213 protein-coding genes, 1 tRNA gene and 2 pseudogenes (1 of these 216 running past the window's edge) are annotated in these 229,891 nt (G+C 60.5%); 66 read left to right on the top strand and 150 right to left on the bottom strand.

Going from position 1 to position 229,891, the window contains the following annotated elements:
- The 7 genes from J3P96_RS06340 to J3P96_RS06310 form a co-directional block, all read right to left on the bottom strand.
- On the bottom strand, positions 1–328 hold the 5' portion of the coding sequence (locus J3P96_RS06340) for a phage baseplate protein (protein ID WP_434628734.1). It extends 5 nt beyond the left edge of the window; 328 of the gene's 333 nt are visible here — the first part of the coding sequence; the start codon lies at positions 326–328; its stop codon lies beyond the left edge, outside the window.
- A 10-nt stretch (positions 329–338) separates the two neighbouring features.
- Positions 339–950: a phage baseplate assembly protein V gene (locus tag J3P96_RS06335; RefSeq protein WP_434628732.1), complete on the bottom strand. Its 612-nt coding sequence runs from the start codon at positions 948–950 to the stop codon at positions 339–341.
- Between the two features lie 3 nt (positions 951–953).
- Positions 954–1,466, bottom strand: a complete 513-nt coding sequence (locus J3P96_RS06330) for a hypothetical protein (RefSeq protein WP_434656071.1) — start codon at positions 1,464–1,466, stop codon at positions 954–956.
- 46 nt (positions 1,467–1,512) lie between these two features.
- Positions 1,513–1,863, bottom strand: coding sequence for a phage holin family protein (locus J3P96_RS06325; protein ID WP_434656069.1), 351 nt, complete (start codon positions 1,861–1,863; stop codon positions 1,513–1,515).
- Positions 1,864–1,926: 63 nt separating this feature from the next.
- Complete coding sequence (locus tag J3P96_RS06320) at positions 1,927–2,508, bottom strand: DUF642 domain-containing protein (protein ID WP_434628726.1); 582 nt, start codon at positions 2,506–2,508, stop codon at positions 1,927–1,929.
- 15 nt (positions 2,509–2,523) lie between these two features.
- Positions 2,524–2,694: a Com family DNA-binding transcriptional regulator gene (locus J3P96_RS06315; protein ID WP_434658103.1), complete on the bottom strand. Its 171-nt coding sequence runs from the start codon at positions 2,692–2,694 to the stop codon at positions 2,524–2,526.
- Positions 2,695–3,154: 460 nt separating this feature from the next.
- Positions 3,155–3,889 carry a LexA family transcriptional regulator gene (locus J3P96_RS06310; RefSeq protein WP_305501185.1) on the bottom strand — a complete coding sequence of 245 codons (735 nt, stop codon included), beginning with the start codon at positions 3,887–3,889 and terminating at the stop codon, positions 3,155–3,157.
- Positions 3,890–4,436: 547 nt separating this feature from the next.
- Here J3P96_RS06310 and J3P96_RS06305 point away from each other — a divergent pair.
- The 3 genes from J3P96_RS06305 (at position 4,437) to fdxA (ending at position 8,382) form a co-directional block, all read left to right on the top strand.
- Positions 4,437–4,712: a DUF6124 family protein gene (locus J3P96_RS06305; RefSeq protein ID WP_434656067.1), complete on the top strand. Its 276-nt coding sequence runs from the start codon at positions 4,437–4,439 to the stop codon at positions 4,710–4,712.
- A 634-nt stretch (positions 4,713–5,346) separates the two neighbouring features.
- Positions 5,347–7,914 (top strand): DNA mismatch repair protein MutS, encoded by a 2,568-nt coding sequence (gene mutS / locus J3P96_RS06300; protein ID WP_434572145.1) that lies wholly within the window; start codon positions 5,347–5,349, stop codon positions 7,912–7,914.
- A gap of 144 nt (positions 7,915–8,058) precedes the next feature.
- Entirely contained in the window at positions 8,059–8,382 is a 324-nt protein-coding gene (fdxA, locus tag J3P96_RS06295) for a ferredoxin FdxA (RefSeq protein ID WP_030139464.1), read from the top strand.
- A 489-nt stretch (positions 8,383–8,871) separates the two neighbouring features.
- Here fdxA and rpoS read toward each other — a convergent pair whose 3' ends face one another.
- From rpoS to J3P96_RS06255, 8 genes are all read right to left on the bottom strand, one after another.
- Complete coding sequence (gene rpoS, locus J3P96_RS06290; protein ID WP_003198289.1) at positions 8,872–9,879, bottom strand: RNA polymerase sigma factor RpoS; 1,008 nt, start codon at positions 9,877–9,879, stop codon at positions 8,872–8,874.
- 106 nt (positions 9,880–9,985) lie between these two features.
- Positions 9,986–10,831 carry a peptidoglycan DD-metalloendopeptidase family protein gene (locus tag J3P96_RS06285; RefSeq protein WP_434656064.1) on the bottom strand — a complete coding sequence of 282 codons (846 nt, stop codon included), beginning with the start codon at positions 10,829–10,831 and terminating at the stop codon, positions 9,986–9,988.
- Positions 10,832–11,057: 226 nt separating this feature from the next.
- Entirely contained in the window at positions 11,058–11,693 is a 636-nt protein-coding gene (locus J3P96_RS06280) for a protein-L-isoaspartate(D-aspartate) O-methyltransferase (RefSeq protein ID WP_161796107.1), read from the bottom strand.
- Positions 11,694–11,734: 41 nt separating this feature from the next.
- Positions 11,735–12,484 carry a 5'/3'-nucleotidase SurE gene (gene surE, locus J3P96_RS06275; RefSeq protein WP_305499115.1) on the bottom strand — a complete coding sequence of 250 codons (750 nt, stop codon included), beginning with the start codon at positions 12,482–12,484 and terminating at the stop codon, positions 11,735–11,737.
- Positions 12,472–13,530 (bottom strand): tRNA pseudouridine(13) synthase TruD, encoded by a 1,059-nt coding sequence (gene truD / locus J3P96_RS06270; RefSeq protein ID WP_434656063.1) that lies wholly within the window; start codon positions 13,528–13,530, stop codon positions 12,472–12,474. The genes surE and truD overlap by 13 nt, the downstream gene beginning before the upstream one ends.
- Positions 13,527–14,000, bottom strand: a complete 474-nt coding sequence (gene ispF, locus J3P96_RS06265; RefSeq protein WP_305499111.1) for a 2-C-methyl-D-erythritol 2,4-cyclodiphosphate synthase — start codon at positions 13,998–14,000, stop codon at positions 13,527–13,529. Before ispF ends, truD begins: the two co-directional genes overlap by 4 nt.
- Before the next feature lie 43 nt (positions 14,001–14,043).
- Positions 14,044–14,889, bottom strand: a complete 846-nt coding sequence (gene fghA / locus J3P96_RS06260; protein ID WP_434656061.1) for an S-formylglutathione hydrolase — start codon at positions 14,887–14,889, stop codon at positions 14,044–14,046.
- Between the two features lie 8 nt (positions 14,890–14,897).
- Positions 14,898–16,010 (bottom strand): S-(hydroxymethyl)glutathione dehydrogenase/class III alcohol dehydrogenase, encoded by a 1,113-nt coding sequence (locus J3P96_RS06255; protein ID WP_214915574.1) that lies wholly within the window; start codon positions 16,008–16,010, stop codon positions 14,898–14,900.
- Between the two features lie 107 nt (positions 16,011–16,117).
- Here J3P96_RS06255 and J3P96_RS06250 point away from each other — a divergent pair, with 107 nt between their 5' ends.
- Entirely contained in the window at positions 16,118–17,014 is an 897-nt protein-coding gene (locus J3P96_RS06250) for a LysR substrate-binding domain-containing protein (RefSeq protein ID WP_092330626.1), read from the top strand.
- 150 nt (positions 17,015–17,164) lie between these two features.
- On the opposite strand, the gene ispD is transcribed toward J3P96_RS06250, so the two are convergent.
- The 23 genes from ispD to rpsB all read right to left on the bottom strand — a co-directional run bounded on the left by ispD (position 17,165) and on the right by rpsB (position 43,349).
- Positions 17,165–17,872 (bottom strand): 2-C-methyl-D-erythritol 4-phosphate cytidylyltransferase, encoded by a 708-nt coding sequence (ispD, locus tag J3P96_RS06245; RefSeq protein ID WP_434572134.1) that lies wholly within the window; start codon positions 17,870–17,872, stop codon positions 17,165–17,167.
- Positions 17,869–18,147, bottom strand: coding sequence for a cell division protein FtsB (ftsB, locus tag J3P96_RS06240; protein ID WP_003184873.1), 279 nt, complete (start codon positions 18,145–18,147; stop codon positions 17,869–17,871). Before ftsB ends, ispD begins: the two co-directional genes overlap by 4 nt.
- A gap of 168 nt (positions 18,148–18,315) precedes the next feature.
- The gene (gene eno, locus J3P96_RS06235) at positions 18,316–19,605 is read right to left on the bottom strand and encodes a phosphopyruvate hydratase (RefSeq protein WP_258631378.1); all 1,290 of its coding nucleotides are present in this window, start codon (positions 19,603–19,605) and stop codon (positions 18,316–18,318) included.
- Between the two features lie 153 nt (positions 19,606–19,758).
- A complete protein-coding gene (kdsA, locus tag J3P96_RS06230; protein ID WP_434656058.1) occupies positions 19,759–20,604 on the bottom strand; it encodes a 3-deoxy-8-phosphooctulonate synthase in 846 nt (281 codons plus the stop codon).
- A 4-nt stretch (positions 20,605–20,608) separates the two neighbouring features.
- Entirely contained in the window at positions 20,609–22,240 is a 1,632-nt protein-coding gene (locus J3P96_RS06225; RefSeq protein WP_305499103.1) for a CTP synthase, read from the bottom strand.
- Positions 22,241–22,514: 274 nt separating this feature from the next.
- A complete protein-coding gene (gene tilS, locus J3P96_RS06220; RefSeq protein ID WP_434656056.1) occupies positions 22,515–23,840 on the bottom strand; it encodes a tRNA lysidine(34) synthetase TilS in 1,326 nt (441 codons plus the stop codon).
- A gap of 132 nt (positions 23,841–23,972) precedes the next feature.
- Positions 23,973–24,920 carry an acetyl-CoA carboxylase carboxyltransferase subunit alpha gene (locus J3P96_RS06215; RefSeq protein ID WP_434656053.1) on the bottom strand — a complete coding sequence of 316 codons (948 nt, stop codon included), beginning with the start codon at positions 24,918–24,920 and terminating at the stop codon, positions 23,973–23,975.
- Between the two features lie 149 nt (positions 24,921–25,069).
- Positions 25,070–28,591, bottom strand: coding sequence for a DNA polymerase III subunit alpha (dnaE, locus tag J3P96_RS06210; protein WP_434656050.1), 3,522 nt, complete (start codon positions 28,589–28,591; stop codon positions 25,070–25,072).
- A 99-nt stretch (positions 28,592–28,690) separates the two neighbouring features.
- Positions 28,691–29,335 carry a ribonuclease HII gene (gene rnhB / locus J3P96_RS06205; RefSeq protein ID WP_434658101.1) on the bottom strand — a complete coding sequence of 215 codons (645 nt, stop codon included), beginning with the start codon at positions 29,333–29,335 and terminating at the stop codon, positions 28,691–28,693.
- An 11-nt stretch (positions 29,336–29,346) separates the two neighbouring features.
- Positions 29,347–30,477, bottom strand: a complete 1,131-nt coding sequence (gene lpxB / locus J3P96_RS06200) for a lipid-A-disaccharide synthase (protein WP_434572125.1) — start codon at positions 30,475–30,477, stop codon at positions 29,347–29,349.
- Positions 30,478–30,479: 2 nt separating this feature from the next.
- Positions 30,480–31,256, bottom strand: a complete 777-nt coding sequence (gene lpxA / locus J3P96_RS06195; RefSeq protein ID WP_434572124.1) for an acyl-ACP--UDP-N-acetylglucosamine O-acyltransferase — start codon at positions 31,254–31,256, stop codon at positions 30,480–30,482.
- On the bottom strand, positions 31,253–31,693 hold the full coding sequence (gene fabZ / locus J3P96_RS06190; RefSeq protein ID WP_008154051.1) for a 3-hydroxyacyl-ACP dehydratase FabZ: 441 nt from the start codon (positions 31,691–31,693) through the stop codon (positions 31,253–31,255). Before fabZ ends, lpxA begins: the two co-directional genes overlap by 4 nt.
- A gap of 111 nt (positions 31,694–31,804) precedes the next feature.
- Positions 31,805–32,860, bottom strand: coding sequence for a UDP-3-O-(3-hydroxymyristoyl)glucosamine N-acyltransferase (gene lpxD, locus J3P96_RS06185; protein WP_434656047.1), 1,056 nt, complete (start codon positions 32,858–32,860; stop codon positions 31,805–31,807).
- Between the two features lie 3 nt (positions 32,861–32,863).
- Positions 32,864–33,367, bottom strand: a complete 504-nt coding sequence (locus J3P96_RS06180) for an OmpH family outer membrane protein (RefSeq protein WP_003184901.1) — start codon at positions 33,365–33,367, stop codon at positions 32,864–32,866.
- 45 nt (positions 33,368–33,412) lie between these two features.
- Positions 33,413–35,800 carry an outer membrane protein assembly factor BamA gene (bamA, locus tag J3P96_RS06175; protein ID WP_434628705.1) on the bottom strand — a complete coding sequence of 796 codons (2,388 nt, stop codon included), beginning with the start codon at positions 35,798–35,800 and terminating at the stop codon, positions 33,413–33,415.
- A 74-nt stretch (positions 35,801–35,874) separates the two neighbouring features.
- Complete coding sequence (gene rseP / locus J3P96_RS06170) at positions 35,875–37,227, bottom strand: RIP metalloprotease RseP (RefSeq protein ID WP_434656045.1); 1,353 nt, start codon at positions 37,225–37,227, stop codon at positions 35,875–35,877.
- 52 nt (positions 37,228–37,279) lie between these two features.
- Positions 37,280–38,470 carry a 1-deoxy-D-xylulose-5-phosphate reductoisomerase gene (gene ispC / locus J3P96_RS06165; RefSeq protein WP_434656042.1) on the bottom strand — a complete coding sequence of 397 codons (1,191 nt, stop codon included), beginning with the start codon at positions 38,468–38,470 and terminating at the stop codon, positions 37,280–37,282.
- Positions 38,467–39,273: a phosphatidate cytidylyltransferase gene (locus tag J3P96_RS06160; RefSeq protein WP_434572113.1), complete on the bottom strand. Its 807-nt coding sequence runs from the start codon at positions 39,271–39,273 to the stop codon at positions 38,467–38,469. The genes ispC and J3P96_RS06160 overlap by 4 nt, the downstream gene beginning before the upstream one ends.
- Entirely contained in the window at positions 39,273–40,028 is a 756-nt protein-coding gene (gene uppS / locus J3P96_RS06155; RefSeq protein WP_305499090.1) for a polyprenyl diphosphate synthase, read from the bottom strand. Before uppS ends, J3P96_RS06160 begins: the two co-directional genes overlap by 1 nt.
- A gap of 13 nt (positions 40,029–40,041) precedes the next feature.
- Positions 40,042–40,599, bottom strand: a complete 558-nt coding sequence (gene frr / locus J3P96_RS06150; RefSeq protein ID WP_305499089.1) for a ribosome recycling factor — start codon at positions 40,597–40,599, stop codon at positions 40,042–40,044.
- The gene (pyrH, locus tag J3P96_RS06145) at positions 40,596–41,339 is read right to left on the bottom strand and encodes a UMP kinase (RefSeq protein WP_039591983.1); all 744 of its coding nucleotides are present in this window, start codon (positions 41,337–41,339) and stop codon (positions 40,596–40,598) included. The genes frr and pyrH overlap by 4 nt, the downstream gene beginning before the upstream one ends.
- Positions 41,340–41,554: 215 nt before the next feature.
- Positions 41,555–42,418: a translation elongation factor Ts gene (tsf, locus tag J3P96_RS06140; RefSeq protein WP_434656040.1), complete on the bottom strand. Its 864-nt coding sequence runs from the start codon at positions 42,416–42,418 to the stop codon at positions 41,555–41,557.
- A 193-nt stretch (positions 42,419–42,611) separates the two neighbouring features.
- Positions 42,612–43,349 (bottom strand): 30S ribosomal protein S2, encoded by a 738-nt coding sequence (gene rpsB, locus J3P96_RS06135; protein WP_003198231.1) that lies wholly within the window; start codon positions 43,347–43,349, stop codon positions 42,612–42,614.
- Between the two features lie 373 nt (positions 43,350–43,722).
- Here rpsB and map point away from each other — a divergent pair, with 373 nt between their 5' ends.
- The 5 genes and pseudogenes from map to J3P96_RS06110 all read left to right on the top strand — a co-directional run bounded on the left by map (position 43,723) and on the right by J3P96_RS06110 (position 49,428).
- A complete protein-coding gene (gene map / locus J3P96_RS06130) occupies positions 43,723–44,505 on the top strand; it encodes a type I methionyl aminopeptidase (RefSeq protein ID WP_434656037.1) in 783 nt (260 codons plus the stop codon).
- Positions 44,506–44,559: 54 nt separating this feature from the next.
- Positions 44,560–47,262: a [protein-PII] uridylyltransferase gene (locus tag J3P96_RS06125; RefSeq protein ID WP_305499088.1), complete on the top strand. Its 2,703-nt coding sequence runs from the start codon at positions 44,560–44,562 to the stop codon at positions 47,260–47,262.
- A gap of 137 nt (positions 47,263–47,399) precedes the next feature.
- Positions 47,400–48,599 carry a succinyldiaminopimelate transaminase gene (dapC, locus tag J3P96_RS06120; RefSeq protein ID WP_434656034.1) on the top strand — a complete coding sequence of 400 codons (1,200 nt, stop codon included), beginning with the start codon at positions 47,400–47,402 and terminating at the stop codon, positions 48,597–48,599.
- Positions 48,600–48,774: 175 nt separating this feature from the next.
- A pseudogene (locus J3P96_RS06115) lies at positions 48,775–49,115 on the top strand (type II toxin-antitoxin system RelE/ParE family toxin).
- 10 nt (positions 49,116–49,125) lie between these two features.
- Positions 49,126–49,428 carry a Fis family transcriptional regulator gene (locus J3P96_RS06110; protein WP_434601720.1) on the top strand — a complete coding sequence of 101 codons (303 nt, stop codon included), beginning with the start codon at positions 49,126–49,128 and terminating at the stop codon, positions 49,426–49,428.
- Positions 49,429–49,650: 222 nt separating this feature from the next.
- Here J3P96_RS06110 and J3P96_RS06105 read toward each other — a convergent pair whose 3' ends face one another.
- Complete coding sequence (locus tag J3P96_RS06105) at positions 49,651–51,306, bottom strand: Na+/H+ antiporter (RefSeq protein WP_434656031.1); 1,656 nt, start codon at positions 51,304–51,306, stop codon at positions 49,651–49,653.
- Positions 51,307–51,554: 248 nt separating this feature from the next.
- Positions 51,555–52,925: a type III effector protein RopAA gene (locus J3P96_RS06100; RefSeq protein ID WP_434656029.1), complete on the bottom strand. Its 1,371-nt coding sequence runs from the start codon at positions 52,923–52,925 to the stop codon at positions 51,555–51,557.
- Positions 52,926–53,100: 175 nt separating this feature from the next.
- Here J3P96_RS06100 and J3P96_RS06095 point away from each other — a divergent pair, with 175 nt between their 5' ends.
- The 4 genes from J3P96_RS06095 (at position 53,101) to J3P96_RS06080 (ending at position 56,213) form a co-directional block, all read left to right on the top strand.
- On the top strand, positions 53,101–53,463 hold the full coding sequence (locus tag J3P96_RS06095; protein WP_434628690.1) for an ArsC family reductase: 363 nt from the start codon (positions 53,101–53,103) through the stop codon (positions 53,461–53,463).
- Positions 53,464–53,496: 33 nt separating this feature from the next.
- A complete protein-coding gene (gene dapD / locus J3P96_RS06090; RefSeq protein ID WP_434656026.1) occupies positions 53,497–54,531 on the top strand; it encodes a 2,3,4,5-tetrahydropyridine-2,6-dicarboxylate N-succinyltransferase in 1,035 nt (344 codons plus the stop codon).
- 75 nt (positions 54,532–54,606) lie between these two features.
- The gene (locus J3P96_RS06085) at positions 54,607–55,812 is read left to right on the top strand and encodes an aminotransferase class V-fold PLP-dependent enzyme (RefSeq protein ID WP_434656024.1); all 1,206 of its coding nucleotides are present in this window, start codon (positions 54,607–54,609) and stop codon (positions 55,810–55,812) included.
- Positions 55,809–56,213, top strand: a complete 405-nt coding sequence (locus J3P96_RS06080) for a SufE family protein (protein ID WP_434628684.1) — start codon at positions 55,809–55,811, stop codon at positions 56,211–56,213. Before J3P96_RS06085 ends, J3P96_RS06080 begins: the two co-directional genes overlap by 4 nt.
- A 141-nt stretch (positions 56,214–56,354) precedes the next feature.
- Here the strand turns inward: J3P96_RS06080 and tcdA are convergent, their stop codons facing one another.
- Entirely contained in the window at positions 56,355–57,173 is an 819-nt protein-coding gene (tcdA, locus tag J3P96_RS06075; protein WP_434656022.1) for a tRNA cyclic N6-threonylcarbamoyladenosine(37) synthase TcdA, read from the bottom strand.
- A gap of 295 nt (positions 57,174–57,468) precedes the next feature.
- Between tcdA and dapE the strand changes: the two genes are divergently transcribed.
- From dapE to J3P96_RS06060, 3 genes are all read left to right on the top strand, one after another.
- The gene (gene dapE / locus J3P96_RS06070; protein WP_434572093.1) at positions 57,469–58,620 is read left to right on the top strand and encodes a succinyl-diaminopimelate desuccinylase; all 1,152 of its coding nucleotides are present in this window, start codon (positions 57,469–57,471) and stop codon (positions 58,618–58,620) included.
- Positions 58,620–59,429 carry a putative RNA methyltransferase gene (locus J3P96_RS06065; RefSeq protein ID WP_434656019.1) on the top strand — a complete coding sequence of 270 codons (810 nt, stop codon included), beginning with the start codon at positions 58,620–58,622 and terminating at the stop codon, positions 59,427–59,429. Before dapE ends, J3P96_RS06065 begins: the two co-directional genes overlap by 1 nt.
- Before the next feature lie 85 nt (positions 59,430–59,514).
- A complete protein-coding gene (locus J3P96_RS06060; RefSeq protein WP_305499079.1) occupies positions 59,515–59,892 on the top strand; it encodes a hypothetical protein in 378 nt (125 codons plus the stop codon).
- 178 nt (positions 59,893–60,070) lie between these two features.
- Here the strand turns inward: J3P96_RS06060 and J3P96_RS06055 are convergent, their stop codons facing one another.
- Positions 60,071–60,280 carry a cold-shock protein gene (locus J3P96_RS06055; RefSeq protein ID WP_093214817.1) on the bottom strand — a complete coding sequence of 70 codons (210 nt, stop codon included), beginning with the start codon at positions 60,278–60,280 and terminating at the stop codon, positions 60,071–60,073.
- Positions 60,281–60,504: 224 nt separating this feature from the next.
- Between J3P96_RS06055 and plsB the strand changes: the two genes are divergently transcribed.
- Both plsB and J3P96_RS06045 read left to right on the top strand, forming a co-directional pair.
- Positions 60,505–63,006, top strand: coding sequence for a glycerol-3-phosphate 1-O-acyltransferase PlsB (plsB, locus tag J3P96_RS06050; RefSeq protein ID WP_434656017.1), 2,502 nt, complete (start codon positions 60,505–60,507; stop codon positions 63,004–63,006).
- A gap of 96 nt (positions 63,007–63,102) precedes the next feature.
- Positions 63,103–63,792, top strand: a complete 690-nt coding sequence (locus J3P96_RS06045) for a DUF4197 domain-containing protein (RefSeq protein ID WP_434656015.1) — start codon at positions 63,103–63,105, stop codon at positions 63,790–63,792.
- 140 nt (positions 63,793–63,932) lie between these two features.
- On the opposite strand, the gene J3P96_RS06040 is transcribed toward J3P96_RS06045, so the two are convergent.
- Together J3P96_RS06040 and J3P96_RS06035 are read right to left on the bottom strand one after the other, a co-directional pair.
- Positions 63,933–66,998, bottom strand: a complete 3,066-nt coding sequence (locus J3P96_RS06040; RefSeq protein WP_434656013.1) for an efflux RND transporter permease subunit — start codon at positions 66,996–66,998, stop codon at positions 63,933–63,935.
- Between the two features lie 6 nt (positions 66,999–67,004).
- Positions 67,005–68,105, bottom strand: a complete 1,101-nt coding sequence (locus J3P96_RS06035; protein WP_434656011.1) for an efflux RND transporter periplasmic adaptor subunit — start codon at positions 68,103–68,105, stop codon at positions 67,005–67,007.
- A 94-nt stretch (positions 68,106–68,199) separates the two neighbouring features.
- Between J3P96_RS06035 and J3P96_RS06030 the strand changes: the two genes are divergently transcribed.
- Positions 68,200–68,835 (top strand): TetR/AcrR family transcriptional regulator, encoded by a 636-nt coding sequence (locus J3P96_RS06030; protein ID WP_434656008.1) that lies wholly within the window; start codon positions 68,200–68,202, stop codon positions 68,833–68,835.
- Between the two features lie 152 nt (positions 68,836–68,987).
- Here the strand turns inward: J3P96_RS06030 and J3P96_RS06025 are convergent, their stop codons facing one another.
- Positions 68,988–69,770 (bottom strand): class I SAM-dependent methyltransferase, encoded by a 783-nt coding sequence (locus J3P96_RS06025; protein WP_434656006.1) that lies wholly within the window; start codon positions 69,768–69,770, stop codon positions 68,988–68,990.
- A gap of 91 nt (positions 69,771–69,861) precedes the next feature.
- Here J3P96_RS06025 and J3P96_RS06020 point away from each other — a divergent pair, with 91 nt between their 5' ends.
- Positions 69,862–70,482: an energy transducer TonB gene (locus J3P96_RS06020; protein ID WP_305499072.1), complete on the top strand. Its 621-nt coding sequence runs from the start codon at positions 69,862–69,864 to the stop codon at positions 70,480–70,482.
- A gap of 4 nt (positions 70,483–70,486) precedes the next feature.
- On the opposite strand, the gene J3P96_RS06015 is transcribed toward J3P96_RS06020, so the two are convergent.
- The 7 genes from J3P96_RS06015 to ppc all read right to left on the bottom strand — a co-directional run bounded on the left by J3P96_RS06015 (position 70,487) and on the right by ppc (position 77,924).
- Complete coding sequence (locus tag J3P96_RS06015; protein WP_434658098.1) at positions 70,487–71,164, bottom strand: extensin-like domain-containing protein; 678 nt, start codon at positions 71,162–71,164, stop codon at positions 70,487–70,489.
- Between the two features lie 37 nt (positions 71,165–71,201).
- Positions 71,202–72,023, bottom strand: coding sequence for an isocitrate lyase/PEP mutase family protein (locus J3P96_RS06010; protein WP_434656004.1), 822 nt, complete (start codon positions 72,021–72,023; stop codon positions 71,202–71,204).
- A gap of 35 nt (positions 72,024–72,058) precedes the next feature.
- Positions 72,059–72,919, bottom strand: coding sequence for a DUF72 domain-containing protein (locus tag J3P96_RS06005; RefSeq protein WP_434601732.1), 861 nt, complete (start codon positions 72,917–72,919; stop codon positions 72,059–72,061).
- Positions 72,919–73,227: a hypothetical protein gene (locus tag J3P96_RS06000; protein ID WP_434656001.1), complete on the bottom strand. Its 309-nt coding sequence runs from the start codon at positions 73,225–73,227 to the stop codon at positions 72,919–72,921. Before J3P96_RS06000 ends, J3P96_RS06005 begins: the two co-directional genes overlap by 1 nt.
- 357 nt (positions 73,228–73,584) lie before the next feature.
- Positions 73,585–74,262, bottom strand: a complete 678-nt coding sequence (tsaB, locus tag J3P96_RS05995) for a tRNA (adenosine(37)-N6)-threonylcarbamoyltransferase complex dimerization subunit type 1 TsaB (RefSeq protein ID WP_434601733.1) — start codon at positions 74,260–74,262, stop codon at positions 73,585–73,587.
- A 92-nt stretch (positions 74,263–74,354) separates the two neighbouring features.
- Positions 74,355–75,002 carry an adenylate kinase gene (gene adk, locus J3P96_RS05990; RefSeq protein ID WP_434601734.1) on the bottom strand — a complete coding sequence of 216 codons (648 nt, stop codon included), beginning with the start codon at positions 75,000–75,002 and terminating at the stop codon, positions 74,355–74,357.
- 291 nt (positions 75,003–75,293) lie between these two features.
- Positions 75,294–77,924, bottom strand: a complete 2,631-nt coding sequence (gene ppc / locus J3P96_RS05985) for a phosphoenolpyruvate carboxylase (protein ID WP_434655998.1) — start codon at positions 77,922–77,924, stop codon at positions 75,294–75,296.
- Between the two features lie 180 nt (positions 77,925–78,104).
- Here ppc and J3P96_RS05980 point away from each other — a divergent pair, with 180 nt between their 5' ends.
- The 3 genes from J3P96_RS05980 to J3P96_RS05970 all read left to right on the top strand — a co-directional run bounded on the left by J3P96_RS05980 (position 78,105) and on the right by J3P96_RS05970 (position 79,988).
- Positions 78,105–78,449 (top strand): pilin assembly protein, encoded by a 345-nt coding sequence (locus J3P96_RS05980; RefSeq protein WP_434572070.1) that lies wholly within the window; start codon positions 78,105–78,107, stop codon positions 78,447–78,449.
- Between the two features lie 284 nt (positions 78,450–78,733).
- Positions 78,734–79,147: a DUF4398 domain-containing protein gene (locus tag J3P96_RS05975; RefSeq protein WP_014336761.1), complete on the top strand. Its 414-nt coding sequence runs from the start codon at positions 78,734–78,736 to the stop codon at positions 79,145–79,147.
- Positions 79,148–79,196: 49 nt separating this feature from the next.
- Positions 79,197–79,988, top strand: a complete 792-nt coding sequence (locus J3P96_RS05970) for an OmpA family protein (protein WP_305499061.1) — start codon at positions 79,197–79,199, stop codon at positions 79,986–79,988.
- 187 nt (positions 79,989–80,175) lie between these two features.
- On the opposite strand, the gene J3P96_RS05965 is transcribed toward J3P96_RS05970, so the two are convergent.
- From J3P96_RS05965 to J3P96_RS05895, 15 genes are all read right to left on the bottom strand, one after another.
- Positions 80,176–80,505, bottom strand: a complete 330-nt coding sequence (locus J3P96_RS05965; RefSeq protein WP_434655996.1) for a hypothetical protein — start codon at positions 80,503–80,505, stop codon at positions 80,176–80,178.
- Complete coding sequence (locus J3P96_RS05960; RefSeq protein ID WP_434655993.1) at positions 80,502–81,407, bottom strand: alpha/beta hydrolase; 906 nt, start codon at positions 81,405–81,407, stop codon at positions 80,502–80,504. The genes J3P96_RS05965 and J3P96_RS05960 overlap by 4 nt, the downstream gene beginning before the upstream one ends.
- Before the next feature lie 150 nt (positions 81,408–81,557).
- A complete protein-coding gene (locus J3P96_RS05955) occupies positions 81,558–82,835 on the bottom strand; it encodes a flavohemoglobin expression-modulating QEGLA motif protein (protein WP_014336757.1) in 1,278 nt (425 codons plus the stop codon).
- A gap of 36 nt (positions 82,836–82,871) precedes the next feature.
- Positions 82,872–83,426, bottom strand: coding sequence for a hypothetical protein (locus tag J3P96_RS05950; RefSeq protein WP_305499058.1), 555 nt, complete (start codon positions 83,424–83,426; stop codon positions 82,872–82,874).
- Positions 83,427–83,498: 72 nt separating this feature from the next.
- Positions 83,499–84,215 carry a TetR/AcrR family transcriptional regulator gene (locus tag J3P96_RS05945; protein WP_434572066.1) on the bottom strand — a complete coding sequence of 239 codons (717 nt, stop codon included), beginning with the start codon at positions 84,213–84,215 and terminating at the stop codon, positions 83,499–83,501.
- Positions 84,216–84,316: 101 nt separating this feature from the next.
- Entirely contained in the window at positions 84,317–85,819 is a 1,503-nt protein-coding gene (gene lysS, locus J3P96_RS05940) for a lysine--tRNA ligase (RefSeq protein ID WP_434628655.1), read from the bottom strand.
- 103 nt (positions 85,820–85,922) lie between these two features.
- Positions 85,923–87,018 (bottom strand): peptide chain release factor 2 gene (gene prfB / locus J3P96_RS05935; protein ID WP_095963568.1). Its coding sequence is split into 2 segments (ribosomal slippage): positions 85,923–86,945 and positions 86,947–87,018, totalling 1,095 coding nucleotides; the frame shifts between segments, so codons are not numbered across the junction.
- Positions 87,019–87,285: 267 nt separating this feature from the next.
- Entirely contained in the window at positions 87,286–88,287 is a 1,002-nt protein-coding gene (locus J3P96_RS05930; protein ID WP_434572065.1) for a diguanylate cyclase domain-containing protein, read from the bottom strand.
- Positions 88,288–88,326: 39 nt separating this feature from the next.
- Positions 88,327–89,337: a chemotaxis response regulator protein-glutamate methylesterase gene (locus J3P96_RS05925; RefSeq protein ID WP_434628651.1), complete on the bottom strand. Its 1,011-nt coding sequence runs from the start codon at positions 89,335–89,337 to the stop codon at positions 88,327–88,329.
- Positions 89,334–91,604: a hybrid sensor histidine kinase/response regulator gene (locus J3P96_RS05920; RefSeq protein ID WP_434655990.1), complete on the bottom strand. Its 2,271-nt coding sequence runs from the start codon at positions 91,602–91,604 to the stop codon at positions 89,334–89,336. Before J3P96_RS05920 ends, J3P96_RS05925 begins: the two co-directional genes overlap by 4 nt.
- Positions 91,601–92,272: a chemotaxis protein CheW gene (locus tag J3P96_RS05915; RefSeq protein ID WP_434572060.1), complete on the bottom strand. Its 672-nt coding sequence runs from the start codon at positions 92,270–92,272 to the stop codon at positions 91,601–91,603. Before J3P96_RS05915 ends, J3P96_RS05920 begins: the two co-directional genes overlap by 4 nt.
- Positions 92,269–93,534, bottom strand: coding sequence for a CheR family methyltransferase (locus J3P96_RS05910; RefSeq protein ID WP_434655988.1), 1,266 nt, complete (start codon positions 93,532–93,534; stop codon positions 92,269–92,271). Before J3P96_RS05910 ends, J3P96_RS05915 begins: the two co-directional genes overlap by 4 nt.
- Positions 93,531–94,067, bottom strand: coding sequence for a chemotaxis protein CheW (locus J3P96_RS05905; protein ID WP_434572057.1), 537 nt, complete (start codon positions 94,065–94,067; stop codon positions 93,531–93,533). The genes J3P96_RS05910 and J3P96_RS05905 overlap by 4 nt, the downstream gene beginning before the upstream one ends.
- A complete protein-coding gene (locus J3P96_RS05900; RefSeq protein WP_434655986.1) occupies positions 94,067–95,689 on the bottom strand; it encodes a methyl-accepting chemotaxis protein in 1,623 nt (540 codons plus the stop codon). Before J3P96_RS05900 ends, J3P96_RS05905 begins: the two co-directional genes overlap by 1 nt.
- Positions 95,690–95,955: 266 nt before the next feature.
- Complete coding sequence (locus tag J3P96_RS05895; RefSeq protein ID WP_434655985.1) at positions 95,956–96,666, bottom strand: tellurite resistance TerB family protein; 711 nt, start codon at positions 96,664–96,666, stop codon at positions 95,956–95,958.
- A gap of 196 nt (positions 96,667–96,862) precedes the next feature.
- On the opposite strand from J3P96_RS05895, the gene J3P96_RS05890 reads away from it, so the two are divergent.
- From J3P96_RS05890 to J3P96_RS05850, 9 genes are all read left to right on the top strand, one after another.
- Positions 96,863–97,774 carry a LysR family transcriptional regulator gene (locus J3P96_RS05890; protein ID WP_434655982.1) on the top strand — a complete coding sequence of 304 codons (912 nt, stop codon included), beginning with the start codon at positions 96,863–96,865 and terminating at the stop codon, positions 97,772–97,774.
- 221 nt (positions 97,775–97,995) lie between these two features.
- The gene (locus tag J3P96_RS05885; protein ID WP_434655980.1) at positions 97,996–99,453 is read left to right on the top strand and encodes a gamma-aminobutyraldehyde dehydrogenase; all 1,458 of its coding nucleotides are present in this window, start codon (positions 97,996–97,998) and stop codon (positions 99,451–99,453) included.
- 90 nt (positions 99,454–99,543) lie between these two features.
- Positions 99,544–100,695 carry a putative ABC transporter substrate-binding protein YdcS gene (gene ydcS / locus J3P96_RS05880; protein WP_434628638.1) on the top strand — a complete coding sequence of 384 codons (1,152 nt, stop codon included), beginning with the start codon at positions 99,544–99,546 and terminating at the stop codon, positions 100,693–100,695.
- A gap of 232 nt (positions 100,696–100,927) precedes the next feature.
- Positions 100,928–101,965, top strand: coding sequence for an ABC transporter ATP-binding protein (locus J3P96_RS05875; RefSeq protein WP_434628636.1), 1,038 nt, complete (start codon positions 100,928–100,930; stop codon positions 101,963–101,965).
- Between the two features lies 1 nt (position 101,966).
- The gene (locus J3P96_RS05870) at positions 101,967–102,914 is read left to right on the top strand and encodes an ABC transporter permease (protein ID WP_434655978.1); all 948 of its coding nucleotides are present in this window, start codon (positions 101,967–101,969) and stop codon (positions 102,912–102,914) included.
- Positions 102,904–103,716 (top strand): ABC transporter permease, encoded by an 813-nt coding sequence (locus tag J3P96_RS05865; protein ID WP_434655975.1) that lies wholly within the window; start codon positions 102,904–102,906, stop codon positions 103,714–103,716. Before J3P96_RS05870 ends, J3P96_RS05865 begins: the two co-directional genes overlap by 11 nt.
- Before the next feature lie 147 nt (positions 103,717–103,863).
- Positions 103,864–105,288 (top strand): gamma-aminobutyraldehyde dehydrogenase, encoded by a 1,425-nt coding sequence (locus J3P96_RS05860; RefSeq protein WP_434655973.1) that lies wholly within the window; start codon positions 103,864–103,866, stop codon positions 105,286–105,288.
- A gap of 144 nt (positions 105,289–105,432) precedes the next feature.
- On the top strand, positions 105,433–105,696 hold the full coding sequence (locus tag J3P96_RS05855; RefSeq protein WP_434628628.1) for a CopG family ribbon-helix-helix protein: 264 nt from the start codon (positions 105,433–105,435) through the stop codon (positions 105,694–105,696).
- Positions 105,659–105,955, top strand: a complete 297-nt coding sequence (locus J3P96_RS05850; RefSeq protein WP_434628626.1) for a type II toxin-antitoxin system RelE/ParE family toxin — start codon at positions 105,659–105,661, stop codon at positions 105,953–105,955. The genes J3P96_RS05855 and J3P96_RS05850 overlap by 38 nt, the downstream gene beginning before the upstream one ends.
- A 37-nt stretch (positions 105,956–105,992) precedes the next feature.
- On the opposite strand, the gene J3P96_RS05845 is transcribed toward J3P96_RS05850, so the two are convergent.
- Positions 105,993–106,178: a hypothetical protein gene (locus tag J3P96_RS05845; RefSeq protein WP_434655970.1), complete on the bottom strand. Its 186-nt coding sequence runs from the start codon at positions 106,176–106,178 to the stop codon at positions 105,993–105,995.
- 295 nt (positions 106,179–106,473) lie between these two features.
- Between J3P96_RS05845 and J3P96_RS05840 the strand changes: the two genes are divergently transcribed.
- Positions 106,474–108,099 carry a glucan biosynthesis protein D gene (locus J3P96_RS05840; RefSeq protein ID WP_434655967.1) on the top strand — a complete coding sequence of 542 codons (1,626 nt, stop codon included), beginning with the start codon at positions 106,474–106,476 and terminating at the stop codon, positions 108,097–108,099.
- A 178-nt stretch (positions 108,100–108,277) separates the two neighbouring features.
- Here the strand turns inward: J3P96_RS05840 and J3P96_RS05835 are convergent, their stop codons facing one another.
- From J3P96_RS05835 to J3P96_RS05825, 3 genes are all read right to left on the bottom strand, one after another.
- Positions 108,278–109,384, bottom strand: coding sequence for an NADH:flavin oxidoreductase/NADH oxidase (locus J3P96_RS05835; protein WP_434655964.1), 1,107 nt, complete (start codon positions 109,382–109,384; stop codon positions 108,278–108,280).
- A gap of 369 nt (positions 109,385–109,753) precedes the next feature.
- Positions 109,754–111,463: a single-stranded-DNA-specific exonuclease RecJ gene (recJ, locus tag J3P96_RS05830; protein WP_434655963.1), complete on the bottom strand. Its 1,710-nt coding sequence runs from the start codon at positions 111,461–111,463 to the stop codon at positions 109,754–109,756.
- Positions 111,464–111,617: 154 nt separating this feature from the next.
- The gene (locus tag J3P96_RS05825) at positions 111,618–112,160 is read right to left on the bottom strand and encodes a YaeQ family protein (RefSeq protein ID WP_047227511.1); all 543 of its coding nucleotides are present in this window, start codon (positions 112,158–112,160) and stop codon (positions 111,618–111,620) included.
- Between the two features lie 147 nt (positions 112,161–112,307).
- Between J3P96_RS05825 and J3P96_RS05820 the strand changes: the two genes are divergently transcribed.
- A complete protein-coding gene (locus J3P96_RS05820; RefSeq protein WP_434628615.1) occupies positions 112,308–113,507 on the top strand; it encodes a CaiB/BaiF CoA transferase family protein in 1,200 nt (399 codons plus the stop codon).
- Positions 113,508–113,839: 332 nt separating this feature from the next.
- Here the strand turns inward: J3P96_RS05820 and J3P96_RS05815 are convergent, their stop codons facing one another.
- From J3P96_RS05815 to ffh, 11 genes are all read right to left on the bottom strand, one after another.
- Complete coding sequence (locus J3P96_RS05815; protein ID WP_434655960.1) at positions 113,840–114,127, bottom strand: DUF3509 domain-containing protein; 288 nt, start codon at positions 114,125–114,127, stop codon at positions 113,840–113,842.
- Positions 114,128–114,292: 165 nt separating this feature from the next.
- Positions 114,293–115,663: a transporter substrate-binding domain-containing protein gene (locus tag J3P96_RS05810; RefSeq protein ID WP_434655958.1), complete on the bottom strand. Its 1,371-nt coding sequence runs from the start codon at positions 115,661–115,663 to the stop codon at positions 114,293–114,295.
- Positions 115,664–115,782: 119 nt separating this feature from the next.
- Positions 115,783–117,192: a threonine synthase gene (gene thrC / locus J3P96_RS05805; RefSeq protein WP_305499032.1), complete on the bottom strand. Its 1,410-nt coding sequence runs from the start codon at positions 117,190–117,192 to the stop codon at positions 115,783–115,785.
- 102 nt (positions 117,193–117,294) lie between these two features.
- Complete coding sequence (locus J3P96_RS05800; RefSeq protein WP_305499031.1) at positions 117,295–118,599, bottom strand: homoserine dehydrogenase; 1,305 nt, start codon at positions 118,597–118,599, stop codon at positions 117,295–117,297.
- A gap of 131 nt (positions 118,600–118,730) precedes the next feature.
- Complete coding sequence (locus J3P96_RS05795; RefSeq protein WP_305499030.1) at positions 118,731–119,462, bottom strand: DsbC family protein; 732 nt, start codon at positions 119,460–119,462, stop codon at positions 118,731–118,733.
- 301 nt (positions 119,463–119,763) lie between these two features.
- Entirely contained in the window at positions 119,764–120,660 is an 897-nt protein-coding gene (xerD, locus tag J3P96_RS05790) for a site-specific tyrosine recombinase XerD (RefSeq protein WP_434572028.1), read from the bottom strand.
- 130 nt (positions 120,661–120,790) lie between these two features.
- On the bottom strand, positions 120,791–121,141 hold the full coding sequence (gene rplS / locus J3P96_RS05785; protein ID WP_305499028.1) for a 50S ribosomal protein L19: 351 nt from the start codon (positions 121,139–121,141) through the stop codon (positions 120,791–120,793).
- A 45-nt stretch (positions 121,142–121,186) separates the two neighbouring features.
- On the bottom strand, positions 121,187–121,960 hold the full coding sequence (gene trmD / locus J3P96_RS05780) for a tRNA (guanosine(37)-N1)-methyltransferase TrmD (RefSeq protein WP_434572025.1): 774 nt from the start codon (positions 121,958–121,960) through the stop codon (positions 121,187–121,189).
- On the bottom strand, positions 121,942–122,478 hold the full coding sequence (gene rimM / locus J3P96_RS05775) for a ribosome maturation factor RimM (RefSeq protein ID WP_434655955.1): 537 nt from the start codon (positions 122,476–122,478) through the stop codon (positions 121,942–121,944). The genes trmD and rimM overlap by 19 nt, the downstream gene beginning before the upstream one ends.
- Before the next feature lie 5 nt (positions 122,479–122,483).
- The gene (gene rpsP / locus J3P96_RS05770) at positions 122,484–122,735 is read right to left on the bottom strand and encodes a 30S ribosomal protein S16 (protein WP_003185073.1); all 252 of its coding nucleotides are present in this window, start codon (positions 122,733–122,735) and stop codon (positions 122,484–122,486) included.
- 250 nt (positions 122,736–122,985) lie between these two features.
- Positions 122,986–124,362, bottom strand: a complete 1,377-nt coding sequence (gene ffh / locus J3P96_RS05765) for a signal recognition particle protein (RefSeq protein WP_135843856.1) — start codon at positions 124,360–124,362, stop codon at positions 122,986–122,988.
- A gap of 206 nt (positions 124,363–124,568) precedes the next feature.
- On the opposite strand from ffh, the gene J3P96_RS05760 reads away from it, so the two are divergent.
- The 8 genes from J3P96_RS05760 (at position 124,569) to cmoB (ending at position 134,632) form a co-directional block, all read left to right on the top strand.
- The gene (locus tag J3P96_RS05760) at positions 124,569–125,381 is read left to right on the top strand and encodes a cytochrome C assembly family protein (RefSeq protein ID WP_305499026.1); all 813 of its coding nucleotides are present in this window, start codon (positions 124,569–124,571) and stop codon (positions 125,379–125,381) included.
- A 12-nt stretch (positions 125,382–125,393) separates the two neighbouring features.
- Positions 125,394–126,632: an HlyC/CorC family transporter gene (locus tag J3P96_RS05755; protein WP_434655953.1), complete on the top strand. Its 1,239-nt coding sequence runs from the start codon at positions 125,394–125,396 to the stop codon at positions 126,630–126,632.
- A 428-nt stretch (positions 126,633–127,060) separates the two neighbouring features.
- The gene (locus tag J3P96_RS05750) at positions 127,061–128,374 is read left to right on the top strand and encodes an MFS transporter (protein ID WP_434655950.1); all 1,314 of its coding nucleotides are present in this window, start codon (positions 127,061–127,063) and stop codon (positions 128,372–128,374) included.
- A gap of 148 nt (positions 128,375–128,522) precedes the next feature.
- Entirely contained in the window at positions 128,523–130,937 is a 2,415-nt protein-coding gene (lon, locus tag J3P96_RS05745; protein ID WP_434655948.1) for an endopeptidase La, read from the top strand.
- A 249-nt stretch (positions 130,938–131,186) separates the two neighbouring features.
- The gene (locus tag J3P96_RS05740) at positions 131,187–132,134 is read left to right on the top strand and encodes an IS110 family transposase (RefSeq protein ID WP_434623735.1); all 948 of its coding nucleotides are present in this window, start codon (positions 131,187–131,189) and stop codon (positions 132,132–132,134) included.
- Between the two features lie 188 nt (positions 132,135–132,322).
- Positions 132,323–132,715, top strand: a complete 393-nt coding sequence (locus tag J3P96_RS05735; protein WP_434655946.1) for a protease inhibitor I42 family protein — start codon at positions 132,323–132,325, stop codon at positions 132,713–132,715.
- Between the two features lie 220 nt (positions 132,716–132,935).
- A complete protein-coding gene (cmoA, locus tag J3P96_RS05730; protein ID WP_305499021.1) occupies positions 132,936–133,679 on the top strand; it encodes a carboxy-S-adenosyl-L-methionine synthase CmoA in 744 nt (247 codons plus the stop codon).
- Positions 133,676–134,632, top strand: coding sequence for a tRNA 5-methoxyuridine(34)/uridine 5-oxyacetic acid(34) synthase CmoB (gene cmoB / locus J3P96_RS05725; protein WP_434655944.1), 957 nt, complete (start codon positions 133,676–133,678; stop codon positions 134,630–134,632). The genes cmoA and cmoB overlap by 4 nt, the downstream gene beginning before the upstream one ends.
- A gap of 205 nt (positions 134,633–134,837) precedes the next feature.
- Here the strand turns inward: cmoB and tadA are convergent, their stop codons facing one another.
- Positions 134,838–135,335 (bottom strand): tRNA adenosine(34) deaminase TadA, encoded by a 498-nt coding sequence (gene tadA, locus J3P96_RS05720; protein ID WP_434628591.1) that lies wholly within the window; start codon positions 135,333–135,335, stop codon positions 134,838–134,840.
- Positions 135,335–136,711, bottom strand: a complete 1,377-nt coding sequence (locus J3P96_RS05715; protein WP_434655942.1) for a multicopper oxidase family protein — start codon at positions 136,709–136,711, stop codon at positions 135,335–135,337. The genes tadA and J3P96_RS05715 overlap by 1 nt, the downstream gene beginning before the upstream one ends.
- Positions 136,712–136,951: 240 nt before the next feature.
- Here J3P96_RS05715 and J3P96_RS05710 point away from each other — a divergent pair, with 240 nt between their 5' ends.
- Entirely contained in the window at positions 136,952–137,686 is a 735-nt protein-coding gene (locus J3P96_RS05710) for a hypothetical protein (protein ID WP_434601760.1), read from the top strand.
- A 54-nt stretch (positions 137,687–137,740) separates the two neighbouring features.
- Here the strand turns inward: J3P96_RS05710 and J3P96_RS05705 are convergent, their stop codons facing one another.
- Complete coding sequence (locus tag J3P96_RS05705) at positions 137,741–137,938, bottom strand: hypothetical protein (RefSeq protein ID WP_434655940.1); 198 nt, start codon at positions 137,936–137,938, stop codon at positions 137,741–137,743.
- Positions 137,939–138,026: 88 nt separating this feature from the next.
- Here J3P96_RS05705 and J3P96_RS05700 point away from each other — a divergent pair, with 88 nt between their 5' ends.
- On the top strand, positions 138,027–138,377 hold the full coding sequence (locus tag J3P96_RS05700) for a hypothetical protein (protein ID WP_434655938.1): 351 nt from the start codon (positions 138,027–138,029) through the stop codon (positions 138,375–138,377).
- A gap of 57 nt (positions 138,378–138,434) precedes the next feature.
- On the opposite strand, the gene J3P96_RS05695 is transcribed toward J3P96_RS05700, so the two are convergent.
- Positions 138,435–140,048, bottom strand: coding sequence for a Fic family protein (locus J3P96_RS05695; RefSeq protein ID WP_434655936.1), 1,614 nt, complete (start codon positions 140,046–140,048; stop codon positions 138,435–138,437).
- A gap of 344 nt (positions 140,049–140,392) precedes the next feature.
- Complete coding sequence (locus J3P96_RS05690; RefSeq protein ID WP_434655934.1) at positions 140,393–140,596, bottom strand: hypothetical protein; 204 nt, start codon at positions 140,594–140,596, stop codon at positions 140,393–140,395.
- 328 nt (positions 140,597–140,924) lie between these two features.
- Between J3P96_RS05690 and J3P96_RS05685 the strand changes: the two genes are divergently transcribed.
- Positions 140,925–142,331, top strand: coding sequence for a patatin-like phospholipase family protein (locus J3P96_RS05685; protein WP_434655933.1), 1,407 nt, complete (start codon positions 140,925–140,927; stop codon positions 142,329–142,331).
- Between the two features lie 233 nt (positions 142,332–142,564).
- Positions 142,565–143,248 (top strand): hypothetical protein, encoded by a 684-nt coding sequence (locus J3P96_RS05680; RefSeq protein WP_434655931.1) that lies wholly within the window; start codon positions 142,565–142,567, stop codon positions 143,246–143,248.
- Between the two features lie 57 nt (positions 143,249–143,305).
- Here the strand turns inward: J3P96_RS05680 and J3P96_RS05675 are convergent, their stop codons facing one another.
- From J3P96_RS05675 to J3P96_RS05660, 4 genes are all read right to left on the bottom strand, one after another.
- Complete coding sequence (locus tag J3P96_RS05675) at positions 143,306–143,944, bottom strand: hypothetical protein (protein WP_434655930.1); 639 nt, start codon at positions 143,942–143,944, stop codon at positions 143,306–143,308.
- Between the two features lie 2 nt (positions 143,945–143,946).
- Positions 143,947–144,444 carry a TIR domain-containing protein gene (locus J3P96_RS05670; RefSeq protein ID WP_064364351.1) on the bottom strand — a complete coding sequence of 166 codons (498 nt, stop codon included), beginning with the start codon at positions 144,442–144,444 and terminating at the stop codon, positions 143,947–143,949.
- 63 nt (positions 144,445–144,507) lie between these two features.
- Positions 144,508–145,407 carry a nucleoside triphosphate pyrophosphohydrolase family protein gene (locus tag J3P96_RS05665; RefSeq protein ID WP_434655927.1) on the bottom strand — a complete coding sequence of 300 codons (900 nt, stop codon included), beginning with the start codon at positions 145,405–145,407 and terminating at the stop codon, positions 144,508–144,510.
- Positions 145,408–145,409: 2 nt separating this feature from the next.
- A complete protein-coding gene (locus J3P96_RS05660) occupies positions 145,410–146,528 on the bottom strand; it encodes a nucleotide kinase domain-containing protein (RefSeq protein ID WP_434658096.1) in 1,119 nt (372 codons plus the stop codon).
- A gap of 844 nt (positions 146,529–147,372) precedes the next feature.
- On the opposite strand from J3P96_RS05660, the gene J3P96_RS05655 reads away from it, so the two are divergent.
- From J3P96_RS05655 to J3P96_RS05635, 5 genes are all read left to right on the top strand, one after another.
- Positions 147,373–147,738, top strand: coding sequence for a TraK oriT-binding protein (locus J3P96_RS05655; RefSeq protein WP_096114728.1), 366 nt, complete (start codon positions 147,373–147,375; stop codon positions 147,736–147,738).
- A gap of 178 nt (positions 147,739–147,916) precedes the next feature.
- The gene (trbJ, locus tag J3P96_RS05650; protein ID WP_434655926.1) at positions 147,917–148,810 is read left to right on the top strand and encodes a P-type conjugative transfer protein TrbJ; all 894 of its coding nucleotides are present in this window, start codon (positions 147,917–147,919) and stop codon (positions 148,808–148,810) included.
- Between the two features lie 190 nt (positions 148,811–149,000).
- Complete coding sequence (gene trbL / locus J3P96_RS05645) at positions 149,001–150,611, top strand: P-type conjugative transfer protein TrbL (RefSeq protein ID WP_434655924.1); 1,611 nt, start codon at positions 149,001–149,003, stop codon at positions 150,609–150,611.
- Between the two features lie 2 nt (positions 150,612–150,613).
- Positions 150,614–150,934 (top strand): hypothetical protein, encoded by a 321-nt coding sequence (locus tag J3P96_RS05640; RefSeq protein WP_434655922.1) that lies wholly within the window; start codon positions 150,614–150,616, stop codon positions 150,932–150,934.
- A 719-nt stretch (positions 150,935–151,653) separates the two neighbouring features.
- Positions 151,654–152,112, top strand: a complete 459-nt coding sequence (locus J3P96_RS05635; protein ID WP_252886767.1) for a toll/interleukin-1 receptor domain-containing protein — start codon at positions 151,654–151,656, stop codon at positions 152,110–152,112.
- A 342-nt stretch (positions 152,113–152,454) separates the two neighbouring features.
- Here J3P96_RS05635 and J3P96_RS05630 read toward each other — a convergent pair whose 3' ends face one another.
- Together J3P96_RS05630 and J3P96_RS05625 are read right to left on the bottom strand one after the other, a co-directional pair.
- Positions 152,455–153,756 carry a replication protein gene (locus J3P96_RS05630; RefSeq protein WP_434655919.1) on the bottom strand — a complete coding sequence of 434 codons (1,302 nt, stop codon included), beginning with the start codon at positions 153,754–153,756 and terminating at the stop codon, positions 152,455–152,457.
- A gap of 72 nt (positions 153,757–153,828) precedes the next feature.
- Positions 153,829–154,050: a helix-turn-helix transcriptional regulator gene (locus tag J3P96_RS05625; protein ID WP_058423359.1), complete on the bottom strand. Its 222-nt coding sequence runs from the start codon at positions 154,048–154,050 to the stop codon at positions 153,829–153,831.
- Positions 154,051–154,133: 83 nt separating this feature from the next.
- On the opposite strand from J3P96_RS05625, the gene J3P96_RS05620 reads away from it, so the two are divergent.
- On the top strand, positions 154,134–155,108 hold the full coding sequence (locus J3P96_RS05620; protein ID WP_434655917.1) for a LuxR family transcriptional regulator: 975 nt from the start codon (positions 154,134–154,136) through the stop codon (positions 155,106–155,108).
- 64 nt (positions 155,109–155,172) lie between these two features.
- Here J3P96_RS05620 and J3P96_RS05615 read toward each other — a convergent pair whose 3' ends face one another.
- The 11 genes from J3P96_RS05615 to J3P96_RS05565 form a co-directional block, all read right to left on the bottom strand.
- Entirely contained in the window at positions 155,173–156,381 is a 1,209-nt protein-coding gene (locus J3P96_RS05615; protein ID WP_283439492.1) for a tyrosine-type recombinase/integrase, read from the bottom strand.
- A 308-nt stretch (positions 156,382–156,689) separates the two neighbouring features.
- Entirely contained in the window at positions 156,690–158,267 is a 1,578-nt protein-coding gene (gene guaA, locus J3P96_RS05610; protein ID WP_434655915.1) for a glutamine-hydrolyzing GMP synthase, read from the bottom strand.
- Positions 158,268–158,346: 79 nt separating this feature from the next.
- Positions 158,347–159,816 carry an IMP dehydrogenase gene (guaB, locus tag J3P96_RS05605; RefSeq protein ID WP_434655912.1) on the bottom strand — a complete coding sequence of 490 codons (1,470 nt, stop codon included), beginning with the start codon at positions 159,814–159,816 and terminating at the stop codon, positions 158,347–158,349.
- A gap of 264 nt (positions 159,817–160,080) precedes the next feature.
- Entirely contained in the window at positions 160,081–160,629 is a 549-nt protein-coding gene (locus J3P96_RS05600; protein ID WP_305499014.1) for a sugar ABC transporter ATPase, read from the bottom strand.
- Positions 160,630–160,698: 69 nt separating this feature from the next.
- Entirely contained in the window at positions 160,699–161,466 is a 768-nt protein-coding gene (locus tag J3P96_RS05595) for a sulfite exporter TauE/SafE family protein (RefSeq protein ID WP_434655909.1), read from the bottom strand.
- 130 nt (positions 161,467–161,596) lie between these two features.
- On the bottom strand, positions 161,597–161,926 hold the full coding sequence (gene cyoD, locus J3P96_RS05590; protein ID WP_434655907.1) for a cytochrome o ubiquinol oxidase subunit IV: 330 nt from the start codon (positions 161,924–161,926) through the stop codon (positions 161,597–161,599).
- Positions 161,927–162,541, bottom strand: a complete 615-nt coding sequence (gene cyoC / locus J3P96_RS05585) for a cytochrome o ubiquinol oxidase subunit III (protein WP_434571996.1) — start codon at positions 162,539–162,541, stop codon at positions 161,927–161,929. It lies immediately after the preceding gene.
- Positions 162,542–162,544: 3 nt separating this feature from the next.
- Complete coding sequence (gene cyoB, locus J3P96_RS05580) at positions 162,545–164,518, bottom strand: cytochrome o ubiquinol oxidase subunit I (RefSeq protein WP_434571994.1); 1,974 nt, start codon at positions 164,516–164,518, stop codon at positions 162,545–162,547.
- A gap of 3 nt (positions 164,519–164,521) precedes the next feature.
- Positions 164,522–165,454 (bottom strand): ubiquinol oxidase subunit II, encoded by a 933-nt coding sequence (gene cyoA / locus J3P96_RS05575; RefSeq protein WP_434628568.1) that lies wholly within the window; start codon positions 165,452–165,454, stop codon positions 164,522–164,524.
- Between the two features lie 14 nt (positions 165,455–165,468).
- On the bottom strand, positions 165,469–165,711 hold the full coding sequence (locus tag J3P96_RS05570; RefSeq protein ID WP_434655904.1) for a YdcH family protein: 243 nt from the start codon (positions 165,709–165,711) through the stop codon (positions 165,469–165,471).
- A 162-nt stretch (positions 165,712–165,873) separates the two neighbouring features.
- Positions 165,874–166,761 (bottom strand): MBL fold metallo-hydrolase, encoded by an 888-nt coding sequence (locus J3P96_RS05565; protein ID WP_434571990.1) that lies wholly within the window; start codon positions 166,759–166,761, stop codon positions 165,874–165,876.
- 207 nt (positions 166,762–166,968) lie between these two features.
- Here J3P96_RS05565 and xseA point away from each other — a divergent pair, with 207 nt between their 5' ends.
- The 3 genes from xseA to leuA all read left to right on the top strand — a co-directional run bounded on the left by xseA (position 166,969) and on the right by leuA (position 171,317).
- On the top strand, positions 166,969–168,348 hold the full coding sequence (gene xseA, locus J3P96_RS05560; RefSeq protein ID WP_434655902.1) for an exodeoxyribonuclease VII large subunit: 1,380 nt from the start codon (positions 166,969–166,971) through the stop codon (positions 168,346–168,348).
- Between the two features lie 3 nt (positions 168,349–168,351).
- Complete coding sequence (locus J3P96_RS05555; protein WP_434601770.1) at positions 168,352–169,173, top strand: peptidoglycan DD-metalloendopeptidase family protein; 822 nt, start codon at positions 168,352–168,354, stop codon at positions 169,171–169,173.
- A 464-nt stretch (positions 169,174–169,637) separates the two neighbouring features.
- Positions 169,638–171,317 carry a 2-isopropylmalate synthase gene (gene leuA / locus J3P96_RS05550; protein ID WP_305499003.1) on the top strand — a complete coding sequence of 560 codons (1,680 nt, stop codon included), beginning with the start codon at positions 169,638–169,640 and terminating at the stop codon, positions 171,315–171,317.
- Between the two features lie 181 nt (positions 171,318–171,498).
- Here leuA and J3P96_RS05545 read toward each other — a convergent pair whose 3' ends face one another.
- The 22 genes from J3P96_RS05545 to trmJ all read right to left on the bottom strand — a co-directional run bounded on the left by J3P96_RS05545 (position 171,499) and on the right by trmJ (position 190,931).
- Positions 171,499–171,915, bottom strand: coding sequence for a hypothetical protein (locus J3P96_RS05545; RefSeq protein ID WP_434571984.1), 417 nt, complete (start codon positions 171,913–171,915; stop codon positions 171,499–171,501).
- 64 nt (positions 171,916–171,979) lie between these two features.
- Entirely contained in the window at positions 171,980–172,774 is a 795-nt protein-coding gene (locus J3P96_RS05540; protein ID WP_434655898.1) for an amidohydrolase, read from the bottom strand.
- Positions 172,762–173,910 (bottom strand): pyridoxal phosphate-dependent aminotransferase, encoded by a 1,149-nt coding sequence (locus tag J3P96_RS05535; protein ID WP_434655896.1) that lies wholly within the window; start codon positions 173,908–173,910, stop codon positions 172,762–172,764. Before J3P96_RS05535 ends, J3P96_RS05540 begins: the two co-directional genes overlap by 13 nt.
- A gap of 268 nt (positions 173,911–174,178) precedes the next feature.
- Positions 174,179–175,651: a ribosome biogenesis GTPase Der gene (gene der, locus J3P96_RS05530; protein ID WP_434571979.1), complete on the bottom strand. Its 1,473-nt coding sequence runs from the start codon at positions 175,649–175,651 to the stop codon at positions 174,179–174,181.
- Positions 175,652–175,851: 200 nt separating this feature from the next.
- Entirely contained in the window at positions 175,852–177,003 is a 1,152-nt protein-coding gene (gene bamB, locus J3P96_RS05525; protein ID WP_434655894.1) for an outer membrane protein assembly factor BamB, read from the bottom strand.
- Positions 176,996–177,637, bottom strand: a complete 642-nt coding sequence (locus tag J3P96_RS05520; RefSeq protein ID WP_434571975.1) for a YfgM family protein — start codon at positions 177,635–177,637, stop codon at positions 176,996–176,998. Before J3P96_RS05520 ends, bamB begins: the two co-directional genes overlap by 8 nt.
- A gap of 40 nt (positions 177,638–177,677) precedes the next feature.
- Positions 177,678–178,967 (bottom strand): histidine--tRNA ligase, encoded by a 1,290-nt coding sequence (gene hisS / locus J3P96_RS05515; protein WP_305498998.1) that lies wholly within the window; start codon positions 178,965–178,967, stop codon positions 177,678–177,680.
- 22 nt (positions 178,968–178,989) lie between these two features.
- The gene (gene ispG, locus J3P96_RS05510; protein WP_305498996.1) at positions 178,990–180,099 is read right to left on the bottom strand and encodes a flavodoxin-dependent (E)-4-hydroxy-3-methylbut-2-enyl-diphosphate synthase; all 1,110 of its coding nucleotides are present in this window, start codon (positions 180,097–180,099) and stop codon (positions 178,990–178,992) included.
- A 3-nt stretch (positions 180,100–180,102) separates the two neighbouring features.
- Positions 180,103–181,134, bottom strand: a complete 1,032-nt coding sequence (locus J3P96_RS05505) for a RodZ domain-containing protein (RefSeq protein WP_434655891.1) — start codon at positions 181,132–181,134, stop codon at positions 180,103–180,105.
- Positions 181,134–181,892 (bottom strand): type IV pilus biogenesis/stability protein PilW, encoded by a 759-nt coding sequence (gene pilW, locus J3P96_RS05500; protein WP_305498992.1) that lies wholly within the window; start codon positions 181,890–181,892, stop codon positions 181,134–181,136. Before pilW ends, J3P96_RS05505 begins: the two co-directional genes overlap by 1 nt.
- A gap of 12 nt (positions 181,893–181,904) precedes the next feature.
- Positions 181,905–183,053 carry a 23S rRNA (adenine(2503)-C(2))-methyltransferase RlmN gene (gene rlmN, locus J3P96_RS05495; protein ID WP_092202362.1) on the bottom strand — a complete coding sequence of 383 codons (1,149 nt, stop codon included), beginning with the start codon at positions 183,051–183,053 and terminating at the stop codon, positions 181,905–181,907.
- A 28-nt stretch (positions 183,054–183,081) separates the two neighbouring features.
- Complete coding sequence (ndk, locus tag J3P96_RS05490; protein ID WP_434655889.1) at positions 183,082–183,507, bottom strand: nucleoside-diphosphate kinase; 426 nt, start codon at positions 183,505–183,507, stop codon at positions 183,082–183,084.
- Positions 183,508–183,594: 87 nt separating this feature from the next.
- Positions 183,595–183,795: a Fe-S cluster assembly protein IscX gene (iscX, locus tag J3P96_RS05485; RefSeq protein WP_047296339.1), complete on the bottom strand. Its 201-nt coding sequence runs from the start codon at positions 183,793–183,795 to the stop codon at positions 183,595–183,597.
- Between the two features lie 13 nt (positions 183,796–183,808).
- Positions 183,809–184,150 (bottom strand): ISC system 2Fe-2S type ferredoxin, encoded by a 342-nt coding sequence (gene fdx / locus J3P96_RS05480; protein WP_434655887.1) that lies wholly within the window; start codon positions 184,148–184,150, stop codon positions 183,809–183,811.
- A 3-nt stretch (positions 184,151–184,153) separates the two neighbouring features.
- The gene (hscA, locus tag J3P96_RS05475; RefSeq protein WP_434655885.1) at positions 184,154–186,016 is read right to left on the bottom strand and encodes a Fe-S protein assembly chaperone HscA; all 1,863 of its coding nucleotides are present in this window, start codon (positions 186,014–186,016) and stop codon (positions 184,154–184,156) included.
- A gap of 50 nt (positions 186,017–186,066) precedes the next feature.
- Entirely contained in the window at positions 186,067–186,588 is a 522-nt protein-coding gene (gene hscB / locus J3P96_RS05470; RefSeq protein ID WP_305498984.1) for a co-chaperone HscB, read from the bottom strand.
- 8 nt (positions 186,589–186,596) lie between these two features.
- Complete coding sequence (iscA, locus tag J3P96_RS05465) at positions 186,597–186,920, bottom strand: iron-sulfur cluster assembly protein IscA (RefSeq protein ID WP_003185155.1); 324 nt, start codon at positions 186,918–186,920, stop codon at positions 186,597–186,599.
- Positions 186,921–186,944: 24 nt separating this feature from the next.
- Positions 186,945–187,331, bottom strand: a complete 387-nt coding sequence (gene iscU / locus J3P96_RS05460) for a Fe-S cluster assembly scaffold IscU (protein WP_003185157.1) — start codon at positions 187,329–187,331, stop codon at positions 186,945–186,947.
- A gap of 43 nt (positions 187,332–187,374) precedes the next feature.
- Positions 187,375–188,589 carry an IscS subfamily cysteine desulfurase gene (locus tag J3P96_RS05455; protein ID WP_434571968.1) on the bottom strand — a complete coding sequence of 405 codons (1,215 nt, stop codon included), beginning with the start codon at positions 188,587–188,589 and terminating at the stop codon, positions 187,375–187,377.
- Between the two features lie 50 nt (positions 188,590–188,639).
- Positions 188,640–189,131 carry a Fe-S cluster assembly transcriptional regulator IscR gene (gene iscR / locus J3P96_RS05450; protein ID WP_030139599.1) on the bottom strand — a complete coding sequence of 164 codons (492 nt, stop codon included), beginning with the start codon at positions 189,129–189,131 and terminating at the stop codon, positions 188,640–188,642.
- Positions 189,132–189,382: 251 nt separating this feature from the next.
- On the bottom strand, positions 189,383–190,159 hold the full coding sequence (gene cysE / locus J3P96_RS05445) for a serine O-acetyltransferase (protein ID WP_434655882.1): 777 nt from the start codon (positions 190,157–190,159) through the stop codon (positions 189,383–189,385).
- Between the two features lies 1 nt (position 190,160).
- Positions 190,161–190,931 (bottom strand): tRNA (cytosine(32)/uridine(32)-2'-O)-methyltransferase TrmJ, encoded by a 771-nt coding sequence (gene trmJ / locus J3P96_RS05440; protein ID WP_434628536.1) that lies wholly within the window; start codon positions 190,929–190,931, stop codon positions 190,161–190,163.
- A gap of 144 nt (positions 190,932–191,075) precedes the next feature.
- On the opposite strand from trmJ, the gene suhB reads away from it, so the two are divergent.
- Positions 191,076–191,894 (top strand): type III secretion system regulator SuhB, encoded by an 819-nt coding sequence (gene suhB / locus J3P96_RS05435; RefSeq protein WP_003185165.1) that lies wholly within the window; start codon positions 191,076–191,078, stop codon positions 191,892–191,894.
- Positions 191,895–192,339: 445 nt separating this feature from the next.
- Here suhB and J3P96_RS05430 read toward each other — a convergent pair whose 3' ends face one another.
- The 6 genes from J3P96_RS05430 to queA all read right to left on the bottom strand — a co-directional run bounded on the left by J3P96_RS05430 (position 192,340) and on the right by queA (position 198,423).
- Positions 192,340–192,888: a glycine zipper 2TM domain-containing protein gene (locus tag J3P96_RS05430; RefSeq protein WP_018607449.1), complete on the bottom strand. Its 549-nt coding sequence runs from the start codon at positions 192,886–192,888 to the stop codon at positions 192,340–192,342.
- 117 nt (positions 192,889–193,005) lie between these two features.
- Positions 193,006–193,920, bottom strand: coding sequence for a protein translocase subunit SecF (gene secF / locus J3P96_RS05425; RefSeq protein WP_434571964.1), 915 nt, complete (start codon positions 193,918–193,920; stop codon positions 193,006–193,008).
- A gap of 9 nt (positions 193,921–193,929) precedes the next feature.
- Complete coding sequence (gene secD / locus J3P96_RS05420) at positions 193,930–195,798, bottom strand: protein translocase subunit SecD (RefSeq protein ID WP_434655879.1); 1,869 nt, start codon at positions 195,796–195,798, stop codon at positions 193,930–193,932.
- A gap of 63 nt (positions 195,799–195,861) precedes the next feature.
- Complete coding sequence (yajC, locus tag J3P96_RS05415; RefSeq protein ID WP_016773317.1) at positions 195,862–196,200, bottom strand: preprotein translocase subunit YajC; 339 nt, start codon at positions 196,198–196,200, stop codon at positions 195,862–195,864.
- Between the two features lie 43 nt (positions 196,201–196,243).
- Positions 196,244–197,359 carry a tRNA guanosine(34) transglycosylase Tgt gene (tgt, locus tag J3P96_RS05410; RefSeq protein WP_305501181.1) on the bottom strand — a complete coding sequence of 372 codons (1,116 nt, stop codon included), beginning with the start codon at positions 197,357–197,359 and terminating at the stop codon, positions 196,244–196,246.
- A gap of 14 nt (positions 197,360–197,373) precedes the next feature.
- Positions 197,374–198,423 carry a tRNA preQ1(34) S-adenosylmethionine ribosyltransferase-isomerase QueA gene (gene queA / locus J3P96_RS05405; RefSeq protein ID WP_434655877.1) on the bottom strand — a complete coding sequence of 350 codons (1,050 nt, stop codon included), beginning with the start codon at positions 198,421–198,423 and terminating at the stop codon, positions 197,374–197,376.
- A gap of 108 nt (positions 198,424–198,531) precedes the next feature.
- Here queA and J3P96_RS05400 point away from each other — a divergent pair.
- The 3 genes from J3P96_RS05400 (at position 198,532) to J3P96_RS05390 (ending at position 199,602) form a co-directional block, all read left to right on the top strand.
- Positions 198,532–198,616, top strand: a tRNA-Leu gene (locus J3P96_RS05400).
- A 345-nt stretch (positions 198,617–198,961) separates the two neighbouring features.
- Entirely contained in the window at positions 198,962–199,291 is a 330-nt protein-coding gene (locus tag J3P96_RS05395; RefSeq protein ID WP_434655874.1) for a hypothetical protein, read from the top strand.
- Between the two features lie 41 nt (positions 199,292–199,332).
- On the top strand, positions 199,333–199,602 hold the full coding sequence (locus J3P96_RS05390) for a hypothetical protein (protein ID WP_434628521.1): 270 nt from the start codon (positions 199,333–199,335) through the stop codon (positions 199,600–199,602).
- A 271-nt stretch (positions 199,603–199,873) separates the two neighbouring features.
- Here J3P96_RS05390 and J3P96_RS05385 read toward each other — a convergent pair whose 3' ends face one another.
- From J3P96_RS05385 to J3P96_RS05340, 10 genes and pseudogenes are all read right to left on the bottom strand, one after another.
- Positions 199,874–200,311, bottom strand: a complete 438-nt coding sequence (locus J3P96_RS05385) for a GNAT family N-acetyltransferase (RefSeq protein ID WP_434655872.1) — start codon at positions 200,309–200,311, stop codon at positions 199,874–199,876.
- A 123-nt stretch (positions 200,312–200,434) separates the two neighbouring features.
- A complete protein-coding gene (locus tag J3P96_RS05380) occupies positions 200,435–200,836 on the bottom strand; it encodes a GFA family protein (protein WP_434628515.1) in 402 nt (133 codons plus the stop codon).
- 172 nt (positions 200,837–201,008) lie between these two features.
- Positions 201,009–201,713: pseudogene (tnpC, locus tag J3P96_RS05375) on the bottom strand (IS66 family transposase); the annotation flags it as partial.
- Between the two features lie 918 nt (positions 201,714–202,631).
- Positions 202,632–203,363, bottom strand: a complete 732-nt coding sequence (locus tag J3P96_RS05370; protein ID WP_434655869.1) for a DUF1353 domain-containing protein — start codon at positions 203,361–203,363, stop codon at positions 202,632–202,634.
- Between the two features lie 229 nt (positions 203,364–203,592).
- A complete protein-coding gene (locus tag J3P96_RS05365) occupies positions 203,593–203,952 on the bottom strand; it encodes a DUF6124 family protein (protein ID WP_434655866.1) in 360 nt (119 codons plus the stop codon).
- Positions 203,953–204,356: 404 nt separating this feature from the next.
- Positions 204,357–205,052, bottom strand: coding sequence for a hypothetical protein (locus tag J3P96_RS05360; RefSeq protein ID WP_434628510.1), 696 nt, complete (start codon positions 205,050–205,052; stop codon positions 204,357–204,359).
- A 152-nt stretch (positions 205,053–205,204) separates the two neighbouring features.
- Positions 205,205–205,438 carry a hypothetical protein gene (locus J3P96_RS05355; RefSeq protein ID WP_434655865.1) on the bottom strand — a complete coding sequence of 78 codons (234 nt, stop codon included), beginning with the start codon at positions 205,436–205,438 and terminating at the stop codon, positions 205,205–205,207.
- Positions 205,439–205,442: 4 nt separating this feature from the next.
- Positions 205,443–205,925, bottom strand: a complete 483-nt coding sequence (locus J3P96_RS05350; protein WP_434655863.1) for a hypothetical protein — start codon at positions 205,923–205,925, stop codon at positions 205,443–205,445.
- A gap of 149 nt (positions 205,926–206,074) precedes the next feature.
- Positions 206,075–206,434, bottom strand: a complete 360-nt coding sequence (locus J3P96_RS05345) for a DUF6124 family protein (RefSeq protein WP_434655860.1) — start codon at positions 206,432–206,434, stop codon at positions 206,075–206,077.
- A 359-nt stretch (positions 206,435–206,793) separates the two neighbouring features.
- The gene (locus J3P96_RS05340; RefSeq protein WP_434655857.1) at positions 206,794–207,678 is read right to left on the bottom strand and encodes an AraC family transcriptional regulator; all 885 of its coding nucleotides are present in this window, start codon (positions 207,676–207,678) and stop codon (positions 206,794–206,796) included.
- A 99-nt stretch (positions 207,679–207,777) separates the two neighbouring features.
- Here J3P96_RS05340 and J3P96_RS05335 point away from each other — a divergent pair, with 99 nt between their 5' ends.
- Both J3P96_RS05335 and J3P96_RS05330 read left to right on the top strand, forming a co-directional pair.
- Positions 207,778–208,530 carry a hypothetical protein gene (locus J3P96_RS05335; protein WP_434628500.1) on the top strand — a complete coding sequence of 251 codons (753 nt, stop codon included), beginning with the start codon at positions 207,778–207,780 and terminating at the stop codon, positions 208,528–208,530.
- Between the two features lie 48 nt (positions 208,531–208,578).
- Positions 208,579–209,112 (top strand): carboxymuconolactone decarboxylase family protein, encoded by a 534-nt coding sequence (locus J3P96_RS05330; protein ID WP_434655855.1) that lies wholly within the window; start codon positions 208,579–208,581, stop codon positions 209,110–209,112.
- Between the two features lie 50 nt (positions 209,113–209,162).
- Here the strand turns inward: J3P96_RS05330 and J3P96_RS05325 are convergent, their stop codons facing one another.
- Positions 209,163–209,714, bottom strand: a complete 552-nt coding sequence (locus tag J3P96_RS05325) for a helix-turn-helix domain-containing protein (protein WP_434655853.1) — start codon at positions 209,712–209,714, stop codon at positions 209,163–209,165.
- Between the two features lie 128 nt (positions 209,715–209,842).
- Between J3P96_RS05325 and J3P96_RS05320 the strand changes: the two genes are divergently transcribed.
- The 4 genes from J3P96_RS05320 (at position 209,843) to J3P96_RS05305 (ending at position 212,180) form a co-directional block, all read left to right on the top strand.
- The gene (locus J3P96_RS05320) at positions 209,843–210,625 is read left to right on the top strand and encodes an aldolase (protein ID WP_434655851.1); all 783 of its coding nucleotides are present in this window, start codon (positions 209,843–209,845) and stop codon (positions 210,623–210,625) included.
- A gap of 19 nt (positions 210,626–210,644) precedes the next feature.
- On the top strand, positions 210,645–211,532 hold the full coding sequence (locus J3P96_RS05315; RefSeq protein ID WP_434628488.1) for a dihydrodipicolinate synthase family protein: 888 nt from the start codon (positions 210,645–210,647) through the stop codon (positions 211,530–211,532).
- A 92-nt stretch (positions 211,533–211,624) separates the two neighbouring features.
- The gene (locus J3P96_RS05310) at positions 211,625–211,885 is read left to right on the top strand and encodes a DUF2024 family protein (RefSeq protein ID WP_434655849.1); all 261 of its coding nucleotides are present in this window, start codon (positions 211,625–211,627) and stop codon (positions 211,883–211,885) included.
- Position 211,886: 1 nt separating this feature from the next.
- Positions 211,887–212,180 carry a Rho-binding antiterminator gene (locus J3P96_RS05305; protein ID WP_434628482.1) on the top strand — a complete coding sequence of 98 codons (294 nt, stop codon included), beginning with the start codon at positions 211,887–211,889 and terminating at the stop codon, positions 212,178–212,180.
- Between the two features lie 427 nt (positions 212,181–212,607).
- Here the strand turns inward: J3P96_RS05305 and J3P96_RS05300 are convergent, their stop codons facing one another.
- Both J3P96_RS05300 and J3P96_RS05295 read right to left on the bottom strand, forming a co-directional pair.
- Complete coding sequence (locus tag J3P96_RS05300; RefSeq protein WP_434655847.1) at positions 212,608–212,838, bottom strand: DUF6429 family protein; 231 nt, start codon at positions 212,836–212,838, stop codon at positions 212,608–212,610.
- Between the two features lie 92 nt (positions 212,839–212,930).
- On the bottom strand, positions 212,931–213,245 hold the full coding sequence (locus J3P96_RS05295) for a DUF2442 domain-containing protein (RefSeq protein ID WP_434655845.1): 315 nt from the start codon (positions 213,243–213,245) through the stop codon (positions 212,931–212,933).
- A gap of 224 nt (positions 213,246–213,469) precedes the next feature.
- On the opposite strand from J3P96_RS05295, the gene J3P96_RS05290 reads away from it, so the two are divergent.
- The gene (locus tag J3P96_RS05290; protein ID WP_434655843.1) at positions 213,470–214,555 is read left to right on the top strand and encodes a diguanylate cyclase domain-containing protein; all 1,086 of its coding nucleotides are present in this window, start codon (positions 213,470–213,472) and stop codon (positions 214,553–214,555) included.
- Here J3P96_RS05290 and J3P96_RS05285 read toward each other — a convergent pair.
- The 5 genes from J3P96_RS05285 to J3P96_RS05265 all read right to left on the bottom strand — a co-directional run bounded on the left by J3P96_RS05285 (position 214,539) and on the right by J3P96_RS05265 (position 229,844).
- Positions 214,539–216,890, bottom strand: a complete 2,352-nt coding sequence (locus J3P96_RS05285) for a TonB-dependent receptor (protein ID WP_434655841.1) — start codon at positions 216,888–216,890, stop codon at positions 214,539–214,541. The genes J3P96_RS05290 and J3P96_RS05285 overlap by 17 nt on opposite strands.
- Position 216,891: 1 nt before the next feature.
- Positions 216,892–219,279 carry a 7TM-DISM domain-containing protein gene (locus J3P96_RS05280; RefSeq protein WP_434655838.1) on the bottom strand — a complete coding sequence of 796 codons (2,388 nt, stop codon included), beginning with the start codon at positions 219,277–219,279 and terminating at the stop codon, positions 216,892–216,894.
- The gene (locus J3P96_RS05275; protein ID WP_434655835.1) at positions 219,279–220,115 is read right to left on the bottom strand and encodes a response regulator transcription factor; all 837 of its coding nucleotides are present in this window, start codon (positions 220,113–220,115) and stop codon (positions 219,279–219,281) included. The genes J3P96_RS05280 and J3P96_RS05275 overlap by 1 nt, the downstream gene beginning before the upstream one ends.
- Positions 220,116–221,978: 1,863 nt before the next feature.
- Positions 221,979–223,643 (bottom strand): ShlB/FhaC/HecB family hemolysin secretion/activation protein, encoded by a 1,665-nt coding sequence (locus J3P96_RS05270; protein ID WP_434655833.1) that lies wholly within the window; start codon positions 223,641–223,643, stop codon positions 221,979–221,981.
- 96 nt (positions 223,644–223,739) lie between these two features.
- The gene (locus J3P96_RS05265) at positions 223,740–229,844 is read right to left on the bottom strand and encodes a filamentous hemagglutinin N-terminal domain-containing protein (RefSeq protein ID WP_434655831.1); all 6,105 of its coding nucleotides are present in this window, start codon (positions 229,842–229,844) and stop codon (positions 223,740–223,742) included.
- Positions 229,845–229,891 lie beyond the last annotated feature (47 nt).

Genomic DNA, 229,891 nt, shown 5'->3' with positions numbered 1-229,891 from the left:
TCACCACCTCGAAGGTCTGTTTGCGGTTTTTCCAGGTGCCGGCGAAGCGCAACAGCAAACCAGCCCCCTGTCGATTGGCGACGATGACTTGCGGCTCGAAATCGTCGATGCCGTTGTGCGGGTTGTAGAACGCCTGCGCTGCGTGGCTTTGGGCGAGTAGCAGCAGGTCGTCACCGAGGTTTTGCCCGAGCAGCTCGGTCAAGGCGCTGCCGTACAGGGGGCGCTTCTGACGGGTACCCAACGGGGTGGTCAACGCCCGGGTGGCGCGCTGCACGAATTGCAGCCAGTCGTCGACCGTCGCGCCGGTGTTGCGATCGATTCCAATCATGGGAAATCCTTTATGCGGTACTGATGACGCGTCCCTGGTGATCCACCAGCGGGCCGCTGAAATGCACGCCTGTCGCGTCGATACGCAAACCGCCGGCGCCCAGCTGCAACTCGATGGCCTGGGGTGTCATCGCCAATCGCGCCGGGCCAATGCTCAACTGGAGCGATTCACGGGAACCGCTGAACGTCGCCGGGCCGTTTTCCCAATGCAGGACATGGCTGGCGTGGTCGTAGCCGTTTTCCGTGCCGTCCTGATAGAGGCGACGCGTCAGCGAGGCCTGGGTCGAGACGGGTGGAAACTGGCCGCCGTTAAGGCCGAACAAGGCCACCGTCTGTCCGCCGCTGTCGCCGCCGCCATGGTTAAACAGCAGGCATTGCTCGCCCACGGACGGAATCCGCGACTCGCTCTGGGCGCCGGCGCTCGGGTTGAAAAAGCGGATCGCCGGCGTCACCAGCCCGCCGTGACTGACCTTGCAAGTGTTGCTGGCCGCATCGACTTCCTGGCAAACGCCGATGCGGCAAAAACTCTCTGCACGCCGATGCAGGTCCTCAAACTCGGTTTCCATCTGCGCCAGACGCTCGATGATCGGCGCCAGATGCATCTGTAACAGCGCATCAAACATGGCTCAGCCCTCGAGTGCGGTGTATTGGTCCGGGTCGTCGATGTCCGAGACTTCCCAGGTACGGGCGAATTTCGGAATACCCAGCGGGTCCTCCAGCAATGTCGGGCCGAGGTACAGCGTCTGGGTGAATGAAAGGGTCCAGGCGGCGTACGCGCGGGTTTCGCTCCCAAAGGTCGACGCGACGCCATCGATGTACGTGGGCGGGTCGCATTGATCACCCGGCAGATTCCAGCGGTTGTCGACGACACGCTGCTTCAGTTCGCAGCCCAGGTCGCACGCTGTCGACGCCGTTCCAGACGACACGACTTGCAGGGAAACCGTCAGGGCATGGGCGATTCGCCCTTCGCTGGAACGCTGGCCCACCGCATCACGCTCGATGGCGAGCAACACCCAGGGCGGGTCGCCAATGTCGTTGAAATCCTGGAGGCTCCCGACGTTCAAGCCAGGCATGGCAGTTCGCAACGTTTCGGCAATGGCGGTCAACAGCTGCGAAGGTTTTTCGAGGACGGCAGGCATCAAGGCCTCCTGTTTTTTATGGCGGCACGAAGATCAGCAGTGGGAATCAATGTGGGTCGGAACGGGAATCGCGCGGCGGTAGCTCACTGATGCCCATCCGCTTGGCGGCCCAGCGCTCGTAAAGCCCGATGGCCACGTCAGCCCCGGCCATCGCGGTCAGGCAACCGAAGGCCCCGGCGGCCCAGATCGACAGGCCCATGGCGTACAACAGCATGATCGCCGAGACGCCACAGATCATGCAGGCGCCGGAGCGCAGGGCCAGGCGCCGCAGCAGTGACCAGCCACGGGCGCCCTCCTTGTCGGCACGCCACATCTCGCCAGTCACCCCGCCCACCAGGGCGAGCACGATGACCAGCCAGATCGGCATGTCCAGCAACGCTTGTTGCTCGTTTGTCATGTCTCGTTTCCTGGGGAGATGGATGAAAGAACGGGGGTCAGGCCTGGACAGCCAGATAACGTTCTACAGTCGCTCAACGATTACGTTGTCGATAAAGGCATAGTTGGCATACGGATTCTGCTCATTGGAAAAAGCCAGGGTTGTCTGAGGCGAGGTCGCGATGAAGTCATACGTAATGGTGCTCCACTCAACAGCTCTACCTTTTGCTGAAGGGGTGTTGAAAGTGACACTTTGGCCCGCCACTTTTATTTGGATAACACCTTCACCGGAACGACTTGCGTAACGCGAATTACCTGCGCTGAAGGTCAAGCGGTACTTGGCGCCAACGGAGGTTGCAAAGTTCTGCTGAATGCCGCCGCCGTTGCTATAGATATAGTTAGCCAAGTCGACAATTACGACGCCATCCGCCGCCAGGGAACCGCCAATCGAAGCGGGCAGGTTGAAATACTCGGCTCCAGACAGGAACGTCGTCCAACCCGTAATGAAGTTGGCTTGCGCTGGAGTATTCAATATGCAACTTGCGCTGCAGCCTGGCTGTTCGAAGCTACCGTTGACCAGAAGGTTGGCAGCAACAGCGTTGCCTCCGACACCGAACAGGACGCCGCAAAGCATCAGCGGGGTAGCGTATTTCTTGAAACGATTCATGATCCACCTGTTGAGTTAGTGATTGATTGCACGGTTGATACATTGCTCGCCGGCGTTCACTCGAGGCTCAACGGCCTTCACATGATTCAATGTCCCGCAACGGGGACATTTGATCTGGAGTTCGGTGCTCTGGCCCATGCGGGCCAGAAGTCGTTTGCAGTGACCGCATCTGAAATCCTTCAGCATCGAAAGTCCTCCCACTGGCGGCGGTTTGAAGTAGCTCGCGGCACAGGCATTCCAAAAAGCCCGGTCGCCCAGGCTTTTCAGTAATGCGCTTGATCTTTCGGCGCGACTGGCGCGGTACGGATCCATTCAAATTGTTCCTCCGACCGCGGTCCCTGCCCGCCGGATAACTGCTTGTGGTGCTTTACGCTGCACACCCGGGTCAGTTGCCAACCCTCTGAACCGTTAAGGCCGGTTCATCGCTGCCTGTTGGTGGAACTAAAGAGCTTTGTTGCCGGCCGCTTTGTCGAGCGGCTTGGACACAGAATATGCATGGATGCATATACAGTCAATGCGTAAATGCATTTATTTATGCGAAAGGAATGCGCAAATGCATGGAGCCTGCGTAAGTACCGGGTTTGAAGGTCTCCGGGAGGCGAAAAAAAACCCGCACGGCGGCGGGTTTTATCTGACAGCGGAAGGGTTAACGGGCGTACATGCCCCACCAGAAGACGTGACCGAGGATGACGATCTGCTCGTCCTGCATTTCCTGGAAGGTGTAGTCCTCGTCCGGATGCTCATCGCGGTTGAAGCTGCGCAGGCGAATGCCGGTGGGCAGGCGATATAGCTGCTTCACCCGCAGTTGGCCGTTGTGGTTGATGGCGTAGAGGTCACCGTCGACGATGTCGCCGATCCCGCATTTGCCCGCGTTCACCCCGACCGTGGCGCCGTCGCGCAGCACCGGCAACATGCTGTTGCCGCGCACCGTCACGCACTTGGCCTGGTCGAACTGCACGCCGTTGTGGCGCAGGCTGCGCTTGCCGAAACGCAGGCTTGAGCGCTCGCTTTCCTCGATGACGAATCTTCCTGATCCAGCAGCCAATTCAACCTCACGCAGAAAAGGAACGGACACCTCGTCTTCCTCGACGGGCGTGTCATCGTCCCACAGGCTTATGTCCTTGAGTTCGGAATGCGGCTCTTCGCGGCGGCTGTTGCCGGCAGGCGCAACGTCGACCCGCCCACGCAACTGGTCGGTGCTCACGGCGAAATATTCGGCGATCTTCGAGATGTGTTTATCCGAAGGGTCGACGATCTTGCCGCTGAGGATCCGCGAGAGGGTGGACTGAGGCACGCCGGTACGCCGGTGAAGCTCCGTGGGGGAGATCCCGTGCTGATCGAGCAATGCTCTTAATACGGTAGAAACGTTGCGTTTTTGCATAACGCGCATAATGCTTGTTCTTTTCGCGGAAGACAAATGCTGTTTTGCATAAATACGCAAACACTGTGCTTAAGCTCTGCCAGATGCTTTTGTGGCGAGGGAGCTTGCTCCCGCTTGAGTGCGCAGCGCTCACAAAAGGGTCTGCTGCGCAGCCCAGCGGGAGCAAGCTCCCTCGCCACGGATTTGCCCTACACAGTCCTAGGAAAAACCTCCCACCCCGTCCTTCAAATGCGCATCGCGAGACTACGTTGCCTTGCGCCTCTGCCTACAACTACGCCAGAATCCGCCGGCTTGTGCGCCTTGGGCCCCAGCGGTACTTTTGATCTTGTCACTGCCCATCAGTGATCGGGTTTAGTCGCTCGGCATTCCAAGGTGCTCATTGCTCCATTCGGTCAGGAACTTATATCCCTGCATTTGATGGTAGCTGTGCGCAGGGCGCCCTCGGGCGCGCCGGTTCCTTGGATCCCCGGTCGACTAACCTGCGTACAGCTGCCACCCCTCGTTTAGTCGCGAGTGAGTGGTGGCTCAACCTCAAGGATCCGAAAAGATGCCCCAGCACACACCCAACTCCCCGGACGATGACCTCAAGCCAAAAGCCGACGAGGAAAGGTCCGATACCCTCTATCTAATTGCTCCCAACATCGACAGCGAATGCCTGCTCGCCAACCTCAGCGAAACCCTGGCCTCGGCCAACGCCATGGTGAGCGATCTCGCCTTCGACCTGGAAGGGTCGCGACGACATATCGCACTAGGGATCCTGCAGATGATCGAGCTGAGCCAGTTGCTGGCGAATCGGGCATTGGATGTGGTGGATCCCAGGTAGGCGCTGTTGACGCGAACCCAAGCGATGCGTCAGCAACAGCGGTGTTGAATTCGCTGCCGTCATCGCGAGCAAGCTCACTCCCACAGTTGGAACGAGTACAGCCGCAGAAGCAGGCCGGCTGTCAGGCCGCCTTCGCGAGCAGGCTCGCTCCCACAGGAGAAACGCGAACCAACCGAAATCAGGTCGGCTATCAGGCCGCCTCGCGGTGGACGTTGATCTCGACGCCCCGTTAACCACGCTGGCTGAACGAAGGTATTGCGCAGTGGGCAACCCGGCATGGATGCCGGGTTAGCCGCGCTGGGCCAAGGATGGCCCTTCGCGGCGTGCCCACGGAGCAATACCTTCGTTCAGGCATGCCGAGCCTAGGCGAGGCACCGAGTGGTGGGGCAAAAGCGTTTTGCTTACTTTTACGCTTCATAAAAGTGAGCCGCCGTAAGGGCGGAACCTTAAGTCGCCGTGACCTAAGAAACGGATATGCACGCATCCTCATCCACCCAATCCCAAAAACCACTCACATATGGGTCGCACCAGACCGCCCATGTTAACCTTGCGCCCATCGCGGAAAAGCCGGGCCAATGCCCCACTTTTGCCCACACCTTTCAACGAGCTTTGCCTGACACCCATGAATACAGCCGTGAACGACCTGTCCTCCCACACGCCGATGATGCAGCAATACTGGCGCCTGAAGAACCAGCACCCCGATCAGCTGATGTTCTATCGCATGGGCGACTTCTACGAGATCTTCTACGAGGACGCGAAGAAGGCCGCCAAGCTGTTGGACATCACCCTGACGGCGCGTGGGCAATCGGCAGGCATGGCGATTCCGATGTGTGGGATTCCTTACCACGCGGCGGAAGGCTACCTGGCGAAACTGGTCAAGCTGGGCGAGTCCGTGGTGATTTGCGAACAGGTCGGCGATCCGGCCACCAGCAAGGGCCCGGTGGAGCGCCAGGTCGTGCGGATCATCACTCCCGGCACAGTCAGTGACGAGGCATTGCTGGATGAACGTCGGGACAACCTGATCGCCGCCGTCCTCGGCGATGAGCGCCTGTTCGGCCTGGCCGTGCTGGACATCACCAGCGGCAACTTCTCGGTATTGGAAATCAAAGGCTGGGAAAACCTGCTGGCGGAACTGGAGCGGGTCAATCCGGTGGAGTTGTTGATCCCGGATGACTGGCCCAAAGACCTGCCAGCGGAAAAACGCCGTGGCGTACGTCGCCGGGCGCCGTGGGATTTCGAGCGCGACTCGGCGTTGAAAAGTCTCTGCCAGCAGTTTTCCACCCAGGATCTCAAGGGCTTCGGCTGCGAGAACCTGACCCTGGCCATCGGCGCCGCCGGTTGCCTGCTGGCCTACGCCAAGGAAACCCAGCGCACCGCCCTGCCCCATCTGCGCAGCCTGCGTCACGAACGCCTGGATGACACGGTCGTGCTGGACGGCGCGAGCCGACGCAACCTGGAACTGGACACCAACCTGGCCGGTGGCCGCGATAACACCCTGCAGTCGGTGGTCGATCGCTGCCAGACCGCCATGGGCAGCCGCCTGCTGACCCGCTGGCTGAACCGACCGCTGCGGGACCTGACGGTACTGCAAGCACGCCAGTCTTCCATTACTTGCCTGCTGGACCGCTATCGTTTCGAGCAGTTGCAACCGCAGCTCAAGGAAATCGGCGATATCGAGCGGATCCTCGCGCGGATCGGCCTGCGCAACGCCCGTCCTCGCGACCTGGCGCGCCTGCGCGACGCCCTCGGCGCGCTGCCCGAACTTCAGGTGGCGATGACCGACCTTGAAGCACCTCACCTGCAGCAACTGGCGCGCACCACCAGCACCTACCCGGAGCTGGCCGCGCTGCTGGAAAAGGCCATTATCGACAATCCGCCAGCGGTAATTCGGGACGGCGGCGTGCTGAAAACCGGTTACGACGCCGAACTCGACGAGCTGCAATCGTTGAGCGAAAACGCCGGCCAGTTCCTGATCGACCTCGAAGCCCGGGAAAAGGCCCGTACCGGCCTTGCCAACCTCAAGGTCGGCTACAACCGCATCCATGGCTACTTCATCGAGCTGCCGAGCAAGCAGGCCGAGCAAGCCCCGGCCGATTACATTCGCCGCCAGACCCTCAAGGGCGCCGAGCGTTTCATCACGCCGGAACTCAAGGCTTTCGAGGACAAGGCGCTGTCAGCCAAGAGTCGCGCCCTCGCCCGGGAAAAGATGCTCTACGAAGCGCTGCTCGAAGACCTGATCAGCCAGCTCCCACCGTTGCAGGACACCGCCGCCGCCCTGGCGGAACTGGACGTGTTGAGCAACCTGGCCGAGCGCGCGCTGAACCTGGACCTCAATTGCCCACGCTTCGTCAGCGAGCCGTGCATGCGCATCAGCCAGGGTCGCCACCCGGTGGTCGAGCAGGTACTGACCACGCCGTTCGTGGCCAACGACCTGAGCCTGGACGACAATACCCGCATGCTGGTGATCACCGGTCCGAACATGGGCGGTAAATCCACCTACATGCGCCAGACCGCGCTGATCGTGCTGCTGGCTCACATCGGCAGCTTCGTCCCGGCGGCCAGTTGCGAACTGTCCCTGGTGGACCGGATCTTCACCCGGATCGGCTCCAGCGATGACCTGGCCGGTGGGCGTTCGACCTTCATGGTGGAAATGAGCGAAACCGCGAACATCCTGCACAACGCCACCGAGCGCAGCCTGGTGCTGATGGACGAAGTCGGTCGCGGCACCAGCACCTTCGACGGCCTGTCCCTGGCCTGGGCGGCCGCTGAACGTCTGGCCCAGTTGCGCGCTTATACGCTGTTCGCCACGCACTATTTCGAATTGACGGTGTTGCCGGAGAGCCAGCCGCTGGTGGCCAACGTCCACCTCAACGCCACCGAGCACAACGAACGCATCGTGTTCCTTCACCACGTACTGCCCGGCCCGGCCAGCCAGAGCTACGGCCTGGCGGTGGCACAACTGGCCGGTGTGCCGAGCGACGTCATCACCCGCGCTCGCGAGCACCTCAGCCGCCTGGAGACCACCAGCTTGCCGCACGAGGTACCGCGCCCGACCAAAGGCAAACCGGCCGCGCCGCAGCAAAGCGACCTGTTCGCCAGCCTGCCGCATCCGGTGCTCGACGAATTGGCCAAGCTCGACCTCGACGACATGACCCCGCGCCGGGCGCTGGATTTACTCTATACATTGAAGACACGGGTCTAACGCACAGGCTTTCAAGCTGTTAGAATCTCGCGCGGTTTGGGATGCTGCGACCTATTAGCCTGGGTTTGCAGACAATCGCTCCCGAACCTCGCGACCCCTACCGTGATGGGGCTTCGCCGCAGCCGCCTGAGGAGAGAATTAGAAATGACCTTCGTCGTCACCGACAACTGCATCAAGTGCAAGTACACCGACTGCGTAGAAGTCTGTCCGGTGGACTGCTTTTACGAAGGCCCGAACTTCCTGGTCATTCACCCGGACGAGTGCATCGACTGCGCCCTGTGTGAACCGGAATGCCCGGCGAACGCCATTTTCTCGGAAGACGAAGTGCCGGCCGGTATGGAGAACTTCATCGAGCTGAACGCCGAACTGGCGGATATCTGGCCGAACATCACCGAGAAGAAAGACGCCCTGCCCGACGCCGAAGAATGGGATGGCAAGACTGGCAAGATCGCAGACCTGGAACGCTGATTACCCAGCGTTCGCTGAAAAGGCCCCTTGCGGGCCTTTTTGCTGCCTGGAACAAAATCGCGGGCAAAAAAAAGGGGCGGTTTGACCCGCCCACATTTTTTCCATAATCCCTTTAATCCTTTTCATCGTCCTGATGAATCGCGTCCTGCGATGTCCTTCCTGTCCCATCGTCCTTGACGGGTGTGTCTGTCCGTCGACACAGGATTGATATTAGTGTTTTCCCAAACGAGTGCAATGCCTCGGCGGCGCTCCGCCGGCACTGTCACGAGCCATTCACACTCATTAAAATCTTTCAAAAACAGTTATTTGCAAGTTTATAAAGCGCTTTATTAGCAATCTGTCCCATCGTCGTGGAACCGAACGCTTACGTAACACTAGGCAAAAGCTTACAAACTGAAGCTACAAAATGGGCTGACGAGAAATTCTCTCTGCCGACAAAAGCAAAAGCCCCGAACTCAGTCGGGGCTTTCTCTGCTGCGCTTGCCTGATTTACTGGAACAACGACTCGCTAGACAGGCCGTTCTTCTCCAGGATCTCCCGGAGGCGCTTGAGGCCTTCGACCTGGATCTGCCTGACCCGCTCACGGGTCAAACCAATCTCCAGACCCACGTCTTCAAGGGTGCTGCTTTCATGACCGCGCAAGCCGAAGCGGCGGATCACCACTTCCCGTTGCTTGTCCGTAAGCTCCGAGAGCCATTGGTCGATACTCTGGGACAAGTCATCATCCTGGAGCAACTCGCATGGATCGGTCGGACGATCGTCGGTAAGGGTGTCGAGCAGCGTCTTGTCCGAGTCTGGCCCCAGTGAAACGTCGACCGATGAGACCCGCTCGTTGAGACCGAGCATGCGCTTGACCTCGCCCACCGGTTTTTCCAGCAGGTTGGCGATTTCCTCGGGTGAAGGTTCGTGATCGAGCTTCTGGGTCAACTCGCGGGCGGCCCGCAGGTAGACGTTGAGTTCCTTGACCACGTGGATCGGCAGCCGGATGGTCCGGGTCTGATTCATGATCGCCCGTTCGATGGTCTGGCGGATCCACCAGGTCGCATAGGTCGAGAAACGGAAGCCGCGCTCGGGGTCGAACTTCTCGACGGCGCGAATCAGGCCCAGGTTGCCCTCTTCGATCAGGTCCAGCAGCGAAAGCCCACGATTGACGTAGCGTCGGGCGATTTTCACCACCAGGCGCAGGTTGCTTTCAATCATGCGTTTTCGACCCGCCGGGTCGCCACTTTGCGACAAGCGCGCAAAATGAACTTCTTCCTCGGGGGAGAGCAATGGTGAGAAGCCGATTTCGTTGAGGTACAGCTGAGTGGCGTCCAGCGCCCGGGTGTAATCGATGTACTTATGTTGTTTAAGTGAAGCGGAGTGTTTGGATTTGGCACGAACGGAAGGTGGAGTCGCCCCTTCATCATTCGACATCGAATCCATAGCGATGCCGGTCTCCATAAGGAGGACCTCATCGTCGATGTCAAACTCCGGCACTTCTTTACTGAGAGCCATTGTTATAGTCCTTTGGTGAGTTCGACCTCAAGCTCAAGCGACGCCTTTATCCTTGGCAACGCTGGAGCCTGTTCCCTCTACGCGACGGAACAGGCTGACAAGCAAATCAACGACGTGGCAGGAATTGCAGCGGATCCACAGGTTTACCTTGTCGGCGAATCTCAAAATGCAGTTTCACTCGATCCGTACCCGTTGAGCCCATTTCGGCAATTGTCTGTCCGACCTTGACCTGCTGCCCCTCCCGAACCAACAGCCTGCGGTTGTGACCGTAGGCACTGACGTAGGTATCGCTGTGTTTGATGATCACGAGTTCGCCGTAGCCCCTTAAACCACTCCCGGCGTACACGACCGTGCCATCAGACGCTGCCAAAACAGGCTGTCCCAATTCCCCGGCGATATCAATTCCTTTATTCAAACTACCGTTTGAAGAGAATTTTCCAATGAGAACGCCATTAGAAGGCCATCCCCAGCCGGTCGGGGCGGGGCCCGCCGGAGGCATCGGAGCGGGTGCCGGCTTGTTCGCGACGGACGGTACGGTCGCCGTTGCGGCACCGGCCGGACGACGGATAACCGTGGTTTTGCTCGAGGATGACGGGGTCGAACCCGACTGCGTCACGACCGCGGTAGGCGTTGAGGCACTGCGACCGTCAAAGCGAATTGTCTGACCCGGATGGATCGTATAAGGCGCAGGAATGTTGTTGCGAGCCGCGAGGGCTTTATAGTCCCAGCCGTAGCGAAACGCGATGGAAAACAGCGTATCGCCGCGACGGACTACATACTGGCCGGTCGTCACTGTAGGCCGCTGCGGTGTCGCATTGTTGCGATCGACCACCCGGACATTACCCGACGGAGTACTGGAACAACCGACCAGCAAGGTACTCAAGAGAAGGCCAGTCACCAGGCGCTTGAAGCTCGTGATACCCATACGCTGCGCAATGACTGTGAGACTCACCCGCCGCTCCCTTTGTGGTGGCTGAAAAAATTGCACACTGCCTGTCCAGGCAGAAATATTGCCCCGTGGCGAGCCGACACCACGCTTCTATAAAGGAAGCGCGAAAAGCTGCCGCACACGTTTGCTCGACGCTGTTGGACGCTGTTTGGCAAACCAGCGCTTGTCGAACAGCTGCTGCCGTAAGACACATGTCGTGCCCCGGAATTCAGCGTTTGTCTATAAATGCTCAGGCCAATGGCCCGTTCAGCAACGGCACGAAACGCACCGCCCCGAGGACGTGTCGTGAAAAACCGTGTTCTTCACGCACAATCAACATCAGTTGCTGGACTTCGCCCGCACCCACCGGAATCACCAGTCGCCCGCCGGGAGCGAGTTGGTCCAGCAGAGCCTGGGGAACATCGGTGGCAACGGCCGTGACGATGATGCCGTTATAAGGCGCCAGTGCCGGCCAGCCTTCCCAACCGTCGCCCCAGCGAAACACCACGTTGCGCAGGTTCAGCTCCACCAGGCGCTCCTTGGCGCGATCCTGCAGGACCTTGATTCGCTCCACGGAAAACACCCGCTCCACCAACTGCGACAATACCGCGGTCTGGTAACCCGAGCCCGTGCCGATCTCGAGCACCTTGTCTAGCGGCCCCGCCTCCAGCAGCAACTCGCTCATGCGAGCCACCATGTAGGGCTGGGAAATGGTCTGGTTGTGGCCGATCGGCAACGCCGTGTCTTCATAGGCGCGATGGGCCAACGCTTCATCGACGAAAAGATGACGCGGCGTACGGCGAATCACCTCGAGCACCTGGGCGTTGGACAAGCCTTCTTCGTACAGCCGCTGGATCAACCGTTCCCGGGTCCGCTGGGAGGTCATGCCAATTCCGCGGCGCAGCATATCGTCTTGTTCACGACCCATCAGCGCAGCCCCTCCAGCCAGCCATCGAGACTTCGAAAGGCATCGTTGAAAGTGCGATCGAGCTGCAGGGGTGTGATCGAGACATAGCCCTGCATCACTGCATGGAAGTCGGTGCCAGGCCCGCCATCTTCGGCATCGCCAGCGGCGGCGATCCAGTAGCCGGCCTTGCCGCGCGGGTCGACGACATGCATCGGCCTGGCGGCACGGGCGCGGTGGCCCAGGCGAGTGAGCTGGATGCCACGGATATGATCAAGCGGCAGGTTCGGGATATTCACGTTCAGCACCGTACGCGGCGGCAGATCCAGCTCGCCGTGGGCCTGCACCAGTTTGCGGGCGAAGTAGGCGGCAGTGGGCAAATTGTCGACCTGCCGTGAAACAAACGAAAAGGCAAACGACGTATGGTTCAGGAAACGACCTTCCAGGGCGGCGGCGACCGTTCCGGAATACAGTACGTCATCGCCCAGGTTGGCCCCCAGGTTTATCCCGGAAACCACCATGTCGGGCTCGCGCTCCAGCAGGCCGTTCAGGCCCAGGTGCACGCAATCGGTCGGCGTGCCGTTGAGGCTGATGAAACCGTTGTCCAGGTAGCAGGGATGCAGCGGACGGTCGAGCGTCAGCGAGCTGCTCGCGCCGCTTTTGTCCTGGTCCGGGGCGATGACCACGCACTCGGCAAAATCCGCCAGCGCAGCATAAAGCGCGGCAAGACCGGGTGCTGTCACCCCGTCGTCGTTAGAAATCAGAATACGCATGGGCTGTCCGTCTGCCCCACCGGCACCAGATCGACGAGTTCGCGCACCAAGACAGTGGCGAAACATCCGGCCGGCAGGACGAATTCCAATTGCAGAATGTCAGGCGAGGGATAATGCCACGACAGCCCGCCAATGGGCAGTCGCAGGATGCGACGTTCGTGACTCATTCTCGCGTTTATCAACCAGTCCCGCAGATCGGCCTCGTCAGCGGCGATGGCTTGCTCCAATTCGAAGGTTGCCCCGGCGGCGGGCGAAGGTCCTTCGCCCCACTGCGGCCCGGTCGGGTGCAGATCGAGAATGGCCAGGCGCGGATCGCTGCACTCAGCCTCACCGGCAGGGAAAAAACTGCGGCTGTCGGTAAAGGCGAGCAAGTCGCCCACCTGGGCTTGCCGCCAGGTACCGTCGGCGACTCGCGCCGCCAGCACCCGGTTGAACAGAAAGCTGCGCGCGGTGGACAACAGCCGAGAACGCACGTTGCGCTGCTCCGGCAAAGCCTTGCGCGCCGCCCAGGCACGGGCATCGACGACGTTGCCGCCGTCATGGCCAAAGCGCTGGGCACCAAAATAATTCGGAATGCCTTGAAGGGCGATGTGTTGCAGGCGTGTCTCGATAGACTCTTTGTCGCCTGAGAATTGGGTCAGGCGCAAGGTAAAGCCATTGGCCGAGTGCGCGCCGCGCTGCAGCTTGCGTCTGTGGCGTGCGGTCTTGAGGATCTTCAGCGTATCGTTTTCTGCCGTCGACAGGTCCGGATCGGCCTTGCCGGGCAATTGCACGCTGAACCATTGCCGGGTCAGGGCCTGACGATCCTTGAGCCCGGCGTAGCTGACCGTGCGCAAAGGCACGCCGGCGGCCTTGGCGATCCGCCGGGCAGCCTCCTCGGTATTCAAGCCGCGTTTTTCCACCCAGATCCACAGATGCTCGCCATCACCGGACAACGGGATATCAAGCACTTCGTCGACCTGGAAGTCCTCGGCGGTAGCCTTCAGTACCGCCCGGCCCAATGTCTCACCGTAGGCCCGCGGGCCCAAGAGTTCCAGTTCGGTCATGGGCGCTGCAACAAGGCGACGGAATGAACGGCGATGCCTTCTTCGCGGCCAACGAAGCCAAGCTTCTCGGTCGTGGTGGCCTTGACGTTCACCTGGTCCAGCTCAACCTGGAGATCCTCGGCAATCCGCTGGCGCATCGCTTCGATGTGCGGCGCCATCTTGGGGGCCTGGGCAATAATGGTGTTGTCGACATTGGCGACGACCCAGCCCTTGGCGTGGATCAACGCGACCACGTGGCGCAGCAGTACGCGGCTGTCGGCGCCCTTGAATTGCGGGTCGGTGTCCGGGAAATGCTTGCCGATGTCGCCCAGGGCAGCCGCGCCGAGCAGAGCGTCGCTCAAGGCGTGCAGCAACACGTCACCGTCAGAATGCGCAAGCAGCCCGAAGCCGTGTGCGATACGCACGCCGCCCAGAGTAATGAAGTCGCCTTCAGCGAAACGGTGAACATCGTAGCCGTGGCCAATACGCATAAAAAAACGCCCCGATTTTTGTCAGGGCGTGATTCTACCTGCATTAGGCGTTCAGAGCGCGCGCATGATGCTGCAAGTGTTCATCAATAAAGCTGGCGATGAAGAAATAGCTGTGGTCGTAGCCTGGTTGCAGGCGCAACTCCAGCGGATGACCGGCCGCTTTGGCCGCGTGCTGCAGCGCTTCGGGCTTGAGCTGATTGGCCAGGAAATCATCGCGATCACCCTGATCCACCAGCAGTGGCAGCTTTTCCTGCGCCTCGGCGATCAATGCACAGGCATCCCACTCACGCCATTTCGAGCGGTCTTCCCCCAGGTAGCGGGAAAAAGCCTTCTGCCCCCACGGGCAATCCATCGGGTTGTTGATTGGCGAAAAAGCCGACACCGAACGATAGCGCCCAGGGTTGCGCAAGGCGCAGACCAGCGCGCCATGGCCGCCCATGGAATGACCGCTGATGCCGCGTTTATCCGAGGCAGGGAAATGTGCTTCGACCAGCGTCGGCAATTCCTGCACCACATAATCATGCATCCGATAGTGCCGCGCCCAAGGATCCTGCGTGGCGTTCACATAAAAACCCGCGCCCAGGCCGAAATCCCAGGCGCCGTCCGGATCGCCCGGCACGTCGGCGCCACGGGGGCTGGTGTCAGGCGCAACGATGATCAGCCCCAACTCGGCGGCCATGCGCTGGGCACCGGCCTTGTGCATGAAGTTTTCATCGGTGCAGGTCAGTCCGGACAACCAGTACAGCACCGGCAGCTTGCCGCCCTGCTCGGCTTGCGGCGGCAGGTAGACGGCAAAGACCATGTCACAACCGAGCACTTCGGAACGGTGGCGGTAACGTTTGTGCCAGCCGCCGAAGCTTTTCTGGCAGGAGATGTTTTCCAGGCTCATGACCGACCTCAGAAATGAATAACGGTACGGATGCTCTTGCCTTCGTGCATCAGGTCGAATGCCTTGTTGATATCTTCCAGGCCCATGGTGTGGGTGATGAAAGTATCCAGCGGGATCTCGCCCTTTTCGGCCATCTCCACATAGCTTGGCAACTCGCTGCGACCACGCACGCCGCCAAAGGCCGAACCGCGCCAGACGCGGCCGGTCACCAGCTGGAATGGACGGGTGGCAATTTCCTGGCCGGCCCCGGCCACGCCGATGATCACCGACTCGCCCCAGCCCTTGTGGCAGCATTCCAGCGCGGCGCGCATCAACTGGACATTGCCGATGCATTCAAAGGAGAAGTCCACGCCGCCATCGGTCATGTCGACGATGACTTCCTGGATCGGGCGATCGAAGTCTTTCGGGTTGACGCAATCGGTCGCGCCGAGCTGCCTGGCGATTTCGAACTTGGCCGGGTTGATGTCGATGGCGATGATGCGCGAGGCCTTGGCTTTCACCGCGCCGATCACTGCCGACAGGCCGATGCCGCCCAGGCCGAAGATTGCCACGGTGTCCCCTGGCTTGACCTTGGCGGTATTGAGCACCGCGCCGATGCCGGTGGTGACGCCGCAGCCCAGCAGGCAGACTTTTTCCAGCGGCGCTTCTTTTGGAATCTTCGCTACGGAGATTTCCGGCAGCACGGTGTATTCAGAGAACGTCGAAGTGCCCATGTAGTGGAAAATCGTCTCGCCCTTGTAGGAAAAGCGCGAAGTGCCGTCCGGCATCAGGCCTTTGCCCTGGGTGGCGCGAATCGCCTGACACAGGTTGGTCTTGCCCGACTTGCAGAATTTGCACTGGCCGCACTCCGGTGTGTACAGCGGAATCACATGGTCACCCACCGCCACCGAAGTCACGCCTTCGCCAATCGCCTCGACGATCGCGCCGCCTTCATGACCGAGGATCGACGGGAAGATCCCCTCCGGGTCGGCGCCCGACAACGTGTAGGCGTCAGTATGGCAAACGCCCGAAGCCACCACGCGCAACAGCACCTCGCCGGCTTTCGGCATGGCGACGTCGACTTCAACGATTTCCAGGGGTTTCTTGGCCTCGAAGGCAACGGCGGCGCGCGACTTGATCATTCGGATTCTCCGGCAAATAAAAACAAGACCGGGAGTGTAATCCTTCGCCGAACGATGAATAATCCAACCAAAAGCAAAACATTATTGCTGTATAGGGACAATCGTTCATGTCTGACAATCGCTGGGAAGGCATCGACGAGTTCGTCGCCGTGGCCGAATGCAGCCAGTTCACCGCGGCGGCCGAGCGCCTGGGGGTTTCGTCTTCGCACATCAGTCGACAAATCGTACGGCTGGAAGAGCGTCTGCAGACACGATTGCTCTATCGCAGTACCCGGCGTGTGACCCTCACCGAGGCTGGTCAGACTTTTCTGCAGCATTGCCAACGCCTGCAGGACGGACGCGAGGAAGCGCTGCGGGCGGTGGGTGATCTCACCAGCGAACCCAAGGGCATGCTGCGAATGACCTGCGCCGTGGCCTATGGCGAGCGCTTTATCGTGCCGCTGGTGACGCGGTTCATGGGGCTGTACCCGCAACTGCGAGTAGACATCGAACTGAGCAATCGCCCACTGGACCTGGTCCACGAAAGTCTTGATCTGGCGATTCGCCTCGGCCGCCTGCAGGACTCGCGCCTGGTCGCGACACGCCTGGCGCCGCGGCGCATGTACCTCTGCGCATCACCGTCCTATCTGGAACGCTACGGTCGGCCCCACAGTGTGTCGGAACTGAGCCGTCACAACTGCCTCATCGGCAGCTCCGACATTTGGCAACTGGAGCAGAACGGGCGGGAATTTTCTCAACGGGTGCAGGGAAACTGGCGTTGTAACAGTGGGCAAGCGGTGCTTGATGCGGCGCTGCAAGGGGTGGGTTTGTGCCAATTGCCGGATTATTACGTGCTTGAACATCTGCACAGCGGTGCGCTGATCTCTTTGCTGGAGGCTCATCAGCCGCCGAATACGGCGGTTTGGGCGCTGTACCCGCAGCAGCGACATCTGTCGCCCAAGGTGCGCAAGTTGGTGGATTACTTGAAGGAGGGGTTGGCTGAGCGGCCGGAGTATCGGGGATGACCGTGGTTTTTTGTGTCGCCTGAGCAATTGCTATCGCGAGCAGGCTCGCTCCCACAGAGGTTTTTGGTTGTACCCAACATTCATGGCGACTGGAAATCCAATGTGGGAGCGAGCCTGCTCGCGAAGACGGTCAGGAGACGCCTCCAACGCTCAATGCCGATTCGCCCAACGCTGGCGCAACCACTCCAGGTCTTCCGGCCGGGTGACCTTGATGTTGTCCGATCGCCCTTCGATCAACCGAGGCGCCTGCCCCGCCCATTCCATGGCCGAAGCTTCGTCGGTGATCAGTGCATCCGCCACCAGGCTGTCGGCCAGGGCCCGATGCAAGGCGCCGAGGCGGAACATTTGTGGCGTGTAGGCTTGCCAGATCACGCTGCGATCAATTGTTTCCAACACACGGCCATGCTTGTCGACGCGCTTGAGCGTATCGCGGGCGGGCACTGCCAACAGTCCTCCGACCGGATCGTTCGCCAGCTCATGGAGCAATGTGTCGAGATCGCCCCGCGCCAGATTGGGCCGCGCGGCGTCATGCACCAGCACCCAATCGAAATCGTCGGCGCCGTGTTCATGAAGGTGCAACAAGGCATTGAGCACCGAATCGGAACGCTGCTCACCGCCGTCCACACGCTGGATTCGAGGATCGCTGGCGCAGGCTAGTGTCGGCCAGTAAGGATCATCCTGTGCCACGCTGACGACCACGCCCTTGACGGTTGGGTGGTCGAGAAAGCAGCCAAGGCTGTGTTCGAGAATGGTACGTCCGCCCAGCTGCAGATATTGCTTGGGACGGTCCGCGGCCATGCGGGCACCAACGCCCGCGGCAGGAATCACGGCCCAGAAGGCCGGCAAACGAATACTCATTGGGCCAACTGGTAGAGGGTTTCGCCCTCCTTGACCATGCCCAGCTCATGTCGAGCCCGCTCTTCAACGGTCTCCATGCCTTTTTTCAGCTCTGTCACTTCGGCGTCCATTACCCGGTTACGCTCCAGCAGCGCCTCGTTTTCAGCGTGCTGGTCGGCAATTTGCTGAGTCAGGTCGGCCACTTGCGCCAGGCTGCCATTACCCACCCACAGGCGGTACTGCAAGCCGGCCAGCAACAGAAGCAAGACAAGAAACAACCAATTGGGACTGCGCATCGAATATCAGTATCCAGTGAAAAAAGACCGCCATGCCAAACTTGAAGGTCTGATAGCACGAAGCCTGGAAAATCCAGGCTTGTGCTTGATAAGGCATCAGATTAGAGGCAAAACCGTCGCCTTGGCGACCTTTGCGACACAATCCGCTGTCTTTTTACCATTTACCGCTTAGCCGCGAAACTCGGCACGGCCGTTGTACTTGGCCTTGCCATTCAACTGCTCTTCGATACGCAACAGTTGGTTGTACTTGGAAACGCGGTCGGAACGGCACAGGGAACCGGTCTTGATCTGGCCAGCAGCAGTACCCACGGCCAGGTCGGCAATGGTCGAATCTTCGGTTTCACCGGAACGGTGGGAGATGACCGCGGTGTAGCCGGCAGCCTTGGCCATCTGGATGGCTTCCAGGGTTTCGGTCAGGGTGCCGATCTGGTTGAACTTGATCAGGATCGAGTTGGCGATCTTCTTGTCGATGCCCTCTTTCAGGATCTTGGTGTTGGTCACGAACAGGTCGTCACCTACCAGTTGGGTTTTCTCGCCGATCTTGTCGGTGAGGATTTTCCAGCCAGCCCAGTCGGACTCGTCCAGGCCATCTTCGATGGAGATGATCGGGTAGCGCTCGGTCAGGCCCTTGAGGTAGTCGGCAAAACCTTCGGCGGTGAACACCTGGCCTTCGCCGGACAGGTTGTATTTACCGTCTTCGAAGAACTCACTGGCCGCGCAGTCCAGGGCCAGTGTCACGTCGGTGCCCAGCTTGTAGCCAGCGTTGGCCACGGCTTCGGAGATCACTTTCAGCGCGTCTTCGTTGGACGCCAGGTTCGGCGCGAAGCCGCCTTCGTCGCCAACCGCGGTGCTCAGGCCACGAGCCTTCAGCACAGCTTTGAGGTGATGGAAAATCTCGGTGCCCATACGCAGGCCTTCGGAGAAGGACTTGGCGCCAACCGGCTGGACCATGAACTCCTGGATGTCGACGTTGTTATCGGCATGCTCGCCGCCGTTGATGATATTCATCATCGGCACCGGCATCGAGTAGACGCCCGGGGTACCGTTCAGGTTGGCGATGTGCGCGTACAGCGGCAGGTCCTGGTCCTGGGCGGCAGCCTTGGCGGCGGCCAGGGAAACGGCGAGGATCGCGTTGGCGCCCAGGGTCGCTTTGTTTTCGGTACCGTCGAGTTTGATCATGGCCTGGTCGAGGGCTTTCTGGTCGGCAGGGTCCTTGCCCAGCAACAGGTCGCGGATCGGACCGTTGATGTTGGCGACGGCCTTCAGCACGCCCTTGCCCAGGTAACGGCTCTTGTCGCCATCACGCAGCTCCAGCGCTTCGCGCGAGCCAGTGGAAGCACCGGACGGCGCGCAGGCGCTGCCGATGATGCCGTTGTCGAGAAGCACGTCCGCTTCGACAGTGGGGTTGCCACGGGAGTCGAGAACTTCACGACCTTTGATGTCGACGATTTTTGCCATTGTTGTGAACACTCCAAAGTTGACGAAAACGACGCAGCGAGAGGAAATCTTTACCGTCGGCGGGTACAGAGCAGCGGGCAGGCTCGCCGACGATAACGCCCGGCCCGCAGGCCAGAGCGTTTATCGAGCGGTACTTTACCGGAGAAAGCCGTGTTACGCGGTTTCTATCGTCGGAAAACCCTTGACCAGCTCGTCCAGCGCCTTGAGCTGAGACAGGAAAGGTTCCAGCTTGTTCAAGCGCAGGGCACAAGGGCCGTCGCACTTGGCGTTGTCCGGATCAGGGTGGGCTTCGAGGAACAGGCCAGCCAGGGACTGGCTCATGCCGGCCTTGGCCAGGTCGGTTACCTGGGCGCGACGACCGCCGGCGGAATCGGACCGACCACCGGGCATCTGCAGCGCATGGGTGACGTCGAAGAACACCGGGTACTCGAACTGCTTCATGATGCCGAAGCCGAGCATGTCCACCACCAGGTTGTTGTAGCCGAAGCTCGAACCGCGCTCGCAGAGGATCAGTTTATCGTTGCCGGCCTCTTCGCACTTGCTCAGGATGTGTTTCATTTCCTGGGGCGCGAGGAACTGGGCTTTCTTGATGTTGATCACCGCGCCGGTCTTGGCCATCGCGACCACCAGATCGGTCTGGCGCGACAGGAAGGCCGGCAGCTGGATGATGTCACAGACCTCGGCGACGACCGCGGCCTGGTCAGGCTCGTGCACGTCGGTGATGATCGGCACGCCGAACGCTTGCTTGATGTCCTGGAAGATCCGCATGCCCTCTTCCAGGCCCGGACCACGGTAGGACGTCACGGATGAACGGTTGGCCTTGTCGAAGCTGGCCTTGAACACGTAAGGAATGCCCAGCTTCTGGGTGACCTTGACGTACTCTTCACAGACCTGCATAGCCATGTCGCGGCTTTCCAGCACGTTCATGCCGCCGAACAGTACCATGGGTTTGTCGTTGGCAATCTCGATGTCGCCGACGCGGATGATCTTCTGAGCCATGGTCTTATGCCTTCTTCTGGTGTTGAGCCAATGCGGCTTTCACGAAACCGCTGAACAACGGATGACCGTCACGCGGTGTCGAGGTGAACTCCGGGTGGAACTGGCAAGCGACGAACCACGGGTGATCCGCGGCCTCGACCACTTCAACCAACGCACCGTCACCGGAGCGGCCGGAGATTTTCAGGCCGGCTTCGATCAGTTGTGGCAGCAGGTTGTTGTTGACTTCATAGCGGTGGCGGTGACGCTCGACGATCACGTCCTTGGCGTAGCAATCGTGCACCTTGGAGCCGGCTTCAAGCAGGCATTCCTGGGCACCGAGGCGCATGGTACCGCCCAGATCGGAAGTTTCGGTACGCACTTCGACCGAGCCGGTGGCGTCTTCCCACTCGGTGATCAGGCCCACGACCGGGTGGCCGCTGCTGCGATCGAATTCGGTTGAGTTGGCGTCCTTCCAGCCCATCACGTTACGCGCGAACTCGATGACGGCCACTTGCATGCCCAGGCAGATACCCAGGTAAGGCACCTTGTTCTCGCGAGCGTATTGCACCGCAGTGATCTTGCCTTCCACGCCCCGCAGGCCAAAGCCGCCCGGCACGAGGATCGCATCGGCGCCTTCAAGCAGGCCGGTGCCCTGGTTCTCGATATCTTCGGAATCGATGTAGCGCAGGTTGACCTTGGTGCGGTTGCTGATGCCGGCATGGCTCATCGCCTCGATCAGCGACTTGTAAGCGTCCAGCAGCTCCATGTACTTGCCGACCATGGCGATGGTGACTTCGTGCTCCGGGTTCAGCTTGGCATCGACCACCGCGTCCCATTCGGACAGGTCGGCACTGGCGCATTGCAGGCCGAAGCGCTCGACGACGAAGTCATCCAGGCCCTGGGAATGCAGGATGCCGGGGATCTTGTAGATGGTGTCGGCGTCTTCCAGGCCGATCACCGCACGCTCTTCGACGTTGGTGAACTGGGCAATCTTGCGGCGCGAGGAAATATCGATCGGGTGGTCGGAGCGGCAGATCAGCACGTCCGGCTGCAGGCCGATGGAGCGCAGCTCCTTGACCGAGTGTTGGGTCGGCTTGGTCTTGGTTTCACCGGCGGTAGCGATGTACGGAACCAGTGTCAGGTGCATCAGCATCGCGCGCTTGGCGCCGATTTCGAAACGCAGCTGGCGGATGGCCTCGAGGAACGGCTGGGATTCGATATCGCCCACGGTACCACCGATCTCGACCATCGCCACGTCGGCGTCGCCGGCACCCTTGATGATGCGGCGCTTGATTTCGTCGGTGATGTGCGGAATGACCTGGATGGTCGCGCCCAGGTAGTCACCCCGACGCTCCTTGCGCAACACGTGCTCGTAGACACGGCCGGTGGTGAAGTTGTTGTTCTGGGTCATGGTCGTGCGGATGAACCGCTCGTAGTGGCCCAGGTCCAGGTCGGTCTCGGCGCCGTCGTGGGTGACGAACACTTCACCGTGCTGGAACGGGCTCATGGTGCCCGGGTCGACGTTGATGTACGGGTCCAGCTTGAGCATGGTGACCTTAAGTCCCCGCGCCTCCAGGATGGCCGCCAATGAAGCCGAGGCAATGCCTTTCCCCAATGAAGAAACAACACCGCCCGTGACGAATATGTAGCGCGTCATGAAAAACCCTAGAAGTCTGCGTTAAAGCGGTCCGAGCCGCCGGGGAGAGCGAAGGAAGGCCGAAGCCCCCGATCACCTGCATTAATCACAGTGCACCTTTCAAAAAAACCGCCGCGTCGGGACAGACCGGAGGTGAAATCACCGGTACGTTGCTCGCTACACATTTTTTGGAATCGCCCAGCAAAGACTGCTTGGTAATCGGCAACTCCTGCAATTCAGGCGAATCCACAGAAGTTGTATCAAGAAGGGAGCGTAGTCTACCGGAAAGCCCTTTTCAGCTCAAACCCAGATCTTGGCTTCCTGGCGTCCAGATCAATTGCCAGCTGCCATCAGCCTGCGCGTCGAGCCCGGCCAGATTGGCCACCGCCAATAATTGTTCACCCTGATAAAGCAGCGGCAATCGACCGCGGACGAACGCCGGCAGGCCGCTTTCATTGAGCAGGCGCTTGAGATCACGGTGACCACGGCCGGGAACGTCAAGCACTTCGCCGCCTTGGCGATAACGAATACAGAGTGGGCCGACGGGGCCCTTGCCGCGCAGGATCACCCTGCCGTTATCGGGCAATGACAAGGGTTGATCAACCCGCGCCCAGGCTACGGAGCCCGAGACCGGACGCAGCCAGTGGTCGGATAACCACCAGACTCTTGCGCCGGCCCGGTGCAATTCGCCGCCGGCCAGTCGCCAGATCGGGTGGGCGTCCTCTTGCGCGTCACGCAGTGAGTCCCAGCCGACCCAATGATCGCTGTCGGGAAGGGTCGTCAGCGGCGCCAGCCAATGACTCAGCGCATTGCGCTGGCGAGCCGGCGAGAGGGCCCGCAATGGCGCCAGTTCAAGCGACTGCAGCCCGAGCCAGTCGAATGCGCCCGGGATGCGGGCGCGGTGCAGATCGAGCTGCGCCAGCTCGTCCAGCAAGCCCTGGGCCTCGCTCAAATGCGCGGCGCTGCGGGCCAGGGTCAACGACGCTTGGGGCCACTGCGCGGACAACAGCGGGAAGACCCGCTGGCGCAGATAATTGCGCGCGTACCGGAGATCGTTGTTGGAGGGATCCTCGATCCAGTCCAGGCCTTGCTCCGCCGCGTAGTTTTCCAACTCTGCCCGGGACACGTCGAGCAATGGCCGCAACAAGTGCCCCTGGCCCAAGGGACGCTGCCGGGGCATCGCCGCCAAGCCCCTCGCCCCTGCCCCGCGCAGCAAACGAAACAACAGGGTTTCTGCCTGATCATCACGATGCTGGCCAGTGAGCAACACTTCGTTGCCCTGCGTCGCGGCAATGAACGCCGCATACCGCGCGTCACGGGCGGCTCGTTCGATGCTGGCGCCGGGTCGGACCTGCACACTGACCACCTCCAGAGGCACGCCAAGGGCTGCGCAAACCCGACGACAATGTTCAGGCCAGGCATCGGCCACAGCCTGGAGGCCATGATGGACGTGGATGGCGCTCAGCGCAGGCAACGAATGGTTTTTCGAAAGGGTCGCGAGCAGATGCAACAGGACAGTGGAATCGAGGCCACCGGAGAAAGCGATGCGCCAGGTGGCGGCGTTGCGCCAGGGGGATAGTTGGGTGAGGAGCCGGGTTGGCAGATCCGCGCTGGAGTTCATAGGAGTCAGCCTGGGCACAAACATTTGTGGGAGCGAGCTTGCTCGCGATGGCGGTATATCAGTCAACTCATCTGTTGAATGTCAATCCGCTTTCGCGAGCAGGCTCGCTCCCACATGGGTGTTGCAGTCGGATCAGAGACCGTAGCTCATCAACCGCTCGTAGCGACGCGCCAGCAGCGCGTCGTTATCGAAGTTCTTGAGCATCGACAGCTGGGCGCTCAGCTCCGCGCGAATCAGCGCTGCGGCCGCGGCCGGGTCGCGATGGGCGCCGCCCACTGGCTCGCTGATCACCTTGTCGACAATACCCAGGCCCTTCAGGCGTTCGGCGGTGATGCCCATGGCTTCTGCGGCGTCCGGCGCCTTCTCGGCGGTTTTCCACAGGATCGAGGCGCAGCCTTCCGGCGAGATCACCGCGTAAGTGGAATATTGCAGCATGTTCAACTGGTCGCAGACGCCAATGGCCAACGCCCCGCCGGAACCGCCTTCGCCGATCACGGTAGCGATGATCGGGGTCTTCAGGCGAGCCATCACACGCAGGTTCCAGGCAATCGCCTCGCTCTGGTTGCGCTCTTCGGCGTCGATCCCCGGGTAGGCGCCCGGCGTGTCGATGAACGTCAGGATCGGCATCTTGAAGCGCTCGGCCATTTCCATCAGGCGGCAGGCCTTGCGGTAGCCTTCCGGACGCGGCATGCCGAAGTTGCGGCGTACTTTCTCGCGCACTTCGCGGCCTTTCTGGTGGCCGATGATCATCACCGGCTGGTCATCCAGACGGGCGACACCGCCGACGATCGCGGCGTCATCGGAGAAGTGACGGTCGCCGTGAAGCTCATCGAACTCGGTGAAGATGTGTTCAATGTAGTCCAGGGTGTAGGGACGACGCGGATGCCGCGCCAGACGCGCGATCTGCCAGCTGGTCAGCTTGCCGAAGATGTCTTCAGTCAGCGTGCGGCTTTTGTCCTGCAGCCGAGAGATTTCATCGCCGATATTCAGCGAATTGTCGTTACCGACCAAGCGCAACTCTTCGATCTTGGCTTGAAGGTCGGCGATCGGCTGTTCGAAATCTAGAAAATTCGGGTTCATAGGCGTCCGTCTTGGGTCGACGTCCAAGTGAGCTTGGGCCGGCCGGTTGTCTATTCGCGCCTACCTTAAGGGAGAGGCGCGTTCAGGTCGAGATTAAAAATTCGAGTCGAGGTCAGGGGCGCTCCAGGTTCAGGAGTGGCCCCTGGCCGTCAACGGTATTGGAGGAAGACGTTGTCTTTGCCGAACTGGTCACGCAAGGCTTGAATCAACGCATCCGCCGGGTCGATCCGCCAGCCCTCGCCGAACTGCAGCACGGCCTTGGCATCGGGGCGCATGTATTCCATGGTGATCGGGCACGCACCACGGTGGCGCTTGAACAACTCGCCCAACCAGCGTAGCTGATCGCCCTTGAGGTCCTGGGTCTGCAACTTCAGGCGCAGGCTCTCGGCCAGGTTGGTACGGGCATCCTCCATGCTCATCACCCGCTTGACCCGCAGCCGCAGGCCACCGGAGAAATCGTCGTTGCTGACCTCGCCTTCCACCACAACCATTGCATCCGTCTGCAACAGCGATTGCGCCGAATGGAACGCATCGGCAAACAACGACGCTTCGATACGCCCGGAGCGGTCGTCGAGGGTGATGAAGCCCATCTTGTCGCCCTTTTTGTTCTTCATTACTCGCAGGGCGATGATCATGCCGGCGACGGTTTGCGTATCGCGAGCGGGCTTCAGGTCGATGATGCGCTGGCGAGCGAAGCGGCGGATTTCGCCCTCGTATTCGTCGATCGGGTGGCCGGTCAGGTACAGGCCCAAGGTATCTTTCTCGCCCTTGAGGCGCTCCTTGAGGGTCAGCTCCTTGGCCTTGCGATGGTTGGCATACACATCGGCGTCTTCCTCGACAAACAGCCCGCCAAACAGGTCGGCGTGGCCGCTGTCGTGGGTACGGGCGGTCTGTTCAGCAGCCTTGATCGCCTCCTCCATCGCCCCCAGCAACACCGCGCGGTTGCGGTCGATGTTGGCCTGGTAGGCCTTGGGCTCATCCTGGAAGTACGGGCCCAAGCGGTCCAGCGCGCCACTGCGGATCAGCCCGTCGAGGGTGCGCTTGTTGATGCGCTTGAGGTCGACCCGCGCGCAAAAATCGAACAGGTCCTTGAACGGCCCGTCCTGGCGCGCTTCGGTGATCGCCTCCACCGGACCCTCGCCCACGCCCTTGATCGCGCCAAGACCGTAGATGATGCGGCCTTCGTCGTTGACCGTGAATTTGAACTCCGAAGCGTTCACATCCGGCGCGTCGAGGCGCAGCTTCATGGTCCGCACTTCTTCGATCAAGGTCACGACCTTGTCGGTGTTGTGCATGTCCGCCGAGAGTACCGCGGCCATGAACGGCGCCGGGTAGTGCGCCTTCAGCCACGCGGTCTGGTACGAAACCAGGCCATAGGCGGCGGAGTGGGATTTGTTGAAGCCGTAGCCGGCGAACTTTTCCACCAGGTCGAAGATGTTGCCCGCCAGGTCCGCATCGATGCCGTTGTTCGCACAACCCTCGATGAAACCACCGCGTTGCTTGGCCATCTCCTCGGGCTTTTTCTTACCCATGGCTCGACGCAGCATGTCCGCGCCGCCGAGGGTATAACCGGCCATCACCTGGGCGATCTGCATCACCTGTTCCTGATACAGGATGATGCCGTAGGTCGGCGCCAGCACCGGTTTGAGGCCGTCATACTGGTAGTCGGGATGCGGGTACGCCAGCTCGGCGCGCCCGTGCTTGCGGTTGATGAAGTCATCGACCATGCCCGATTGCAGAGGGCCCGGACGGAATAGGGCCACCAGTGCGATCAGGTCTTCGAGGCAGTCGGGCTTGAGCTTCTTGATCAGCTCCTTCATGCCGCGCGATTCAAGCTGGAACACCGCGGTTGTTTCGGCTTTTTGCAACAGGCTGTAGGTCGGCTTGTCGTCCAGCGGAATAAACGCGATGTCCAGCGGCTCTTCGCCGACCTTGGCCCGGTCGCGGTTGATGGTCTTGAGCGCCCAATCGATGATCGTCAGGGTCCGCAGGCCGAGGAAGTCGAACTTCACCAGGCCGGCCGCCTCGACGTCATCCTTGTCGAATTGGGTCACCAGGCCGTCGCCCTCTTCGTCGCAATAGATCGGCGAAAAGTCAGTCAGTTTGGTCGGCGCGATCACCACGCCACCGGCGTGCTTGCCGACGTTACGCACCACGCCTTCGAGCTTGCGCGCCATCTCCCAGATTTCCGCCGCTTCTTCATCGACCTTGATGAAATCGCGCAGGATCTCTTCCTGCTCGTAGGCTTTTTCCAGGGTCATGCCGACTTCGAAGGGGATCATCTTCGACAGGCGATCCGCCAGGCCGTAGGACTTGCCCTGCACCCGCGCCACGTCACGCACCACCGCCTTGGCGGCCATGGAACCGAAGGTGATGATCTGGCTTACCGCGTTGCGGCCGTACTTCTCGGCGACGTAATCGATCACCCGGTCGCGACCGTCCATGCAGAAGTCGACGTCGAAGTCGGGCATGGAGACCCGTTCCGGGTTGAGGAAACGTTCGAACAGCAGGTCATATTCCAGCGGGTCGAGGTCGGTGATCTTCTGCACATAGGCCACCAGCGACCCGGCACCCGACCCCCGCCCTGGGCCGACGGGCACGCCGTTGCTCTTGGCCCACTGGATAAAATCCATCACGATCAGGAAGTAACCGGGGAAGCCCATCTGGATGATGATATCCAGCTCGAAATTCAGCCGGTCGACATAGACCTGGCGCTTGGCTTCGTAATCTTCGGTGGTGTCCTTGGGCAGCAGGACCTTTAGGCGCTCGTCCAGGCCGTCGAACGACACCTTGCGAAAATACTCATCGATGGTCATGCCATCGGGAATCGGGAAGTTGGGCAGGAAGTGTTTGCCCAGCTTCACTTCGATGTTGCAGCGCTTGGCAATCTCGACGGTGTTTTCCAGCGCTTCGGGCAGGTCGCTGAACAGCTCCGCCATCTCCTCGGCGCTCTTGAGGTACTGCTGGTCGCTGTAGTTCTTTGACCGACGAGGATCATCAAGGGCCCGCCCCTCACCGATGCAGACGCGGGTTTCGTGGGCTTCGAAATCTTCCTGCTTGATGAACCGCACGTCGTTGGTCGCCACCAGCGGCGCGCCCAGCTTGTCGGCCAGGGCCACGGCGGCGTGCAGGTGCTCTTCGTCATTCGGACGGTTGGTGCGTTGCACCTCGATATAGAAGCGGTCCGGGAACACCGTCATCCAGTCGCGAGCCAGTTGCTCGGCTTCCTCGGTGTTGTCGCTGAGCAGGGCCAGGCCGATCTCACCTTCCTTGGCCGCCGACAGCATGATCAGGCCTTCGCTCGCCTCGGCCACCCACTCGCGCTCGATGATGATCGAGCCATTGCGCTGGCCCTCGATAAAGCCGCGGGAAATCAGCTCGGTGAGGTTGCGGTAGCCGACGGCGTTCATCACCAGCAGGCTGATACGGCTCAGCGGCGCATCCGGGTCCTTGTTCGCCAGCCACAGGTCGGCACCGCAGATCGGCTTGATCCCGGCGCCCATGGCGTTCTTGTAGAACTTGACCAGCGAACACATGTTGTTCTGGTCGGTAACGGCCACGGCAGGCATGTTCATGCCGACCAGGGTCTTGACCAATGGCTTGATCCGCACCAGGCCGTCGACCAGGGAATATTCAGTGTGCAGGCGTAGATGAACGAATGAAGCCGGCATAGTGATCCTGCGTTAAGTCATGAAAACAACAAGGCCCGGATTGTACCGGGCCTCGGGTAAAACATCAGCCATGAGCGGTCAGCCTGACAAAGGCCTGCATCAGGAAACCAGAGCCTGACTACTCACAATCAAGCCTTCGCGAGCTTCATAGGCCAGCCGCACCGGGGCGAACGAGCGCCGATGGATGGGCGTCGGCCCGAGGCGCGCCAAGGCTTCCAGATGAACGGGGGTCGGATAGCCCTTGTGGCTGCCGATGCCATAGCCCGGGTAGATCAATTCGAACGCGGCCATTTCCCGGTCGCGACTGACCTTGGCCAGGATCGAGGCCGCTGCGATAGCCGGCACCTTGCCGTCGCCCTGGATGACCGCTTCAGCGCGCATCGACAGCTGGGGGCAACGGTTGCCGTCGATCATCGCCAGCTTCGGCGTGATGTGCAGGCCGTGTACCGCCCGCTGCATCGCCAGCATGGTGGCATGCAGGATGTTCAGCTCGTCGATCTCTTCGACCTCGGCCCGGGCAATGCACCAGCTCAAGGCTTTTTCGCAGATCTCGTCGTAGAGTTTTTCACGCCGGGCCTCGGTGAGCTTCTTGGAGTCATCGAGCCCCAGGATCGGCCGCTTCGGATCGAGGATCACCGCCGCCGTCACCACCGCACCGCACAACGGGCCACGGCCCACCTCATCGACACCCGCGACCAACTCTTCGACTTCGGCGACCAGCTTGAAATCCAGGCCCATCTGCAGCTTCACGTTGCTCATCGTCTGGCGCCGATCAAGGTCAGTACCGCGTCTGCTGCCTGGTTGGAGGCATCGCGACGCAAGGTACGGTGGATTTCGTCAAAGCCCCGGGTCTGTTCCTCGCCGCCATCGATCAACGGCAAAAGCGTGCTGGCCAGGGACTCGGCGGTCGCGTCATCCTGCAGCAGTTCAGGCACCAGCAGGCGCTGGGCCAGCAGGTTCGGCAGGGAAACGTAAGGGCTCTTGACCATGCGCTTGAGAATCCAGAACGTCAACGGCGCCAGGCGATAGGCAACCACCATCGGGCGCTTGTACAACAATGCCTCAAGGGTAGCAGTGCCGGAAGCAATCAACACGGCATCGCAGGCCGCCAGCGCTTGATGCGATTGGCCGTCAAGCAGCGTGACCGGCAAATCGCGATCGGCCAGGAGTGCTTCGAGCTGGACCCGCCGCTGTGGACTGGCGCACGGCAAGATGAATCGTACGTCCGGACGCATCGCCCGCAGACGCTCGGCGGCGTCGAAGAACAGCCCGCCCAGGCGACTCACTTCGCCGCCTCGGCTACCGGGCATCAACGCCACCAGCGGGCCCGCGGCCAGGCCCAGCGCCTGGCGAGCCGCCTCGCGGTCCGCCTCCAGGGGAATGGTGTCGGCCAGGGTGTGACCGACAAATCGCACGGGCACGCCTTTTTCTTCGTAGAACCGGGCTTCGAACGGCAGCAGCGTGAGCATCAGGTCGCAGCCCTCGCGGATCTTCAACACGCGCTTCTGTCGCCAGGCCCAGACCGACGGGCTGACATAATGCACGGTCTTGATCCCGGCCTGGCGCAGCTTGAGTTCGATATTGAGGGTGAAATCCGGCGCATCGATACCGATGAACACATCCGGTTTTTCTTCGATCAGCGTCTGGATCAGCTTCTTGCGCCGGGCCAGCAGCTCACGCAAGCGGCCGAGCACTTCCACCAGCCCCATCACCGACAGGCGCTCCATCGGGAAGTAGGAGACCAGCCCCTCGGCTTCCATCAATGGCCCACCCACCCCGATGAACTCGACCGCCGGGTGCTGCGCCTTGAGCGCGCGCATCAGGCCGGCGCCCAGAATGTCACCGGAAGCTTCGCCCGCCACCAGTGCGATACGCAGGTTCGCCATGATCAGCGGGTGATGCCGCGGGTCGAAGACAGGATGGAATCGCGGAATATCGCGACTTCCGGAAACTGTGCCGCTGCCTCGGCCAGTTCGGCGAGCGCCTGCTCGACCGTCAGGCCCTGGCGATACACAACCTTGTAGGCGCGACGCAGGGCAGTTATGGCCTCTTCGCTGAAACCACGCCGACGCATGCCTTCGAAGTTCATGCTGCGAGCTTCGGCCGGATTGCCGAACACGGTGACGTAGGCAGGGACGTCCTTGCCGATGGCGGTGCCCATGCCGGAGAAGCTATGGGCGCCAATGTGGCAATACTGGTGGACCAGGGTGAAACCGGACAGGATCGCCCAGTCATCCACGTGCACATGACCGGCCAACGCGGTGTTGTTGACCAGGATGCAATGGTTGCCGATGACACTGTCGTGGCCGATGTGGGCATAGGCCATGATCAGGTTATGGTCGCCCAGCGTCGTTTCGGAACGGTCCTGGACGGTGCCACGGTGAATCGTCACGCCTTCGCGGATCACGTTGTGATCGCCAATCACCAGCCGGGTTTCTTCACCTTTGTACTTGAGGTCGGGCGTGTCCTCGCCTACCGATGAGAACTGGTAGATGCGGTTGTGCCGGCCGATCCGGGTCGGCCCCTTGAGGATCACATGGGGCCCGATCACCGTGCCCTCGCCGATTTCCACACCTGCGCCGATGATCGACCAAGGGCCAACCTCGACATCGGCGGCCAGTACGGCCGTCGGATCGATGATTGCGCGAGGGTCAATCAAACTCATAGCTTGCGTTCCGCACAGATGATTTCAGCGGAGCAGACCGGCTTGCCATCGACCGAAGCCTGGCATTCGAATTTCCAGATCTGGCGCTTGCAACTGATGAACCTGGCTTCGAGGATCAACTGATCGCCCGGAGTGACCGGCTGGCGGAAGCGCAGCTTGTCCGAGCCAACAAAGTAGTAAAGCGTACCGTCGGCAGGCTTCACGTCGAGCATTTTGAAACCAAGGATCCCGGCAGCCTGAGCCATCGCCTCGATGATCAATACGCCCGGCATGATTGGATGCGCGGGGAAGTGACCATTGAAGAAGGGTTCGTTGATGCTGACATTCTTGTAGGCGCGAATGCGCTTGCCTTCAACATCCAGGTCCACGACCCGATCCACCAGCAGGAACGGGTAACGGTGAGGCAGGTATTCGCGAATCTCGTTGATGTCCATCATTTCGGGGGGAAGCCTATGTAAAGATTGGGAGCGCACGATTGACGCGCACCCCGCTAGCAAATCAAGGAAGCCAGGGCCTAGCGGCTGTGCACACTTGATATGGAAATGGTATCAGCCATCTGATGAAGCATTACCGCCAGGGGTCACGTCCCCTACACGCTTTTCCACCTGCTTGAGGCGCCGCGCGATGTCGTCGAGCTGGCGGATACGCGCCGCGCTCTTGCGCCACTCGGCTGCCGGTTGCATGGCTGTGCCGGAAGAATAGGCACCCGGCTCGGTAATCGAGTGGGTCACCATGGTCATTCCGGTCAGGAACACGTTGTCACAGATATCGATATGGCCCACCAGGCCCACGCCACCGGCGAGCATGCAGTGCTTGCCGATTTTGGTACTGCCGGAGATGCCCACGCAGGCGGCCATGGCGGTGTGGTCACCGACCTGGACGTTGTGGGCGATCTGGATCTGGTTGTCGAGCTTGACGCCATTGCCAATGACCGTATCGGCCAGCGCGCCACGGTCGATGGCGGTGTTGACGCCGATCTCCACGTCATCGCCGACGGTTACGCCACCGATCTGGGCAATCTTTTGCCAGATGCCTTTCTCATTGGCAAAACCGAAGCCTTCGCCACCGAGCACTGCGCCAGACTGGATCACTACCCGCTTGCCGATGCGCACATCGTGATACAGCGTCACCCGGGGCGCCAGCCAGCCACCTTCGCCGATCTCGCAGCGCGCGCCGATGAAGCAATGGGCGCCCAGCGTCACACCGGCGCCAATCCGGGCCGCGCCTTCAATCACGACAAACGGGCCAACGCTGGCCGAAGGATCCACCACGGCGTCCGCCGCGATCACCGCACTCGGGTGAATACCGGCAGCCGACTTGGGCTTGGGATCGAACAGATGGGAAATCCGCGCATACGCAAGGTAGGGGTCGGCCACGATCAGCGAATCACCGGCAAACCCTTCGGCATCACCGGCCTTGAGCAACAGCGCGGCAGCCCGGCTATCAGCCAGGTATTTGCGATATTGAGGATTTGCCAGGAAGCTCAACTGAGCTGGGCCAGCCTCTTGCAAAGTGGCTAGCCCAGTGATGACCTTCTCCGGGTCGCCACGCAGGGTGGCGCCGAGGAACTCGGCCAACTGGCCGAGCTTGATAGTCGCTGTCATGGATTACTTCAGCTGATTCATGCGCTCGATAACCTGGCGCGTGATGTCGTACTGAGGCTTGACATCAATCACTGCACCACGCTCGAACACCAGGTCAAAACCACCCTTCTTGATGACTTCTTCCACAGCGCTGTCGAGTTTCGGCTTGAGCTGCTTGAGCATTTCGCGGTCGGCAACGGCTTTCGCTTCGTTCAGTTCCTTGGACTGGAACTGGAAGTCACGGGCCTTTTGCTTGAATTCAAGCTCCAGACGCTCGCGCTCACCCTGGGCCATTTTGTCGCCACCGGCCACCAGACGATCCTGGATACCCTTGGCGCTGCTTTCCAGGCCTTTGAGCTTGGTCAGTTGCGGGCCGAATTTTTTCTCCGCGTCCACAGCGTATTTCTTCGCCGCGTCGGATTCCAGCAGGGCCATCTGATAGTTCAGGACGGCGATCTTCATGTCGGCAAAAGCCGGACCTGCGACCAGTACGGTCGCCAGGAGAACCAATTGAGTCAACTTACGCACGATGTACTCCTACAAAATCCATTGTCGTTATCTTGGGTCAGACGCTTAGAACGTCTGACCGAGGGAGAATTGGAAAACCTGGGTTTCAGCGTCATCCGGTTTCTTGATCGGCATCGCCAACGCGAAGCTCAACGGGCCTAGCGCGGTGACCCAGGTCACGCCGACGCCGACGGAGCTGGCGAGGTTGCTCAGGCTGATGTCGTTGCACTCTGCGTTGGATGACGTGCCATTGTTGTTAGTAGGCTTATCGCAGCTGGAGTCGAATACGTTACCCACGTCCCAGAATACCGAGGTACGCAGGGAGCGCTGATCCTTGACGAACGGCATCGGGAACAGGAGCTCGGCACCGCCCTGGATCAGGACGTTACCACCGAACGGCAGTGGATCCTGGTCCGGATCCCGGATGGTCCCCTGGTTGCCAGTGACAGCTGCACCTCGGCTCGGGGTACTGCGCGGGCCCAGGGTGCTGTCCTTGAAGCCACGCACCGAGTTGAAACCACCGGCGTAGTAGTTCTCGTAGAACGGCAGGCCGTCGGTCGAACCGTAGCCATCGCCATAACCCAGCTCGGTGTGCAGGCGCATGGTGTAGTTGTCAGACAGCGGCTGGAACAGCTGGCCGCGGTAGTCGAGCTTGAAGAACGACAGGTCGCTGCCAGGCGTGGTGGTTTCCAGGACCAAGCTCTGGGAACGGCCACGGGTCGCCAACACACCCTTGTTCAGGGTCGACTCGGACCAACCAACAGACGCCTTGAAGTTCAGGTACTTGTCGCCCTCTTTCTCGACGAAATCGAAAATTTCGTCAACGGTATAGCGGCCAGTGCTGATCTCGTCCTGCTGGGCGGTGAGGCCGAAGGTCAGGCGCGACGTTTCGCTGATCGGATAGCCGATGTTGACGCCGGCACCCAGGCTGTCCACCGCATAGCTGGAGATGTCAGAGTCGAGCTCGTCGTAGTCGGTGGTGCGATAGAAGGCGTTGTAGCCCAGGCTCACACCGTCGGCAGTCCAGTAGGGGTCCACGTAACCGAAGTTGTAGCGGGTCTGGTACTCGCTGCGGGTCAGGCCCACGCTGACGCGGTTACCGGTACCGAGGAAGTTGTTCTGGGTGATCGAACCACCCAGGATCAGGCCCGCGCTCTGGGCGAAACCGACACTGGCGGTGATCGAACCGGAGGCTTGTTCCTCGACGCTGTAGTTCACATCCACCTGGTCATCGACGCCCGGTACGGCCGGGGTCTCGACGTTGACTTCCTTGAAGAAGCCCAGGCGCTCCAGGCGGGTCTTGGACTGGTCGATCAGGTAGGTCGACGCCCAGCCACCTTCCATCTGGCGCATTTCGCGACGCAGCACTTCGTCCTCGGACTTGGTGTTGCCACGGAAGTTGATGCGGTTGACGTAGGCACGCTTGCCGGGGTCCACGCCGAACGTGATGTCGACGGTATGGTCTTCATCGTGCGGTTGTGGCACGCCGTTCACGTTGGCGAAGGTGTAACCCTCGTTACCCAGGCGGCGAGTGATCAGCTCGGACGTGGTGGTCATCAGCTTGCGCGAGAACACCTGCCCCTTCTGCACCAGCAACAGCGATTTGACCTGGTCTTCCGGAACTTTCAGGTCACCACTGAGCTTGACGTCACGAACGGTGTACTTCTCGCCTTCGTTGACGTTGACAGTGATGTAGACGTGCTTCTTGTCCGGGGTGATGGACACCTGGGTCGAAGCAATGTCCATGTTGATGTAGCCACGGTCCAGGTAGTAGGAACGCAGGCGCTCCAGGTCACCGGAGAGTTTTTCACGAGCGTACTTGTCGTCGTTCTTGAAGAACGACAGCCAGTTGGTGGTCTTGAGTTCGAACAGGTCGATCAGGTCTTCATCCGGGAACACCGTGTTGCCGACCACGTTGATGTGCTGGATGGCGGCGACGGTGCCTTCGTTGATGTTGACCTTCAGGCCGACGCGGTTGCGCGGCTGCGGCACGACTTCGGTGTCGACAGTCGCCGAATAACGGCCCTGAGCAACGTATTGGCGTTGCAGCTCGTTACGGACGCCTTCGAGGGTCGCGCGCTGGAAGATCTCGCCTTCGGCCAGGCCGGATTGCTTGAGGCCTTTCATCAGGTCTTCAGTGGAGATCGCCTTGTTGCCTTCGATCTCGATACTGGCAACCGATGGGCGCTCGACGACCGTGATGACCAGGACATTGCCGTCGCGGCCCAGCTGGATATCTTGAAAGAAGCCGGTCTTGAACAGCGCACGAGTGGATTCCACCAGGCGCCGATCATCCGCCTGCTCGCCGACGTTCAACGGCAAGGCACCAAAGACGCTACCCGCGGAAACCCGCTGGAGGCCGTTGACGCGAATATCAGAGATAGTGAAGGACTCGGCGTGAACTTCGGCGATCATCAATACGGTGAGAACCGCAGTTAGCAGCAGACGTTTCATGAAGTCCTTTCTTATTCCAACTGGCAATAAACAAACTGCCGCAAAATGCGGCAGATTCGCAATTCAGCGAAGCGTTACAGACGACCCAGATCGTTGACCAGAGCAAGCAACATCACCCCGACCACCAAGCTGATACCGATCTGTATCCCCCAACCTTGCACCCGATCCGACAAGGGACGACCACGCGCCCACTCGATCAGATAAAACAGCAGATGCCCCCCATCCAGTACCGGAATGGGCAGCAAATTCAGAACCCCCAGGCTAATGCTCAGATAAGCAAGGAAATTCAGGAAATCAGCGACGCCCGACTGGGCAGAAGCGCCCGCCACTTTAGCAATGGTTATCGGTCCACTCAAGTTTTTTACCGAGAGCTCGCCGAACAACATTTTCTTCAGCGAGTCCAGGGTCAGGACACTCATGGTCCAGGTACGACGCGCACCCTCGCCAATCGCCTCAAGAGGGCCGAAGCTGACCTCGCGGATCATTTCCGGCGGCCACTCGACCGCCTTGACGCCCGCCCCCAGGTAACCGGTCGGCGCCTTGCTTTCGCCACGGGCGGCCAGGGTCACCGGGACGTCGATTGAAGCACCGTCGCGTTCGACGCGCAGCAGGATTTTGGTATCAGGACGTACACGAACCGAATCAACCACCTGTTGCCAGTCATTCACCGACTGGCCATCGAATGACAGCAAGCGGTCACCGGTTTTCAGACCTGCGGCGTGAGCCGGGCCTTTCGGATCGAGCTCGGCCAGCACAGGCGGCAGCGCCGGACGCCATGGGCGGATCCCCAGGGAACGGATCGGATCCGGCTCGTCGGCGCCCTTGAGCCAGTTGTCGAGAATCAGCTCTCGCGGCGAATCCGCCGTCGAGCCCTGCTCGCGCACCAGCAATTGCAGCGAGCCACTTTCGCCCAGGCGGCGCACCAACTGCAGGTTGACCGCCGCCCAGCCCGAGGTGGGCTCACCATCGATGGCGACAATTTCCTGGCCTGCGCCCAACCCGGCCCGAGCCGCCACGCTGCCGGCCTCTACCGCACCGATGACCGGGCGCACCTGCTCACTGCCAAGCATCGCCAAAGCCCAGAAAAACACCAGAGCCAACAGGAAATTGGCGATCGGGCCCGCCGCCACGATAGCGATACGCTGACGAACGGTCTTGCGATTGAAAGATTGGTCAAGCTGATCGACAGGCACTTCGCCTTCGCGCTCATCGAGCATCTTGACGTAGCCGCCCAGCGGGATGGCCGCGACGACGAATTCGGTGCCCTGCTTGTCGTGCCAGCGCAGCAAAGGCATGCCGAAGCCAACGGAAAAACGCAGAACCTTGACGCCACAGCGACGCGCGACCCAGAAATGGCCGAATTCGTGAAAAGTGACCAGCACCCCCAGCGCAACCAGGGTGCCGACAATCATATAGAGCGCGCTCATCTGTTTTCTCCACAATCCTGCCCGGGACAACCCTGGCTAAGGTACCGCAGTCTCAACGCCCGTGGCGCTTCAACCAATGGCCCGCCAGCTCACGAGCCCTGGCGTCGACGGTAAATACCGCATCGAGATCATCAAGCGAAACCACGGCCTCGAGATTCAAGACCTCCTCGATGATACTCGCGATCTCGAGGTAACGGACACGCCCATCGAGAAACGCTGCGACCGCCACTTCGTTGGCCGCGTTAAGCATGGCCGGGGCACTATCGCCGGCCTCGGCCGCCTGCCGCGCCAGGCGCAGGCAAGGAAACCGCTGCTCGTCGGGCGCCTGGAAATCCAGACGGGCGATGGCAAACAGGTCCAGCGGCGCCACCCCCGAATCGATCCGCTCCGGCCAGGCCAGCGCATTGGCGATCGGCGTGCGCATGTCCGGGTTCCCCAACTGCGCGAGGACCGAACCATCGACATAATCCACCAGGGAGTGGATCACGCTTTGTGGATGGATCACCACCTCGACCTGGGACGGCCGGGCATCGAACAGCCAGCAGGCCTCGATCAGCTCCAGCCCCTTGTTCATCATGCTGGCGGAGTCCACGGAAATCTTGCGTCCCATGGACCAGTTCGGGTGGGCGCAAGCCTGCTCGGGCGAAACATGCACCAATTCTTCCAGGGGTGTCTGCCGGAATGGGCCGCCAGACGCTGTCAGAAGAATCCGCCGAACGCCGACCGCCCCCAGGCCGCGGGAAAAATCCCGCGGCATGCATTGGAAAATAGCATTGTGTTCGCTGTCGATGGGCAGCAGTACCGAGCCGCTTTTGCGCACCGCCTGCATGAACAGTGCACCGGACATCACCAGTGCTTCCTTGTTCGCCAGCAGGATTTTCTTGCCAGCCTCCACCGCCGCCAGCGTCGGACGCAAGCCCGCCGCCCCGACGATTGCCGCCATCACGGCGTCGACTTCAGGGTCGGAAGCCACCTGGCAAAGGCCCTCCTCGCCCACCAGCACACGAGTTTGCAGGCCGGCGGCGCGCAGGTCGTCCTGCAGCGCCCGCGCCACATCGGCATGTGGCACCACGGCAAAGCGCGGCGCGTGGCGGATGCACAGCGCCAGCAGCTCGCTCAGGCGGGTGAAGCCACTGAGAGCGAATACCTGATAGCGCTCCGGATGGCGACCGATGACATCAAGGGTACTCAGTCCGATGGAGCCCGTGGCCCCCAGAACGGTAATCTGCTGAGGACGACTCACGGTGCCGCCATCCACAACAGCACGGCGAAGATCGGGATTGCGGCGGTCAGGCTGTCGATACGGTCCAGTACACCACCGTGGCCCGGCAGCAGGTTACTGCTGTCCTTGACCCCGGACTGACGCTTGAACATGCTTTCGGTCAGGTCACCGACGACCGATACGAAAACCACCAGGGCCGCGCCGAACAGGCCCATCAGCAATTGCGCGACGGTCCAGTCCCGCACAAAACCGACCACAGCGGTAATGACCAGACTCAGGGCCAGGCCACCGTAGACACCTTCCCAGCTTTTGCCCGGACTGACTTTCGGCGCCAGCTTGCGCTTGCCAAAGGCACGACCGGAGAAATAGGCGCCAACGTCAGCCCCCCAGACCAGCACCATTACCGCCATGATCTGCCAGTTGCCCAGTGCGCCCTGCTTGATCCAGATCAGCCCTTGCCAGGCAGGCAGCAGGATCAACAGGCCGATCATCAGCTTGGTCGCGGCGTTGGCCCAGTGGTGCGTAGTGCGTGGATAGGTCAGCACCAGGAAGGTTGCCGTCGCCCACCACAGCACTGCCGCCCCCAGCACCCACGGCGCGATGCCAGGCACGAGGTACATGATGAACAGCATGGCGGCGACCACTGCCGCGTAGATCATGCGCGCCGACTGCGCAGCAAAACCTGCCAGCCGCGCCCATTCCCAGGCGCCCAGCGTCACGACCAGGCCGATGAACAGGGCGAAGCCGGCTCCTTCAAGCAGGAAAAAGCCAGCCAAGGCGATGGGCAACAGGATCAGGGCGGTGATGATTCGTTGTTTGAGCATTAAACCCGGGCTCCAGCTTCGATCTGCTCGCTCGTTTTACCGAAACGACGCTGACGGGAAGCGAAATCGGCCAGCGCAGTGCGCATGGCTTCGTGTTTGAAGTCCGGCCAGAACAGGTCGGAGAAGTATAGCTCGGCGTAAGCCAGCTGCCAGAGGAGGAAGTTGCTGATGCGATGTTCGCCACCGGTGCGGATGCACAGGTCCGGCAACGGCAGGTCGCCGGTTGCCAGGCAGGTTTGCAACAGCTCGGGCGTGATGTCCTCGGGCCGCAGGTGACCGGCCTGGACTTCCCGCGCCAGGCGCTGCGCCGCCTGGGCGATATCCCACTGACCGCCGTAATTGGCGGCAATCTGCAGAACGAACCGATCGGCGCCAGCCGTGGCGGTCTCGGCTTCGCGCATCGCAGCCTGCAGTTCCGGATGAAAGCGCGAGCGATCACCGATGATCCGCAGACTGATCCGGTTCTCGTCGAGGCGTTTGGCTTCACGCCGCAACGCCTTGAGGAAGAGGTCCATCAAGGCGCTGACCTCATCGGCCGGACGCTGCCAGTTTTCGCTGGAAAACGCGAACAGGGTGAGCACCTCGACCCCGGCCTCGGCGCACACCTCAATGACCGCCCGAACCGCGTCGACCCCGGCTTTATGCCCGGCAACACCGGGCATAAAGCGCTTCTTGGCCCAGCGGTTATTGCCGTCCATGATGATCGCCACATGGCGCGGTACCGCGAACGGCACGGCCTGCTTGGTCTTATCCATGAAAACGAGACCCTTATACGGCCATCAGGTCTTTTTCTTTCTCGTCCGTAGCCTTGCTGATCTGGGCCTCGGATTCTTTGGTCAGCTTATCGATATCAGCGATGGCACGACGCTCTTCGTCTTCACTGATTTCCTTGTCCTTGACCAGCTTCTTCAGCTCACCCAACGCGTCACGACGGATATTGCGCACGGCAACACGCGCGTCTTCCGCGGCGCTACGGGCCTGTTTCGTGAAGCCTTTGCGCGTTTCCTCGGTGAGGGCCGGCATCGGGATCAGCAGCAGCTCACCCAGGTTGGTTGGGTTGAGGTTCAAACCGGCGCTCTGGATCGCCTTGTCTACAGCGGCGAGCATGTTGCGCTCGAAAGCAACGACCTGCAGGGTGCGCGAGTCTTTCACGGTGACGTTGGCGACGCTGCTCAGCGGCGTGTCAGTGCCGTAGTAAGGCACCATGACGCTGCCGAGGATGCTCGGGTGAGCCTTGCCGGTACGAATCTGGCCGAATGCGTGGCTCAGAGACTCCAGGGATTTCTGCATGCGCTCTTGAGCGTCTTTCTTGATGTCGTTGATCATTGCTTGCCTTCCTCGATCAGTGTTCCTTCGGCGCCACCGTGCACGATGTTGAGCAGGGCCCCGGGTTTGTTCATGTTGAAAACGCGCAGCGGCATCTTGTGGTCGCGGCACAGGCAGATAGCAGTCAGGTCCATTACACCCAGCTTGCGATCCAGCACTTCATCGTAGGTCAGATGATCGAACTTCTCGGCATGCGGGTCTTTGAACGGGTCAGCGGTGTACACGCCATCCACCTTGGTAGCCTTGAGCACGACATCGGCGTCGATCTCGATCGCTCGCAGGCACGCGGCCGAATCCGTTGTGAAGAACGGATTGCCGGTACCCGCGGCAAAAATCACCACCTCCTTGGAATTGAGGTGGCGCATGGCCTTGCGGCGATCGTAGTGATCGGTCACGCCGACCATGGAAATGGCCGACATCACGATGGCGGAGATATTGGCACGCTCCAGCGCGTCGCGCATAGCCAGGGCGTTCATCACAGTGGCCAGCATGCCCATGTGGTCGCCCGTGACCCGATCCATGCCCGCCGCGCTCAGCGCCGCGCCACGGAACAAGTTGCCGCCGCCGATGACCAGGCCGACCTGAACGCCGATCCCGACCAACTGGCCAACTTCCAGGGCCATGCGATCCAGCACTTTCGGGTCGATCCCGAACTCTTCCGAGCCCATCAGGGCCTCGCCGCTAAGCTTGAGTAGAATGCGTTTATAGCGAGCCTGATAACCACTGCCCTGCTGAGCCATTGCGAATCTCTCCTGCGGCGTATTTTTCAAAAAATTCTGTTGCGGGCTGTTTGCAGCCTGCGTTCACTCTAGCTTGACGCTGACACAGCGCCATCGGAACACGGCTTTGTAAGCCAGTTCCGACAGGAAACCAATATAAATCGGCATCCTTATCCGAAAAGAGGCTGCGCGCGTGAGCGGGCAGCCTCTTCAGGGCGACAGTTATACAAACTGTCTTATTGCTTGCTGGCAGCCAGCTGAGCAGCCACTTCTTCAGCGAAGTTGTCTACTGGTTTCTCGATGCCTTCGCCCACTTTGAAGTAGGTGAAGGAAACGATTTCAGCGCCGCCCTTCTTGGCCAGTTCACCGACCTTGATTTCAGGGTTCTTGACGAACGCCTGCTCAACCAGGCTGGCTTCAGCCAGGAACTTGGTGATACGACCGGCAACCATTTTTTCAACGATTTCGGCTGGCTTGCCTTTGATCTTGTCTTCGTTGAGCTGCATGAACACAGCTTTTTCACGCTCGATGGCGTCAGCGGAAACTTCCGACGGCAGCAGGAACTCAGGGTTGCTGGCAGCGACGTGCATTGCGATGTCTTTGGCCAGCTCGACGTTGCCGCCTTTGAGGGCCACAACAACACCGATCTTATTGCCGTGCAGGTAAGAACCGACAACATCGCCTTCGACGCGAACCAGACGACGGATGTTGACGTTTTCGCCTACTTTGGCAACCAGGGCTTCACGAGCCGATTCCTGAGCGGCGATCAGCGGAGCTGCGTCGGTCAGTTTGTCGGTGAATGCTTTTTCGACGCTGGCGGCAACGAATGCCTTGAAGTCGTCTTGCAGGGCCAGGAAGTCGGTCTGCGAGTTGACTTCGATGATAACGGCAGCTTTACCGTCATCCTTGATGCCGATCGCGCCTTCAGCGGCAATGTTGCCGGCTTTCTTGGCAGCCTTGATGGCGCCCGAAGCGCGCATGTCATCAATGGCTTTCTCGATGTCGCCGCCAGCCTTGGTCAAGGCTTTCTTGCAGTCCATCATGCCTTCGCCGGTACGCTCGCGCAGTTCTTTGACCAACGCTGCAGTAATCTCTGCCATTTCAAAATCCTCTTGGATAGGTTTTCAACCATTCCACCCGACCGAACGGGCGATCAATTCTTCCTGAAAACCACTGCTTATAGACCGCTGCAGGTTACAAACAGGTAGCTGCGCTGGCGACAAGTGGTTTTCGAGGTGGCAAAAAGGGGGCCAAGCCCCCTTTTTGCTTACTGAGTCAACGCCAGGGCGTCAATTACTCAGCGGCTGCTGCCGGAGCTTCTTCAGCGAAGACTTCGGTGCCGCCATTTACATTGTTGCGACCACGGATGACAGCGTCAGCCATCGAACCCATGTACAGCTGGATGGCGCGGATGGCGTCATCGTTGCCTGGGATGATGTAGTCAACGCCTTCCGGGCTGCTGTTGGTATCGACAACGCCGATGACCGGGATACCCAGCTTGTTGGCTTCGGTGATCGCGATGCGCTCGTGGTCAACGTCGATCACGAACAGCGCGTCAGGCAGACCGCCCATGTCCTTGATACCGCCCAGGGAGCGGTCCAGCTTCTCAAGATCACGAGTGCGCATCAGCGCTTCTTTCTTGGTCAGCTTGGCGAAAGTACCGTCTTCGGACTGGACTTCAAGGTCACGCAGACGCTTGATGGAAGCGCGAATGGTCTTGAAGTTGGTCAGCATGCCGCCCAACCAGCGGTGATCGACGTACGGCGAACCGCAACGTGCTGCTTCTTCAGCAACGATCTTGCCAGCGGAACGCTTGGTGCCAACGAACAGAATCTTGTTTTTGCCCTGGGCCAGGCGCTCTACGAAGGTCAGTGCTTCGTTGAACATCGGCAGGGTTTTTTCAAGGTTGATGATGTGGATCTTGTTGCGCGCGCCGAAAATGTACTTGCCCATTTTCGGGTTCCAGTAACGGGTCTGGTGGCCGAAGTGCACACCGGCCTTCAGCATATCGCGCATGTTGACTTGGGACATGATAGTTCCTTGATAAGTCGGGTTTGGCCTCCACGTATCCCAATGACCAACCAGCGACTGTAAAAGCCGAAGGCACCCAGGTCATCGTGTCGACACGTGTGTGGATTTAAGCTTACGGGGTCATCCCCGGAAAGCGGCGCATTTTATACCACAGCAAGGATTAAAACGAAACCCGGATTCTGAAAACCTGGCGAAGCGCTTGCACGCCGCCCGTTCATTGCCTGGGAATACGCACCCTTATAGAGAGAAGCGATGCACGCGGGCGCGGATTTGCGCTGATCGTCTGGTAGAATCGCCTTTTTCAGGGCCGCAACGACATCATCCGCCGCCCATTTCGTTTTGAACAGCGCCGTCGGGCGCAGAGAGAGCCTGTATGACCGTCACCCTCAAGACTCCCGAGGACATCGCCAAAATGCGTGTCGCCGGCAAACTCGCCGCCGAAGTGCTGGAAATGATCGCCGACTACGTCAAGCCGGGCGTCACCACCGAAGAGCTGGACCGCATCTGCCACGATTACATCGTCAACGAGCAGAAGGCCATCCCGGCTCCGCTCAACTATAAAGGCTTCCCGAAGTCGATCTGCACCTCGATCAACCACGTGGTCTGCCACGGCATCCCCAACGAGAAACCGTTGAAAGATGGCGACACCCTGAACATCGACGTCACCGTCATCAAGGACGGCTACCACGGCGATACCAGCCGCATGTTCCACGTCGGCAACGTACCGGAGTGGGCCGAGCGCCTATCCAAGGTCACCCAGGAATGCATGTACATGGCCATCGAACTGGTGAAGCCGGGCTGCCGCCTGGGTGACATCGGCGAAGTGATCCAGAAGCACGCGCAGAAAAACGGTTTTTCGGTGGTGCGTGAGTTCTGCGGCCACGGCATCGGCAAGGTGTTTCATGAAGAACCGCAGATCCTCCACTACGGCCGCGCCGGTACCGGCATGGAACTGCAGGCGGGCATGACCTTCACCATCGAACCGATGATCAACCAGGGCCGCGCCGACACCAAGGTAATGGGCGACGGCTGGACCGCCATCACCAAGGATCGCAAGCTGTCGGCGCAGTGGGAGCACACGCTGCTGGTCACCGAGACTGGCTACGAGATCTTCACCCTGCGCAGCGATGACACCATTCCCCGTGTTTCCGCCTGATCAGAACCCAGCCTGACCGATCCGATAGATATAGATAGAAAGGAAAGCCATTCAATGCCGCAGGTGGATCCCGAACTCTTCGACCGCGGCCAGTTCCAGGCTGAACTGGCCCTGAAGGCAAGCCCCATCTCGGCATTCAAGAAGGCGATCCGCCAGGCCCACGAAGTGCTCGACCAGCGCTTTCGCAGTGGCCGCGATATTCGTCGGCTGATCGAGGACCGCGCCTGGTTCGTCGACAACATCCTGCAAAAGGCCTGGGAGCAATTCAATTGGAGCGAGGACGCCGACATCGCCCTGGTGGCCGTGGGTGGCTACGGGCGCGGCGAACTGCACCCCTACTCCGATATCGATCTGCTGATCCTGCTGGAGAGCGCCGATCACGAGATTTTTCGTGATTCCATCGAGCGTTTCCTCACGCTGCTGTGGGACATCGGCCTGGAAGTCGGCCAGAGCGTGCGTTCGGTGCAGGAATGCGCCGACGAGGCCCGCGCCGACCTCACGGTGATCACCAACCTGATGGAAAGCCGCACCATTGCCGGCCCCGAGCGCTTGCGCCAGCGCATGCTCGACGTCACCAGCACGGCGCACATGTGGCCGAGCAAGGACTTCTTCCTGGCCAAGCGCGCCGAGCAGAAGGCTCGCCATCACAAGTACAACGATACCGAGTACAACCTGGAACCCAACGTCAAAGGCTCGCCAGGCGGGCTGCGGGACATCCAGACCATCCTGTGGGTCGCCCGTCGCCAGTACGGCACGCTGAACCTGCGCGCACTGGCCGGCGAAGGCTTCCTGGTGGAAAGCGAGAACGCCCTGCTGGCCTCGTCCCAGGAATTCCTCTGGAAGGTCCGCTACGCGTTGCACATGCTCGCCGGGCGCTCCGAGGATCGCCTGCTGTTCGATCACCAGCGCTCCATCGCCGGCCTGCTGGGTTTCGAAGGCCAGGACGCCAAGCAGTCCATCGAAAACTTCATGCAGCAGTACTACCGCGTGGTGATGAGCATCGCCCAGCTCAGCGAACTGATCATCCAGCACTTCGAGGAAGTCATCCTCGCGCCGGAAGACGAGGCGCCGCCGCAGCCGATCAATTCCCGGTTCCAGTTGCACGACGGCTACATCGAGGCGCGCCACGCCAACGTGTTTCGCCGCACGCCGTTCGCCATGCTCGAGATTTTCGTGCTCATGGCCCAGCAGCCGGAAATCAAGGGCGTGCGCGCCGACACCATCCGCCTGCTGCGGGAAAACCGTCACTTGATCGATGACGACTTCCGCCACGATATTCGCAACACCAGCCTGTTCATCGAACTGTTCAAGTGCAAGATCGGCGTGCACCGCAACCTGCGGCGCATGAACCGCTATGGGATCCTCGGGCGTTACCTGCCGGAGTTCGGCTACATCGTCGGGCAGATGCAGCACGACCTGTTCCACATCTATACGGTCGATGCGCACACGCTGAACCTGATCAAACACCTGCGCAAGTTGCAGTACACCCAGGTGTCGGAGAAATTCCCGCTGGCCAGCAAGCTCATGGCCAAGTTGCCCAAGCCCGAGCTGATCTACATGGCGGGGCTGTATCACGACATCGGCAAGGGTCGCCAAGGCGACCATTCGGAGATTGGCGCGGTGGATGCCGAGGCGTTCTGCCAGCGGCACCAGTTGCCGGTGTGGGACAGCCGGCTGATCGTCTGGCTGGTGCAGAACCACCTGGTGATGTCGACCACCGCCCAGCGCAAGGACTTGTCCGATCCGCAGGTGATCCACGATTTTGCCCAGGCGGTGGGCGATGAAACCCGCCTGGATTATCTCTACGTGCTGACCGTGGCCGACATCAACGCCACCAACCCGACCCTGTGGAATTCCTGGCGCGCCAGCCTGTTGCGCCAGTTGTACACCGAGACCAAGCGTGCCCTGCGCCGTGGCCTGGAGAACCCGGTGGATCGCGAAGAACAGATCCGCCGCACCCAGAGCGCGGCCCTGGACATCCTGGTACGCGGCGGCACCGATCCGGATGATGTCGAGCAACTCTGGTCGCAACTGGGCGATGACTACTTTCTGCGCCACACCGCCGGCGATGTGGCCTGGCACACCGATGCGATTCTCCAGCAGCCGGCCGATGGCGGTCCGCTGGTATTGATCAAGGAAACCACCCAGCGCGAATTCGAGGGCGGCACGCAGATCTTCATCTACGCCCCGGACCAGCACGATTTCTTCGCCGTGACCGTGGCGGCGATGGACCAGCTCAACCTCAACATCCATGACGCCCGAGTCATCACGTCCAGCAGCCAGTTCACCCTCGACACCTACATCGTGCTCGACACTGACGGCGACTCGATCGGCGACAACCCGGCGCGGGTCAAGCAGATTCGCGACGGTCTCACCGAAGCCCTGCGCAACCCGGCGGACTACCCGACCATCATCCAGCGCCGGGTACCGCGCCAGCTCAAGCATTTCGCCTTTGCGCCGCAGGTAACGATCCACAACGACGCACAGCGCCAGGTCACCGTGCTGGAACTCAGCGCGCCGGACCGCCCGGGCCTGCTGGCGCGGGTCGGCCATATTTTCCTCGAATTCGACCTGTCGCTGCAGAACGCCAAGATCGCGACCCTCGGCGAGCGGGTGGAAGACGTATTCTTCATCACCGACGCCCATAACCAGCCGCTGTCCGACCCGCAGCTGTGCAGCCGTTTGCAGGAAGCGATCGTGCGGCACCTGAGCGTCAACCAGGAACCCGACATCAACCTGACGCGCATCAGCATCTGAACGAACATATTCCCCTGTGGGAGCGAGCCTGCTCGCGAAAGCCGCGGATCAGTCAATGATTTTGTCGACTGACACAGCGTATTCGCGAGCAGGCTCGCTCCCACAAGGGGCAGTGCCCACATTGAACGAGGCCCCTGATGAACAACGCCCTGTCCCAGCTCCAGCCCTACCCGTTCGAGAAGCTTCGCGCCTTGCTCGGCAGTGTCACGCCCAATCCGGACAAGCGCCCGATCGCGTTGTCCATCGGCGAACCCAAGCATCGCTCGCCCGCTTTCGTGGCAGAAGCCCTGGCCGGCAATCTGGAAAAAATGGCGGTGTACCCGACCACCCTTGGCATCCCCGAGCTGCGCGAAGCCATCACCGGTTGGTGCGAGCGGCGCTTCAACGTGCCAGACGGCTGGCTCGATCCGGCGCGCCATGTGCTGCCGGTCAACGGTACCCGTGAAGCCTTGTTCGCCTTCACCCAGACCGTGGTCAACCGTGGCGATGACGCCCTGGTCGTCAGCCCGAACCCCTTCTATCAGATCTACGAAGGCGCAGCATTCCTGGCCGGGGCCAAGCCGCACTACCTGCCATGCCTGGACACGAACGGTTTCAACCCGGATTTCGATGCCGTCTCGCCGGACATCTGGAAACGCTGCCAGATCCTGTTCCTCTGCTCCCCGGGCAACCCGACCGGCGCCTTGATTCCGGTGGACGTGCTGAAGAAGCTCATCGCCCTGGCTGACGAGCACGACTTCGTCATCGCCGCGGACGAGTGCTACAGCGAGCTCTACTTCGACGAACAGACCCCGCCGCCAGGCCTGCTCAGCGCCTGCGTCGAACTGGGTCGCAAGGACTTCAAGCGCTGCGTGGTGTTCCACAGCCTGTCCAAGCGCTCCAACCTGCCGGGCCTGCGCTCCGGTTTCGTTGCTGGTGACGCCGACATCCTCAAGGGCTTTTTGCTCTACCGCACCTATCACGGTTGCGCGATGCCGGTTCAGACCCAATTGGCGAGCATTGCCGCGTGGAACGACGAAGTGCACGTCCGGGCCAACCGCGCGCTGTACCGGGAAAAATTCGACGCGGTGCTGGAAATCCTCAGCCCGGTGCTCGACGTGCAACGCCCCGACGGCAGCTTCTACCTGTGGCCGAACGTGGCCGGCGACGACGCGGCATTCTGCCGTGACCTGTTCGAACAGGAACACGTGACGGTCGTCCCAGGCTCGTACCTGTCGCGCGATGTGGACGGCGTCAACCCCGGCGCCGGCCGCGTGCGCATGGCCCTGGTCGCGCCATTGGCCGAATGCGTGGAAGCGGCGGAACGAATCCGCGCATTCATCCAGCGCCGGGGTTGATGGCTCTATCGAGCCGAAACGGACCGCTGTCGTGGCGAGGGAGCTTGCTCCCGTTGGGCTGCGCAGCGGCCCCAATCGCAGCATCCGCACCAATGAAGTCACCGCAAAAAAATCCTGTACAAATGCTCAGTAACGCCTGGGTTGCGCAATGCACCTATTTAGGTACACTCCGTTCATGGTTGATATCCCTCCGATACTGAACGTAGGTTTCTTCCGCACAGACGCTGGGAATGAACCCGTTCGCGAGTGGCTGACTGACCTCCCCCGCGAGCACCGACGGAGGATCGGGACTGATATCAAGACCGTTCAGTTGGTTGGCCGATAGGCATGCCGGTGGTTCGCAAGCTGGACACTGGATTATGGGAGGTTAGGATTGACCTTGGCGACACCATTGCTCGCGTGCTTTTCACCGTAGTGGGCTCCGACATGGTTCTGCTTCACGGCTTCATCAAGAAAAGTCAGAAAACCCCGCCCACCGACCTGACAACCGCCAAGCAGCGCAAAGCAAGACTATGAGGCACCGTAAATGAACAAGCATATTGGATCTGATTTTGACGACTTTCTGGTCGAGCAAGGCATCGCCGAAGAAGTTTCCGCAGCTGCGCTCAAACGCGTTATTGCCTGGCAGATTGCCGAAGCAATGAAGCTTCAGAAAGTGACCAAAAAGGCCTTGGCACAGCGGATGCACACCAGTCGCACTGCCGTTGACCGTGCGCTGGATCAGAACGATGCGGGAATGACTCTCGCAACGCTAGCCAGCGCAGCGCGTGCGCTGGGTCAGAGGGTGGAGGTTCGGCTGGTTCCTGAGCGGGAAGAGGCTCACGCATAGGCGCTGTCGTGGCAAGGGAGCAAGTTCCCTCGCCACAGAGCCGTCGCTTCGACGGGACTTTTTTGTTCGGCTTTCGATTTATCGCGAGCAAGCTCGCTCCCACAGTGGTCGGGTGTTGTTCACAAACCTGTGCTCAATACTAAATCTCCTGTGGGAGCGAGCCTGCTCGCGATGAGGCCGGCATTCACTGCATCAAATCCAAGACTCTACCCGTCCCAGTATTTATTTACCCAACCCCAAATTCGCCTCCGCCAGATCCAACTCCGCCAGCACCTCACGCAACACATCATCGCCAATCTGGTGCTGGCGACTGAGGCGATACAGCTCCAACCGCTGCGCTCGGTACGCCTTCAAACGCAATCGGCGCTCCAGCAGGTCCATTTCGAACGCCAGCGCCTGGGCTTCGGCCGAGTCGTTGAATACCTCAAGCTGATGACGATACTCGGACATCAGCCGCGCCTTGACCTCCGTTGCCAGAGCCGCCGTGGCCGCGTCAGGCGCGGCTGTCTCGGCCGGTTCCTCCACTTCCAAGGCATGAATCGCCGCTTCAGCGGTTTTACGCCAGGCCTCACGGACTTCGTTGCGGCGTTTGTCGTCCGGCCCCTTCTCGACGCCGCGCAACAGCAGGGGCAAAGCGATGCAAGCGGCGACCAGTGACAGCAGAATCACCCCCGCAGCGATGAAGATCAGCAAGTCGCGCTCGGGAAACGCCTCCCCCTCCCCCGCCCCCAACAGCAACGGCACCGACATCACGCCCGCCAGCGTTACCGCCCCGCGCACGCCGCCAAACGTCAGCAACCAGCAAGAGCGCGCGGTCGGCACCAGGGTCAACTCGCCCTTGCCGCGCCAGCGGCGCAACAGCCCGGACAAGCGCCAGATGCTTTGCACCCAGACAAAACGCAACACCAGCAGCACCAGGAAAATCGCCACCACATCCAGGCAGCGGTAGAACAACATCGGCCACAACGTGGTCTCGTGGCTGGTCACGGCTTTGATGATGTCCGGCAGTTGCAAGCCCAGCAGCAAGAAAATCAAGCCATTGAAGGCAAATTCCAACAGCGCCCAGACGCTGCGATTGAGCAACCGCGTGCCGGTCTGGCGCGGCAGCAGGTCAAGCCAGCTCTGCATCATCCCAGCCGCCACCGCCGAAAGAATGCCCGAGGCGCCAAGGCGTTCAGCCAACACATAAGCGGCAAACGGCAGCAACAACATGAACACCACATGGGTGGCGGGGTCGTCCCAGCCCCGAGCAATCATCCATGCCCGCAAACGGCCCACCAGCCAACTCAGGGCCACGCCTACCAGCAGGCCACCGACAGCGACCAGGACAAAAGTCAGGCTGGCACTGGCCAGGGAGAACACCCCGGTGATGGCCGCTGCCACAGCGAACTTGAAAGTCACCAGGCCCGACGCATCGTTCATCAATGCCTCGCCCTGGAGCATGTGCATCAACGGCGCGGGCAAGCGGTCCCGGGCAATTGCCGACACGGCCACCGCGTCAGTCGGCGACAGCACCGCCGCCAGGGCGAAGGCCACCGGCAACGGAATGCTCGGCAACAACCAATGGATGAAATAACCCGCACCGACCACCGAGAACAACACCAGCCCGACCGCCAGCGTCAGGACCGGCCCGCGCAGGCGCCACAGTTCACGCTTGGGCATGCGCCAACCGTCAGAGAACAGCAACGGCGGGAGGAACAGAAACAGGAACAACTCGGGATCGAGCGCCACATGCAGCCCCAGCGACGGCCAGGCCAGCACAGCACCGGCAGCGATCTGCACCAGGGGCAGCGGCAGCGGCAGCGGGATCAATCGCCCGACCAGGCGCGAGACGCCCACCAGCATCAACAGGATCAGGACGGTATAGGCGCTTTGCATAACAGCTTTCCAGTGACAGCCACACACATCCGGCAACAGCTTGCCGTTGAAGTGCCATGTTAACCGCTTGGCATTGGCTTGGCCGTTACACCTATGTCGCAGTCCTCCCTGATTTGGATGCCAGCAGATCTGGAGCGCGGCGAAACCGCCAGGCCGCCACAAGATGTGTTCGTCGCGTACCTCGGCAGAAGCACAAGGGTCCGGCCACGCCACCTCTCCGGGCCTGGCGTGACCGGTCACTACCCAAGCTAAACTGCCCGCTCCGCAGCATTTAGGGTCGAGCGTGCCGACACGATATCGTCGCCTTCGCTCTCGCTATCACTACCGAGCCGTTCGGTCGCATTCGTTTCGACCAGGGGCAACATGCCTTGTAGCTCATCTGGATGCGCGGGCCCGGTGGTAAGCCTGTCCAACGCAGCGGAAGCCTTGTCCGCCAAGGGCTGCGTCATCACAGCCGTGGTCACCCATGCGGCGACCACCGGGGCCATAGTCGCGGTGACGGTCGCCTTGCCCGCCGCCGCTATTCCCGCCGGAGAAACCCCGGCACGCCTGGCCGCGTTGACAGCCGCCGTCTGGGCCATGCCGATCGCGGTGATACCACCGGCCAATGCACCGAGGCCACTGACCAGCCCCGTGGGTGTAACCAGCGCTTGCAGCGATTTGCTGCCGTCGCGCACCGCGTCCAGGGGTAAGCTGCCGACCCGCTTCGCAATTCCCATGGCGGCACTGCCCACGCCATAGCCCTTGAGGTCCTTGTAGCGCTGGTGCCAGTCGTGGCGACCCAAAAGGTATTCCGGGCCAACCCGATGTTTCGATTTATCAATGGAATGTTGCAGATCATAGGCGGCCATGCCGGAAAGCGGAGAACCGACGGCAGCTATCACCGAGTCCACTTTGCTCCCCGTCTGGGCATCGACGGTCTTCGTCACGATGGGTTGGATAACCGTGCGCAGCACGTTCCGCGCGGAAAAGGTCTGGAAGGTCAGGCTGCCTTCGATCGCCTGAGTCGCCAGGCTCGGCTTCACCGCCTGGGCCGCCTCCTGCATGACCGGCTCCAGCTGGGTATCCTCTGCGACGAGCCATTGGGTATCACTGGTCGCACGTTTCATCAGCCCATTGCCGACGGTATCGGCGGCACTGCTGACCAGGCCGGAAATCGCCGACAACGCCAACGGCGCTGTTATGGAGCCGTTTCCCGTTACCGCTGGGGCGAAGTCCAATGCGATGGACGCGGCACCGAAAGGAACCGAGCGCACGAATCCAACAGCATCATGGGCCGCGCGATCCAGCCGCGAACCCTTGGCCAGAACGGCGTCGACGCTTTGCGCAGTTTCCCCATCATTGGCCAAGGTACGCGAACGATCGTCGATCAGCGCTTCGAAGGCTTCGCGATTGGCGCCGTTCATATGGGGCTCGAAAACCCTGGTGAGCTGGGCTTTGATGGCGCCCGCCCGATCTGCCAGGTCCTGTTCAGCCGTGACCGGGCCAATCGGGACGGATGCAGCGGTCCCGGTGCTCGCCGTTGTTGAATGAGCCGGCACGCCGTGTTGCTGGGGCGGGAGTGTTTCTTGGGATTGATTCGTCAAGGCATGAAGCGGTATCGGTGAGATGGCATCCATGGGGAGTCTCTTATGCGAAATAAAGTGCTGGGGTTCACCTGTGCTGTGTGGTCGCCTTGGCCTATCGGTTCCGTACCGTCCGATCCGCCGACAGTCGAGGCACGCAGTGGAACGACGTGGCATAATCGTCGGCTGATTTTCAGGACGATACCGGGAACGTTTTGGGGGAGCATTCATGCCCAATGAAATCAAGCACTTAAAGCTTTACGGCATCAAAGCCTGCGACACGATGAAAAAGGCCCGCACCTGGCTCGATGAACACGCGGTGCATTATGACTTTCACGATTACAAGACTGCCGGCATCGACCGTGAGCACCTGGCCCAATGGTGCAACGAGCATGGCTGGCAAGTGGTGTTGAACCGTGCCGGTACGACCTTTCGCAAACTCGACGACGAACGCAAAGCCGATCTCGACCAGACGAAAGCCATCGAACTGATGCTCGCCCAACCCTCGATGATCAAGCGCCCGGTGCTCGATCTCGGTGACCGAACCCTGATTGGCTTCAAGCCAGATATCTATGCGGCAGAGATCAAGTAAGCCTGCCCAGTCCATTTTGTTGAGGTAATTTTCATGTCCACTACCCTGTTCAGCCTGGCCTTCGGTGTCGGCACTCAAAACCGTGAAGGCGCCTGGCTGGAAGTCTTCTACGCCCAACCGCTGCTCAACCCGTCGGCCGAGATCGTTGCCGCCATCGCGCCGATCCTTGGCTACAGCGAAGGCAACCAGGCCATCACGTTCACCACGACCCAGGCCTCGCAACTGGCTGAAGCGCTGCGCAACGTCGACGCCGCGCAAGCCAAGCTGCTGACCCGCCTGGCTGAAAGCCACAAGCCGCTGGTCGCCACGCTGCTGGCCGAAGATGCGCAACTGAGCTCCACGCCCGAGGCGTACCTCAAGCTGCACCTGCTGTCCCATCGACTGGTCAAGCCTCACGGCCTGAACCTGGCCGGCATCTTCCCATTGCTGCCGAATGTGGCCTGGACCAGCCAGGGCGCGATCGACCTGGCCGAACTGGCCGAGCACCAGCTCGAAGCCCGTCTGCGTGGCGAGTTGCTGGAAGTATTCTCGGTGGACAAATTTCCGAAGATGACCGACTACGTGGTTCCGGCCGGCGTGCGTATCGCCGATGCCGCGCGCCTGCGCCTGGGCGCCTATGTGGGCGAAGGCACCACGGTGATGCACGAAGGTTTTGTCAATTTCAACGCCGGCACCGAAGGCCCGGGCATGATCGAAGGCCGGGTTTCGGCGGGTGTGTTCGTCGGCAAGGGCTCGGACCTGGGCGGCGGTTGCTCGACCATGGGCACCCTGTCGGGTGGTGGCAACATCGTGATCAAGGTTGGCGAAGGCTGCCTGATCGGTGCCAACGCCGGCATCGGCATCCCGCTGGGCGATCGCAACACCGTGGAGTCGGGCCTGTACGTGACGGCCGGCACCAAGGTTGCGCTGCTGGATGAGAACAACCAACTGGTCAAAGTGGTCAAGGCTCGCGACCTGGCCGGCCAGCCGGACCTGCTGTTCCGGCGCAACTCCGAGACCGGCGCAGTGGAATGCAAGACCCACAAGTCGGCCATCGAGCTGAACGAAGCACTGCACGCGCATAACTGAACCGCTTCACACCTCACCTGTGGGAGCAATCTTGCTCCCACAGGGTCCGGCGTAACTCCAGCAGGGCCCGAAAGCATGTTGATTCCATCCCCCTGGCGTGCCGATTTTCCGGCCCTCGCCGCCCTGCAACGGCAAGGCCAGACCTATCTGGACAACGCCGCCACCACACAAAAACCCCAAGCCCTGCTGGACGCCCTGGCGCATTACTACGCCAACGGCGCGGCCAACGTGCACCGGGCGCAGCATCTGCCCGGCGCACTGGCCACCCAGGCGTTCGAGGACAGCCGGCTCAAGGTTTCCCAGTGGCTCAATGCGGGAAATTGCGGACAGATCGTTTTTACCCACGGCGCCACGTCGGCGCTGAACCTGCTGGCCTATGGGCTGGAACACCTATTCAACCCGGGCGATGAAATTGTCATCAGCGCCCTTGAGCATCACGCCAACCTGCTGCCCTGGCAGCAACTGGCCGAGCGCCGCTCGCTGGCGCTGGTGGTGCTGCCCCTGGATGCCGACGGGGTGATCGATACGGAGGCCGCCACCAGGCTGATCGGTCCGCGCACCCGCCTGCTGGCGGTGAGCCAGTTGTCCAACGTGCTTGGCACCTGGCAACCGGTTCCGGCGTTGCTGGCGATGGCCAAGGCGCAAGGTGCGCTGACGGTAGTCGATGGCGCACAGGGCGTGGTCCACGGGCGCCATGATGTGGAGGCGCTGGGCTGCGACTTCTATGTTTTTTCCAGCCACAAGCTTTACGGTCCCGAAGGCCTGGGCGTGCTGTTCGGCCGTACCGACGCCCTCGCTCGACTGCGTCATTGGCAGTTTGGCGGCGAAATGGTGCAAACGGCTGATTACCACAGCGCCACGTTCCGCCCGGCGCCGTTGGGTTTCGAAGCCGGCACGCCGCCCACCGCCAGCGTGATCGGCCTGGGAGCGACGCTCGACTACCTGTCCGATCTCGACGGGCAGGCAGTAATCGATCACGAAACCGCGCTGCACGATTATCTGCTTCACGGGCTGCTGGCGCGCAACGGCGTGCGGCTGGTGGGCAACCCACAACTGGCGCTGGTCAGCTTCGGCGTCGAAGGCGTTCATAACGCTGATCTGGCGCATCTGTTGACCGAGCAAGGCATTGCCGTGCGCGCCGGGCATCACTGTGCGATGCCGCTGTTCAAGCAATTGAAGCTTTCCGGGGCGATTCGTGTGTCGCTGGCGCTGTACAACGACTCCGCCGATATCGAACGGTTCTTCGAGGCGCTGGATCAGGCCCTGGAGATGCTGCGATGAGCCTGCCTGCCGATGCCGCTGCGGCACTGCGGATTTTTCAGGACGCCTCCGGCTGGGAGCAACGCGCCCGACTGCTGATGCAGTGGGGCGATCGCTTGCCACCGCTGAGCGATGCAGACAAGTGCGAGGACAACCTCGTCAACGGCTGTGAAAGCCAGGTATGGCTGGTGGGTCGGCTGCATGATGGGCACTGGCAGTTTTCCGCCAGCAGCGATGCGCGCTTGATACGCGGGTTGGTGGCGTTGTTGCTGGCGCGGGTCAACGGGTTGTCGGCTGAGGATTTGCGCCAGGTCGACTTGCCGGACTGGTTCAATCAGTTGGGGTTGTCGCGGCAGTTGTCGCCTTCGCGCAGCAATGGCTTGAATGCGGTGTTGAAGCGGATGCGCGAGCTGGCGCAATAACCGTGGCGAGGGAGCTTGCTCCCGCTGGACTGCGCAGCAGTCCCAAAAGCAGTCAACTCAATCCGCCTGACATACCGCGTCGCCCCGTTTCAGAGCCGCTTCGCGGCCCAGCGGGAGCAAGCTCCCTCGCCACAAAAGCTGTTACTGCCCGGGCTTAAGCCGGTCCGCCGGCCGCCGCACACCCGCGACGATCTTGTCCACAGCCTTGGTCGCCGCGACCATGCCGAACGTCGCGGTGACCATCATCACCGCGCCAAACCCGCCAGCGCAGTCGAGCTTGACGCCGTCGCCGACAAAACTCTTCTGCAGGCAGATGCTGCCGTCCGGTTTCGGATAGCGCAATTGCTCGGTGGAGAACACGCAGGGCACGCTGTAATGACGGGTCACGGTGCGCGAGAAACCATAGTCGCGGCGCAAGGTGGAGCGCACCTTGGAGGCCAGCGGATCGTTGAACGTACGGTTGAGGTCGCAGACCTGGATCAGCGTCGGGTCGATCTGCCCGCCTGCGCCGCCGGTAGTGATGATCTGAATCTTGCGGCGCTTGCACCACGCGATCAACGCAGCCTTGGCGTTGACGCTGTCGATGCAGTCGATCACGCAGTCGATGTTCGGCGTGATGTACTCGGCCATGGTGTCGCGGGTGACAAAGTCGGCCACCGCATGCACGGTGCAATCGGGGTTGATCCCCCGCAGCCGCTCGGCCATCACCTCGACCTTGGGCTTGCCGACAGTGCTGTCCAGGGCGTGCAACTGACGGTTGGCGTTGCTGACGCAGACGTCATCCAGGTCGAATAGCGAAATCTCGCCCACGCCACAACGGGCAATCGCTTCCGCCGCCCAGGAACCAACGCCGCCGACGCCGACAATCGCCACATGCGCCGCCCGCAGGCGCTCCAGGCCTTCGATGCCATACAAACGGGCGATGCCAGCGAACCGTGGATCTTCTGTACTCATGACCATTACCCCAAAAACCGGCGCGCATTATAGGGCTTTGCCGTGGTAATTCGAGCCGTTCGCAAAATGAAACTCCATCCTCCTTGTGGGAGCGAGCTTGCTCGCGATGGCGTCAGTCCAGCAATAGAGTATCGACTGATCCGCCGCCATCGCGAGCAAGCTCGCTCCCACAGGATTTGTGTTCCTCCTGTCCCGCAGCAAGGGCCCATGACGATCGTTTTGCTATAAGATAACCGCCATTTTGCGCGAACCAGCCCGCGCCAGTACAAGCCTTGCATCCATACTATATTCCGGAGTTTCCATGACGGCCCACGCCGACCTCTCGCCGACCCTGCAACTCGCCTGCGACCTGATCCGCCGTCCGTCCGTGACGCCGGTGGATGCCGATTGCCAGAAACTGATGATGCAGCGCCTGGGCGACGCCGGTTTCAAGCTCGAACCCATGCGTATCGAGGATGTAGATAACTTCTGGGCCAGCCATGGCAAGCATGACGGTCCGGTTTTGTGCTTCGCCGGTCACACCGATGTGGTCCCGACCGGTCCAGTACAGGCCTGGCAGCTCGACCCGTTCGATGCGGTCATCGACGAACAGGGCATGCTCTGCGGCCGTGGCGCGGCGGACATGAAAGGCAGCCTGGCGGCGATGGTGGTGGCGGCCGAACGGTTCGTCGCCGACTACCCGGATCACCAGGGCTCGATCACCTTCCTGATCACCAGCGACGAAGAAGGCCCGGCCCACCATGGCACCAAAGCCGTGGTCGAGCGCCTCAAGGCCCGCCAGGAACGCCTGGACTGGTGCATCGTCGGCGAACCATCGAGCACCACGCTGGTGGGTGATGTGGTCAAGAATGGCCGTCGCGGCTCCCTCGGCGCAAAACTGACGGTGCGCGGCAAGCAAGGCCACGTGGCTTATCCACACCTGGCGAAGAACCCGATCCACCTGGCCGCGCCTGCCCTGGCCGAATTGGCCGCCGAGCATTGGGATCACGGCAACGATTTCTTCCCGCCGACCAGTTTCCAGATATCCAACCTCAACTCCGGCACCGGCGCGACCAACGTGATCCCCGGTGACCTGGAAGCCGTGTTCAATTTCCGCTTCTCCACCGAGTCCACCGTAGAAGGCCTGCAGCAGCGGGTCGCCGACATCCTCGACAAGCATCAACTGGACTGGCACATCGACTGGGCGTTGTCCGGCCTGCCATTCCTCACCGAGCCAGGCGCACTGCTCGACGCCGTGTCGTCGAGCATCAAGGACGTCACCGGCCGCGAGACCAAGGCCTCCACCAGCGGCGGCACCTCCGACGGTCGCTTCATCGCGACCATGGGCACTCAAGTGGTTGAGCTGGGGCCGGTCAACGCGACGATCCACCAGGTCAACGAACGCGTGCTGGCCGCCGATCTCGACGTGCTGACCGAGATCTACTACAAGACGCTCATCAAGTTGCTCGCCTGATGCTCGCCTGCCCGATCTGCAATGAACCCTTGAATGCGGTGGACAACGGCGTGGCATGCCCCGCCGGGCATCGTTTCGACCGCGCGCGGCAGGGTTACCTGAACCTGCTGCCGGTGCAGCACAAGAACAGCCGCGACCCTGGCGACAATCAGGCGATGGTCGAGGCCCGCCGCGATTTCCTCAACGCAGGTCATTACGCCCCGGTCGCCCGGCGCCTGGCTGAACTGGCCGCCGAACGTGCGCCCGGACGCTGGCTGGACATTGGCTGTGGCGAAGGTTATTACACCGCGCAACTCGCCGACGCCCTGCCCGACGCCGATGGCTATGCCCTGGATATTTCCCGCGAAGCCGTCAAGCGCGCCTGCAAACGCAACCCGCAACTGACCTGGTTGATCGCCAGCATGGCGCGGGTGCCGCTGGCGGACGGCTGCTGCCAGTTCCTCGCCAGCGTGTTCAGCCCGTTGGACTGGCAGGAGGCCAAGCGCCTGCTCAGCCCCGGCGGCGGCTTGATGAAAGTCGGGCCTACCAGCGGCCACCTGATGGAGCTGCGCGAGCGGCTGTATGACGAGGTTCGCGAATACACCGATGACAAACACCTGGCCCTGGTGCCGTCGGGGATGGCGCTGGATCACAGTGAAGCCCTTGAGTTCAAGCTCACGCTCGACAACAGCCAGGATCGCGCCAACTTGCTGGCAATGACGCCCCACGGCTGGCGCGCCAGCGCCGAACGCCGCGCCAGCGTGATCGAGCAGGCCGAGCCGTTCGAGGTGAGCGTGTCGATGCGCTACGATTATTTCGTTCTGCAGTAACCTTCTTTTATTCCGGGCTTCGGACAACTGTCCGGGGCCAGTTAAATCCGCGAATGGATTTTTCGAGACCGCAGTGAGGACATCCATGCGCCAACCCGATATCGAGATTTACCTCAAGGACGCCGACGTCGACCACAAGGCGATCGCCGCCTGGCTCGGCCAGGCCCTCGGCCCGTGCAGCGACTGGGTGCAGAAAGGTCAGACGTACAAGTGCAAGGCCGGCGACATCCCGGTGACCTGGTTGCCCAAGGCTGTAGGCAAATGGAACAGCCTGTACCTGGAAAGTGACCAGACCCCGTGGGAAGACGACATCGCCTGCGCCCGCGCCGCCTTCGCCGCGCTGAACGTCGAAGTGCGCTGCGCGCCTGGGTCGTGGGTGGAGGAAGAAGGCGAGGATTCGGCGGATCGCTGGATTCGCATCAGCGCCGATGGGGAAGAAGAGATTACCTGGAAGACGGCGTGACGGCTTGGAGGCATGCCACAATCGCCATGCCTATGAAAGATCCATGTGAACAGTGACCCTATGTGGGAGCGAGCTTGCTCGCGATAGCGGTGTGACAGTTGATGAAGTATCGCCTGATACACCGCTATCGCGAGCAAGCTCGCTCCCACAATGGGTTTTGTGTAGCAGTGAATGCGGGTTACAACCCCACCACATCCTCAGCCTGCAAGCCTTTCTGCCCTTCCACCACCGCGTATTCGACCTGCTGGCCTTCGGTCAGTGAACGGTGGCCTTCGCCACGGATCGCGCGGTAGTGGACGAACACATCCGCCCCGCCTTCGCGCTGGATGAAGCCATAACCCTTGGCGTCGTTGAACCACTTCACATTGCCAGTTTCGCGTGTTGCCATGATGCTCACTCCCGTTCTTGTTTTCTGAGCCGGCTTTTCGAGGGAAAGCCGTACGCGTTTCAGCCGCCATCCCACCGTCCGTCGGAAGGCCGGGGCAGTAACTGGCCGAGTATATGACACCCGGAAAAACTCTCAACTGACTTTACTTCGCCGCTTTTTTGCCGATTTTCGGTGAATCCGGCACACTAGTACCGCTTGCTCTTATCCACTCACGCAGAAGCCGTATGACCCGCTCCCCGTTCCGCCGTCTTGTGTTTGGCACCCTGCGCCGACTGTTGTACCTCTGGGTTCGCTCCGAGACCATCAACCAGTCGTCCTTCACCCTCAACCTCGACCGCAGTCGTCCGGTGTTCTACGTCCTGCAAGATCCTTCGCTCACCGATCTGGCGGTGCTCGACACCGAATGCACCAAGGCCGGCCTGCCACGTCCGGTGCTGCCCGTCTCGGTGGGCGGCCTGCTGGAGCCGGCGGCGTTTTTCTACCTGACGCCGGCGCCGGACTGGCTCGGGCGCCAGGACAAACGCGGTGCGCCGCCGACCCTGACGCGACTGGTCGACGAGTTGACCCACAACGCCGCCGAGGACGCCCAGATCATTCCGGTCAGCGTCTTCTGGGGCCAGTCGCCCGACAGCGAATCCAGCCCCTGGAAGCTGCTGTTCGCCGACAGCTGGGCGGTCACCGGACGCCTGCGCCGCTTGCTGAGCATCATGATCCTCGGGCGCAAGACCCGCGTGCAGTTCTCCGCGCCCATCCATTTGCGCGAACTGATCGAGCACGACAAAGGCCATGAACGCACCGTGCGCATGGCCCAGCGGATCCTGCGGGTGCACTTCCGCAATCTGAAAGCAGCGGTTATCGGCCCGGACATTTCCCACCGGCGCAACCTGGTCAAGGGGCTGCTGAACCAGCCGCTGGTCAAGCAGGCCATTCTCGAAGAGGCCGAGCGGGAAAAGATCCCGGCCGAAAAAGCCAAGGCGCAGGCCCTGCGTTATGGCAATGAGATTGCCTCGGACTACACCTACACCGCGATCCGCTTCCTGGAAGTGGTGCTGAGCTGGTTCTGGAACAAGATCTACGATGGCATCAAGGTCAACCACATCGAAGGCGTGCAGAACGTTGCCCAAGGCCACGAAGTCATCTACGTACCCTGCCATCGCAGCCATATCGACTACCTGCTGCTGTCGTACCTGCTGTTTCGCAATGGCCTGACCCCACCGCACATTGCCGCCGGCATCAACCTCAACATGCCGGTGATCGGCGGCCTGCTGCGCCGTGGCGGCGCGTTTTTCATGCGTCGCACGTTCAAGGGCAACCCGCTTTACACCGCCGTGTTCAACGAATACCTGCACACGCTGTTCACCAAGGGGTTCCCGGTGGAGTATTTCGTCGAAGGCGGCCGTTCGCGCACCGGGCGCATGCTGCAGCCGAAGACCGGCATGCTCGCCATTACCCTGCGTAGCTTTTTGCGCTCCTCGCGCATGCCGATCGTCTTCGTGCCGGTGTACATCGGTTATGAGCGCGTACTGGAAGGCCGCACCTACCTCGGTGAACTGCGGGGTGCGAGTAAAAAGAAGGAGTCGATCTTCGACATCTTCAAGGTCATCGGCGCCCTCAAGCAACGCTTTGGCCAGGTCGCGGTTAACTTTGGCGAGCCAATCAAGCTGGCGGAGTTCCTCGACGGCGAACAACCCGGCTGGCGCCAGCAGGAGCTCGGTCCGCAGTTCAAACCCGACTGGCTCAACGCGACCACCAACCGCCTCGGCGAACGTGTCGCCCGCCATCTGAACGAAGCCGCGGCCATCAACCCGGTCAACCTGGTCGCGCTCGCGCTGCTGTCCACCAGCCGTCTGGCCCTGGACGATCATGCCATGGCCCGCGTGCTGGACCTGTACCTCGCGTTGCTGCGCAAAGTGCCATATTCACCGCACACCACCTTGCCCGAAGGCGATGGCCAGGCGCTGATCGCGCACGTCAAAGGCATGGACCTGCTGTCGGAACAGAAGGACGCCCTGGGCAAGATTCTGTATCTGGATGAGCAGAACGCGGTGCTGATGACCTACTACCGCAACAATGTCCTGCACATCTTCGCCCTGCCGGCGCTGCTCGCCAGTTTCTTCCAGAGCAGCTCGCGCATGAGCCGCGAACAGATCCTGCGCTACACCCGGGCCTTGTATCCGTACCTGCAGTCGGAGCTGTTCATTCGCTGGTCGCTGGAGGAACTGGACGCGGTGGTAGACCAGTGGCTCGAAGCATTCGTTGAACAAGGCCTGCTGCGTTTCGAAAAAGACCTCTACCTGCGCCCGGCGCCGAGTTCGCGGCATTTCGTGCTGCTGACGCTGCTGTCGAAAAGCATCGCCCAGACCTTGCAGCGTTTCTACATGACCGTCTCGCTGCTGCTCAACAGCGGGCAGAACAGCATCAGCGCCGAAGAACTGGAGGACCTCTGCACCGTCATGGCCCAGCGCCTGTCGATCCTGCATGGGCTGAACGCACCGGAGTTCTTCGACAAAAGCCTGTTCCGCCACTTCATCCAGACAATGCTCGACCTCGACGTCCTGCGGCGCGACGAAGCAGGCAAGCTGAGCTATCACGAACTGCTCGGCGAGTTGGCTGAAGGCGCAGCCAAGCGGGTGCTGCCGGCGGAAATTCGTCTGTCGATCCGCCAGGTGGCGTTGCATCGCAGCGAAGATGCGGCGGATCAGAGCGTTCCAACGGCTACGGACTGAACCCTGGGCGCCTGGTTGCATTCGGGCGCCCTGAATATGAAGATCCCTGGCAATGCCGTACGCTGATTCTTTTCCAAACGTTCAAGGAAAGTGCCCATGCTCCGCCCTACCCTCCGTTTCACCGGCCTCTGCGCAGGCCTGTTGATCTGCGCCAACGCCATGGCCCTGTCGCTCGGTGATCTCTCGCAGAAGGACGCCACGGGCGGTCTGAAGGATGCCCTCACCCAAGGCGCCCAGATCGCGGTCAAGCAACTGGGTAAGCCTGGCGGTTTCAGCAACAACCCCGACGTGAAGATCGAGCTGCCGGGCAAGCTCGGTAAAGTCGCCAGCAAGATGAAGGCCTTCGGCATGGGCGCTCAGGTCGACCAATTGGAAACCAGCATGAACCAGGCTGCCGAAGCCGCCGTGGTGCAGGCCCAGCCGATCCTGGTGGATGCGGTGAAGAACATGAGCGTGACGGATGCCAAGGGCATTCTGAGCGGCGGCAACGACTCGGCCACGCAATACCTGAACAAGAGTAGCCGCGAGCAGATTCGCGCGAAGTTCCTGCCGATCGTCAAGCAAGCCACCGACAAGGTCGGCCTGGTCCAGAAATACAACGCCTTCGCCGGCCAGGCTGCGACACTCGGCGTGGTGGACACCAAGAGCGCCAACGTCGAGAACTACGTGACCGAGCAGGCGCTGGACGGGTTGTTCCAGATGATCGCCAAGCAGGAAGCAACGATCCGCCAGAACCCGGCGGCCGCGGCGACCAGTTTGGCCAAGAAAGTGTTTGGCACCCTCTGAGCCCTATCCGACAAATACAATACCTGTGGCGAGGGAGCTTGCTCCCGCTGGGGCGCGTAGCGCCCCCAGGTCTTTTGCGGTCGCTGCGCAACCGAGCGGGAGCAAGCTCCCTCGCCACAGGTTCGATGTGCGCCTGTGGGTCAGGTTTTCCTGACCCTGAACCACGCCGCATACAACGCCGGCAGGAACAACAGCGTCAACGCCGTCGCCACGATCAAGCCGCCCATGATAGCCACTGCCATCGGCCCGAAGAACAGGCTGCGCGACAGTGGGATCATCGCCAGGACCGCCGCCAGTGCCGTCAGTACAATCGGCCGGAAACGGCGCACGGTCGCTTCGATGATCGCCTGCCAGGGGGCGAGCCCCGCCTTGATGTCCTGTTCGATCTGGTCCACCAGGATCACCGAATTGCGCATGATCATCCCAGACAACGCGATAGTGCCGAGCATGGCGACGAAACCGAACGGCTGGCGGAACACCAGCAGGAACAGCGTGACGCCGATCAGTCCCAGCGGCGCGGTGAGAAACACCATCGCCGTGCGCGAGAAGCTGCGCAACTGCAGCATCAGCAACGTCAGCACCACCACGATGAACAGCGGCACGCCCGCATTCACCGATTTCTGCCCGCGGGTTGAATCCTCCACCGTGCCTCCGACTTCCAGCAGATAGCCGTCCGGCAACTCTGCGCGAATCGGGTCCAGGGTCGGGAAAATCTGTTGCACCAGCGTCGCCGGTTGCTCCTTGCCATAGATGTCGGCACGTACGGTCACACTGGGCAAACGGTTGCGGTGCCAGATCACTCCTTCTTCAAAGCCGTATTCCAGCGTCGCGATCTGCGACAGGGCAACGCTCGTGCCGTTGTCGGTAGGCACCGCCAGGCTTGGCAACAGTGAAAGCTCGGTGCGCTCATGCACGGTGCCGCGCAGCAGGATCTCGATCAGCTCGTTGTCTTCGCGGTACTGGCTGACACTGGAGCCGGTGAGGGAGCTTTGCAGGAAGCTCGACAGGTTGGCGGTGGTGACGCCCAACGCGCGGGCGCGATCCTGATCGATGTTGAGGTACACCACCTTGCTCGGTTCTTCCCAGTCCAGGTGGACATTCGCGACGTAGGGGTTTTCGCGAACCTTTGTCGCGACTTTCCGGGCAAGCGCGCGGACCTCTTCGATGTGCTCACCCGTCACCCTAAACTGCACCGGATACCCCACGGGCGGGCCGTTTTCCAGGCGTGTGACCCGCGAGCGCAGGGTCGGGAACTGCTCGTTCAGTGTGCTGATCAGCCAACTGCGCAGAGGCTCGCGGTCTTCGATGGTCTTCGCCAGGACGACGAATTGGGCAAAGCTCGGCGCCGGCAATTGTTGATCCAGCGGCAAGTAGAAGCGTGGTGAGCCGGTGCCGACGTACGCCACGTAATTGTCGATGCCAGCGTGGTCCTTGAGCAGCGCTTCAAGGCGCTTGACCTGCTCCGCGGTGTTGACCAGCGAAGCGCCTTCGGCCAGCTTCAGGTCGACCATCAGCTCCAGTCGTCCCGACGCCGGGAAAAACTGCTGCGGGACAAAACGGAACAGCACCACCGAGCCGACGAACAACAGCACGGTCAAGGTGATCACCGTCTTGCGTCGACGCACGCACCACTCCACCGTTCGCCGGACTCGCTGATAGAACGGCGTGCCATAGGGGTCCGGCTGGCCGTCAGCGGTGCCATGCCTGGCCGCGTGAATCTTCGCCAGGTCCGGCAGGAGTTTTTCCCCGAGATACGGCACGAACACCACCGCGGCCACCCAGGAAGCCAGCAGCGCGAGGGTCACCACCTGGAAAATCGAACGGGTGTACTCACCGGTGCCCGATTGCGCGGTGGCGATCGGCAGGAACCCCGCCGCGGTGATCAGGGTGCCGGTGAGCATCGGGAACGCCGTGCTGGTCCAGGCAAAGCTGGCCGCCTTGATCCGGTCGTAACCCTGCTCCATCTTGATGGCCATCATCTCCACCGCGATGATCGCATCGTCCACCAACAGCCCCAGCGCCAGCACCAACGCGCCAAGGGAAATCTTGTGCAAACCGATGCCCAGGTAATACATCGCAGCGAAGGTCATCGCCAAGACCAGCGGAATCGCCAGCGCCACCACCATTCCGGTGCGCAGCCCCAGGGAAAAGAAGCTCACCAGCAACACGATCGTCAGTGCTTCCACCAGTACCTGGACAAACTCGCCGACGCCAGTCTTCACCGCAGCCGGCTGGTCGGAAACCTTGCGCAGTTGCATGCCGGCCGGCAGGGTGTTCTGGATGCGGGCAAACTCGGCCTCGAGGGCCTTGCCGAGGATCAGGATGTCGCCGCCCTCCTTCATCGCCACGGCCAGGCCGATGGCGTCCTCCGCCATGAAGCGCATGCGCGGCGCCGGTGGATCATTGAAGCCGCGACGAACATCGGCCACGTCACCGATGCGGAAGGTCCGATCGGCCACGCGGATAGGAAAGTCACGGATCTCTTCCACGCTCTGGAAATTCCCCGAGACCCGTAGCTGCAATCGCTCGCTGCCGGTCTCGAAGAAGCCGGCGGTCGATACCGCGTTCTGCGCCTCCAGCGCCTGCTGGACTGCCGCCAGGGGCAGGCCGAGGGTCGCCAGCTTCACGTTCGACAGCTCGACCCAGATTTTCTCGTCCTGCAGGCCGACCAACTCGACCTTGCCCACGTCCTTGACCCGCTGCAGCTGGATCTGGATACGGTCGGCGTAATCCTTGAGTACGCCATAATCGAAGCCGTCGCCGGTGAGCGCGTAGATATTGCCGAAGGTCGTGCCGAACTCATCGTTGAAGAACGGTCCCTGGATACCGGGCGGCAAGGTCTGCCGGATATCGCCAATCTTCTTGCGGATCTGGTACCACAGCTCGGGAATCTGCTTGGAATGCATGGAGTCGCGAGCCGCAAAAGTCACCTGGGATTCTCCCGGGCGGGAAAACGAGACGATCTTTTCGTAGTCGCCGGTTTCCATGAGCTTCTTTTCGATACGCTCGGTGACCTGGCGCGACACTTCCTCGGCCGTGGCCCCTGGCCAGACGGTACGGATGACCATGGCCTTGAAGGTGAATGGCGGATCTTCGCTCTGACCCAGCTTGGTGTAGGAAAGCGCGCCGACGATCGCCAGCAAGAGCATCAGGAACAGTACGATCTGGCGGTTACGCAACGCCCATTCGGATAGATTGAAGCCCATCGGGGATTACTCCTTGGCCGCCAGGTTGACCACGCGATTGGAGCGATCCACCGGCCGAACCTGCTGGCCGTCCAGAAGCACATGCACGCCAGCGGCCACCACCCAGTCATTGGCGCTCAGGCCTTCGAGCACTGGCACGGTCTTTTCACCGAAGGCACCGACGCGCACCGGGACTTTCCTGAGCGTGTTGTCGGGCTTGACCACCCAGACGAAGGTGGCGCCGTTCTCGGCGGTGAGGGCCGACAATGGCACCGACAGCGGCGCCTTTTCAGCGGTCTGGATAAACACCCGGGCGCTCTGGCCCAGTTCCGCCGGGACGCTGCCAGCGGTGAAGGCGACGCGCGCGGCGAAGGTACGGGATTTCGGATCGGCGGCCGGCGAGAGTTCGCGGATGCGTCCGCTGAAGCGCTGATCGGGCTGGCTCCACAATTCAACCGACACTGGCTGGCCGATCTTGAACCGACCAAATCCCTGCTCCGGCAGGCTGATCAACACTTCACGCTCGCCGTCGGTGGCCAGGGTGAAGACGGTCTGTCCAGCCGACACCACCTGGCCGACTTCCACCGCCCGCCGGGCCACCACGCCGTCCTGGGGTGCACGCAACACCGCATAGCTGGCCTGGTTGCTGGCAACGTCGAATTCGGCCTTGATCTGCTTGAGCCGCGCGGTACCGGAGCGATAGAGATTCTCGGCGTTGTCGTATTGGGAGCGGCTGACCATCTGCCGCTCCATCAAGGTCTTGTAGCGGTCACGCTCGGCTTTCACCAGGCTCAGGTTGGCCTCGGCCGCGGCGACCTGGGCCCGACTGGCTTCCAGTTGCAGGCGCACATCCTCGGGGTCGAGTTCGGCCAGCGCCTGGTTAGCCTTGACCCGCTGGCCCTCTTCCACCAGCCGGCGGCTCACCTTGCCGCCAATGCGAAACGCCAGGTCCGGCTCGAACCGCGCCCGTACTTCGCCGGGATAACTGTCCATCGCCTGGGCCGAAGGCTCCGGCTTGACGACCATCGCAGGGCGCACGGCGACCGGCGTCGGCTCCTCATGACCGCACGCAGACAATAAAAAAGCCAGGCTGACTGGCACGGCGAGGGGCAGGACATAGCGGAACATGGTGGATGACCTTTCGCTAATGGTGCTTGGAATAATTATACTGGCGAGTATGTTATTAATAGCAAACTCACCAGTCCAGTATTAAAAGCGAATAATGTCGAACAATCCTCCCTCCTCCAGCGGCCCTGGTCGCCCCAAGGATCTGGCCAAGCGCCAGGCCATTCTCGACGCCGCGAAACGCCTGTTCCTGAGCCTGGGCTACGCCAGCACCAGCATGGACGCCGTGGCCACCGAGGCCGGCGTCTCGAAGCTGACCGTCTACAGCCATTTCAATGACAAGGAAACGCTGTTTTCCGCCGCCGTGATTGCCAAGTGCGAGGAACAGGTGCCGCCGCTTTTCTTCGAATGGGCCGACGGTGTTCCGATTGAACATGTGCTGCTGAACATCGCCCGCGGCTTCAACCAACTGATCAACAGCGACGAATCGGTGAACCTGCATCGGCTGATGGTGGCGTTGGGTAGCCAGGATCCAAAGCTCTCGACCATCTTCTACCAGGCCGGCCCGCAGCGAATGCTCTCAGAGATGGAAAGGTTGCTGACCAAGATCGACCAGAGCGGCGCCCTGAGCATCGACAAACCGCGCAACGCCGCCGAGCATTTTTTCTGCCTGATCAAGGGCGCGGCGAACTTCAGGTTGTTGTATGGCTGCGACGGGCCGCAGGACGCCGAAGCGGCCGAAGCGCATGTGCAGGAAGTGGTGGGGTTGTTTGTGCGGGCTTATCGGCCTTAGTTCGACCGGTCACTTTCGCTGGCTGGGAGGGCCTCTTCGCGAGCAGGCTCGCTCCCACAGGAGAACGGTGGTGAATATGGATTCTGCTGAACAGCTCCTTCCCAAGACCCTATGTGGGAGCGAGCCTGCTCGCGAATGAAGTCACCCCGGTCTCAAGCCTTGAGCGCTTTCTTCGGATAGATATCGTACCGACTGGACTTGCCTTCCAGCCCATGGCTCGGCTTCGGCCCTTCAATGCAGGGGGCCTTGCGCGGGCGCTTGACCACCACCCGGTGGGTCGCCAACGCCAGCGCGGCGGCAAGCAGCGCCGGGGCGTCGGTATCATCGCCCACCAGCGGGCGGAACAGGCGCATCTCTTTTTTCACCAGGGCGGTTTTCTCCCGATGGGGAAACATCGGGTCCAGGTAGATCACCTGGGGCGGCTCGCCTTGCCAGCTGCGCATCACTTCGATGGAATTGCCCTTGAGCAAGCGCATCCGCGCCACAATCGGCGCCACATCGAAATCTTCCGCACCGCGAGCCAGGCCATCCTCCAGCAAAGCACCGATCAAGGGTTGACGCTCGATCAGGCTCATCTCGCAGCCGAGACTCGCCAGCACGAACGCATCCTTGCCCAACCCCGCCGTGGCATCCAGCACTCGCGGACGCACACCCTGGGCGACACCGACTGCCTTGGCGATCATCTGGCCACTGCCGCCCCCGTACAAACGACGATGGGCTGCGCCGCCCTCGACAAAATCCACCCGCACCGGTCCCGGCGCATCGGGACCCAGCTGCTGCAATTGCAACCCGTGCTCGCCGACCTGCAAGGCGAACTCGCCGTCATCCATCTGCAACGGCAGGCCGAGCTGCTCGGCCCACTGCTCGGCGCGGGGCTGGAACGCCGGGGCCTGGGCCTCGACATGGATGCGGCAAGCCGCGAGTTGCTCAATCATGAAAACATGCTCAAAAAATTAAGGATCGGCAAAAACGGCCGATAACAACGGTGAACGGCATTTTGCCAGAGCTGAGCGTCGACCGAGAAAAATGTCAGACATTCAATCCACATCGATAGGCGTTATCTCCCCTTACGGCGATTACAGCCTGCGTAACACCCAAGCGCTGAGCGGCGTCAGTCACCTGTGGCAGGATTTTTTTGCCCGGGCCCTGGCCGACCAGTTGGGTGAAAACGCACCGGCGCCCGGCAGCTACCAGCCAGTCGCCCTCGATGAAGCGGTTGAACCGACCCTGGGCGCCGAGCTGCTGGAGCATATCGTCAGCCAGCGCACCTGCGACGTGACGGAAACCCAGGTCAAGCCACCCGAGCCGTTGTTCCTGCCGATCGCCGAGTTCGAACTCGATTTGCTCGACAAGCCGTTCCCGCCCTTCCCGCCAGAAGAAATCGTCGCACAACAAAAGCAGCAGACCTTCGAGAGCAACTGGGTTCGCCCGATCGTCCTCGCCGCCGGTCAACCGTTGCCAGAACCGGGCCCGGCACCACAGCCGCGTCGACTGCCCCTGCCGATTGCCGAATTCGAACTCGACCTGTTGGACAAGCCATTCCCTCCATTCCCGGAAGAGGAATTGGTGGCGCAGCAGAAACAACTGGACTTCGACACTCGCTGGGCGCGTCCGATCGTACTGCAGAACCTGCGCATCGCTGCCTGATCCCTCAACGACAAATCCACCAGGGCCCCACATCCAGATGAAAATGGTTGCGGTGCGCCGCGTTGTAATCCGGACTCAAGACCACACTGAACATGTCGCAGGCGCCATCGCGCACCTGCCGTAGAAATTGCGCATCGGTGTTGTCCTTCGGCCAATCCCTGAGCACGCTGACGGCTCGTCCATCGGCCAGGCGAAACCCGGCGATGTCCAACGCGCTGGCAGTGGCGTGCTGGCTGCGCGCGCCGCTTTCACGACCGTACATGTTGCGACAGGCAAAACTGCCCAGGTGATCGACCCGCGTGACTTGCTTGCCATAGGCGGCCATTGCCGCCGGCTGCAACGCATGGCGCTCGAACAGCGCGAAGGCTACCGCCAGTGGGCAACTGGCGAGGAAGCTGCTGCTCAGCGCCACGTCACCGCCCTGCACCCGCAGCACATTGGTCAGCGGGCACGAGGTATTGGCGCCGCTGTCGGCCTGGCGAGCGGTGCGCAGCCCCGACGTGGCGAGCGCCTGGTCACACAGTTGCGGATCGTTGCGCAGGGCCATGAGTTTGTAGCGGGTCAGCAGATTTGGCGGCGCTTTCACGTCGAGCGGCGCCCAGGGGTTCCATTGCGGCGGCACGGCCAGCCAACCGCGCCATACCGCCACCACCGCGACGCCAGCGATCAGCGCCAATACCATCAGTCCTTTCAAAAACCGCACGACAACGCCTCGGGATTCAACCCTTGAATAATTGATTGGCCTGGTTGAAAGGCATTGAGCGACGGGTGAAGGTGAAGGTCCCCTGCCGTTGGATTTCTTCGGCGGCGCGGAAAAACTCGCCATACGCCGCCAGCGCGAGGGCCGATCCGACACTGATGCGCTTGACGCCTAGTTCACTCAGCTGGGCTACCGTCAGGTCCAGCGCGCCGGACATCAGTACGTTAACGGGCTTGGGCGCCACGGCCCGGACCACCGCCAGCACTTGCTCGGCGCTGCTCAGCCCCGGCGCGTACAGCACATCGGCGCCGGCGTCGGCGAAGGCCTTCAGGCGTCGGATCGTGTCGTCCAGATCCGGCCTGCCATGCAGGAAATTTTCCGCCCGCGCGGTCAGCAGGAAAGGAAAAGGCAGACTGCGCACCGCCTCGGCGGCGGCCTTGACCCGCGCCACGGCGAGCTCGAAATCGTAGATCGGGTTGTCTTCGCGGCCCGTGGCATCTTCAATGGAGCCCCCTACCGCGCCGGCTTGTGCCGCGCGGAGCAAGCTGCGGGCGCAGTCTTCGGGCGCATCGGCAAAGCCGTTTTCCAGGTCGACGGCTACTGGCAGGTCCGTGGCCGCAACAATCGCTCGCACATTCGCCAGCGTGTCATCAAGACCCAGGGCGCCGTCAGGTCGTGCCAGGGAAAAAGCGTGACCGGCACTGGTCGTCGCCAATGCTTCAAAGCCGAGGCTGGCGAGCATCTTTGCCGAACCGGCATCCCATGGATTGGGAATGACAAACGCCCCATCGCGTTCGTGCAAGGCCTTGAACGCCTGGGCTCGGCGGGTTTGTGCATCCATGAAAGTCGCTCCTGAGCAATTTTGCGGAGTTCGCCTCAGAGCAGACCGAGTTGCTCGGCGGCGGGTTCTCTATATAGCTCAGGCAGCGCCGGCAAGCCAGGCAAACGCTTCATCAGGCGGCTGTGAAAATGCATCGCGAGTTTCGCCGCCAGCAGATTGTCCGCGGTGTGCAGGAACATATACGGCGTGCGCCCCTCTTCGATCCACACGGCGATTTTTTCTACCCATGGCGTCAGGAACGGCTCGTTGGCCTCCACTACCGGATGACCGACGAAGCGCACCTGCGGGTATTGAGTGAACGCCGCCGGCCGCGTCGGCACCCGGGGCTTCTTGTATTGCGCGTGAATGACTTCAGGGGCGGTCGACGCGCAGCTGAACAGGCCGCGGGGATCGAGACAGATGCGTTCGACACCACGATCGAGCAGCAAACGGTTGAGCTGTCGTTCAGCGTCGCCTTTGGCAAAAAACTCATCGTGACGCACCTCTACGGCCAACGACCGTGGGAACGCGTCGATGAATGCCGCCAGCTCCTGCAATCGATTGGGCGTGAACGCCTTGGACAGTTGCAGCCAGAACGGCGAGACGCGCTCGCCCAACGGGCTTAGCAACTGGACAAAGGTTTCGGTGGCGGTCAGGTGCTCGCGCAGGTCGCCGCCGTGGCTGATGTCACCGGGGATCTTGGCGGTGAAGCGAAAGTGCTCGGGCATGATTTCGGCCCAGCGCTGAACGGTGGACGCGGCCGGGCTCGCGTAGAAGGTCGTGTTGCCTTCCACGGCGTTGAATACTTGAGAGTAGAGACCGAGGAAATCGGAGCTTTTGGCGTCCTGGGGATAAAGATAATCGCGCCAGGCGTTTTCGCTCCAGGACGGGCAACCCAGATAGTAGGGCAACCGCATCAGATATAGAGGTCGAGGCCCAGCACTTCCATATCCCAATCAACAAAACCGGCGGTGCTCAGGTAGCTGGCCAGCGCCGTGGCGACACTGCGGCTCATGGCGCGGTGATACAGCATGTCCTGTTGACGGGCGGGAAGATTGCTCAGGCGTTGCGCAGAGGCTTTGGCGGTGCGGGCGGCCAGTTGCTCTTCGGACGGAAATTCCAGCTCACCATCGATGTCATCGAAGTTTTCCGGCTCAGCGGTTTTACCCGCACGAGGCCGACGCTTGATGGGGTAGGACTGGGATGAAACGCCGTCTATACGCATAACAGAATGCTCGGTATCAATGATGGCAATTTAGCGGCACATTCGTATCCGCGCAAATGCGCAAGTGATAACTAGAACACATAAAGGCAAAAAGGTTTAAAAACCGGCGAAAAAAGTGACGACTGGCAATTTTTGGTGTGACTTTTGGGCCTTGGGATGACTTTGGCGGGTTTTGAGCCGGGTCAACGCCTTCGTGGCGAGGGAGCTTGCTCCCGCTGGGTTGCGAAGCAACCCCAAGACTTAATTTCAGCCCGACCAGTAAGGATACCAAGGAGATTTCAGGGGCGCTTCGCGCCCAGCGGGAGCAAGCTCCCTCGCCACAATTGTGCTCGCTCGAGAGTGTGGTCAAGTTTGGGTTTACCGTTCGGACTTGGGCGTCGCGACCTTGTCCCGCAGGTACACCGGCTGCGCATCGTCGGCAGGGATGGCTTCGCCGCGTTCCCAGGCAAAGCGTGCCAGGGCCAGCAGGTCTTCGGCATGGGGCAACATCGAGGCATCCTGGCCGACAAGGCTGACGCCGATTCGCTCGCCGTAGCCCCAACCGGTACCGGCGCCGAACCAGTCACCGCTGGTGTCAGCCGGCAACGCCGCCGCTTCGGGAGGCAACACCGCCTCGGCACCGACCAGGCGCATCTCGCCAGCGGTTTCGCGATAGCAGCCCCAGTACACCTCGTCCATGCGCGCATCGATGGCGGCCGCTACCTGATGCGCGCCGTGCTCGCGCAAGGCGCGCTGGGCCAGTACGGCCAGGTTCGAGACCGGCAATACCGGGCGTTCCAAGGCGAAGGCCAGGCCCTGCACGACGCCAATGGCGATGCGCACGCCGGTAAACGCCCCTGGGCCGCGACCAAAGGCGATCGCATCCACGGCTTGCAAGGTGATCCCGGCATCGCTGAGCAATTGCTGAATCATCGGCAGCAATTTTTGCGCATGCAGGCGCGGGATCACCTCGTAGTGGCTCGTGACCTTGCCGTCATGCAGCAAGGCAACGGAGCAAGCTTCAGTCGCGGTGTCCAGGGCCAGCAAGGTGCTCATCGATATGTCCGTAAATCAGGTGGGAAAAAGTGCGCCAGTATAAACAACTACGGCCCGCAAGCGGGCCGTAGTTGAGGCTGCGATCAGCGTTTTCAGCTCAGTGCTTCAAGCACCTTGCCGGTGATCGCGTCGACCGAGCCGACGCCCGGGATGTGGCTGTACTTCGGCTTGCCCTGGGCAGCGGACAGCTTCTGGTAGAAATCCACCAGCGGCTTGGTCTGGGAATGGTAGACCGACAGGCGATGACGCACGGTTTCTTCAGTGTCGTCCTTGCGCTGCACCAGCTCGTCGCCAGTCACGTCGTCCTTACCGGCGACCTTTGGCGGGTTGTAGACGGTGTGATAGACACGACCGGACGCTTCGTGAACGCGACGCCCGGCAATACGCTGGACGATTTCCTCGTCATCGACCGCGATCTCGACAACATGGTCGAGCTCCACGCCAGCGCTCACCAGGGCTTCAGCCTGAGGGATCGTGCGTGGGAAGCCATCGAACAGGAAGCCGTTGGCGCAGTCGGCTTGAGCAATGCGGTCCTTGACCAGCGCGATGATCAGGTCATCCGACACCAGGCCGCCGGCATCCATGATGCTCTTGGCCTGAACACCCAGTGGGGTGCCAGCCTTGACCGCGGCGCGAAGCATGTCGCCAGTGGAGATTTGCGGGATACCGAATTTTTCGGTGATGAACTTTGCCTGAGTACCTTTACCGGCCCCGGGAGCTCCCAGCAGAATGACGCGCATCGATGTGCTCCTCAATTTTTTTATGTAAAACGCTCGGATTCGCCTCGTGGGGCCAATCTTCGAAAAACTTGATCGTGACCGCCCAAACGGCCAAAGGCTGATCAAGATACACAGCGGGCCCGACCCACACAAGCCGCCGAAAGTCGGAGTAACCCGCGCCGCACGCGACCTTCGTAGGGGGTAGTGAGAGTCGCAACCGGGCAACAAACTGTCGCCTGGTCGACCTCCCTGCCCCTGCAAACAGCTACGCCCGGACAGGCCGGGCGTGCTGTTTTTTCACCCTCCGGGAGATTAGCCGGTGTTGCGCAAACCGGCGGCAATCCCTGCCACAGACACCAGCAACGCCTGTTCCACAGGGCTGCCCTGGGCCACGTCCTGCTGCCGCGAACGTGCCAGCAGCTCGGCCTGCAACAGGTGCAGCGGGTCGAGGTAAGTATTGCGCAGGCGGATGAATTCCAGCGTGTCTGGGCTATGTGCCAGTAGCTGCGACTGGCCGGTCAGGCCCAGGACCACCGAACAGGCCTGCGACAATAGGTCGCGTAAATGCTCGCCCAAAGGCAGCAACGCTGGTTCCACCAGACGCTCGTCATAGGACTGGGCAATATCGGCGTCGGCCTTGGCCAGGACCATCTCCAGCATGTCGATGCGGGTGCGGAAGAACGGCCATTGCTCACGCATCTGCCCGAGCAGTTCGCCCTCGCCGCGCTCCAGCGCCTTGCCCAGGGCGGTTTCCCAACCGAGCCAGGCCGGCAGCATCAGCCGGGTCTGGGTCCAGCCGAAAATCCACGGGATCGCCCGCAGGCTTTCGATACCGCCGGCCCGACGTTTGGCCGGACGGCTGCCCAAGGGCAGGCGGCCCAGTTCCTGTTCCGGCGTAGACTGGCGGAAATACTCGACAAATTGCGGATTTTCCCGCACTACGGCCCGGTAGGCATTGACCCCGTCGGCAGCCAGTTCATCCATCAGATGCCGCCATTGCGGGGTTGGCGGCGGTGGTGGCAGCAAGGTCGCTTCGAGCACTGCGGCGAGGTAAAGATTGAGGTTCTGTTCGGCGATGTCCGGCAGGCCGAATTTGAAACGAATCATTTCGCCCTGTTCGGTAGTGCGGAAACGTCCGGCCACCGAACCCGGCGGCTGGGACAGGATCGCCGCGTGCGCCGGGCCGCCGCCACGGCCGACGGTGCCACCGCGGCCATGGAACAACAGCAATTCGACTTGCTGCTCGCGGCAGATGTCCACCAACCGCTCCTGGGCGCGGTATTGCGCCCAGGCTGCCGCCGTGGTCCCGGCGTCCTTGGCCGAGTCGGAATAGCCGATCATCACTTCCTGGGGACCTTGCAGGCGCGAGCGATAACCCGGCAGCAACAGCAGGCGTTCGATCACCGGCCCGGCGTTGTCCAGGTCGGCGAGGGTTTCGAACAGCGGCACTACGCGCATCGGCCGCAATACGCCGGCCTCCTTGAGCAGCAATTGCACCGCCAGCACATCGGAAGCCGCGCCGGCCATGGAAATCACATAAGAGCCCAGGGACGCTGCCGGTGCCGCCGCAACCTCGCGGCACGTGGCCAGGACTTCCGCCGTATCGGCCGACGGCTTGAAGTAAGGCGGCAACAAGGGCCGGCGATTATTCAGCTCACCCAAGAGGAAACCGATGCGCTGCTCTTCGTCCCATTCCTCGTAACGACCCAGCCCGAGGTAATCGGTGATCTCGGTCATCGCCGCCGTGTGCCGCGTCGAGTCCTGGCGCACGTCGAGGCGCACCAGGAACAGGCCGAAGGTCACCGCGCGGCGCAGGCAATCGAGCAACGGCCCGTCGGCAATCACGCCCATGCCGCACTCATGCAGGGACTGGTAGCACAACTCCAACGAATCAAGCAGTTCACGGTTGTCCTGCAACACCTCGGCGGTGGCCGGCGTCGTGCCCTTCAGGGAGGCCTGGGCCCAGTTGCGCGTGGCTCGCAGGCGTTCGCGCAATTGCTTGAGCACCGCGCGATAGGGCTCGGCGCTGTCACCGGCCTGGGCGCGCAAGGCCTCGCTGGCTTTCTGCATGGACAAATCGGCGGCCAGATGGTCGACGTCGCGCAAATACAGGTCCGCCGCCATCCAGCGCGCCAGAAGCAACACCTCGCGAGTGACCGCGGCGGTGACGTTCGGGTTGCCGTCCCGGTCGCCACCCATCCATGAGGCAAAGCGGATCGGCGCGGCCTCCAGCGGCAGGCGCAACCCGGTGGCGGCATGCAGGGCCTGGTCAGCCTTGCGCAGGTAATTGGGGATGGCGTGCCAGAGCGAATGCTCGATCACCGCGAAGCCCCACTTGGCCTCGTCCACGGGCGTCGGGCGGGTCCGGCGAATCTCTTCGGTGTGCCAGGCTTCGGCGATCAACCGCTGCAAGCGTTCGTGGATCTGCGCGCGCTCGGCACTGGTGAGGTCGCGATGGTCCTGGGCGGCCAGTTGCGCGGCGATCGCGTCGTATTTCTGGATCAGCGTACGCCGGGCGACTTCCGTGGGGTGCGCAGTGAGCACCAGTTCGATTTCCAGCCGGCCCAACTGCCGGGCCAACGCTTCGGCGCCATGGCCTTCGGCTCGCAGGCGCGCCAGCAGCTCGGGCAGCACGCGTGCTTCGAACGGCGCCGGCCTGGATTCTTCGCGGCGGTGAATCAGCTGGTATTGCTCGGCGATATTGGCCAGGTTGAGGAACTGGTTGAACGCCCGCGCTACCGGCAGCAACTCGTCCTCGCTCAACTGGTTGAGGCTGGCGCTCAGTTCCGCATCCATCGAACCGCGTCGGTCAGCCTTCGCGCCTTTGCGAATCTGCTCGATCTTGTCGAGAAAGGCGTCTCCGTACTGGTCGCGAATGGTATTGCCCAGCAGTTCGCCGAGCAGGTGGACGTCCTCGCGCAAGCGGGCATCAATATCGGTCATCAGCAGGTCTCCAGCAAAAAGGTCCGGACAGCTTTGTAGGAGAGAGTGCCGATGCCGGTCGCTTATGACAAGCGACGAAGGGACTTTAAACCTTGTCAGCCAAAGCTAGTCTCATGGGTAAGCCACACAACGGCTTGTCACTGTCGCGCCCGCCACGAGCGGGTCCATTGAGGCGCCATCATGAAAATCCGTGAACTTGCTCAGCACTGGGAAGAAAACGCCAAGGGTCACCTGACCCAGACCGGTTATACGATTCATCTGGATGTAGAAGCCGCCGCACGCCTGGCGGCGATCTGCGACATGTACCCCAAGCGCCAGCCCGAAGAACTGCTCGGCGAATTGATCGGCGCGGCGCTGGAGGAGCTGGAAGCCAGCTTCCCCTACATCAAGGGCGCGCAGGTCGTGGCCACCGATGAAGAAGGCGACCCGCTGTACGAAGACGTCGGTCCGACCCCGCGATTTCTCGCCTTGTCCCGTCGTCATCTGCGCCAACTCTCCTCGCAAAACGACAAGTCAAAGCACTGATTCCCCTCACCCCGCATCGCGTTATCCCGGCACCGCTACCGAGTTTTTGGTGCCGGAATACCGCTGCGCACCTTGAAAGTTCAGCTTTTTGGCATCTGACCGATCAGTCAGCATTTGTTTTGGCGATTGGCCATCCTTACCTGAACTTTTGAAAAACGCCTCGGGTCACACCGAGTAACCATACTGGAACGGTCGTTTAAATAAACGCGCCCTGGCGCCAGCGCCAAAACAGACGTCACGGCTTCGGTCCCAGCATGGATTAGTGTTTTTTCAGGAGTTTTCCAATGGAGTTGAAGCCTATGAATACCTGCACTGCCAAACCCTCATCCACTGGCTTGCGCGGCCTGAAGTTGGCTGCCCTGGCTATCGGTAGCAGCTTCATCCTGGCCGGTTGTGCCGGCAATCCACCTTCGGAGCAATACGCGGTCACGCAATCGGCGGTCAACAGCGCCGTCAGCGCGGGCGGCACCGAGTTCGCCGCGGTGGAAATGAAATCCGCCCAGGACAAACTCAAGCAAGCCGAGATCGCCATGCACGACGAGAACTACGAAGAGGCCAAGCGTCTGGCCGAACAGGCCGAATGGGATGCGCGCGTTGCCGAACGCAAGGCCCAGGCAGCCAAGGCCGAACAGGCCCTCAAGGATTCCCAGAAAGGGGTTCAGGAACTGCGTCAGGAAGGCATGAACAAGGTTCAGTAACCCTGTTCGAGCCACGACGTATTTCTCATTGATAAAAGGACGACAGACTATGACGCACAAACATTTCATGATGCCCGCCCTGCTTGCCGCCTGCGTAGCCCTGGCCGCTTGCTCCCACGACCCGAACGCTAACCTGGAACAGGCCCGTACCAACTACAACGGCCTGCAGGCCGACCCGGCGGCTACCAAGGTCGCGGCCTTGGAAACCAAAGAGGCCTCCGACTTCCTGGCCAAGGCCGACAAGGCCTACCTGGACAACGAAGACGAAGCCAAGGTTGACCAACTGGCCTACCTGACCAACCAGCGCGTCGAAGTGGCCAAGCAGACCATTGCCCTGCGCAACGCCGAAGCCGAGCTGAAAAACGCCGGCGACGAACGCGCCCGCGCACTGCTCGACGCCCGCAACGCGCAGATCAAGCAGTTGCAGGACAGCCTCAACGCCAAGCAGACCGAGCGCGGTACGCTGGTGACCTTCGGTGACGTGCTGTTCGCCACCAACAAATCCGACCTGCGCGCCAGCGGCATGACCAATGTGAGCAAACTGGCGCAGTTCCTCCAGGAAAACCCGGATCGCAAGGTGATCATCGAAGGTTATACCGATAGCACCGGTTCGGATTCCTACAACCAGTCGCTGTCCGAACGCCGCGCCAGCTCCGTGCGCACCGCCCTGGTAAAAATGGGTGTCGACCCGGCCCGCATCGTGACCCAGGGTTACGGCAAGGAATTTCCGGTCGCCGACAACACCAGCGTCTCGGGCCGTGCCATGAACCGTCGCGTGGAAGTCACCATTTCCAACGACAACCAGCCAGTCGCCCCGCGCTCGACCATGAGCGCCAACTGATCGGCTGACTGCAACGCAAAAGCCCCGCCTGACTTCAATCAGGCGGGGCTTTTTATTGGCCGAATATTTTTTAGCTGACCATGCCCCTGTGGGAGCGAGCCTGCTCGCGAAGACGGTCATCCAATCGATACATCTGTCGACTGAGCTAGCGCTTTCGCGAGCAGGCTCGCACAGGAAATCGAATCGGTTACGGTTGCAACTTCTGCGGCGTCTCCTGCCCCATGCAGCGCACCGCGCGTTTCTTCTCGTTGATCAGCACACCGGTCAGGCCTTTCTGCTCGGTGTCGAACAGCACCAGTATCCCATCGATGCATTGGGCGACCTGGGGCGCCGGCTCCAGGGCGACTTTATAGTCTTCGCCCGGCACGGTCTTGAGCATGGTGAACTGGTTGAGCAGCAACGCATCCTCGGGCTTGGCGAAATGCAGATAGCCGTAGTACCAGAGCGCCGCGACAGTGCCGAGAATGCTGCAGATACCGGTGATGATCAGGGGGATGGCGTTGCGTTCTTCGCTCATTGCGGGTTCTCGGATGATTCAACGTAGGATTTCGGGTAGTTCGGCACCTCGCCCAGGCGGCGCAAGCCATCGAAGTGCTGGGGATCGTCGAGGTAGCGCAGCATCACGGTTCGCCAGGTCGGGTCGGCGAAAGTCTGCACGTGGCCGCCCCGGGTCAGTTGCAGGACCCGGGGCGGCGGCGCAGCTTGATACAAGCGGATGCCGTTGGAAAGGGGCACGATGGGGTCGTCAAGGCTGTGGTAGATCAGTTTCGGCACGCCGTTCAATTGTGCGATCGAGCCAATGGCGCTGTCGCCGTCCGGCACCAGCCACGACAGCGGCACCTGCAACGCCCAGGTCAGCCATGAAGTGCTCAGGGCAAAACGTCCGACGTCGCGATAGCTGGCCGGCACGCCATCAAGCACCAGTGCCTTGAGCTGCTGTTGACGCTGAGGATGCTCCACCAGGTAATGCACCGCCAGCGCGCCACCCAGGCTCTGGCCGAGCAGCACCAGCGGCTTGCCTTGGACCTCGGGCGATTGGTCGAGCCATTTGAACGCAGCGTCGATGTCCCGGTAGATCGCCGGCAGGCTCGGCTCGCCCTCGGACACCCCATAACCCCGGTAATCGACCATCAGCACTTGATAACCCTGCTCCGGCAACCACCAGCTCCCGCCGAGGTGCCAGGACAGGTTGCCGCCGTTGCCGTGCAAATGCAGCACCGTGCCCTTGACCTCGACACCCGGCTTCACCGGCAGCCACCAGCCATGCAGCTTCAGGCCATCAGCCGTGGTCAGGGTGACGTCGCGGTATTCGAGCTTGGCCCGCTGCGGCGTGAACGGCAGGCCGCGTTCGGGGTAGAACAGCAGGGAGCTGCAGCCACTCAGGGCCAGCAGCAGGCAAATGATGCCGAGGGTTCGCATCCGGTGAAGCCTCGTAAAAATCAGAAGTTATACGCAGCCCCCCTGTGGGAGCGGGCTTGCTCGCGAAGGCGGTGTGTCAGTCGAAATTGTCATTAACTGACACACCGTCTTCGCGAGCAAGCCCGCTCCCACAGGGAAACTGTGTTGTGCTCAAAGAATGTTCGAATAATCCGCTTCGATCCGGTCCAGGCTCAGGTGGTTCAAGAAGTTGGAAAAGCACATCCAGGCCGACAAGGCGTTCATATCGCGAAACTGCTCGGGCAGGTATTTGGGCGGCACGACCAAGCCCTCATCCACCAACTGGCGCAGGGTGCGCATATCCTCCAGGGTGGTCTTGCCACAGAACAGCAGCGGCACCTGCTCCAGCTTGCCTTTGCGCACGGCCAGCTGAATGTAGTTGTAAACCATGATGAAGCCCTTGAGGTAGGACAAGTCTTTGGTAAATGGCAGACCGGTCGGCACCGAGCCACGGAAAACGCGGCTGGCGTTGCCGTAGCTTTCGGCCATTTCGAAGCCCTGCTCGCGGAAAAACTCGAAGACCTGCAGGAAGTCGGCCCCCTCCTCCACCATATGGATGGCGCGGGTGCGGTTGGTGAGTTTGCGCAGGCGGCTCGGGTAGGAGGCGAAGGTGATGATTTCCATCAGGATCGCCAGGCCTTCCTGGGTCACCGTCGACGAGGGCGGGCCCTTGGACAGGAAGGTGCAGATCGGCTGGTTCAAACCATTGAGGGTGGTGCCAACGTGCACCAGCCCTTCGTGGACCTCCAGGGCGCGCACATCCCGCTCGTTGAACATCGCGTCGGTGCGGATCTTGATGTAGTCGGCACCCGCCGCCGCGTCAGCAACGATACCGTCGGACTCGAATACGCGAATGGTTTCCTCGGCCTCGCCAAACACCCGGTTGAGGCGATGCTGCAACAGGCTGACGGCCTCCTTGGCACTGAGCACCTTGGGCTCGTCCTTGAGGTCGCCACGGCCATCGATGTTGTTCAGGTAATCGGAGAGCATCAGGCCCAGGTCGGCCAGGGTCGGGTCACCGGCGTGAAAGGCGTCGGAAGCGGCGCCGTACAGCTCCTGGGAAATCAGCCCGAAGTCCTCGGTGCCGCGCGCTTCGAGCATGCGCACCACCATGCGGTATTCCTTGCACATGCGCCGCATGATCTGGCCCACCGGGTTGAACTGCCCAAGCTGACGGGTGATGTCGCGCTCGATGTTCTGGAACTCCAGCTTCACTTTGCTGGAATCGAAGGACAGTGGCCGGTTGAGGTAATAATCACGATCCACCGCAGGCATTTCCTTGCCCTTGGCCTTGAGAAACCCCTTGCGGATGCTCTCGTCCCACTTCACCGCGTCGAGAATGCGAATCGGCGTTTGCGCCAGCACAATGCGATCGGACAAGGTGCGTATCGTCTGCTGGTAATCGTCCACCCGAAACTCCTGTGAAAAAACGTCCGCGTGTAGCCGTTATTGGGATTTGCTCAGTCGCTGGTAGCGCACGGCTTCCGAGAACACATCGGAATTGGCCGGGTCGTCGAGGTAGCTGAAAACTTTGTTCATGTCGCTGTCCACCAGCACGCCATCACCCTCTTCGCTCTGGTTTGGCTGGCCGCTGAGGAGCTTCTGGCCGATGGCCTGGTTGATCTGTTCCATGTCCAGGTTGTAGACCACCAGTTCCTGCTTGTCGGTCAGTTCGAAACCGGCGATGACGAAATGGCCGCCGAAGCGCGCCGGCACCTTGGCCGACAAATACCAGCGACTGCCGTGGCGGGAGACGGTCAGGGGAATGGCTTCGCGCTCCTGAGGCCTGGCCCTGAAATAACTGACGGCCTGGTAGCGATGCTTGCCGACCTCCGTCAGCTCCAGGTTCACCGGCTCGCCCCAGGCGTTGGTGCTGGTCCAGTGGCCGAGCAGGCCCTTGGGCGCGGCTTCGCTGTCGGGCAACGGCGCCTTGAACGACACCAGGCAGCCACTGAGCAGCAGCAACGACACGGCCAATGCAACGGCACGCCAGGCTTTCATTGGAACTCCCTATGGTCTGTGGCGAGGGGATTTATCCCCTCGCCACGGGGGGCTGTGGTGAACCCACCAGGGTCACACCGACGCCAGTACCAAGTGCATGTAACGGGTCAGGATGCCGAGCATGTCTTCTTCAGCTACCGGCTCGGCGCCATTGAGCAAGCCCTGATATTCCATCCGTCCGATAATCGCCGTCAACACTTTGGCATCCTGTTGTGGCTCGCGGGAGCCCAGGACCTGGAAAAACTGGCAGGTGCCGTGCAGCAAAATCTGCTGGTGAGAACGCACCAACACCGCCAGGCGCGGGTTGAGCAGTGCTTCCTGGCGGAAGGCCTGTTCGGCCATCAGGTAGTCGCGACGACTGTGCAATTGATGCTGCACGTAGTCCGCCGTCATCCGCGCGATGTCGTCCGCCAGTTGCGAGCGCGACGCGGCGCTGCCATCCCCGTAGGCGACCATCTCGCGCAGCAGGCCTTCATTGTTGGTCCACAGCTTGGCCATGAACGCCGCGCTGCGTTCCACGTACTGGGCGAAGGTGTCGGTGAGCAGGTCGTCGATGTCCTTGAAATAATAAGTGGTGGCCGACAGCGGCACGCCCGCTTCGGCGGCCACCGCGCGGTGGCGCACCGCACGCACGCCATCGCGCACGACAATGCGCATGGCCGCGTCGAGAATCTCCTGGCGGCGCTGTTCACTGCCCTGTCGGCTGGCCTTACGACCCTGGTACTGAACACTTTCAGCGACAGCAGTGGCGACGCCCGCTGCACCTTCTGGAGCCATTGCACGATTCACGACAGGTCTTTCCTCGCTATTTCAGAAGTAACCAATTGATACGTTTGTACCAGACAGGCATTAAAAAGCCGCCCATCGAGGCGGCTTTTTAATTGAAACACTTACGCTTGGGGCCGCATGTGCGGGAACAGGATGACATCCCGGATCGACGGTGAGTTGGTCAGCAACATCACCAGGCGATCGATACCAATGCCTTCGCCAGCCGTCGGTGGCATGCCGTACTCCAGGGCGCGAACGAAATCGGCGTCGTAGTGCATGGCTTCGTCGTCACCGGCGTCCTTGTCGGCCACCTGGGCCATGAAGCGCTCGGCCTGGTCTTCCGCGTCGTTGAGCTCGGAGTAGGCGTTGGCGATTTCACGGCCGCCGATGAACAGTTCGAAACGGTCGGTCACGCTCGGGTTCTCGTCGTTGCGACGGGCCAGCGGCGACACTTCGAACGGATACTGGGTAATGAAGTGCGGCTGCTCCAGCTTGTGCTCGACCAGCTCTTCGAAAATCATCACCTGCAGCTTGCCCAGGCCTTCGAAGCCGAGCACCTTGGCGCCGGCCTTCTTGGCGATGGCACGCGCCTTGTCGATGTCCTGCAGGTCGGCCGCAGTAATTTCCGGGTTGTACTTGAGGATCGAATCGAACACCGACAGGCGCACGAACGGCTCGCCAAAGTGGAACACCTTGTCGCCGTACGGCACGTCGGTGCTGCCCAGGATCAACTGTGCCAGCTCGCGGAACAGTTCTTCGGTCAGGTCCATGTTGTCGTTGTAATCGGCGTAGGCCTGGTAGAACTCGAGCATGGTGAACTCGGGGTTGTGCCGGGTCGAAACGCCTTCGTTACGGAAGTTGCGGTTGATCTCGAAGACCTTCTCGAAACCACCGACCACCAAGCGCTTGAGGTACAGCTCCGGCGCGATGCGCAGGAACATTTCCATGTCCAGGGCGTTGTGGTGGGTTTCGAACGGCTTGGCCGCCGCGCCACCCGGAATGGTCTGCAGCATCGGCGTCTCGACTTCCAGGAAGTCACGCTTCATCAGGAAGCTGCGGATGTGCGCGATGACCTGCGAGCGCACGCGGAACGTGTGGCGCACGTCTTCGTTGACGATCAGGTCGACGTAGCGCTGGCGGTAGCGCTGCTCGGTGTCGGTCAGGCCGTGGTGCTTGTCCGGCAGCGGGCGCAGGGACTTGGTCAGCAGGCGCACGCTGGTCATTTCGACGTACAGGTCGCCCTTGCCGGAGCGGGCCAGGGTGCCTTCGGCGGCAATGATGTCGCCCAGGTCCCAGGTCTTGACGGCGGCCAGGGTTTCTTCCGGCAGGGTCTTGCGATTGACGTAGACCTGGATGCGACCGGTCATGTCCTGGATCACCAGGAACGAACCACGGTCGAGCATGATGCGACCGGCAACCTTGACCGGAATCGCCGCCTCGGCCAGCTCTTCCTTGGTCTTGTCCGCGTACTTCTTCTGCAGGGCATCGCAGTACGAATCGCGGCGGAAGTCGTTGGGGAAGGCCTGGCCCTTGGCGCGCTCGGCAGCAAGCTTTTCCTTGCGCAGGGCGATCAGGGAGTTTTCTTCCTGTTGCAGGGCTTGCGGGTCGAGTTCTAGGTCGCTCATGTCTTTAAGGTTTCCATCACAGGTTCGTTGCCCCCGGCCCGGGCCGGAGTCTGCCGGCGAGCCGCGCTTCGAAAGCGTGCCCGCCCGCCACGTGGGTGTCGCGTTACAGCCCTTGCTTGAGGCTGGCGATCAAATATTCATCGATGTCGCCGTCGAGCACCTTGTCGCAGTCGCTGCGTTCGATGCTGGTGCGCAGGTCCTTGATCCGCGAGGCGTCGAGGACGTACGAGCGGATCTGGTGACCCCAGCCGATATCGGACTTGGTGTCTTCCAGGGCCTGGGACGCCGCGTTGCGCTTCTGCACTTCCTGCTCGTACAAACGCGCCCGCAGCATCTTCATCGCGGTGTCTTTGTTCGCGTGCTGGGACCGTTCGTTCTGGCAACTGACCACGGTGTTGGTCGGTACGTGGGTGATCCGTACGGCCGAGTCGGTGGTGTTTACGTGCTGACCACCGGCCCCCGAGGAACGGTAGGTGTCGATACGCAGGTCGGCCGGGTTGATCTCGATCTCGATGTTGTCATCGATTTCCGGCGAGACGAATACCGCCGAGAACGAGGTGTGGCGACGGTTGCCGGAGTCGAACGGGCTCTTGCGCACCAGGCGGTGCACGCCGATCTCGGTACGCAGCCAGCCAAAGGCGTACTCGCCCTTGATGTGCACGGTTGCGCCCTTGATCCCGGCGACTTCACCGGCGGACAGTTCCATGATGGTTGCGTCGAAACCGCGTTTGTCGGCCCAGCGCAGGTACATGCGCAGCAGGATGTTGGCCCAGTCCTGGGCCTCGGTGCCGCCGGAGCCGGCCTGGATGTCCAGGTAGGCGTTGTTCATGTCCATCTCGCCGCTGAACATGCGGCGGAACTCCAGCTTGGCCAGGTTCTCGTCCAGGCGCGTCAGCTCGGCGACTACATCGCCGACCGCGCCTTCGTCGTTTTCCTCGACGGCCATGTCCAGCAGGTCGCGGCAATCGGCCAGGCCGCTGGACAACTCATCCAGGGTCTCGACGATCTGCGCCAGCGCAGAACGCTCGCGGCCCAGTTCCTGGGCGTAGGAAGGGTTGTTCCAGACATTCGGATCTTCAAGCTCGCGATTGACTTCGGTCAGACGCTCATGCTTTTGATCGTAGTCAAAGATACCCCCGAATAGTTTCGGAGCGCTCGGACAGGTCCTTGATGGTGTTCAGGATCGGGTTGATTTCCATGGCGGGCAGCACTCGTTGGCGAACTTTTGAAAGCCGGCGAGTATAACGTAATCAAGCGTCGGCGGCAGCCCGCCTGGCGGCTTTAGGGGGAATGAGATTGAGCGTACGGCCCCCGTGGCGAGGGAGCTTGCTCCCGCTGGGTTGCGCAGCAGCCCCAAAACGGCCCCCTCAATCGACCTGGCACACCGAGCCAACTGGTTTCAGGGCCGCTGCGCGCCCCAGCGGGAGCAAGCTCCCTCGCCACAAAAGCAATCTCGCCAGGCAGGTTTATTCAACCCCCACCCGATTGCGTCCATTGTGCTTGGCCAGGTACAGCCCCTTGTCCGCCGCCGAGATCAGTTGGCGGCACTCGCCGCCCTGTTGCGGGGTGAAGGTCGCGACCCCGATGCTGATGGTCAGGTTTTCGCCGCCGTCGGGCGTGGCATGCGGGATTTTCAGGGCAACGACGCTCTGGCGCAGCTTTTCGGCCATCAGCCGTGCACCGCCAGGCGAGGTGCCGGGCAGGACCAGGGCGAACTCCTCGCCGCCATAACGGGCCGGCAGGTCGGACGGACGACTGCAAGCATCGCGAATCGCCGTGGCAACCTTGCGCAGGGCTTCGTCGCCCTCAAGGTGACCGTAGTTGTCGTTGAACGACTTGAAATAATCCACATCGATCATCAACAGCGACAGCTGGGACTGGTCCCGCAGCGCCCTTCGCCACTCCAGCTCCAGGTATTCGTCGAAGTGCCGGCGATTGGACAGCCCGGTCAGGCCATCGGAGTTCATCAGCCGTTGCAGCACCAGATTGGTGTCGAGCAACTGCTGCTGGCTGACCCGCAACGCACGGTAGGCCGCGTCGCGCTGCAACAGCATCATGTAGGAGCGCGAGTGATAGCGGATCCGCGCTACCAGTTCGATATTGTCCGGCAACTTGACCAGGTAATCGTTGGCTCCGGCGCCAAACGCCGCGCTTTTGATCAGCGGGTCCTCCTTGGTCGACAGGACGATGATCGGGATGTCGCGAGTGGCCGGATGGTTGCGGTATTCGCGCACCAGGCTCAAGCCGTCGAGACCGGGCATCACCAGGTCCTGGAGAATCACCGTCGGCTTGATGCGCACGGCGTGGGCGATGGCCTGGTGAGGGTCGGAGCAGAAATGGAAGTCGATGTTCTGCTCGTTCGACAACCCGCGTCGCACTGCCTCGCCGATCATCGCCTGGTCATCGACCAGCAAGACCATGGCGGCGTTCTCATCGCGCTTGAAGTCGTCGAGCTGTAAATCAGTCATGGGGGCTCACCTGAATACTGCTTGGGGTGCAAGAGGGCATCATTGGCTGAAAATTTCCACCAGGCGTGGCGCTATCCGGTCCAGCGCGAGTATCTGCGCCGCCGCGTCGATAGCGGCGGCCGCCTTGGGCATGCCATAGACCGCGCTGCTCTGCTGGTCCTGGGCGATGGTCACACAGCCCTGCTGGCGCATCAGTTTAAGCCCTTGCGCACCGTCGCGGCCCATGCCGGTGAGCAACACGCCTACCGCCTCACCACTCCAGAAATTGGCGACACTCTCGAAAAACACATCGATGGAGGGCCGATAGATTTCGTTGACGGGCTCCGCCGTGTACGCCAGCGTGCCATTTTTCAACAGGCGCAGATGATGATTGGTTCCGGCCAACAGCACCACCCCGCCTCGCGGTGTCTCGCCCTCGCGGGCCAGCCGGACCTCAAGGCCCGACACGCCACCAAGCCACTCGGCCATGCCGGCGGCAAACACTTCGTCCACATGCTGGACCAGCACGATGGCCGGGGCGAAATCACGGGGCAGCGCCTTGAGCAGCACTTCCAACGCGGCGGGGCCGCCGGCAGACGAGCCGATCGCCACCAGGCTGTTGCGTGACACCGAGGCCCGCTGCGCAGCCGGCGCGGCGCGCTCACGGTTGCCCCGCTCGCCGATCAGCCAGCCGATGTTGGCGATCTTGCGCAGCAAGGGGGCAGCGGCGTCCTCGGGCCTGCCGACGCCCAGCGCCGGGGTATCCACTACGTCCAGGGCGCCATGGCCCATGGCTTCGAACACCCGATGGACGTTCTGCTGGCTGTCGCCAGTGACGATCACGATGGCGCACGGCGTGTCGGCCATGATTCGCCGGGTCGCCTCGACACCGTCCATGATCGGCATGAACAGGTCCATCAGGATCAGGTCCGGCGTGTATTCATGGCAACGCTGCACCGCCTCGGCGCCGTTGGCGGCCACCCAGACCAACTGATACGCGGGCTCGAATGCCAGCGCGCGGCGCAGGGCCTCGACCGCCAGGGGCATGTCATTGACGATGGCGATCTTCAAGCGCGCGCTCCTCCGATCAATTCGACCACGGCATCGAGCAAGGCGTCGTCATGAAAACTCGCCTTGGCTAGATAATAGTCGGCCCCGGCATCCAGGCCACGGCGGCGATCTTCCTCGCGATCCTTATAGGAAACCACCATCACCGGCAGCGATTGCAGGCGGTTGTCGCGGCGCAGCAGCGACACCAGTTCGATACCGTCCATGCGCGGCATGTCGATGTCCGTGATGAGCAAGTCGAAATCCTCCGAACGCAACGCGTTCCAGCCATCCATGCCGTCTACCGCCACTGCCACGTCATAACCGCGATTGAGCAACAGCTTGCGTTGCAGCTCTCGCACGGTCAGGGAATCGTCCACCACCAGGATCCGCTTGCGTGGGGCCTGGGCCTCGTTCTGCCGGGCGATGCGTTCCAGGCGCCCGGTGTCGAGCAATTTTTCTACCGAACGCAGCAGGTCTTCGACATCGACGATCAACACCACCGAGCCGTCGTCGAGCAAGGCACCGGCGGAAATGTCCTGGACCTTGCCCAGGCGCTCATCCAGGGGCAGCACCACCAGGGTTCGCTCGCCGATGAAGCGTTCCACCGCCACGCCATAGATCACTTCGCGCTCGCGGATCACCACGACCTTGAGGCTCTGGCCGTTGTTGGGCGCTACCGGGCGATTGAGCAATTGCGTGGCGGCGACCAACCCCACATGGCGGCCTTCATGCCAGAAATGCTGGCGACCTTCGACCTGGACGATGTCCTCGGGCGACAGGTCGCACATGCGCTCGATATGGGCCAACGGAAACGCGTAGGCCTCGCCGCCGACTTCCACCACCAGGCTGCGCACCACCGAAAGCGTCAGCGGCACCTCAAGATGGAAGCGACTGCCCACGCCCGCCGTCTGCTCCAGCACCACTGCGCCACGCAACTGCCGGACCATGTGCTGGACAGCGTCCAGGCCGACACCGCGCCCGGACACCTCGGTGACCTTGTCCCGCAGGCTGAAGCCGGGCAGGAACAGGAACGTCAGCAATTCTTCTTCGCTCAGGCTGGCGGCAGTGTGCTCGGGAGAAAGGCCACGCTCCACGACGCTGCGGCGCACCCGCTCCAGATCCACGCCGGCACCGTCGTCCGCCAATTCCAGCACCAACAGGCCGGCCTGGTGCGAGGCACGCAAGCGGATCAGGCCTTCGGCGGGTTTGCCGGCCAGCAGCCGTTGCTCCGGCGTCTCGATGCCATGGTCGACGGCGTTGCGCAGCAGGTGAGTCAGGGGCGCTTCGAGTTTTTCCAGTACGTCGCGATCGACCTGGGTTTTCTCGCCTTCGATTTCCAGGCGTACCTGTTTTCCCAGGCTGCGCCCCAGGTCACGAACCATGCGCGCCTGGCCCGCAAGCACATCGGCAAACGGACGCATGCGGCAGGCCAGCGCCGTGTCGTACAAGACTTGCGCGCGCTGGCCGGCCTGCCAGGCAAACTCATCCAGCTCAGCGGTTTTTTGCGCCAGGATCTGCTGGGTTTCCGCCAACAGGCGCCGGGCATCGTTGAGCGCCTCCTGGGCCTGCAGACTCAAGGCATGGTCCTTGAGATGCACATTCAGGTCTTCAAGAGCACGCAGGCCATTGCCTTGCTGGCGCTTGAGCCGCAGCAGGGTCGCCAGCCAAGGCTTGAGACGCTGGGTTTCGACCAGCGACTTGCTCGACAGGTCCAACAGGCTGTTGAGGCGCCCGGCAGTGACCCGCAAGACCCGTTCGCCCTCCTCGGTGACATGCTTTTTCCTTGTCGCCGGTTCTACAGGCTCCATGGGCATGGGCACAGGCTCAGGCATCTCGACCCGCACGGGCTCGAGGGGTATCTCGCTGGTCGGCGACATGGCGCTTGAAGCCGCCGCAGCGGCAGGATCCAGCAGGCGCCCCAATAACGCGACATAGGCCTCGATGTCCTCGGCGCCGACGCTGTTGCCTGGGGTCGCGATGCGCGTCAGCAGGTCGGTGCCTTGCAGCAAGGCATCGATATGCTCGGCACGCAATACCAGGCGGCGTTCCTGGGCGCTGACCAGGCAGTCTTCCATGACGTGGGCCACGCTGACCCCGGCGGGGATCCCGACGATTCGCGCGGCGCCCTTGAGCGAGTGGGCCGCGCGCATGCATGACTCAAGATGGTCAGCCTGGGTCGGGTCACGCTCCAGGGCCAGCAGGCCGGCGCTGAGTACCTGTGTCTGAGCCTCGGCTTCCAGGCTGAACAGTTCGAGCAACGAGGCGTCGCGCATCTGATCGGGGGTCATGACAGGCTCCGGGACACGGCGGACAACAACTGCTCTTCATCCAGCCAACGCAGGCTGCGGCCTTTGTACTGCAACACGCCACGGGTGTACTTGCCCGCCGATTGCGAAGCACCCGCCAGGATGCGTTCGTCAATCGCATGAATGCCGTCCACCTCATCCACCGGCACCAATACCGGTCCGCCCTGGGCGGCGATAATCAGCATGCGCGGCATGATTCGCCCACCGGAAGGCGCAGCCGAACCAGGCTCCAGCCCCAACAACTCGACTAGCGACAGGCAGGCCACCAGGGCGCCGCGCACATTCGCAACGCCGAGCAAGGCACGCGAACGCTGGTGCGGCAGCGAATGGATCGGCTGCAACGGCGCCACTTCCACCAGGCTGCGAGTACTCAAGCCCAACCATTCTTCGCCCAGGCGGAACATCAATACCGAGCGCGTGACGATGTCGCTGTCGACCGGCGCAAGCGCCAGCTCTCGATCATCCTGGCGCAGGGCATAACGGTCGAGCAAACGGGTGGCCGCCGCCGAGTACACCGAACAGTTGCGGCAATGGATATGTTCGACCAGCAATGGGCAGGACTTGTCGCCGTGAACCCCGATGCGGTTCCAGCAGTCATCGATGGCCTGGGCATCGTCATGAGTCACGTTATAGGAAGCCGAACCACTCATCGTTTGCGCTCACTCTCAGCCGGGCGCCCACTGCGGGCCGCACGTTCCTGCAATCGACGGGCACCGGCCACGTCTCCCTGGGATGCCAGCAGCGCCGCCAGATGCACCAGGGCCTCGGCGTGTTGCGGTTCAAGATACAGCGCCTTGCGATAAAAACCCTGGGCCTCGAGCGCGTTGCCGGCCATGTCGCTGAGCAGGCCCAGCCAATAGAACACCTGCGCACTGGGCGCATGGCTGCGCAAATACTCTTCGCAAGCCGAACGGGCCTCGGCACTTTTGCCGCCGTTGGCCAGGGCGCCGATATTGGCCAGCAAGGTCACCGGGTCGCTGCTCCTGGGTGGGGCGATTGGCGTCACACTGGCTGCAAACGGTCGAGGCTGAAGCGGCGGCGCAGCGACTCGTGGTGGCGGCTGGCGAATCGGCAACGGACTTGGTAACAGCGTTGGCAGCGGTTGCGGCTCGGGCGCGCCCTGGCGGCTGAAGGCGAACGATTGGGGGATGCCGATCGAGCGCATGCCCAACCGCCCCAGCAAACTGCCCTCGGCGGGGCCGATGAACAACACGCCGTCCTGATGGGTCAGGCGCTTGAGCACCTCGAATACCTGTTGCTGGGTCGGCTGGTCGAAATAGATCAGCAGGTTGCGACAGAACACAAAATCATACGGCGACTCATTCACCAGCAAGGCCGGATCCAAGAGGTTGCCCACTTGCAGGCGCACCTGTTCACGTATGCGCTCATCGAGGTAATAGCCGTCCTCCTCGGCACTGAAATACCGTTCGCGAAAACCAAGGTCCGCGCCACGGAAGGAGTTCCTGCCGTAACGCGCTTGCCGGGCTTTATCAACGGACAGCGGGCTGACGTCCATCGCATCGACTTTGAACTGATGCGGCCCGAGGCCTGCGTCGAACAGGGCCATGGCGATCGAATACGGCTCTTCGCCAGTGGAGCATGGCAGGCTGAGGATGCGCAGGGCGCGCAGGTGCTTGATCGCGGAGAGGCGCTGGGAGGCCAGTCGCCCCAGCGTCGCGAAGGATTCGGGATAACGGAAGAACCAGGTCTCCGGGACGATCACCGCTTCGATCAGCGCCTGCTGCTCCTGGGCAGAATGTTGCAGGCTTTGCCAATAGTCATCGGTGGTCCGGCCGGGCACGGCAAGGACGCGCTGGCGCACGGCCCGCTCGATAATCGCGGTGCCGACGGACGTCACGTCCAGGCCGATGCGCTCCTTGAGGAAATCGAAAAAACGCTGGTCGTTGTTCATCGCCGATCCTCGAAACCATCAAGGTCCAGCGGCGGCGTGGGGAACAGCACCGCACGCACCGACTCGTCGAGCAAATCGTTGACTCGTACCCACTGCAACATTCCTTGGGCATCCTCCCGTACCGGGCCCAGGTAAGGCGCCTGGGGGTTATCCAGGCCATAAGGCTTGAAGTCGGCCGGATCACAACGCAGGGTGTCGGTGGCCTGTTCCAGGATCAGACCCAGTACATGCGCCGCGTGCTGCGCCTGGGGCCGGTAATTGACCAGCACCAGCCGGGTGCTGGTGCGCGCCTCGGCGGCCTGGCCAAAGGTCAAGGCGCACAGGTCGAGCACCGGCACCACCCGGCCACGCCAGGCGAAGACCCCGGCCACCCAGGACGGCGTTCGGGCAATCGGCTTGAGCGGCAGGCGCGGTAGCACCTCCACCACATCGATGGCTTGCAGGGCGTAGCGCTCGTTACCGATGCAAAACACCAGGAACAACGCCTGCCGGGCCGCCGGCCCGGTACCGCGTCGGGCATCGAAATCGCTCATCAGACTTTGAAACGCGAGACGCCGCTGCGCAGGCCCACGGCCACCTGGCTGAGCTCGTCGATGGCGGAACTGGCCTGGCGCAGGGACTCCACGGTCTGGCTGCTGGCATCGCCCAGTTGCACCAGGGCGTGATTGATCTGCTCGGCACCGGTGGCCTGGGCCTGCATGCCTTCGTTGACCATCAACACCCGCGGCGCCAGCGCCTGGACCTGATGGATGATCTGCGACAATTGCTCGCCGATCTGCTGTACCTCGGCCATGCCACGGCGCACTTCTTCGGAAAATTTGTCCATGCCCATCACACCCGCCGAGACAGCGGACTGGATCTCGCGCACCATCTGCTCGATGTCGTAGGTGGCGACAGCGGTCTGATCGGCCAGGCGCCGCACCTCTGTGGCGACCACGGCGAAACCGCGCCCGTACTCACCGGCCTTCTCGGCCTCGATGGCGGCGTTGAGCGACAACAGGTTGGTCTGGTCGGCAACCTTGACGATGGTCACCACCACTTGGTTGATGTTGCCGGCCTTCTCGTTCAGGATCGCCAGCTTGGCGTTCACCAGGTCGGCGGCGCCCATCACCGAATGCATGGTCTCTTCCATGCGCGCCAGGCCTTGCTGACCTGAGCCGGCGGCGACCGAAGCCTGGTCGGCGGCGCTGGAAACCTCGGTCATGGTGCGCACCAGATCGCGAGAGGTGGCGGCGATTTCACGGGACGTCGCGCCGATCTCGGTGGTGGTGGCTGCGGTTTCGGTGGCCGTGGCCTGTTGCTGCCGTGAGGTCGCGGCGATCTCGGTCACCGAGGTGGTGACCTGCACCGAGGAACGCTGGGCCTGGGACACCAGCGACGTCAACTCGGCCATCATGTCGTTGAAGCCGGTCTCCACAGCGCCGAACTCGTCTTTGCGCGCCAGGTTCAGGCGTCCGCTCAAATCGCCGCTGCGCATGACATCGAGTATCTCGACGATGCGGCTCATCGGCGCCATGATCGCGCGCATCAGCAACAGGCCGCAAAGAACAGCCACCAGCACCGCGACGACAAACGACAGGCCCATGGCGACCTCGGCGGCGGTCACCGCACGGCCGATGGTCAGGGCGGCCTGCTCAGCCAACTCACGATTGCGCTCGATGATCTGGTTCAAGTGCCCACGACCGTCGAGCCATGCCGGCGTCAGGTCTTTTTCCACCGCCAGCCGAGCGCCTTCGTAGTCCTTGCGCTGGTACATATCCAGTACCTTCGCCAGGGCTTTGTTGAAGTCCTGGTGATTGACTTCGAATTCATCGAATGAGGCCTGGTCGGCCGGGTCCTGGATCAGCTTCTGGTATTGCTGCATTTCATCGCGCAGATGCTGCTCGTACCGCTGGTAGAGCGCCTTGTCTTCGTCGGTGATTTCCCGGTGATCGGACAGACCCACGAGCTGCTGGGTCTTGACGTAACTGTCGACCCAGCCCCCACGAATCATGGAACTGTAATACACCCCTGGAACAGCGTCGGTACGTACTTCCTGTTCACTGGCCTCGATCTTCAACAACCGCGAGTAAGTGACCACCACCATCAGCAACATGATGGCAATGATCACGGCAAAACTCGCCAGAATGCGTTGGCGCAACGTCCAGTTCTTCACAGGAAAACCTCGGGTACTTTGAATTGCCGGGAGTATAGCCGAGGGTGGTGGTGCGTCTGTATGGCGGTCTGGGGGAATTTGACGAAGCCGAGGATTGCGATTTTTCAGGTTGAGCGATGCTCCTGTGGGAGCGAGCTTGCTCGCGATAGCGGTGGGTCAGTGAATAAATATTGACTGACCGGACGCCACCGCGAGCAAGCTCGCTCCCACAGGGAAGTGGTGGGAAATTATTGTTCAAATATCACAAAATTATTTCCTGAGACAGGTCAGGCAGCCGCCTGACGCACCTGCTTTTCCAATTCCGCCTTTAGCCCAGGTTCCAGCTTGAGTTGTCGCGCCAGTTCGTCGAGGTAGGATTTCTCCATGAAGTTCTCCTCATCCACCAGCATCACGCTGGCGATGTACATTTCGGCGGCGATTTCCGGTGTGCTGGCCGCCCGGGCGACGTCGCTGGGATCCAGCGGCTTGTTGAGCTCGGCGTGCAGCCAATGTTGCAGTTCCTGGTCGTTGTCGAGCTTGGTGAATTCGCCTTCGATCAGTTGACGCTCGCGTTCGTCCACATGGCCGTCGGCCTTGGCCGCCGCGACCAGGGCCTTGAGGATCGCCTGGCTGTGCTGTTCGACCTGCGCCGGTGGGACGCGGTCGAGGGTCTGCGGTTCGGTTTTCGGCGCATTGCCCTGCTGGGCCTGCCAGTTGCCATAAGCCTTATAGGCAATCACGCCCAATGCAGCCAGGCCGCCATAAGTCAGGGCCTTGCCGCCGAAGTTACGGGCTTTCTTGTTGCCCAGCAGCAACCCCATGGCGCTGGCCGCCAACGCCCCGCCCCCTGCGCCGGAGAGCATTCCACCAAGGTTGCCGGAGCCGCCGAGCAAACCACCCAGACCGCCGGACGACTTGCCCTGGGAGCCGCCGGCCTTGTTCTGCAACATCTCCTGACCGGACTTGAGTAACTGATCGAGCAATCCACGGGTGTTCATTTGCTGCCTCCACGCATTCGGGTTAACCGGATCATAAGGCCCCCAGCGTAGATCGAAAGTGCCCCACCGCCCTCGGCCAGATTGCTTCGAGATGTTGCCTACGGACTTGCCGGTGATTTGAAGGCAGCCGCAGCCATTCGATAAAAACGATATACACTCCAAGACATCGATAAATACGTCTCCTGGCTATCCAACAATGATGACCCTGCGCCAGATCCGTCATTTCATCGCGGTAGCCGAAACCGGTTCGATTTCCGCCGCCGCGCAAACCGCGTTCATTTCCCAATCCACCCTGACCCTGGCCATCCAGCAACTGGAAGAGGAAATCGGCGTCAGCCTGTTCAACCGTCACGCCAAGGGCATGACGCTGACCCACCAGGGACATCAGTTCCTGCGTCAGGCGCACCTGATACTCGCCACCGTCGACAACGCCAAGCGCAGCCTGCAACAAAGCACCGATCAGGTTGCCGGGCAGGTCACCATCGGCGTGACCAGCCTGGTCGCCGGGTACTATCTGGCGGACCTCTTGACCCGTTTCCAGCGCGCCTACCCCAATGTGGCCATCCGCGTGATGGAGGACGAACGCCCCTATATCGAACATCTGCTGGTCAGCGGCGAAATCGACGTCGGCGTGCTGATCCTGTCCAACCTGGAAGACCGCCACGCCCTGCAGACCGAAGTATTGACCCACTCGCCCCATCGATTGTGGCTGCCGGCCCAGCATCCGCTGCTCGAACACGACAGCATCAATCTTGTGGATGTGGCTCGCGAGCCGTTGATCCAACTGAACGTCGACGAGATGGATCGCAACGCGCAACGCCTGTGGCGCGGTGCCGGCCTGCAACCGCAGATCACCCTGCGTACCGCCTCGACCGAGGCGGTACGCAGCCTGGTGGCGGCCGGGCTGGGGGTTTCGATCCAACCGGACATGACCTACCGCCCATGGTCGCTGGAAGGCGACATCATCGAGGCACGACCCATCGCCGACCTCAACCAGACGCTGGATGTCGGACTCGCCTGGCGCCGAGGCACGGCACGCCCGGCCTCGGTCGACCCGTTCCTGGCTATTGCCCGCGAACAGCCCCACGGACGCAAGCCATCTATTTAATCGAATGCTGCCTTGAGTATTTCGAATTTGTCGGCCTGGCGACGGGGCACTAGTCTTGCTGCAGCCCCCACAATCCAATGTGGGAGCGGGCCATTGTGGGAGCGAGCTTGCTCGCGATAGCGGTCTTTCAGTCAATTTAATGCTGCCTGTCATACCGCTATCGCGAGCAAGCTCGCGCCCACAGGGTCTGTGTTCACCGTTATAAAAAAGAGAAGGCGAATATGGCCGGCACGCAAACCCCGTTATGTACAGCGTTGTTGATCGACGGCGAAAGCGTACCCGGCGAGGGCTTTGTCGAGCCGATCCTCAACCCGGCCACCGGTGAAGTGCTCGCCCATATCGCCGAGGCCAGTACCGAACAGGTCGAAGCCGCGATCCTCGCGGCTCATCAGGCCTTTGACGGCTGGTCGCGCACCACGCCGCAGCAACGCTCGAACCTGCTGTTGGAGATCGCCGGCGCTATTGAAAAAAATGCCGACCACCTGGCCCTTCTCGAATCCCTGAACTGTGGCAAGCCACTGCACCTGGCGCGTCAGGACGACCTGAGCGCCACGGTGGATGTGTTCCGTTTTTTTGCCGGCGCCGTACGCTGCCAGACCGGCCAGCTCAGCGGCGAATACTTGCCGGGCTACACCAGCATGGTGCGTCGCGACCCGATTGGCGTGGTGGCGTCCATTGCGCCCTGGAACTACCCGATCATGATGGCGGCCTGGAAAATCGCCCCGGCCCTGGCCGCCGGCAATACCCTGGTGTTCAAGCCTTCGGAACACACGCCGCTGTCGATCCTGGCCCTGGCGCCGATCCTGGCCGAGATCCTGCCGCGCGGCGTCATCAACATCATCTGCGGTGGCGGCGAAGGTGTCGGCAGCCATCTTGTCAGCCATCCCAAGGTGCGCATGGTCTCGCTGACGGGCGATATTGTCACCGGCCAGAAAATCCTCCAGGCCGCGGCAAAAACCCTCAAGCGCACGCATCTGGAACTGGGCGGCAAGGCCCCGGTGATCGTCTGTGACGACGCCGACCTGCAGGCAGTGGTCGAGGGTGTACGCACCTATGGTTACTACAACGCTGGCCAGGATTGCACCGCCGCGTGCCGGATCTACGCCCAGGCCGGGATTCACGACCGGCTGGTGGCTGAACTCGGCGCGGCGGTCAGCAGCCTGCGCTTTGCCGGCAAGCGCGACGCCGACAACGAAATCGGCCCGCTGATCAGCACCCGCCAGCGCGACCGCGTCGCCAGTTTCGTCGAGCGTGCCCTCGGCCAGCCGCATATCGAGCGCATCACCGGCGCGGCGGTGCATTCCGGCGCCGGTTTCTATTACCAGCCCACGCTGTTGGCGGGCTGCAAGCAAAGCGACGAGATCGTCCAGCGCGAAGTATTCGGCCCGGTGGTCACCGTGACCCGTTTCGATGAACTCAGCCAGGCGGTGGACTGGGCCAACGATTCGGAATACGGCCTGGCCTCCTCGGTCTGGACCCAGAACCTCGACAAGGCGATGCAGGTGGCGGCGCGGCTGCAATACGGCTGCACCTGGATCAACAGTCATTTCATGCTGGTCAGCGAAATGCCCCACGGCGGCCTGAAACGCTCGGGCTATGGGAAGGACCTGTCCAGCGATTCGCTTCAGGACTACAGCGTGGTGCGCCACATCATGGCCCGCCACGGCCAGCATCTGTAGGGAACAGCACTACTCTAATAACAGGCCAGCCATGGCGCTTCACCTCGTTCGAAAACTGCCCCGACCATAATTAAAGCAAGAGGGATTTCCATGTACGCGCACAAGACCGCATTGCTCAGTGCAATCACCACGGCGCTGCTGGCCAGCGCCAGCCTCCAGGCCGCCGAACCGCTCAAGGCCATTGGCGCTGGCGAAGGCCAACTGGATATCGTCGCCTGGCCGGGCTACATCGAACGCGGCGAAAGCGACAAGGCCTACGACTGGGTCACTGGTTTCGAGAAAGAAACCGGCTGCAAGGTCAACGTCAAGACCGCCGCCACCTCCGACGAAATGGTCAGCCTGATGACCAAGGGCGGCTACGACCTGGTCACCGCGTCGGGCGATGCCTCGCTACGGCTGATTGCCGGCAAACGCGTGCAGCCGATCAACACCGCGTTGATCGCCAACTGGAAAAACCTCGACCCGCGCCTCAAGGACGCGCCGTGGTACGTGGTCAGCCAACAGACCTACGGGACGCCGTACCAGTGGGGGCCGAACGTACTGATGTACAACACCGAAGTATTCAAGCAAGCGCCGACCAGCTGGAGCGTCCTGTTCGAGGCGCAGAACCTGCCCGACGGCAAGCCGAACAAGGGCCGGGTGCAAGCCTACGATGGGCCGATCTACATCGCCGACGCGGCGCTCTACCTCAAGACCGCCAAGCCCGAGCTGGGCATCAAGGATCCGTATCAACTCGACGAGGCCCAGTACAAGGCCGTGCTGGAGTTACTGCGTGCCCAGCAGCCGTTGATCCACCGCTACTGGCATGACACGACCGTGCAGATGAGCGATTTCAAGAACGAAGGCGTGGTCGCATCCGGCGCCTGGCCATACCAGGTCAACGGCCTGATCAACGAAAAACAGCCGATCGCCTCGACCATCCCCAAGGAAGGCGCCACCGGCTGGGCTGACACGACGATGCTGCACGCCGAGGCCAAGCACCCCAACTGCGCCTATAAATGGATGGACTGGTCGCTGCAGCCGAAAGTCCAGGGCGACGTCGCCGCCTGGTTCGGCTCGTTGCCGGCTGTGCCCGAGGCGTGCAAGGCAAGCGAACTGCTCGGCGCCGAGGGCTGCAAGACTAACGGGTTCGACCAGTTCGACAAGATCGCCTTCTGGAAAACCCCACAAGCCGAGGGCGGCAAGTTCGTGCCGTACAGCCGCTGGACGCAGGATTACATTGCGATCATGGGTGGGCGCTAAGTCGCAGTCACCTGTTTGGACCGGGGGGACATGGTTAGCCCTGTGGCGAGGGAGCTTGCTCCCGCTGGCGCGCGCAGCACGCCCAAAACCGACCGACGCGGTATGACCTGCCCACCGCATCGGCTGGTTTTGGGGTGGCTGCGCCACCCAGCGGGAGCAAGCTCCCTCGCCACGGGACCGCGTTCCAACCGTTGAGATTTCATATCCGCCCCGCTTTCTGGAGCACCGCACCATGACGCTCGCAGTCCAGTTCACTCACGTTTCCCGTCAGTTCGGCGAGGTGAAGGCCGTTGACCGGGTCTCCATCGACATCCAGGACGGCGAGTTCTTTTCCATGCTCGGCCCGTCCGGCTCGGGCAAGACCACTTGCCTGCGGCTGATCGCCGGGTTCGAGCAGCCCAGCGCCGGTTCGATTCGCATCCACGGAGAGGAAGCCGTCGGGCTCGCGCCGTATCAGCGAGACGTCAACACGGTGTTCCAGGACTACGCCCTGTTCCCGCACATGAACGTACGCGACAACGTCGCCTACGGCCTGAAAGTCAAAGGCGTCGCCAAGGCCGAGCGCATCAGGCGCGCCGATGAAGCGCTGGAGATGGTTGCCCTGGGCGGCTATGGCGAACGCAAGCCGGTGCAACTGTCTGGCGGCCAGCGCCAGCGCGTTGCCCTGGCCCGCGCGCTGGTCAATCGCCCGCGTGTGTTGCTGCTGGATGAGCCCTTGGGCGCGCTCGACCTGAAGCTGCGCGAACAGATGCAAAGCGAGTTGAAAAAACTGCAACGCCAGCTGGGTATCACCTTCATCTTTGTTACCCACGACCAGACCGAGGCCCTGTCGATGTCCGATCGCGTGGCGGTGTTCAACAAGGGCCGGATCGAACAGGTCGATACCCCACGCAACCTGTACATGAAGCCGGCCACCACCTTCGTCGCCGAATTCGTCGGCACTTCCAACGTGATTCGCGGTGAGTTGGCCAGGCAACTGAGCGGTTATCCACAGCCGTTCTCGATCCGCCCGGAACATGTGCGCTTTGCCGAAGGTCCGCTGGCCGGCGATGAAATCGAAGTCAGCGGTCTGCTTCACGACATCCAGTACCAGGGCAGCGCCACGCGCTACGAGTTGAAGCTGGAAAACGGCCAGACCTTGAGCCTCAGCCAAGCCAACAGCCAATGGAACGACAGCGGCGCCCAGCACCATACCGGCCAGCATCTCGCCGTACGCTGGGCCCGCGAGGCAATGGTTGCCCTGCACGATACCGCCGGCAGCGAGGCCTGAGATGAGCACCCTGGCCATGACTCGAACCGAGACACACGGTACGCCGTTGCGACGCTTTTCGAACCTGCTGTACCGGCGTCCCAACCTGTACCTGTCGCTGTTGCTGGTGCCACCGCTGATCTGGTTTGGCACGATCTACCTGGGCTCGCTGCTGACCTTGCTGTGGCAAGGCTTCTATACCTTCGACGACTTCACCATGGCGGTCACGCCGGACCTGACCCTGGCGAATTTTTCGGCGCTGTTCCAGCCGTCGAATTTCGACATTATTGCGCGGACATTGACCATGGCGATCGCGGTGTCCATCGCCAGCGCCATTGTCGCCTTCCCGATCGCCTACTACATGGCGCGCTACACCAGCGGCAAGACCAAGGCGTTTTTCTACATCGCGGTGATGCTGCCGATGTGGGCCAGCTACATCGTCAAGGCCTACGCTTGGACACTGCTGCTGGCCAAGGGCGGCGTGGCGCAGTGGTTCATCCAGCACCTGGGGCTGGGGCCGGTGTTGCAGTTCGTGCTGGGCATTCCCGGCGTCGGTGGCAGCACGCTGTCTACTTCGCAGCTGGGGCGCTTCCTGGTGTTCGTCTACATCTGGCTGCCGTTCATGATCCTGCCGATCCAGGCCTCCCTGGAACGGCTGCCCCCATCGCTGCTGCAAGCTTCGGCGGACCTCGGCGCCAGGCCACGCCAGACCTTCATGCAGGTAATCCTGCCGCTGTCGATCCCGGGCATTGCCGCCGGCTCGATCTTCACCTTTTCGCTGACCCTGGGGGATTTCATCGTGCCCCAACTGGTGGGCCCGCCGGGCTACTTCGTTGGCAGCATGGTCTACGCCCAGCAAGGCGCCATCGGCAACATGCCCATGGCCGCGGCGTTCACGCTGGTGCCCATCGTGCTGATTGCCATCTATCTGTCTGTCGTCAAGCGACTGGGGGCTTTCGATGCACTCTGACTCCAAGGCTTCGTGGGGCTTGCGGATCGCGGCATGGGGCGGGCTGGTGTTCCTGCATTTCCCGATCCTGATCATTTTCCTCTATGCCTTCAACACTGAAGACGCTGCGTTCAGCTTCCCACCCAAGGGCCTGACCCTGAAGTGGTTCAGCGTCGCCTTCTCGCGCCCGGACGTGCTGGAGGCGATCAGGTTGTCATTGCAGATCGCAGCCGTCGCCACCCTGATCGCCATGGTGCTCGGCACACTCGCGTCGGCGGCACTGTACCGCCGTGATTTTTTCGGCAAGCAGGGTATCTCGCTGATGCTGATCCTGCCAATTGCACTGCCGGGGATCATCACCGGCATCGCGCTGTTGGCGACGTTCAAGACCCTGGGCATCGAACCCGGCATGTTCACCATCATCGTCGGTCATGCGACCTTCTGCGTGGTGATCGTCTACAACAACGTCATCGCCCGTCTGCGCCGCACCTCCCACAGCCTGATCGAAGCGTCGATGGACCTGGGCGCCGACGGCTGGCAGACCTTTCGCTACATCGTCCTGCCTAATCTGGGGTCGGCCCTGCTGGCCGGCGGGATGCTGGCGTTTGCCTTGTCGTTCGATGAAATCATCGTCACCACGTTCACCGCCGGTCATGAGCGCACGCTGCCGCTCTGGCTGCTCAACCAGCTCAGCCGCCCTCGCGATGTGCCAGTGACCAATGTGGTGGCGATGCTGGTGATGTTGGTGACGATGCTGCCGATACTCGGCGCGTATTACCTGACGCGCGGTGGGGAGAGCGTGGCGGGGAGTGGTGGGAAGTAAAAGGGCTTTTTGTGGGAGCGAGCTTGCTCGCGATGACTGACAAATACTCAACACAGATGTCGACTGTAAGACCGCTATCGCGAGCAAGCTCGCTCCCACAGGGACCGGTTCCAGCAGACACAGAACTGCTTCGATGAGGACAACACTATGCAAACCAAACTGTTGATCAACGGCCATCTGGTGAACGGCGACGGCCCTGGCCAGGCCGTTTTTAATCCGGCGCTGGGCCGGGTCCTGGTGGAAATAAATGAAGCCAGCGAAGCCCAGGTCGATGCCGCCGTGCGCGCCGCCGACAGCGCTTTCGATGCCTGGTCGCAAGTGCCGCCCAAGGACCGCTCCCTGCTGCTGCTCAAGCTGGCCGATGCCATCGAGGCCAATGGTGAAGAACTGGCCAGGCTCGAATCGGACAACTGCGGCAAGCCATTGAGCGCAGCGCTGAACGATGAAATCCCGGCGATCGCCGATGTGTTCCGTTTCTTCGCCGGCGCCAGCCGTTGCATGAACGGCTCGGCGGGCGGCGAGTACCTGCCGGGGCACACCTCGATGATCCGTCGCGACCCGGTGGGCGTGATCGCTTCCATCGCCCCGTGGAACTACCCGTTGATGATGGTCGCCTGGAAAATCGCCCCGGCCCTGGCCGCCGGTAATACGGTGGTGCTCAAGCCGTCGGAACAGACGCCACTGACCGCGTTGCGCCTGGCGGAACTGGCGTCGGAAATTTTCCCGGCAGGTGTGCTCAACGTCGTTTTCGGACGCGGGCAAACCGTCGGCCAACCGCTCGTCACGCACCCGAAAGTCCGCATGGTTTCCCTGACCGGGTCCATCGCCACAGGCTCGAACATCATTTCCAGCACCGCCGAGAGCGTCAAGCGCACGCACATGGAGCTGGGCGGCAAGGCCCCGGTGATCATCTTCGATGACGCCGACATTGGTGCTGCGGTGGAAGGCATCCGCACCTTCGGCTTCTACAACGCCGGCCAGGACTGCACGGCCGCCTGCCGCATCTATGCCCAGCAAGGCATCTACGACAAATTTGTCGAAAAACTCGGCGCCGCCGTCGCCAGTATCAAGTACGGCCTGCAGAACGAACCCGATACCGAGATGGGACCGTTGATCACCGCTCAGCACCGCGACCGCGTGGCCGGCTTCGTCGAGCGGGCCATCGCCCAGCCCCACATCCGCCTGGTCACCGGTGGCAAGGCCGTGGACGGCAACGGCTTCTTCTTCGAACCGACGGTGCTGGCCGACGTCCAGCAGGACGACGAAATTGTCCGCCGCGAAGTGTTCGGTCCTGTGGTGTCCGTCACGCCATTCCTTGAGGAAGCACAAGTGCTGGCCTGGGCCAACGATTCGGACTACGGCCTGGCCTCATCGGTGTGGACCGCCGACATCGGCCGTGCCCATCGCTTGTCGGCACGCCTGCAATACGGCTGCACCTGGGTGAATACGCACTTCATGCTCGTCAGCGAAATGCCCCATGGCGGTCAGAAACGTTCTGGCTATGGCAAAGACATGTCGATGTATGGGCTGGAGGATTACACGGTGGTGCGGCATGTGATGTTCAAGCATTGATACGAGACAATGTTGGCAACACATGCCAACGCCTGCCATGAGTTCGTCCTGCTAAGGTTTTCGTCGATCGGCGCACGCTCGCCGGTTGACGGAAAACCTGGTACCGCCTAGGGTGTCTACAACGTATACACTTTGGAGATCCCCATGGCCTCGCCCGTTTTGTCCTTCCGCGTGGAAGAAGGTTTGGCCCAACAGCTGGACTTGCTGGCTGCCGCCACCGACCGCGACCGTCAATATCACCTGAAGCGTGCATTGGTTCGATACGTAGAGGCCGAGTCCTGGCACCTGCAAGCGATCAGCGAAGGCATAGCGGATGCCGACGCCGGGAATCTGACCGATCTGGATGCCGTGAAGGCTAAGTGGGCAAAGCGTGCCGAGCATCGTACTGACCAACAAAGCACAAAGTGACCTCGACTCGATCCACGAACATTACCAAAGCGCACTCGGCGCAGAAGGCGCGGACGATGTCATCGCCACGATTCTGGAATCGCTGCGCCAACTGCAACGTTTTCCCGGCTCGGGGCGTCCTTCAGTGGTCCCCGATATTCGGGAGCTGGTGCTGACGCGCTACCCGTTCGTTGCCCCCTATCGGCTCAAGGACGGACAATTACAGGTCTTGCGGATACTGCATCAACGCAGCGAACGTTCTCAGGACTGGTCAGCATGATAAGGGCGGCCGGTTGCTAGCCCCGTTGCGACGACTTTCAAAACCGCGAAGCACGGCCCATCGCATCCATCAGATAACGCATGGCGATCCGGTCGCTTTCCGACAACTCTCGATAACGTTCGACCAGCCTCGCTTCCTCCAGGCTGAGCGGGCGTTTGCTCCGTGTTCTGGTCAGGCCAGGAAAGATCCCCAGTATCTCGGTAATGCTCTGTATTTTGGTCATGGGTTGTCCTTCGTTACGTCGATTCAAAGCGTAAAGACAGTCATAAAGTAATTGAGCAAAAAATTCCCGAATCCTCACAAAAACAGAAATAACTGTAAGAATTTTTAACCAAGCCACGCTTTCCCATCTCTCCAAGCGGGCATTTCCCCTATGATTTTGCGTTTCGGTGAACCGATCCAGCTCTCAGGCATCTGTTCTAACGTTCGTCGCGTTTGGCCAAAGGCATGTCCGAACTCCTTTACCAGTCTCTGTTGCCAGGATCGGCTCGGGATTGTCTTCAGATAAGGTTGTATTTATGCACCGCAGGAATCTGCTCAAGGCCTCCATGGCCTTCGCCGCCTACACCGGACTGTCGGCCTCCGGGCTCATGGCCGCACGTGCCTGGGCTGCCGATCAGACCGCCGACGGCGAAGCCCGTCCCTTCGATTTCAACCAATTGAAAGACCAGGCCCTGCGACTGGCCGCAAGCCGCTACGTCGACACCAAGCAAGTCCTGCCGCCGACGCTGGCGCAGATGTCCCCCTTGCAGTTCAATGCCATCCAGTACGACGCCAATCATTCGCTATGGAATGAACTGGACGGCAAGCTGGACGTGCAGTTTTTCCATGTCGGCATGGGCTTCAAGCAGCCGGTGCGCATGTACAGTGTCGACCCGAAGACCCGCATGGCGCGTGAAGTACACTTTCGCCCGGAACTGTTCAACTACGAGAAGACCACGGTCAATACGTCGCAGCTCACCGGCGACCTCGGGTTCGCAGGGTTCCGGGTGTTCAAGGCACCGGAGCTGGACCGGCACGACATCGTTTCGTTTCTCGGCGCCAGTTACTTCCGGGCGGTGGACGCCACCGGCCAGTACGGCTTGTCTGCCCGCGGCCTGGCCATCGACACGTATGCGAAAAAACGCGAGGAATTCCCGGACTTCACCAAGTTCTGGTTCGAAACGCCGGACAAGAACAGCACCCGCTTCGTGGTCTATGCCCTGCTCGACTCACCGAGCGCCACCGGTGCCTACCGCTTTGACATCGACTGCCAGCCTACCCGAGTGGTGATGGAAGTCGACGCGCACGTCAACGCGCGTACCGCCATCGAGCAGTTGGGCATCGCACCGATGACCAGCATGTTCAGTTGCGGCACCGTCGAGCGACGCATGTGCGACACCATTCACCCGCAGATCCACGACTCCGACCGCCTGGCCATGTGGCGCGGCAACGGCGAGTGGGTCTGCCGCCCGCTGAACAACCCCGCCACCCTGCAGTTCAATGCTTTCGCCGACAACAACCCGAAAGGTTTCGGCCTGGTGCAGACCGACCACGACTTCGAGAGTTACCAGGACACCGTGGACTGGTACAGCAAACGGCCAAGCCTGTGGGTCGAACCTACGACCGCTTGGGGCGAAGGCTCGGTCGACCTGCTGGAAATTCCTACCACCGGCGAGACCCTGGATAACATCGTTGCGTTCTGGACGCCGAAAAAACCGGTCGCTGCCGGCGATTCGTTGAACTATGGCTACAAACTCTACTGGAGCGCCCTGCCACCGGTCAGCACGGACCTGGCCCGCGTCGACGCCACCCGTTCCGGCATGGGCGGCTTCATCGAAGGCTGGGCTCCCGGCGAACACTACCCCACCGTCTGGGCACGGCGCTTCGCGGTGGACTTCACCGGTGGCGGTCTCGATCAGTTGCCACCGGGCACCGGCATCGAGCCGGTGGTGACCTGCTCCCACGGCGAGGTCAAGGATTTCAACGTGCTGGTGCTGGACGCGATCAAGGGTTATCGCATCACCTTCGACTGGTACCCGACCGACGACCGCGTGGACCCGGTGGAGATGCGCCTGTTCATTCGCTCCAAGGACCGGACGCTGAGCGAGACCTGGTTGTACCAGTACTTCCCGCCGGCGCCGGATAAGCGTAAGTACCCCTGAGCCCTGCTGCGTCAGAAATGACGCCTTCGCGAGCAGGCTCGCTCCCACAAATGGATCACAGGGCATTCTATTGTGGGAGCGAGCCTGCTCGCGAAGAGGCCGGCGCAACTACCCAATATTTCCAGAAAACAAAAGCCCCGACCATTTACGGACCGGGGCTTTTTGTTTCAGCGGCCGCTCAGTCGCGCAAATCCGACTCATGGATCGGCTGGTCCCGATGCGTCGCGCGCTGGTACTGCGCCGGCCAGGTGGCCTTGCGTCCGCCCAGGTCATCGTCGGCATGCAGCGCCCAGTACGGATCGCGCAACAGCTCGCGAGCGAGGAAGATGATATCGGCCTGGCAGGTGCGCAGGATGTGTTCGGCCTGGGCCGGCTCGGTGATCATCCCGACCGTGCCAGTGGCGATTTCCGACTCCTTTCGCACCCGCTCGGCGAAGCGCGTCTGGTAGCCCGGGCCGGTGGGAATCTCGGCGTTGGCGGCGGTGCCGCCCGACGACACATCAATCAAGTCCACCCCCAGCGCCCGGAATCGCCGCGCCAGTTCCACCGTTTCATCGGGGTTCCAGCCGTCTTCGACCCAGTCGGTGGCGGATACCCGAACAAAAACCGGCAACTCCTCAGGCCATACGGCCCGGACCGCTTCGGTCACTTGCAGTACCAGGCGGATACGATTTTCAAACGACCCACCGTATTGATCCCGCCGCTGATTGCTCAACGGCGACAGGAACTGGTGCAGCAGATAGCCATGGGCTGCATGGACCTCGACGACCTTGAAACCAGCCGTCAGGGCGCGTTTGGCCGCGTCGACGAATGCCTGGATGACATCGGCGATTTGTCCTTCATCGAGCTGCTTCGGTTGGGTGTGCTGGGGGTCGAAGGCAATCGGCGAAGGGCCGACCGGAACCCAGCCGCCCTCTTCCGGTTTGACGCTGCCATGCTTGCCCAGCCAGGGCCGCCAGGTGCTTGCCTTGCGCCCGGCGTGGGCCAGCTGGATGCCGGGCACGGCGCCTTGGGCGGTTATGAACCGGGTGATGCGTTGCAAAGGCTCGATCTGTCCATCGTTCCACAACCCGAGGTCCTCGGCGGTAATCCGGCCATCGGCCGTGACGGCGGTGGCTTCGGTGAACACGAGGCCGGCACCGCCCACGGCACGACTGCCGAGGTGCACCAGATGCCAGTCGTTGGCCAGGCCATCGGCGCTCGAATACTGGCACATCGGCGACACCGCGATGCGATTGGGCAGGGTCAGTTGACGAAGGGTATAAGGTTCCAGCAGCAGACTCATGGGGCACCTCTCGAATCAGTGGGCAGGCTCCAGGGTTCTGTTTGAAAAGTCGACGAGTGACAAACGGTGCAACACCCGCCCCCGCGGGCAAAACAATCGACAAGACGTCACAAGGCCTATCAAGCAGTGCTTAGAGACTAGTCGACAACCGGGGAGGAGGAAGGGTTCAGAGTCAAAAACCGCCCTTTCGAAGCCAAGCTTTGTCTTCAAGGCTTGTGTGAACTCCCGTGGCGAGGGAGCTTGCTCCCGCTCGGCTGCGCAGCAGTCGTAAACCGATCATTGCGGTTTACCTGAAAGAATTGCTTCACGCCAACAGGGCCGCTTCGCAGCCCAGCGGGAGCAAGCTCCCTCGCCACGGGGGCAGTAAGGCTACCGCGGTTCGATATGAGCAATCATCAACTGCACCGTTTCCTGGCCACGGAACTCGTTGAGGTCAAGCTTGTAGGCCAGCTCCACCCAGCGCACGGTGGGGTTGGGCCAGATTTCCCGATCAATGCCGAAGGCTATGCCATCGAGTTTCACCGAACCGCACTCAGTCTTGAGAATGACCTTCAGGTGCCGTTCACCCACCACTCGCTGCTCGACCAGCTGGAACACGCCGTGGAACACCGGCTCCGGAAAATGCTGTCCCCACGGCCCGGCATGGCGCAGTGCCCGGGCCAGTTCCAGGTGGAACTCTTCCACCGCCAGAGAGCCATCCGACAACAGCCGCCCCGTCAGGTCTTCTTCACGTAGTTGCCGGCGCACCTCCGCGTCAAAAGCCTCGGCAAACAAGGCAAAGTTCGCCTCCGGCAACGTCAGCCCCGCAGCCATGGCGTGACCGCCGTATTTGCTGATCAGGGTCGGATGCTGCGCCGCGACAACGCTCAACGCATCGCGGATATGAAAGCCCGGCACCGAGCGGCCCGACCCTTTGAGCAGGCCGTCCCCGGCATCGGCGAAAGCAATGGTCGGACGGAAATAGCGCTCTTTCATGCGTGACGCCAGGATCCCGATGACGCCTTGGTGCCATTGCGGATCGAACAGGCACAAGCCGAACGGCATCGACTCCACCGGCAGATCCTTGAGCTGGGCCATGGCTTCACGTTGCATGCCCTGTTCGATGGATTTGCGGTCCTGGTTCATGCCATCCAGCTGCGCCGCCATGTCCCTAGCCAGTGCCGGGTCGTTGGTGAGCAGGCATTCGATGCCCAGGCTCATGTCGTCCAGCCGCCCCGCCGCATTCAGGCGCGGCCCGAGGATGAAACCGAGGTCGGTGGACGTGATGCGCGAGTGATCGCGCTTGGCTACTTCGAGGATGGCCTTGATGCCGGGCCGGGCGCGTCCGGCGCGAATACGCTCCAGGCCCTGGTGCACCAGGATCCGGTTGTTGGCATCCAGCGGCACCACGTCGGCGACGCTGCCCAGCGCCACCAGGTCGAGCAGTTCGCCGATGTTCGGCTGCGGCTTGCTGGCATACCAACCGAGGCTGCGCAGACGGGCCCGCAGGGCCATCAGCACATAAAAAATCACCCCGACGCCCGCCAGTGCCTTGCTCGGGAACTCACAACCGGGCTGGTTCGGGTTGACGATGGCATCGGCCGCCGGCAATTCGAGCCCCGGCAAGTGGTGGTCGGTGACCAGCACCTTGAGGCCGGCCGCTTTCGCCGCTGCCACGCCTTCCACGCTGGAGATGCCGTTGTCCACGGTGACCAACAATTGCGGCGCGCGTGTCAGGGCGACTTCGACGATTTCCGGCGTGAGGCCATAGCCATATTCAAAGCGATTGGGCACCAGGTAGTCGACATGGGCCGCACCGAGCAGGCGCAGACCAAGCATGCCCACGGTACTGGCGGTCGCGCCATCGGCATCAAAATCGCCGACGATGAGGATGCGCTGGCGTTGCTCCAGCGCCGCCACCAGCAGGTCCACCGCGGCATCGATCCCCTTGAGTTGCTGATAAGGAATCAGGCGCGCCAGGCTCTTGTCCAGCTCCGCTTCGGACTGCACGCCACGTGCTGCGTAAAGACGGGTCAACAACGGCGGCAGGTCACCGAGAAACGGCAGGGTGGCGGGTAACTGGCGGGGTTCTATGCGCATGGGGTAACGATCATTTCTCTATTTTTGTAGATCCTGTGGCGAGGGAGCTTGCTCCCGCTGGGCTGCGTAGCGGCCCTTTTTTGTGGGCGCTGCGCACCCAAGCGGGAGCAAGCTCCCTCGCCACAAAGCGTTCACTTGATACAGGGTCAACGGCTCAACCACGCTCGCCCAGCAACCATTGCAACTGAACCTCATGCTGGCCACGGTCGTCGGTCACGAAAATCGTCCCTTCGCTGATCATCACGTCCCACTTGATCACCCGTGGCATGTCCTTGGCCAGGGTTTCGAGCACTTCCTGGGGGACGGCGGCGATGTTCACGTTCTTCAGGTTCTTCACCGCGGGGATCACCTTGCCTTCCCACACCCGCAGGCTGCCGTAGGCCAGCAGGCTGGTGCGCTCGGTGCGGCGCGAGCACCAGGTCAGGCGATCGGCATCCGGCTGGCCTACTTCGATCCAGTGCAGCACACGGTCATCCAGACTTTTTTCCCACAGCGCGGGTTCGTCGACATCCGACAGCCCACGACCAAACGCCAGCAGCTCGTTGTACCAGAACGCGTAGGCCAAGAGGCGCACGGTCATGCGCTCTTCGGTTTCCGAAGGATGGCGGGCAATGGTCTGCTTCACATTCTCGTACACGCTGCGGTCGAGGTCAGTGAGGTTCAGTTCAAACTTGTAGGTCGTGGACGGCTGGGCCATGAACGGGCTTCTTGATACGAGGAAAGGCGGCAAGTCTAACCGATGCGACGGCTAATCCACGAATTGCCGACCATCAACCTGCGGCGACGATGGTCGGCCTATGATAAAACGCTCTATTCGTTCTGCCTTTGTCCTACAGGATCCGTCATGTCGCTTACTGCCAAACCTCTTGCCGGCGTCAAGGTCATCGAACTCGGCACGCTGATCGCCGGCCCTTTTGCCTCGCGTATCTGCGGTGAATTCGGTGCCGAGGTCATCAAGGTCGAATCGCCGGACGGCGGCGATCCGCTGCGCAAGTGGCGCAAATTGTATGAAGGTACGTCCTTGTGGTGGTTCGTCCAGGCACGCAACAAAAAGTCCGTGACGCTGAACCTCAAGCACCCCGAAGGCCTGGCGATCCTGAAAAAACTGCTTGGCGAAGCCGACATCCTGATCGAGAACTTTCGCCCCGGCGTGCTGGAAAAGCTCGGCCTGGGCTGGGACGTGTTGCACGCACTGAATCCGAAGCTGGTCATGGTCCGGCTATCAGGCTTCGGCCAGACCGGGCCGATGAAGGATCAGCCCGGGTTCGGCGCCGTCGGTGAGTCGATGGGAGGCCTGCGCTACATCACCGGCTTCGAGGATCGCCCACCGGTGCGCACCGGTATCTCCATCGGCGACTCGATCGCCGCGCTCTGGGGGGTGATCGGCGCGCTGATGGCCTTGCGTCACCGGGAGGTCAACGGCGGGACCGGCCAGGTGGTGGACGTGGCGCTATACGAAGCGATTTTCGCCATGATGGAAAGCATGGTGCCGGAGTTCGACGTGTTCGGTTTCATCCGCGAACGCACCGGCAACATCATGCCCGGCATCACGCCGTCGTCCATCCACACCAGCGCCGACGGCAAGCATGTACAGATCGGCGCCAACGGTGACGCCATCTTCAAGCGTTTCATGCAGGTCATTGGCCGGGATGACCTGGCGAACGACCCGCAGCTGGCCAGCAACGATGGCCGTGACGAACGCCGCGACGAGTTGTATGGGGTCATTGATCGCTGGGTCAACTCGCTGCCGTTGGATGCCGTCATCGACCAGTTGAACCAGGCCGGCGTGCCGGCGAGCCGGATCTTCAGTGCCGAGGACATGTTCAGCGACCCGCAATTTCTCGCCCGCGAGATGTTCCTGCAAGCCAGGCTGCCGGATGGCAAGGCGTTCAAGATGCCTGGGATCGTACCGAAGCTTTCCGACACACCGGGAACAGCCGAATGGGTCGGGCCAGCATTGGGTGAGCACACGGCAGAGGTGCTCGGTGAGCTTGGCTACGATGCGCAGCAGGTCGCCAGGCTGCGCACCGACGGCGCCGTTTGAGGCCTGCCGTGCAAAAGATTGACTAATAGGAGGTCAACTGTGGGAGCGAGCTTGCTCGCGATTGCGGTATGTCCGCCAACATCGGGTCGACTGAACCGACGCTATCGCGAGCAAGCTCGCTCCCACAAAGGTCGTCGTTGTCCGGTGACAGAACGAGCCGGACCCTAAACACCAGGCAAAAAGAAACCCCGAGAAGTGGGGAGACAACTCGGGGTTAAACGTGACCCTTAAAGGTCCGTACAACAAGCGACAAGCACCGGAGCACAATGCTTGCTCTTGTTGGTAAAAAGTCTGACTCGCTAGAACGTAGGAAGGTTCCCGCGGGATGTCACTCAATTGGCAGCAAGCATGACCTTGTCGCGCGCCACGTTACGTAACGCCGCGATGACACACGGCTCCAGCCGCCCCTCGGCAATCAGCACATCGCGATGCAGGCCGTCCACCACGTCGGTCAGTTGGCGCTTGTCGGTCAGCTGGGCCTGGTTGAACAGCCGTTCGACCATGATGGCCCCCGAGGGATTCTTCAGCGTTACCAGGCATTCGCCTTTGGTACCGGAGGGCGTGAGCGTGACCTGATACGGGCTCAAGGCTTCACTGAGCAACAGGCTGATACTTTCCATTCGATCACCCTTCAATAGTCAAAAAAAAAACAACTGCACATTAAGTGACCCCGCGGCCCGGCGGAAAGTTCGCCAGCGCAACGAACCGGCACGACGGCGACCTGTTCAACCGAGCATGCGCGTTCAATATGACAGCTGGATATCAGCCTCAGCGGATGGAATCGATCAAGCCGGCAGCCGCTTGGAACGATCCCTCCGGCGTCCAACCTCGATCCAACCGCCCAAGACACCGCGCAACCGGCCATCGGCGGCATAAAAGGGCACCGACCAGTGATAGATGTCCTGCAATCCACTGCGCAACATCAGCTGGCGGTCGACAAACCGGGGCTGACGGGTTCGCAGCTGCTCCATCAGCTCCCCGTGCAACAGTTCGGCGGTTGCCGCCGGCATTGCCGCAGACTCCGTCAGACACGTGCCTCGCAGCTTCTCGAAGCGAGTCGCGAACCGCTCCTCATAACTTTTGTTGCACATGATCAGCCGCCCTTCGAGATCTCGAATGAAGATCGGATCGGGAATGGCATCCATCAAGGCGCGCTGGAACGTCAATTGGTCGTTGAGTACGGTCTCGGCCTTGAGGCGCTGTCCGATCTGGCCCTGCAAGCGGCGGTTCCACAGCAGCGACAACAGGCCGAACACCCCTGCCGCGATTACACACCAATAGCCCTGCAGGGGGATGCGTGACCAGAACGACGGCTCCTGATCAAGTGTTTTCTCGGCGAACCACTTGAAACGTAGCGCGCGCATATCTTCGGCGGGAAACGCTTCCAGCGCCTTGTTGAGGATCTCCATCAATGTTTGGGAATCCTGCCGTACAGCGAGATAGTCCGGTTCCCACATGCCTTCGAGACTGCCCCCCACCTGCAGTTGCCCTGAAGGATAGAGGTGCACGGCGGTTTCGCTTTCGATGGTGGCATGGGCTTCGCGATTTTCCACTAACGCCCTTGCCTCGGCAGGGGTCATCACCGTGCGCAGCGCTATGGTCGGATGCTCGCGGCGGATTTCCGCTTCGAGGGCATGCCGTGCCGGCAACGCCAGCACCTTGCCCGCCAGCTGATCCAGCGAACGAAGCGCGGGCTCCCCCTCACGGCCAACGAATACCCAGTCGAAACCGCCGAACGCATGGCTGAAATTCAGCACAGCCCGGCGCTCGTCATTCATCGCCAGGACGCTAGACATGTCGGCTTCGCCGTTTTCCAGCATCTCTATCAATTGATCGGCAGAGAACGACTCTCGATGGATGAATTCGAGTCCCGTCATTTGCTCAATGGCATGGAGCACGTCAGCGTTCAGGCCGCTCCATTCTCCCTGTGCATTCTTGAACAGGTACAGCGGGATTTGCATCGACGCCACAACGACACGCGGGTTCTGCCTGATCCAGTCCAGCTCCCGGGCGTCGAGCACCAGTCTCCCGCCCGCTTCGAGCGGTGACTGCCCGGGAGTCGTCGACGGGTCAGCGCCGCCCCATTGGCTCCAGTACATAAGGGCCAGGCCCATCATCCAGCTCAACGCCGGTTTGCATCGGTTTACGAACAGCATCTGCGCTTCCTTCGAGATAACTCACCCGTCCTTTCTTGGGCGAAACCCGGCCAGTTTGGCATGCAGAAACAAAGAAGCCCGTCAGGAGACGGGCTTCAAGATGTGACAGCTTCCAGCGATCAGAGCGGCTTGCCGCGGTTGCCATGCTGACTGACAAAGGCCTGCACGGCCTTCAAGTCATTGGGCAATACGGTGCAACGCTCATCTCGTTCAAACAAATCAGAAAGATGTGCAGGCAGCTCAAGCGCTTTTCCTACGCCAGCTTTCTCTACGGCTTCCGGAAACTTCACCGGGTGAGCGGTGCCCAGAATGACCATCGGGATATCCAGGCTGCGGCGGCACTCGCGCGCCGCTCGCACCCCGATGGCGGTGTGCGGATCGAGCAACTCACCGCTCTGCTCGAACACCTCGGCGATGGTTTCGCAGGTCTGCGCGTCATCCACCGCCAGGGAGTCGAACAGCTTGCGGGCTTCGGTCCAGCGTTCGGCCTCGACGCTGAAACCACCGCCCTGGCGGAAGCTGTCCATCAAGCCGGCAATCGCCGCGCCATTGCGCCCGTGCAGGTCGAACAGTAAACGCTCGAAGTTCGACGACACCATGATGTCCATCGACGGCGACAACGTGGCGTGCAGGGTTTCCTTGACGTACTGGTTACCGCTCATGAAGCGGTGCAGGATGTCGTTGCGGTTGGTGGCGACGATTAACTGGTTGATCGGCAGCCCCATGTTGCGTGCCAGGTAACCGGCGAAGATATCGCCGAAATTGCCGGTGGGTACCGAGAACGCCACCGAGCGGGCCGGGCCGCCCAACTGCAGGGCCGCGTGGAAGTAATAGACAATCTGGGCCATGATCCGCGCCCAGTTGATCGAGTTCACCGCCACCAGCCGGGTGCCCTTGAGGAAGCTCTGGTCGGCGAAGCTGGCCTTGACCATTTCCTGGCAGTCATCGAAGTTGCCTTCGATGGCGATGTTATGGATGTTATCGCCGAAAATCGTCGTCATCTGCCGACGCTGCACTTCCGAGACGCGGTTGTGCGGGTGCAGGATGAAAATATCGACGTTCTCGCAATGCTTGCAACCTTCGATGGCGGCCGAGCCGGTGTCGCCGGAGGTGGCACCGACAATCACCACGCGCTCGCCACGCTTTTGCAGCACATAGTCCAGCAGGCGGCCGAGCAATTGCAGGGCGAAATCCTTGAAGGCCAGGGTCGGGCCGTGGAACAGCTCCATCACCCATTCGTTACCGTTGAGCTGACGCAACGGCGCGATAGCGTTGTGGGAAAAGACGCCGTAGGTCTCTTCCAGGATCTTCTTGAAATCAGCGTCCGGAATGCTCCCGGTGACGAACGGGCGCATCACTCGGAAGGCCAGCTCGTGATACGGCAGGCCGGCCCAGGAAGCGATTTCTTCCTGGGTGAAGCGCGGCAGGTTCTCCGGCACATAGAGGCCGCCGTCCGTGGCCAGGCCGGCCAGCAGGACATCTTCAAAATTCAGGGCCGGTGCCTGGCCGCGGGTACTGATATAGCGCATAGGGGCAAACCTTCGGTTTGAGCTTCAAGCCTCAAGCCACAAGGGACAAGTGGAAAGCGCCGGGCTTTCACTTGCAGCTTGCCGCTTGCCGCTTGCCGCTGCTTAGTTCAAATGCTCGACGCGGATACGGACCACCGGGCCAACGACTCCCTGAAGCGCCTCCAACGCTGCGATCGCATCGTTGATACGTTGCTCGACCACGCGGTGGGTCAGCAGGATCATCGGCACCAGGCCGTCGTGTTCCTCGACTTCCTTCTGCATGATCGACTCGATGTTGATGCCGCGTTCCGAAAGAATGCTGGCAACCTGGGCCAACACCCCTGGATGGTCCTTCGCCTGGATACGCAGGTAGTAGGCACTTTCGCACGCTTCGATCGGAAGAATCGGATGGTCCGACAGCGAGTCCGGCTGGAACGCCAGGTGCGGCACGCGATTTTCCGGGTCGGATGTCATGGCGCGAACCACGTCCACCAGGTCGGCCACCACCGAAGAAGCGGTCGGCTCCATGCCGGCGCCGGCGCCGTAGAACAAGGTGGAGCCCGCGGCGTCACCGTTGACCATTACCGCATTCATCACGCCGTTGACGTTGGCGATCAGGCGATCGGCGGGGATCAGCGTCGGATGCACACGCAACTCGATGCCGCTGGCGGTGCTGCGCGCCACGCCCAGGTGCTTGATGCGATAGCCCAGGGCCTCGGCGTAGTTCACGTCGGCGGTGGTCAGCTTGGTGATGCCTTCGGTGTAGGCCTTGTCGAACTGCAGCGGAATACCGAAGGCGATCGACGCCAGGATCGTCAGCTTGTGCGCCGCATCAATGCCTTCGACGTCGAACGTCGGGTCCGCCTCGGCATAGCCCAGCGCCTGGGCTTCGGCCAGCACGTCTTCAAAAGTGCGGCCCTTCTCGCGCATCTCGGTGAGGATGAAGTTGCCGGTGCCGTTGATGATCCCGGCCACCCAGTTGATCCGGTTGGCCGACAGCCCTTCGCGAATCGCCTTGATCACCGGGATACCACCGGCTACGGCGGCCTCGAAAGCCACGATCACACCCTTCTCGCGGGCCTTGGCGAAAATTTCATTGCCGTGAACGGCGATAAGCGCCTTGTTCGCGGTGACCACATGCTTGCCATTCTCGATGGCCTTGAGTACCAGCTCGCGGGCAACGGTATAGCCGCCCATCAGCTCTATCACGATGTCGATCTCAGGGTTCGTGGCCACTTCGAAGACATCGTTGGTAATCGCAATACCGGTCGTCTGGAACTGAGGCTTTGGCGTGCGCATGGCAATTTGTGCCACTTCGATCCCACGCCCGGCACGACGAGCAATTTCCTCGGCGTTGCGCTGAAGTACGTTGAAGGTGCCGCCACCGACGGTACCTAACCCACAGATGCCTACTTTGACCGGATTCACTCTTGACTCCCCATGAAACGGCCGACACAAGGTCGGCCGTGAATACAGCCGCGCAGCAACGCGACTTTGTGTTTAACGGCCCGGCAAAGATTTTCGCCAGGCCGTGATCTTCTGCAGCCCATTGGCCACGATCATTTCGCCCCAAGGGCCAGTTTGGCGACTTGCGGCGCCGGCTGGTAGCCCGGAATCACCTGGCCATCGGCCAAAACGATAGCAGGCGTGCCGTTCACACCAATGGACTGGCCGAGGGCGAATTGCTTGGAGACCGGGTTCTCGCACTTGGCGGCTTTGATTTCCTTGCCGTCGACCATTTTGTCCATGGCCGCTTTCTTGTCCTTGGAGCACCAGACTGCCTGCAATTGCTCATCGCCCGGCGAGCCGAGGCCCTGACGCGGGAACGCCACGTAGCGCACCTCGATGCCACGCTTGTTCAGCTCTGGCACTTCGGCGTGCAGTTTGTGGCAGTACGGGCAGGTGGTGTCGGTGAACACGGTAATGTGCGACTTGGTTTCGCCCACCGCCGGGTAGACCACGGTTTCGGCGACCGGGATACCGTTGATCAATTTGGAGATGCCTTGGCGCTCGGTGATCTCGGTGAGATTCACCGGCTTGCCGTCCTTGAGCGCGAACAGGTTGCCCTGGACGATGTACTGACCGTCGGCGCTGGCATACAGCACACGGCTGCCCTGCAGCTTGACCTCATACAGGCCGGACATCGGGCTGGCGGAGATGGCCTCGATCGGCACTTCAAGCTCGAGGTTGGCGAGGCTTTTGCGGATCGCCTGGTCGGCCGCGTCATCGGCGATGGCAAAGGTACTGGCCAACGCAATGGCGGCGGCGGTGAACATCTGGATCAAACGCATGAGGACTCCTGAGGCAAACAAATAGGCAGGGACACCGAGGCAGAGATTCGGGTTCCAGCCGCCCACTGTGCAAACCGGGAAAGCCTACCACATAAGGCCCGTATGGCCGAATTCACCTGTCGCAAGACAACACACGATGTCGGTGTACCAGGTCCCCTGTGGCGAGGGAGCTTGCTCCCGCTCGGCTGCGCAGCAGTCGCAAATGGAGTCACTCCGCTCTCAGGGAAGATCGCGGCTGCTGCATTGGGGCGCTTCGCGCCCAGCGGGAGCAAGCTTCCTCGCCACAAAAGCGGGTGTTCATTCAGCCGCGCGGATGGTGCCTGGCATGCAACTCCTGCAACCGCGCCCGGGCCACATGGGTATAGATCTGGGTGGTGGACAGGTCGCTATGCCCCAGCAGCATCTGCACCACCCGCAGGTCGGCGCCGTGATTGAGCAGGTGCGTGGCGAAGGCATGGCGCAGCGTGTGGGGCGAGAGCGATTTGTTGATCCCGGCCACCTTGGCCTGGTGCTTGATGCGGTGCCAGAAAGTCTGGCGGGTCATCTGCTCCCCGCGCAGGCTGGGAAACAGCACGTCGCTGGGACGCCCGCCCAGCAGGTCATGACGGGCGTCGCGCATGTACCGCTCGACCCAGACGATCGCTTCTTCGCCCATCGGAACCAGGCGTTCCTTGCTGCCCTTGCCCATCACCCGCAACACGCCCTGGCGCAGGTTCACTTGTTCCAGCGTCAAGCTGATCAGTTCAGTGACCCGCAAACCACAGGCATACAACACTTCCAGCATGGCCCGGTCGCGCTGACCGATGGGGTCGCTGAGGTCCGGTGCCGCCAGCAGCGCCTCGACGTCCGCTTCCGACAGGGATTTGGGCAGCGGACGCCCCAGTTGCGGCATTTCCACGCGCAAGGTCGGGTCCACCGCGATCAGCTTTTCCCGCAACAAATAACGATAGAACCCACGCAAGCCAGAGAGAAACCGGGCAGTAGAGCGCGGCTTGTAGTTCTGCTCCAGGCGCCACGCCAGATGATCGAGGATCAACTCGCGCCCGGCATTGGCCAGCTCCAGGTTGTTTTCCTGGAGCCAGCCGTTGAACAGGGCGAGGTCGCTGCGATAGGCATCGCGGGTGTTATCGGACAACCCCTTCTCCAGCCACAGGGCATCGAGAAACTGGTCTATCAGCGGGTGATCGATGGCAGGCATAAAGACTCTTGAAGGATACGGGCGTACACGGATTCAACGGGAATGAAGCCATGCAGGGTGCGCAAAGACCAAATCGCAGGCAACAAAAAAGCAGCCCGCAGGCTGCTTTTTTTTGCATCGGAAGCTGGACTTAAGCCAGTTTTTCCTTGATGCGAGCTGCTTTACCGGACAGGTCACGCAGGTAGTACAGCTTGGCTTTACGCACGTCACCGCGACGCTTCACAGCCATGCTGTCGATCTGCGGGCTGTAGGTCTGGAAAGTACGCTCTACGCCAACACCGTTGGAGATTTTACGAACGGTGAATGCACTGTTTACGCCGCGGTTACGCTTGGCGATAACAACGCCTTCGAACGCTTGCAGACGTGCACGGTCGCCTTCCTTCACTTTCACCTGAACGACAATGGTGTCGCCCGGGGCAAAGGGAGGGATTTCTTTGGTCATCTGCTCTGCTTCGAGTGCAAGGATGATTTTGTTGGTCATGCTGTGCTCCTAAGGCAAGTCATCGGACTTACCATCGATACGTTGTTAACTATCGTCCCGCTCGCGGATGTATTCCTCGAGCAGCTTCTTCTCTTCTCCAGAAAGCGAGCGGCTTTCCAGAAGATCGGCGCGTCGTTCATAGGTCCGACCAAGGGACTGCTGTAAACGCCAACGCCGGATGTGCGCGTGGTTGCCACTTAGCAACACGTCGGGAACACGCTGATCCGCATACACCTCCGGTCGGGTGTAGTGCGGGCAATCCAGCAGACCATCCGTAAAGGAATCTTCCTCGGCGGAATCCGCATGCCCTAAAGCTCCAGGCAGCAGTCGTGTAACCGCATCGATCAGGACCATCGCCGGCAGCTCGCCGCCAGACAGTACATAGTCGCCAATCGACCACTCTTCATCGACATGAGCTTCAATGAAACGCTCGTCAATGCCTTCGTAACGGCCGGCAATCAGGATCAATGCATCCGATTTCGCCAGCTCGCGTACCGCCGACTGAGTCAGTTGACGGCCTTGGGGCGACAGGTAGATCACCTTCGCACCCTCCCCGGCTGCCGTCCTGGCCTGAACCAGTGCATCTTCCAGGGGCTTGATCTTCATCACCATGCCCGGACCACCGCCAAACGGGCGATCGTCCACAGTGTGATGTCGATCCGTGGTGTAGTCCCGCGGATTCCAACAAGTGAGCTGCAACAGCTCCTGTTTCACCGCGCGGCTGGTTATGCCGTATTCGCTGATGGCGGAAAACATCTCGGGAAACAACGTGATGACTTCAACGCGCAGATTAGCCACGTCTAGAAATCCGCATCCCATTCCACCTTCATCTCGCCTGCTGCCAGGTCAACGGCCAACACGCATTGCTCGGTATAGGGCAACAGGCGTTCGCGATCATCCAGGCTACCGACGCAAGGCTTTACCACCATGACATCGTTCGAACCGGTCTCGAGCAGGTGATCGATCTTCCCGAGCAGTTGCCCGAGGTGGTCGATGACCTTAAGACCTACAAGCTGGTACCAGTAGTACTCGCCGTCGGTCAGTTCAGGGAACAGGTTGCGCGGCACGCAGATCTCATAACCGGCCAGAAGACGCGCTTCTTCACGATCATCAAGACCCTTGAGCTTTGCGACCAGGAACTTGTCGTTCCCACGTCCGCTGACCAGCTCAACCTGTTTCACGCTACCTTCGCGCTTGAGCGTCCAGGTGTTGTAGTCCAACAGGTTTTTGATCGGATCAGTAAAGGAATAAACCTTCACTTCGCCGCGAACGCCATGAACAGAATAGATCTTGCCGACAACGATCAGATCATCAGCATCTTTTGGCGTCGCGTTCATATTGCTCAGGCCGCAGCCTTAGCCGATTCCTTCAACAACTGAGCAACACGCTCAGAAGGCTGTGCACCAACGCTCAGCCAGTAGGCTACGCGCTCTTGGTTCACGGACAGACGGATTTCCTGACCACGGGCAACAGGGTTGAAGAAACCAACCTGTTCCTTGTGGGAACCGTCACGCGGATTGCGGCTGTCGGTTACGGTCAGGTGGTAAAACGGGCGCTTTTTGGAGCCGCCAAGGGCAAGACGGATTGTTAGCATGTGAACATCGTTCCTGTAGTCGGTGCTGCAAATCTAAATGCACAGCGGGCATAGGTGCCCGAAAGGCCGCATATTCTAAGGAATATCCGGACTTTTGCAAATGACTTTTTCCGGCGCATGGCGCCGTGCGATCAAGATTTGCCGTAGAGCCGTCATGAAAAACGGCAGGTAGCTCCCGCATAGCACGGGTTTGCTGGAGATCCCCGCATCCGTGCGGGGCAACGCCGACATGACAGCCGGCGCAGATTCTTTACATTTTCGGCATACCGCCGCCGGGCAACATACCGCCCATGCCGCGCATCATCTTGGCCATCCCGCCCTTGGCGGAGAACTTCTTCATCATCTTCTGCATCTGCTTGTGTTGCTTAATCAAGCGACCGATGTCCTGCACCTGCGTGCCGGAACCCATGGCGATACGGCGTTTGCGCGAACCGCTGATCAGGTCAGGGTCGCGGCGCTCGGCCGGGGTCATGGAGTTAATGATGGCTTCCATCTGCTTGAACTGCTTCTCGGCCGCGCCCTGTGCATTGCCCATTTGCGCCAGGTTCACGCCACCGATGTTCGGCAGTTTGTCCATGAGGCCGCCGAGGCCGCCCATGTTCTTCATCTGTTGCAACTGGTCGCGGAAGTCTTCGAGGTCGAAGCCCTTGCCCTTCTTCAGCTTCTTGGCCAGTTTGTCGGCCTTGTCCTTGTCAAGGGTCTGTTCGGCCTGCTCGATCAGGCTGAGCACGTCGCCCATGCCGAGGATACGCGAGGCGATACGCTCGGGGTGGAACGGCTCGAGCGCCTCGCTCTTCTCGCCCATACCGATGAACTTGATCGGCTTGCCGGTAATCGCGCGGACCGACAGCGCGGCACCGCCACGGGCATCGCCGTCGACCTTGGTCAGGATCACGCCGGTCAGCGGCAGTGCGTCGCCGAAGGCCTTGGCCGTGTTGGCCGCATCCTGGCCGGTCATGGCGTCGACCACGAACAGGGTTTCCACCGGGTTGATCGCGGCGTGCAGTGCCTTGATCTCGCCCATCATCTCTTCATCGATGTGCAGGCGACCGGCGGTGTCGACGATAACCACGTCGATGAACTTGAGCTTCGCTTCCTTTATAGCAGCCTGGGCGATGTCCACCGGCTTCTGGCTCAGGTCGGACGGAAAGAACGTCACGCCGATGTCGTTGGCCAGGGTTTCCAGCTGCTTGATCGCCGCCGGACGATAGATGTCCGCGGACACCACCATCACCGACTTCTTCTTGCGCTCTTTAAGGAAGCGCGCCAGCTTGCCGGCAGTGGTGGTCTTGCCCGCGCCCTGCAGGCCGGCCATCAGCACGACCGCCGGAGGCACGGCGCTCAGGTTCAGGTCTTCGTTGGCGGCGCCCATCAGGCTTTCGAGTTCGGCCTGGACAATCTTCACGAAGGCCTGGCCCGGCGTCAGGCTGCGCGACACTTCGGTGCCGACGGCGCGTTCCTTCACCGAATTGACGAAGTCCTTGACCACCGGCAGGGCGACGTCGGCTTCGAGCAACGCCATGCGCACTTCGCGCAGGGTGTCTTTGATGTTGTCTTCGGTCAGTTTCGCCTTGCCGGTGACATGGCGCAGCGTCTGCGAGAGACGGTCGGTTAGGTTTTCAAACATGCGCGATCCTTTCAGGCCCAGATAAGACCGGGATAATGGCGGCCCAGACCGTGAAATATGTGCTCGGCGAGCCTGCGGCGTGGGCAGGTCGCGGATTATAGCGAAGAAGCGTGCGACGTACACCTCGCCGTCGGTTGCGGTGGTCTTTCGTGCGGTGGGGGTTCTATGCCAAACTCAGCGCCTTTCGGGCTTGCCTAACAGGATTTATGCTCCCCTTGTCACCCAGCTTGCTTGCTTCCCTCGCCGCCGCTTGTCTTTATGCCGCTGCGACCTTCTATCAGGGCACCCGCCTGGCCTCCGGCGCCAAGGCGAACAAGCGCCTGCTGGTCACGCTCGGCGTGCTGGCGGTGCTTGTCCACGCGGCCAGTCTTGTCACCCACCTGATGACGCCGATCGGCCTGGGCCTGGACTTCTTCAATGCCGCCAGCCTGATTGCCGTGGCCGTGATTGCCCTGACGCTGCTGGCCTGCTCGCGCATCCCCGTGGAAAACCTGCTGGTGCTGCTGTTCCCGCTGGGACTGGCCACGGTGCTGCTGGCGCAGTTCGCGCCCTCGGGCACCGTGCAGATCATCGACGAAGAGCCAGGCATTCTCGCCCATATCCTGTTGTCGATCCTCGCCTACGGCCTGTTCACCATCGCGGTATTCCAGGCATTGCTGCTGCTGGTGCAGGACCATCAGCTCAAGCACAAGCACCCGTCCGGGCTGATCCGCAACTTTCCGCCGCTGCAAACCATGGAAAGCCTGCTGTTCGGTTTCCTCTGGGCCGGCTGGACGCTGCTGTCGCTGTCGCTGATTTCCGGCTGGCTGTTCGTCGAAAACCTGTTCGCCCAACACCTGGTGCACAAGACATTGTTGGCGTGCCTGGCGTGGATCGTGTTCAGCGTGCTGCTGTGGGGGCGTAATCGTCTCGGCTGGCGGGGCCACAAGGCAATTCGCTGGACCCTGGCCGGATTCTGCCTGCTGATGCTCGCCTACTTCGGCAGCAAGCTGGTCCGCGAATACATCCTGCATGTCTGACGGACGACACTGATGGATAGGCTGCCCTTGGGGCCATTGTTTGCGGTAATGGTCGTACTGATCCTCTGGTCGGCGCTGTTCACGGCCATCGAAGCGGCCCAACAATATCTGCTCGCGCAACGCAAAGCGTCGCGCTCTGGCGACAAGCCACTGGCGAAGCTGAACTTCCCTATCGCCAGCCTGATCCTGGGCAACACCCTCTGTCGTGCGCTGGCGGTGGTAATCGGCACCTGGCTGGCGATTTTTGCCTGGCTGGAAAACGGCCCGTGGCTGGCCTGGCTCGGCACCAGCGCGGCCTTGCTGGTTTTTGCCGATTACCTGCCTCGCACCCTGGCGACCCGCTACCCCGACGCGGTGCTGGGCCTGGGCAACAGCTTGCTTGCCCTGCCGCTGAAAATTGTCTATCCGGCCGCCTGGCTGCTCAACGGTTTCAGTCAGTTGCTGCTGCGCCCGTTTGCCCGCAAGACCGGCGCTGTCCAGCACAGCGACGATGAGATGCCCGCACCGCCACGCGCTGAGCATGAACAGGAACACAGCGGCCGGGTCCATCCGGTATCCGGCATCCATGCGCTGGACAACATCACCGTCAACGACATCCTCGTGCCCCGCAGCGAGGTGGACGGGATCAACCTCGACGACCCTATCGGCGAAATCATCGAACAACTGCGCCTGAACCGTCGGACCCGCCTGCCGGTGTTCCACAGCGATATCAACCAGGTCGAAGCGGTGCTCAACACCCGCCAGATCCGCCACCTGCTGGCGGACGCGAGCCTGACCAAGGAAGCGCTGCTGAGCGCTTGCCACGAGCCTTACTTCGTCCCCGAGAGCACGCCGCTGCAACTGCAGTTGCTCAACTTCCACAAGCAGCAGCGACGCCTGGGCATGGTGGTGGATGAATACGGCGAAGTGCTGGGCATCGTGACCCTGGAAGACATCCTCGAAGAAATCGTCGGCGAGTTCGAAAGCGAGCACAGCCTCGACAATCCCCATGTCCATCCCCAGCCCGATGGCCGCCTGATGATCGAGGGCGCGGCGTCGATCCGCGAATTGAACAAGACCCTCGGCTGGCACTTGCCTTGCGATGGCCCCAAGACACTCAACGGCCTGGTCACCGAAGCGCTGGAAACCATCCCCGAAAGCCCGGTCTGCCTGAAGATCGGCCGCTACCGGCTGGAAATCATCGAGACCGTCGACAACCGCGTCAGCCAGGTGCTGGTGTGGCATAACAGCTCGGTGCCCGCTGTTTCCTGACACCCAACAGGCTCAAGGTAAAACATCGTTGTGGCGAGGGGATTTATCCCCGCCGGGCTGCGCAGCAGCCCCCAAACCCGACAACCCGGTACACCAAGCAAATTGAGTTGACTGTATTTGGGGCTGCTTCGCAGCCCAACGGGGATAAATCCCCTCGCCACAAAAAGCTCATCGTAGGCCCGATATTGTGCGCAGGCTCTCTTGTCGATTCGTTAGCCCCCTTCCTATACTCAACCCGCTTACCCAGCCCCGCCCGAACCCAGTGCTTACCCGGCACTCAGACCGTTCCGGGCAGCCCACCGGCAATATCCGCTGTAACCCTGCGACTGTTCCTACCCGAAACAGCGACAGCGCCCCAACCCACATCCCTGGGTGTTCGACCATAATAATTCGCTCCAACGGAGCACATGACTGTCAGGGATAACCGCATGACCACCACCACTTGCAATGACGCCGTGGCGAACCAACCGACCAACTCGGCCACCCGCGTGGCAACCGCGAGTTTCATCGGCACCGCCATCGAGTTCTACGATTTCTACGTCTACGCGACCGCTGCCGCCCTGGTGATCGGGCCGGTATTCTTTCCGCAAACCTCGGGCACGGCACAGATGCTGTCGTCCTTCCTGACGTTCGGCATCGCCTTCCTCGCCCGGCCACTGGGCTCGGCGCTGTTCGGCCATTTCGGCGACCGGATCGGGCGCAAGTCCACCCTGGTGGCGTCGCTGCTGCTGATGGGCGTGTGCACCACCCTCATCGGCGTGCTGCCCGGCTACGCCAGCATTGGCGCGTGGGCGCCGATTCTCCTGTGCCTGCTGCGTTTCGGCCAGGGCCTGGGACTGGGCGGTGAATGGGGCGGCGCGGCGTTGCTCGCCACCGAGAACGCCCCGAAAGGCAAGCGCGCCTGGTTTGGCATGTTCCCCCAACTGGGCCCCTCCATCGGCTTCCTGGCGGCCAACGGATTGTTCCTGACCCTGGCCATGACTCTCGACGACGAGCAGTTCCGCTCCTGGGGCTGGCGGATTCCGTTCCTGCTGAGCGCCGCCCTGGTCATCGTTGGCCTTTATGTGCGTCTCAAGCTCCATGAAACGCCGGTCTTCGCCAACGCGGTGGCACGTCAGGAACGGGTGAAAATCCCCTTGGTCGAGCTGTTCAGCCAGTATTGGGCGCCAACAATGCTCGGCGCGGCCGCGATGGTGGTGTGTTACGCCCTGTTCTACATCTCGACGGTATTTTCCCTGAGCTATGGCGTGTCCACCCTCGGTTACAGCCGCGAGACCTTCCTCGGCCTGCTGTGCTTTGCCGTGCTGTTCATGGCCGCCGCCACGCCGCTATCGGCCTGGGCCAGCGACCGCTACGGGCGCAAGCCGGTACTGGTTATCGGCGGCGTCCTGGCGATTGCCTCGGGTTTCCTCATGGAACCGTTGCTGACCCACGGTTCTACCGCTGGCGTGGCATTGTTCCTGTGCATCGAACTGTTCCTGATGGGCGTGACTTTCGCTCCCATGGGCGCGTTGCTGCCGGAGCTGTTTCCCACACACGTGCGCTACACCGGCGCGTCGGCGGCCTACAACCTGGGCGGCATCGTCGGTGCGTCGGCGGCACCGTTCTTCGCCCAGAAACTGGTGGCGATGGGCGGCCTGAGCTACGTCGGCGGATACGTTTCCGCAGCGGCGGTGCTCAGCGTTATCGCGGTACTGTGCCTTAAGGAAACGCGTCATAACGACTTGAATCGCATCGGTTGAAGCGGTGGCGAGGGATCATTCCCTCGCCACATCAACCTGTCGCCAGCCTGAACGCAGACCATTGAAATAACCCCTGACAATTATCCAGCATTGAAACAACCCCTCACCTGCCCCATCTAAGACCCATACTCCATTGCGCAGGTGCCCCATGAGCGACCAGCACTCGACTGAAGCAAACGACGAATACGCAGACGCCGAACAGATCGAACACACCGTTTCCGGTACGGGCCTGGCCCTGCCCGGCCAGAGCCTGCCGGACAAGGTCTACATCATCCCGATCCACAATCGTCCGTTCTTCCCGGCCCAGGTACTGCCGGTCATCGTCAACGAAGAACCGTGGGCCGAGACCCTGGAGCTGGTGGCCAAGTCCGATCACCATTCCCTGGCGTTGTTCTTCATGGACACGCCCCAGGAAGACCCGCGCCACTTCGACACCTCGAAACTGCCGCTGTACGGCACACTGGTGAAGGTCCACCACGCCAGCCGTGAGGCCGGCAAATTGCAGTTCGTTGCCCAGGGCCTGACCCGCGTGCGCATTCGCACCTGGCTCAAGCATCATCGCCCGCCATACCTGGTGGAAGTCGAATACCCGCATCAGCCAAGCGAGCCGACCGACGAGGTCAAGGCCTACGGCATGGCGCTGATCAATGCGATCAAGGAACTGCTGCCGCTCAACCCGCTGTACAGCGAAGAGCTGAAGAACTACCTCAACCGCTTCAGCCCCAACGATCCTTCGCCGCTGACCGACTTCGCCGCCGCGCTCACCTCCGCCACCGGCAGTGAATTGCAGGAAGTGCTCGATTGCGTGCCGATGCTCAAGCGCATGGAAAAAGTCCTGCCGATGCTGCGCAAGGAAGTCGAAGTGGCGCGGCTGCAGAAAGAGATTTCCGCCGAGGTCAACAGCAAGATCGGCGAACATCAGCGCCAGTTCTTTCTCAAGGAGCAACTCAAGGTCATCCAGCAGGAGCTGGGCTTGACCAAGGACGACCGCAGCGCCGACCTGGAACAATTCGAACAGCGCCTGGAGGGCAAGGTGCTGCCGGCCCAGGCACAGAAACGCATCGAAGAGGAAATGAACAAGCTCTCGATCCTGGAAACCGGCTCGCCGGAATACGCCGTTACGCGTAATTACCTCGATTGGGCAACATCGGTGCCGTGGGGCGTGTATGGCCAGGACAAACTTGATCTCAAGCACGCCCGCAAGATTCTCGACCAGCACCACGCCGGCCTGGACGACATCAAGGACCGCATCCTGGAATTCCTCGCGGTGGGCGCTTACAAAGGCGAGATCAGCGGTTCGATCGTTTTGCTGGTTGGCCCTCCGGGTGTGGGCAAGACCAGCGTCGGCAAGTCCATTGCCGAATCCCTCGGGCGGCCGTTCTATCGTTTCAGTGTCGGCGGCATGCGCGACGAGGCCGAAATCAAGGGCCACCGGCGCACCTACATCGGCGCCCAGCCGGGCAAGCTGGTGCAGGCGCTCAAGGACGTCGAAGTGATGAACCCGGTGATCATGCTCGACGAAATCGACAAGATGGGCCAGAGCTACCAGGGCGACCCGGCTTCCGCACTGCTGGAAACCCTCGACCCGGAACAGAACGTCGAATTCCTCGACCACTACCTGGACATGCGCCTGGACCTGTCGAAAGTGCTCTTTGTGTGCACCGCCAACACCTTGGACTCGATTCCCGGCCCGCTGCTGGACCGGATGGAAGTGATTCGCCTGTCGGGCTATATCACTGAAGAAAAAGTCGCCATCGCCAAGCGCCACTTATGGCCCAAGCAACTCGCCAAGGCCGGCGTTTCCAAGGGCAGCCTGAGCATCAACGACAGCGCCCTCAAGGCACTGATCGACGGTTATGCCCGGGAGGCCGGCGTCCGTCAGTTGGAAAAACAGCTGGGCAAACTGGTGCGCAAGGCGGTGATGAAGCTGATCGACGAGCCGAAAGCCGTGATCAAACTCGGGCCGAAGGATCTCGAGGCGTCCCTGGGCAAACCGGTATTTCGCAATGAGCAGGTGCTGTCCGGCGTGGGTGTGATCACCGGACTGGCCTGGACCAGCATGGGCGGCGCGACCCTGCCGATCGAGGCAACGCGTATCCACACGCTCAATCGCGGCTTCAAGCTCACCGGGCAACTGGGCGAAGTCATGAAGGAATCGGCTGAAATTGCCCACAGCTACGTCAGTTCGCACCTGAAGCAATTCGGCGGTGATCCGAAGTTTTTCGATGAGGCTTTTGTTCACCTGCACGTACCGGAAGGCGCCACGCCCAAGGACGGCCCGAGTGCCGGCGTGACCATGGCCAGCGCCCTGCTGTCCCTGGCGCGTAACCAGCCGCCGAAAAAAGGCGTGGCCATGACCGGTGAACTGACCCTTACCGGGCATGTCCTGCCGATTGGCGGCGTGCGCGAAAAAGTCATCGCGGCGCGTCGGCAGAAGATCAGTGAATTGATCCTGCCGGATGCCAACCGGGGCAATTTCGAAGAATTGCCGGACTACCTCAAGGAAGGTGTCACGGTGCACTTTGCCAAGCGGTTTGCGGATGTGGCGAAGGTGTTGTTCTGACGGTCCTGTAGTGCCTGTGCTGGCGCCTTCGCGAGCAGGCTCGCTTGTATGGTAGGACTTGAAGGGAGGAGGAGGGACTAGGCTCGATTCTGACTGTTAGCCGCAGTACAGACCGTGGGAGATTTCACCCCTCCTCCTTTCACCCAAGCGCCGATAAAGAATGCATCTGGCCTAGACCGACGATAGGAACAAGCCTGCGCCTCTGGGTGAACCCTTCAAGTGTTCAAACCTTAGCCCGGAGGATTTTCAATGGCAATGCCCGTCGCCACCGCCCAGCCGATCGTAGGTGTGGATGTCGCCAAAGATGAGTTGGTGATTTATCACGCCCAATCCGATCGACTCGAAACGATTCCCAACACCAAAGCTGATATCAAGAAGTGGCTCAAGGCATTACCTGCGCCAGTGGATGTCGCCATCGAAGCCACCAATATCTATCATCAGGACTTCGCCGATCTGGCTTATGCGCATGGCTGTGTGATTTATATGATCGGCGGTTACGAACTCAGTCATTACCGCAAAGGTGTGAAAGTGCGCGCTAAAACCGATGCGCTGGATGCTCGGTTGTTGGCTCGCTACTTGAACAACGAAGGCCACCAGTTGCACCCTTGGTCCCCGCCATCGCCCCTGTATTGCAGGCTTATAAGCCTTTTCCGGCGACGGGCAGCCTTGGTTCAGGCGCGTGTCAGCCTCAAGCAAAGCTGGTCGAACGAACCGTTGCTCAAAACGGCCTTCGAGAACCAGATAAAGGCCATGCAAAGACTCGAAATTTTGCTTGAGAAAACAATCCAGACGCAGTTGGATGCAGCCGGTTTGGGCAGTCAGCTCAAGCGCTGCATGAAAGTCGAAGGCATCGGTCTGTTAAGCGGTGCCCGTTTGCTCACGTCGTTCCAGCGTGGAGATTTCAGAAATGCCGATGCCTTCATCGCTTTTCTGGGGCTGGACCTGCGCATATCGGACTCGGGAAAAAAGAAGGGACGCCGCTGCCTGTCTAAGCGAGGTGATCCGGAGGCACGCCGATTGATGCACAACGCCGCGATGTCGGCGAGTCGCACAGCGGCGTGGAAGGGATTTTACGAGGGTTTGAGGTCCCGAGGGCTCAGCACAACCGAGGCATTGGTAGCGCTGGCCCGCAAGCTTGCCCGAGTGGTATTCGCTCTGTTGAAGAACCAGAGCGAATACTTACCAAAAGGCATTTAGGGGCTAGTCCTGCACCATAGAATCTCCCACATTGGATAAGTGTCGTTCACAGCGTTTGTGATCCACACCGAACCCTGTGGGAGCGAGCTTGCTCGCGATGGGGCCCCTCACAACCAACACACCTCATCTGACACACCCGGTAGCATCTTCGGTTATGCTCGCCGTTCGTCGTGAACGCCGGAGCCCTTATGTCTCTCACCCGCCTGCTCGTACCTGTCAGCCTCGCCTTGTTGAGTGCCTGTGCCATGCAACCGAAACACAACGTGACGGTCGAGAAGCTTAGCCAATGCCCGGTGCAGCTCAATAACGGCCAGAACCTGATACTGAGCCTTCCGACCAACCCCAGCACCGGCTACCGATGGACGGTTCAGGATTCAGCCGGCGGCGTGTTGAAGGCGTTGGGCCCGGAGGTCTATCGCAACCCGGAAGACGCCGGCATCGTCGGCGCCGCCGGGGTGTCAACCTGGCGCTTCCAGGCGTTGAACGCCGGCACCGGGCGCTTGCGCCTGACGTATCAACAACCCTGGGCGCCTGAAGTACCGCCCGTGGAAACCTTCGACTGCGCCATTTCGGTGAATTGAACGTGGGTTGGCTGATACTCGCGCTGATGGGGGCGGCCACCTTTCTTCTCCAAAAACATCACTAAACAGAGATCAAATGTGCGAGCGAGCCTGCTCGCGATAGCAATCTGTCAGCCAACCGAACGACTGGCTGAACCATCGCAATCGCGAGCAAGCTCGCTCCCACAGGTTTTTTGGTTAAAATGCCGGCCTTTTCACTATCCCTGCCGCCGGAACCGTCGTGAGCAAAGAACCCGATCGCCTATTCGCCCAGCCGCTGGCCCAGGTGCCTGACTTCGCCTTCAATGAAGACGTGGTTCGAGTGTTCCCGGACATGATCAAGCGCTCGGTGCCAGGCTACCCGACCATCGTCGAGAACCTCGGCGTGCTCGCCGCACAGTTCGCCCAGCCCAACAGCGTGCTGTATGACCTCGGTTCGTCCCTGGGCGCGGTGACCCAGGCGCTGCGCCGTCATGTGCGCACCGACGGTTGCCGGGTGATCGCGGTGGATAACTCGGCGGCCATGGTCGAGCGCTGCCGCGAATACCTCAACGGCCAAGACTCGATGTTCCAGGAGCTGTTGCCGGTGGAAGTGATCGAAGGCGACATCCTTGCGCTGGCGTTCCAGCCGGCCTCGGTGGTGGCGTTGAACTTCACCCTGCAATTCATCGCACCCGAACAACGCACCGCGTTGCTGACCCGTATCCGCCAGTCCTTGCTGCCCGGCGGCGCCTTGATCCTCTCGGAAAAATTGCGCTTCAACGATGCCGAGGAACATGCCCTGCTGACCGACCTGCACGTGGCGTTCAAGCGCGCCAACGGCTACAGCGAACTGGAAATTGCCCAGAAACGCAGCGCCATCGAAAACGTCATGAAGCCCGACAGCCTCGAAGAACACCGCGAGCGCCTGCTGGCGGCCGGCTTCTCGAAAGTCGTGCCGTGGTTCCAGTGTCTTAACTTCGCCTCGTTGATTGCCTTGCCATGATTGACCTGTCCCCCCTCGCCCGCCATCTGGCCGGCACGCCCCTGGCCGACTGGGCCGCGACGCTGCAAACGCAGCTCGATATCAAGATGGAAAAGGGCCACGGCGACCTGGAGCGTTGGCAAAGCGCCCTCGATGCGCTGCCGGCCTTGCAGCCCACCACCGTGGATCTGCTGAACGGGCTGACGCTGGACGCAGATTGCTCTGACGAAACCCGCGCCCAGATGCGTACCGCGCTGATGGGTCTTTCTCCGTGGCGCAAGGGCCCGTTCGATCTGTTTGGCGTCCACGTCGACACCGAATGGCGCTCGGACTGGAAATGGTCACGCGTCGCCCCGCATCTGGACCTCAAGGGCAAGCGCATCCTCGATGTCGGCTGCGGCAACGGCTACTACATGTGGCGGATGCTCGGTGCCGGCGCGGACACGGTGATTGGCGTCGACCCGAACTGGCTGTTCTTCTGCCAGTTCCAGGCGGTGCAGCGCTACCTGTCACAGCCCAACGCCTGGCACCTGCCGTTCCCATTCGAAGCCCTGCCGCCGGAGCTGGAAGGTTTTGACACGGTGTTCTCCATGGGGGTGTTCTACCACCGCCGCTCGCCGATCGAGCATCTGTTGGCCTTGAAGGACTGCCTGGTAAAAGGCGGTGAGCTGGTGCTCGAAACCCTGGTGATCGAAGGCGACGAACACCAGGTGCTGGTGCCCGAGGACCGCTACGCGCAGATGCGCAACGTCTGGTTCCTACCGTCGGTCCCCGCCCTTGAGCGCTGGCTGCGCCGCGCCGGGTTCAGCGATGTGCGTTGCGTGGACGTCAGCCTGACGACCGTGGAGGAACAGCGCAGCACCGAGTGGATGAAATACCAGTCGCTGAGTGATTTCCTCGATCCTGCGGACCACAGTAAAACCATCGAAGGACTGCCGGCGCCGATGCGGGCGGTGATTGTGGCGCGTAAGTAAACAGCCCAAGCAACACGACACCCTGGTAGGGAGCAATGGTACTCTAAAGGATTGCCCATCATTGTGGCGAGGGAGCTTGCTCCCGCTGGGCTGCGCAGCAGCCCCAAACCCGCCAACACGATGCACCTGGAATAACCGGTCAGCAGGTTTTACGACTGCTGCGCAGCCGAGCGGGAGCAAGCTCCCTCGCCACAGGGTTGTGTGTTCAATCTTGGGATCTGGCTCGCCTGGCCTTGAAAAACTCGCTCAACACCGCGCTGCATTCCTCAGCCAACACCCCGCCCTCGAACATCACCCGATGATTCAAAAAGCCTTGGCTGAAAAACTGCCCTTGGCTCTGCACGATCCCAGCCTTGGGTTCCAGCGCCCCGTAGACGACCCGGGCGATGCGTGAGTGGACGATGAGGCCGGCGCACATGCTGCACGGTTCCAGCGTCACATACAGCGTGCTGCCAGGCAGGCGATAGTTGCTCACCGCCTGGGCAGCGGCGCGGATGGCGACCATCTCCGCGTGGGCGCTGGGGTCGTGGCCACTGATCGGGCAGTTGAAGCCACGCCCAATGATCTCACCATCCTGCACCAGCACCGCGCCCACCGGGACTTCGCCCAGCGTGGCGCCTTGGGCGGCGAGAGCCAGGGCTTCACGCATGAAATCCTGGTCGCGGCTGCGGTCGATGATCCGCGCGGGACGAATCTGGCGCATCACGCCACCTCGATGGCGGCCATCAGGCCGGTTTCCATGTGATCGATCACATGGCAGTGGAACATCCACACGCCGGGGTTATCCGCCACCAGCGCCACCTGTGCCCGCTCGTTCTTGCCCAGCAGGTAGGTATCGGTGAAATACGGAATGACCTTGTGCCGGTTCGACGCAATGACCTTGAAGCTCATGCCGTGCAGATGGATCGGGTGCTGGTACTGGGTCATGTTCTTCAATTCGAATATATAGCTCTGGCCTTTCTTCAGCGTGGCAATCGGCCGATCGGCGCAGGTCTTGTCGGTGATATCCCAGGCCTTGCCATTGATTTGCCACAGGCTCGGCGGCTTGCCATTGTCGACATTGACCGAGACCGAACCGACCCACTCGAAATTGAAGTTGAGTTTCTGCGCATTGGCCAGGTCCGGCTCGGCCACCGGGTTAGGCGGCAGCGCCGACGGCCACTGGCTCGGTGCGTCATTGTTGGGCACCGAACGCAGAGTCCCCAGGCGCACCGGGCCATTGCGCAACGACAACTCTTCACCGGCCGGCGGCGCCTTGATCGCCAGGCAGATGCGCATACCCGGGCCCAGCCAGTACTCCTTGCCCAACGGGCGCGGCGCGACGGGATTGCCGTCGAGCGCATAGATCTGCGCCTCGACGCCGGGGATATTGATGCGGTAAGTCAGCGTGTTGTCGAGGTTGAGCAAACGCACCCGGGTAATCTGCCCGGCCGGCAAATCAATCACCGCCTGGGGCACGCCGTTGATCGTCGACAGCCGCCCGGCCGTGCCGCCACGCGCCGCCTCGCGGGGGATACTGAACGCGACGAACTCGCCCTGCTCGTCCACATGCCAGCTCTTGAGGCTCAACGTCTGCTCGTATTTGAAGCCGGTAGGCTCACGCTCTTCGATGATCAGCGGCCCCACCAGCCCGCGTCCGAGCTCCTCGCTGCTGTTGACGTGCGGGTGATACCAATAGCTGCCGGCGTCCGGCACGCGGAATTTGTAATCGAAGTACTCGCCTGGCAACACCGGCAGTTGCGAGACATACGGTACGCCGTCCATCTCCAGTGGCAAGCGGATGCCGTGCCAGTGAATGGTCGTCGCGACCGGCAAATGGTTGATGAATCGCACCCGCAACCACTCGCCCTGGCGCACCCGCAACTCGGTGCCCGGCGCTGACGGACCAAAGGCCCAGGCCTGGGTCTTGTGCCCGGCCACCAGCTCCACGTCCAGCGGCGCCGCGATCAGTTCATAGTCGTGACCGGCCTCGGCATCGGCCATCTTGCCCAACCAATACCGCGACGCGCCTCCCGCACCTACGCCAACGACAACAAGACCGGCCAGGCCACCGAGTATTTGGCGACGGGTAAAGGACATGAACGCGACTACCTCTTGAATCTGCGACGGGCCGGTGGGGCCCGGAAAAGGCGAATACGATACACCTGCAATTGAGAAAGATTAAGTGAAGGATTGTCGCGGGGCGCGCTCGGGCGATGAACCCCTTTTTCAAACTTGATGTCCAGGCAATGGATTTGTGTTGCTTCGTCCCACCGGAAAATGTTCGGATACCGGTCTAAGCGGGACCGCACGGTATCTTTCATACAAAGGGATTTATTCATGAGCAAAATTGGCGCTTGCATCACTCTGTCTGCAACCCTGGCATTTGCCGTATCCACAGCTTTCGCGGCGGTTCCCACCGATATTTCGGGTGTCGCCCTTGGCTCGACTCTGGAAGAAGCCAAAGATGCGATCATGAAAGCCAACCAGGCCTATACGATCAGCCCGCTGAAAACCGTCGATGGCACCGAGGCCGGCGTGACAGCCGTGACCAACAAGACTCTTGCCCAAGCCGACCAGTTTGCCGCGCTTCAAGACGATGCTGGCAAGGTATGGTTTGTCGGGCATATGAAGCACTACGAAGAAGGGTCGCGTATCCCACTCGACAATCTGGTGGCATCGCTGACCGAAAAATTCGGCCCGACCTCGTTCCGCAATTCCCAGATGGGAGAAGTCATGTACTGGGAGTTTGACCGAAACGGCAAGCTGTATAAGGGTGTAGACCAAGTCTTTAACGACCGTGGCATTGGTCCTTGCGCGCAGGTGCACTTTAGCAATATGCACATTCCTGGCGTTTCCTTCCCTGCACCACAAAACTTCCCATCCGAGTGCAGCCTTCTGATCATGGCTTATTCACAACCTGATCAGGACAAGATGGTGCGTGAGTTCTCTCTGAGCGTAACCGATGTCAAAAGCATGTATGACCAGTTGAATGCCAAAGAGACGCAAGCAAAGGCGGAACAGGCCAGGAAACTGGAGGAAGAAAAATCCAAGGCGGCCAAACCGAACATCTGACCCCTCAAATGCAAAAGGCCCGCATCACCCGGGCCTTTGCTTTTTTGCTAGCGACTACCGCTCAAAACATTCCCACTCAATCGTCGTAGGCGGCTTGCTCGACACGTCGTATCTCACGCGAGACACGCCTTCGATTCGTTGACGAGTTCCAGGACTGTCTCCCAACCAAAGCCTCCAGTTCTTTGAAAGCCATGCCAGGCATTCACCGGCCTTCTTTCGCCACGCTGACCTGCAACGCCACCTAGGCCACATCCAATACGTTCCCGGTAGGCGGACAGTTGCCTCTGGCCTGCAGCCGATCAACACGATGCGCAGAGGGCGACTCCTTGAATGTCAAAAAATGGCGGGCTCCTTTCCGCGATCCGTGATCGACCGTCTCGATATCGCATCCGACACCGGGATCTGCCTGCCATTCGTGATGGATTTGCAGGAGCGGCGCGTGATTTGGGCCGATCTGGGGCTCACCTCATCGCCGCGGTGGAACAACGTTCAGAACAACCTGAGTGGGATATCGTTGATGCTGCGGGCTTTGGTGCATACACCACGTCCGGATTTGGAGACGCTGTTCGATTTACATGCACGAGCCCGAGGAGAACGGGTGGCTTCGCCACAACAGGCACAGGCGGTATTTGCGCCTCATCAAGGGGTAACTCCGTTCGATACGGACTTGATTCGATCACAATTTCTCTAATAGCTAAGCCAGCCGTTGCCATCCAATCCAGGCGTAACGAACTTCGCATGAAGGACTTCAGCGGTCGACGGGCTTCCCCGGACGATATCGATCAATCACAGCAACCCCCGCTCCGCCGTCCTCCGCAAACGCCCGCGAGACGGCGTCAACGATTTCAGCCCACACCCCGACCTGTTGCAGGACGGGCATTTCCTTGGCAAGCACATTGCTCAATTCGCCGCGATTCTGCTCGATTGAGCGCAGCACTCGATCCGCTTGGTGGTCGGGCATCTCGACCACCTCCTTCAGCACCGCCCGCGCCCGCGCGTGACTGCGCAGATAACGAGACTCTTCGCGCATTTGCTCAGTCAACGTCCGGCCAATGATATTGGCCAGAAACACGGTATGGGGTCCGAGGTCCGGATAACGCCACAACGGTCGGGCCTGGTCAGCGCCCTGAAAAGAGAAGTTCGACACTACACCGTCTGGATAGGTCGTCTGTCTGGACTCGAAGACTACTCGCTCGCGTACAGCCTGCATGAGCGGCTTGGACACCTGGTCCAGCACTCGGTCGTAGCCACGACGCTCGCCCGCATCGTCTGTAATCACCGCTGAGATCGGCAGAATCACCGGATCCGGAATCACGCCGTCGCGTCGCAGTACGTCGTTGACCAAAAAACGGTGCAGACGACCGTTGCCGTCAGCGAGCGGGTGTATATAGACGAAACCAAAGGCTGCGACTGCGCTGCGCATTACCGGCGACTGGCCCTGCGTCCTCTCGAGGAACACTCCCAGCCCTTCAAGCATCGCGTCGATTTCATCGGCCGCCGGGGCGACGTAATGGACGACCTCCTCGTAGCGCACCGTTTCGCCGACGAAAACCGGAGACTGACGCGCGCCGAAGTGGGTGATCGTCGTCCGATCACCGAGAATTTCCTGCTGCAACTCTGCCAGCGCGGCATTGCTCAATGGGACCGCACCTTGCCCTGTACGACGCGCCATTACGTCGGCAAAGCGTTGCACCCGCCCTACCCGGTCGGCCTCGCCTTCGATGGCGAAGCTGGCCTTGCTCTCGCGTAGCGTCATCCAGACCGCCGACCGCATCAACAGATCCTCGCCGAACTCGTCTTTCAATTCACCGAACAGGCGTGGAACGTCCAGTTCGACCGCACGCATTACCGCCTCGGTCTTGACCACGCAAGGACAGAATTTGCACGTGCCGGGCAGGTTGTCATTTACCCGCCAGCGCTGCACCTTGACCACTCGGTCGCGGGATGCCGACACCAGCTTGGCCTCATCAATGGCATCGACATAATTGCCGCCTAAGCGCTCGGGCACGACCAGAGCGTCTCCGGTCAGCCATTCATATAGAAACGCAGCACGACGCGCGTACTGCCCAGTAGGCTCGACCGTAACCCAGTCCTGGACGAAAACAGGCCCGGTCTTCTCGAACAGACGGGCAAGGAACTCCAGATGCGGGACTTCATGGCGCAGATGGAACTGCAGATGTGCAGCAATCTCCGCATCCGGGCGCATCGCCTCGGTGTAGGTCTCCAGACGAAAGCCATCGGTGACTTGAGTTGCGCGTCGCCCGCCTACTTGACTCATCACCGGCAATCGCCCCAAAGGCTGCACATCATAGATTTGGGCCAGCCAGGCGGCGCCTATCGCGTCTGCGGGCAAATCGGTCATATAGGGCCTCCGCGGACAGGTTGAGTTTTAGGGGCTAAAAAATGATGTCGTGCCGCCTGATCTGGTCAGCTAACGATTAAGATGGGATAAAAACGATTAGATAACAAGAGCTGTGCGCAAAAACGATTATTTCAACAACCGGCTCGTCAGAGCTGAGAAAGAGGCTGAACCCGCCCCTTTCTCCCTCCGATCACAAAATCGACGTTGCATCGATTTCAGGACAACAGGGGGGTTACCCCTGTTGAGGTTCGGTTATTCCCACTCTATTATCAATTAGCGATAAAACGCCAATATTTTCAGGTGAATATCAGTAGGTTTTTACGCAGTACCATTGAAAATACCATTTAGCTCTTGTTTATTGCATCCTCTATGGGAAGGAGCGCTAAATCTGCGGTTTCCCGGCTAAACGCACGGTTCAACTGGCGCAAAAAAATTTTTAGCTCAGCTTCGCAGCCGTCCCGCTGCACCTCTCGAAGCAGCGCGGCGACATAGCGGGGGTCAGTGCGGAAGATTTCAGCCAATACCTCGTCATGGGACCGGTCTTTCATTTCAGTGAACCTGTTATGTATCGAGGAGCAATATCCCCTCCGTCCTGATGAGCATCCGCTGTCACCACAGCTCTCTCGCCATTTTACAGACCGGCGAGTAAGCTCAGCGCTAGAGGCCAAAAGCCATCCAAAAAGATAAGCGGCAAAGGACGAATGATTAAGGATGACCAGTGTACCGTCACCGTTGACCCCAGACCAGTTGGCCGCGCACTCCCTGCTATCCGAACTCCGGACCCGCATTGCCGTGCAGCCGCTACCATACCAATATGGGATTGAAACACGAGCATTGGAGAGCCTGTGGGAAATCTTTGGCCTGGCCAGAAATGTTATGAAAGCATTCCCTGGGTGCAAAGATTTTTCACAAATCACCACGGACATGCTGAACACTGAACTTCGCCCGGTGACGGCGAAGTGGCATAGGGCGCATCAAGCCGGAGTATTAGACTCAAAAGACGGTGCCAATGAATTTCGCATAGATCTTAATACACTAAGAGTGAAACTGATTGATTTCTGCGAACAGTTACAACTGATGGCCTATGGTGGAATTTGCAAGGATAAGATTACCCCTCCCGTAGTAAATTTTGACGACTTGGAAAAATGCTTCATCCCGATAGAATTCGGCATTCCGAATGATACACTTGGAAAGGTTCACAATTTCTGCGATATAAACACATCAGAAGCTGCTGAAATTCAAGCGCGCCGAGAACATTACAGCATAAATAAAACTGAAAAGAATGACGCAGTTGGCTTATCGCTATCCGGAGGGGGTATCCGATCAGCGACATTTTGTCTCGGCGTCGTTCAAGTACTATCTGAAAAAAAACTAATGAAAGACTTCGACTATCTTTCAACCGTATCCGGAGGCGGATACATAGGAAGCTTTATCACATCAACGCTTAGTCAAAAAGAAAGCTACGAGGCAATAAGCAAGCCATACGGTCCAGACACAGACCCAATCCGCCACATCAGACAAAACGCAAAATATTTAAGCGCTGCAAATTTAAAGCAACGATGGATGATGGTAACGGGGGCCCTAGCAGGACTTATACTAAACCTATCCGCACCGATAGGTATAATTGCAGCTATAGCTTTAATTAGCAATTATGCTTCTATGTTAAACATCCCAAATTTTTGGCTTTGGATTGCTGGGGTTTCCGGCGGTGCTAGTATAATAGGAATAATCTCCTATGGCATAGGCTTGCGTTTCGGATGGGGTGCCAAAGCCGGAAGCAGTATAGTTGCTGTAGGCGCAGGCGCCATAATAATCGCATTATTAGCGTTTATAGTAAGTAAGGGATATGATTCACTGGGGAAGATAACCTCCGATAATTGGCAGACTGCAACTTACTTAGCCACGCTAGCGTTTGCAACCCCATTGATAGCGAAATTTATACCAATATTTAATAGCCTCCGCTCTAAAAACATACTTCTAAGATATTCCTTAATTTTAGCTGCCGTTATCGTCCCCCTAGCCTCACTTGCACTACTGTACAGTTTCAGAGCAGTGGGAAGCCTCTCCCAAATTTCGACAATCTCCTGGCTTAGCGGGCAAGTGCTGCTTATATTAATTATTGCAACCTGCTCCATCATTGCACTATGCCTGAACGTAAACCTGACCGGCCTACACAAACTTTATAGAGACCAGCTCGCAAAGACATTTGTGGAAAATGATAAAAAATCTGACGATCTGCCCTTGGAATTTGTCAACACAGTCATAGAGCACCATATCATTTAATCAACACGACTGTAAACTTACCCTCCAGCAAAAATCGCACTCTTAGAGATCGACGTGGAGATTTCTTCATTTTTTCAAAACATTGGTGCGGTTCAGCAGCGACCGGCTATTCCTCTACAAGCCAATGGAAAAGTAACGGTGCCGCAGTTGATCTAGCGACTGCAATGGCTATTTCCGGGGCAGCAGTTTCGCCCCAGATGGGTCCTAACTCTGTATCTAGTGTGTCGGCACTGATGACATTATTGAACATAAGGCTGGGCTATTGGCTAAATAATCCTAAAATCGCAAGCAAGAAATCTCCCGGCTTCTTATGTCTTCTCCGTGAAATGACCGGCATCGGCATGAATGAAAATAATCCTTGGCTGAACCTCTCAGATGGCGGACACATTGAGAACATGGGCCTCTATGAGCTTCTCCGCCGCCGTTGTAAATTTATCGTGTGCGTGGACGGTGAGGCCGATCCGCGCTCAACATTTGAGGGACAAATGACATTAGTTAGGCACGCTCAGATTGATTTTGGTGTACGACTTGAACCGAGGCTTGATGACATCCGGCTTGATCCAAAATCAACCCTTAGTAGAACTCACTCTCATCTTCTAAGAGTTCACTACCCTGACGCAGGGCCAGGGAAGCCGGAAGCTATTGGTCTGATGCTATACCTAAAACTATCCTTGACTGGAGACGAAACAGAACTGCTTAAGCGTTATCGCTCCATAAGCCCCGACTTCCCGCACGAATCTACTTTAGATCAATTTTACACTGAAGAGCAATTTGAAGCCTATAGACAGCTTGGGGTACACGTAGCGGAAGGAGTTTTCTCCAAAGCATTGTTGGACGAAAACACGACCCCTGCCGATGTCAAAGAGTGGTTCAAACAACTAGCTAAAAACATGCTCGAATCCGCTGATAATATTTAATCCAAAATAATGCCCGAGCATTTCGGGCATTCTGTAAAAAATCATCCTCAAAAAAACTTAAACCGTCACCTTATTGTTTTCCGCCGAATAACGGGACTTCGCCAAGTCGAAGTCATAAGGATCCCCATATAACCGATTGGCTTCATATTCACGCTCTAGATAATCAATTAGAGGCTGCGCCTGATGAAGCGGAAATTTACGATGATCTCTTCCATTGGCGTACCCCAGATCCTTAAGTATTTTTTCTGGAATTACAACCGCAGCTGCGCCAAAGTAAAAAAAATAATCCGAAACTAAAACAACGTCAGTCTGCGTATCATTTTTTATATTATGTGGATTAGGCGAGCCGTCTGGAAAGCTGTGATGCGAGTTAAGCTGCTGCCAGTCACCATCCTTTTTCCAATAGATGTTGTCCCCCACAATCATTTTCTTACTGCCATTCCTCAACGGTTTTTTATCTTTATATAAAGGATTGCTCCAATAACCATCAAAAGTTTCCGAATGAGAGACCTTCATTGCAAAAATACACTTACCAGTAGCCCTTAGTCTCCCTCCCCCCATCCCGACGATCCAGTCACCCACCTTGGCCACTCTTCGAGTACGAGGCTTACAGGTAGCTAACGTACAAAGACCATGAAACGGATTCGGAGCAAAACCAAAATCGCGATCCACTACATACATATATACTTTCGTCATCGCTAGCACTCTGAATTTGCTGCTCCATTAACAGTATCACGCACAGTTCCATCTGGATTTTGGAAAGCATTCTCCCCGGCATCAATAGCGCTCATAATACTATCTGAGTTCCAGCCAACTATTGCGGACGCATACTTCTCTAAACTTGCGGGTATATCCGACTCTTTGCCTCCCTGCTCGTAAACCCCCACAATCCGTTTACCCTGAGCGTGCGCTTGATCAATTTCCCAATTCACCCAAGGGCGCTGGTGTGTCTGCTGGCCTATCAAAACAACAACTGTGGATGCCCAGGAGACTTTCATTCGAAGCAGCCGCTTTATTGTCGATTCCTTTACCATTCCTTTATCAAGTCTTTCTTGGTTAGCAGGTTTGGCACGAATTGAGCTATTACGAATATCCCAACCCTTCGACCCAAGCAACTTGGCAAATTTGTCAACTAGCGCGTCGTCACGGTGGTGGTGACTTATAAACAAATGCCTACGACTTCCAGATTTGCTCATTACCGTACCCCTCAAGGTTATCCATAACTTAATAAACGAGGAATTAATAAAACAAGAACCGCTTTAAACCATGCTAGACTTTACACCTTCAGCATAAGTTATAGACCTAGAATCCTGATCGATGAGTAATCGAGCACCATTAGACTTCAAAACTTTACGCCAAACTTCAAACCCTAGAAGAATCGCCCTCTGCCACTCTCCCGGCGAGCGCGCCTTCACTTCCAAAAGAGAAGTAACGCCTTTGATAGTACGTAGGAGCTTATAGTCAAGCGCCGTTACCCCCTCAAGCCAATTGTGCTCTTTCGCATAATCGAACACGAGAGCAACAACAGCTTCATCTATAACCTGTGCGCGCCCTCCGTCTTGCACTTCATCAATATCAGGTGCACTTTTTCTCTTACGCCTCATAAGACTACGGATCACGGGCGACCACCCCAGAACTGCGATATAGGCAAGGTGAAATACATCATGAAATCGATAGCCATCAGGATCATCTGCATTGTCAGTTAGATAATCCCCAATCTGCACATCGTTCATTAGCATTCTTATCTTAACTTTACCCTCAACGGTGACCTCATCCAACTTAATCTCAAATTTTCTAGGCAATTTTTCTTGTTCTGGAAAGCTTTCATCAAATACCGTCGCACTGGTGTCGCCGTGTCCCCAACGCCCATTAGCCTTGTCCAGGTTTTTCTGCGCCACATCTTCAAGACTGAGCCCGGACTTTTCGGCCACGTTCGCGATATACCAAAGCAAATCGCCCAACTCCTCACAGATCTTTTCTTTAAACAGCAAATGCGAATCGCCGTCTCGCAGACGCTTTTTATATTCGCTGAGAAGCTCTCCCGTTTCGCCGGCTAAACCAAGCAACGGAACCATCAAGTCAATCCCCGCTGCTCCTGCACTCTTTGAAGGAACACGATCAGTTAATTGAGCAAGCTGCTGATAATAGTTAAAGTCCATTTTTAACACTCCAAGTTCAACGCTGCCTGGGTGGTAGCGCGAAAAGATGATCGGGCCTCCGAAAACTCAAGCGATCTAAAATCTGCCGCAACGCGGTCATTGATCCCCCATTTAGGTGGATACCACGGCATGTCCAACGAGCCAGTTGGAGCAAACTTCTGTTTAATACGAGTACGCCCTGAGATACCTAAAACCTCTGGATGAGCAACACGGGCGTACTTATCAACTTCGCAAAAAACGTTCTGACAATCTATCAGCTGAAGTGGTCTCCCCCACAATGAGTCAAACTCAATACCCAAGCGTTCAAATTCACACTCCTGATTTTCAGCCATCATCCGTATTAGTTGAGCTTCATCGACCCCGGCTGTAGTTTTGAAGCATTTTTTTAAACCATCTAGAGCGCCAGGCCCAGGCATTACGAATTCCATTTCTGAAAAACATGTGACTTCAGAATAATTTATATCAGTCACAAACTGATATGCTAAAAAATTGCCGATAGTTGGGTAGCTCCGGATGATTTCAAATGCTTTCTGCATACTGCCCAAGCCATGCAAAATTCTCGGAAGCTTTTCATCCATCATTCGTTCAAGCAGCTTGAGATGATTTTGATGCTTCGATGGATATCCAAATGCGGAACTCCCCGGAGGCATGATGTATGCGGCCGAGTAAATCCGCCCCCCTGCATGCATAGCTCGGCTTAGGATTCTATCGTATGTATCAAAACTATAACTTCGATACGTAATAGCTCCAATCTCTCTTTCCAAAAGCTCCCATGTTTCGATCTTATTGAAAAATTTGAACAGCAGAATCCTGAAAACCACCTCTTCCGGAGAGTCGCAAAGATCGGCGCGATAAATTACATTTCTTATTAAATATTGGCTAACTCGATCTGAGGCGCGGTACGCGTTTGTGAACTTATGAGCCAAAATAACAGGATCAAAAGTCCAAGGCCCAGAAGATCCAATCAACCTCTTCCTAAAAACTTTTTGGCGCTCAGCAGCAAACCTCCAATAGCTTTCATATACTGGAGTCACCTCAAGTTTTTTAGACACCTCAGATGTGCTACTTTGAACATTTGAGCGCAACTCAAAATACTTACCGTCGGACTCAATTACAACCATCACGCGCCATCTCCATTGTGGTGGACTCGCCGTGGCGAATCGAGGCATCACCTACCAATATACTCTTCCCTGCATACAAGCGTGCGACGTAATCTGCAACACTTCCAGCCGAACCTTCCCATCATGTGCACCCTGTAAAAACAGCACGTAACTGCCTCAGCGCCGATTCACATCGGTTCCAGTACACCATCGCGTTCGTTGCTGCATGGATACCATGCTTGCAGCTCTCCAAACTCCACCATCACTAGCTCTACGTCAACCGCATTTGCGCCTTGGCTTCGCTTCTCTAAAAGCCGAAGCTTCAGCGGTCCAGTGCCCTGTCGGAGGTCGACAGTCACCTTGGCCAGATCAGCCCCTGCGGTATGGTCAACCACCGACCGGATGGGCGAGCTTAAACCGAGAGACGCAGGTAGCCCGAACAGGGCATACCAGCCTTGTTTGCCTTATCTGTGATCGCAGCCCTTTCCTCAGCATTTGCCGAACCTCAATTGACTTACCACCTCGGCAAGCCGGTGCCTTTTCTTTGGTGTCGGCTGTCATGGTGCTTCTGTTGTTGCCGTTGCGGTTTTTCCCTTAGACGCGGCAGCGGCTGCTGGCCTCGCAGAGCAAGATCCGTCGAGCCGCAGGCGAGTAAGGGTAGGTGGTGGAGGCCCTAGCTGCGGAGCAGCGTAGGCCTACAACACACATCTTGCCGTCCGATTCGACGCTAACGCATGCGTATCTCCGCGAACGGATCATATCTAGCATTCTTACGCATATCTGCGCATCTATACGCTGGATTACGCATGACAAGTAACTAATGTTTTGCGCATACTTGCGCAACCATGCTTAAGGGGAGTTAGCGATGATGAAGACACCAAAAGAAGGGCTTACTGGCGCGGGGCGGGTGGCTTTTTTAGCGCGCCTCGATGAATTTCGGGGTCTCATTCAAGCCGGTTGGCCGGTGACGGTCGTTTATGAGAACCACGGCGGAGATAACACGGGGCTGAGCTACAGCCAGTTCGCTCGGTACGTAGGAAAGTACATCCGCAAGCCGACCAAACGTGGCGCCCAGCAGCCCACAATTCCCGACGAAATAACAATTCCGGTAGCGCCGGTGCCAGAACAAATGCAGTCCGGCACCCCAACGGTACCAGCCCCTATGTCGAAGCCCCGACCTGGGTTCCGGCATGACCCAAGCAGCGGCAACAACCGTGATGATCTTATATAGCCTTCTAAGGGTTTAGCCTTTTCGGCTGCAAATCTTTCAAGCGGCCCGAAGCACGTACTGCAAGTAGAAGCCCAATATTCGGTACATTCCGAAAAGGGCGGATTGAACAAATAATCGCCACGAATTGATCTTCCCCATGTCAACCTAATTAGCCAATCATTCCATCGATGCAACCGGCATGTCCGGGCACGATCAGGCACTGATCAAAGTGACTGACAGAGGCCGGGAAATGCACCAAAAAATCATAACGTTCATTATCGGCAAAACGCCGCTGGCAACAATTCCCCTGCGCAAAACGACCGTTTCTCCTGCTTGGAAATTCCGTCGTCAGGCGGCCTATGGAGCCAAAATTGCCGTAGCCGCCTTTTTCGGATTGGCCATGTACATCGTTCCACCGCCGGCTTACGCCATCTATTGCTCGAACTGCTCGACGTTCTATCAGCAGATGTTCGAGTACGTCGAGGCCGTCGATACCGCCTTGAACACCGCCGAGACATTACAGACCCAGCTTCAGCAGTATCAGAATATGGTCACTCAAGGCACCGGCTTGCCCAGCTCAATGTTCGGCAGCATCGCGGCCGATCTCAAAAACGTGGCCAACATCTACAACCGCTCGCAGTCCCTAGGCCGACAGATCCAGAACATGGACTCGCAGTTCAACACAGCTTTTCCTGGCTTTCAGTTCTACCTAAATCAAGCTGCAAACTCGGCGGAAGTACCGGCGCGTGAGCGCTATCAGAAGTGGTCAGAGCAAAACCGCGACAGCGTAAAAGCGGCCCTTGAAGCGGCCGACCTCAACACCAGCACTTTCGAGTCTGAGGATACCCAGCTCGATCACATGGTGGCTCGCTCACAGTCGGCCGTGGGCCGGATGCAAGCCATTCAGGCAGGCAACGAGATAGCCTCGCAGAACGTTCAGCAGTTGCAAAAACTGCGCGATCTACTGGCCACGCAAATAAACATGCAAGGCAACTATATGGCTCAGCAGGGCGACCGGAAGGCTGCTAGCGAAGCTGCCGAGCAAAAGTTTGAGGCCCGTAAAAATAACTGGGGGCCTTCCGAGGATTTCTAAACATGTTTATATCTAAAACTCTGATCGCTGGGTTATGCATCGTCTCTGCTCTTGGTGGCTCTGCTCTATCTGGGTTCATTGTTTCTATCCGCACCGATTGCGTGGCTGTTGAGCGGTCGATGCAATCAGATACGGATAAGAACTTTGAAGCACGGAAAAACAACTGGGGCCCGTCTGAGGATTTTTAACTATGCAACGCTCAGCATTTCTACTACTCGTTAGTGCAATACTCTTGCTTTCGGCCGGTAGCGCGATGGCAGCAGGAGATGTAACTCAAAGCAATGAAATGAACGGGCTTTTGCGGATGCTCTATCAAGCCGCAAGTGAATGGTCACCACGGCTTCAGGGTTATGCACTCCACTTACTAGCATCTCTCGCTCTTATCCAATTGGTTTGGACGTTCATGCCTTTAGTGATGAAACAAGCGGACTTAGGCGAAGTTATCGGTGAACTGATCCGCTTCTTCATGGTCATTGGCTTTTTCTACGCAGTCATTGAGCATTCCGTTCCATGGGCGACAGCCGTAGTGGACAGTTTCCGAGAAGCTGCGGGTACAGCTAGCGGATTGGGCCGTGCGCTTCAGCCTGGTGATATGTTCGCGGTGGCCGTCAACTTCTCACGCACCATCGTGGAGGGAATTTCACTTTTTTCTCCGGGTAAAGCAGTCCTTATCGCGCTTGTTGGCTGCTTGGTTTTACTGTGCTTCGCCTTTATCGCGGCGTTCATGTTTGTGACGCTTGTAGAGTCATACGTCATCATCAATGCCTCCGTGCTGTTCTTCGGTTTCGGTGGTTCGCAATGGACTCGCGATTTTGCAATTGCACCACTCCGCTTCGTTGTTGCAGTAGGTGCCAAGCTGTTCGTCTTAACATTGATCGTAGGAATTATTGTCACGTCGGCTAAGTCCTGGTTAGCGGCTTATACCAATGACGAAGCGTCTCTGATGACCTTGGCGGGTTTGGCTCTGGTATGCGCCTATCTGACCAAGACTATTCCCGAACTGATTGGCGGGATGATCAGCGGCACGTCGATGGGCGGAGGTTCGGCCATCGGCGGAATGGCTGCGGCTGGCGCAGCCGGTGCTGCTGCCGCAGTCGCCACCATCGCCACGGCCGGTGCCGCAGCGCCCGCCGCCGCTGGTGCGCTTGGCGCTGCCGGTGGTGGTGCAAGTGCCGCAGAGGCGGCTGGTAGTGGAGGATTGGCTGGCGCCATCAACTCCAGCTTTGCAGGTGCGGCAAACTCCGGCACCGGTGCAGCATCGTCAATGGACAACGCCGCATCCTCTGGAGTGGGTGCCAGCACTGGTGGCGGCGCAGCCCTCAAGGGCTCTACATCAGCAGGATCGAGCGTAGGGGGCAGAACCGCTAATGCGAGGCCTAGTCCTGCCCAGCAACATAACAGCGGCGTACAGCAGGCAGCCAAGCAGGCTGGAAAGGCAATGCAAGACAACGACGACAAAGACAAACAGCAAGAGACACCAGAAAGGGGTACTGAAGGACCGGGAAATGTCCTTTCTCAAGCGGCGAATGGAGGTGCGAAGGTGCTCGGGGTGATGGCTTCAATGGCTGTACCGGGCATGGAGAATGCGCACGGCCTATCCCTTGGTGCTGGCTCAACCCCACCTTCAAATAGCGAGGCCAGTTCGGCCGCTCCAAACAGCGGCGGAGAGTTAGCCGCTAACTCCGAGCAGGGGGATTCCAACGTGATCCGTCCAGCCTCAGACGCAAGCCCTACTAATGGTCGCCTAGCCTCGCTGAGTGTGCCGGGTACGGCCTCCAACAACGAAAAAACGGAGAAATAATCATGATCGGCTTTCTGATGTTCGCTGGATTCGTAGTCTTCGCCTTTACGTTCGCCATCGGCATGTGGGCACTCGGCCGGTGGCTGCGTAGCAAGGGGTACGGACCGCAGCTAGATAAGTTGGATCGTCAGTACACGGCGTTGCAGCTTCGCGTTAGCCCGCTCGCCCTGTCAGCTTCATATCGCATGTTTGTCGGGGCAGAGGCTCTGAATCGCCTACCTTTGCTGGGCAACAAAAATGACGCCATCTTGAACCAGCAAGTTTTGATGGCCATCCGAACTGCACAGGAAGCACAGAAGCGAGAGAACACTGACAATCTCTAATCACTGGCCTGCGTCACAGACGCCCCGTCCAAGTGCTTGGATTTGGTTGCTCGCCCTAGATCTATCAGGCCTCTGTAGGGCGGTGTGGGACTATTTCGATTCCCTGATGCCCATCAAATAAGCTCCTTAAGATCGAGCGGTTTGGGCCGATCCAGCGGCGCTTCTGCAAATACGTTAGACGAATCTGTACATAGCTCTACGCTCTTTGGCAAGGGCAAGACCTGACCTCGCCAGCGCATTTTTATACCGCTATCGGCGTCCAGGATCAGTCCGAATGACCGGTGTGAGACAGGCAGCGGACCTTGACATGATTCGAGCTTGCGTAGGCACAGTGATATCAGTGATCCTTCAGCAGATGCACTTGGAAGAGCCTTTTCTTCCTGGGGCGCCTAACCGTAGGGATTGTCCTGCCAATGCCATCGTCCTCGCCATTGCGTGAGGTTGGCCAGCGTACAAGGCGCAAACTCTGCGCTCTGGGAGATAGAACTGATATGGCGACATGCACAGCACCTAGAAACGGCCACCGCTCCGCGAGCGCGGCAGCTAATTGTCCCGCATGCAGAAATCGCTACAGTAGCTATGGGGCGCGCTCGCAACCCTACCCATCCTCAACATCATCCTCGTCGCGGGGTGGCGGTGGCGGTGGACGGACGTCGCGCGTACTGTCTAGTGCGGTGCCGGAAATATATCGGCGTCCACTATCAGAAGTACCAAGCCTCGTGCGTAGCGACGTTCCAACGCCGGCACAATCTGACGGGCAAACCTATGACGTATTCGTATCTCATGCGTCTGAGGACAAAGACGATTTTGTCAGGCCCCTTGCCAATGCCTTGGTTGCTGCTGGCCTCAAGGTGTGGTTCGACGAGATGACCCTACGCATAGGGGATAGCCTAAGACAGAAGATTGATAAAGGCCTCGCCAATAGCCGCGTAGGGCTTGTCGTTCTCTCCCCCGCCTTCATCAAGAAGGGATGGACCAACTACGAGCTTGACGGAATTGTCACCCGCTCTGTTTCAGGTGAACAGGTTCTTCTGCCGATTTGGCACAACATTACGAAGCAGCAGGTGATGGATTTCAGCTCCTCGATCGCTGATAAGGTAGCCCGTAGCACCGCGGTACATACCATTGATGAGATTGCTTCTGAGATCGCAGATTTGCTGAAATCTAGTGATGCGTAGGATCGCTATCGTCGCCGCTACTAGCAGCTATCGGATTGGGCGTCCTGATCGGTAGAAGAAACGTATACAGACGGAGAAGTGGAGCACGATCTTCCGTCTGGTTGTACCCGACAAAACCTGGAGAGCCTCTCCGTTAGTAGTAATACGCACGTACTTTGAACACCTTTCAGTCCCCCTATTGCCACACCTGAATATCCTCTGGGTCAATGCCAATGGGCAGCCCTCAACAGCACGGAGGCTTCGCCATTAGTAATACGCACGGACTTGTGCCAGCTACAAGTGCCCCCCTCAACAAACCTAAACCCGTTCTGGGGTAGCTTGGGCTGGCCCAGATCAACAGCCTCAAGACTTCGTTCTGGGTAATACGCATGGACTTGTCTCAGGCTCTACCACTACTGGTTTACCTGCTCGATACCAACTCCGGCGACTCATCCCAAGTGTCTCCCAAGGTCTTTGTCGGCTCAGGGAGGTAGATTCATAGGTCTGACGGTCTACGGCCCCGGCTGCGCGTCTGCGGCCTTCCTCGCGCCTCCTGTGACGCTCTGCGGCTTCGGCATGGCTAACGATAGTCTTTAGCTGCCGCTGCTCGTCTGCAGTGATTCTGAACAGGTTTATCAGGGTGTCGTTCTTGGGCGTGTAGAGCGGTGCGTATTCCTTCCCTCCGAAGCAGACCCGCTCCCCCGATTCGTAGGCTTTGGCCTTGCTGAATAGGGTCATCAGTTCTTGAGAGCGGCTATTCCACTGCGGATCTAGCTCGCGGGCCAGTGCCGAGGCTTCGTGATACATCTGCTTGCTGTTGGTCGCGCCCGACAGTAGCAGGAAGTTCAAACGCCAAAATAGGTGCTGCATCCGGCTGCCTTCGTTGACGCCGCCGCGCAGCTCGGCGAGCTTGCGGAGGTCTTCGAGGCGATCCCAGGCAAGCTGGCGGCCCGAGAATCCGCGGAGATGGTCAGCTTTACCGCCGGGCACCAAAAGGAAGGGCTTAAGCTTGCGTTTGACCCGCTCGGCCTGTTCCTGCCGCTGCTGCTCTATTGTCCAGCGGGCAGTTGGTAGCAGGGCCTCGGCCAGATACTCGAAGTTGTATCGGACAGGCTGGCCATCGGTGTCGTTGGTGACGTGAACAACGCGACAGACTTCGCCGCTCTTGCTGTTGACTGTCTGGATGGTTCGCAGAACGCGGCTTGCGTCTTTGGCCATCGGATCGGCACCGACGTGTGCGAGGCGATCTACTAGGTAGCGTTGGCACGCATTCCAGCGGGGCAATGCCTGACGCGGGATAGTACCGTCGAGTAGCCATTTCGCTTGGATACCCCGGCCGCTGTAGATCAGTACGGACGGTGCCGGCAATCCTTCTTCGGCGCAGAAATACAGCACCGACATCGCCAGTTGGTCAGGCGTGCGACCGGCGAGAGCCGGTATGCGGTAGGTGTCAAGATCGGTGAACAACAGCCCCAAACGGGCAAGGTTCACGACCCGTCGGTTGGGCCGGATGAACTCTGCCTGTGACATCCATGTGTCGCGGGTTTTATCCACCAAATTGAGAACGGCGGGCATGTCCGCTAACCGGTGGGAGGACTGGCGTTTTTCGCCACGTACGTCAACCAGCAGCGAGAAGAAACCGCTCCTGCTGCTGTCGTGGTACATCCGCGCCTCGCCGTGAGAACTGAACAGCGCAAGCTGCGATATGGGCCCTACGTCGGGCCCGATCCGCACTATTCAGGCTCCAACTCCGGGTCTGGGAGCCGGGCCTGAACCCTTGCAAGCATCAATCCATTCTTCGACCTCAGCCAAATCCCAGACCACCTTACGACTGCTGATCGCAATGCGGCGAGGAAATCGACCTTTGCTTTCAAAGTTGTAAATCGTGCGCTCACACAGCGGGATCATCGCTAGAAGCGTCTTCTTGTCGATGAGCGTTCTGTTCGTCGATACGTGCATACCTTAGCCTCTATCAGTCACAGCAAATGTGTGCCTGATCGTGCCCCTATGTGCCGCTTGCTTCGACGGAATGATTGGCTAAAATGGTTGACATGAAAAATTGCTCAGCCATCGCCATTTGGAAGGGATGCGACCCAACCGTCGCAGATGCCATCAGACGATTTCGAGATTGCTGGGAGCCGTACTCCGCAGCATCGAAGCGTTACCCTATCGCTCGCCTTGTAGAAGAACTCATCGACCCCGTTGTTGCTACGTATACGGCAACACTCCCGTCGCGCTATCTAGGGCACGTACCAGGAGCCGGTACCGGCGTAGCATTCAGTGAGATCATGCGATTGGTTGGTGCTGAAGCAATGGTTCGCGTACAGCGCCGATTGCTAAGAGCTTTTGTCTTAACAGAAGACCAGCAGTCCAAGAGAGATCAGCGATTTATCGCCACACTCGAAACGCTGATAGAGCTGGTATGGGCATGCAAGCGCAAGCAACCAGCGAAAAGAAATGTTCGTGGTTTGAATGGTCAACGCTTAAAAGTTTTTTGTAGATTTTGCGGCAAGCTTGCGGAGCTGGCCTCATTCGCCGAATCCGGCAATGACAATGACCAACGCGGCATGGATGAAAAACTGCGGCTCAGCAACCTGTACTGCGCGACTCATCGTCCTAAGTTGCCGGATGGCGAGTGGAATCCCGAGTACAGGAAAGCGAAACGGTCTGTAGCGCAATTCGACCTCGAGTTAATCAGGCTCAGCCGACAATGCGCCTCGCGAGTTACTCTGCAAGCGGAATCAGGGGACGAGCTGGTGGACGGCTACATACACAACTACATGCTTGGCCAAACGTTAACGCTAGCAGACGAAGCAGAGCTAAGGAACCTAGCGAGGCTGATGGTGGACTCGAGGCTGTCGGACAGAAAAAAACAAATACTGATGCTCCAACGGTTTGACTTAAATCAATCAGCGATTGCGCGGAGACTGGGTATCGAACGCCAAGCGGTTTCCAAAGCTGTCGCGTCAATTCCAGAGATATTTCGCCTGAGTCGGCCACAACGATCCGATAAGTAGATTGTTTAGTGTCAACCAAAATAAACAACCAATAGAAATTCACCAGTCGAATCGGACTTTTAGATCAAACCTTCACTCGTGGTTTCTTTAGCGTCCATTCATCAATCATATCCGCCCAGTCCTGCAACATCGCCCGACGCTGATCACGGTATTCAGCCTTGTTGTAAACGGCCCGTACGCCCTTCTGCTCGTGTGCAAGGCACTTCTCAATCCAGTCTGAGTTGTAACCCGCCTCATGCAGCAGCGTGCTCGCTGTGCGCCTCAAATCATGCGGTCCGAACTTACTCAGTGGCTGCCCCTCTTTTTGCGCAAGCCGATAAGTCAGCGTCAGCACCTGATTGATCGTCGCGGTGCTCATTGGCAAATCGGAATCGTAGCGAGAGGGAAAGACGTAGTCTGAACCGCCGGCAAACGTCTTCAGAGCAATGAAAAAATCCAGCGCCTGCTGAGATAAGAACACCAAATGGGGATTGCGCCGCTTCATCCGCTCTTTCGGAATGGTCCACAGGGCTTCGCTGAAATTGATTTCGTTCCAAGTAGCGTTGGTCAATTCACTTTTGCGAACCATGGTCAGCAACAGCAGCTTAGCGGCGACTCTCACGGATGAGGCAGTACCGATGCGGTCCAGGTACTGATACATCAACGCGATTTCGTCAGGCCCTAAAGCGCGGTCACGTGGCTCGAATTTAGCGATGCTTGCAGGACGTACCAAATCAGCCGGGTTCTCGACCTTCTGACCACGCTCAATCGCCCATCGAAACACCTGCATCACAATCTCGCGGGAGTGAACGGCCGTGGCGGGAGCTCCACGCTCCACAATTGCATCAGTCAGCGTTCGCAGATCCTCATGATTAATTTCCACCAGTTTCTGATTACCGAAGTGCGGCTTTAGCTCGCGCTCGTAAACCGATCGGCGCATGTCACGCGTCGAGTCAGCCATCTGATACCCACGCAGCCATTTCTCAGCCCACGCATCAAACGTCTCTGCCCCTTTAGTGCGTGCCTTGGCACGGGCTTTCTCTTTGGCAGGTGACTTACCCGCCGAAACCATCTTTTTAGCCTCGCCCAGGCGCTCTCTGGCTTCCGCAAGTGTGATGCCACCCACGCCATAACGACCGAACGTGATGGTCTCCTGACGGCCATTGATTGAGTAGTTGTAACGAAATGAGATGGAACCGGCAGCAGTGACGGCCACGTACAGCCCGTCGCGGTCGTTCACCTTGTAGAGTTTTTCTTGCGGTTTGAGGTTACGCAGCTTGGTATCGGTCAGCATGGCAGTTACGGATTCCATGGAAAAAATACCATGCTCAGAAAAGCACTCATGCACCACGATAAAACCCAATGAAACCGGGCTGATGATGAGATTTGATACCATGCCCTTCCCTACTAGGTCGACATGGTATCGAGCACCGAACATGGCATTTAGCTCAGTCAATGCCCCGTACCATGCCATACAAACACGGTGCTTGGCGATGCACAAAGCTGCCAGAATTTGCCAGACCCAAAAAGCTAAAAGCCCGCAATTACGCGGGCTCCAGGGCATTTCTTGCTAGTTGGTGCCGGACAATGCCGGACGTCCAATCATTCCCACTCGATCGTCGCCGGCGGCTTGCTCGACACGTCATAAGTCACGCGGGAGATGCCTTCGATTTCGTTGATGATCCGCCCGGACACGGTTTCCAGCAGTTCGTACGGCAGGTGTGCCCAGCGAGCGGTCATGAAGTCGATGGTTTCCACGGCACGCAGGGCCACCACCCAGGCGTAGCGACGGCCATCGCCGACCACGCCGACCGATTTCACCGGCTGGAATACCACGAATGCCTGGCTGACCTTGTGGTACCAGTCGGCCTTGCGCAGTTCTTCGATGAAGATGTGGTCGGCGCGACGCAGCAGGTCGGCGTATTCCTTCTTCACTTCACCGAGGATCCGCACGCCCAGTCCCGGGCCGGGGAATGGGTGGCGGTAGACCATGTCGTAGGGCAGGCCCAACTCCAGGCCGAGGCGACGTACTTCGTCCTTGAACAGTTCGCGCAGCGGCTCGACCAGTTTCAGGTTCATCTCTTCCGGCAGGCCACCGACGTTGTGGTGGGACTTGATCACGTGGGCCTTGCCGCTCTTGGCGCCGGCCGACTCGATCACGTCGGGGTAGATGGTGCCCTGGGCCAGGTACTTGATGTTGTCCAGCTTGCAGGATTCGGCATCGAACACGTCGATGAAGGTGCGACCGATGATCTTGCGCTTCTTCTCCGGGTCGGACTCGCCGGCCAGGTTGTTCAGGAACTGCTCTTCAGCGTTGGCGCGGATCACCTTGACGCCCATGTTCTCGGCGAACATGGCCATCACTTGCTCGCCTTCGTGCAGGCGCAGCAGACCGTTGTCGACAAAGACGCAGGTCAGCTGGTCGCCAATGGCCTTGTGCAGCAGCGCGGCAACCACCGAGGAATCGACACCGCCGGACAGGCCGAGCAATACGTTGTCGGTGCCGACCTGGGCGCGAACCTGGGCGATGGCATCTTCAGCAATCTTGGAAGGCGTCCACAGGGCTTCGCATTCGCAGATGTCGAGGATGAAGCGCGACAGGATACGGCCGCCCTGCTTGGTGTGGGTCACTTCCGGGTGGAACTGTACACCGTAGTAGCGGCGATCGTCGTTGAACATGCCGGCGATCGGGCAGCTCGGGGTGCTCGCGAGGATGTGGAAGTCTTCCGGCATCTTCGTGACCTTGTCACCGTGGCTCATCCACACGTCGAGGCCGAACAGGCCGTCGGCGTCGATGTGGTCTTCGATGCCGTCCAGCAGGCGGCTCTTGCCGACCACGTCGACACGGGCATAACCGAACTCACGCAGGTCGGAACCTTCGACCTTGCCGCCCAATTGCTCAGCCATGGTCTGCATGCCGTAGCAGATGCCGAACACCGGTACGCCGAGGTCGAACACCGCTCGCGGGCAGCGCGGGCTGTCGGCTTCGTGCACGGACTCGGGGCCGCCGGCGAGGATGACGCCTTTGGGAGCGAACTCGCGAATCGCTTCTTCATCCATGTCGAACGGATGCAGCTCGCAGTACACGCCGATCTCACGCACGCGGCGGGCGATCAGCTGGGTGTACTGGGAACCGAAGTCGAGGATCAGGATGCGGTGAGCGTGAATGTCGAGGGCCATGACTCATTCTCATGTAGTGAATCAGAAACAACTCGGGGCTGAATGAACAGCCCCGGTGATTAACGTTTTGCTGGAAGCCTTAACCTACACGGTAGTTCGGCGCTTCCTTGGTGATCTGTACGTCGTGGACATGGGACTCGGCCATGCCGGCGCCGGTGATGCGCACGAATTCCGGCTTGGTGCGCATCTCTTCGATGTCCGCGCTGCCGGTGTAGCCCATGGAAGAACGCAGGCCGCCCATCAGTTGATGGATGATCGCGCTCAGGGTGCCCTTGTACGGCACGCGACCTTCGATGCCTTCCGGCACCAGCTTCTCGGCACCCGCGGAGGAGTCCTGGAAGTAACGGTCGGAAGAGCCCTGGGCCTGGGACATGGCGCCCAGCGAACCCATGCCGCGATAGGCCTTGTAGCTACGGCCCTGGAACAGTTCGATCTCGCCCGGCGCCTCTTCGGTACCGGCGAACATCGAACCCATCATCACGCAGTAGGCACCGGCGACGATGGCCTTGGACAGGTCACCGGAGAAGCGGATACCGCCGTCGGCGATCAGCGGCACGCCAGTGCCTTCAAGGGCGGCGGCGACGTTGGCGATGGCGCTGATCTGCGGCACGCCGACACCGGCAACGATGCGGGTGGTGCAGATCGAGCCAGGGCCGATACCGACCTTGACCGCGTCGGCGCCAGCTTCGGTCAGCGCCTTGGCGGCTTCGCCGGTGGCGATGTTGCCGCCGATCACCTGTACGTCAGGGAAGTTCTGCTTGACCCAGCGAACGCGGTCGATCACGCCTTTGGAATGACCGTGGGCAGTGTCGACCACCACCACGTCAACGCCGGCATTGACCAGGGCGGCGACGCGATCGCCGGTGTCCTTGCCGGTGCCGACCGCCGCGCCAACGCGCAGACGACCCTGGTCGTCCTTGCTTGCCAGCGGATAGGCCTTGGCTTTTTCGATGTCGTTGACGGTCATCATGCCCTTGAGGGCGAACTTGTCGTCGACGATCAGCACGCGCTCGATGCGGTGCTTGTGCAGCAATTCGCGGACTTCGTCCTTGCTGGTGCCTTCCTTGACCGTGACCAGACGCTCTTTCGGCGTCATCACCTGGCGAACGCTGGCGTCCAGGCGATTCTCGAAACGCACGTCACGGGAGGTGACGATGCCGACCAGGTCGCCATCGTGCAGCACCGGGACGCCGGAGATGTTGTGCATGCGGGTCAGTTCGAACAGATCCCGGACCGTGGCGTCAGCCTCGATGGTGATCGGATCCTTGACTACGCCAGCCTCGAACCGTTTGACCTTGCGCACTTCGGCGGCCTGCTGTTCGATGGTCATGTTCTTGTGGATGATACCGATACCGCCTTCCTGGGCCATGGCAATGGCCAGACGGGCTTCGGTCACGGTGTCCATGGCGGCGGAAACCAGCGGGATATTCAGTTCGATGCCACGGGTGAGACGGGTTTTGAGACTGACTTCGTTAGGCAGTACCTCGGAATAACCGGGCACTAGGAGAATGTCGTCGAAGGTCAGAGCTTCTTGGCTGATACGCAGCATCGCGGGGGCTCCCGAGCGGGAAAATGGAAGCGCGCCATTATACTCATGGACCCCGTCTGGCTCAATGTAAAACTCTGTCTATTATTGGCGGGGTGATTGAGGGGCTGAAACCACTGCGTTTCTGATCCACACATTGAACCCTGTGGCGAGGGAGCTTGCTCCCGCTCGGTTGCGCAGCAACCGCCAAAAAGCCGGGCCCGCTGCGCAGCCCAGCGGGAGCAAGCTCCCTCGCCACAAGGGCTGCGCAGAAAGGGAGTGTCCTCGCTACAACTCCACCCTCACCCAACTCACCGGCTGGTCCAGCCAATCGGCGAACTCATCGATGAACTCCTGCCTGAACCCCGCCTCCAGCCAGTTGTTGAAGATGAAACCCAGGTTTGAGAAGGCGCAGGGTTGCAGGAACAGGAACCCGTTGATGTCATCTTCATGCCCGCATTCAGGGCAGGTGAAGTTGTCGGTGCGACCCGGCATCCACTCCTCCAGGCTTTCGAACAGCGCTTCGCCAATTTCCTTGCGGCACTCGGCGCAGCCGGCTTCTTCAAGAAAGCCTTTGGCCGGCGTGTAGATGCAGCGCTTGGTGATGATCTCCAGGCCGTTGACCGGTTCGCCGAACGGCAACGCGTCGGGATGCAGGACCACCTGGCGGGCGCCGGGGGCGATGGCGTGGGCCATGCGATTGCCAGTGCGACCGCAAGTGGTCAATTGCTCTTCGACGATGTTCTTGCGCACCAGCCAGCGCACGATCGCCCGAGCCCGGGGCTCGTGAACCGGCAAGGTGGAAATTTTCGGGACGATGATGCTTTGCGAATTCATGGCGAGGCCTGGCTGTTTCCCTGGCGGGTCTTATAAAAGGCCGGCAGCTTAATCCCTGGCCCGGCCAGGTCAAGCACTCAGATAGCGCCCGATCAATGCCAGGCCGCTGGCGAGCACCAGCCAGGTGACCAGTCGTACAAACGCCTCTCGCGACATCTTCATGGTCAAGCGGCGCCCAACCCACAGCCCTAGCGCCATGGCCGGCAACAAACACAGCGCCAGTACCAGCAAGGGTAGCTCGGCATACACCCCGGCGACGATGAACAGACTCAAGCGCACCACCGTGCTGCAACTGATCAGCGCACTCTGGGTCGCCCGGGCCGCCTCCTTGGATAACCGGCTATTCAAATAAATGGCATATAAAAAGCCGCCGCTACCAAACAGCGCGCCGAACATTCCGCCGACCGTGCCCATCGGCAGCGCCCACAGCACCGACAGCTGCGTCGGCCGGGTCTTTATCCACAGGCTGTAGATCGCATAGGCGCTGATGAACAGGCCCATCAACATCAGCAGCAGGTCGGATTTGAGGTTGAGCAGGAAAATCACCCCGAGGGTGCAACCCACCGCCATGCATGGCAACAATCGCAGCAACTCGGGCCGGGCGACGTCCCGACGCGATGGCAACAAGTTGCCGAATGCCGCGACAAAATCCAGCAGCACCAGCAGCGGGATGATTTTCGCCAGTGGCATGTACAGCAGCAGGATCGGCGCGGCCACCAGTGCCGTGCCGAACCCGGCGATGCCGAACACGATGTAGGCCAGGGTAATGGCCAGCCCGATCACCAGCCATTGCGTGGGGGCGAACGCCCACTCACCCAACCACGAGAAAAGATCCATCCGGCACGTCCTTGTTGAGAGCACCGGCGACTTTAGCCAGATTTATTGCGGCATATCCACTATTACCGTGGTGCGCCATCGCGAACACAGGGCTTGCCGCAGGCGCCCGCGTGCCAGATGCCCCCTGCGCTCAATGCGCCAACATGTTGTGATGCACGCTGTACATGATCCACAGCGACAGCCCCACCAACAGCCCAATCACCACGGTCGAGAACACCAGGGCCGTCAGGTTCCAGCGTTGTTGCGGTGAGAAGTTCAGGTGCAGGAAATAGATCAGGTGCACAACGATCTGGATCACCGCAAAGATCGCCACGATCCCGGCCGTAATGGGCTTGGGCAATGTGGGATACATCACCAGGGCGAACGGGATAACGGTGAGGATGACCGACAGAACGAACCCGGTGAGGTAGGATTTTGCGCTGCCGTGGCTGGCATCGACGCTGCTCTGATGACTGCTCATTTACATCACTCCAAACAGATAGACCACGGTAAACACACAGATCCAGACCACGTCGAGGAAGTGCCAGAACAGGCTCAGGCAGCCCAGGCGGGTGGCGTTGACGGTGGTCAGGCCGTTGCGTTGCACCTGGAACATCAGCACGGCCATCCACAGCAGCCCCGTGGCGACGTGCAGGCCGTGAGTGCCCACCAGCGTGAAGAAGCCGGTGAGAAAGGCGCTGCGGTTGGGGCCGTAGCCTTCGGCGATGAGTTTCTGGAACTCATGGATTTCCATGCCGATGAACGCCAACCCCAGGACGAAGGTCAGGCCGAGCCAGGCCAATACCTTCTGCTTGTTCCCGGCGCTCAGCGCGAGCATGGCGAAGCCGTAGGTGATGCTGCTGAACAGCAGGATGAAAGTTTCCGTGAGGACGTAGGGCAATTCGAAGATGTCGGCGGCGCCGGGGCCACCGGCGACGCTCTGGCCGAGCACCGCATAGGTCGCGAATAACGTCGCGAACAGAATGCAGTCGGTCATCAGGTAGATCCAGAACCCGAACAGGGTCATGGAGCTTGCGTCCGAATGCCCGTGTTCGGATTCCGGCGCGGTGGCGTGTGGCTGAACGAGATTGGACATGGATCAAGCCTCCGCCAGTGCCTTGATACGTTGGTTTTCGATGCGTGCTACCTCTTCGGCAGGCACGTAGTAATCGATGTCGTCATCGGCGCTGCGCCAGATCACCCCACCGATGGTCGCAACCAGCCCGACGATGGCCAGCCACCAGATATGCCAGACCAGGGCGAAGCACATGATCAGGCTGAACAGGCTGATGACCAGGCCCATCGCGGTGTTGCGCGGCATGTGGATGGCTTGGAAGTCGGCTTCGACGGCGGTCTTCTGGCCGCGTTCCTTCATGCCCCAGTAGGCGTCGATGCCCTCCACCACCGGTTGTTGGGCGAAGTTGTAGAACGGCGGCGGCGAGGCGGTGGACCATTCCAGGGTGCGACCGTCCCACGGATCGCCTGTCAGGTCACGGTTCTGGTGACGCTGGCGAATGCTGAAATAGAACTGCAGGATCTGGCAGACCACGCCGCAGAGGATGATGCCGACGCCGAGCAACTCCAGCTCCAGCCAGGGCCGCCATTCGGGTACGTCGAAATGGTTGAGGCGCCGGGTCATGCCCATGAAGCCAAGGAAGTAGGACGGCATGAAGGCGAAGTAGAAGCCGACAATCCAGCACCAGAACGCCGCCCGGCCCAGGCGATCGTGAAGCTTGAAGCCGAACGCCTTGGGGAACCAGTAAGTCAGTCCACACAGGTAGCCGAACACGGCGCCGCCGATGATCACGTTATGAAAGTGCGCGATCAGAAACAGGCTGTTGTGCAGCAGGAAATCCGCCCCGGGCACCGCCAGCAGCACCCCGGTCATGCCGCCGATGCTGAAAGTGACGATGAAGCCGACGGTCCACAGCATCGGCGTTTCGAAGCGCACGCGCCCCCGATACATAGTGAACAGCCAGGTGAATATCTTCACCCCGGTGGGCACGGCGATGATCATGGTCATGATGCCGAAGAACGCGTTGACGCTCGCCCCCGAACCCATGGTGAAGAAGTGGTGCACCCAGACGATGAACGACAGGATGGTGATGACAATCGTCGCCCACACCAGCGAGTGATAACCGAACAGGCGCTTGCGGCTGAAGGTGGAGGCCACCTCGGAGAAAATACCGAACGCCGGCAGGATCAGGATGTACACCTCCGGGTGGCCCCAGGCCCAGATGAGGTTGACGTACATCATCGGGTTGCCGCCCAGCTCGTTGGTGAAAAAGTGCATGTCCAGATAGCGGTCGAGGCTGAGCATGAACAGCGTCGCGGTGAGGATCGGGAATGACGCCAGGATCAGCACAGCCGTGCACAGTACCGTCCAGGTAAACACCGGCATGCGGAAAAGGGTCATGCCCGGCGTACGCATTTTCAGGATGGTGACGAAGAAATTTACCCCGGTGAGCAACGTCCCGACGCCGGATATCTGCAATGACCATATGTAGTAGTCCACCCCGACCCCGGGGCTATAGGACAAGCCGGATAACGGCGGATAGGCGACCCAACCGGTGCGCGCAAACTCGCCGACCGCCAGGGAAACATTCACCAGCATCGCGCCGGCCACGAACAGCCAGAAACTCAACGCGTTGAGGAACGGGAACGCCACGTCCCGGGCGCCAATCTGCAACGGCACGACGATGTTCATCAAGCCCACCACCAGCGGCATCGCCATGAAAAAAATCATGATCACGCCGTGGGCAGTGAATATCTGGTCGTAGTGTTCCGGCGGCAGGTAACCTGGCGAACCGTCGGACGCCATGGCCTGTTGCGTGCGCATCATGATCGCGTCGGAGAAACCGCGCAGCAGCATCACCAGCGCCACGACGATGTACATCACGCCAATCCGCTTGTGGTCCACCGAGGTAAACCACTCTTTCCACAGATAGGTCCATTTGCGGTAGTAGGTGATGGCGCCCATGCCGGCCAAGGCGACCAGCCCCACCACCGCCAGCGTCCACATGATGATCGGCTCATCCGTCGGGATCGCCTCAAGCGTCAGTTTTCCAAACATGTCCTACTCCTGCGCTGATCTTTGAGTCCCGACGGGAGACCCGATGCTGCCCTGCATGTCGTGCATGCGATGCTCGACTTCACGGGAACGATTCATGCCTTCGTATTTGTCGATGATGCTCTGGAACAAGTCCGGCTGGACCGATGCGTAATGCTCAACCGGGTGCTTGAACGTCGGCTTGGCAAGTCGGGCATAACTGTCTTTGTCCAACCGTCCTTGCCCCGCCCGCACGTCGGCGACCCACTTGTCGAAGCCCGCTGCATCGGTGGCAAGTGTCCGAAAGTGCATGTCGGAGAAACCCGGGCCGTTGTAGTTGGCGGCGATGCCCCGGTACTCCCCGGCCTCGTTGGCGATCAGGTGCAGTTGGGTCTGCATGCCGGCCATGGCATAGATCTGCCCGCCCAGCGCCGGAATGAAAAACGAGGTCATGGCGCCGTCCGAGGTCACGCGAAAATTCACCGGTGTGTCCAGTGGCATGGCCAGTTCGTTGACCGAGGCAATGCCCAGCTCCGGATAGATGAACAGCCATTTCCAGTCGGTCGCGATGACCTGCACCACCAGCGGCTTGACGTCCGAATCCAGCGGTCGGTACGGATCCAGCGCATGGGTCGACTTCCAGGTAACCACGCCGAGAATGATGATGATCACCAACGGGACGCCCCAGACCACCGTTTCGATCTTGCGTGAATGGGCCCACTCCGGCGTGTACTTGGCCTTGGTATTGGAGGCGCGGTACTTCACGGAAAAGACCAACGCCATGACGATGACCGGCACCACTACCAGCAACATCAACAGCGTCGAGAGAATGATCAAGTTGCGTTGGTCAACGCCGACCTGTCCCTTGGGATTGAACAACACCATGTCGCAACCGCCGAGCAACAGCATCCCGCCGACCAGCAACAACCTTGATAGATGCCAAGGCAGTCGAGTTCGCATGTCTTACACTTCGCTTATTGAGTGTTAGCCAGTTGCCGAGCGATCCTGTCTTTGATCGACAGGCGCTGTTCCTTGAGTCTGCGGATGTCATCATCCTCGACGTTGCCCGCCGATATCGATTCGGCGGCCAGGACCTGGTTATCCACGTCCGTGTATTCGTCCAGCAGTCGATCAAGTTCCGGGTCTTGCTGGCGACGCTGTTGGACCGTCTCTTTGCTGCAATTCAAATCCTGATAGAGATCATGAGAAGCAGGCATGGCCTTCTCCTTTAGCAGTGTTGTTGGGTACACGATTTTTAGAATTGCCCCCTCTGGCTAAGTTGAGAGAAACATCCGGAAACGGTGACGAACGGCACTGCCGACAAAAAAAAGCCCACGAGACGTGGGCAAAAGGGAAAGCTCTTTTTTCGCCTGGGCGGCTCAGGAAGATTGTCTGCCGGCGGCCGGCGACATGGCGGTGGAATCCACCCGCACCGTGTGCGCCTGGTTTACGGCCCGCTCCCATTCCCTGGCATCGTGACTGCAGAAAATCTCGACGTGCCCGTTCTGGACTTGCGCCAACTCGCGAAGGCGATCCTGGTTGCGCATCCGTGCCGAACGGTAGGTGTCCATCATGTATTGGTAGAACCTCAGCCCCGGCGGGCAATGGCGCTCGGGTTGATGGACCTCGTCATGGAAAAAATAGGCATCACCGGCGTGCAGCAGCCAACCGTCCGGAGTGCGCAGGGCAATCCCGGCATGTCCGGCGGTGTGCCCCTGAAGCGGCACCAGGAAAATGTCCTCTTCCTCGGCGCCGATCAGCGCGCGCACCGAATCGAAGCCGAACCAGGTATCGCCTTCGGGGGCATAGAACTCCCAGCTATCGACGCCCTGCCACTGCCGCGCCTGGAACCGTCGTCGACTTATCCAGGTGTCGGCGCTGCGGGCCGTCGCCATCTCGTCGCGCATTACATGCACCCGGGCCTGGGGAAAATCCTGGAGCCCGCCGGCGTGATCGAAATCCAGGTGCGTCAGCAGGATGTGCCGTACATCGTTGGCCTCGAAACCCAAGCGCCGCACCTGCTCCAAAGCCGTGAGGCGATGCTCGAACTGGATGTTGTTGAACACTCGAAAGAATCGACTCAGCCGTTGCGGTGTCTGCACATCCCGCTGGCCAAACCCGGTGTCCACCAGGACCAGACCGTTGGTGTCGGTTTCAATCAGCAGGCAATGACACACCAGGCACGCCGTCAGCCCCCGGCTGTAACCATCGAATAGCGCCCCGCCTACCGGGCACATGCATCCGCAGTTCAGGTGATGGATACGCATGGATGGCCTCCTTTCACGGGGATATTTGTCTCTTGAAATCGACTGGAAGCAGGCGCGGTGAATTCCGCGCAGGCGACGGGCGGCGCAACCCACAAGCGGTGGAAACGGGCTCGCTGGAAGCAGGCGACTCCGCTTGACTGGCGGTACGCAGGAGGAATTTTCTACATACATGGAGATTCGCCAGCGAATCCCCTTATCATGCCGCCCATGATTAAAGATCCCTTTGCCCGACTGGGCCTGGACCGCGAGGTCCTGACTGTCAGCCAGCTCAACGGCCGTGCGCGGGTGTTGCTCGAAGACGTGTTCAGCAACATCTGGGTCGAGGGCGAGATTTCCAACCTCGCCCGCCCCGCCTCCGGCCACGTGTATTTCACGCTCAAGGACAGCGGCGCCCAGGTGCGTTGCGCGCTGTTCCGACAGAACGCCGCTCGGGTGCGCCAGGCATTGAAAGACGGGCTGGCGGTAAAGGTACGCGGCAAGGTCTCGCTGTTCGAGGGCCGTGGCGACTATCAACTGATCCTCGACGCCGTGGAGCCGGCCGGCGATGGCGCCCTACGCCTGGCGTTCGACGCCCTGAAGGAAAAGCTCAGCGCCGAAGGCCTGTTCAGTGCCGAGCGCAAGGTACCGCTGCCGGCCCATCCGCAACGCATCGGCATCATCAGTTCGCCCACCGGCGCGGTGATCCGCGACATCATCAGCGTGTTCCGTCGCCGCGCGCCGCAGATTTCCCTGACGCTGATTCCGACCGCCGTGCAGGGCCGTGAAGCCACCGCACAGATCGTCCGCGCGCTGAAACTGGCCGATGCCCGAGGCTTCGATGCGCTGATCCTGGCCCGGGGCGGCGGTTCCCTGGAAGACTTGTGGTGCTTCAACGAAGAAGCCGTGGCTCGTGCGGTAGACGCCTGCGTCACGCCCATCGTCAGCGCGGTAGGCCATGAGACCGACGTCTCCATCAGCGATTTCGTCGCCGATGTGCGCGCCCCGACTCCGTCCGCCGCCGCCGAACTGCTCGCACCGGACGCCGGCGACCTGGTGCGCCGGGTCGAAAGCCTGCACCGGCGCCTGGTGATGCGCATGCGCGACCGCCTGATGCGCGACCAGTTGCGCCTCGAAGGCCTCACTCGCCGCCTGCGTCACCCCGGTGAACGCCTGCGCCAGCAAGCCCAGCGCCTCGACGACCTGGACATGCGCATGCGCCGGGCCTTCGAACGCAGCCTCAATACCCGCCGCGAACGCCTGATTCGCCTGGAAACCCGCCTGGCCGGGCAACATCCGGGCCGTCAGCTGGCCATGTTGCGCCATCGCCTCGACAGCCTCGCCGAACGCCTGCCCCGAGCCATGCGCGAAGGCCTGAAAACCCGCCGCGTACAGTTGCACAACCAGATGCAGACGCTGCATATCGTCAGCCCGCTGGCGACCCTTGGTCGCGGCTACAGCATCCTGCTCGACGAACGCGGCCATGCAATCCGCAACGCCGGACAAACCCGCACCGGCCAGCGCCTGACCGCCAGGCTCGGCGAAGGGGAACTGCTGGTGCGGGTCGAAGACAATCACCTGACACCGGTCACCCTTTCTCTACTGGATTGATTCATGCCGCGATTTCTCGCTCCCCTGCTCTTGCTGTGCCTCGCCGCCAACGCCCAGGCTGACAGTTACATCACTCGCCTGCTGAACAAGCCGGTGCCCGGCGGCGTGGCCGTGGTGGATCTGGGCAGCGCGGCCCAGGCGCCGAAAGCCACGTACCAGGGCAAACCGGTGCTGGTGGTCAAGGAACAGCAGAACTGGCTGGCAATTGTCGGCATTCCGCTGACCGTCCAACCCGGCACCCAGCAGATCAGCAGTGGCGGCGCCACCCAGCCCTTCGTGGTTGGCTACAAGAAATACCCCGAGCAGCACATCACCCTGAAAAACAAGCGCCAGGTCAATCCGGACCCGGCGGATCTGAAGCGCATCGAGGCCGAGCTTGCGGTGCAGTTGAAGGCCTACCGCAGCTTCAGCCCCAACATCCCCAGCAACCTGCTGCTGGACAAACCGGTGAACGGCCCGCTGTCGAGCAAGTTCGGGGTGCGCCGCTTTTTCAACGGCGAAGAGCGCAACCCTCATTCCGGCCTGGACTTCGCCGTGCCCGCCGGCACGCCGATCAAGACCCCGGCCGCCGGCAAGGTGATCCTCACCGGCAACTACTTTTTCAATGGCAACACCGTGTTCGTCGACCATGGCCAAGGCTTCATCAGCATGTTCTGCCACATGTCGAAGATCGACGTGAAGGTCGGCCAGCAACTGGCGCGCGGCACCGTGGTCGGCAAGGTTGGCGCCACAGGCCGCGCGACCGGGCCGCACATGCACTGGAACATCAGCCTGAATGATGCGCGGGTGGATCCGGCGATCTTTATCGGGGCGTTTCAGCCCTGAGTGTTTGTGGTGAGGCTACTGGCCTCATCGCGAGCAAGCTCGCTCCCACATGGGGATCTCAGTGAACATAACATTTGCAATCAACACAGATCCCCTGTGGGAGCGAGCTTGCTCGCGATGACGGCAGTCGCATCACCACTATCCTGGGAATTGCCAAGCCTTAAATATCGACGCAATCCTTAGGATACAAACTGTCTATATGCGCGATTAAATCTCGCAAACCCACCCAAAAACAGAACTTCTCCCAATTTTTCCCGACTGCTTGCAACCCCCCGGCCACGCGGTTAGGGTTGAGGGCATGAAAACCTCTCACACCCTCATTCAGCTTCGCCAGCACCGCAGCCTGTGCCTCGTCAGCGCACGACTGCCGGGCTGAATCGCGGCACCTCGTCCAGGCGTGAAGCCAACCCGTTCGAACCACCGGCAGGCCGCCTCTTTCCGGCCACGACAATAAGGATTTCCCCATGAGCATGCTCAAAGACCCGTCTTCGAAGTACCGCGCCTTCCCGACCATCAACCTGCCGGATCGCACCTGGCCGTCGAAGACCATCACCGCCGCGCCGATCTGGTGCAGCTCCGACCTCCGCGATGGCAACCAGTCGCTGATCGAGCCGATGGATGCGGCCAAGAAACTGCGCTTCTGGAAAACCCTCGTTGCAGTGGGCGTGAAGGAAATCGAAGCATCGTTCCCGGCCGCTTCGCAGACTGACTTCGACTTTGTGCGCACCCTCATCGAAGAAGGCCACATCCCGGACGACACCACCATCCAGGTGCTGACCCAGGCCCGTGAAGACCTGATCGCTCGCACCTTCGAGTCCCTGCGTGGCGCGAAGAAAGCCATCGTCCACCTGTATAACGCCACCTGCCCGTCGTTTCGCCGCATCGTGTTCAACCAGGACAAGGAAGGCGTGAAGGAAATCGCCGTGAACGCGGCCAAGCTGTTCGTCAAATACGCCGCCCAGCAGCCGGAAACCCAATGGCAGTTCGAGTACTCGCCAGAAACCTTCAGCGCGACCGAGCTGGAGTTCGCCAAGGAAGTCTGCGACGCGGTGATCGAAGTGTGGAACCCGACGCCTGAGCGCAAGGTGATCCTCAACCTGCCGGCCACCGTCGAAGTCGCCACTCCGAACATCTACGCCGACCAGATCGAGTGGTTCCACCGCAACATCACCCGGCGTGACAGCGTGCTCATCAGCCTGCACACCCACAACGACCGTGGCACCGGCGTGGCCGCCACCGAGCTGGGCCTGATGGCCGGCGCCGACCGTGTCGAAGGCTGCCTGTTCGGCAACGGCGAGCGCACCGGCAACGTCGACTTGGTGACCGTGGCGCTGAACCTGTACACCCAGGGCATCGACCCTGAGCTGGACTTCTCCGACATCGACGGCGTGCGCAAGGTCGTCGAGGAATGCAACCAGATCCCGGTCCACCCACGTCACCCGTATGTCGGCGACCTGGTCCATACCGCGTTCTCCGGCTCGCACCAAGACGCAATCCGCAAGGGCTTCGCCCAGCAGAAACCGGATACCCTGTGGGAAGTACCGTACCTGCCGATCGACCCGGCCGACATCGGCCGCAGCTACGAAGCGGTGATCCGCGTGAATAGCCAGTCGGGCAAGGGCGGCATCGCCTACCTCCTGGAGCAGGAATATGGCATCAGCCTGCCGCGTCGCATGCAGATCGAGTTCAGCCAGGTGGTACAGCGTGAAACCGATCGCCTGGGCCTGGAAATGACTGCCCAGCAGATCCACGCCCTGCTCCAGCGCGAGTACTTGCAAGCCAACACTCCGTACGCGCTGGTCAGCCATCGCCTGCAGGAAGAGAACGGCAACAGCGCCGTGGAAGTGGAAGTCGCCAGCAAGGGCCAGGGCGAGACCAACCTGCACTGGCGTGGCCGAGGCAACGGCGCGCTGGAAGCGCTGGTGGCCGGGCTGCCGATTCCGGTGGAAATCATGGACTACAACGAACACGCCATCGGCGCCGGCACCAACGCCAAGGCTGCGGCGTACATCGAACTGCGCGTCAACGGCGAACGTGCGGTGCACGGCGTGGGCATCGATGAAAACATCACCACGGCGAGCTTCAAGGCGCTGTTCAGCGCGCTGAACCGCTCGCTGAGCCAGCCGGAAGCCAAGGCGGCTTGATCGGTCGCTGAAAAACAAAAGGCCCCGGGGTGTGAACCTCGGGGCCTTTTGTTTGGCTTGGTTTTGGGTTGGCTGTTCCGGCCTCTTCGCGAGCAGGCTCGCTCCCACAATAGTCGGCGTTATGCAAAACAATGTGGGAGCGAGCTTGCTCGCGATAGCGGCCTAACAGGCAACACAAATATCAGGCATGGGTATCGATCGAAACCGTCATCGCCTGCAGCAGCGCGGCCTGAAGGGTCTGCAATGTGGCCTGGGTCCCCATGATCTGGGTCTGGATCGCCATGGCCTGCTGGGCTTTCTGCTCCTCGTCGGCCCGGCTTTTCTGCACGCGGGCCAATTGGGCCTGCTGATCGGCCAGCAACTTTTCGGTCCTTTCGATCTGCTTCTTCAACTGCTCGATGATATTACTGCCATTGCTGCCGCCAACACCGGCGATATTCGCCCCGCTGGTGTCGACTTTCAGTTCCTTGTCCTTGTCTTCGCCTGTGTCAGGCGATACCACCGGACTGACGGCTTTCTCTTCCTCGGCGCCCCTGATGGAGACTTTGGGGGCCGACAGCGGATAAGGGTTTACGGTCGTTGCGCTGATACTGGTCATGGGCACTCCTCCTTGGCTGACCTGTTATCGGCGTGCAATACCATTCCTTGAGGGCTGAATCGTTTCAATAGATGAATTCGAAGCGATCAGCGTCCAGGTTCGCCGGAAAGCGTGTGCGATACGCCGCCAGGTCCGCCGCGCTCAGGCACACCGTGAACACGCCGTCGGCGTCGCCGGCACTGAGCAGCGTCTCGCCCTGAAAGTCCAGCACCTGACTGTCTCCGGTATAAGCGAAGCCCTTGCCGTCGGTGCCGATCCGGTTCACCGCCGCCACATAGCAGAGATTTTCGATGGCCCGTGCCGGCAGCAGCCGGTTCCAGTGCTGACGCCGGGCGCCCGGCCAGTTGGCGGTGTATAGCAACAGGTCGGTGTCCTCGGCATCGCGACTCCAAGCCGGGAAGCGCAGGTCGTAGCAGATCAGCGGCCGAATCCGCCAGCCCTTGAGCTCGAACAACACCTGCTGGTCACCCGGTGTGTAATGGTTGTGCTCGCCGGCCATGCGAAACAGATGACGCTTGTCGTAATGCAGCACCTCGCCATCCGGACGCGCCCACAGCAAGCGATTGCGATGGCTGCCGTCGGCGGCCTGGATGATCACGCTGCCGGTGATCACGGCGTCCAGCTTTGCCGCCTGGGCCTTGAGCCACTGGCTGGCGGGGCCGTTCTCCGGCTCGGCCAGGGCCTCGGACTCCATGGAAAAACCGGTGGTGAACATTTCCGGCAGGATGATCAGGTCCGCCCCGCGCGCCTGTTCGAGCAGCGCGTCAAAATGTTCCAGGTTGGCCCCGCGGTCATGCCAGGCCAGCGTAGTCTGGATCAAGGCAATGTTCAGATTGGACAACGCGCTCAGATCACGCATAGTTTTTCCGCCGCTTCGCGCAGCGTCTCCTCGCGTTTGGCAAAACACAGGCGCACCAGGCGCTGGCCCTGCGGCGGGTTCTGGTAGAACACCGAGATCGGAATGGTCGCCACGCCGTGTTCGCGGGTCATCCAGAGCGCCATGTCGACGTCACTGAGGTCCGGGCGGATCTGCGAATAATCCACCAACTGGAAATACGTGCCGGCGACACGCTGGAAAGTGAAGCGCGACGGCGCCAGCAGATCGCAGAACAGGTCGCGCTTGGCCTGATAGAAATCCGGCAGTTCATCGACATGCTCCGGATGCTCGGCCATGTAGTCGGCCAACGCGTATTGCAACGGTGTCACGCCGCAGAAACTGACGTACTGGTGCACCTTGCGCAGCTCCGCCGTCAGGGCCGCTGGCGCGACGACGTAGCCGGTTTTCCAGCCCGTGACGTGGTAGGTCTTGCCGAACGAACTGACGACGAAGGCACGGCGATAAAGCTCTTCGTGGGCAAGGACGCTGACATGGGGCACGTCGTCGAATACCAGATGCTCATAAACCTCATCGCTGATCAGGTAGATGTCGCGGTCGCGAATCAACGCCGCCAACTGGTCCAGCTCGGCGCGGCTGATCAATGCGCCGCTGGGGTTGTGCGGCGTGTTGAGGATGATCATTCGCGTGCGCGGACTCAGGGCTTCGCCAAGCTTCTGGAAGTCGATGGCAAAATCATCCAGGCCCAGTTGCACATGTACGCAACGCCCGCCGGCCAGTTGCACGGCAGGTTCGTAGCTGTCGTACGCTGGGTCGAAGACGATCACTTCGTCGCCGCTGTGTACCACCGCCGCGATGGCGCAGAAAATCGCCTGGGTCGCGCCGGGGGTCACGGTGACTTCCTGATCGGCGTCGACGCTGGCGCCATAGCTGCGGGCGATCTTTGCCGCGATCTGCTGGCGCAGGGCTGGCAGGCCGGTCATCGGCGAATATTGATTGTGGCCTTGGGCGATATGCCGGCCCACTGCATCGCGCAGGGCCTGCGGGCCATCGAAATCGGGAAACCCCTGGGACAGGTTCAGCGCACCGGTCTGCGCGGCAAGCTGGGACATCCGGGTAAAAATGGTGATGCCGACATTCGGCAACTTGCTGGTGATCATCGAGGGTTCCCTGGGTCTGCACCCGGCTCTGGCGCGGCGCGGGAGAGGTCGAGGATAGCCCAATCGCCGGGCATGAAAAAGGGTGCCCGTGGGCACCCTCTTCAATTGTTGCCGAACACCGTGGCGAGGGAGCTTGCTCCCGCTGGGTTGCGAAGCAGCCCCAAAATGTATCCACCACAGCGGTGCATCAGACAAAACGCAGGGGGCTGCTGCGCAGCCCAGCGGGAGCAAGCTCCCTCGCCACAAAAGCGGTCCTGAGAAGCCAGGATCAGCGCTTGTCGCGGCGCTTCTTGTCGGCCTTCTTGTGGTGCGACATCAAGCGGCGCTTCTTGTTGACCTGGCGGTCGGTGAGCGTGTTCTTGTTGCCTTCGTACGGGTTCTCGCCGCCCTTGAACTCGATGCGGATCGGCGTACCGACCAGCTTCAGGACGCGACGGTAAGTGTTTTCCAGATAACGAACGTAGGACTTGGGCACCTTCTCGATCTGGTTACCGTGGATCACGATGATCGGTGGGTTGGCACCGCCCAAGTGGGCGTAGCGCAGCTTGATCCGGCGGTTGTTGACCATCGGTGGCGCATGCTCGCCGACCGCGTCTTCGAGGATCTGGGTCAGGCGGTTGGTCGGCCAGCGGGTAACCGCCGACTTGAACGAGTTCTGCACCGAGGCGTAGAGGTTGCCCACGCCGGTACCGTGCAGGGCCGAGATGAAGTGGATGTCGGCAAAGTCGACGAAGAACAGCCGACGCTGCAGTTCGACCTTGACGTAATCGCGCTCGCTCGGCGTCATGCCGTCCCACTTGTTAATCGCGATGACCAGTGCACGACCGGCTTCCAGGGCGAAACCCAGCAGGTTCAAGTCGTGATCGACCACGCCTTCGCGGGCGTCCATCACGAAGATCACCACGTTGGCGTCTTTGATCGCCTGCAGCGTTTTGACCACGGAGAATTTTTCGACTTCTTCGTGGATCTTGCCGCGCTTGCGCACACCGGCCGTGTCTATCAGCGTGTACTTCTCTTCGTTACGCTCGAAGGGAATGTAGATGCTGTCACGGGTGGTGCCGGGCTGGTCGTAGACGATGACCCGGTCTTCACCGAGCATGCGGTTGACCAGCGTCGACTTGCCGACGTTCGGGCGGCCGATGATAGCGATCTTGATGCCGTCCTTTTCGCTCGGACCCGGAATGCGCTTGGCTTCCTCGCCCTCGGCAACGACTTCTTCCTCGCCCTCTTCCGGCTCGTCTTCATCGTCCTTGGGGAAATCAGCCAGGGCGATTTCCAGCATCTGGGTGATGCCGCGACCGTGGGCACCGGCGATCGGAATCGCCTGGCCCATGCCCAAAGGTGCGAACTCGGCACGAGCCATGTCCGGGTCGATGTTGTCGACCTTGTTGGCAACCACATAGGAACGCTTGTTACGTTTGCGCAAATGCTCGGCGATCATCTGGTCGGCGGCGGTAAAACCAGCCTTGGCGTCTACCAGGAACAGCACCACATCGGCTTCTTCAATGGCGAGCAGCGACTGCTCGGCCATTTTTTCGTCCATGCCGTGCTCATCACCGGAGATGCCGCCGGTGTCGACCAGAATATAGGTACGCCCTTGCCACTTGGCCTCACCGTATTGGCGATCACGGGTCAGACCGGACAAGTCGCCGACGATAGCGTCGCGAGTCCTGGTCAGGCGGTTGAACAAGGTGGACTTGCCGACGTTCGGTCGGCCCACCAGGGCGATTACGGGAACCATGCGGCTCTCCACTTCGTTATTTCAGAAAATACAAAAGCCGCTGCGAGGCAGCGGCTGGTGCTCGGGGGCCACCTTGTGGGAGCGAGCCTGCTCGCGAAAGCAGTGGGTCAGTCGACATACAGGCCGCTGGACCAGCGCATTCGCGAGCAGGCTCGCGCCTACAAAGGTGAAGCCGCTTGGGAATTAACCCAAGCATAGTCTTACTTGATGGTCAGGGCTTCCAGTTTGCCGCTGTTGCCATACACATAGATCATGTTTCCCACCACCAGCGGACGGGCACGCAGGCCGTCGCTGTCGATGCGCTCGCGACCGACGAAACGACCGTCAACCTGGCTGAGCAGGTGCAGGTAACCTTCCAGGTCACCCACTGCAACGTAGCTGGAGAACACTTCCGGGGCCGACAGTTGGCGACGGGCCAGGGAGTCGTTGCTCCACAATGCGGTAGTGGAACGCTCGTCAACGCCTTCGACGGTGCCCGAGGACAGGGTCACGTAGACGCTGCCGAAACCTTGGGCGACACCGGCGTAGCTCGACGCATCGCGCTGCCACAACGGACGACCGCTTTCCAGGTCCAGCGCCGCAACGCGGCCCTGATAACTGGCGACGTACAGCGTACCGCCGGACAGCAGCAGGCCGCCGTCGATGTCGACCACACGCTCCAGCTCCGAACGACCTTGCGGGATCGCTACGCGCTGTTCCCAGACCGGTACGCCGTTGGAAATATCCAGGGCCACGACTTTACCGGTCGACAAGCCAGCCACCGCGAGGCGGTTGGTGACGATCGGCGCACTGGTGCCACGCAGGGTCAGTACCGCCGGAGTGCTGTCGTACAACCAGCGCTGGTTGCCGGTGGCGGCATCCAGGCCAATCAGGCGGTCGTCCTGGGTCTGCACCACCACCACGTCACCGTTGGTAGCGGGCGGCGCGAGCACTTCGCTGGTCACGCGGGCGCGCCATCTCTCTTCACCGCTGCTCGCGTCCAGGGCGACGATCTCGCCCTTGAGCGTGCCGATCATGACCAGCCCGTAACCCACGCCAACGGCGCCGGACACAGGCAGCTCAAGATCCTTTTCCCATTTGACGTCGCCGCTCATGCGATCCATGGCCATGACGACGCCAGTCACGTCGCCGGCATAGAGGGTGTCGCCGTCGATGGCCGGCACCAGCATGTTGTAGGTTTCACCCTGGCCGTCACCGATGGAGCGGCTCCATTGCTTCTGCAGCACGACTTCTTCTTTGAAATCGGTCAGTTCGGCCGGAGGCAGTTCTTTCTTGCTGTTGCTGCTGCAACCCGCGGCCAGAATGGCCAGGGCCAGCAATGCTGCATGTTTCCAACGGATCACGTCACGCATCCCCTTTGGCCAGGTCGTCCAGCTTGATTTGCAGGCCACCGACTGCGGCTTCATCCGACAGCGCAGCCTTGGCTTTTTGGTAGGCCGCATGGGCCTCATTGGCACGGCCCAGCTGTACCAGCAGGTCGCCCTTGAGTTCTTCGCGGGTAGCCAGGAACGCCTTGTCGGCGTCGCCGTCGAGCAGCTTCAGCGCGTCTTCGGCCTTGTTCTGTGCCGCCAGCACCTGCGCCAGGCGCTGACGCGCGACTTCGCCCAGGGTTGGGTTGGCCGGTTTGTCGACGATGGCTTTCAGCTCGGTGACCGCGTCGTCCAGCTTGCCGCTGTCGACCGCGACCTTGGCCACGAACAGGCTGCCGTACTGGGCGTAGGCGGTGCCGCCGAACTCTTTGTTGAGCTTGCCGGCCAGGTCCGCCACGCGCGCCGCGTCAGGCTTGCCGTCGGGGGTCAGGGTGGTTTCCAGCAGTTGCTGGTAAAGCACCGAGGCACCTTGCGACTGGTTGCTCTGGTATTTCTGGTAGGCCTGCCAGCCGAACACTATGACCAGCGCCAACAGGCCGCCAGTGACCAGCGGCTTGCCGTTGCGCGTCCACCAGTCCTTCAAATCCGCCAGCTGTTCATCTTCGGTACTCGACACCCCAATACTCCTTAATCGCTAAATCGGCTGTTTGACAGCTTCAACCCTGCACGACGCAGGTGGCCAGGTGTGCAGCAAGCGCATCCCAGGCAATGCTTTGTTGTTCGCCCTGGCCACGCAGGGGTTTGAAACCTACCACTTGTTGAGCCAGTTCGTCGTCACCAAGAATCAGTGCGTACAGTGCACCGCTCTTGTCGGCCTTCTTGAATTGGCTCTTGAAGCTGCCGGCGCCGGCGTTGATCTGCAGACGCAGGTTGGGCAACTGATCGCGCACTCGCTCGCTCAGGGCCAGGGCGGCCAGTTCGGCGGCCTCGCCAAAGGCGCAGAGGTACACATCGACCTGGCGGGCCAGTTCTTCCGGCACCTTGTCCAGCGCTTCAAGCATCAGCACCAGGCGCTCGATACCCATGGCAAAACCCACGCCCGGGGTCGGCTTGCCGCCCATCTGCTCCACCAGCCCGTCGTAGCGGCCACCGGCGCACACGGTGCCCTGGGCCCCGAGCTTGTCGGTGACCCATTCGAAGACGGTCTTGCTGTAGTAATCCAGGCCACGGACCAACTTGGGGTTGATCACGTAAGGGATGCCGACGGCGTCCAGACGTGCCTTCAGCCCTTCGAAATGCGCGCGGGATTCGTCGTCGAGGTAGTCGGCCATTTTCGGCGCGTCCACCAGGATCGCCTGGGTCTCCGGGTGCTTGGTATCAAGCACGCGCAGCGGGTTGGTCTTCAGGCGGCGCTGGCTGTCTTCGTCGAGCTTGTCGACATGGGCGGACAAAAATTCCACCAACGCCTCGCGGTAGCGGCCACGGGATTCGCTGGTGCCCAGGCTGTTGAGCTCAAGCTTGACCGCATCGCGCAGGCCCAGCTCGCCCCACAGGCGCCAGGTCATCACGATCAGCTCGGCATCGATGTCCGGACCTTCCAGGTTGAATACTTCAAGGCCGATCTGGTGAAACTGGCGATAACGACCTTTCTGCGGACGCTCGTGGCGGAACATCGGGCCGATGTACCAGAGTTTCTGCACCTGGCCGCCGCCGGTGATGCCGTGCTCAAGCACTGCACGCACGCATGCTGCCGTGCCTTCGGGGCGCAGGGTCAGGGAATCGCCGTTGCGGTCGTCGAAGGTGTACATCTCTTTTTCGACGATGTCGGTCACTTCACCGATGGAGCGCTTGAACAGCTCGGTGAACTCGACGATGGGCATGCGGATCTGCCGGTAACCGTAGTTATCCAGCAGGCGCGCGACGGTGCCCTCGAAATAGCGCCACAGGGGCGTCTGCTCGGGCAGGATGTCGTTCATGCCACGAATGGCTTGCAGAGACTTGCTCACGTGTATTCCTTAATCTTGCGACTTAACCGCGCGCGATGACCGCTGCGTCGGCTTCGACCTTTTCGGCCGCTTTCTGGCGGATCAGCTTTTCCAGCTCATCCACCAGATTGTCATTCGTCAGTTTCTGCGACGGCTTGCCGTCGATGTAAATCAGGTTCGGCGTGCCGCCCGTCAGGCCGATATGGGCCTCCTTGGCTTCGCCGGGCCCGTTGACCACGCAACCGATCACCGCGACATCCAGCGGCACCAGCAGGTCTTCAAGGCGCCCTTCCAGCTCGTTCATGGTCTTGACCACATCGAAGTTCTGCCGCGAGCAGCTCGGGCAGGCGATGAAGTTGATCCCACGAGAACGCAGGTGCAGGGACTTGAGGATGTCGTAGCCGACTTTCACTTCCTCGACCGGGTCCGCCGCCAACGAGATGCGGATGGTATCGCCAATCCCTTCGGCGAGCAGCATACCGAGGCCGACGGCAGATTTCACCGTACCCGAGCGCAACCCACCGGCTTCGGTGATGCCCAGGTGCAACGGCTGGACGATTTCCTTGGCCAGCAGGCGGTAGGCTTCGACGGCCATGAACACGTCGGAGGCCTTCACGCTGACCTTGAAGTCCGGGAAATTCAGGCGTTCGAGGTGCTCGACATGGCGCAGCGCCGATTCCACCAGCGCGGCCGGAGTCGGTTCGCCGTACTTCTTCTGCAGGTCTTTTTCCAGGGAACCGGCGTTGACGCCGATGCGGATCGGAATGCCCCGGTCACGGGCGGCATCCACCACCGCGCGCACCCGATCTTCGCGACCGATGTTGCCCGGGTTGATGCGCAGGCAGTCGACGCCCAGCTCGGCCACGCGCAAGGCAATGCGGTAGTCGAAGTGAATGTCGGCCACCAACGGCACCTTGACCAGCTGCTTGATCTTGCCGAACGCCTCGGCGGCGTCCATGTCCGGCACGGATACGCGCACGATATCGACGCCGGCGGCTTCAAGACGATTGATTTGCGCGACCGTGGCGGCCACGTCATTGGTGTCGCTGTTGGTCATGCTCTGCACAGCGATTGGCGCATCGCCGCCCACGGGCACGTTACCGACCCAGATCTTCCGGGATTCGCGACGCTTGATAGGAGATTCGCCGTGCATGACTTATTGACCCAACTTCAGGCGAGCGGTCTCGCCACTGGTGAACGGAGCCACATCGACCGGCTGGCCGTTGTAGCTGACCTGCGCGCCACGGGCATAGCCCAGGCGTACGGCAAACGGCGGCCGGCCGTTGACGGACGTGCTGTCGCCCTTGCGCTTGAGGCCGCTGAACAGGACCTTGCCGTTGCCGTCGGTAATCTGCGTCCAGCAATCGGCGGTGAACTGGATCTGTACCTGGCCATCGCCGGGCGCAGGAGCCGGGGCCGCCGGGGTTGCTGGCGCTGCTGGCACGGCCGGAGCGGCCACGGTTGGCGCTAGCGTGACGGGGGCTGGAGCCGCCGGGGTGGTCGGCGCGCTGCCGGCATGGGCCGGAGCCGTGGGGGCGGCGGGTGTTGGGGCTGGCGCGGGAGCGGATGGCACGACAGGCTCGGCACCCGCGGCGGCATCGGTCTCGCCGCTGTCCTGGCCTTGAGGCAATGCCAGGGCGGTTTCACCCTCGGTCTGCCCCTCGACAACAGCCTGGTCTTCCGGCTCATCCAGCGGATGAATCTGGGTGGTGCCGTCGGCGCCTTCGACTTCGACATGCTCAGGGTTCATCGCAACCGGCTCCTTGCTGCGCAAGGAAGCCTGATCCTGCCACCAGACGAAACCGCCACCGATCACCGCGATCAGCAGCAACAGGCTGACGATACGCAAAATGGTATGGGAAACGCGCACTGGCTCCTCGATACGGCCCAGGCTGTGCACACTGCTGCCCTGGGCGTCGGAACCGGTGTATTGATCGAATTGCTGGACCAGCACGGTCTGGTCCATGCCAAGCAACTTGGCATAGGCGCGGATGTAGCCCCGGGCGAAAGTATGCCCAGGCAATTTGTCGAACGCGCCGGCTTCCAGATTGCTCAGGGAAGTCACGGTGAGATTGAGCTTGAGGGCCACTTCGGCCAGCGACCAACCATTGCTTTCGCGGGCTTGACGCAGGGTCTCACCGGGATTTACGCGAGTCGCTGCTACAACTTCGGGATGCGCCGCTTTCATCATTGCTCCGACAGGTATTGCTGATATTCCGGCGTACCGGGATAGAGTCTTTTGAGTTGCAGGCCATAACTGGCGGCCTTGTCACGATCTTCAAACACATGCGCCAGCCGAACGCCGAGCAATAGACTACGTGCATTTTGCTCGCTGAGCAGGCTAAACCGCTCGTAATAGTCGCGAGCGGGCACATAATGCCTGTCTTCGTAAGACAACTCAGCCATTTCCAGCAACGCGCGCGGTTGCTGGCGGTTGAGCCGCAGCGCCTTTTCGAGCTGCTGGCGGGCCAGGTCACGCTGGCCGAGTTTCGCGGCGGTCATGCCGAGGTTCTCGAACACCCGCGAACGCTCAGGGTAAAGGGTATCGGCGGCCGCTTGCTCGAAGCGCTCGTAGGCTTCCTTGTAGCGTGCCTGCTCGTAGAGGAAGCTGCCGTAGTTGTTCAGGATCCGGGCGTCTTGCGGGCGGGCGGACAACGCCTTGCGAAAGTGTTCGTCGGCCAGTTCCGGCTCCATCTCGGCCTGGAACACCAGGGCCAGCGCCGCATTGGCATCGGCGTCCGAGCTGTCCAGCTCAAGGGCCTTCTTGAGCGGCACCTTGGCCCGTTCGGTCATGCCCTGTTGCAAATAGCCGATGCCCAGCTGCACATAGGCCTCGCGCGCTTCGTCACGGCCCTTGCTGGTTTTCATCGGGTTATAGTCGCCCGACAGAACACAACCGGAACAAAGGCCGGCCAACAGCAACAGCAGCGCAAAGCGCAGGGACATAGAGTTCCTCTCTTAGTGACTGTTCGCAGCGTTCTGTACTGCATCGTCCGCGGCGTTCAATTCGCGCACGGCAATGTAGCGTTCGCTGCGACGGGTGCGATCCAGCACCTGTCCTACCAATTGGCCACACGCGGCATCGATGTCTTCGCCACGGGTGGTGCGCACGGTGACGTTGAAGCCAGCGTGGTGAAGCTGATCCTGGAACCGACGAATCGCATTGTTGCTCGGACGCTCGTAGCCGGAATGCGGGAACGGATTGAACGGGATCAGGTTGATCTTGCACGGGATGTTCTTGAGCAGCTCGATCATCTCGACCGCGTGTTCAACCTTGTCATTCACGTCCTTGAGCAAGGTGTACTCGATGGTCAGCACGCGCTTTTCGCCCAAGGACGACATGTAGCGCTGGCACGACTCGAGCAGCATCTTAAGCGGATACTTCTTGTTGATCGGCACCAATTGGTTACGCAATGCGTCATTCGGTGCGTGCAGCGACAACGCCAGCGAGACGTCGATGTGCTTGGCCAGCTCATCGATCATCGGCACCACGCCGGAGGTGGACAGGGTCACGCGGCGCTTGGAGATGCCGTAGCCCAGGTCATCCATCATCAGGTGCATGGCGGCGACGACGTTGTCGAAGTTCAGCAGCGGCTCACCCATGCCCATCATCACCACGTTGGTGATGGCACGGTCGACGGTTGCCGGGACGCTGCCAAAGGATTTGTTGGCAATCCACACCTGGCCGATCACTTCGGCGGCGGTGAGGTTGCTGTTGAAGCCTTGCTTGCCGGTGGAGCAGAAACTGCAATCCAGGGCACAGCCTGCCTGGGACGAAACGCACAAGGTGCCGCGCTTGCCCTGGGGAATGTAGACGGTCTCGACGCAGCTGCCGGACGCCACGCGCACCACCCACTTGCGGGTGCCGTCGCTGGAAATGTCCTGGCTGACCACTTCGGGGCCGCGAATCTCGGCAACGGCCTTGAGCTTTTCGCGCAGGGCCTTGCCGACATTCGTCATGGCGTCGAAATCGTCGACGCCAAAGTGGTGAATCCATTTCATCACCTGACCGGCACGGAAACGCTTCTCCCCGATCGAGTCGAAGAATTTCTCCATTTCCGGCTGGGTCAGGCCCAACAGGTTGGTTTTGCCGTTCGATGTAGTCATGGATTCACCTTCACTCAAAAGCCTGGGCTTAGCGAGTGGTTACTTCAGTAGCGGAGAAAAAGTAAGCGATTTCGCGAGCAGCGGCGACTTCGGAGTCCGAACCGTGGACGGCGTTGGCGTCGATGGATTCAGCGAAGTCAGCACGGATGGTGCCGGCAGCAGCTTCTTTAGGGTTGGTAGCGCCCATCAGCTCACGGTTGCGAGCGATGGCGTTTTCGCCTTCCAGCACCTGAACGACAACCGGACCGGAAGTCATGAAGGCAACCAGTTCACCGAAGAAACCGCGCTCGCTGTGCTCAGCGTAGAAGCCTTCGGCTTCGGCTTTGGACAGTTGCTTCATTTTCGAAGCTACAACGCGCAGGCCAGCGTCTTCGAAGCGGGTAATGATCTTGCCGATCACGTTTTTAGCAACGGCGTCAGGCTTGATGATGGAGAAAGTACGTTGAACAGCCATGGTGTAACTCCAGAAACGGTAATTTACGAAAAATTAAACCCGCGAATTATACGCGGGTTCTTGGGTATTGCCTAACCTGCGAGGCGATCAGTCCAATTCTGCGGCCCAGAGCTCCTGAACCGCTTCCAACACCTTCTCGCCGACTCGGCCAGAGGTGGAATCGAAGTCAGGCAGCTCAAGGATCATCTGCTGCAGACGGACGAAACCTACAGAGTACGGATCGAGACCCTCGTGGGCTTCGGCCAATTCTTCCGCGATGCGTTGTACATCATTCCAACCATAGCTCATGACAGTGTCACCATCAGTGCGGCGCTTCGGCCGCATGGTTAAGTGAGTATCTCGGGATTTCGACGGTCAGGTCTTCAGTGCCGACGATGGCCTGGCACCCCAGACGCGACTGCGGCTCAAGCCCCCAGGCGCGGTCAAGAAAGTCTTCTTCCAGCTCGTCCGCCTCTTCCAGCGACTCGAAACCTTCACGAATGATGCAGTGGCAGGTCGTGCAAGCGCAAACGCCGCCACAGGCGCTTTCCATCTCGATGTGGTGTTCGTGGGCCAGGTCAAGAATGGACGTTCCGGGCTCGGCCTCCACGACCATGCCCTCAGGACAGAACTTCTCGTGGGGCAGAAAAATCACCTGCGGCATCAGTTATTCCTCGATTTCATTCAGGTTGCGCCCCGCCAGGGCGGCTTTCACCGTCGAGTCCAGGCGGCGGGCAGCAAAGGCATCGGTGACTTGCGACAGACGCTTGGTCTGCTGCTCGACGGCATAACCATCCGTGCCCTTGATCAATTCGGAGAGTTCTTGCATCTGCATTTCGATGACCATGCGCTCCTCGGCGTCGAGCAAGCGCTCGCCGTCGGCTTCGAGGGCGGCCTGCACGGCTTCGATCAAGCGCTGGGCGTCGACCTGTTGCTCGCGCAGCACACGGGCGACCTTGTCGTCGCTGGCGTGCTGGAACGAATCCTTGAGCATCTTGGCGATTTCGCCGTCGGTCAGGCCGTAGGACGGCTTGACCTGGATGCTAGCCTCGACGCCCGAACCAAGCTCGCGGGCAGAGACATTGAGCAGGCCATCGGCGTCGACCTGGAAGGTCACGCGAATCTTCGCCGCGCCAGCGACCATCGCCGGGATGCCGCGCAATTCGAAACGCGCCAGGGAGCGGCAGTCGCTGATCAACTCACGCTCGCCTTGCAGCACATGAATCATCATGGCCGACTGGCCGTCTTTATAAGTGGTGAAATCCTGGGCGCGGGCGACGGGGATGGTGGTGTTGCGCGGGATCACCTTCTCCATCAGCCCGCCCATGGTTTCCAGGCCCAGGGACAACGGAATCACGTCGAGCAGCAGCAATTCGCCGCCATCGCGCTTGTTGCCAGCCAGGGTATCGGCCTGGATCGCGGCGCCGATGGCGACCACCTGGTCCGGGTCGATTTCAGTCAGCGGCTGGTGGCCAAAGGCTTCGGCAACGGCTTCGCGAACCCGAGGCACGCGGGTCGAACCACCGACCATGACCACGGCCTTGACATCTTCCAGCTCGACGCCGGAATCACGCACGGCACGGCGGCAGGCCTTGAGGCTGCGGGCGACCATGGGTTCGATCAGGGCATTGAAGGCTTCGCGGGTCAGCGTGGCTGTCCACTCGCCGTAAGCGACTTCAACGCTGGCGGCGTCGGTCAAGGCTTCCTTGGCGGCGCAGGCGGTTTGCAGCAGATGGCGCTGGGTCCCCGGATCGAGATCAGCGGACAAGCCCGCCTGCTCGATGATCCAGCCGGCAATAGCGTGATCGAAATCGTCGCCGCCCAGGGCGCTGTCGCCACCGGTGGCGAGGACTTCGAAGACCCCGCCGGTCAGGCGCAGGATCGAAATATCAAACGTGCCGCCGCCCAGGTCGTAAATGGCGACGAGGCCCTCGGCATGCTGGTCCAGCCCGTACGCCACCGCAGCCGCCGTCGGCTCGTTGAGCAGACGCAGCACGTTGAGACCGGCGAGCTTGGCCGCGTCCTTGGTGGCTTGGCGCTGGGCGTCATCGAAATAGGCCGGGACGGTGATCACCGCGCCCACCAGTTCACCGCCCAACGCGGCTTCGGCGCGCTGACGCAGGACCTTGAGGATATCAGCGGAGACTTCTACCGGGCTTTTCGGGCCTTGCACGGTTTCGATGAACGGCATGTGGGATTCGCCGCCGACGAAACGGTACGGCAGTTGATCGCCCAATTGCTTGACGTCGGACAGACCACGGCCCATCAAGCGCTTGACCGACACGACGGTATTGAGTGGATCGGTGGCGGCGGCCAGCTTGGCCGACTCGCCGACTTCGACGCGATCGGCGTGGTAGCGCACGGCAGACGGCAGGATCACCCGCCCCTGCTCGTCGGCCAGCGGCTCGGAAAGACCGCTGCGCAAGGCAGCGACCAGGGAATTGGTGGTACCCAAGTCGATCCCGACAGCCAGGCGACGCTGGTGCGGTTGTGGACTTTGGCCGGGTTCGGCGATCTGCAGTAGGGCCATCGTAATCAGGACTTATCTGTAATCAGGCGTGCGACCGGAGCGGCACTGGGTTAATCGTCGAGGCGCTCTTCCAGCTGGCGCACTTCGTAGGTCAGCTTGTCGAGGAACTGCATGCGCCGCATCAGGCGTTCGGCCTGTTCGCGTTGCGCAGCGTCGTTCCAGCAGGCGGCGAAGCTCTCGTTGAGTTCTTGCTGGGCGTCTTTCAGGCGACGCTTGAAGACCGCGACACCCGCCAGGTCGGCGCTGTCCTGCAGGTCTTCGAGCTCCTCGCGCCATTGCATCTGCTGCAACAGGAACTCGGGATCGTGTACCGTGACTTCCAGGGGCAGCTCATGACCGCTGATGGCGAGCAGGTACCGCGCGCGCTTGGCCGGACTCTTGAGCGTCTGGTAGGCCTCGTTGAGGTTCGCCGACTGCTCGAGCGCCCGCCGCTGCTCAGCCTCGGAGGCATCGGCAAAGCGGTCGGGGTGGACACCACGGGCCAGTTCCAGATAACGCGCGGACAACTGATCGAGGTCCAGCTGGAAAGCAGGCTGCAACTGGAACAACGCAAAATGACAAGGAGTACCCACGAGCAGCCTCAGATATTGAAGCTTTCGCCGCAGCCACACTCACCGCGCACGTTGGGGTTGTTGAACTTGAAGCCTTCGTTCAACCCTTCCTTGACGAAATCCAGCTCGGTGCCGTCCAGATACGTCAGGCTCTTGGGGTCGATGATCACTTTCTGACCATGACTCTCGAACACCTGATCGTCTTCACCGACTTCGTCGACGAATTCCAGTACATAGGCGAGGCCGGAACAACCCGTGGTGCGAACACCCAGGCGGATACCCTCGCCCTTGCCGCGCCCCGCAAGTGAGCGCTGGATATGGTTAGCTGCCGCTTCTGTCATCTGGATAGCCATGGAAACTCCTTACCGTAACGCGGATCAGATCAAGCCTTTCTTCTGCTTGTAGTCGCGAACGGCGGCCTTGATGGCGTCTTCAGCGAGTACCGAGCAGTGGATTTTCACTGGCGGCAAGGCCAGTTCTTCGGCCAACTGAGTGTTCTTGATGGTTTCGGCTTCGTCGAGGGTCTTGCCCTTCATCCACTCGGTGGCCAGGGAGCTGGACGCGATGGCGGAGCCGCAGCCGTAGGTCTTGAACTTGGCATCTTCGATGATGCCTTGCTCGTTGACCTTGATCTGCAGACGCATCACGTCGCCGCACGCCGGGGCGCCGACCATGCCGGTGCCGACGTCAGGATCCTGCGCGTCCATCTTGCCGACGTTGCGCGGGTTCTCGTAGTGGTCGATGACCTTTTCGCTATATGCCATTTGCTTCAATCCTCATCAGTGGAGCCGCTCTGGTGGCGACTTCTCAGTGCGCCGCCCATTCGATTTTCGAAATGTCGACGCCGTCTTTGTACATGTCCCACAGCGGCGAAAGAGCACGCAGCTTGGTAACGGCCTCGCAGACTTTCTGCGCGGCGTAATCGATTTCTTCTTCGGTGGTGAAGCGGCCGAAGGTGAAGCGGATCGAGCTGTGAGCCAGTTCGTCGTTGCGGCCCAGGGCACGCAGCACGTAGGAAGGCTCCAGCGACGCCGAGGTGCACGCCGAACCGGACGACACGGCCAGATCCTTGAGCGCCATGATCAGCGACTCGCCTTCAACGTAGTTGAAGCTCAGGTTCAGGTTGTGTGGAACGCGGGCGGTCATGCTGCCGTTGACGTAGAGCTCTTCAAGGTGCTCGACCTGCTTGAAGAAACGGTCGCTCAAGGCTTTGATGCGGACGTTCTCGGCGGCCATGTCTTCCTTGGCCACGCGGAAGGCTTCGCCCATGCCAACGATCTGGTGGGTCGCCAGGGTACCGGAACGCATGCCACGCTCGTGACCGCCGCCGTGCATGGTCGCTTCGAGGCGAACACGCGGCTTGCGGCTGACGTACAGGGCGCCAATGCCTTTAGGGCCATAAGTCTTGTGGGCCGAGAACGACATCAGGTCGACTTTCAGCTTGGACAGGTCGATGTCGACCTTGCCGGTGGACTGCGCGCCATCGACGTGGAACAGGACGCCCTTGGAACGGGTCAGTTCGCCGATCGCCGCGATGTCGTTGACGGTGCCGATTTCGTTGTTCACGTGCATGATCGAAACCAGGATGGTGTCGTCGCGCAGTACGGCTTCGACCATGGCCGGGGTGATGATGCCGTCTTCACCGGGCTCGATGTAGGTGACTTCGAAGCCTTCACGCTCCAGTTGGCGCATGGTGTCCAGGACAGCCTTGTGCTCGATCTTGGAGGTGATCAGGTGCTTGCCCTTGGTGTGGTAGAAATGCGCGACACCCTTGATTGCCAGGTTGTCGGACTCGGTGGCACCGGAGGTCCAGACGATCTCGCGCGGGTCGGCATTGACCAGGTCGGCGACCTGGCGACGGGCGTTTTCGACCGACTCTTCGGCTTTCCAGCCGAACACGTGGGAACGCGAGGCCGGGTTGCCGAAGTTTCCGTCGACCAGCAGGCATTCACTCATCTTTTGCGCGACACGCGGATCAACCGGGGTGGTCGCAGAGTAATCAAGGTAAATCGGCAATTTCATGGACTCTCTCCTAAATCAGGCTGGCTGGCGTTCCGCGTGCTCTGCGGCAGTCATTCGACGGCGGACGCTTCAATCTTGTCCAGGTGCGGCGCCTTGCCATTGCAACGGCGCTGGTCCTGACGCTGGGCTACTTCTTGCACCTCACGGCGAGTCACAAGGTCGGCCAAGCTGATACCACTCAGAAATTCGTGAATCTGCAGGCTCAAGTCGCACCACAGATGATGGGTCAGGCAAGTATCGCCGCCGTGGCAGTCGCCCAGCCCTTGGCATTTGGTCGCATCGACCGATTCGTTCACGGCATCGATCACCTGGGCGACCTGGATGCCTTGCATCTCGCGCGACAGCTGGTAGCCGCCACCGGGGCCACGAACGCTGGAGACCAGGTTGCTGCGGCGCAGCTTGGCGAACAGCTGTTCGAGGTAGGACAGGGAAATGCCCTGGCGTTCGGAGATATCGGCCAGGGACACCGGCCCGTGCTGCGCATGCAATGCCAGATCGAGCATTGCGGTCACGGCGTATCGGCCTTTTGTAGTCAGTCGCATGGACAATTACCACGAAGTTCGGAATGGGGGCGAGTATGCAATTCCCGAGTATTTAAGTCAAGTATAAGACCTAGTGCTTTACTCGGGTTTACCCGCAAAAGAGCGCGCGCATGATAGCAAACGTAGGCGGCTAACGACCAGCTGTACCGCGTTATCGTTCTTCGCGAGCAGGCTCGCTCCCACAGGGGATTGGCGGTCCAGCGCAGATCCAGTGCGGGAGCGAGCCTGCTCGCGAAGAGGCCTGCCGGGTTTCAGCTAGCCTGGCTTTGGTCCTTGTCCTTCACGCACGCAAAGTCTTCCTCGCGCAGTTCCGGCAGATCCTTGGCACAATAATCACTCCCCAGTTCCTTCAGGGCGCCGCACATCCCCTCCAGGCGCCCGTCCACCGCTTGCAGGTGATCGAGCAGCTGGTTGATGGCGCGCGCCACCGGGTCGGGCATGTCTTCGCCGACACCATAGGCATCGAAGCCGATCTTCTCGGCCATGGCCTTGCGCCGGGCGTCCTGCTCTTCGTCCGACTTGACGATGATCCGCCCCGGAATACCCACCACGGTCGCGCCGGGCGGCACGGCCTTGGTGACCACGGCGTTGGAGCCGACTTTCGCCCCCGCGCCCACGGTGAACGGGCCGAGCACCTTGGCGCCAGCACCGACGACAACGCCGTTTTCCAGGGTCGGGTGGCGCTTGCCTTTGTTCCAGCTGGTGCCGCCGAGGGTCACGCCCTGATAGAGCGTCACGTCGTCGCCGATCTCGGCGGTCTCGCCGATGACGATGCCCATGCCGTGGTCGATGAAAAACCGCCGGCCGACCTTGGCGCCCGGATGGATCTCGATGCCGGTCAACCAGCGGCCGAAGTTCGAGACCAGCCGCGCCAGCCATTTCCAACCCATGTTCCACAAGGCGCCGGACAGGCGATGGATCCAGATGGCGTGCATGCCGGGATAGCAGGTCAGCACTTCAAAGGCATTGCGCGCCGCCGGGTCACGATGGAAGACGCTCTGGATATCTTCACGCAAACGTTCGAACATTTTATTCCTTCCGCTTAATCAGCTCGCCACGGGCCGCTTTCTGGGTTTCCGTGAGGATGCCGCGCAATATATTCATTTCCGCCCGGCTCACCGAGCTTCGTCCGTACAACCGACGCAGGCGCGCCATCAAGTGCCGAGGCTTGTCCGGGTCGAGGAATTCGATGTCCACCAGGGTCTGTTCCAGGTGTTCATAGAATCGCTCCAGCTCGTCCATGGTCGCCAGTGTCTCACTGCGCGGCGACGTCGCCTCGAATTTTTCCACCTTGCTGGGCTGGCCTTCGGCTTGCAGCCAGGCCATGCGCACTTCATAGCTCAACACCTGCACCGCCGCCCCGAGGTTCAGCGAGCTGAAGCCGGGGTCGGAGGGGATATGCACGTGAAAATGACATCGCTGCAGCTCTTCATTGGTGAGGCCGGAATCTTCACGGCCGAACACCAAGGCGATTTCCGCGCCCTGCCCCGCTTCCTCGACCACCTTGGTGCCGCATTCGCGAGGATCGAGCAGCGGCCAGGGGATACGGCGGTCGCGGGCGCTGGTGCCGAGCACCAGGTTGCAACCCACCAAGGCGTCTTCCAGGGTGGCGACAACCTGGGCATTGGCGAGAATGTCACCGGCGCCGGATGCCCGCGCGTCGGCTTCGTGATGGGGAAACGAGCGCGGCTCAACCAGCACCAGCCGCGACAGGCCCATGTTCTTCATGGCCCGCGCAGCTCCGCCGATGTTACCCGGATGGCTGGTATTGACCAGGACGACACGAATGTTCTGCAACAAGGGAGGCGCTCTCGAACATATAAAAGGGAGCAAATCTTACCTAAGCACCTACCGTTAAGCTATGAAAGCGAACACCAACCTTCTCCTGAGAAAACTTTCTGATAGAATGCGCGGCTTTCTTTAACAACCTTAGGTGACACATCCATGCAGCCCATGCTGAATATCGCGCTGCGCGCCGCCCGCAGCGCCAGTGAACTGATCTTCCGCTCCATCGAGCGCCTGGATACCATCAAGGTCGATGAAAAAGACGCCAAGGACTACGTGTCCGAGGTTGATCGCGCCGCCGAACAGAAAATCGTCGACGCCCTGCGCAAGGCTTACCCGAACCACTCCATCCTCGGTGAAGAGACCGGCATGCACGCCGGTACCGGCATCGAAGGCGAAGAGTACCTGTGGATTATCGATCCGCTGGACGGCACCACCAACTTCCTGCGTGGCATTCCTCACTTCGCTGTCAGCATCGCCTGCAAGTACCGTGGCCGCCTGGAACACGCCGTCGTGCTGGACCCGGTTCGCCAGGAAGAATTCACCGCCAGCCGTGGCCGTGGCGCCCAACTGAACGGCCGTCGCCTGCGCGTCAGCGGCCGCACCAGCCTGGACGGCGCCCTGCTGGGCACCGGTTTCCCGTTCCGTGATGACCAGATGGACAACCTCGACAACTACCTGGGCATGTTCCGCGCCCTGGTCGGCCAGACCGCCGGCATCCGCCGCGCCGGCGCCGCGAGCCTGGACCTGGCTTATGTAGCTGCCGGTCGTTTCGATGCGTTCTGGGAATCGGGCCTGTCCGAGTGGGACATGGCGGCAGGCGCCCTGTTGATCCAGGAAGCGGGCGGTTTGGTGAGTGACTTCACCGGCGGCCACGATTTCCTTGAAAAAGGCCACATCGTTGCCGGCAACACCAAATGCTTCAAGGCTGTGCTGACGGCGATCCAGCCGCACCTGCCGGCCTCGCTGAAGCGCTAAGCCGCTCGGCTCAAGAGAAGCACCCTTCGGGGTGCTTTTTTTTGCCTGTCACGTTACTCGGATACAGGTAATCCGTGGCGAGGGAGCTTGCTCCCGCTGGGCTGCGCAGCAGACCCAAGATCTTGCGGTCGCTGCGCAACCGAGCGGGAGCAAGCTCCCTCGCCACGATGGGTTACACCTCGAACATGGAGCCAAGCTGAACCACCGCTATCGCGAGCAAGCTCGCTCCCACAAGGAGATTTGGGGTAGGCATAAGATTTGTGCCCACCACAGATCCAATGTGGGAGCGAGCTTGCTCGCGAAGAGGCCGGCACATTCAATATCGATGCAAGCTGAGCCACCGATTTCGCGAGCAGGCTCGCTCCCACCGGGGATTGGTGGTGGAGCGTGGAAATGCGAGCGTAAAAAAAGCACCCCGAAGGGTGCTTTTTTCATAGCGATTGGATTACTGGGCCGGTTCGTTCTGGCCCAGGATCAGTTGGCCTTCCTTGCTGACCGGAATCTGGTTGCCCGGGTCGCGGTCCATACGGACTTTGCCTTCCTTGCCGTCGAGCATGTAGCGAACGTCGTAGCCTACAACCTTGTCGCTGATGTCATTGACGGTGTTGCAGCGAGTCTGGGTAGTGGTGTACGTGTCGCGTTCCTGCATGCCTTCCTGAATCTTGTTACCGGCATAACCGCCGCCGGCCGCACCCGCCACGGTGGCAATCTTCTTGCCGTTGCCGCCGCCGATCTGGTTGCCCAACAGGCCACCGGCCACGGCGCCGAGCACGGTGCCGGCGATCTGATGTTGATCCTGAACCGGCTTCTGCCGGGTCACTGTCACGTCCTTGCACACTTCACGCGGGGTCTTGATTTGGGTCTTGACCGGTTCCACGGCCAGTACTTGCGCATACTCAGGGCCACTTTTTACCAAGCTGTAGGTGGCGACCGCACCACCGGCTGTTACACCGACAGCACCCAATACCGCACCAACCAGCATCGATTTGTTCACTTGAACCTCCAGGCCATTACAAGCGGATTAATCCGCGCTTCTCCCAGCCTTGGAGCACAAAAAAAGGCGCGAGTTCAACTCGCGCCTTTTGAGCAGTGACGGACGGAGAACCGAGCCTTACGGGCGGTCGTCCACCTCGGTCTCGGTGGCCGCCGGAGGAATCAGATCCTCGGAGCTGAGGTTCAGCCAGATCAGCACCACGTTGGCGATATAGATCGACGAGTAGGTACCCGCCATCACACCGATGAACAGCGCGATGGAGAAGCCGAACAGGTTGTCGCCGCCAAACACCAGCAGCGCGACAATCGCCAGCAAGGTGGAGATCGACGTCGCCATGGTCCGCAGCAGGGTCTGGGTGGTCGAGATGTTGATGTTCTCGATCAACGAGGCCTTGCGCAGCACACGGAAGTTTTCGCGCACCCGGTCGAACACCACGATGGTGTCGTTGAGCGAGTAACCGATGATCGCCAGCACCGCCGCCAGCACCGTCAGGTCGAAGGTGATCTGGAAGAACGACAGGATGCCCACGGTCACGATCACGTCGTGGATCAGCGAGACAATCGCGCCGACCGCGAACTTCCACTGGAAGCGGAAAGCCAGGTAGAGCATCACGCCGCCCAGCGCCAACAGCATGCCGAGGCCGCCCTGGTCGCGCAGCTCCTCACCCACCTGCGGGCCGACGAACTCGACGCGCTTGACCTGGGCCGGGTTATCGCCACCGGCCTTCTGCAAGGCTTCGGCGACCTGGTGGCCCAGTTGCGGGTCTTCACCCGGCATACGCACCAGCAAATCGGTGGTGGCGCCAAAGCTCTGCACCACGGCATCGCTGTAGCCCGAGCTCGCCAGTTGCTCACGCACCTTGGTGACGTCGGCCGGACGCTCGTAGGTCAGCTCGATGAGCGTACCGCCGGTGAAGTCCAGGCCGTAGTTCAGGCCCTTGGTGGCCCAGCTGAACAACGCCAGTGCCGTGAGGAACAATGTGACGCCGAACGCAATGTTGCGAACGCCCATGAAGTTGATTGTACGTAACATGGCAGCCCCTTAAATCCACAACTTCTTGAAGTCACGACCGCCAAAGATCAGGTTGACCATTGCGCGGGTCACCATGATGGCTGTGAACATCGAGGTAAAGATCCCGAGGGACATGGTCACTGCGAAGCCCTTGACCGGGCCGGTGCCCATGGCAAAGAGAATCCCGCCGACCAGCAACGTGGTCAGGTTGGAGTCGAGAATCGCGGTGAATGCCCGGCCGAAGCCTTCGTTGATTGCCCGTTGGATCGACATGCCCGCGGCAATCTCTTCACGTATCCGCGAGAAGATCAGCACGTTGGCGTCCACCGCCATACCCATCGTCAAGACGATACCGGCGATACCCGGCAGGGTCAGCGTGGCGCCCAGCAACGACATCAGGGCCAGCAACAGCACCATGTTCACCGCCAGAGCAACCGTGGCGATCAGGCCGAAGAAGCGGTAGATCGCGATGATGAACAGCGACACGAACAGCATGCCCCACAGGGAGGCATCGACGCCCTTGGTGATGTTGTCGGCACCCAGGCTCGGGCCGATGGTGCGTTCTTCAGCGAAGTACATCGGCGCGGCCAGGCCACCGGCACGCAGCAGCAGGGCCAGCTCCGAGGATTCGCCCTGGCCGTTCAGGCCGGTGATGCGGAACTGGCTGCCCAGTGGCGACTGGATGGTCGCCAGGCTGATGATCTTCTTCTCTTCCTTGAAGGTCTGGACCGGTACGTCTTTCTCGACGCCGTTGACCATCTGTTTGGTGTAGGTGGTGGTCGGTTTCTGCTCGATGAAGATCACCGCCATGCTGCGCCCGACGTTGCTGCGCGTGGCGCGGCTCATCAGTTCGCCGCCGTGGCCGTCGAGACGGATGTTCACCTGTGGACGACCTTGCTCGTCGAAGCCCGCCTGGGCGTCGGTCACCTGGTCACCGGTGATGATCAGGCCGCGCTCGATCTGCGCCGCCGGACGACCGCCTTCGCGGAACTCGAAGCTCTCGGAAGTCGCCTTGGAAGCACCCGGCTCAGCGGCCAGGCGGAATTCCAGGTTGGCGGTCTTGCCGAGGATACGCTTGGCTTCGGCAGTGTCCTGCACACCCGGGAGCTCAACCACGATGCGGTTGGCGCCCTGGCGCTGGACGATCGGCTCGGCCACACCCAGCTCGTTGACGCGGTTACGCACCGTGGTCAAGTTCTGCTTGATGGAGTATTCGCGGATTTCCGCCAGCTTGGCCGGGGTCATCGCCAGACGCAGCACCGCCTGACCATTGAGGTCGGCCGGCACAATGTCGAAATCGTTGAAATTCTTGCGGATCAGGGCACGGGCCTGTTCGCGGGCATCTTCATCGCTAAAGCCCAGCTGAATGGCACCTTCGAACTGCGGCAGGCTGCGATAACGCACGCGCTCTTTACGCAGCAGGCTCTTGACGTCGCCTTCGTAGACTTTCAGTCGCGCGTCGAGGGCTTTTTCCATGTCCACTTCCAGCAGGAAGTGCACACCGCCGGACAAGTCCAGGCCCAGCTTCATCGGGTGGGCGCCAAGATTGCGCAGCCATTGCGGGGTGGTCTGGGCCAGGTTCAGGGCCACAACGTAATCGTCGCCCAACGCCTTGCGTACCACATCCTTGGCCGGCAACTGGTCTTCAGACTTGACCAGGCGCAACAGGCCGCCCTTGCCGTTTTCGGCGATGGACGCAGCCTTGACCTCGATATTGGACGCCTTGAGCGCAGCGCTCGCGCGGTCCAGATCGGCCTGGGTGACCTGCAACGCCGTGCTGGCGCCGCTGACCTGAATGGCCGGGTCATCCGGGTAGAGATTGGGAGCGGAATAAATCACACCGACCGCCAGCACCGCCAGGATCAGTAGGTATTTCCACAGAGGGTATTTGTTCAGCATCACGCCGCCCGCTTATGACGCGGGGCGCCTTGCGCGCCCCGTCGATTGAAGAGAAGTTGTTACTTAGATCGCTTTCAGCGTGCCTTTTGGCAGCGTGGCCGCGATGGCGCCCTTCTGAAACTTCATTTCAACAGTGTCGGACACTTCCAGAACCACGAAGTCATCCGCCACTTTGGTGATCTTGCCGGCGATGCCGCCGGTGGTGACCACTTCATCACCTTTCTGCAAGCTGCTGAGCAGGTTCTTCTGCTCTTTGGCGCGCTTGGCCTGTGGACGCCAGATCATCAAGTAGAAGATGACCAGGAAGCCGACCAGGAAAATCCACTCGAAACCGCCACCCATAGGGCTGGCAGCAGCAGGTGCAGCCGCGTCAGCCATGGCATTAGAGATAAAAAAGCTCATTTAGCACTCCAGTTGCAAATATTGAATCTAGGGATCGGAAAACTTAGTCCAAAGGCGGAACAGGCAACCCGCGCTTGGCATAGAAGGCCTCGACAAAGGCGGCCAATGTACCCTGTTGGATAGCCTCGCGCAAACCAGCCATAAGCACCTGATAATGGCGCAAATTATGGATGGTATTGAGCATGCTGCCGAGCATTTCGCCGCACTTGTCCAAATGATGCAGATAAGCGCGGGAGAAGTTCTGGCAGGTATAGCAATCGCACGTCGGATCGAGCGGCGAATCATCATGGCGATGGAACGCGTTACGGATCTTCAGCACACCAGTGTCGATGAACAGATGCCCATTGCGGGCATTACGGGTTGGCATCACGCAATCGAACATGTCCACCCCGCGGCGCACACCCTCAACCAGATCTTCCGGTTTGCCAACGCCCATAAGGTAACGAGGTTTGTCAGCGGGCATCTGGCCCGGCAGGTAATCGAGCACCTTGATCATTTCGTGCTTCGGTTCGCCCACCGACAGGCCGCCAATCGCCAGGCCGTCGAAGCCGATCTTGTCGAGGCCTTCCAACGAGCGCATGCGCAAATCCTGGTGCATGCCACCCTGCACGATGCCGAACAGCGCCGCAGTGTTTTCGCCGTGGGCATTCTTCGAGCGCTGGGCCCAGCGCAACGACAGCTCCATCGACACCCGCGCCACGTCTTCATCGGCCGGGTACGGCGTGCATTCGTCGAAGATCATCACGATGTCCGAGCCCAGGTCGCGCTGCACCTGCATCGACTCTTCCGGGCCCATGAACACCTTGGAGCCGTCGACCGGCGAGGCGAAGGTCACGCCCTCCTCCTTGATCTTGCGCATGGCGCCGAGGCTGAACACCTGGAAGCCGCCGGAGTCGGTCAGAATCGGGCCTTTCCACTGCATGAAATCGTGCAGGTCGCCGTGGGCCTTGATCACTTCCATGCCCGGACGCAGCCACAGGTGGAAGGTGTTGCCGAGGATGATCTCCGCACCCGTGGCAACGATGTCACGCGGCAGCATGCCCTTGACCGTGCCGTAGGTGCCCACCGGCATGAACGCGGGGGTTTCCACCGTACCGCGGGGGAAGGTCAGACGACCGCGACGAGCCTTGCCATCGGTAGCAAGCAACTCGAAGGACATGCGACAGGTGCGACTCATACGGTTTCCTCGGGCCCGCGTGGCGCGGGGTTACGGGTGATGAACATCGCATCACCGTAGCTGAAAAAGCGGTACCCATGCTCGACGGCGGCCTGGTAGGCGGCCATGGTCTCGGGATAACCGGCGAACGCCGAAACCAGCATCAACAGCGTGGATTCGGGCAAATGAAAGTTGGTCATCAAGGCATCGACCACATGAAACGGCCGGCCCGGGTAGATAAAGATGTCGGTGTCGCCGCTGAACGGCTTGAGCACGCCATCGCGCGCGGCGCTTTCCAGGGAACGCACGCTGGTGGTCCCCACCGCCACCACCCGCCCACCGCGGGCGCGACACGCCGCCACGGCATCGACCACTTCCTGGCTGACTTCCAGCCATTCGTTGTGCATGTGGTGATCTTCGATGCGCTCCACGCGTACCGGCTGGAACGTGCCGGCGCCGACGTGCAGCGTCACGAACGCCGTCTCCACGCCCTTGGCGGCAATCGCCTCCAGCAACGGCTGATCAAAATGCAGCCCCGCCGTCGGCGCCGCCACCGCCCCCAGGCGCTCGGCGTATACGGTCTGATAACGCTCGCGGTCCGAACCTTCGTCCGGGCGGTCTATATAAGGAGGCAACGGCATGTGCCCGACGCGGTCGAGCAGCGGCAACACCTCTTCGGCAAACTCCAGCTCGAACAACGCATCATGCCGCGCCACCATCCGCGCCTCACCGCCGCCGTCGATCAAGATCGACGAGCCCGGCTTGGGCGACTTGCTCGACCGCACATGGGCCAGCACCCGATGCCCGTCCAGCACCCGCTCCACCAGAATCTCCAGCTTGCCGCCGGAGGCCTTCTGGCCAAACAACCGCGCCGGAATGACTCGGGTATTGTTGAACACCATCAAATCGCCCGGGCGCAAATGCTCAAGCAAATCAGTGAATTGACGGTGAGCCATGGCACCGCTGACCCCGTCCAGGGTCAACAGTCGACTGGCGCGACGCTCGGCCAGAGGGTGGCGAGCGATCAGCGAATCCGGGAGTTCGAAGGTAAAGTCAGCAACACGCATGATGGGGTTCGTCTAGCAGGGCCGGAAAGTCTAGCGGAATTATCAAAAATTCACCATGAAACGTGATTGACCAACGGTAGGCACCTCTCTATACTTCGCCGCCATTGAGCCCTGATGGCGGAATTGGTAGACGCGGCGGATTCAAAATCCGTTTTCGAAAGGAGTGGGAGTTCGAGTCTCCCTCGGGGCACCATCTTAAAGAAAGACCTTGAAATTCAAGGTCTTTTTTTTCGCCTGCAGGAAAGTGGCTTTGCCGCGAGCAACGCAAATCCCACCCCAGGGCGCCCGCGGTTGTGGCGAGGGGATTCATCCCCGCTGGGCTGCAAAGCAGCCCCAAATACCCAACCCCTAATGTGAAAGGATCTGTGGCAAGGAAGAACTGGTGGTAGGAAAAAACCCGTGGCGAGGGAGCTTGCTCCCGCTTGAGCGCAAAGCGCTCACAAAAGAGTCACTGCCCACACCGATACTGTGAGTTGCCACCGCCAAGGCATAAACCACCACCCCACCCTCCTCACCCAGTCACCAAGGATTTCACCCCATGGAATTGCTGCTGGAAACGGTCGCTCTTTACTCCCTCAAGCTGGCTTATGAGACGGAGGATCACAGTCCGATTTTGCGGGATGATCCGTTGATGGGGGGTTGTGATCGGGAGGTTTTTGGGTTGTTGGTGCGGCGGGGGGATTTGGTTGGGATTCAGGGGGAGATTGGGCGGTGTTTGGGTTTGGCGTTGAGGGCGGTTGGTGGGGTGGGTTCGGTGTTGGGGCGGGAGCTGAATCGTCTGGCAGAAAATCTCCAAACCGTGCCAACGGTGGCACAATTGGATACGTCGCTTGTCGCGCTTAGAGACTATTTGAAGAATATTCAGTGAGCGGTCAGTTTCCCATCTCCCAGCCTTGGCATGAATGTCATATGAGCAAACTTCAAGAGTTGATTGAAAAAGCCAGATCAGGCTTATCGGCTCAAGAGAACATCTCCGATGCAGGCTGGCAAGCAATTGCCACGCAATGTGGCGCCGCTGAGCTAGCAGAGATTCAAGAACGTATCCTCAAGTTACGTGCGGAACTGGAGATAGTTGAGGAGTGGGACGGGGACACTCAGGACGACCTATATCTCGCAATTTCGACCCTTACTCGACTAATGGGATCGGTAGCAGTCGCTCTTTCTGAAAGCAAACCTTAAAAGCACTCTAGCGAAGAGGGCACTATTAAGCAGAACGCTATAGCTGATAACCGTCATGGCCTGAGATGGCCCGCCCATAGCTAGCAGAGATTGATCTGAATGGTGGGTTGAGTTCCGACAAATTCGGGCCAGCGCGGCGCACCACATCTGAGAGACTTCTATATTAGCTCCCCACCTTAGGCCTACAGCGTAGCGTAAGCGTTCGGGCAATACACGCTGCTCACCAGTTTTATATTTGATCAAGGTGATGTGCTCGCCGAATTTAAACTTGCTATGCCCCGGAACAATCATACCGTTTGACAAACCTACGCTCGTCGACCGCGTAACCTTGCTGCTGATAAAAAGTGTGAGCCGGTATTCGGTGGTCACTGCTAGTCACCTCAGCCCGGACGCAAAGTTGCTCTGTAAAAAACGCGTCAGCAGCGGAAACTAGCATTGCCCCTACTCCTTGTCCTCGGAAGTCATCATCAATGACAAGGGAGGTAATGCGTCCGAGCCTACCCGGCTGATGAAACAGTTCAAGTACGTGCAAGCTTATGACGCCGACAATATTTTTACCGTCTTGTGCCAGCAGCACGGTATCGCGAGCGCTAAGTTCTAAAGCCTCAAGCTTATCTCGGATTAGCTTTGGCGAGGCTTGGTAGCCTAACTGGCCTAGGAGTTTGGACACCGACTCTGCATCGGTTAGTAAGGCTTTTCGAACTTTCATATTGTTCTCAACTGGGTATTGCACAGGCTTGCCCACCATTTGTATTCGACATGATCTGTCGTTTGCATCGGACTTGACCAGCACACTTGGTGACTGAGACCGGCAGAAAGCGACCCAAAGCCGTCATTCGACCTGAGGGCATAGGTTAGATGATTTGAACCAGAGGACTGCGGAGTCGATATGAACATGCTTCTGCTTTTGAGGCAGGAAGGGCGTATCAAGCGTGCCCAACGCTATCGAGACCCAGTCGGCAAACTTACCTTCAGATCGTGACCAGAACAGAGTCGAACCGCAGTCCATGCAGAACTCGCGTAATACCGTCTCTGACGAAGCATAGGTTTTGATGCTGGTGGAACCGCGAAGTATTCGAAGCGCGCTACGCGGAATGCTGCCGTACGAAGCGAATGCTGCTCCGTGACCTTTGCGACACTGGTTGCAATGACAATGACTCACTGCTTTTGGTGAGACGAGTAGCTCGTAACTGACGGCAGCGCATAAGCAGCTTCCTTGGTATACCTGTGTCATAGGCTGTTCCGTGCAGGTGAATAACGCCAGCGTAACCGCCCCAGTCCAATCAGTCGACCGACCGCTACTGGCCGATTTGGTTGAAGATACGAACAGATGGGCAAGTGCAACGCAAATGCTTGGTCAAGAGGAGTGCATTATCCCACCTGTATTGACACACCTTTTGGCGCCACTACGTCGGTCGCCAGTGATCGGGTAACAATCGACCAATCTCACTCGCCCGCTGTGTCGGCAGCGGTGTCAGCACATCTTTCAGATAGGCGTACGGATCATGCCCGTTCATGCGTGCCAACTGGATCAGACTCATGATCGCCGCCGCCCGTTTGCCACTGGAAGCGACCCGGCAAACAGCCAGTTGGAGCGCCCAAGTGCCCATGGTCGGATTTGGTTCTCGACTTGATTATTGTCGATGGTCACGGCCCCGTCTTCCAAGTAGCGCGTCAACGCTACCCAGCGTTTAAGGCTGTACCAGAGCTTTGGCCGTTGCTGATCCATTGGGCACGAGATCGCGTTGGGTCAGCATCCAGTTATGCTGCGTTTTGATGATCGGGGCTGCCTTTTCCTGGCGTATTCGCCAACGATCCTCATCGCTCATGTCTCGAGTTTGGCGTTCGACTTCGTACAAGCCGCCAATCGAGTACAGCGCTTGTTCAGCCAGCTGGCTTTTGTTCGCCACGTGCAGATCGAAAAACTTGCGACGGGCGTGAGCCACGCAGCTAATTTCGGTGATGCCTTTCTCGAAACCGGCCTTGTAGCCAGCGAGATCGTCGCATACCAGCTTGCCGTTCCACTGCCCAAGAAAGTTGCGCGCATGCTCCCCTGCACGGCTGGGACTGAAGTCATAAAGCACAGCCTTGAGTGCCGAAAACGGCGTGGTCCCTTCAACCTAATGCACCGCGTCGCTTTCTGTCAGGATAGATGCACAGCACATCGTCCCTGGCTGCCGAGACTGAACATGCCACCCAGCCCAGCATCAAACCTTGCATTTCGTACAGGCTCAATCACAACCGCTTTCCCGTCTGATCTTACGTTCAGAGCTGAGGGCCTACGCCCAATATTAGGGAACACCAGCCAAGCCACACATCCAGGCATTGAAGTCAGAGTAGGTGACGAGGATTTAGTCATTCCCTATCGAATCCATCACGAGGGCAATGAGCGGGGATGTTCACAGCTGAATGGGCTTCAAAGCGTCATGTACTCCTGCATCCTGACTAGGCATCACGATGGTCATGTCCGACAACGTCAGCTACGGCAAATTCTCTCTGTGCCTGAGCCTTGGGTTGTCCCGTTCGTGGTGCAGCTAACCGGCGAGTACGTAATCGAAATACTCGATACCTGCGACGCTCACCTGCAAGCGCTCGATCCGGACCTGTACGGAGCATTCATCAGGGGCAACCCAGAGTACTTCAAAGCCCTACAGGATCGGATGATCAGTTACTGGGATTGCTACTACCGACACCTGTATAGGCACAGGCAAGACTATGTGGGGTTTCGGTTATTCGAGCACTTTCGTAAACTCGCAAAGGGATAGAAGGTTAGCCAGCGCACGTCAGCGTGTATCCCTACCTGTATCCCTAAACGTAAAAAACGTCTACAAGGCACGGCTTATATGGCATGCTCGAGTCTCCCTCGGGCACCATCTTAAAGAAAGCCCGCGACTTTCATAACGGTAACTAGTGCGGTAACGGCCTGCAGGGCAGGCAGCGGCCGCCGCCGAACTATGTCCACGTACCGGTGCTGTACATCTAGCCATGGCGTAACTCTCCTATTGCCTTTACTCACAATCCGATTCCGATCACTTTTCCGTCGTTGCTGACAGCATCTCAATTTCCGACAAACTCAGATCCTTTTCTTTTATCTTGCGTGACATCTGTTCGAAAGCCTCTACGGATAGATCAGGCTGTAGCTCACGCACCTCTATTACTGCGCCAACAACCTCCTGACGCTGTTCCGTTTCAAACAGACCAGTTGATATTGTTCTATCGATCACGCGCCCCTCATCCAGAAGCACAGCATGCTTTCCTGGCGGAAGACCAGCATTGATCTCATCAAGGGAATACGAAACTAGCTTTAGATTGGTGCGTGGCAATAGAACTCGCTTTGGCTCTGCCCAGCGAGGGCCAAAGTGGTAAACCGCCGCATACATAATTTTCGCGGTCGTAGCATCTACGCCGGCTGCTCTCATCGCAGTGTAAAAGGCCAGATGCGTTTCCTTCCAGCTTCGTGTCTTTTCAACGCAAGCCACGTCATGAATTATCGCAGCCTTACGATATTGGCCATCAAATGGGCCGCCAATAACGAACCAAGCAACTTTGGGAATCGAAGCCCCATCTGAAACCGTATTTTTGGGTGCGATCCAAAAGCGTCTCTGGGGGCTTGGCCCAGTGCAGGTGAAATCTCGCAGTAACCTAGCGTCATGCTTGGTCGGTAAAAGCTCGACCTCCAACGGGTCAGAGAAGCTTCCCCAATCGTCTGCAACCGTCTGAGTAGCAAACACCAAACCGATCAGCATCAGAACTGTTCTCATAACTGCTCCATTTAGCTGCAGCTGACGTGCTGGCAATCTATTCCTCGTGAAAGCAAAATGATATTAGTTCAGGGATGCGTATTGGCAAGGCACGCTTGGTATTTTGTAAGCGAGGGGGAGGAACAGGAACGGGATGTCGCGTTTGCTAGAAGCAGCATCCAACTCGATGCTGCTTCCACATTCATACCGAGTCTTTAGAGACTCTCACGCTAGAAAATTATCTTTGGATTTATCTCCTCTCAACGATATCCAAAGCCCGATTCGCCAACAGCTCACTCAACTCAATCACCTGCAAAATCCCCAACGCAACATGCCGCCTTGACCCTTCCAGATCAAACGCCAAATCATTGATCATCGCATTCGCCGAAGCCAAGCTCTCGCTCAAATTCGCAAGCAAACACTCCGTATCCACATCAGGATCAATACGAAAAAGCGTGCTGGAATTCCCGGGCGTTTCGCCCTCAGGCTTGGGTTTCAGGTAGAAATTCAACGCGCGGTTGGTGGCGTCTTCGAGTTTCTTGTTGCGGGCGGATTGGGCGCGGCATACGGATTCGTCTGCTGCGGGAGGATTCGGAGTAACTTTTGCCATCGTCCTGCTTCCTGTAGTTGGAGCCATCACCCGCTCGCTGCTAAACGATGGGAGGCAGCTGTACGCAGGTTAGCAGACCGGGGAAACAAGAAACCGGCGCGTCCGGGGACGCCCTGCGCACAGCCACCATCGAGTGCAGGATGGAATCCCGACTGGATGACGCCTTGCACAACCTGTTTCACCACGAGCTGCTAAACCCGATCACTGATGAGCAGTGACAGGACTCAAACTACCGACGCGGCCCGGGGCGCACAAGCCGGCGGATTCTGGCGTAGTTGTAGGTAAAGGCGCAAGGTGATGTGGGCTTACGGGCGGGGGGCGTCCGGTGTCTGACAGCCCCGGCTGACGCAACGGCCATCCATCGCTCCTGATCCATGAGGCAGCACTGCGGTTCGCCTGGGCAGTTACTGTTTCAGGTCTTCAATCAGCTTGCCGACTGCCAGATCGGACACGCGGGAAAACGCCGCGCGCAGTGCTTCGGGATCGGTGGCGTACTGTTCAGGGGCGTAAGCGAGGGTATTGCTTTCGTTGAATGGCGAGATGGTATTGAAGTTTCGCCAAACCGATGTACCGCCGCGCTTCATGAATCCGTTCACGCCAATGACCGGGTAAAGCACGGTGCTGTAGTTTTTCAGGCTCAGCCCCCACTGCATGACCATGATTTCAACGTCGGCATCCGCTGTCTCGCCTTCGGCCACAATGGTGAACAGCCCTTCTTGCTTGATGCGCCTTTCGAAGCTTTCACGCACCAGCTTGCCCACATCGATACCGTGGGCCTGCATGTTGTTCAGAATCGCTTGGGAAATATCCACCGTCGCGCCGTCTGCCGCCTTGGTGCCCGCGACCGAGCCGGCGCCGGTCAATGCGCTGGTGGCGGCGCTGGATGCTCCGGCCGCCATGCCGGTTGCGGCACCTGCTCCGGCACCCAAGCCTGCTCCCCAGGCCTGAGTCATGCTGGTGTACTTGAAGTTCTGCACGGCAAAGTACACCGGAAGGATCTTGATGGTTTTGATCTGGTGACGGTCTTCGACACTCAACGACTTGGTGACACACCCGGAAAGCAGGGCGACCGAAAGCAACGCGAGAAACAGCTTTTTCATGGGAGGGAAAACCGATTACATGGATGAATGAAAGCCTTGGGTTGCAAGACCTACCGGTCTTCAATGGGGTTGGACGGTTGCGCAACCAGTCGGAGCTATCGCTTTCGCCACGGGTTGAGGTGGAGGCATTGCTAGACAGCACTTTCCGTGGTTCACACCGTATACCTGGCCCTGCTGAAAAACAGTGCCGCTCCGATGCCAATTGCACTGGTAGAGACAATTCCCAGGTCAATACCGGAGACCAGAGACGGCAGCGCAAAAATACTCGCAAACCCTAGAACGACTAGAGCAATGCCTAGCCATTTCCTGAGGCCGTAAGCTTTCATATAGAAAAACAACAACAGGAACACTGCGTACGCCAGGGCATATAGGCCATATTCGTTCATCGCACTAGCCTCCCCGAGTCTTGATAATCATGGAGGATCCGGAGTGTTGCGGCCCTATGCCCCCGCTGACTTGCGCATCCAGACTGATGATGACATCACCGGCGTGATAGGTCGGCAGTTTGCCTAGCGTGAATTCGCGGACGGCCCATCCTACGGGGATGACCGCAGCGGGCATGAACTTGCCTGCCGCTGCGGCGAAGACGCCACTGGTGAGGTTGGCGATACTCATTCGTTGGGCGTTGAGTAGATCCCCCTGCTGCCGGGTCAAGGGTTTGGAGATCCCGACCATCATTTGGCAGGGTAAATCCTTGGCGAGCATCTTGTCGTAGAGTTCCACCACCCGGTTGCTGACTTCATAATGGGCGGCTTTCGCTTCGCCGAAATGCAGCGTCCTGAGGCTACCCCGCTCATCGGCTGACAGAGTAAAACGCGATACGCTGAAGACAATTCCATGGCTGCCAGAAAACTGACCGTTTTCAAACTTCAATGCTCGCATCCTTATCGAGTCTGGTAAGGCCAGGAGTTTCCATTAGCGGACAGGCATTGGCAAATAATAAGCAGCTAAGCTGCTGGCAATTTCAGCCTGTGTCGAACAAGAAAGGTCCCGCTGTGCAAGACCCTTCCTGCCCCGATTAACTACCGCGCCTCAACAATATCCAACGCCCGATTCGCCAAGAGCTCACTCAACTCGATCAACTGCAAAATTCCCAACGCAACATGCCGCCGGGAACCTTCCAGATCAAACGCCAAGTCATTGATCATCGCATTCGCCGAAGCGAGGCTTTCGCTCAGGTTCGCAAGCAAACACTCGCTATCAACATCAGGGTCAATACGAAACAGCGTGCTGGAATTATCGGGCGCTTCACCCTCAGGCTTGGGTTTCAGGTAGAAATTCAAAGCGCGATTGGTGGCGTCTTCGAGTTTTTTATTGCGGGCGGATTGAGCGCGGGATACGGAATCGTCTGGCGCTGGAGGGTTCGGTGTAATTTTGACCATGGTCTTAGCTCTCTCTGGTTGAGGCTACGACCCGTTCGCGACTAAACGATTGGGAGGCAGCTGTACGCAGGTTAGTCGACCGACGAGCTAAGAAATCGGCGCGCCCGGAGGCGCCCTGCGCACAGCCACCATCGAGTGCAGGGATGGGGATACCTGACTGATGGACGCTTGAGCGACTTAGCAACGTCGGGCGACTAAACCCGATCACTGATGAGCAGTGACAGGACCCAAGCTACCGACACCACCCAAGGCGCACAAGTCGGCGGATTCTGGCGTAGTTGTAGGCAAAGGCGCAAGGCGACGTGGCCTTGCGAACGCGGGTCGTCAGCGTCTGTAGGCCTTTACTGACGCGACCTGCCTCATAAGCCAGAACCAGCTTTCTGGCCTGTGGCTATCTGCGCCAACCAATCCCGAGGGGACACTCCGACCTTGGCTGTGAACGCCCGTGAAAGTGCCGATGGGGTGGTGTAGCCAAGCTCTTCGGTCAGGCTCTTGATGGATTCGCCTTGGCGCAAGCGGCTCTGGGCCAGGGCGATGCGCCAGGTGGTGAGGTAGTCGGCGGGGGTTTGGCCGACGATGTCGCGGAAGGTGTTGGCGAATGCGGTGCGCGACAGGCAGGCCTGTTCGGCCATGCGCTCCAGCGTCCACGCGGCGCCCGGGTCTTCGTGAATGGCGACGAGCACTCGCGCCAGTCGCGGGTTTGACAGCCCGGCGATGAGACCCGGGCGGATACCGGCTTCCTGCTGGTGATCAAGCAGCCAGCGCAGCAGTTGCAGCACCACGACTTCGAACAATCGGTCGGCGAGCATTCGCTGGCCGCAGCGCACGTGGTCGGTCTCGGCGAACAGCAGCTCCAGCGCGGCGTGCAGGCCCGGTACCTGGGCCAGCGGCAACGCGATCAAGGGCGGCAGTGCCCGCGCCAGGGGGTTGCGTGCGCCGCCTTCGAACATCAGTCGCGCACAGGTGAAGTCGGAGCCTTCCGCCGGGGGGTTATGGAATTGATGGGTGATCGGGCAGGGATAAAACAGCAGCGACGGTTCTTCGAAGCTCATCGAGGGCAAGCCTTGCCCACCGGGGTGGCTGACTTTCAGCTGACCGCGACGAAGCACGTGCAGGTAGCCGAACCCCTCGCCGGCATCAAAGCGATTTACACCACACAGGGCGCCGGTGTGGTGCAACTGCGCTTGCACGCGGAAGTGGTCGAGGATGCCGGAGAGCCGGTCCAGGGTTGGAAGCGTTTGCATTCTGAACGAATAGCTACGTTAGGCGTACGTTAAGAGCCAAATAGTACAGGCCCGCTCCTTATACTGCCAGCACCACCTCACTTGGCAGAAGGGCTCACCATGAAACTCTCTCGATCTCCCCTCTTTTGCGCTTCGTTGTTGCTTGGCTTGAGCGCCAGCGTCAGCGCGCACGACGCCGCACATCAAGACGGCATAACCAGCAAACCGGCGAAGGCTGTGAAGGCGCCTTTCGATATCGTCCACACGAGCATCACCACTGAAGGGAATGTGGCGATTTTCCACATGGCCGTTTCCGGCAAGGCCGGCACCGTACGCCCTGCCGCCAGCGGCAAGCTGGCCGGCAGCAGCGTGTTCTCGTATGTCTGGCCAACCAGCCTGGACCCTTCGGTGATCGGTTTCGAGCCGAAGTCCGGAATCCTGGCCTTCGCCGTCACGTCACACCCCGACTTCGACGATACCCCGCTGTTCGACGAGAACCGCGACGGGCGCCTGGATAACGATGGTGATCTTTGGCATTCGCATTGGGTGGTGCTGCAGCCCGACCCGGCCTGTGGGAAAGATGCGCTGAAAGTCGTCGACATTCCCGCAGGGGCCAAGCCTCGCGTGCCCAAGACCTGGCCAGGGTTGCCGATCCTGATCGACAGCCCGGGGTGGACCCCGACGATCAATCAGAAAACCGTCGAGGTGCGCGTGCCGTTTGACGACATCGGCCCGGTCGAGGCCGGCGCGTTCGATGGCGTCACGGCCGCCCTGCGCGTGAACGCGAGCGTGCACAACCCGCTGCTGTGTGTCGCCGACGTGTTCAAGGTGGCCTCGGGCGACCTGTCCCTGCCCGGCAAGGTCAAGCACTGATGCCGCCTCGCCTCCCTGTTTGCCCCCGTCCCATCACTGGAGAAACACATGACTCGTATCAACATTCAGCCACAACAAGCGCCCGCCGCCAGCCAACCAATGCTGGCCCAGATTCAACAGGCCTTTGGCGCAACGCCCAACATGTTCAAGGGCGTAGCCAATTCTCCGGCCGCGCTGCAAAGCATGTGGGCGGCCTTCGGCGCCCTGGGCCAAGGCACGTTGGGTGCCCGGCTTGGCGAGCAGATTGCGGTAGCCGTGGCCAACCGCAACCGCTGTGAATACTGCCTTGCCGCGCACACGGCCCTGGGCCAAAAGGCCGGTGTGTCTGCGACCGACATGGCCGCCGCCCAGCGCGGAGAATCCAGCGACCCCAAGACGGCAGCGGCCTTGGCGTTCGCCCTGATAGTGGTCGAGCAGCGCGCACAGGTGACTGACGCCGACGTGCAGCGCCTGCGGGACAACGGTTTTGGCGATGAACAGATTGTCGAGATCATCGCTCATGTCGCGTTGAACCTGTTCACCAACTACATCAACGTCGCGTTGGACATTCCTGTCGACTTTCCCAAGGTCGCCCTGAAATAAGCCTGACCGAGTCCCGCCCGGTATCGGGCGGGCTCACCTTGGCCGTGGTCCTACTCCGCCGCTTCGGCACTGTGCACAACAACCAGCAATTGGGCCTGGACGTCGCCAACCGAACGCAGGCGATGGGGTTTCTGGGCATTGAAATGCAAGGCGTCACCGCGATTCAGCAGCACGCGCTCGTTCATGAAGTCCACTTCCACCTGGCCTTCGTGAACAAACAGGAACTCCTCACCCGTGTGTTCCTTGAACGCATGATGCGCCGCGAATTCGGCCGGGGGATAGAGGATGAAGGGCAGCAAGGTTCGCTCGGAAACCTGATGGGCCAACACCGCGTATTCAGAGCTGCCAGGGTTCGCCGCCAGCGATTGGCGATCTTCACACCGCACCAGGCTGTAGCTGTCGAGCGGGACGTTTTCCTCGGAAAACAATTCCTCGACTTTCACGTTCAACGCCTTGGACAGCTTGAGCGCCGTGGCGATGGAGGGCGTGCTTAGACCCCGTTCCACCTTGGACAGGTAGCTCTTGGTCATCCCGGTTTTTTCGGCCAGGACGTCCAGCGTCACGCCGAGTTTTTTTCTGAGCAGTTTCAAGCGAATGGACATAGATAACCATCATTTCCATGGAAGCGGACAATCGGCGATTGCCAATGACACTTTGTGTCATATAGTCTATTTAGTGTCATTGGAACAGCCATCCCCAAGCTTCAGTGACGCGAATCAGGAGAACGGATATGAGCAAGACCCTGGCGACACCAAAGGACCAATTGGTCCAGCATGCTGTTAACCAGATGCAGAAATCACTGCCGGATAATACGTGGACTGTACGACAAAAGCTGGCACTGACCTGCCGCATCCTGTTCGAGAACGGCCACGACTCAGGCCTCGCCGGGCAGATCACCGCGCGCGGGCCGCAACCCGGCACTTACTACACCCAGCAATTGGGTTTGGGATTCGACGAGATTACCGCTGGCAACCTGCTGTTGATCAACGAGGACCTGGAGGTGCTGGAAGGCCATGGCATACCCAACCCGGCGAACCGCTTCCACAGCTGGGTCTATCGCGCCCGACCGGATGTGAATTGCATCATCCACACCCACCCTACCCACATCGCCGCGCTGTCGATGTTGGAGGTCCCGTTGCAGATTTCCCACATGGACCTCTGCCCGCTGTACGAAGACTGTGCGTTCCTGGAAGGCTGGCCGGGCGTGCCGGTGGGTAACGAGGAAGGCGACTTGATCGCCGGCGCCCTGGGCGACAAACGCGCCATCCTGCTTTCCCACCATGGCCAGTTGTCGACCGGCGAGACCGTGGAAGAAGCCTGCAACATCGCCCAACTGATCGAGCGCGCGGCGAAACTGCAACTGCTCGCCATGGCCGCCGGCGAGGTGAAACCGATCCTGCCGCACCTGGGTCGCGAAGCCCACGACTGGATCGCCCGCCCCAAGCGTCACGCCGCCGCCTTCAACTACTACGCCCGGCAGAACTTGCGCCAACACGCCGATTGCCTGAACTGATTCCACTAGGAGCGAAGCCATGTCTACCCCGAACATCCACGGCATCATCGGTTACACCATCACCCCTTTCTCTGCCGACGGCCAGGGCTTGGACCTGGACGCCTTGGGCCGGTCCATTGATCGCCTGATCGAAAGCGGCGTGCATGCTATCGCACCCTTGGGCAGCACCGGCGAAGGGGCCTACCTCAGCGATGCGGAATGGGACCAGGTCAGCGAGTTCAGCATCGCCCACGTCGCCGGCCGCGTGCCGACCGTGGTCAGCGTATCTGACCTGACCACCGCCAAAGCAGTGCGCCGCGCGCGTTTTGCCCAGGATCACGGCGCCGATGTGGTGATGGTCTTGCCAGCCTCTTACTGGAAATTGAGTGAGGCGCAGATCCTCACGCATTATCAGACCATCGGCGCCAGCATCGACGTGCCCATCATGCTCTACAACAACCCGGCCACCAGCGGCATCGACATGTCCGTGGAGCTGATCCTGCGGATTTTCAACGCGGTGGATAACGTCACCATGGTCAAGGAAAGCACCGGCGATATCCAGCGCATGCACCAGCTGCATCTGCTGGGCGAAGGCCAGGTACCGTTCTACAACGGCTGCAATCCACTGGCGCTGGAAGCCTTCGCGGCTGGAGCCAGAGGCTGGTGCACCGCTGCGCCGAACCTCATCCCGCAGCTCAACCTCGACCTGTACGAAGCCGTGCTGGCCAACGACCTGAACAAAGCCCGGGCGCTGTTCTACCGACAATTGCCACTGCTGGACTTCATTCTCAAAGGAGGCTTGCCCGCCACCATCAAGGCCGGTTTGCGCACCCTCGGCCTGGAAGTCGGCGACCCGCGCTTGCCGGTCTTCGCGCTCGACGATGCGGGCAATAGCCGATTGAACGCGATGCTGAACCAGCTGCGCTGATTTTGCCTGCTCTTGCGACCCGAGCGGATCAACGTGACCTGCTCGGTCGCTCCGGCAAGCTGCCTTGATACCCTCGCGACGGAGAGAACCTCATGACCATCAAAGTCTATGACACACATGTCCGCACCCAAAGCGGGCGATACCTGCATTTTGACGTGCTGATCGACCGCAACGACCTGGATTTTGCCCAATCCTGCGCGCGACGTTTCCTGGCCGAACAGGGCATCGAAGATCAGGACATTACCTTGAACGACTGCCGTTTCTGCCACGTCGAGCCGAGCAACCCCGAGATAGTCGAGGCCATCAACCAGCAGGGCTTTTTCATTCTCAAGCTGCAAGGCTGCGAGGCGTGAAATGGATACCTACAAACCGCTGCACTGCGACCTGCATGACTACCTGGAAATCGCCTGTCTGTGCGGCTACACGCTGGACATCGAGCTGACTGACGGCCAATGCCTGACCGCCCGCGCGATCACCACGCGGACCGCCAGCACGGGGGAGGAGTTTCTCGAAGTTGAAACTGTTGATGTCCGTCAGGAGATCCGCCTCGATCGCTTGCTGGCGATTACGCCGCTGAACAGCAACGCCAGGTTCGGCCGAGTTGTGCTGGCGGTGGGTGGACAGGAAAGTCGTTCGTATGATGGATAAGTACGTAAGGCAGCCCGTATTGTTTCCTTTCGCCGTCAAGAGATGGGATAGGCCTCGTTAAACGCCGATGCAAAGTCTTCCGCTTTCGAAAAAACGTCGGGCGACTAAACCCGATCACTGATGCGCGGTGACAGGTCCCAAGCTACCGACATCACCCAAGGCGCACAAGTCGGCGGATTCAGGCGTAGTTGTAGGCAGCGGCGCAAGGCGCTGTGGGCTGGCGAGGCTTTGTTGCTAGCGTCTGTCAGTCGTTACTGAGACGGCTCCAGCTCCAGTGCGAGACGCTCACGGCGGGGGCTGCTGCGCAGCCCAGCGGGAGCAAGCTCCCTCGCCACGGGGTTGGTGTTTTTGCGCGTTAGTTCAAGCCAGCCCTTCGACACTATTTGTCACGGCTTGCCGGCGAGCGATCGAAAGGTGGCGTATAGCCTCAACGCGGTTTTACAAACAACCGCTCGGCAATCTGCCGACCTCGCTCCAACCCTTCTTCCGTCAACCAGATCGATTTGTTCCGGTTCACCGGATCGCTGATGAGACCTTGTTCATGCAATCGGTTCATAACTTCGAAATCGAAACCTTTCCAGGCGTGACCGCCGTCGGAACTGAAGGCTGCCAACAAGGCAAGCACGGCTTCTTCAATCAACGTGTCGTCGTATTCCATCGTCGTTTCTCCGCTCATGTTTAGCCGATAGCGCCGAACTTATGCATAAGCGCCGCTGAACCTTATCTGCTCAGGATAAGCAGGAAGTTTAGCTATCCGGCAGGGCTTAGGCCGCTATCCAGCGTTTGAATGCCTTGGGTGGCGGCCTCACCCAGTTGTTCCAACGCCAACCGATGCAGGGTATTAGCTGCCATTTCCAAGCGATCACCCCAGTTCACATCGAACCCCCATTCGCCCATTTGGGCATTACCGAACAACGACAGGTCCTTCAAGCGCTCGAACGCCGGAAATTGTCGGATAGGCTCCCGCAGGTCAACGTCGTAGCGCTTACCGTCGGCAAACTCTACCTGCAAGGCAAATTGGCCGGGGACAGGTTTCACTCTGTTGATTCTGGCTTCACTGGTCACGAATCAATCCTCTAATGCTGTGAATTACACATACGCTGCCGGTCGGTCCTGTGACTCGTTGTCGCGCCAAGGTGAACTTCAAGGCTACACAAAATATCTCTCCACTCCATCCCCTCTCGCAAAGCCCCCATCCCCTCCAGCAAACGCCCCTCCACTCCCCCACCCCGATAATGCCCACATCCACTCACCCCCAACCGCTGCAACCCGAGCACCGTGTACCTCCCATGAACCTACGCACCTTCATTCGCAGCTATTGCCTCAACTCCAGGCTCGCTACGAATGCGCTGACCCGCCTGCATAAATCCCTTTCTTCCCTGGCCGCCTATCTGGCGCAGCAGGGTTTTGATTCCAGGACTTGGCCCGCGCCCCGTGACGAAGGCGCGCTGGACCGTCACCTCAGCGACGTTTGCCCGGAGCTGGCCGCGACGGTGTTCAGCCATGCCCGCGACGGGGTGATCATGGTCGATGCGTTCGGTCGGATCATCGGCGTGAACGAGGCGTTTACGCGGCTTACCGGTTACGCGCAGGACGAGGTGCTGGGGCGGGAGTTGAATTCTCATCGCATGGTGCGGCGGCTCGCGGCGTTTTATGCGCCGATGAAAAATGCGCTGGATTTCCACGGGCATTGGTCCGGTGAGATTCAAAGCAGCCACAAGGATGGCAGGGAGATGACGTCGCGGATCAGCATCAGTGCGGTGCATGACCGTCACGGCAACGTTCAGCACTACGTGGCGCTGTGCAGCGACATGACGCAGATGAAGCAGCGCTTGCAGTTGCTGGAGCGGGATGCGCGGTATGACGCGCTTACACAGTTACCCAATCGCTTGTTGCTGGCCGAGCGGATGCGTCAGGCGTTGGGCAAGGCGCGCTTGCATCAGCAGAAGGTGGCGATCGCGTTTATTGACCTGGATGGGTTCAAGGCGCTGAACGACAGTTATGGCCATGACTGGGGCGATCGGGTGTTGCAGATTGTCGCGGCGCGGATCAACGCGACGTTGCGTGAAGGCGATACGTTGGCGCGCCTCGGCGGTGATGAGTTTGTCGCCGGGCTGGTGGGTTTGCAGGAGGTGGAGGACAGCGAGCCGTTGCTCAAGCGGATGCTGGCGGCGGCGAATGCGCCGATCCTGATTGGTGCGCAGACGGTGGAGATCGCCGCGAGTATTGGCGTGGCGTTTTACCCTGAGCATGGGCTGGAGGTCGATGCGCTGATCAGCAAGGCGGATCAGGCCATGTACCTGTCGAAGAAGGCTGGCGGCAATCGTCTGGCGTTTTGTCCGACGCGGTTCATTTCGGTCAATAGCGAAGTCTGACGGTGGTGCCGAGGGTGCGTTCGCTGCCGGTCATGACGCCGTAGTCGCCGGCGCCGAGCAGCGAATACACGGCGGTGATGTAGTGGCGGTCGAAGACGTTGCGCACCCAGCCTTCCACTTCCCAGGCGCGGTTCTGGCTGCGCAGGCCGAGGCGCAGGTTGGTCAGGCCGTAGCTCGGTTGATAGCTGCCTTCGCCGCCTTCGAGGGTGCCGTAGTAGCCGGTGCGAAAGCTGTAGTCGATGCCGCTGAAAGCTTCCAATCCATAGGGCAGCGGATGGCTGTGGTCGAGGCCGCTGCTGAGGTTCCATTCCGGCGCGTTGTAGAGCCGGTCGCCGCTGAGGTCGCAGGTCCACTGTCCCGAGGCCGGCGGGCACGGCGCGTTGGGGAAGCTGCGGTAGCGCGCATCGCTCCAGGCCAGGCCGAGGCGCCCGGTGAGTTGCGAGGTGAGTTGCCAGGCGGAATCCAGTTCGATGCCGCGCAGGCGGACTTTGCCGACGTTGATCAGGTTGTCCCGCAGCGGCGGCGCGAACAGCGAGGTCGGCGGGCTGTAGGTGAGCGCCTGGTAGTTGTCGACGTCGGTCTGGTAGACGGCAAGGTCGAGCAACGCGCGCTCGTTCCAGAAGCGCGTTTTCACGCCCAGTTCCAGGGACGTGGCGCGCTCCGGCTCGAAGGTCGGCGCGGTGAACGGGCCGACCACGTCGAAGTTGATGCCGCCGGCCTTGTAGCCCCGCGACCAGCTGACGTAGCCCATCACCGCTTCGCTGAAACGGTAGCTGGCGCTGGCGAGGCTGGAAACGTTGTGCTCTTCGATCGAGTCCTCGCGGTAATAACCACGGCCGAGGGCGATGTCGCGCAGCAATTGTCCACCGGCCTGGAACACCGGGGGCAAGCCGGTCAGCGGGGCGAGGTTGCTGACGTCGCGGGAGATCCAGCCGTCCTTGCGCTCATGGCTGTAGCGCAGGCCGCCGGTGAGTTCCAGCGGGTCGATCGGGCGCCAGGAGAGCTGGCCGAAAATCGCTCGGCTGTCGCCCTTCTGCTCGCCGTCGAAATGTTGTTGGGCGCCATTGAGCAGCATCGACGGCACCTGCCTCGGATCAGTGAAATTGATGCCGAAGAGTTTTTTCAGTTGGTCGAGTTGATCGCCGACGAACCAGGGCGCGGCGTCCTTGCCGAATTCGGCATCGATCTCGCGGTCGAGCTGCTGGCGCAGATAGTAGAGGCCGGCGACATAGTCGACGGACGAACCGGCCGTGCCGGACAGGCGCCATTCCTGGCTGAACTGCCGATGGCCGAGCTCGGTTTCGGACTGGGCCACCGCCAGCGCGGTGCTGTCGCCGTCGCGGGTCGCGCGGTAGTCCCAGTCGCGATAAGCGGTGATGCTGGTGAAGCGCATCGCCTCGTCGAGGTCCCAATTCAATTCCAGCGATACGCCGTTCTGCAGGGTTCGCGGACGGCCCGGCGCGTCGATGCGGATCTCGCGCTTATAAGGGTCGGGCTCCGCCAGCGGATAACCGACGAACTGGGCGCGCTTGCGGGTTTGCTGGCTGTAGTGATTGGCCAACAGGACGTTGCCGGCTTCGTTTTGCTCGGCGTAGTCGGCGATCAGGCGAGCGCTGAAATCGGTGTTCGGCGTCCACAACAGTTGGCCGCGCAGGCCTTGGCTGTCGGCATCGCCGAGGCGGCTGCCGTCTTGCAGGTTTTCGACGCTGCCCTCGGTGGCGCTGTCGAAAACGTTGAGTCGGCCGGCCAGCACGTCGTCCTGCAGCGGCCCGGAAATCGTCCCGCGAAACTCACGCAAACCGCGCTCGCCATAGCTGGCTTCCAGGTTGGCTTCAGGCTGGAAGGTCGGCTGGCGGGTGATGATGTTCAAGGCGCCGGCGGTGGTGTTCTTGCCGAACAAGGTGCCCTGCGGCCCGCGCAGGACTTCGATGCGCTCGATGTCCATCAGCTCGGTGAAGGCCATGCCCTGGCGCGCCTGATAGACGCCATCGATATAGGTGCCGACGCTGCCCTCCAGACCATCGTTGTAGGCGGTGGCGCCGAAGCCGCGCAGGCCGAAACCGGCGTAGCGGGCGTCATGGCCGGAGACGATCAGGCCGGGCACGCGCTGTTGAATGTCTCGAAGCGAGTGCAGGCCGGCCTCGTCCAGCTGTTCGCCGTAGAGGACGTTGATCGGGATCGGCACGTCCTGCGGGTCTTCTTCGCGGCGTCGGGCGGTCACCGTGGTTTCGTCGAGCGTGAGGGCACCGGGCGCCTCTTGGCCGGCAGTCGCCACCGTCCAGGGCCATGCCGAAAGACTGCCAATCAGGAGCAACCGGTAACTCAAACCCGGCATCCTAGAACTCCCGAGCCAACGCACGACGCGTTGTGTCCGGGCAGGCCAGTGCCTTGACCCACGCCAGCAGTTCGCGGCTGTCGGCGGGTTTGAGCAACACCGCATTGAACTCCAGATCCTCTGGATAATCCTGCGGCCTGCGTGGCGGCACCGCCGAATAAAGCATCACGGGCAGATGACGCCAGCGCTTGCGCACTTGTCGCAGCAGTTCCCAACCGTCCATGCCGGGCATCATCTGGTCGCTGATCAGCAGGTCGACCGGTTGTTCCGCCAGGCAGGCCAAGGCCGCTTCGCCGTTGGTCGCGATGCTCACGTCAAAGCCGTAGCCGGCCAGCAGATCGTAGAGCCACTCGCTGTTCTGCTCGATGTCGTCCACCAGCAGCACGTGCTTGCCCTGGCCATCAAACGGCGCGGCGTTGTTGTCGACGATGCCGTTTTCGAGGTCGTGTTCCTCGGCGCATTTGAGTTGCAGGCGAAAACTGAAGTGACTGCCCTGCCCGGTGGCCTGGGGTTCGAGGCGACTGTCCATGCGTTCGAGCAATTGCGTGACGATGGACAGACCAAGCCCGCTGCCTTCGTAGCGCTGCGCATTGCGGCCGCGGCGGAACGGTTGCAGCAGTTGTTCGAATTCTTGCGGGTCGATGCCGATGCCGCTGTCGATCACGTTAAAGTGCAGTTCCACGGTGCCGGCGCTGGCGCCTGGACCTGCGCTCACTTCGAAGCGGATCTGGCCATCGCGGGTGAATTTCGCCGCGTTCGCCAGCAGGTTCATCAATACCTGCCGAAGGCGTTTGAAGTCGGCTTCCACCAGCGGCGGCAGGTCATCGGCCAAGTTCGCCTCGAAAGTATTGCCCTGGCGCGCGGCGAGGAAACCCGCCTCATCTGCGATCTCGTGGAGGAAGCCGTACAGGTAGCCCGGTGCGAGGGTCAGTTGCATCTGCTCCAGCTCGCCACGGGAAAATTCGAGCATTTCGTCGATCAGCTCCAGTTGCTGGCGGGCGTTGCGCTCGATCGTCGCCTGATAGTCGCGGTTGGGCCCGGCGTGCAGCAGGCGTGCGTAGTCGATGATGCGCACCAGCGGCGAACGCAGGTCGTGGCTGATCCGTGCCATCAACGCGCTGCGGGCCGCCAGGGATTCACGCAGTTGCGAGGTGCGCAGCGCCACGGTGCTTTCCAGCCGTTCGTGTTCGGCCTGGCGTTGTTGTTCGAGGGTGGACAGGGCGTGCTTCTCGCGGTTGCGGCTGCGGGCAACTTCCATGAGCAACGTACACACCAGCAGGACCACGCCGGCCAGGGTCGACGACAAGCTGTACTTGCTTTGCGGCGACTGCCAGGGCAATTGCTCCTGAGGGAAGAAAATCCGCATCAGCAGTTGCCCAAGCAATAGCGCCGGCACCAGCCAGGCCATCCAGCTGTAGCTCAGGCGTGCGCGCCAGGCCATGAACAGCGTGACGAGCAGCACGCCATAAAAACTGAACAGGGCTATCTGGACTAACAGCGCGCCCTGGACCGGATCGACCTTGAGCCACCAGAGCCGGCCGAAGATGCAGCCCAAGAGCGGCACCCAATAGCTCCAAGCGATGATCCTGGGCAGTTGGGATACCTGCAGCAGCACGCGGAAGTAGGCCAGGAACAGGACGAAAGAGATCGCGCTGGCGCAGGTCAGCAGCTCACGCGTCCAACCCAGCGCGCTCGGCCAGTAGATCAAATATCCGTTGAGGATGCAGGTCAGCAGGATGTAGCTGAGGACCGCGCCGGCGTTCACGCTGAGCAGTCGCGAACGGAGGATCCGGCCGACGATCAGGCCGAACGGGACGACCAGCAGGACGATGCCGAGGGTGAGCCCGTCGCTCAGGTACGTCTGTTGCTGACTGCGCAGCAGCGCCGCTTCGGACCACAGTTCCGGCTCCAGCAGCATCTGGAAGTTGCTCTTCACCCGGACCAACACCGTGGTGCTCTGCCCTGCCGCCAACGTTACCGGAAATGCCGGCTGACGCGCCGCTGGCTGCGGCCATTCGGCCAAGGGATAGGCGCCGCCGGCATGGGCGTCATGCCCCGGCTGGTAGACGCGAATGTCTTCCAGGCGCGGCGCCCCGACGACCAGCATGCGCGAGCACGCCTCAGCGCTCGAATTGGTGAACTGCCATTTCAACCAGAACGCGGACCGGCTATAGCCTTGGGTCGGCCAGTGCGCGGTTGCAGAGTTGAAATCATTTTCGGGCAGTTGGGCGACTTGTTCCAGGCTCAGGCTGGCCTGGGCGTCTTCGAAAATCTGCGCCGAGGGCATCAGGTCCAGTTGGTCAACCCGGCAGATATCCACAGGCGCCGCGCGCAGAAGGCCTGTGGATAACAACGTTATTGTCAGCAAGAAAAACTGTAGTAGCCGCATCAGGCGCGCCCGGCCGACTCGATTTCGCTGGTGCCCAGGGTCTGCTGGCGAAACTGACTGGGCGTCATGCCGATTCGCTGGCGGAACGCCGTGGTGAAATTGCAGGCGTTGCGAAAACCCACCAGTTCGGCGACGTCTTGCACGCTCATGGCGCTTTCGGCGAGCAGATCCTGGCCGCGCCGCAAGCGGGCGTCGCGGATATAGGCAAACACGGTCATCCCCAGGTGTTCGCGAAAAATCGCCGAGAGGCGTTTTTCATGGGTGCCGACTTTTTGCGCGAGGATGCCGAGGGACGGCATGTCGTCCAATTGGTTTTCGATCAGGCGCATCGCCGCGCGCAGCACGATTTCATCGCCTTGCGGTTCCGGATCGGCCGGCCTTTCGTGGAGAGCCGGTGGTGCTCGCCAGGTCAGTTGCAGGTGGATCTTGATCCGCGCCAGCACTTCTTCGGGGGCGCAGGATTTGGGAATGTAGTCCACCGCGCCGACCGTCAGCCCTTCGAGGCGCTCCAATGATGTATTGGCCGATGACAGGAACAGGATCGGCGTCTGCCGGGTGGCCGGTGCCTCGCGCAACAGCCGGCACAGGCTGAAGCCGTCCATTTGCGGCATGTGCACATCCAGCACGATCAGGTCCGGGCGCAGGGCAAGCGCCCGTTGATAGCCTTGGTAGGCATCGCTGGCCAGGGAGATGCGCCAGGGCTGGGTCTTCAACAGGATGAGCGTGGCGCGGATGTCTTCAGGGACATCGTCGATCAGCAGAATATGCGGCAACGCGTCGGACGCCGCCGAGCCCTCCGCCGCCGCTGCCGGCCTTTCGTATCGTCCGTTGTCCATTCGCCAGGTCTCTTGTTGTGTTCAGCCAGGTCACTGTCGCGAATTGCCAAGCGAGGAATTATGTACCGGGCCGGCAACAAATCGATATAGCGGCAGATAAAGCGAGAACTGAAGCTATCAAATTTTTGAGGGGCGATAAACGGTCGTACGATTTGGGGCGTTCACTGATGCGCGGGGATGCCGTTCTCTACCCTGTGGCGAGGGAGCTTGCTCCCGCTGGGCTGCACAGCAGCCCCGAAGCAGCAAACCCAATTTTCCTGACACACCGAGGTGCCTGGTTCAGGGGCCGCTGCGCAGCCCAGCGGGAGCAAGCTCCCTCGCCACGGGGTTAGTGTGAATCTTTGAATGAACAGTGTTGCCACCGCCGATTCGCGGGCAGGCCCGCTCCCACAGGGATTCGGTTTCTATTTCAGATCCGGTGGAGGGATGGCAAGCACGATTGGCTGCGCCTGGACATCAGCCCAGGCGAGTTTTAATAGCGAACGACGCCCCCTTGTGGCGAGGGGATTTATCCCCGCTGGGCTGCACAGCAGCCCCAAAGCAGCAAACCCAATTTTCCTGGCACACCGAGGTGCCTGGTTCAGGGGGCTGCTTCGCAGCCCAACGGGGATAAATCCCCTCGCCACAAAGGAAAAGCGCTCAAATTGCCGAACTGTTTTTTATAGGGCCGCTTCGCAGCCCAGCGGGAGCAAGCTCCCTCGCCACGGGGTTAGTGTGAATCTTTGAATGAACAGTGTTGCCACCGCCGATTCGCGGGCAGGCCCGCTCCCACAGGGATTCGGTTTCTATTTCAAATCCGGTGGAGGGATGGCAAGCACGATTGGCTGCGCCTGGACATCAGCCCAGGCGAGTTCTGATAGCGAACGACGCCCCCTTGTGGCGAGGGGATTTATCCCCGTTGGGCTGCACAGCAGCCCCAAAGCAACACACCCGATCTTCCTGGCACACCGAGGTGCCTGGTTCAGGGGGCTGCTTCGCAGCCCAACGGGGATAAATCCCCTCGCCACGAAGGAAAAGCGCTCAAATTGCCGAACTGTTTTTTATAGGGCCGCTTCGCAGCCCAGCGGGAGCAAGCTCCCTCGCCACGGGGTTAGTGTGAATCCTTGAATGGACGGTGTTACCACCGCCGATTCGCGGGCAGGCCCGCTCCCACAGGGATTCGGTTTCTATTTCAGATCCGGTGGAGGGATGGCAAGCACGATTGGCTGCGCCTGGACATCAGCCCAGGCGAGTTCTGATAGCGAACGACGCCCCCTTGTGGCGAGGGGATTTATCCCCGTTGGGCTGCACAGCAGCCCCAAAGCAACACACCCGATCTTCCTGGCACACCGAGGTGCCTGGTTCAGGGGGCTGCTTCGCAGCCCAACGGGGATAAATCCCCTCGCCACAAAGGAAAAGCGCTCAAATTGCCGAACTGTTTTTTATAGGGCCGCTTCGCAGCGCAGCGGGAGCAAGCTCCCTCGCCACGGGGTTAGTGTGAATCCTTGAATGGACGGTGTTACCACCGCCGATTCGCGGGCAGGCCCGCTCCCACAGGGATTCGGTTTCTATTTTCAGATCCGGTGGAGGGATGGCAAGCACGATTGGCTGCGCCTGGACATCAGCCCAGGCGAGTTCTGATAGCGAACGACGCCCCCTTGTGGCGAGGGGATTTATCCCCGCTGGGCTGCACAGCAGCCCCAAAGCAACACACCCGATCTTCCTGGCACACCGAGGTGCCTGGTTCAGGGGGCTGCTTCGCAGCCCAACGGGGATAAATCCCCTCGCCACAAAGGAAAAGCGCTCAAATTGCCGAACTGTTTTTTTTAGGGCCGCTTCGCAGCCCAGCGGGAGCAAGCTCCCTCGCCACGGAGGCTTATGCAATCAGAACGAGTAGCCGATCTGAGCGAGCAGTTGCGGGTTTTCCTGGCGTGTATCGCTTTGCGCTTCGCCGCCGGAGTGGCGCCACGCGACCGTTGCGTCGAACGACAGCTGGCCGTATTGAGCGCGCAAGCCGACACCGCCGCCGGAGATGCTGCGGGTGTTTTCCTCATCGGCCCACTCGTTGTGGTTGATGCGCACCTTGCCGGCGTCCCAGAACAGGTAAGGCGTGAGCTTGTCGATCGGGTAGCGAAGCTCGATCTGGGTCAGCATGCCTTCGTCGCCCGAGCCTTCGCTTTGTGGATAAGCACGTACGCCATCGATGCCGCCGAGGCTGAAATCTTCGGAGGAGTCGAGGTTGTCGTTGCTCCACTGGCCGAGGAAACGGGCGAAGAGCGTGAAGTTGGCTGGCAGCGCTTGCAGGCGGGCGAGGTCGACATTCACTTTGCTGAAGTCGCCTTCGGTCTGGGCGGTCTGACGGTCGCCTTCGCGCAGGGCCGAATCCAGCTTCAGGTCACCGTAGGTCAGCGTTGCGCCGCCGTAGGTGATGCCGCCGCCGAACAAAGTGTCCCTGACGTCAAACTGCAAGCTGATGGGCAGCGAGTTGCTGCTTTTTTCAAAGCTCAGGCCGAGCACTTCGTATTTGTCTTCAAGGTCCTTGTGCTGGTACTGCCCGGCCAGCATGAGGTTCGCCTGGTTGCTGCGCAGCAGTGGATAGCTCAGGCCGATGCTGCTGACTTCGGCAGTACCGGTCGCACCCAGGTCGGCGAATTCGGCGCCCAGGTCATAAGAGCTCTGGGCGTAACCGACGTTGCCACGCAGGCCAGAGGTGCCCAGTGGCATCGAGTAACCGAGGCTGCCGAAATACAGGTCTTCATCGGTGGCCATCACCGCGGCGCTGAGGCGATCGCCCAACATCAGCGGGCTGTTCCAATCGCCTTGTACCGTCAGGCGGTTGCGCCCCGAATAGCGGTTGCCGTGGTTGTCCAGCGTGGCCTTGCCCTCGAAGGCCTCGGTTTTGCTCACCTGGGCATTGAGGTCACCGGTGCCAAGCGCTTCACCCGGACGGATGACCGGACGAACAGCCACGCCCGGCAGGTCGGAGAGCACCAATATGCTGCGCTCCAGGCGCTCACGCTCGATCACGTCGCCCGGCTGCAAGTCGTCCAAGAACGGCTGCGCCTGGGCGGCCAGTTTTGCATCGTTGTTGACGGCGCTGACTTTGCCATAGCGGCCTTCGATGACGGCGATGGTCAGCTCGCCTTTTTCCATGCGTTGTGCCGGCAGGTAGGCGCGTGCGAAGGGGTAGCCTTGCTCGCGGTAGTAAAGCGTGACCTGCCGGGCCACTTCGCGCAGCGCATCCAGATCAAGGGCCTGACCGATGGCCGGGGCAACGACGCGTTGCAGGCTGGCCTCGTCGATGCGGGTGTTGTCGGTGAAGCGCACGGCGTTGAGCTGGACTTTGGCGCCGCCGACTTTTTCCTGTGCCGGCTGTGGTGCCTCGACATCCAGGCGAATGCTTTGCGGCAGCTCCTGCTGCGGAATCGGCAGTTCCTGCAGGATGCGACCGGCGTCGGGGATTGGGCGTGCCGGCAGAGTCGCCGCCCAGGCCGGGGAAGTGGACAACAACGCCAGACCGGCGGCGCAGGACATCAGTTTGTTATGCATTGGATCAATCTCGAAAAATTCGGCTTGCCTGAGCCCATGACCACGTCCGCGGACGTGGCCAGGGGGCTCCTTCAAATGAAAAGGTGGATGTCAGGGTCAGGGACGCATGGCCAGGCTTGGCAAGCGCACACCGCCGCGTACGACGAACACGGTCTGCGGCGGATAGGCCGCACACGCGCCGCCGGCGGATACCCCGCCGTCGGAGCAGACGTTCCCGGCCAGTTCCCGCTCGCTGGCGGTGTCCTCGGCCTGGGCGGCTGAATCGTTGTCGCCCGCATTGCCGTTCGCCCGAGTACCGCCCTGGTCTACCAGCAGGAGACCGCCGTCCTCGACGCCGTAGTCAGACCAGTCAGCCGTTTTCGGCTGGACCGGATCGAGCTCCGGGGCATGCGGAGAATTCTGCTGCGCGCCAACGCGGGTTGCATCGGCGACGCTCTGCCGGACGGCCTCATAGTCAATGGACGAGGTCACGGTGAGGTTGGCGTTGGCCGGATTGCTGACGATCAGGTAACCCAGGTCAGCCAGCCCACCGATGTTGATCAGGTGCGAGCCCGGGCCGGAAGTCCCCACCGAGTACAGCGGGTTGCCAAGCATCTGCTTGGTGTCGCCGTTCCACAGACCGTTGGCGTCATAACCTCCGATACCGCCGCCGTCGAAGGTGGTGCTGCCGTCGAACACTTTGGTCTGGGTGGTCGTACCGTTGGTTGAAACCACCAGGGTCGGTTGCTCGCGGTACACGGCATGCACGCCGCTGTTGCCCAACGCCCTACCGAAGTTGCTCTGCTGCTCGTCGCTGTTGTAGCGGAAATTGCCGCTGCCACTGCCGACCACATCGACCATCCGGGTGCTACCGGCCAGGCTGCCGGTGTAGATCACCGCCCGGCCACCAACGCCGGTAGACACCGTCACGCCGGCATCAGCCTTCACATCACCGCCCGCGGCCACGCCCGCCGAAGCCGATTGACCGGCGTTGAGCACGATCGCATTGGAAGCGTTACTGGTGGTGCTGACGTTCTCGGCCAGGGTGATGTTGCCGGTCGTCGTTACGACCTGGACCTTGCCGGTGTTGCCGATGCCGACGATCTGGTCCAGCTGGGCGCCGTCCAGTGCCGTCTCGGTCAACCTGCCGACAATGACGTCGCTGCGGTTGACGAAGTTGACGTCCTTCGCTCGGCTGGCGATATCGCCGACCCAGTTGCTGGCATTGCGCAAGTCGAAATCACCACCCTTGAGCGCCAGGCCATCGGCGGTGATATTGCCGTTGGCATCCTGGGTGGTCTTGCCGCCGATGTTGAGGAACACGTTGCCGCTGGTGGCGAGCCCTTTGTTGATCGCCAGATCGCCTTGGGTGCCGATGCTCACATCACCGCTGTTGTTGACGCCGGTGGTGGTCTTGACCACGTTGCCGTTGCCATCGGTTTCAGTCAGCGTGCCGACTTTCAGGTTGCCAGTGTTGTTGAACGCGACCTTGCCCGCCTCGCTGGCGATATCACCGACCACGTTGCCGTTGTTGCGCAACTCGAAATCGCCGCCGTTGAGGGCCAAGCCATCGGCAGTGATGTTGCCGTTGCCGTCCTGGGTGGTCTTGCCGCCGATGTTGAGGAACACGTTGCCGCTGGTGGCAAGCCCTTCGTTGATCGCCAGGTCACCTTGGGTACCGATGCTCACATCGCCAGTGTTGTTCACGCCAGTCGTGGTCTTGACCACGTTGCCGCTGCCATCGGTTTCAGTCAGCGTGCCAACCTTGAGGTTGCCGGTGTTGTTGAAGGCGACCTTGCCCGCCTCGCTGGCGATATCACCCACTACGTTGCCGTTGTTGCGCAACTCGAAGTCGCCGCCGTTGAGGGCGAGGCCGTCGGCAGTGATGTTGCCGTTGCTGTCCTGCGTGGTCTTTCCGTCGACGTTGAGAAACACGTTGCCGCTGGTGGCGAGCCCTTCGTTGATTGCCAGATTGCCTTGGGTGCCGATGCTGACATCACCCGTGTTGTTCACGCCGGTGAGGCTGGTTTGCGTGCCGTCGGCATGGGTCGCGGTCAGCGTGCCCACCTTGAGGTCGCCGCTGTTGTTGAAGCGGACTTTGCCCGCCTCGCTGGCGATATCGCCGATCACGTTGCCTGAATTGTTCAACTCGTAGTTGCCGCCCAGCAGTACCAGGCCGCTGGCATCCAGCTTGGCCCCGACGTCGCTGGACTGGGTGGTGTTGCCCCCTACTTCCAGGGTGATGATGTCGTCGGCACGGGTTTCGCCATTGTTGGCGTCATCCCGTGGGCCGTTATCAATGGTGATGCCTTTGGCCAGCGTCAGGTCGTGATCGGTTTTCAGGGTGACCGCCTCATCGGAGGTGATCCCCACGGTACCGTCCACGACGCCCACCGTCAGGGCACCGTTGCCGGCGAATTTCAGGCTGCCGACATCCGCGGCGATGACACTCACGTCATGCCCGCCCTTGCCCAGGTTGAAGTCACCTTCGCCGCGCAAGGCCAGTTCGTCTGCGGTAATGGTCGCACCAGTTGCCTGGGTCGCGCCTTTGCCCGCGTCGACGCTAAGGGTCAGGCCCTTGCCGGTGGCGCCGTCTTCATCGCTGCCTTCGGGGTCCTTGAGCGCCAGATTGCCCAGCAGGTCCAGGACGCCGTTTGCGACCAGGGCCAGGTCGTCCTTGAAGGTCGCGCCTTCATCGTCGACGGTGATGTTGCGCGTCTTGTCGTTACCGATGACGACCTTGTCGAAGCCATCCTGGATATTGGCCAGGTCGGCGTCAGACAGCACCAGCGGATCGTTAGGCCCGGTGACTTCCGGATCGTCGCTGCCGCCCAGGTGGATATCCAGGCCATCGGTCTTCTGCTGGAGGGTGAGGCTGCCGCCACCGGCGACGCTCGCAGCGAGGTCGATTTCGTCGGCGGTCAGGCTCGTATCGCCCTGGGTGACCAAGGCCTGGCCGACGGTGAGGGTGTCAGAGACAAGGTTCAGGTCACCGGTCTGGGTCATGCCGGCAACCGGTACGCCTTGCGGGTTTGCCGGAGTCTGGCTGTCGGGAATGGTCACAACGCCAACGGTCAGGTCATCGACATCGGCAAAGCTGACCGTGCCGGTGTTGCTGGCGATGGTATTGACGTCGTTGCCGGCGTTGTCCAGGTCATGGACGGCACCGTTACCCAACAGCACCAGGCCATCGGCAACAATGGCGCCGCCAGCGGTCTGGTCGATCTTGCCGCCATTGCTTTGCAACGCCAGGACCGGAGCCGGTTTGTTGTCATCGTTACCGGTGCCCGGTGCGTCCGCCACGGTCAGTTGGTCATTGATGTGGATATTGCCGGTACCGGCATCGAGGACCAGGCTGTCGTTGAAGCGCGTCTGCTCGATGACATTGATGTCACCGGTCATGTCCGCGCCACCGATCTTGACGGAGGTGAACCCGTCGCTCAGCGCGCTGATGTCGGTGCCGGTCAGCTCCAACGCTCCGGGGGCATCGCCGGTGCTGCCGCCCACGGCAATGTTCTTGCTCGGGGTGTTGGTTTCAAGGGCGATGCTGCCGTTGCCGGTAACGCTGCCAACGCCACCGTTGAAGTTGATATCGTCCGCCTTGATGGCCAGGTTGTTATCGGTGCTGTTGAGGCTGCCGTTGAACGTGATCGAACTGCCCTGCAGGCCCTTGCTGCCCGAGGTGTTGGTCTTGATGTTGTCGACGTACAGCGAGCCACCGACCTGCTTGCCGGCGGTCTGGTCGAAGCTGCCAGAAACGAAGACGAACTTGTATGTGCCAGCCCTATCAGCCGTTGCCGTGCGGGTTTGCCAATTCACCGCGCCGGTACCGTTACCCGTTTCGTTCAGGATGATCTGGTATTCGCCGGTGTTGACGTTCAACAGATAGCCGAAGACATCGTAGGTGTCACCGCCAGCGACCGGTTTGTAATCGAAACTGACCGCTTCCCCTGCCGCCAGCGAAACCGTGCCCTCGCTCACGACCGAAGGGCCGCGCATGATGCAACCGGCGGGCGCGTTGAGGCAGTTGGAATTGTTCTCGGTACCCAGCAGCAGCGCAGCGCCGCCGTCCTTGCCCTGGCCAGCGGCGGCAACCGGGGTGAGCGGTTTGTAGTTCATGTCGCCCTGGTCGCCAGGCGAAACACTCGGCGCATTGCCGTTGGTTGGCGAGGTGGTCGGGAGCGTCGGGTCATCCGGCGATACCACGCCGTCGACCACGGTGACGCCGGTGAAGAACTGGGCGATGGACGTCTGCCAGCCGACCAGGCCGTTTTCGAAGTCGGCGTTCAGGAACTGCGAAGTGCCCAGCTCGACGGCGCCCGTGTAGACCTGCTCGCCGCTGGTGAAGACTTTCGCGCCGTTGATATAGGTTTTGCCGGCGCCGCTGGTGGTCGCGTACAGCGAGCCCAACGCGCTGTTACCGCCGACCATGTCGCTGAAGATGATCGAACCTGAACCGGCATCGACACGCAGTTGGCGGTTGTTGGCTACCGCGTCGGAGTCCACCACGCCGGCAAACACGACGTTGCCGCCGTTGCTCTTCAAGCTCACATCGGTGTTGAGCGCGATCTTGCCGTTGAGGATCAACGCGAGGCTGTTGCCATTGCCGGCGCCACTGGCGTCGATATCACCGTTAAGGAAAATATTGCCGAAGACGTAGCGGCCGGTTCCGCCGTCGTTGTGCCCGGACTGCAAGGTCAGCGTCCGCTCGCCGCTGATGCTCGACGGGGTGTAGTCGCCATTCCAATGGATGCTGTTGTCAGCCTTGATCGCGACGTCGGTGCCGCCGGCCAGGGCCGTATCGATCGCGTTGAAGCCAACCGTGGCTTCTGTCCCGTTGGCGCCGCCGGTCAACCCTCCGTTACCCGGCCCCACCGTGACGCTGTCCGGGTCGAGCAACCACAAGCCGCCCTTGCCGTTTTTAGCCGAAGCATCGGCTGCCTTGCTCACCGCCAGCTTGGCACCGCTGGTCTCGATCTTGCCGCCGTCGCCGCCCTTGGCGCCGCCGGTGGCTTTCAGGGTGCCGTCCACGCGGGTCACGCTGCCCGCTTTCTTGACATCCGACCAGGCCACCACGGTACCGCCCTTGCCGTTGTCGGTGGCCGATGCGTCGAGCACGGCACCTGCGGCGATGGTGGTCTGGCTGGCCTGTTTGATCGACGGGTCCTTGCCTTGCCAGCTGCCGCCCACATTGATTTCGCCGCCACCCTTGGCGCCGGTGGCGTCGAGCCCGGCGCCTGCCTTGATCGCCACGCGCTCGCCAGTCACGACGATCTTGCCGCCTTTGGCGGTGTCGGAGGACACATCGATACGCCCAGCGACTTGCACATCGCCATGGTCCCCCATCAGCGTGACCAGGCCGTTTTCACCGATGTCCAGGGAACGCGCTTCGATCAACCCGGTGTTGTTGATGACGGTGCTTGCGAGGGTTTCCGCCGCACGGGCGGTCAGCAGGATGCGGCCGGCATCGGCACGAATGGCGCCGCCGTTTTCGATCAACGCTTGAAGCGCGCCTTCTTTCACTTCCAGTTGCACCGGCCCGCCCAGGTCGAGCGTCACGACACTGCCGGCGCCGAGCAGGACATTGCCCTTGTGCGCGGTGATATTGCCTTCGTTGACGATTTTTGCGGCGATCAAGGCAACGGTGCCGCCTTGCGCTGCATTGATGTTGCCCTGGTTGACCACCGAGGCGGCACTGTTGCCACTGAAACGGTAGTTGCCAGCGAGGAAATCTTCGGTGCTCAAGTTGAGCGTGGAGGCCACCAGGCCGCCCACATCAACCTGTGCGCCAGGGGTAAACAGTACGCCGTTGGGGTTGACAAGGAACACCTGGCCGTTGGCTTTCAGCGCGCCCTGGATTACCGACACATCCGAGCCCAGCACACGGTTCAAGGCGACCGACGCCTTGCCAGGCTGGACGAATTCGACGGTGTTGCCTTTGCCGACGGAAAAGCCCTGCCAGTCGATCGCGAGCTTGTCGCTGCCCTGATGAATGGCCATGTTGCTGCCATTCTGCTGAATGCTGCCGTTACCCGCGACGATGTTGCCGCCGGTGGGCAACGCTCCCGCCGCCGCTACCGAGGCGAAAAGTCCGCCGCCCACGCCGATGACGAGGCTGAGCGAGGTACGGCTTTTGTCCTTGCCGTGGCTCTTGACCAACTCGGATGCCACCTGCCATGCGCCCATCACGGCATTCCAGACGACTCGGTAAACTCTGTTCATTTTTGTTCACTCATCCTTAATACGGCGGGCCGTGCCATGACGACCAG

It is taken from the genome of Pseudomonas sp. R3-56 (genome assembly GCF_051132075.1).
In the GTDB taxonomy this organism is placed as follows: domain Bacteria; phylum Pseudomonadota; class Gammaproteobacteria; order Pseudomonadales; family Pseudomonadaceae; genus Aquipseudomonas.
The sequence above is the reverse complement of the archived record's forward strand: the minus strand, read 5'-3'. Positions and strand labels throughout refer to the sequence as shown.

Excerpts from the sequence above, each read along its gene's own strand:
- J3P96_RS06335 (WP_434628732.1), bottom strand. The coding sequence starts at position 950 with ATGTTTGATGCGCTGTTACAGATGCATCTGGCGCCGATCATCGAGCGT.
- J3P96_RS06330 (WP_434656071.1), bottom strand. The coding sequence starts at position 1,466 with ATGCCTGCCGTCCTCGAAAAACCTTCGCAGCTGTTGACCGCCATTGCC.
- J3P96_RS06325 (WP_434656069.1), bottom strand. The coding sequence starts at position 1,863 with ATGACAAACGAGCAACAAGCGTTGCTGGACATGCCGATCTGGCTGGTC.
- J3P96_RS06320 (WP_434628726.1), bottom strand. The coding sequence starts at position 2,508 with ATGAATCGTTTCAAGAAATACGCTACCCCGCTGATGCTTTGCGGCGTC.
- J3P96_RS06315 (WP_434658103.1), bottom strand. The coding sequence starts at position 2,694 with ATGCTGAAGGATTTCAGATGCGGTCACTGCAAACGACTTCTGGCCCGC.
- J3P96_RS06310 (WP_305501185.1), bottom strand. The coding sequence starts at position 3,889 with ATGCAAAAACGCAACGTTTCTACCGTATTAAGAGCATTGCTCGATCAG.
- J3P96_RS06305 (WP_434656067.1), top strand. The coding sequence starts at position 4,437 with ATGCCCCAGCACACACCCAACTCCCCGGACGATGACCTCAAGCCAAAA.
- fdxA (WP_030139464.1), top strand. The coding sequence starts at position 8,059 with ATGACCTTCGTCGTCACCGACAACTGCATCAAGTGCAAGTACACCGAC.
- rpoS (WP_003198289.1), bottom strand. The coding sequence starts at position 9,879 with ATGGCTCTCAGTAAAGAAGTGCCGGAGTTTGACATCGACGATGAGGTC.
- J3P96_RS06280 (WP_161796107.1), bottom strand. The coding sequence starts at position 11,693 with ATGACCTCCCAGCGGACCCGGGAACGGTTGATCCAGCGGCTGTACGAA.
- surE (WP_305499115.1), bottom strand. The coding sequence starts at position 12,484 with ATGCGTATTCTGATTTCTAACGACGACGGGGTGACAGCACCCGGTCTT.
- truD (WP_434656063.1), bottom strand. The coding sequence starts at position 13,530 with ATGACCGAACTGGAACTCTTGGGCCCGCGGGCCTACGGTGAGACATTG.
- ispF (WP_305499111.1), bottom strand. The coding sequence starts at position 14,000 with ATGCGTATTGGCCACGGCTACGATGTTCACCGTTTCGCTGAAGGCGAC.
- fghA (WP_434656061.1), bottom strand. The coding sequence starts at position 14,889 with ATGAGCCTGGAAAACATCTCCTGCCAGAAAAGCTTCGGCGGCTGGCAC.
- J3P96_RS06255 (WP_214915574.1), bottom strand. The coding sequence starts at position 16,010 with ATGATCAAGTCGCGCGCCGCCGTTGCCTTCGAGGCCAAGAAACCCCTG.
- J3P96_RS06250 (WP_092330626.1), top strand. The coding sequence starts at position 16,118 with ATGTCTGACAATCGCTGGGAAGGCATCGACGAGTTCGTCGCCGTGGCC.
- ispD (WP_434572134.1), bottom strand. The coding sequence starts at position 17,872 with ATGAGTATTCGTTTGCCGGCCTTCTGGGCCGTGATTCCTGCCGCGGGC.
- ftsB (WP_003184873.1), bottom strand. The coding sequence starts at position 18,147 with ATGCGCAGTCCCAATTGGTTGTTTCTTGTCTTGCTTCTGTTGCTGGCC.
- eno (WP_258631378.1), bottom strand. The coding sequence starts at position 19,605 with ATGGCAAAAATCGTCGACATCAAAGGTCGTGAAGTTCTCGACTCCCGT.
- kdsA (WP_434656058.1), bottom strand. The coding sequence starts at position 20,604 with ATGGCTCAGAAGATCATCCGCGTCGGCGACATCGAGATTGCCAACGAC.
- J3P96_RS06225 (WP_305499103.1), bottom strand. The coding sequence starts at position 22,240 with ATGACGCGCTACATATTCGTCACGGGCGGTGTTGTTTCTTCATTGGGG.
- tilS (WP_434656056.1), bottom strand. The coding sequence starts at position 23,840 with ATGAACTCCAGCGCGGATCTGCCAACCCGGCTCCTCACCCAACTATCC.
- J3P96_RS06215 (WP_434656053.1), bottom strand. The coding sequence starts at position 24,920 with ATGAACCCGAATTTTCTAGATTTCGAACAGCCGATCGCCGACCTTCAA.
- dnaE (WP_434656050.1), bottom strand. The coding sequence starts at position 28,591 with ATGCCGGCTTCATTCGTTCATCTACGCCTGCACACTGAATATTCCCTG.
- lpxB (WP_434572125.1), bottom strand. The coding sequence starts at position 30,477 with ATGGCGAACCTGCGTATCGCACTGGTGGCGGGCGAAGCTTCCGGTGAC.
- lpxA (WP_434572124.1), bottom strand. The coding sequence starts at position 31,256 with ATGAGTTTGATTGACCCTCGCGCAATCATCGATCCGACGGCCGTACTG.
- fabZ (WP_008154051.1), bottom strand. The coding sequence starts at position 31,693 with ATGATGGACATCAACGAGATTCGCGAATACCTGCCTCACCGTTACCCG.
- lpxD (WP_434656047.1), bottom strand. The coding sequence starts at position 32,860 with ATGACAGCGACTATCAAGCTCGGCCAGTTGGCCGAGTTCCTCGGCGCC.
- bamA (WP_434628705.1), bottom strand. The coding sequence starts at position 35,800 with ATGAAACGTCTGCTGCTAACTGCGGTTCTCACCGTATTGATGATCGCC.
- rseP (WP_434656045.1), bottom strand. The coding sequence starts at position 37,227 with ATGAGCGCGCTCTATATGATTGTCGGCACCCTGGTTGCGCTGGGGGTG.
- J3P96_RS06160 (WP_434572113.1), bottom strand. The coding sequence starts at position 39,273 with ATGCTCAAACAACGAATCATCACCGCCCTGATCCTGTTGCCCATCGCC.
- uppS (WP_305499090.1), bottom strand. The coding sequence starts at position 40,028 with ATGGATAAGACCAAGCAGGCCGTGCCGTTCGCGGTACCGCGCCATGTG.
- frr (WP_305499089.1), bottom strand. The coding sequence starts at position 40,599 with ATGATCAACGACATCAAGAAAGACGCTCAAGAGCGCATGCAGAAATCC.
- pyrH (WP_039591983.1), bottom strand. The coding sequence starts at position 41,339 with ATGGCTCAGCAGGGCAGTGGTTATCAGGCTCGCTATAAACGCATTCTA.
- tsf (WP_434656040.1), bottom strand. The coding sequence starts at position 42,418 with ATGGCAGAGATTACTGCAGCGTTGGTCAAAGAACTGCGCGAGCGTACC.
- rpsB (WP_003198231.1), bottom strand. The coding sequence starts at position 43,349 with ATGTCCCAAGTCAACATGCGCGATATGCTGAAGGCCGGTGTGCACTTC.
- map (WP_434656037.1), top strand. The coding sequence starts at position 43,723 with ATGACCGTCACCCTCAAGACTCCCGAGGACATCGCCAAAATGCGTGTC.
- J3P96_RS06125 (WP_305499088.1), top strand. The coding sequence starts at position 44,560 with ATGCCGCAGGTGGATCCCGAACTCTTCGACCGCGGCCAGTTCCAGGCT.
- dapC (WP_434656034.1), top strand. The coding sequence starts at position 47,400 with ATGAACAACGCCCTGTCCCAGCTCCAGCCCTACCCGTTCGAGAAGCTT.
- J3P96_RS06110 (WP_434601720.1), top strand. The coding sequence starts at position 49,126 with ATGAACAAGCATATTGGATCTGATTTTGACGACTTTCTGGTCGAGCAA.
- J3P96_RS06105 (WP_434656031.1), bottom strand. The coding sequence starts at position 51,306 with ATGCAAAGCGCCTATACCGTCCTGATCCTGTTGATGCTGGTGGGCGTC.
- J3P96_RS06100 (WP_434656029.1), bottom strand. The coding sequence starts at position 52,925 with ATGGATGCCATCTCACCGATACCGCTTCATGCCTTGACGAATCAATCC.
- J3P96_RS06095 (WP_434628690.1), top strand. The coding sequence starts at position 53,101 with ATGCCCAATGAAATCAAGCACTTAAAGCTTTACGGCATCAAAGCCTGC.
- dapD (WP_434656026.1), top strand. The coding sequence starts at position 53,497 with ATGTCCACTACCCTGTTCAGCCTGGCCTTCGGTGTCGGCACTCAAAAC.
- J3P96_RS06085 (WP_434656024.1), top strand. The coding sequence starts at position 54,607 with ATGTTGATTCCATCCCCCTGGCGTGCCGATTTTCCGGCCCTCGCCGCC.
- J3P96_RS06080 (WP_434628684.1), top strand. The coding sequence starts at position 55,809 with ATGAGCCTGCCTGCCGATGCCGCTGCGGCACTGCGGATTTTTCAGGAC.
- tcdA (WP_434656022.1), bottom strand. The coding sequence starts at position 57,173 with ATGGTCATGAGTACAGAAGATCCACGGTTCGCTGGCATCGCCCGTTTG.
- dapE (WP_434572093.1), top strand. The coding sequence starts at position 57,469 with ATGACGGCCCACGCCGACCTCTCGCCGACCCTGCAACTCGCCTGCGAC.
- J3P96_RS06065 (WP_434656019.1), top strand. The coding sequence starts at position 58,620 with ATGCTCGCCTGCCCGATCTGCAATGAACCCTTGAATGCGGTGGACAAC.
- J3P96_RS06060 (WP_305499079.1), top strand. The coding sequence starts at position 59,515 with ATGCGCCAACCCGATATCGAGATTTACCTCAAGGACGCCGACGTCGAC.
- J3P96_RS06055 (WP_093214817.1), bottom strand. The coding sequence starts at position 60,280 with ATGGCAACACGCGAAACTGGCAATGTGAAGTGGTTCAACGACGCCAAG.
- plsB (WP_434656017.1), top strand. The coding sequence starts at position 60,505 with ATGACCCGCTCCCCGTTCCGCCGTCTTGTGTTTGGCACCCTGCGCCGA.
- J3P96_RS06045 (WP_434656015.1), top strand. The coding sequence starts at position 63,103 with ATGCTCCGCCCTACCCTCCGTTTCACCGGCCTCTGCGCAGGCCTGTTG.
- J3P96_RS06040 (WP_434656013.1), bottom strand. The coding sequence starts at position 66,998 with ATGGGCTTCAATCTATCCGAATGGGCGTTGCGTAACCGCCAGATCGTA.
- J3P96_RS06035 (WP_434656011.1), bottom strand. The coding sequence starts at position 68,105 with ATGTTCCGCTATGTCCTGCCCCTCGCCGTGCCAGTCAGCCTGGCTTTT.
- J3P96_RS06030 (WP_434656008.1), top strand. The coding sequence starts at position 68,200 with ATGTCGAACAATCCTCCCTCCTCCAGCGGCCCTGGTCGCCCCAAGGAT.
- J3P96_RS06025 (WP_434656006.1), bottom strand. The coding sequence starts at position 69,770 with ATGATTGAGCAACTCGCGGCTTGCCGCATCCATGTCGAGGCCCAGGCC.
- J3P96_RS06020 (WP_305499072.1), top strand. The coding sequence starts at position 69,862 with ATGTCAGACATTCAATCCACATCGATAGGCGTTATCTCCCCTTACGGC.
- J3P96_RS06015 (WP_434658098.1), bottom strand. The coding sequence starts at position 71,164 with ATGGTATTGGCGCTGATCGCTGGCGTCGCGGTGGTGGCGGTATGGCGC.
- J3P96_RS06010 (WP_434656004.1), bottom strand. The coding sequence starts at position 72,023 with ATGGATGCACAAACCCGCCGAGCCCAGGCGTTCAAGGCCTTGCACGAA.
- J3P96_RS06005 (WP_434601732.1), bottom strand. The coding sequence starts at position 72,919 with ATGCGGTTGCCCTACTATCTGGGTTGCCCGTCCTGGAGCGAAAACGCC.
- J3P96_RS06000 (WP_434656001.1), bottom strand. The coding sequence starts at position 73,227 with ATGCGTATAGACGGCGTTTCATCCCAGTCCTACCCCATCAAGCGTCGG.
- tsaB (WP_434601733.1), bottom strand. The coding sequence starts at position 74,262 with ATGAGCACCTTGCTGGCCCTGGACACCGCGACTGAAGCTTGCTCCGTT.
- adk (WP_434601734.1), bottom strand. The coding sequence starts at position 75,002 with ATGCGCGTCATTCTGCTGGGAGCTCCCGGGGCCGGTAAAGGTACTCAG.
- ppc (WP_434655998.1), bottom strand. The coding sequence starts at position 77,924 with ATGACCGATATTGATGCCCGCTTGCGCGAGGACGTCCACCTGCTCGGC.
- J3P96_RS05980 (WP_434572070.1), top strand. The coding sequence starts at position 78,105 with ATGAAAATCCGTGAACTTGCTCAGCACTGGGAAGAAAACGCCAAGGGT.
- J3P96_RS05975 (WP_014336761.1), top strand. The coding sequence starts at position 78,734 with ATGGAGTTGAAGCCTATGAATACCTGCACTGCCAAACCCTCATCCACT.
- J3P96_RS05970 (WP_305499061.1), top strand. The coding sequence starts at position 79,197 with ATGACGCACAAACATTTCATGATGCCCGCCCTGCTTGCCGCCTGCGTA.
- J3P96_RS05965 (WP_434655996.1), bottom strand. The coding sequence starts at position 80,505 with ATGAGCGAAGAACGCAACGCCATCCCCCTGATCATCACCGGTATCTGC.
- J3P96_RS05960 (WP_434655993.1), bottom strand. The coding sequence starts at position 81,407 with ATGCGAACCCTCGGCATCATTTGCCTGCTGCTGGCCCTGAGTGGCTGC.
- J3P96_RS05950 (WP_305499058.1), bottom strand. The coding sequence starts at position 83,426 with ATGAAAGCCTGGCGTGCCGTTGCATTGGCCGTGTCGTTGCTGCTGCTC.
- lysS (WP_434628655.1), bottom strand. The coding sequence starts at position 85,819 with ATGAGCGACCTAGAACTCGACCCGCAAGCCCTGCAACAGGAAGAAAAC.
- J3P96_RS05930 (WP_434572065.1), bottom strand. The coding sequence starts at position 88,287 with ATGACTGATTTACAGCTCGACGACTTCAAGCGCGATGAGAACGCCGCC.
- J3P96_RS05920 (WP_434655990.1), bottom strand. The coding sequence starts at position 91,604 with ATGACCCCCGATCAGATGCGCGACGCCTCGTTGCTCGAACTGTTCAGC.
- J3P96_RS05915 (WP_434572060.1), bottom strand. The coding sequence starts at position 92,272 with ATGAGTGGTTCGGCTTCCTATAACGTGACTCATGACGATGCCCAGGCC.
- J3P96_RS05910 (WP_434655988.1), bottom strand. The coding sequence starts at position 93,534 with ATGAACAACGACCAGCGTTTTTTCGATTTCCTCAAGGAGCGCATCGGC.
- J3P96_RS05905 (WP_434572057.1), bottom strand. The coding sequence starts at position 94,067 with ATGAGCGATTTCGATGCCCGACGCGGTACCGGGCCGGCGGCCCGGCAG.
- J3P96_RS05895 (WP_434655985.1), bottom strand. The coding sequence starts at position 96,666 with ATGAACACCCGTGGATTGCTCGATCAGTTACTCAAGTCCGGTCAGGAG.
- J3P96_RS05890 (WP_434655982.1), top strand. The coding sequence starts at position 96,863 with ATGATGACCCTGCGCCAGATCCGTCATTTCATCGCGGTAGCCGAAACC.
- J3P96_RS05885 (WP_434655980.1), top strand. The coding sequence starts at position 97,996 with ATGGCCGGCACGCAAACCCCGTTATGTACAGCGTTGTTGATCGACGGC.
- ydcS (WP_434628638.1), top strand. The coding sequence starts at position 99,544 with ATGTACGCGCACAAGACCGCATTGCTCAGTGCAATCACCACGGCGCTG.
- J3P96_RS05875 (WP_434628636.1), top strand. The coding sequence starts at position 100,928 with ATGACGCTCGCAGTCCAGTTCACTCACGTTTCCCGTCAGTTCGGCGAG.
- J3P96_RS05870 (WP_434655978.1), top strand. The coding sequence starts at position 101,967 with ATGAGCACCCTGGCCATGACTCGAACCGAGACACACGGTACGCCGTTG.
- J3P96_RS05865 (WP_434655975.1), top strand. The coding sequence starts at position 102,904 with ATGCACTCTGACTCCAAGGCTTCGTGGGGCTTGCGGATCGCGGCATGG.
- J3P96_RS05860 (WP_434655973.1), top strand. The coding sequence starts at position 103,864 with ATGCAAACCAAACTGTTGATCAACGGCCATCTGGTGAACGGCGACGGC.
- J3P96_RS05855 (WP_434628628.1), top strand. The coding sequence starts at position 105,433 with ATGGCCTCGCCCGTTTTGTCCTTCCGCGTGGAAGAAGGTTTGGCCCAA.
- J3P96_RS05845 (WP_434655970.1), bottom strand. The coding sequence starts at position 106,178 with ATGACCAAAATACAGAGCATTACCGAGATACTGGGGATCTTTCCTGGC.
- J3P96_RS05840 (WP_434655967.1), top strand. The coding sequence starts at position 106,474 with ATGCACCGCAGGAATCTGCTCAAGGCCTCCATGGCCTTCGCCGCCTAC.
- J3P96_RS05835 (WP_434655964.1), bottom strand. The coding sequence starts at position 109,384 with ATGAGTCTGCTGCTGGAACCTTATACCCTTCGTCAACTGACCCTGCCC.
- recJ (WP_434655963.1), bottom strand. The coding sequence starts at position 111,463 with ATGCGCATAGAACCCCGCCAGTTACCCGCCACCCTGCCGTTTCTCGGT.
- J3P96_RS05825 (WP_047227511.1), bottom strand. The coding sequence starts at position 112,160 with ATGGCCCAGCCGTCCACGACCTACAAGTTTGAACTGAACCTCACTGAC.
- J3P96_RS05820 (WP_434628615.1), top strand. The coding sequence starts at position 112,308 with ATGTCGCTTACTGCCAAACCTCTTGCCGGCGTCAAGGTCATCGAACTC.
- J3P96_RS05815 (WP_434655960.1), bottom strand. The coding sequence starts at position 114,127 with ATGGAAAGTATCAGCCTGTTGCTCAGTGAAGCCTTGAGCCCGTATCAG.
- J3P96_RS05810 (WP_434655958.1), bottom strand. The coding sequence starts at position 115,663 with ATGCTGTTCGTAAACCGATGCAAACCGGCGTTGAGCTGGATGATGGGC.
- thrC (WP_305499032.1), bottom strand. The coding sequence starts at position 117,192 with ATGCGCTATATCAGTACCCGCGGCCAGGCACCGGCCCTGAATTTTGAA.
- J3P96_RS05795 (WP_305499030.1), bottom strand. The coding sequence starts at position 119,462 with ATGCGTTTGATCCAGATGTTCACCGCCGCCGCCATTGCGTTGGCCAGT.
- xerD (WP_434572028.1), bottom strand. The coding sequence starts at position 120,660 with ATGCCTGCCATCGATCACCCGCTGATAGACCAGTTTCTCGATGCCCTG.
- rplS (WP_305499028.1), bottom strand. The coding sequence starts at position 121,141 with ATGACCAACAAAATCATCCTTGCACTCGAAGCAGAGCAGATGACCAAA.
- trmD (WP_434572025.1), bottom strand. The coding sequence starts at position 121,960 with ATGGGATGCGGATTTCTAGACGTGGCTAATCTGCGCGTTGAAGTCATC.
- rimM (WP_434655955.1), bottom strand. The coding sequence starts at position 122,478 with ATGAACGCGACGCCAAAAGATGCTGATGATCTGATCGTTGTCGGCAAG.
- rpsP (WP_003185073.1), bottom strand. The coding sequence starts at position 122,735 with ATGCTAACAATCCGTCTTGCCCTTGGCGGCTCCAAAAAGCGCCCGTTT.
- ffh (WP_135843856.1), bottom strand. The coding sequence starts at position 124,362 with ATGTTTGAAAACCTAACCGACCGTCTCTCGCAGACGCTGCGCCATGTC.
- J3P96_RS05760 (WP_305499026.1), top strand. The coding sequence starts at position 124,569 with ATGCTCCCCTTGTCACCCAGCTTGCTTGCTTCCCTCGCCGCCGCTTGT.
- J3P96_RS05755 (WP_434655953.1), top strand. The coding sequence starts at position 125,394 with ATGGATAGGCTGCCCTTGGGGCCATTGTTTGCGGTAATGGTCGTACTG.
- J3P96_RS05750 (WP_434655950.1), top strand. The coding sequence starts at position 127,061 with ATGACCACCACCACTTGCAATGACGCCGTGGCGAACCAACCGACCAAC.
- lon (WP_434655948.1), top strand. The coding sequence starts at position 128,523 with ATGAGCGACCAGCACTCGACTGAAGCAAACGACGAATACGCAGACGCC.
- J3P96_RS05740 (WP_434623735.1), top strand. The coding sequence starts at position 131,187 with ATGGCAATGCCCGTCGCCACCGCCCAGCCGATCGTAGGTGTGGATGTC.
- J3P96_RS05735 (WP_434655946.1), top strand. The coding sequence starts at position 132,323 with ATGTCTCTCACCCGCCTGCTCGTACCTGTCAGCCTCGCCTTGTTGAGT.
- cmoB (WP_434655944.1), top strand. The coding sequence starts at position 133,676 with ATGATTGACCTGTCCCCCCTCGCCCGCCATCTGGCCGGCACGCCCCTG.
- tadA (WP_434628591.1), bottom strand. The coding sequence starts at position 135,335 with ATGCGCCAGATTCGTCCCGCGCGGATCATCGACCGCAGCCGCGACCAG.
- J3P96_RS05715 (WP_434655942.1), bottom strand. The coding sequence starts at position 136,711 with ATGTCCTTTACCCGTCGCCAAATACTCGGTGGCCTGGCCGGTCTTGTT.
- J3P96_RS05710 (WP_434601760.1), top strand. The coding sequence starts at position 136,952 with ATGAGCAAAATTGGCGCTTGCATCACTCTGTCTGCAACCCTGGCATTT.
- J3P96_RS05705 (WP_434655940.1), bottom strand. The coding sequence starts at position 137,938 with ATGTGGCCTAGGTGGCGTTGCAGGTCAGCGTGGCGAAAGAAGGCCGGT.
- J3P96_RS05700 (WP_434655938.1), top strand. The coding sequence starts at position 138,027 with ATGGCGGGCTCCTTTCCGCGATCCGTGATCGACCGTCTCGATATCGCA.
- J3P96_RS05695 (WP_434655936.1), bottom strand. The coding sequence starts at position 140,048 with ATGACCGATTTGCCCGCAGACGCGATAGGCGCCGCCTGGCTGGCCCAA.
- J3P96_RS05690 (WP_434655934.1), bottom strand. The coding sequence starts at position 140,596 with ATGAAAGACCGGTCCCATGACGAGGTATTGGCTGAAATCTTCCGCACT.
- J3P96_RS05685 (WP_434655933.1), top strand. The coding sequence starts at position 140,925 with ATGAAAGCATTCCCTGGGTGCAAAGATTTTTCACAAATCACCACGGAC.
- J3P96_RS05680 (WP_434655931.1), top strand. The coding sequence starts at position 142,565 with ATGACATTATTGAACATAAGGCTGGGCTATTGGCTAAATAATCCTAAA.
- J3P96_RS05675 (WP_434655930.1), bottom strand. The coding sequence starts at position 143,944 with ATGACGAAAGTATATATGTATGTAGTGGATCGCGATTTTGGTTTTGCT.
- J3P96_RS05670 (WP_064364351.1), bottom strand. The coding sequence starts at position 144,444 with ATGAGCAAATCTGGAAGTCGTAGGCATTTGTTTATAAGTCACCACCAC.
- J3P96_RS05665 (WP_434655927.1), bottom strand. The coding sequence starts at position 145,407 with ATGGACTTTAACTATTATCAGCAGCTTGCTCAATTAACTGATCGTGTT.
- J3P96_RS05660 (WP_434658096.1), bottom strand. The coding sequence starts at position 146,528 with ATGGTTGTAATTGAGTCCGACGGTAAGTATTTTGAGTTGCGCTCAAAT.
- J3P96_RS05655 (WP_096114728.1), top strand. The coding sequence starts at position 147,373 with ATGATGAAGACACCAAAAGAAGGGCTTACTGGCGCGGGGCGGGTGGCT.
- trbJ (WP_434655926.1), top strand. The coding sequence starts at position 147,917 with ATGTCCGGGCACGATCAGGCACTGATCAAAGTGACTGACAGAGGCCGG.
- trbL (WP_434655924.1), top strand. The coding sequence starts at position 149,001 with ATGCAACGCTCAGCATTTCTACTACTCGTTAGTGCAATACTCTTGCTT.
- J3P96_RS05640 (WP_434655922.1), top strand. The coding sequence starts at position 150,614 with ATGATCGGCTTTCTGATGTTCGCTGGATTCGTAGTCTTCGCCTTTACG.
- J3P96_RS05630 (WP_434655919.1), bottom strand. The coding sequence starts at position 153,756 with ATGTACCACGACAGCAGCAGGAGCGGTTTCTTCTCGCTGCTGGTTGAC.
- J3P96_RS05625 (WP_058423359.1), bottom strand. The coding sequence starts at position 154,050 with ATGCACGTATCGACGAACAGAACGCTCATCGACAAGAAGACGCTTCTA.
- J3P96_RS05620 (WP_434655917.1), top strand. The coding sequence starts at position 154,134 with ATGGTTGACATGAAAAATTGCTCAGCCATCGCCATTTGGAAGGGATGC.
- J3P96_RS05615 (WP_283439492.1), bottom strand. The coding sequence starts at position 156,381 with ATGCTGACCGATACCAAGCTGCGTAACCTCAAACCGCAAGAAAAACTC.
- guaA (WP_434655915.1), bottom strand. The coding sequence starts at position 158,267 with ATGGCCCTCGACATTCACGCTCACCGCATCCTGATCCTCGACTTCGGT.
- guaB (WP_434655912.1), bottom strand. The coding sequence starts at position 159,816 with ATGCTGCGTATCAGCCAAGAAGCTCTGACCTTCGACGACATTCTCCTA.
- J3P96_RS05600 (WP_305499014.1), bottom strand. The coding sequence starts at position 160,629 with ATGAATTCGCAAAGCATCATCGTCCCGAAAATTTCCACCTTGCCGGTT.
- J3P96_RS05595 (WP_434655909.1), bottom strand. The coding sequence starts at position 161,466 with ATGGATCTTTTCTCGTGGTTGGGTGAGTGGGCGTTCGCCCCCACGCAA.
- cyoD (WP_434655907.1), bottom strand. The coding sequence starts at position 161,926 with ATGAGCAGTCATCAGAGCAGCGTCGATGCCAGCCACGGCAGCGCAAAA.
- cyoC (WP_434571996.1), bottom strand. The coding sequence starts at position 162,541 with ATGTCCAATCTCGTTCAGCCACACGCCACCGCGCCGGAATCCGAACAC.
- cyoB (WP_434571994.1), bottom strand. The coding sequence starts at position 164,518 with ATGTTTGGAAAACTGACGCTTGAGGCGATCCCGACGGATGAGCCGATC.
- cyoA (WP_434628568.1), bottom strand. The coding sequence starts at position 165,454 with ATGCGAACTCGACTGCCTTGGCATCTATCAAGGTTGTTGCTGGTCGGC.
- J3P96_RS05570 (WP_434655904.1), bottom strand. The coding sequence starts at position 165,711 with ATGCCTGCTTCTCATGATCTCTATCAGGATTTGAATTGCAGCAAAGAG.
- J3P96_RS05565 (WP_434571990.1), bottom strand. The coding sequence starts at position 166,761 with ATGCGTATCCATCACCTGAACTGCGGATGCATGTGCCCGGTAGGCGGG.
- xseA (WP_434655902.1), top strand. The coding sequence starts at position 166,969 with ATGATTAAAGATCCCTTTGCCCGACTGGGCCTGGACCGCGAGGTCCTG.
- J3P96_RS05555 (WP_434601770.1), top strand. The coding sequence starts at position 168,352 with ATGCCGCGATTTCTCGCTCCCCTGCTCTTGCTGTGCCTCGCCGCCAAC.
- leuA (WP_305499003.1), top strand. The coding sequence starts at position 169,638 with ATGAGCATGCTCAAAGACCCGTCTTCGAAGTACCGCGCCTTCCCGACC.
- J3P96_RS05545 (WP_434571984.1), bottom strand. The coding sequence starts at position 171,915 with ATGACCAGTATCAGCGCAACGACCGTAAACCCTTATCCGCTGTCGGCC.
- J3P96_RS05540 (WP_434655898.1), bottom strand. The coding sequence starts at position 172,774 with ATGCGTGATCTGAGCGCGTTGTCCAATCTGAACATTGCCTTGATCCAG.
- J3P96_RS05535 (WP_434655896.1), bottom strand. The coding sequence starts at position 173,910 with ATGATCACCAGCAAGTTGCCGAATGTCGGCATCACCATTTTTACCCGG.
- der (WP_434571979.1), bottom strand. The coding sequence starts at position 175,651 with ATGGTTCCCGTAATCGCCCTGGTGGGCCGACCGAACGTCGGCAAGTCC.
- bamB (WP_434655894.1), bottom strand. The coding sequence starts at position 177,003 with ATGCGTGACGTGATCCGTTGGAAACATGCAGCATTGCTGGCCCTGGCC.
- ispG (WP_305498996.1), bottom strand. The coding sequence starts at position 180,099 with ATGCACGGCGAATCTCCTATCAAGCGTCGCGAATCCCGGAAGATCTGG.
- J3P96_RS05505 (WP_434655891.1), bottom strand. The coding sequence starts at position 181,134 with ATGAAAGCGGCGCATCCCGAAGTTGTAGCAGCGACTCGCGTAAATCCC.
- pilW (WP_305498992.1), bottom strand. The coding sequence starts at position 181,892 with ATGTCCCTGCGCTTTGCGCTGCTGTTGCTGTTGGCCGGCCTTTGTTCC.
- rlmN (WP_092202362.1), bottom strand. The coding sequence starts at position 183,053 with ATGACTACATCGAACGGCAAAACCAACCTGTTGGGCCTGACCCAGCCG.
- ndk (WP_434655889.1), bottom strand. The coding sequence starts at position 183,507 with ATGGCTGTTCAACGTACTTTCTCCATCATCAAGCCTGACGCCGTTGCT.
- iscX (WP_047296339.1), bottom strand. The coding sequence starts at position 183,795 with ATGAGCTATGGTTGGAATGATGTACAACGCATCGCGGAAGAATTGGCC.
- fdx (WP_434655887.1), bottom strand. The coding sequence starts at position 184,150 with ATGCCGCAGGTGATTTTTCTGCCCCACGAGAAGTTCTGTCCTGAGGGC.
- hscA (WP_434655885.1), bottom strand. The coding sequence starts at position 186,016 with ATGGCCCTACTGCAGATCGCCGAACCCGGCCAAAGTCCACAACCGCAC.
- iscA (WP_003185155.1), bottom strand. The coding sequence starts at position 186,920 with ATGGCTATCCAGATGACAGAAGCGGCAGCTAACCATATCCAGCGCTCA.
- iscU (WP_003185157.1), bottom strand. The coding sequence starts at position 187,331 with ATGGCATATAGCGAAAAGGTCATCGACCACTACGAGAACCCGCGCAAC.
- J3P96_RS05455 (WP_434571968.1), bottom strand. The coding sequence starts at position 188,589 with ATGAAATTGCCGATTTACCTTGATTACTCTGCGACCACCCCGGTTGAT.
- iscR (WP_030139599.1), bottom strand. The coding sequence starts at position 189,131 with ATGCGACTGACTACAAAAGGCCGATACGCCGTGACCGCAATGCTCGAT.
- cysE (WP_434655882.1), bottom strand. The coding sequence starts at position 190,159 with ATGTTCGAACGTTTGCGTGAAGATATCCAGAGCGTCTTCCATCGTGAC.
- suhB (WP_003185165.1), top strand. The coding sequence starts at position 191,076 with ATGCAGCCCATGCTGAATATCGCGCTGCGCGCCGCCCGCAGCGCCAGT.
- secF (WP_434571964.1), bottom strand. The coding sequence starts at position 193,920 with ATGTTACGTACAATCAACTTCATGGGCGTTCGCAACATTGCGTTCGGC.
- secD (WP_434655879.1), bottom strand. The coding sequence starts at position 195,798 with ATGCTGAACAAATACCCTCTGTGGAAATACCTACTGATCCTGGCGGTG.
- yajC (WP_016773317.1), bottom strand. The coding sequence starts at position 196,200 with ATGAGCTTTTTTATCTCTAATGCCATGGCTGACGCGGCTGCACCTGCT.
- tgt (WP_305501181.1), bottom strand. The coding sequence starts at position 197,359 with ATGTCCTTCGAGTTGCTTGCTACCGATGGCAAGGCTCGTCGCGGTCGT.
- queA (WP_434655877.1), bottom strand. The coding sequence starts at position 198,423 with ATGCGTGTTGCTGACTTTACCTTCGAACTCCCGGATTCGCTGATCGCT.
- J3P96_RS05395 (WP_434655874.1), top strand. The coding sequence starts at position 198,962 with ATGGAATTGCTGCTGGAAACGGTCGCTCTTTACTCCCTCAAGCTGGCT.
- J3P96_RS05390 (WP_434628521.1), top strand. The coding sequence starts at position 199,333 with ATGAGCAAACTTCAAGAGTTGATTGAAAAAGCCAGATCAGGCTTATCG.
- J3P96_RS05385 (WP_434655872.1), bottom strand. The coding sequence starts at position 200,311 with ATGAAAGTTCGAAAAGCCTTACTAACCGATGCAGAGTCGGTGTCCAAA.
- J3P96_RS05380 (WP_434628515.1), bottom strand. The coding sequence starts at position 200,836 with ATGACACAGGTATACCAAGGAAGCTGCTTATGCGCTGCCGTCAGTTAC.
- J3P96_RS05370 (WP_434655869.1), bottom strand. The coding sequence starts at position 203,363 with ATGAGAACAGTTCTGATGCTGATCGGTTTGGTGTTTGCTACTCAGACG.
- J3P96_RS05365 (WP_434655866.1), bottom strand. The coding sequence starts at position 203,952 with ATGGCAAAAGTTACTCCGAATCCTCCCGCAGCAGACGAATCCGTATGC.
- J3P96_RS05360 (WP_434628510.1), bottom strand. The coding sequence starts at position 205,052 with ATGAAAAAGCTGTTTCTCGCGTTGCTTTCGGTCGCCCTGCTTTCCGGG.
- J3P96_RS05355 (WP_434655865.1), bottom strand. The coding sequence starts at position 205,438 with ATGAACGAATATGGCCTATATGCCCTGGCGTACGCAGTGTTCCTGTTG.
- J3P96_RS05345 (WP_434655860.1), bottom strand. The coding sequence starts at position 206,434 with ATGGTCAAAATTACACCGAACCCTCCAGCGCCAGACGATTCCGTATCC.
- J3P96_RS05340 (WP_434655857.1), bottom strand. The coding sequence starts at position 207,678 with ATGCAAACGCTTCCAACCCTGGACCGGCTCTCCGGCATCCTCGACCAC.
- J3P96_RS05335 (WP_434628500.1), top strand. The coding sequence starts at position 207,778 with ATGAAACTCTCTCGATCTCCCCTCTTTTGCGCTTCGTTGTTGCTTGGC.
- J3P96_RS05330 (WP_434655855.1), top strand. The coding sequence starts at position 208,579 with ATGACTCGTATCAACATTCAGCCACAACAAGCGCCCGCCGCCAGCCAA.
- J3P96_RS05325 (WP_434655853.1), bottom strand. The coding sequence starts at position 209,714 with ATGTCCATTCGCTTGAAACTGCTCAGAAAAAAACTCGGCGTGACGCTG.
- J3P96_RS05320 (WP_434655851.1), top strand. The coding sequence starts at position 209,843 with ATGAGCAAGACCCTGGCGACACCAAAGGACCAATTGGTCCAGCATGCT.
- J3P96_RS05315 (WP_434628488.1), top strand. The coding sequence starts at position 210,645 with ATGTCTACCCCGAACATCCACGGCATCATCGGTTACACCATCACCCCT.
- J3P96_RS05310 (WP_434655849.1), top strand. The coding sequence starts at position 211,625 with ATGACCATCAAAGTCTATGACACACATGTCCGCACCCAAAGCGGGCGA.
- J3P96_RS05305 (WP_434628482.1), top strand. The coding sequence starts at position 211,887 with ATGGATACCTACAAACCGCTGCACTGCGACCTGCATGACTACCTGGAA.
- J3P96_RS05300 (WP_434655847.1), bottom strand. The coding sequence starts at position 212,838 with ATGGAATACGACGACACGTTGATTGAAGAAGCCGTGCTTGCCTTGTTG.
- J3P96_RS05290 (WP_434655843.1), top strand. The coding sequence starts at position 213,470 with ATGAACCTACGCACCTTCATTCGCAGCTATTGCCTCAACTCCAGGCTC.
- J3P96_RS05285 (WP_434655841.1), bottom strand. The coding sequence starts at position 216,890 with ATGCCGGGTTTGAGTTACCGGTTGCTCCTGATTGGCAGTCTTTCGGCA.
- J3P96_RS05280 (WP_434655838.1), bottom strand. The coding sequence starts at position 219,279 with ATGCGGCTACTACAGTTTTTCTTGCTGACAATAACGTTGTTATCCACA.
- J3P96_RS05275 (WP_434655835.1), bottom strand. The coding sequence starts at position 220,115 with ATGGACAACGGACGATACGAAAGGCCGGCAGCGGCGGCGGAGGGCTCG.
- J3P96_RS05270 (WP_434655833.1), bottom strand. The coding sequence starts at position 223,643 with ATGCATAACAAACTGATGTCCTGCGCCGCCGGTCTGGCGTTGTTGTCC.
- J3P96_RS05265 (WP_434655831.1), bottom strand. The coding sequence starts at position 229,844 with ATGAACAGAGTTTACCGAGTCGTCTGGAATGCCGTGATGGGCGCATGG.